General features: G+C 44.6%; 181 protein-coding genes, 16 tRNA genes, 2 rRNA genes, 3 riboswitches and 1 other annotated feature (2 of these 203 running past the window's edge). Of the genes, 148 read left to right on the forward strand and 51 right to left on the reverse strand.

Translation table 11 applies throughout. The features are described from left to right. The 6 genes from gatA to MKX35_RS07550 all read left to right on the forward strand — a co-directional run. Positions 1–599 carry the 3' portion of an Asp-tRNA(Asn)/Glu-tRNA(Gln) amidotransferase subunit GatA gene (gatA, locus tag MKX35_RS07525; protein ID WP_042191806.1) on the forward strand. The gene continues 859 nt to the left of window position 1, outside the view, so the window shows 599 of its 1,458 coding nt (coding positions 860–1,458); its start codon lies beyond the left edge, outside the window; its stop codon occupies positions 597–599. A gap of 11 nt (positions 600–610) precedes the next feature. After that, positions 611–2,056 (forward strand): Asp-tRNA(Asn)/Glu-tRNA(Gln) amidotransferase subunit GatB, encoded by a 1,446-nt coding sequence (gene gatB / locus MKX35_RS07530; protein ID WP_076300655.1) that lies wholly within the window; start codon positions 611–613, stop codon positions 2,054–2,056. Positions 2,057–2,178: 122 nt separating this feature from the next. Next, positions 2,179–2,649, forward strand: a complete 471-nt coding sequence (locus MKX35_RS07535) for a GNAT family N-acetyltransferase (protein ID WP_076285464.1) — start codon at positions 2,179–2,181, stop codon at positions 2,647–2,649. Between the two features lie 46 nt (positions 2,650–2,695). Beyond that, positions 2,696–4,606 (forward strand): DUF4097 family beta strand repeat-containing protein, encoded by a 1,911-nt coding sequence (locus tag MKX35_RS07540; RefSeq protein ID WP_256716394.1) that lies wholly within the window; start codon positions 2,696–2,698, stop codon positions 4,604–4,606. A gap of 126 nt (positions 4,607–4,732) precedes the next feature. Beyond that, positions 4,733–5,164 (forward strand): Fur family transcriptional regulator, encoded by a 432-nt coding sequence (locus tag MKX35_RS07545; protein ID WP_042191799.1) that lies wholly within the window; start codon positions 4,733–4,735, stop codon positions 5,162–5,164. 242 nt (positions 5,165–5,406) lie between these two features. Then, on the forward strand, positions 5,407–7,128 hold the full coding sequence (locus MKX35_RS07550; RefSeq protein ID WP_076300654.1) for a glycosyl hydrolase family 18 protein: 1,722 nt from the start codon (positions 5,407–5,409) through the stop codon (positions 7,126–7,128). A 115-nt stretch (positions 7,129–7,243) separates the two neighbouring features. Here MKX35_RS07550 and MKX35_RS07555 read toward each other — a convergent pair whose 3' ends face one another. Continuing rightward, positions 7,244–7,609 carry a DUF2614 family zinc ribbon-containing protein gene (locus MKX35_RS07555; RefSeq protein ID WP_042191795.1) on the reverse strand — a complete coding sequence of 122 codons (366 nt, stop codon included), beginning with the start codon at positions 7,607–7,609 and terminating at the stop codon, positions 7,244–7,246. Between the two features lie 127 nt (positions 7,610–7,736). On the opposite strand from MKX35_RS07555, the gene MKX35_RS07560 reads away from it, so the two are divergent. From MKX35_RS07560 to MKX35_RS07650, 19 genes are all read left to right on the forward strand, one after another. Beyond that, entirely contained in the window at positions 7,737–8,615 is an 879-nt protein-coding gene (locus tag MKX35_RS07560; RefSeq protein WP_042191792.1) for a nucleotidyltransferase-like protein, read from the forward strand. Between the two features lie 428 nt (positions 8,616–9,043). Next, positions 9,044–10,601: ribosomal RNA gene (locus MKX35_RS07565) — 16S ribosomal RNA — on the forward strand. Positions 10,602–10,863: 262 nt separating this feature from the next. Then, positions 10,864–13,792, forward strand: a 23S ribosomal RNA gene (locus tag MKX35_RS07570). The 16S and 23S rRNA genes sit together here with 16 tRNA genes alongside, the layout of an rRNA operon. Before the next feature lie 60 nt (positions 13,793–13,852). Continuing rightward, positions 13,853–13,928 (forward strand) — tRNA-Asn (locus MKX35_RS07575). A gap of 3 nt (positions 13,929–13,931) precedes the next feature. After that, positions 13,932–14,024, forward strand: a tRNA-Ser gene (locus MKX35_RS07580). 17 nt (positions 14,025–14,041) lie between these two features. Next, positions 14,042–14,116: transfer RNA gene (locus MKX35_RS07585), tRNA-Glu, on the forward strand. A 55-nt stretch (positions 14,117–14,171) separates the two neighbouring features. Next, positions 14,172–14,247 (forward strand) — tRNA-Val (locus tag MKX35_RS07590). Positions 14,248–14,264: 17 nt separating this feature from the next. Beyond that, positions 14,265–14,341, forward strand: a tRNA-Met gene (locus MKX35_RS07595). A 26-nt stretch (positions 14,342–14,367) separates the two neighbouring features. Further along, a tRNA-Asp gene (locus MKX35_RS07600) sits at positions 14,368–14,445 on the forward strand. 7 nt (positions 14,446–14,452) lie between these two features. Further along, a tRNA-Phe gene (locus MKX35_RS07605) sits at positions 14,453–14,528 on the forward strand. Between the two features lie 20 nt (positions 14,529–14,548). Beyond that, positions 14,549–14,624 (forward strand) — tRNA-Thr (locus MKX35_RS07610). Between the two features lie 5 nt (positions 14,625–14,629). Beyond that, a tRNA-Tyr gene (locus MKX35_RS07615) sits at positions 14,630–14,715 on the forward strand. Positions 14,716–14,723: 8 nt separating this feature from the next. Beyond that, positions 14,724–14,797 (forward strand) — tRNA-Trp (locus MKX35_RS07620). A 36-nt stretch (positions 14,798–14,833) separates the two neighbouring features. Further along, positions 14,834–14,909: transfer RNA gene (locus MKX35_RS07625), tRNA-His, on the forward strand. A gap of 40 nt (positions 14,910–14,949) precedes the next feature. Next, positions 14,950–15,022: transfer RNA gene (locus MKX35_RS07630), tRNA-His, on the forward strand. Positions 15,023–15,043: 21 nt separating this feature from the next. Beyond that, positions 15,044–15,118, forward strand: a tRNA-Gln gene (locus MKX35_RS07635). 6 nt (positions 15,119–15,124) lie between these two features. Then, positions 15,125–15,199 (forward strand) — tRNA-Gly (locus MKX35_RS07640). A 12-nt stretch (positions 15,200–15,211) separates the two neighbouring features. After that, positions 15,212–15,285: transfer RNA gene (locus MKX35_RS07645), tRNA-Cys, on the forward strand. A gap of 14 nt (positions 15,286–15,299) precedes the next feature. Continuing rightward, positions 15,300–15,378 (forward strand) — tRNA-Leu (locus tag MKX35_RS07650). Between the two features lie 133 nt (positions 15,379–15,511). Here the strand turns inward: MKX35_RS07650 and MKX35_RS07655 are convergent. Beyond that, a complete protein-coding gene (locus MKX35_RS07655) occupies positions 15,512–16,261 on the reverse strand; it encodes an AraC family transcriptional regulator (RefSeq protein WP_076300397.1) in 750 nt (249 codons plus the stop codon). Between the two features lie 326 nt (positions 16,262–16,587). Between MKX35_RS07655 and MKX35_RS07660 the strand changes: the two genes are divergently transcribed. The 21 genes from MKX35_RS07660 (at position 16,588) to MKX35_RS07760 (ending at position 37,542) form a co-directional block, all read left to right on the forward strand. After that, positions 16,588–17,727 carry a BMP family ABC transporter substrate-binding protein gene (locus tag MKX35_RS07660; protein WP_076300396.1) on the forward strand — a complete coding sequence of 380 codons (1,140 nt, stop codon included), beginning with the start codon at positions 16,588–16,590 and terminating at the stop codon, positions 17,725–17,727. A gap of 101 nt (positions 17,728–17,828) precedes the next feature. Beyond that, a complete protein-coding gene (locus MKX35_RS07665) occupies positions 17,829–19,391 on the forward strand; it encodes an ABC transporter ATP-binding protein (RefSeq protein WP_076300395.1) in 1,563 nt (520 codons plus the stop codon). Continuing rightward, positions 19,384–20,430, forward strand: a complete 1,047-nt coding sequence (locus tag MKX35_RS07670) for an ABC transporter permease (protein WP_042131006.1) — start codon at positions 19,384–19,386, stop codon at positions 20,428–20,430. The genes MKX35_RS07665 and MKX35_RS07670 overlap by 8 nt, the downstream gene beginning before the upstream one ends. Beyond that, entirely contained in the window at positions 20,427–21,365 is a 939-nt protein-coding gene (locus MKX35_RS07675; protein ID WP_042131005.1) for an ABC transporter permease, read from the forward strand. The genes MKX35_RS07670 and MKX35_RS07675 overlap by 4 nt, the downstream gene beginning before the upstream one ends. Positions 21,366–21,409: 44 nt before the next feature. Beyond that, entirely contained in the window at positions 21,410–22,363 is a 954-nt protein-coding gene (locus MKX35_RS07680) for a nucleoside hydrolase (protein WP_076285325.1), read from the forward strand. A gap of 3 nt (positions 22,364–22,366) precedes the next feature. Beyond that, positions 22,367–23,764 (forward strand): ADP-ribosylglycohydrolase family protein, encoded by a 1,398-nt coding sequence (locus MKX35_RS07685; protein WP_076285324.1) that lies wholly within the window; start codon positions 22,367–22,369, stop codon positions 23,762–23,764. Between the two features lie 374 nt (positions 23,765–24,138). Beyond that, a complete protein-coding gene (locus tag MKX35_RS07690) occupies positions 24,139–24,900 on the forward strand; it encodes a methionine ABC transporter ATP-binding protein (RefSeq protein WP_076285323.1) in 762 nt (253 codons plus the stop codon). Then, positions 24,893–25,555 (forward strand): methionine ABC transporter permease, encoded by a 663-nt coding sequence (locus MKX35_RS07695; RefSeq protein ID WP_042191779.1) that lies wholly within the window; start codon positions 24,893–24,895, stop codon positions 25,553–25,555. The genes MKX35_RS07690 and MKX35_RS07695 overlap by 8 nt, the downstream gene beginning before the upstream one ends. A 71-nt stretch (positions 25,556–25,626) precedes the next feature. Beyond that, the gene (locus tag MKX35_RS07700; protein WP_042191777.1) at positions 25,627–26,454 is read left to right on the forward strand and encodes a MetQ/NlpA family ABC transporter substrate-binding protein; all 828 of its coding nucleotides are present in this window, start codon (positions 25,627–25,629) and stop codon (positions 26,452–26,454) included. 184 nt (positions 26,455–26,638) lie between these two features. Beyond that, on the forward strand, positions 26,639–27,313 hold the full coding sequence (locus tag MKX35_RS07705) for an ABC transporter ATP-binding protein (protein ID WP_076285322.1): 675 nt from the start codon (positions 26,639–26,641) through the stop codon (positions 27,311–27,313). Next, on the forward strand, positions 27,313–29,811 hold the full coding sequence (locus MKX35_RS07710; protein WP_076285321.1) for an ABC transporter permease: 2,499 nt from the start codon (positions 27,313–27,315) through the stop codon (positions 29,809–29,811). The genes MKX35_RS07705 and MKX35_RS07710 overlap by 1 nt, the downstream gene beginning before the upstream one ends. A 65-nt stretch (positions 29,812–29,876) precedes the next feature. Further along, positions 29,877–30,554 (forward strand): response regulator transcription factor, encoded by a 678-nt coding sequence (locus MKX35_RS07715; protein ID WP_076285320.1) that lies wholly within the window; start codon positions 29,877–29,879, stop codon positions 30,552–30,554. 2 nt (positions 30,555–30,556) lie between these two features. Next, positions 30,557–31,582: a sensor histidine kinase gene (locus MKX35_RS07720; protein WP_076300394.1), complete on the forward strand. Its 1,026-nt coding sequence runs from the start codon at positions 30,557–30,559 to the stop codon at positions 31,580–31,582. 226 nt (positions 31,583–31,808) lie between these two features. Beyond that, positions 31,809–32,111 (forward strand): LiaF transmembrane domain-containing protein, encoded by a 303-nt coding sequence (locus tag MKX35_RS07725; protein ID WP_076285318.1) that lies wholly within the window; start codon positions 31,809–31,811, stop codon positions 32,109–32,111. Positions 32,112–32,155: 44 nt separating this feature from the next. Continuing rightward, entirely contained in the window at positions 32,156–32,833 is a 678-nt protein-coding gene (locus MKX35_RS07730; RefSeq protein WP_042130994.1) for a PspA/IM30 family protein, read from the forward strand. A 4-nt stretch (positions 32,834–32,837) separates the two neighbouring features. Continuing rightward, positions 32,838–33,305, forward strand: a complete 468-nt coding sequence (locus MKX35_RS07735) for a PspC domain-containing protein (RefSeq protein WP_042194525.1) — start codon at positions 32,838–32,840, stop codon at positions 33,303–33,305. A gap of 3 nt (positions 33,306–33,308) precedes the next feature. Beyond that, positions 33,309–34,013, forward strand: a complete 705-nt coding sequence (locus tag MKX35_RS07740; RefSeq protein ID WP_042191765.1) for a PspA/IM30 family protein — start codon at positions 33,309–33,311, stop codon at positions 34,011–34,013. Positions 34,014–34,182: 169 nt separating this feature from the next. After that, positions 34,183–34,830, forward strand: a complete 648-nt coding sequence (gene liaF, locus MKX35_RS07745) for a cell wall-active antibiotics response protein LiaF (RefSeq protein ID WP_042191763.1) — start codon at positions 34,183–34,185, stop codon at positions 34,828–34,830. A gap of 30 nt (positions 34,831–34,860) precedes the next feature. Then, entirely contained in the window at positions 34,861–35,895 is a 1,035-nt protein-coding gene (locus tag MKX35_RS07750; protein ID WP_042191761.1) for a sensor histidine kinase, read from the forward strand. A gap of 18 nt (positions 35,896–35,913) precedes the next feature. Beyond that, on the forward strand, positions 35,914–36,567 hold the full coding sequence (locus MKX35_RS07755; protein WP_179085807.1) for a response regulator: 654 nt from the start codon (positions 35,914–35,916) through the stop codon (positions 36,565–36,567). Positions 36,568–36,729: 162 nt separating this feature from the next. Then, a complete protein-coding gene (locus MKX35_RS07760) occupies positions 36,730–37,542 on the forward strand; it encodes a YwmB family TATA-box binding protein (protein WP_076300393.1) in 813 nt (270 codons plus the stop codon). An 18-nt stretch (positions 37,543–37,560) separates the two neighbouring features. Here MKX35_RS07760 and MKX35_RS07765 read toward each other — a convergent pair whose 3' ends face one another. The 3 genes from MKX35_RS07765 to MKX35_RS07775 are packed head-to-tail and all read right to left on the reverse strand — an operon-like array spanning position 37,561 to position 41,239. Next, positions 37,561–38,688, reverse strand: coding sequence for a Ger(x)C family spore germination protein (locus MKX35_RS07765; RefSeq protein ID WP_081383017.1), 1,128 nt, complete (start codon positions 38,686–38,688; stop codon positions 37,561–37,563). Continuing rightward, on the reverse strand, positions 38,685–39,779 hold the full coding sequence (locus tag MKX35_RS07770; protein WP_076285316.1) for a GerAB/ArcD/ProY family transporter: 1,095 nt from the start codon (positions 39,777–39,779) through the stop codon (positions 38,685–38,687). The genes MKX35_RS07765 and MKX35_RS07770 overlap by 4 nt, the downstream gene beginning before the upstream one ends. 32 nt (positions 39,780–39,811) lie before the next feature. Beyond that, positions 39,812–41,239 carry a spore germination protein gene (locus MKX35_RS07775; RefSeq protein ID WP_076300392.1) on the reverse strand — a complete coding sequence of 476 codons (1,428 nt, stop codon included), beginning with the start codon at positions 41,237–41,239 and terminating at the stop codon, positions 39,812–39,814. A 352-nt stretch (positions 41,240–41,591) separates the two neighbouring features. On the opposite strand from MKX35_RS07775, the gene zwf reads away from it, so the two are divergent. Both zwf and MKX35_RS07785 read left to right on the forward strand, forming a co-directional pair. Continuing rightward, complete coding sequence (zwf, locus tag MKX35_RS07780; protein ID WP_042191750.1) at positions 41,592–43,142, forward strand: glucose-6-phosphate dehydrogenase; 1,551 nt, start codon at positions 41,592–41,594, stop codon at positions 43,140–43,142. Between the two features lie 1,036 nt (positions 43,143–44,178). Beyond that, entirely contained in the window at positions 44,179–45,777 is a 1,599-nt protein-coding gene (locus MKX35_RS07785) for a peptide chain release factor 3 (protein WP_076285313.1), read from the forward strand. Between the two features lie 98 nt (positions 45,778–45,875). On the opposite strand, the gene MKX35_RS07790 is transcribed toward MKX35_RS07785, so the two are convergent. Beyond that, on the reverse strand, positions 45,876–46,112 hold the full coding sequence (locus tag MKX35_RS07790; RefSeq protein ID WP_042130985.1) for a small acid-soluble spore protein SspI: 237 nt from the start codon (positions 46,110–46,112) through the stop codon (positions 45,876–45,878). 136 nt (positions 46,113–46,248) lie between these two features. On the opposite strand from MKX35_RS07790, the gene MKX35_RS07795 reads away from it, so the two are divergent. After that, positions 46,249–46,908: a potassium channel family protein gene (locus MKX35_RS07795; protein ID WP_076285312.1), complete on the forward strand. Its 660-nt coding sequence runs from the start codon at positions 46,249–46,251 to the stop codon at positions 46,906–46,908. A 113-nt stretch (positions 46,909–47,021) separates the two neighbouring features. Next, entirely contained in the window at positions 47,022–47,810 is a 789-nt protein-coding gene (locus MKX35_RS07800) for a TrmH family RNA methyltransferase (RefSeq protein ID WP_042194519.1), read from the forward strand. 72 nt (positions 47,811–47,882) lie between these two features. Here the strand turns inward: MKX35_RS07800 and MKX35_RS07805 are convergent, their stop codons facing one another. The 6 genes from MKX35_RS07805 to MKX35_RS07830 form a co-directional block, all read right to left on the reverse strand. Further along, positions 47,883–49,643 carry an ABC transporter ATP-binding protein gene (locus tag MKX35_RS07805; protein WP_076285311.1) on the reverse strand — a complete coding sequence of 587 codons (1,761 nt, stop codon included), beginning with the start codon at positions 49,641–49,643 and terminating at the stop codon, positions 47,883–47,885. Beyond that, a complete protein-coding gene (locus MKX35_RS07810) occupies positions 49,643–51,400 on the reverse strand; it encodes an ABC transporter ATP-binding protein (protein WP_076300391.1) in 1,758 nt (585 codons plus the stop codon). The genes MKX35_RS07805 and MKX35_RS07810 overlap by 1 nt, the downstream gene beginning before the upstream one ends. A 167-nt stretch (positions 51,401–51,567) precedes the next feature. Next, entirely contained in the window at positions 51,568–52,053 is a 486-nt protein-coding gene (locus MKX35_RS07815) for a GNAT family N-acetyltransferase (RefSeq protein ID WP_076300390.1), read from the reverse strand. Continuing rightward, positions 52,050–53,129, reverse strand: coding sequence for a HAMP domain-containing sensor histidine kinase (locus tag MKX35_RS07820; RefSeq protein WP_076300389.1), 1,080 nt, complete (start codon positions 53,127–53,129; stop codon positions 52,050–52,052). Before MKX35_RS07820 ends, MKX35_RS07815 begins: the two co-directional genes overlap by 4 nt. After that, positions 53,126–53,797: a response regulator transcription factor gene (locus tag MKX35_RS07825; RefSeq protein WP_076300388.1), complete on the reverse strand. Its 672-nt coding sequence runs from the start codon at positions 53,795–53,797 to the stop codon at positions 53,126–53,128. Before MKX35_RS07825 ends, MKX35_RS07820 begins: the two co-directional genes overlap by 4 nt. Positions 53,798–53,874: 77 nt before the next feature. Continuing rightward, positions 53,875–54,858, reverse strand: a complete 984-nt coding sequence (locus MKX35_RS07830) for a LacI family DNA-binding transcriptional regulator (protein WP_076300387.1) — start codon at positions 54,856–54,858, stop codon at positions 53,875–53,877. Between the two features lie 113 nt (positions 54,859–54,971). Between MKX35_RS07830 and MKX35_RS07835 the strand changes: the two genes are divergently transcribed. From MKX35_RS07835 to MKX35_RS07945, 23 genes are all read left to right on the forward strand, one after another. Then, positions 54,972–56,384: a glycoside hydrolase family 1 protein gene (locus MKX35_RS07835; RefSeq protein WP_076285305.1), complete on the forward strand. Its 1,413-nt coding sequence runs from the start codon at positions 54,972–54,974 to the stop codon at positions 56,382–56,384. A 208-nt stretch (positions 56,385–56,592) separates the two neighbouring features. After that, positions 56,593–58,458 carry a beta-glucoside-specific PTS transporter subunit IIABC gene (locus MKX35_RS07840; RefSeq protein WP_076285304.1) on the forward strand — a complete coding sequence of 622 codons (1,866 nt, stop codon included), beginning with the start codon at positions 56,593–56,595 and terminating at the stop codon, positions 58,456–58,458. Positions 58,459–58,735: 277 nt separating this feature from the next. Next, on the forward strand, positions 58,736–59,575 hold the full coding sequence (gene licT / locus MKX35_RS07845; protein WP_076285303.1) for a BglG family transcription antiterminator LicT: 840 nt from the start codon (positions 58,736–58,738) through the stop codon (positions 59,573–59,575). Positions 59,576–59,780: 205 nt separating this feature from the next. Further along, positions 59,781–60,803, forward strand: a complete 1,023-nt coding sequence (locus tag MKX35_RS07850) for an ABC transporter substrate-binding protein (protein ID WP_076300386.1) — start codon at positions 59,781–59,783, stop codon at positions 60,801–60,803. Continuing rightward, positions 60,800–62,869, forward strand: coding sequence for an iron ABC transporter permease (locus tag MKX35_RS07855; protein WP_341044013.1), 2,070 nt, complete (start codon positions 60,800–60,802; stop codon positions 62,867–62,869). Before MKX35_RS07850 ends, MKX35_RS07855 begins: the two co-directional genes overlap by 4 nt. 190 nt (positions 62,870–63,059) lie before the next feature. Continuing rightward, positions 63,060–65,723: a copper amine oxidase N-terminal domain-containing protein gene (locus MKX35_RS07860; RefSeq protein WP_076300385.1), complete on the forward strand. Its 2,664-nt coding sequence runs from the start codon at positions 63,060–63,062 to the stop codon at positions 65,721–65,723. 243 nt (positions 65,724–65,966) lie between these two features. Beyond that, positions 65,967–66,893, forward strand: coding sequence for an EamA family transporter (locus tag MKX35_RS07865; protein ID WP_076300404.1), 927 nt, complete (start codon positions 65,967–65,969; stop codon positions 66,891–66,893). 159 nt (positions 66,894–67,052) lie between these two features. After that, positions 67,053–67,841, forward strand: a complete 789-nt coding sequence (locus tag MKX35_RS07870; RefSeq protein ID WP_076285300.1) for an isocitrate lyase/PEP mutase family protein — start codon at positions 67,053–67,055, stop codon at positions 67,839–67,841. Between the two features lie 7 nt (positions 67,842–67,848). Further along, positions 67,849–68,865: a bifunctional transcriptional activator/DNA repair enzyme AdaA gene (locus tag MKX35_RS07875; RefSeq protein WP_076300384.1), complete on the forward strand. Its 1,017-nt coding sequence runs from the start codon at positions 67,849–67,851 to the stop codon at positions 68,863–68,865. 241 nt (positions 68,866–69,106) lie between these two features. Next, positions 69,107–70,636: a response regulator gene (locus MKX35_RS07880; RefSeq protein ID WP_076285333.1), complete on the forward strand. Its 1,530-nt coding sequence runs from the start codon at positions 69,107–69,109 to the stop codon at positions 70,634–70,636. A 28-nt stretch (positions 70,637–70,664) separates the two neighbouring features. Beyond that, a complete protein-coding gene (locus MKX35_RS07885) occupies positions 70,665–72,470 on the forward strand; it encodes a sensor histidine kinase (RefSeq protein ID WP_076285332.1) in 1,806 nt (601 codons plus the stop codon). A gap of 15 nt (positions 72,471–72,485) precedes the next feature. After that, positions 72,486–74,024 (forward strand): response regulator transcription factor, encoded by a 1,539-nt coding sequence (locus tag MKX35_RS07890; RefSeq protein ID WP_076300383.1) that lies wholly within the window; start codon positions 72,486–72,488, stop codon positions 74,022–74,024. Between the two features lie 115 nt (positions 74,025–74,139). Then, positions 74,140–75,843, forward strand: a complete 1,704-nt coding sequence (locus tag MKX35_RS07895; protein WP_042191712.1) for a sugar ABC transporter substrate-binding protein — start codon at positions 74,140–74,142, stop codon at positions 75,841–75,843. Between the two features lie 84 nt (positions 75,844–75,927). Further along, positions 75,928–76,896: an ABC transporter permease gene (locus MKX35_RS07900; protein ID WP_076285296.1), complete on the forward strand. Its 969-nt coding sequence runs from the start codon at positions 75,928–75,930 to the stop codon at positions 76,894–76,896. Positions 76,897–76,955: 59 nt separating this feature from the next. Next, positions 76,956–77,858 carry a carbohydrate ABC transporter permease gene (locus MKX35_RS07905; RefSeq protein WP_143759544.1) on the forward strand — a complete coding sequence of 301 codons (903 nt, stop codon included), beginning with the start codon at positions 76,956–76,958 and terminating at the stop codon, positions 77,856–77,858. Between the two features lie 47 nt (positions 77,859–77,905). Then, positions 77,906–79,438 (forward strand): glycoside hydrolase family 43 protein, encoded by a 1,533-nt coding sequence (locus MKX35_RS07910; protein WP_076300382.1) that lies wholly within the window; start codon positions 77,906–77,908, stop codon positions 79,436–79,438. Positions 79,439–79,466: 28 nt separating this feature from the next. Then, positions 79,467–80,486 carry an endo-1,4-beta-xylanase gene (locus MKX35_RS07915; protein ID WP_076300381.1) on the forward strand — a complete coding sequence of 340 codons (1,020 nt, stop codon included), beginning with the start codon at positions 79,467–79,469 and terminating at the stop codon, positions 80,484–80,486. A 111-nt stretch (positions 80,487–80,597) separates the two neighbouring features. Further along, positions 80,598–81,392 carry a Nif3-like dinuclear metal center hexameric protein gene (locus MKX35_RS07920; protein ID WP_076300403.1) on the forward strand — a complete coding sequence of 265 codons (795 nt, stop codon included), beginning with the start codon at positions 80,598–80,600 and terminating at the stop codon, positions 81,390–81,392. A gap of 84 nt (positions 81,393–81,476) precedes the next feature. Beyond that, positions 81,477–81,650 carry a hypothetical protein gene (locus tag MKX35_RS07925; RefSeq protein WP_170880375.1) on the forward strand — a complete coding sequence of 58 codons (174 nt, stop codon included), beginning with the start codon at positions 81,477–81,479 and terminating at the stop codon, positions 81,648–81,650. 221 nt (positions 81,651–81,871) lie between these two features. Then, a riboswitch (cyclic di-AMP (ydaO/yuaA leader) is annotated at positions 81,872–82,056 on the forward strand. An 88-nt stretch (positions 82,057–82,144) separates the two neighbouring features. Continuing rightward, complete coding sequence (locus MKX35_RS07930; RefSeq protein ID WP_081383015.1) at positions 82,145–82,972, forward strand: alpha/beta fold hydrolase; 828 nt, start codon at positions 82,145–82,147, stop codon at positions 82,970–82,972. A gap of 156 nt (positions 82,973–83,128) precedes the next feature. Then, positions 83,129–84,187, forward strand: coding sequence for a selenide, water dikinase SelD (gene selD / locus MKX35_RS07935; protein WP_042191699.1), 1,059 nt, complete (start codon positions 83,129–83,131; stop codon positions 84,185–84,187). A gap of 57 nt (positions 84,188–84,244) precedes the next feature. Beyond that, positions 84,245–85,282, forward strand: coding sequence for a tRNA 2-selenouridine(34) synthase MnmH (mnmH, locus tag MKX35_RS07940; protein ID WP_076300379.1), 1,038 nt, complete (start codon positions 84,245–84,247; stop codon positions 85,280–85,282). Between the two features lie 51 nt (positions 85,283–85,333). Next, positions 85,334–86,446: a cysteine desulfurase family protein gene (locus tag MKX35_RS07945; RefSeq protein ID WP_076300378.1), complete on the forward strand. Its 1,113-nt coding sequence runs from the start codon at positions 85,334–85,336 to the stop codon at positions 86,444–86,446. Positions 86,447–86,586: 140 nt separating this feature from the next. Here the strand turns inward: MKX35_RS07945 and MKX35_RS07950 are convergent, their stop codons facing one another. Both MKX35_RS07950 and MKX35_RS07955 read right to left on the reverse strand, forming a co-directional pair. After that, complete coding sequence (locus MKX35_RS07950; RefSeq protein WP_076300377.1) at positions 86,587–88,515, reverse strand: exosporium glycoprotein BclB-related protein; 1,929 nt, start codon at positions 88,513–88,515, stop codon at positions 86,587–86,589. A gap of 238 nt (positions 88,516–88,753) precedes the next feature. After that, complete coding sequence (locus MKX35_RS07955) at positions 88,754–90,988, reverse strand: AraC family transcriptional regulator (protein WP_076300376.1); 2,235 nt, start codon at positions 90,986–90,988, stop codon at positions 88,754–88,756. A 499-nt stretch (positions 90,989–91,487) separates the two neighbouring features. On the opposite strand from MKX35_RS07955, the gene MKX35_RS07960 reads away from it, so the two are divergent. From MKX35_RS07960 to MKX35_RS07970, 3 genes are all read left to right on the forward strand, one after another. Continuing rightward, on the forward strand, positions 91,488–92,366 hold the full coding sequence (locus MKX35_RS07960) for an ABC transporter permease (RefSeq protein WP_143759548.1): 879 nt from the start codon (positions 91,488–91,490) through the stop codon (positions 92,364–92,366). Positions 92,367–92,377: 11 nt separating this feature from the next. Then, on the forward strand, positions 92,378–93,271 hold the full coding sequence (locus MKX35_RS07965) for a carbohydrate ABC transporter permease (RefSeq protein WP_042191692.1): 894 nt from the start codon (positions 92,378–92,380) through the stop codon (positions 93,269–93,271). Between the two features lie 75 nt (positions 93,272–93,346). After that, complete coding sequence (locus MKX35_RS07970; protein WP_076300375.1) at positions 93,347–94,948, forward strand: extracellular solute-binding protein; 1,602 nt, start codon at positions 93,347–93,349, stop codon at positions 94,946–94,948. 69 nt (positions 94,949–95,017) lie between these two features. Here the strand turns inward: MKX35_RS07970 and MKX35_RS07975 are convergent, their stop codons facing one another. Further along, the gene (locus MKX35_RS07975) at positions 95,018–95,899 is read right to left on the reverse strand and encodes a helix-turn-helix transcriptional regulator (protein WP_076300374.1); all 882 of its coding nucleotides are present in this window, start codon (positions 95,897–95,899) and stop codon (positions 95,018–95,020) included. Positions 95,900–96,059: 160 nt separating this feature from the next. Between MKX35_RS07975 and MKX35_RS07980 the strand changes: the two genes are divergently transcribed. From MKX35_RS07980 to MKX35_RS07995, 4 genes are all read left to right on the forward strand, one after another. Further along, on the forward strand, positions 96,060–97,457 hold the full coding sequence (locus MKX35_RS07980; protein ID WP_042191684.1) for an MATE family efflux transporter: 1,398 nt from the start codon (positions 96,060–96,062) through the stop codon (positions 97,455–97,457). A gap of 522 nt (positions 97,458–97,979) precedes the next feature. Further along, the gene (locus tag MKX35_RS07985) at positions 97,980–98,648 is read left to right on the forward strand and encodes a hypothetical protein (RefSeq protein ID WP_341044020.1); all 669 of its coding nucleotides are present in this window, start codon (positions 97,980–97,982) and stop codon (positions 98,646–98,648) included. A 132-nt stretch (positions 98,649–98,780) separates the two neighbouring features. Then, positions 98,781–99,791: a ketoacyl-ACP synthase III gene (locus MKX35_RS07990; RefSeq protein ID WP_076300372.1), complete on the forward strand. Its 1,011-nt coding sequence runs from the start codon at positions 98,781–98,783 to the stop codon at positions 99,789–99,791. Between the two features lie 462 nt (positions 99,792–100,253). After that, the gene (locus MKX35_RS07995; protein ID WP_076300371.1) at positions 100,254–107,774 is read left to right on the forward strand and encodes an S-layer homology domain-containing protein; all 7,521 of its coding nucleotides are present in this window, start codon (positions 100,254–100,256) and stop codon (positions 107,772–107,774) included. A 114-nt stretch (positions 107,775–107,888) separates the two neighbouring features. On the opposite strand, the gene MKX35_RS08000 is transcribed toward MKX35_RS07995, so the two are convergent. Further along, positions 107,889–108,905, reverse strand: coding sequence for a LacI family DNA-binding transcriptional regulator (locus MKX35_RS08000; RefSeq protein WP_076285281.1), 1,017 nt, complete (start codon positions 108,903–108,905; stop codon positions 107,889–107,891). 307 nt (positions 108,906–109,212) lie between these two features. On the opposite strand from MKX35_RS08000, the gene MKX35_RS08005 reads away from it, so the two are divergent. Next, entirely contained in the window at positions 109,213–114,108 is a 4,896-nt protein-coding gene (locus MKX35_RS08005; protein WP_076300370.1) for a carbohydrate binding domain-containing protein, read from the forward strand. Positions 114,109–114,167: 59 nt separating this feature from the next. Here MKX35_RS08005 and MKX35_RS08010 read toward each other — a convergent pair whose 3' ends face one another. Then, positions 114,168–114,728: a GbsR/MarR family transcriptional regulator gene (locus MKX35_RS08010; RefSeq protein ID WP_042191677.1), complete on the reverse strand. Its 561-nt coding sequence runs from the start codon at positions 114,726–114,728 to the stop codon at positions 114,168–114,170. A gap of 259 nt (positions 114,729–114,987) precedes the next feature. On the opposite strand from MKX35_RS08010, the gene MKX35_RS08015 reads away from it, so the two are divergent. From MKX35_RS08015 to MKX35_RS08050, 8 genes are all read left to right on the forward strand, one after another. Continuing rightward, positions 114,988–116,184 (forward strand): quaternary amine ABC transporter ATP-binding protein, encoded by a 1,197-nt coding sequence (locus MKX35_RS08015; protein WP_042191675.1) that lies wholly within the window; start codon positions 114,988–114,990, stop codon positions 116,182–116,184. After that, complete coding sequence (locus MKX35_RS08020; RefSeq protein ID WP_042191673.1) at positions 116,184–117,017, forward strand: ABC transporter permease; 834 nt, start codon at positions 116,184–116,186, stop codon at positions 117,015–117,017. Before MKX35_RS08015 ends, MKX35_RS08020 begins: the two co-directional genes overlap by 1 nt. 15 nt (positions 117,018–117,032) lie before the next feature. Continuing rightward, positions 117,033–117,902, forward strand: coding sequence for a glycine betaine ABC transporter substrate-binding protein (locus MKX35_RS08025; protein ID WP_076300369.1), 870 nt, complete (start codon positions 117,033–117,035; stop codon positions 117,900–117,902). A 264-nt stretch (positions 117,903–118,166) separates the two neighbouring features. Further along, a complete protein-coding gene (locus MKX35_RS08030; protein WP_076285278.1) occupies positions 118,167–118,778 on the forward strand; it encodes a TVP38/TMEM64 family protein in 612 nt (203 codons plus the stop codon). Positions 118,779–118,923: 145 nt separating this feature from the next. Further along, positions 118,924–120,006, forward strand: a complete 1,083-nt coding sequence (yunB, locus tag MKX35_RS08035; RefSeq protein ID WP_371915736.1) for a sporulation protein YunB — start codon at positions 118,924–118,926, stop codon at positions 120,004–120,006. A gap of 69 nt (positions 120,007–120,075) precedes the next feature. After that, the gene (locus tag MKX35_RS08040) at positions 120,076–121,530 is read left to right on the forward strand and encodes a glycosyltransferase family 2 protein (RefSeq protein ID WP_076285277.1); all 1,455 of its coding nucleotides are present in this window, start codon (positions 120,076–120,078) and stop codon (positions 121,528–121,530) included. Then, positions 121,527–122,729 (forward strand): hypothetical protein, encoded by a 1,203-nt coding sequence (locus MKX35_RS08045; protein WP_076300368.1) that lies wholly within the window; start codon positions 121,527–121,529, stop codon positions 122,727–122,729. The genes MKX35_RS08040 and MKX35_RS08045 overlap by 4 nt, the downstream gene beginning before the upstream one ends. Further along, positions 122,726–123,457 carry a glycosyltransferase gene (locus MKX35_RS08050; RefSeq protein WP_076300367.1) on the forward strand — a complete coding sequence of 244 codons (732 nt, stop codon included), beginning with the start codon at positions 122,726–122,728 and terminating at the stop codon, positions 123,455–123,457. Before MKX35_RS08045 ends, MKX35_RS08050 begins: the two co-directional genes overlap by 4 nt. Positions 123,458–123,483: 26 nt before the next feature. Here the strand turns inward: MKX35_RS08050 and MKX35_RS08055 are convergent, their stop codons facing one another. The 4 genes from MKX35_RS08055 to MKX35_RS08070 all read right to left on the reverse strand — a co-directional run bounded on the left by MKX35_RS08055 (position 123,484) and on the right by MKX35_RS08070 (position 130,600). Next, positions 123,484–125,433 carry a glycosyltransferase gene (locus MKX35_RS08055; protein ID WP_076300366.1) on the reverse strand — a complete coding sequence of 650 codons (1,950 nt, stop codon included), beginning with the start codon at positions 125,431–125,433 and terminating at the stop codon, positions 123,484–123,486. Positions 125,434–125,447: 14 nt separating this feature from the next. After that, positions 125,448–126,869 (reverse strand): tetratricopeptide repeat-containing glycosyltransferase family 2 protein, encoded by a 1,422-nt coding sequence (locus tag MKX35_RS08060; protein WP_076300365.1) that lies wholly within the window; start codon positions 126,867–126,869, stop codon positions 125,448–125,450. After that, positions 126,866–128,908: a glycosyltransferase family 2 protein gene (locus MKX35_RS08065; RefSeq protein ID WP_179086730.1), complete on the reverse strand. Its 2,043-nt coding sequence runs from the start codon at positions 128,906–128,908 to the stop codon at positions 126,866–126,868. The genes MKX35_RS08060 and MKX35_RS08065 overlap by 4 nt, the downstream gene beginning before the upstream one ends. Before the next feature lie 153 nt (positions 128,909–129,061). Continuing rightward, positions 129,062–130,600, reverse strand: coding sequence for a DUF6385 domain-containing protein (locus tag MKX35_RS08070; RefSeq protein WP_256716372.1), 1,539 nt, complete (start codon positions 130,598–130,600; stop codon positions 129,062–129,064). A 481-nt stretch (positions 130,601–131,081) separates the two neighbouring features. On the opposite strand from MKX35_RS08070, the gene MKX35_RS08075 reads away from it, so the two are divergent. From MKX35_RS08075 to MKX35_RS08090, 4 genes are all read left to right on the forward strand, one after another. Further along, the gene (locus MKX35_RS08075; protein ID WP_076300363.1) at positions 131,082–131,618 is read left to right on the forward strand and encodes a hypothetical protein; all 537 of its coding nucleotides are present in this window, start codon (positions 131,082–131,084) and stop codon (positions 131,616–131,618) included. An 18-nt stretch (positions 131,619–131,636) separates the two neighbouring features. After that, on the forward strand, positions 131,637–132,218 hold the full coding sequence (locus MKX35_RS08080) for a hypothetical protein (RefSeq protein WP_076300362.1): 582 nt from the start codon (positions 131,637–131,639) through the stop codon (positions 132,216–132,218). A 151-nt stretch (positions 132,219–132,369) separates the two neighbouring features. Beyond that, positions 132,370–133,035, forward strand: coding sequence for an alpha/beta hydrolase (locus MKX35_RS08085; RefSeq protein WP_042191649.1), 666 nt, complete (start codon positions 132,370–132,372; stop codon positions 133,033–133,035). Positions 133,036–133,298: 263 nt separating this feature from the next. Next, entirely contained in the window at positions 133,299–136,274 is a 2,976-nt protein-coding gene (locus MKX35_RS08090; RefSeq protein ID WP_076300361.1) for a carbohydrate binding domain-containing protein, read from the forward strand. 125 nt (positions 136,275–136,399) lie between these two features. Here the strand turns inward: MKX35_RS08090 and MKX35_RS08095 are convergent, their stop codons facing one another. Beyond that, positions 136,400–137,431, reverse strand: coding sequence for a LacI family DNA-binding transcriptional regulator (locus MKX35_RS08095; RefSeq protein ID WP_076300360.1), 1,032 nt, complete (start codon positions 137,429–137,431; stop codon positions 136,400–136,402). Positions 137,432–137,552: 121 nt separating this feature from the next. Between MKX35_RS08095 and MKX35_RS08100 the strand changes: the two genes are divergently transcribed. Further along, complete coding sequence (locus MKX35_RS08100; protein WP_076300359.1) at positions 137,553–139,253, forward strand: alpha amylase N-terminal ig-like domain-containing protein; 1,701 nt, start codon at positions 137,553–137,555, stop codon at positions 139,251–139,253. 170 nt (positions 139,254–139,423) lie between these two features. Here the strand turns inward: MKX35_RS08100 and MKX35_RS08105 are convergent, their stop codons facing one another. Beyond that, positions 139,424–140,497 (reverse strand): M23 family metallopeptidase, encoded by a 1,074-nt coding sequence (locus MKX35_RS08105; RefSeq protein WP_081383020.1) that lies wholly within the window; start codon positions 140,495–140,497, stop codon positions 139,424–139,426. Between the two features lie 294 nt (positions 140,498–140,791). Between MKX35_RS08105 and lipA the strand changes: the two genes are divergently transcribed. Further along, positions 140,792–141,697 (forward strand): lipoyl synthase, encoded by a 906-nt coding sequence (gene lipA, locus MKX35_RS08110; RefSeq protein WP_076300358.1) that lies wholly within the window; start codon positions 140,792–140,794, stop codon positions 141,695–141,697. A 373-nt stretch (positions 141,698–142,070) separates the two neighbouring features. Beyond that, positions 142,071–142,697: a YutD family protein gene (locus MKX35_RS08115; protein ID WP_081383019.1), complete on the forward strand. Its 627-nt coding sequence runs from the start codon at positions 142,071–142,073 to the stop codon at positions 142,695–142,697. Positions 142,698–142,823: 126 nt separating this feature from the next. Here the strand turns inward: MKX35_RS08115 and MKX35_RS08120 are convergent, their stop codons facing one another. The 4 genes from MKX35_RS08120 to ylbJ form a co-directional block, all read right to left on the reverse strand. Then, positions 142,824–144,263 (reverse strand): S41 family peptidase, encoded by a 1,440-nt coding sequence (locus MKX35_RS08120; RefSeq protein ID WP_076285267.1) that lies wholly within the window; start codon positions 144,261–144,263, stop codon positions 142,824–142,826. A 20-nt stretch (positions 144,264–144,283) separates the two neighbouring features. After that, positions 144,284–145,468 carry a stalk domain-containing protein gene (locus tag MKX35_RS08125; RefSeq protein ID WP_076285266.1) on the reverse strand — a complete coding sequence of 395 codons (1,185 nt, stop codon included), beginning with the start codon at positions 145,466–145,468 and terminating at the stop codon, positions 144,284–144,286. Between the two features lie 157 nt (positions 145,469–145,625). Next, on the reverse strand, positions 145,626–146,429 hold the full coding sequence (locus tag MKX35_RS08130; protein WP_042191633.1) for an NAD kinase: 804 nt from the start codon (positions 146,427–146,429) through the stop codon (positions 145,626–145,628). 76 nt (positions 146,430–146,505) lie between these two features. After that, positions 146,506–147,768 carry a sporulation integral membrane protein YlbJ gene (gene ylbJ / locus MKX35_RS08135; RefSeq protein WP_076300356.1) on the reverse strand — a complete coding sequence of 421 codons (1,263 nt, stop codon included), beginning with the start codon at positions 147,766–147,768 and terminating at the stop codon, positions 146,506–146,508. 412 nt (positions 147,769–148,180) lie between these two features. On the opposite strand from ylbJ, the gene MKX35_RS08140 reads away from it, so the two are divergent. Both MKX35_RS08140 and MKX35_RS08145 read left to right on the forward strand, forming a co-directional pair. Then, positions 148,181–148,564, forward strand: a complete 384-nt coding sequence (locus MKX35_RS08140) for a globin domain-containing protein (RefSeq protein WP_042191628.1) — start codon at positions 148,181–148,183, stop codon at positions 148,562–148,564. 36 nt (positions 148,565–148,600) lie between these two features. Continuing rightward, the gene (locus MKX35_RS08145; protein ID WP_076285264.1) at positions 148,601–149,311 is read left to right on the forward strand and encodes a DUF2225 domain-containing protein; all 711 of its coding nucleotides are present in this window, start codon (positions 148,601–148,603) and stop codon (positions 149,309–149,311) included. A gap of 92 nt (positions 149,312–149,403) precedes the next feature. Here the strand turns inward: MKX35_RS08145 and MKX35_RS08150 are convergent, their stop codons facing one another. After that, the gene (locus MKX35_RS08150) at positions 149,404–149,634 is read right to left on the reverse strand and encodes a hypothetical protein (protein WP_042130921.1); all 231 of its coding nucleotides are present in this window, start codon (positions 149,632–149,634) and stop codon (positions 149,404–149,406) included. Continuing rightward, a complete protein-coding gene (locus tag MKX35_RS08155; protein WP_042130920.1) occupies positions 149,631–149,822 on the reverse strand; it encodes a YycC family protein in 192 nt (63 codons plus the stop codon). The genes MKX35_RS08150 and MKX35_RS08155 overlap by 4 nt, the downstream gene beginning before the upstream one ends. A gap of 118 nt (positions 149,823–149,940) precedes the next feature. On the opposite strand from MKX35_RS08155, the gene MKX35_RS08160 reads away from it, so the two are divergent. Beyond that, positions 149,941–151,740, forward strand: a complete 1,800-nt coding sequence (locus tag MKX35_RS08160; RefSeq protein ID WP_076300355.1) for a M3 family oligoendopeptidase — start codon at positions 149,941–149,943, stop codon at positions 151,738–151,740. 361 nt (positions 151,741–152,101) lie between these two features. After that, on the forward strand, positions 152,102–152,512 hold the full coding sequence (locus tag MKX35_RS08165; RefSeq protein ID WP_076285261.1) for an O-methyltransferase: 411 nt from the start codon (positions 152,102–152,104) through the stop codon (positions 152,510–152,512). Between the two features lie 149 nt (positions 152,513–152,661). On the opposite strand, the gene MKX35_RS08170 is transcribed toward MKX35_RS08165, so the two are convergent. After that, a complete protein-coding gene (locus MKX35_RS08170; protein ID WP_042130917.1) occupies positions 152,662–152,892 on the reverse strand; it encodes an alpha/beta-type small acid-soluble spore protein in 231 nt (76 codons plus the stop codon). 202 nt (positions 152,893–153,094) lie between these two features. Next, a complete protein-coding gene (locus MKX35_RS08175; RefSeq protein ID WP_076300354.1) occupies positions 153,095–154,069 on the reverse strand; it encodes an aldose 1-epimerase in 975 nt (324 codons plus the stop codon). 134 nt (positions 154,070–154,203) lie between these two features. After that, positions 154,204–154,443: a binding site (T-box leader), on the forward strand. A gap of 61 nt (positions 154,444–154,504) precedes the next feature. Here MKX35_RS08175 and trpS point away from each other — a divergent pair. Beyond that, complete coding sequence (gene trpS, locus MKX35_RS08180; RefSeq protein WP_076300353.1) at positions 154,505–155,491, forward strand: tryptophan--tRNA ligase; 987 nt, start codon at positions 154,505–154,507, stop codon at positions 155,489–155,491. 1 nt (position 155,492) lies between these two features. Here the strand turns inward: trpS and MKX35_RS08185 are convergent, their stop codons facing one another. Next, a complete protein-coding gene (locus tag MKX35_RS08185) occupies positions 155,493–155,681 on the reverse strand; it encodes a hypothetical protein (RefSeq protein ID WP_042130914.1) in 189 nt (62 codons plus the stop codon). 108 nt (positions 155,682–155,789) lie between these two features. Beyond that, positions 155,790–156,791 (reverse strand): metal-dependent hydrolase, encoded by a 1,002-nt coding sequence (locus MKX35_RS08190; RefSeq protein WP_076300352.1) that lies wholly within the window; start codon positions 156,789–156,791, stop codon positions 155,790–155,792. Between the two features lie 241 nt (positions 156,792–157,032). Here MKX35_RS08190 and cyoE point away from each other — a divergent pair, with 241 nt between their 5' ends. Both cyoE and MKX35_RS08200 read left to right on the forward strand, forming a co-directional pair. Beyond that, complete coding sequence (gene cyoE, locus MKX35_RS08195) at positions 157,033–157,965, forward strand: heme o synthase (protein ID WP_042191612.1); 933 nt, start codon at positions 157,033–157,035, stop codon at positions 157,963–157,965. A gap of 17 nt (positions 157,966–157,982) precedes the next feature. Continuing rightward, a complete protein-coding gene (locus MKX35_RS08200; RefSeq protein ID WP_305953490.1) occupies positions 157,983–158,606 on the forward strand; it encodes an SCO family protein in 624 nt (207 codons plus the stop codon). Positions 158,607–158,731: 125 nt separating this feature from the next. On the opposite strand, the gene MKX35_RS08205 is transcribed toward MKX35_RS08200, so the two are convergent. Together MKX35_RS08205 and MKX35_RS08210 are read right to left on the reverse strand one after the other, a co-directional pair. Next, a complete protein-coding gene (locus MKX35_RS08205) occupies positions 158,732–159,079 on the reverse strand; it encodes a DNA primase (RefSeq protein ID WP_076285257.1) in 348 nt (115 codons plus the stop codon). Between the two features lie 131 nt (positions 159,080–159,210). Continuing rightward, positions 159,211–160,398 (reverse strand): MFS transporter, encoded by a 1,188-nt coding sequence (locus tag MKX35_RS08210; protein ID WP_076300351.1) that lies wholly within the window; start codon positions 160,396–160,398, stop codon positions 159,211–159,213. 270 nt (positions 160,399–160,668) lie between these two features. Here MKX35_RS08210 and MKX35_RS08215 point away from each other — a divergent pair, with 270 nt between their 5' ends. From MKX35_RS08215 to MKX35_RS08275, 13 genes are all read left to right on the forward strand, one after another. Beyond that, complete coding sequence (locus MKX35_RS08215) at positions 160,669–161,106, forward strand: hypothetical protein (protein ID WP_042191604.1); 438 nt, start codon at positions 160,669–160,671, stop codon at positions 161,104–161,106. Between the two features lie 61 nt (positions 161,107–161,167). Next, complete coding sequence (locus MKX35_RS08220) at positions 161,168–162,313, forward strand: transglutaminase domain-containing protein (RefSeq protein ID WP_076300350.1); 1,146 nt, start codon at positions 161,168–161,170, stop codon at positions 162,311–162,313. Between the two features lie 266 nt (positions 162,314–162,579). Further along, complete coding sequence (locus MKX35_RS08225; protein WP_076285254.1) at positions 162,580–164,655, forward strand: peptidoglycan D,D-transpeptidase FtsI family protein; 2,076 nt, start codon at positions 162,580–162,582, stop codon at positions 164,653–164,655. Between the two features lie 26 nt (positions 164,656–164,681). Next, entirely contained in the window at positions 164,682–166,787 is a 2,106-nt protein-coding gene (locus MKX35_RS08230; RefSeq protein ID WP_076300349.1) for a peptidoglycan D,D-transpeptidase FtsI family protein, read from the forward strand. A gap of 77 nt (positions 166,788–166,864) precedes the next feature. Beyond that, a complete protein-coding gene (locus MKX35_RS08235) occupies positions 166,865–167,620 on the forward strand; it encodes a Cof-type HAD-IIB family hydrolase (protein WP_076285252.1) in 756 nt (251 codons plus the stop codon). A gap of 36 nt (positions 167,621–167,656) precedes the next feature. Beyond that, the gene (locus tag MKX35_RS08240; RefSeq protein WP_076285251.1) at positions 167,657–168,142 is read left to right on the forward strand and encodes a DUF456 domain-containing protein; all 486 of its coding nucleotides are present in this window, start codon (positions 167,657–167,659) and stop codon (positions 168,140–168,142) included. Positions 168,143–168,169: 27 nt separating this feature from the next. Continuing rightward, positions 168,170–169,798 (forward strand): putative polysaccharide biosynthesis protein, encoded by a 1,629-nt coding sequence (locus tag MKX35_RS08245; RefSeq protein ID WP_076300348.1) that lies wholly within the window; start codon positions 168,170–168,172, stop codon positions 169,796–169,798. Between the two features lie 78 nt (positions 169,799–169,876). Then, the gene (locus tag MKX35_RS08250; RefSeq protein ID WP_042194485.1) at positions 169,877–170,221 is read left to right on the forward strand and encodes a thioredoxin family protein; all 345 of its coding nucleotides are present in this window, start codon (positions 169,877–169,879) and stop codon (positions 170,219–170,221) included. Between the two features lie 89 nt (positions 170,222–170,310). Further along, entirely contained in the window at positions 170,311–171,288 is a 978-nt protein-coding gene (locus MKX35_RS08255; RefSeq protein WP_076285250.1) for a COX15/CtaA family protein, read from the forward strand. A 109-nt stretch (positions 171,289–171,397) separates the two neighbouring features. After that, positions 171,398–172,132, forward strand: coding sequence for a Cthe_2314 family HEPN domain-containing protein (locus MKX35_RS08260; protein WP_076300347.1), 735 nt, complete (start codon positions 171,398–171,400; stop codon positions 172,130–172,132). Positions 172,133–172,232: 100 nt separating this feature from the next. Then, positions 172,233–172,372: riboswitch (SAM riboswitch) on the forward strand. A 100-nt stretch (positions 172,373–172,472) separates the two neighbouring features. Then, on the forward strand, positions 172,473–173,489 hold the full coding sequence (locus MKX35_RS08265) for a methionine ABC transporter ATP-binding protein (protein WP_076300346.1): 1,017 nt from the start codon (positions 172,473–172,475) through the stop codon (positions 173,487–173,489). Next, positions 173,489–174,148, forward strand: a complete 660-nt coding sequence (locus tag MKX35_RS08270; RefSeq protein WP_076285248.1) for a methionine ABC transporter permease — start codon at positions 173,489–173,491, stop codon at positions 174,146–174,148. Before MKX35_RS08265 ends, MKX35_RS08270 begins: the two co-directional genes overlap by 1 nt. A 58-nt stretch (positions 174,149–174,206) precedes the next feature. After that, positions 174,207–175,064 (forward strand): MetQ/NlpA family ABC transporter substrate-binding protein, encoded by an 858-nt coding sequence (locus MKX35_RS08275; RefSeq protein ID WP_076300345.1) that lies wholly within the window; start codon positions 174,207–174,209, stop codon positions 175,062–175,064. A 155-nt stretch (positions 175,065–175,219) separates the two neighbouring features. Here MKX35_RS08275 and MKX35_RS08280 read toward each other — a convergent pair whose 3' ends face one another. Next, entirely contained in the window at positions 175,220–175,468 is a 249-nt protein-coding gene (locus MKX35_RS08280; RefSeq protein ID WP_042130899.1) for a NifU family protein, read from the reverse strand. A gap of 81 nt (positions 175,469–175,549) precedes the next feature. Here MKX35_RS08280 and MKX35_RS08285 point away from each other — a divergent pair, with 81 nt between their 5' ends. Continuing rightward, positions 175,550–175,804 carry a YuzB family protein gene (locus MKX35_RS08285; protein WP_076300344.1) on the forward strand — a complete coding sequence of 85 codons (255 nt, stop codon included), beginning with the start codon at positions 175,550–175,552 and terminating at the stop codon, positions 175,802–175,804. Between the two features lie 68 nt (positions 175,805–175,872). On the opposite strand, the gene MKX35_RS08290 is transcribed toward MKX35_RS08285, so the two are convergent. Both MKX35_RS08290 and mqnE read right to left on the reverse strand, forming a co-directional pair. Further along, on the reverse strand, positions 175,873–176,934 hold the full coding sequence (locus tag MKX35_RS08290) for an NAD(P)/FAD-dependent oxidoreductase (RefSeq protein WP_076300343.1): 1,062 nt from the start codon (positions 176,932–176,934) through the stop codon (positions 175,873–175,875). 50 nt (positions 176,935–176,984) lie between these two features. Then, positions 176,985–178,091, reverse strand: coding sequence for an aminofutalosine synthase MqnE (mqnE, locus tag MKX35_RS08295; protein WP_076285245.1), 1,107 nt, complete (start codon positions 178,089–178,091; stop codon positions 176,985–176,987). Positions 178,092–178,462: 371 nt separating this feature from the next. Between mqnE and MKX35_RS08300 the strand changes: the two genes are divergently transcribed. After that, complete coding sequence (locus MKX35_RS08300; protein WP_042191575.1) at positions 178,463–178,822, forward strand: HesB/IscA family protein; 360 nt, start codon at positions 178,463–178,465, stop codon at positions 178,820–178,822. 100 nt (positions 178,823–178,922) lie between these two features. Continuing rightward, positions 178,923–179,375: a GNAT family N-acetyltransferase gene (locus MKX35_RS08305; protein WP_076285244.1), complete on the forward strand. Its 453-nt coding sequence runs from the start codon at positions 178,923–178,925 to the stop codon at positions 179,373–179,375. A 67-nt stretch (positions 179,376–179,442) separates the two neighbouring features. Here MKX35_RS08305 and MKX35_RS08310 read toward each other — a convergent pair whose 3' ends face one another. Beyond that, the gene (locus tag MKX35_RS08310; protein ID WP_042191571.1) at positions 179,443–179,652 is read right to left on the reverse strand and encodes a hypothetical protein; all 210 of its coding nucleotides are present in this window, start codon (positions 179,650–179,652) and stop codon (positions 179,443–179,445) included. 330 nt (positions 179,653–179,982) lie between these two features. Here MKX35_RS08310 and MKX35_RS08315 point away from each other — a divergent pair, with 330 nt between their 5' ends. Beyond that, the gene (locus tag MKX35_RS08315; RefSeq protein WP_042191569.1) at positions 179,983–180,645 is read left to right on the forward strand and encodes a YheC/YheD family protein; all 663 of its coding nucleotides are present in this window, start codon (positions 179,983–179,985) and stop codon (positions 180,643–180,645) included. Between the two features lie 314 nt (positions 180,646–180,959). Continuing rightward, positions 180,960–181,103 (forward strand): sporulation histidine kinase inhibitor Sda, encoded by a 144-nt coding sequence (locus tag MKX35_RS08320; protein ID WP_036685584.1) that lies wholly within the window; start codon positions 180,960–180,962, stop codon positions 181,101–181,103. Between the two features lie 131 nt (positions 181,104–181,234). On the opposite strand, the gene MKX35_RS08325 is transcribed toward MKX35_RS08320, so the two are convergent. Further along, complete coding sequence (locus MKX35_RS08325) at positions 181,235–182,209, reverse strand: NAD(P)/FAD-dependent oxidoreductase (RefSeq protein WP_094877850.1); 975 nt, start codon at positions 182,207–182,209, stop codon at positions 181,235–181,237. Positions 182,210–182,540: 331 nt separating this feature from the next. On the opposite strand from MKX35_RS08325, the gene MKX35_RS08330 reads away from it, so the two are divergent. Both MKX35_RS08330 and MKX35_RS08335 read left to right on the forward strand, forming a co-directional pair. Beyond that, on the forward strand, positions 182,541–183,734 hold the full coding sequence (locus MKX35_RS08330) for an NAD(P)/FAD-dependent oxidoreductase (protein ID WP_042130890.1): 1,194 nt from the start codon (positions 182,541–182,543) through the stop codon (positions 183,732–183,734). Between the two features lies 1 nt (position 183,735). Then, positions 183,736–184,014 (forward strand): hypothetical protein, encoded by a 279-nt coding sequence (locus MKX35_RS08335; protein WP_042191567.1) that lies wholly within the window; start codon positions 183,736–183,738, stop codon positions 184,012–184,014. Between the two features lie 59 nt (positions 184,015–184,073). Here MKX35_RS08335 and hemQ read toward each other — a convergent pair whose 3' ends face one another. Further along, entirely contained in the window at positions 184,074–184,826 is a 753-nt protein-coding gene (gene hemQ / locus MKX35_RS08340; protein WP_042191564.1) for a hydrogen peroxide-dependent heme synthase, read from the reverse strand. 349 nt (positions 184,827–185,175) lie between these two features. On the opposite strand from hemQ, the gene MKX35_RS08345 reads away from it, so the two are divergent. The 3 genes from MKX35_RS08345 (at position 185,176) to dnaI (ending at position 188,278) form a co-directional block, all read left to right on the forward strand. After that, positions 185,176–185,472 (forward strand): YuiB family protein, encoded by a 297-nt coding sequence (locus MKX35_RS08345; RefSeq protein WP_042130887.1) that lies wholly within the window; start codon positions 185,176–185,178, stop codon positions 185,470–185,472. A gap of 292 nt (positions 185,473–185,764) precedes the next feature. Then, entirely contained in the window at positions 185,765–187,303 is a 1,539-nt protein-coding gene (locus tag MKX35_RS08350; protein WP_042191562.1) for a DnaD domain protein, read from the forward strand. Between the two features lie 18 nt (positions 187,304–187,321). Then, positions 187,322–188,278 (forward strand): primosomal protein DnaI, encoded by a 957-nt coding sequence (dnaI, locus tag MKX35_RS08355; protein ID WP_076300342.1) that lies wholly within the window; start codon positions 187,322–187,324, stop codon positions 188,276–188,278. Positions 188,279–188,443: 165 nt separating this feature from the next. Here dnaI and MKX35_RS08360 read toward each other — a convergent pair whose 3' ends face one another. After that, positions 188,444–188,599, reverse strand: coding sequence for a YqzM family protein (locus tag MKX35_RS08360; RefSeq protein ID WP_143759540.1), 156 nt, complete (start codon positions 188,597–188,599; stop codon positions 188,444–188,446). Between the two features lie 358 nt (positions 188,600–188,957). On the opposite strand from MKX35_RS08360, the gene trxA reads away from it, so the two are divergent. Next, a complete protein-coding gene (gene trxA, locus MKX35_RS08365; RefSeq protein WP_042130884.1) occupies positions 188,958–189,275 on the forward strand; it encodes a thioredoxin in 318 nt (105 codons plus the stop codon). 178 nt (positions 189,276–189,453) lie between these two features. Then, positions 189,454–191,349 (forward strand): excinuclease ABC subunit UvrC, encoded by a 1,896-nt coding sequence (gene uvrC / locus MKX35_RS08370; protein WP_218641868.1) that lies wholly within the window; start codon positions 189,454–189,456, stop codon positions 191,347–191,349. Positions 191,350–191,437: 88 nt separating this feature from the next. Here the strand turns inward: uvrC and MKX35_RS08375 are convergent, their stop codons facing one another. Beyond that, positions 191,438–193,123, reverse strand: a complete 1,686-nt coding sequence (locus MKX35_RS08375; protein WP_076300340.1) for a CPBP family intramembrane glutamic endopeptidase — start codon at positions 193,121–193,123, stop codon at positions 191,438–191,440. 314 nt (positions 193,124–193,437) lie between these two features. Next, a riboswitch (cyclic di-AMP (ydaO/yuaA leader) is annotated at positions 193,438–193,619 on the forward strand. A gap of 134 nt (positions 193,620–193,753) precedes the next feature. Here MKX35_RS08375 and MKX35_RS08380 point away from each other — a divergent pair. Both MKX35_RS08380 and MKX35_RS08385 read left to right on the forward strand, forming a co-directional pair. Further along, positions 193,754–195,049: a TrkH family potassium uptake protein gene (locus MKX35_RS08380; RefSeq protein WP_076300399.1), complete on the forward strand. Its 1,296-nt coding sequence runs from the start codon at positions 193,754–193,756 to the stop codon at positions 195,047–195,049. 13 nt (positions 195,050–195,062) lie between these two features. Continuing rightward, positions 195,063–195,731: a potassium channel family protein gene (locus MKX35_RS08385; RefSeq protein ID WP_076300339.1), complete on the forward strand. Its 669-nt coding sequence runs from the start codon at positions 195,063–195,065 to the stop codon at positions 195,729–195,731. A gap of 71 nt (positions 195,732–195,802) precedes the next feature. Here the strand turns inward: MKX35_RS08385 and MKX35_RS08390 are convergent, their stop codons facing one another. Continuing rightward, positions 195,803–196,705, reverse strand: coding sequence for a LysR family transcriptional regulator (locus MKX35_RS08390; RefSeq protein ID WP_042191552.1), 903 nt, complete (start codon positions 196,703–196,705; stop codon positions 195,803–195,805). A 401-nt stretch (positions 196,706–197,106) separates the two neighbouring features. Here MKX35_RS08390 and MKX35_RS08395 point away from each other — a divergent pair, with 401 nt between their 5' ends. The 7 genes from MKX35_RS08395 to MKX35_RS08425 all read left to right on the forward strand — a co-directional run bounded on the left by MKX35_RS08395 (position 197,107) and on the right by MKX35_RS08425 (position 203,855). Then, positions 197,107–197,772: a succinate dehydrogenase cytochrome b558 subunit gene (locus tag MKX35_RS08395; protein ID WP_042130879.1), complete on the forward strand. Its 666-nt coding sequence runs from the start codon at positions 197,107–197,109 to the stop codon at positions 197,770–197,772. A gap of 68 nt (positions 197,773–197,840) precedes the next feature. Continuing rightward, a complete protein-coding gene (sdhA, locus tag MKX35_RS08400) occupies positions 197,841–199,583 on the forward strand; it encodes a succinate dehydrogenase flavoprotein subunit (protein WP_076300338.1) in 1,743 nt (580 codons plus the stop codon). Between the two features lie 74 nt (positions 199,584–199,657). Next, positions 199,658–200,422: a succinate dehydrogenase iron-sulfur subunit gene (gene sdhB / locus MKX35_RS08405; RefSeq protein ID WP_042130877.1), complete on the forward strand. Its 765-nt coding sequence runs from the start codon at positions 199,658–199,660 to the stop codon at positions 200,420–200,422. A gap of 188 nt (positions 200,423–200,610) precedes the next feature. Beyond that, positions 200,611–201,402, forward strand: coding sequence for a DUF3891 family protein (locus tag MKX35_RS08410; protein ID WP_076300337.1), 792 nt, complete (start codon positions 200,611–200,613; stop codon positions 201,400–201,402). A 19-nt stretch (positions 201,403–201,421) separates the two neighbouring features. Continuing rightward, positions 201,422–202,366 (forward strand): metallophosphoesterase, encoded by a 945-nt coding sequence (locus MKX35_RS08415; protein ID WP_081383009.1) that lies wholly within the window; start codon positions 201,422–201,424, stop codon positions 202,364–202,366. 31 nt (positions 202,367–202,397) lie between these two features. Next, entirely contained in the window at positions 202,398–202,940 is a 543-nt protein-coding gene (locus MKX35_RS08420) for a GNAT family N-acetyltransferase (protein WP_076300336.1), read from the forward strand. A 174-nt stretch (positions 202,941–203,114) separates the two neighbouring features. Next, entirely contained in the window at positions 203,115–203,855 is a 741-nt protein-coding gene (locus MKX35_RS08425; RefSeq protein ID WP_076300335.1) for an NADPH-dependent oxidoreductase, read from the forward strand. A gap of 99 nt (positions 203,856–203,954) precedes the next feature. Here MKX35_RS08425 and MKX35_RS08430 read toward each other — a convergent pair whose 3' ends face one another. Together MKX35_RS08430 and MKX35_RS08435 are read right to left on the reverse strand one after the other, a co-directional pair. Next, positions 203,955–204,764 carry a histidinol-phosphatase gene (locus MKX35_RS08430; RefSeq protein WP_076300334.1) on the reverse strand — a complete coding sequence of 270 codons (810 nt, stop codon included), beginning with the start codon at positions 204,762–204,764 and terminating at the stop codon, positions 203,955–203,957. 69 nt (positions 204,765–204,833) lie between these two features. Further along, a complete protein-coding gene (locus MKX35_RS08435; protein ID WP_042191539.1) occupies positions 204,834–205,736 on the reverse strand; it encodes a LysR family transcriptional regulator in 903 nt (300 codons plus the stop codon). Between the two features lie 253 nt (positions 205,737–205,989). Here MKX35_RS08435 and MKX35_RS08440 point away from each other — a divergent pair, with 253 nt between their 5' ends. The 5 genes from MKX35_RS08440 to MKX35_RS08460 all read left to right on the forward strand — a co-directional run bounded on the left by MKX35_RS08440 (position 205,990) and on the right by MKX35_RS08460 (position 210,815). Beyond that, on the forward strand, positions 205,990–206,445 hold the full coding sequence (locus tag MKX35_RS08440; protein ID WP_042130872.1) for a chemotaxis protein CheX: 456 nt from the start codon (positions 205,990–205,992) through the stop codon (positions 206,443–206,445). A gap of 28 nt (positions 206,446–206,473) precedes the next feature. Further along, positions 206,474–207,250 (forward strand): SDR family NAD(P)-dependent oxidoreductase, encoded by a 777-nt coding sequence (locus MKX35_RS08445; protein ID WP_076300333.1) that lies wholly within the window; start codon positions 206,474–206,476, stop codon positions 207,248–207,250. A 97-nt stretch (positions 207,251–207,347) separates the two neighbouring features. Then, positions 207,348–208,850: a DEAD/DEAH box helicase gene (locus MKX35_RS08450; RefSeq protein ID WP_076300332.1), complete on the forward strand. Its 1,503-nt coding sequence runs from the start codon at positions 207,348–207,350 to the stop codon at positions 208,848–208,850. Next, positions 208,847–209,593: an ABC transporter ATP-binding protein gene (locus MKX35_RS08455; protein WP_076285232.1), complete on the forward strand. Its 747-nt coding sequence runs from the start codon at positions 208,847–208,849 to the stop codon at positions 209,591–209,593. The genes MKX35_RS08450 and MKX35_RS08455 overlap by 4 nt, the downstream gene beginning before the upstream one ends. A gap of 1 nt (position 209,594) precedes the next feature. Further along, positions 209,595–210,815, forward strand: coding sequence for an ABC transporter permease (locus tag MKX35_RS08460; protein ID WP_076300331.1), 1,221 nt, complete (start codon positions 209,595–209,597; stop codon positions 210,813–210,815). 141 nt (positions 210,816–210,956) lie between these two features. Here MKX35_RS08460 and MKX35_RS08465 read toward each other — a convergent pair whose 3' ends face one another. The 3 genes from MKX35_RS08465 to MKX35_RS08475 form a co-directional block, all read right to left on the reverse strand. Continuing rightward, positions 210,957–211,079 (reverse strand): YjcZ family sporulation protein, encoded by a 123-nt coding sequence (locus tag MKX35_RS08465; protein WP_218641867.1) that lies wholly within the window; start codon positions 211,077–211,079, stop codon positions 210,957–210,959. A gap of 148 nt (positions 211,080–211,227) precedes the next feature. Continuing rightward, a complete protein-coding gene (locus MKX35_RS08470; RefSeq protein ID WP_076300330.1) occupies positions 211,228–212,529 on the reverse strand; it encodes an aminotransferase class I/II-fold pyridoxal phosphate-dependent enzyme in 1,302 nt (433 codons plus the stop codon). A gap of 178 nt (positions 212,530–212,707) precedes the next feature. Continuing rightward, complete coding sequence (locus MKX35_RS08475; RefSeq protein ID WP_042191524.1) at positions 212,708–213,325, reverse strand: pyridoxamine 5'-phosphate oxidase family protein; 618 nt, start codon at positions 213,323–213,325, stop codon at positions 212,708–212,710. Between the two features lie 143 nt (positions 213,326–213,468). Here MKX35_RS08475 and pdxR point away from each other — a divergent pair, with 143 nt between their 5' ends. The 5 genes from pdxR to MKX35_RS08500 all read left to right on the forward strand — a co-directional run bounded on the left by pdxR (position 213,469) and on the right by MKX35_RS08500 (position 225,969). After that, entirely contained in the window at positions 213,469–214,974 is a 1,506-nt protein-coding gene (gene pdxR, locus MKX35_RS08480) for a MocR-like pyridoxine biosynthesis transcription factor PdxR (protein ID WP_076300329.1), read from the forward strand. 171 nt (positions 214,975–215,145) lie between these two features. Then, entirely contained in the window at positions 215,146–215,931 is a 786-nt protein-coding gene (locus MKX35_RS08485) for a helix-turn-helix domain-containing protein (protein WP_042191520.1), read from the forward strand. 547 nt (positions 215,932–216,478) lie between these two features. After that, on the forward strand, positions 216,479–217,222 hold the full coding sequence (gene gpmA, locus MKX35_RS08490; RefSeq protein WP_042191518.1) for a 2,3-diphosphoglycerate-dependent phosphoglycerate mutase: 744 nt from the start codon (positions 216,479–216,481) through the stop codon (positions 217,220–217,222). Between the two features lie 219 nt (positions 217,223–217,441). Next, positions 217,442–218,437, forward strand: coding sequence for an ABC transporter substrate-binding protein (locus tag MKX35_RS08495; RefSeq protein ID WP_076285228.1), 996 nt, complete (start codon positions 217,442–217,444; stop codon positions 218,435–218,437). Between the two features lie 665 nt (positions 218,438–219,102). Next, the gene (locus tag MKX35_RS08500) at positions 219,103–225,969 is read left to right on the forward strand and encodes a glycoside hydrolase family 3 N-terminal domain-containing protein (RefSeq protein ID WP_341044038.1); all 6,867 of its coding nucleotides are present in this window, start codon (positions 219,103–219,105) and stop codon (positions 225,967–225,969) included. Between the two features lie 73 nt (positions 225,970–226,042). Here MKX35_RS08500 and asd read toward each other — a convergent pair whose 3' ends face one another. Together asd and MKX35_RS08510 are read right to left on the reverse strand one after the other, a co-directional pair. Then, positions 226,043–226,834 (reverse strand): archaetidylserine decarboxylase, encoded by a 792-nt coding sequence (gene asd, locus MKX35_RS08505; protein ID WP_042191516.1) that lies wholly within the window; start codon positions 226,832–226,834, stop codon positions 226,043–226,045. A gap of 86 nt (positions 226,835–226,920) precedes the next feature. After that, a complete protein-coding gene (locus tag MKX35_RS08510) occupies positions 226,921–228,015 on the reverse strand; it encodes a YheC/YheD family endospore coat-associated protein (RefSeq protein ID WP_076285226.1) in 1,095 nt (364 codons plus the stop codon). 239 nt (positions 228,016–228,254) lie between these two features. Here MKX35_RS08510 and MKX35_RS08515 point away from each other — a divergent pair, with 239 nt between their 5' ends. Then, positions 228,255–230,686, forward strand: the beginning of a protein-coding gene (locus tag MKX35_RS08515; RefSeq protein WP_341044040.1) for a WIAG-tail domain. 2,974 nt of this gene lie beyond the right edge of the window; 2,432 of the gene's 5,406 nt are visible here — the first part of the coding sequence; it begins with the start codon at positions 228,255–228,257; its stop codon lies off the right edge, out of view.

The raw sequence follows: 230,686 nt of genomic DNA on the forward strand, positions 1-230,686 counted from the left end.
TGGAAGGAATGGGTGCTGTCTGGGAGGAAGTTTCGTTACCACATACGGAATACGCAGTAGCAGCTTATTATTTGCTGTCCTCTTCGGAAGCTTCATCTAACCTTGCGCGTTTTGACGGTGTGCGTTATGGTGCACGTGTAGATGAAGGCGGAGGGTTGCTTGATCTATATCTTAATTCCCGCAGTCGCGGCTTTGGCCCTGAGGTCAAACGTCGTATTATGCTAGGGACTTATGCGCTTAGCTCCGGGTATTACGATGCTTATTATTTAAAAGCACAAAAAGTGCGTACTTTGATTAAACAGGACTTTGATGACATCTTTAAAAAATATGATGTGGTCATCGGGCCAACAGCGCCTACGACAGCATTCAAATTAGGTTCACAGACGGAAGATCCGCTGACCATGTATCTGAACGATATTCTCACGATTCCTGTGAGCTTGGCAGGTATTCCTGCCGTTAGCGTTCCTTGTGGCTTTGCGGAAGGCATGCCAGTAGGTTTGCAAATTATCGGTAAAGAATTTGACGAGAGTACGATTCTGCGTGTTGCTCACGCTTTTGAACAAAATACTGATCATCACAAGCAGCGTCCACAGCTGTAGTAAAGGAGGGAATGGGATTACTTATGTCTAAATACGAAACGGTCATCGGCTTAGAGGTTCACGTAGAACTTCATACCAACTCCAAAATCTTTTGCGGATGCTCCACTGAATTTGGAGCTCCGCCTAACACGCATACCTGTCCTGTCTGCCTGGGTCACCCCGGCGTATTGCCAGTTCTTAACAAACAAGCGGTAGATTACGCTATGAAAGCAGCGATGGCGCTAAATTGTACCATTGGTGATGTTAGTAAATTCGACCGCAAGAACTATTTTTACCCGGATTCACCGAAAGCTTATCAGATTTCGCAGTTCGATCAACCTATCGGTTTGAACGGCTGGATCGACATTGAAGTGAATGGAGAAACGAAACGGATTGGTATTACTCGTCTTCATTTGGAAGAGGATGCGGGTAAGCTTACGCACGTAGATGGCGGTTTTGCATCGCTCGTCGATTTCAACCGGGTGGGAACACCGCTTATCGAAATCGTATCTGAACCAGACTTGCGCTCGCCAGAGGAAGCTCGTGCTTATCTGGAGAAAATCCGTGCCATTATGCAATACTGCGACGTATCCGATGTCAAGATGGAAGAGGGATCGATGCGCTGTGACGCGAACATCAGTCTACGTCCAGAAGGACAAGAGGAATTCGGTATTAGAGCAGAGCTTAAGAACATGAACTCCTTCCGCGGTGTGCTGCGTGGACTGGAGTATGAACAATATCGTCAGGCTGAGATCCTGGATGATGGTGGAGTAGTTGTACAAGAGACTCGCCGCTGGGATGAAGCCCAAGGTAAAACTTTATCTATGCGTGGAAAAGAAGAAGCGCACGATTATCGTTATTTCCCAGATCCAGATCTGATCGTGCTGCATATTGACGATGCCTGGAAAGAATCCATTCGTTCGACGATCCCGGAACTACCGGATGCAAGACAAGCTCGCTACAGTGAAGAACTGGGTCTTACAGCTTATGATGCTGGCGTGATTACTTCCTCTAAACCGCTAGCGGACTTTTTCGAAGGATGCCTTACTTATACGCAGGATGCCAAGGCTGTAGCTAACTGGATCATGGGTGATCTGCTTGCTTATTTGAATAGTAATAACCTGGAATTGTCTCAGGTCAAAATTACGCCGCAAGGGCTCGGGGAAATGATCGGCCTCATTGCAGGTGGAACTATCAGCAGCAAGATCGCTAAAACGGTATTTAAAGAAATGCTAGAGAGCGGTAAATTGCCTGCTGCAATCGTTGAGGAAAAAGGTCTGGTACAAATCAGCGATGAAGGTGCCATTAAAGGAATTGTGGAAGCTGTCGTAGCTGCCAATCCACAATCAGTGGAAGATTACAAAGCAGGTAAACAGAAAGCCATCGGTTTCCTCGTAGGACAAGTTATGAAAGAAAGTAAAGGTAAGGCAAATCCAGGTCTTGCGAATAAACTTCTGATCGAGGTATTGAGCAATTAAAACGATTATCGTCTTTAGTAGTCGATAACGTTGTTTATACTTGGGGTAATATACTTATGTAATAAGCTAAGGGCTTGTCGGCAACGGCAGGCCCTTAGCGGCATATAAGGGGACTAACAGGGATGAATACAATTATTAAGCTAAACCTCCAGGATGATAGTACCGTTAATGAACTATGGAGCCTCCAGCATAAGGCCTACCGGCTAGAAGCGGAGTTAATAGGGTTTCGTGAGATCCCGCCGCTTATGGAGACGAGAGAGATGCTCAGCCACTCTAAAGAGGATTTTTACGGCTGCTTTGATGAAGATGAAGAACTGATGGGTGCCATTGCTATAGAAGAAGAATCACCGGGCAAACTCACGATTACGCGGATGATGGTGGGACCGGACTTTTTCCGCAGAGGTATTGCAAGCAATCTCTTGGAATATGTATTTGAACATTTTCCAGGGATGGAGCAATACATCGTATCTACGGGGAAGCTAAACCTGCCTGCCGTTTCTTTGTACAGCAAGCATGGTTTTGTACCTATGGGATCGCAGGAAGTTGCTCCCGGTGTCGAATTGATTGATTTTTATCGGAGTGGTTCACTTTGAAGAAGCATATACACAGACCCATGTTTACGAAAGGAGGAGCCGAGATATGACAAATGATTCTGCAATGCTCTCAGCGCAGGAAGAGCAGCGGGGTTCAGCCGATCTTGAGACTACGGAGAGTGAGATTCAGAAGAAGATAATCCCTCCACGTCCAAAACGGCGCCGCCGCAAACGCAAATTTATCGCTGGACTATTGGCAGCTCTCATCCCAGGAACTGGGCACTTATACTTTGGGCTTCTCCGCAAAGGAATTACCTTTATCTTCTTGATACTATTGGATATCTCAGCTTTAATTTATTTCTCATCCATTGGAATGCAGATTAATGTTCCGTTGCTTATTTTACTTGCACTAATTATTCCGGCGATATATTTCTATAATGTGTATGATGTACTGCAATCAGCGGACAAGATTCTCCGTTACCCTGAAGATCAAGAGCTTGATGATCCTGTGGCAAAAATAACTACACCTCCTAAGCGTCGTAGTATCGTCAGTGAACCTGGCGTATCTTTTGGATTTCTACTTCTTTTAGGGGGAGCGCTTCTCATTCTGTTTCGCCAAAAGCCAGCATGGCTGCAATTTTTTATTGAGCATTACTCCGAAGTGGCCGTGTCTGCAGTTTTATTATGTGGTGGTATATATGTAGGAGCGAGAGAAATTGTCAGAGGAATCGTTTCGCGCAAGAAAAATGAGTCTCATAACCGGCGTGTAGGAAGATATACGGCATCGGTCTTGCTTATTGCTATGGCCATCCCGTTGTTTCTGGATTGGAGAGACGGGTCGGATTATATGCTTTTACTCTTGAAGTGGTGGCCGGTCATCCCAGTGTTATGGGGGATTGAGTTCCTGTTCATGTATTTCTTCTCTGGTCGTTCAGGCTCTGTACAAAAGGGAACAAGAATCAGATTGGATTTACGCGGCCTTTTATCTGCTATATTGCTTGCTGCGAGTGTGTTTATCGTTGCCGAACAAGAACATTACTTATATCTGTGGAAAAATGTGAGTCTCAACCTTACAGCAGCTGCAGTCGACTATGGCGAGGCGAAGGGAAGTAAATTTCAGAAGGCTCCGCTTATTGTTCCAGTGAAGCTAAATACAGCCAAAATATCCGTTGATGGTATTAATGGAGATATTTTATTGCACCGGGCTCCCGTAGATAATATTCAAATTACTACTACAGTTTGGGTAGATCAATTGGAAGGTCCGATGGCTGAGGCCATTTCGGAACAGTCCTTTGTGGATGTTGTTGAAGGATCAACTATAAAAATCACTTCAAACAGCAAGGCGTACGGAGAATCAGGTAAGCGTCAGCCGCGAATGGATTTGGACATTTCTTTGCCGGAAGACCGCCGGTTTAATCTCGATGTTCGCACTATGAATGGTGGGATCACCCTGCAGAACATAGAAGCGATCGAAGATATTTCGCTGGAAACGGGAAATGGAGAACTTATTCTTCATCGTATCTTTGGTAATGTGAAAGGGAAAACACTGAATGGAGCTGTGCGTGCGAGATCCGTCCAGGGCAGCGTTGATTTATCAACGAGCGGTGGCAATATGAATGCTTGGAATGTCACAGGAGCCTTGAAATTATCAACGGCAGTTGGCAATATCGGTGCAACCGGGAATGAAGCCGAGATCGATATTTCTAGCAAAAATGGTAATTTAGAGATTGATGGAGCCAGATCGAAGCTGCATGCAGAATCCTTGAATGGCATCATTGATGTTCGTTCACATGAAGTCGGAGGAGACTGGGACATTTATAGTGCAGTTGGCGATATTCAATTGTATTTGCCGCAGTTAGGGAACTATAAGTTGAATGGCTCAAGTGGATATGGCGATATTATTTCAGATTTACCTACCTTAACCATTGATAAGAAGAAGATATCTGGTGAAGTGGGCACAGGTGAGTTCAAGATTCAGGTTGAGGGAAACAGCAACTTAAATGTGAGAGGTTATTGAAAAAAGTAATTTTTCTTATATAATAATGAATATAATGTATCGACTTCGTTGACAAGATTGAAAACCCAGTCTTACAATTATAAGAAATATTTCTTTTATTTTTAAATTTAAAAGGCGGTGACAGTCATGGGGAGTGGCGTACAACATGCATTGGAACAATTAAAAACAACAGGTGTCCGTATAACGCCCCAGCGTCATGCGATTCTTACGTATTTGATGGAAGCAATGAATCATCCTACAGCTGACGATATATATCGGGCATTAGAGCCTAAATTTCCGAGCATGAGCGTGGCAACCGTATATAATAATCTCAAGATGTTTATGGAAGCTGGCATGGTTCGTGAGTTGACCTATGGGGATAGCTCCAGCCGTTTTGATGCCAATGTGTCTGATCATTATCATGTTATATGTCAGAAATGCGGTAAGATTGAGGATTTCAGTTATCCTTCGCTTAGGGATGTAGAGCTGCATGCTGAGCAAGCTACAGGCTTTAAGATTACAGGATTGCGTATGGAGCTGCATGGATTTTGTAAAAGTTGTAGAGAGAAGCAGCATTAAGACTAGAATAGAACGGTATCAAGGCGATCTACCAAGTTATCACTAAACGTGCGAAATCCGAAAGCGGAGGACTCACGTTTTTATTTTTTTACAAATATAAGAACGACAACGTCATTTCTTCTTGAATATAACAATTTGTAGGATAAATGACTATTTTCTACTGGTTATATGAAACCAAGTGGATGTTATAATCGTAATGTTAGACTCTATTAAAAATCATATTATTATCTGGAGGATATATTTTGGACAGAAGACTGGGACAGAGGCGCGTCAAAAAGCGCGGAGGTTTTTTTAGGCGGTTATTTGGACTTTTAATCATTGTAGCAGCAGCATATTGGGTAGTGTTTTATGTATTGCCAAATCGTCAGCACATAGATGTAGATTGGAAAGCTCAAGCGCACCCCATCTTTGTAAAAGGAGAGCATACAGGTTATTCTGCCTCGGGGACTGGAGATAGCATGCTATTACCATTACCATTGTTGCAAGAGTATGTGGATCCTTCCATTCGTTATGAAGAGAAGACGAAGTCGGTCATCCTATCAACGGATAGTGAGCTCCTTTACATGCAGGAGGATAAAACCGATGCTAGTCTGAACAATCGTCCGCTGCAGCTGCGGTTAGCGCCTGAAGTAAAGGAGAAAGTGACCTACCTTCCTGCGGATGTATTAGAAGATCTATATGGGTTTGAAATACAGGAGGATACGAATACCGGAGCAATACTACTAATGACGGCAGGAGAATCTGTCTCTCTAGGAAAAGTTAAAGGTGAAAAAGGCGACAAGTCAGTAGCTCTACGAAATGAGGCATCCATTCACGCACCTATAGTTGCGGATATGTCTCCTGGGGCAGTAGTGAATATTTGGAATGAAGAAAATAAGGACTGGCTGTTTGTGCAATTAAGCAGCGGGTATGCAGGTTATGCCAAGGCAAGTGACATTGTTCGGGACGGTCAAAAGACAGTGGAACCGAAAAAATCCACGCCAACACGCGCTGAACGTAACTGGAAAGGGAAGTCAGTGAATTTGTATTGGGAGGCTGTTTACCAACGCAAACCTAACCCAGAAACCTTCGGTGAGCTACCAGGCGTTAACGTGGCTAGCCCAACATGGTTTAGTATTATAGATGGTGATGGCAATGTGCGCAGTCAGGCCGACAGTGCGTATGTGCAGTGGGCGCATGGGCACGGGTTAGAGGTATGGGGGTTGCTTAGCAATAGCTTCGATCCAGACATGACTACTGAGGCATTGTCCAGCTATGAGAAACGGATGAATGCAATCGTACAGATCTTAGAATATTCGGATTTATACAATTTGGATGGAATTAATATCGATTTTGAGAATGTGTATACGAAAGACGGAGAGAATGTCACTCAATTTATGAGAGAGCTAAAACCGATGGCTCAGGCTAAGAATCTAATCGTCTCCATAGACGTGACACCTAAATCCAATAGCGAGATGTGGTCAGCATTTCTTGATCGTAAGGCTCTTGGGACATTAGTCGATTATCTAATCGTGATGGCTTATGATGAACATTGGGCAGCTAGCCCTATCGCGGGCTCTGTTGCCTCCTTACCTTGGGTAGAGAATTCAATAAGCCGGATCATAGAGGAAGACAATGTGCCGCCTGAGAAGGTGATTTTGGGGATCCCATTGTACACCCGCATCTGGACTGAGGCTCAAGTAGATGGCAAGACAAAGGTAAGCTCCAAATCCGTAAGTATGAATGCCGTTGAAAAAATTATCAAAGAGAAGAAGCTAACTCCTACATTTGATAAGGCTGCTGGGCAGAATTACGTAGAGTACAAGGAAGATGGCGCTCTTAAGAAAATATGGATAGAAGATAAGGTGAGCTTAAAATCAAGAGTTGAGCTTGCTAAGTCCATGGGGCTTGGAGGCATCGGATCATGGAATCGCAGTTTTAGCAATCCATCAGCATGGGAAGCATTACAAGAGATTCATAAGTAATCATAATTTCATTTATAACAAACAAAGAGGCTCCCATATCGGGGGCCTCTTTGTTGTATTAGCAAATATTTGAGTGCATTTTAACTAGTTAGTAATGAGCCTCTGTAAGGTGTGTTTAGTGGTTAAGTTGCTGATGCTCAAGCTGATCTGCAGTAATAGTGGCCTCGGCCGGATCCATAGTAAGAATGGTGTGGCAGAACATACAGCGGTCTGTTTTACCGAGCATCTTGGTCAGCTTGTGACACTCAGGGCACTCTAGCTGAACTGCACTCGTTGAGAGCATGCCAGCCCAGAAATAGATCGCAAGACTTGCCATCATGGAAATTAAACCGATTACAAGTCCGATTCCAGCGAATACTTTCCCAGTCGATCCCCAGAATACGATGCCTGCTGTACCCAAAACCATAAGTCCCATTCCGAGCATTGTGAGCAGTAATCCCCATGTGCGAAAAGCGTTGATCTTAGCCGTTTTAAACTTCATGAGTGTTTGCTCCTAACTAAATATAGTTGGGTTGTCCAGAAGGAACTGTCTTTCATATGTAGAATAATAATTATAACTGAATTATAACTGACTGGACGCAAATTCGCCAAATTTAATGGAGGGAAGCATGGAATTATCCAATGTAACTTTGTTGAGTGGAGAAACGTTTGAAGAAAATGTTTTAGGAGCTGTCGCTTTGCGGCAGAAAGGGAGTACTCCTTTTCAAAGCGCGCTACTTCACGATTTTGATATGGTTGTGTTAGTTTTACATGAGGAACAGGATTTAGAACATATTGTTCGCCACACCATTGCCGGTGACACACGGACCCAGTCAGTCCATATTGGCCTTTCCGCTTTGGAGCGGGCTGTCATGGCGGGAGATAATAACGAGCTCCTTACTAGTTTGATGATTGGGGAAGTGATCTGGGATCCCAAAGGAATACTAGGGGATATGCGCCGGGAGATTTTACAATTTGAAGGGCCTCTTAAGGAACGAGTTGAGTTCATGGAGTTTGCACGATTCTTGCATTTGTATGTGAAATCTAAACGGTATATAGAAGCTGGCTACATTATGGATGCATATAACTGTGTATTGATGGCTCTATATCATTGGGCAAGAATAGAAGTGAGTGAATCTGGTTCATTTCCAGAGCCGGCTGTTTGGGAGCAGGTTAAAAGTATGAACACTTCTGTCCATAAACTATATGAGGAACTAACCATCAGCACGGAGACCTTAGAGCAAAGAGTAGAGCTTGTTCTTCTAGCATGTGAATTTGGGATCATGTCCAAAATGACGGATTGTTGTGCATTGCTTTTCAATATTCTGAATAGCCGTAAGGAAGCGTGGAGTATAAAAGAATTACTACAGCATTCTGGCCTGTGTCAATTAGAGGCTGAGTTGCCCCTAGTTTTACGAAAGCTTGTTTCTCGTTCGCTAATCCGTGAGATTACTTTATGGGCTGACGGTCATGGGGGAGAGGGTCATGCGATCCGATATACCTTATAGAGAAGAAATTAGATGCAGGATTTGCCGGTAATCTATAGATAAAATAAGTAGGGATAGGGAGAGGCTGAGCACTCTCTTTTTTGTTTGCTCGCTATTATGATGCGCTCATATTTATTCTAATAAATTTATGGTTGACTCTTTCCTAGTTCATGTGTTAAATTATAACTCGTCCCTCTGACACAGAGATGTGCTTTCGAAAACATTCGAAAGACAACCGAAAAAAGAAATTAAAAAAAAGGTTGACTAAAACGAGGACGCTGTGATATATTATAAAGGTCGCTGCTGAACAACACAACGACGAAATAAACAGCTTGATCTTTGAAAACTGAACAACGAGTGAGTAGGAAATCACGAAAGTGAAATCCAAAATTAGAGAATTAATTTTCTCGTCAGATGTTTCAAAATGAGCATATCGCTCTTTTCAATACTAATTGGAGAGTTTGATCCTGGCTCAGGACGAACGCTGGCGGCGTGCCTAATACATGCAAGTCGAGCGGAGTTACTTTGAAAGCTTGCTTTCAAAGTAACTTAGCGGCGGACGGGTGAGTAACACGTAGGCAACCTGCCCCTTAGACTGGGATAACTACCGGAAACGGTAGCTAATACCGGATAATTTCTTTTTTCTCCTGAAGAAAGAATGAAAGACGGAGCAATCTGTCACTGAGGGATGGGCCTGCGGCGCATTAGCTAGTTGGTGGGGTAACGGCCCACCAAGGCGACGATGCGTAGCCGACCTGAGAGGGTGAACGGCCACACTGGGACTGAGACACGGCCCAGACTCCTACGGGAGGCAGCAGTAGGGAATCTTCCGCAATGGACGAAAGTCTGACGGAGCAACGCCGCGTGAGTGATGAAGGTTTTCGGATCGTAAAGCTCTGTTGCCAGGGAAGAACGTCCGGTAGAGTAACTGCTATCGGAGTGACGGTACCTGAGAAGAAAGCCCCGGCTAACTACGTGCCAGCAGCCGCGGTAATACGTAGGGGGCAAGCGTTGTCCGGAATTATTGGGCGTAAAGCGCGCGCAGGCGGTCATTTAAGTCTGGTGTTTAAACCTTGGGCTCAACCTGAGGTCGCACTGGAAACTGGGTGACTTGAGTACAGAAGAGGAAAGTGGAATTCCACGTGTAGCGGTGAAATGCGTAGATATGTGGAGGAACACCAGTGGCGAAGGCGACTTTCTGGGCTGTAACTGACGCTGAGGCGCGAAAGCGTGGGGAGCAAACAGGATTAGATACCCTGGTAGTCCACGCCGTAAACGATGAGTGCTAGGTGTTAGGGGTTTCGATACCCTTGGTGCCGAAGTTAACACAGTAAGCACTCCGCCTGGGGAGTACGGTCGCAAGACTGAAACTCAAAGGAATTGACGGGGACCCGCACAAGCAGTGGAGTATGTGGTTTAATTCGAAGCAACGCGAAGAACCTTACCAGGTCTTGACATCCCTCTGAATCCACTAGAGATAGTGGCGGCCTTCGGGACAGAGGAGACAGGTGGTGCATGGTTGTCGTCAGCTCGTGTCGTGAGATGTTGGGTTAAGTCCCGCAACGAGCGCAACCCTTAACTTTAGTTGCCAGCAGGTAAGGCTGGGCACTCTAGAGTGACTGCCGGTGACAAACCGGAGGAAGGTGGGGATGACGTCAAATCATCATGCCCCTTATGACCTGGGCTACACACGTACTACAATGGCCGGTACAACGGGAAGCGAAACCGCGAGGTGAAGCCAATCCCATCAAAGCCGGTCTCAGTTCGGATTGCAGGCTGCAACTCGCCTGCATGAAGTCGGAATTGCTAGTAATCGCGGATCAGCATGCCGCGGTGAATACGTTCCCGGGTCTTGTACACACCGCCCGTCACACCACGAGAGTTTACAACACCCGAAGTCGGTGGGGTAACCCGCAAGGGAGCCAGCCGCCGAAGGTGGGGTAGATGATTGGGGTGAAGTCGTAACAAGGTAGCCGTATCGGAAGGTGCGGCTGGATCACCTCCTTTCTATGGAGAATCGTCTTCTGCAATGAAGACATTCAAATCGGAAGTTAAACTTCCAAAATCTCAGGTTTAGGCCTGTTACTCACTCGTTGCTCAGTTTTGAGAGTTTAAGCTCTCAGTAAGACTTGATCCTTGAAAACTGGATACCGAAACGAATTTGCGTTTTAGAACATCTTTTAGCTAAAACTTGTGTAAACAAGTACGTTAGTTATTAGCTGGAAGCGAAGATTTTCAATTGTGCAAACAAGCGAAACATCGGAGCGAAGGTTAAGCTAATAAGAGCACACGGAGGATGCCTAGGCGCCAGGAGCCGACGAAGGACGTGGCGAACAACGAAACTGCCTCGGGGAGCTGTAAGCAAGCTTTGATCCGGGGGTGTCCGAATGGGGAAACCCAGCTGTGGTAATTCGCAGTTACTCATCTCTGAACACATAGGAGATGTAGAGGCAGACCAGGGGAACTGAAACATCTAAGTACCCTGAGGAAGAGAAAACAATAGTGATTCCGTCAGTAGCGGCGAGCGAACGCGGAACAGCCTAAACCTAAGAGCTTGCTCTTAGGGGTTGTGGGACGTCTCACATGGAGTTACAAAGGAATATGGTAGGTGAAGAGGTCTGGAAAGGCCCGCGATAGAGGTAAAAGCCCTGTAACCTAAACTGTGTTCTCTCCGAGACGGATCCCGAGTAGTGCGGGGCACGTGAAACCCCGTATGAATCCAGCAGGACCATCTGCTAAGGCTAAATACTACCTGGCGACCGATAGTGAAACAGTACCGTGAGGGAAAGGTGAAAAGCACCCCGGAAGGGGAGTGAAATAGAACCTGAAACCGTGTGCTTACAAAAAGTCAGAGCCCTATTAATGGGTGATGGCGTGCCTTTTGTAGAATGAACCGGCGAGTTACGTTTAACATGCAAGGTTAAGTCGAGAAGACGGAGCCGCAGCGAAAGCGAGTCTGAATAGGGCGATTTAGTATGTGGACGTAGACCCGAAACCGTGTGATCTACCCCTGTCCAGGGTGAAGGTGCGGTAACACGCACTGGAGGCCCGAACCCACGCATGTTGAAAAATGCGGGGATGAGGTGGGGGTAGCGGAGAAATTCCAATCGAACTCGGAGATAGCTGGTTCTCCCCGAAATAGCTTTAGGGCTAGCCTCGGTATAAGAGTAGTGGAGGTAGAGCACTGATTGGGTGCGGGGTCCGCAAGGATTACCAAGCTCAGTCAAACTCCGAATGCCATATACTTATTGCCGGGAGTCAGACAGTGAGTGCTAAGATCCATTGTCAAAAGGGAAACAGCCCAGACCATCAGCTAAGGTCCCCAAGTGTGTGTTAAGTGGGAAAGGATGTGGAGTTGCACAGACAACCAGGATGTTGGCTTAGAAGCAGCCACCATTGAAAGAGTGCGTAATAGCTCACTGGTCGAGTGACTCTGCGCCGAAAATGTAACGGGGCTAAACACACCACCGAAGCTATGGCTAGATACGTATGTATCTGGGGTAGGGGAGCGTTGTATGTGGGTTGAAGGTGTACCGTAAGGAGCGCTGGACAGCATACAAGTGAGAATGCCGGTATGAGTAACGAAAAGATCAGTGAGAATCTGATCCGCCGAAAGCCCAAGGTTTCCTGAGGAAGGCTCGTCCGCTCAGGGTAAGTCGGGACCTAAGGCGAGGCCGAAAGGCGTAGTCGAAGGACAACAGTTTGAAATTACTGTACCACCGTAATCCGCTATGAGCGATGGGGTGACGCAGGAGGGTAGTGACGCGGACTGATGGATATGTCCGTCTAAGCAGTGAGGCTGATGTGTAGGCAAATCCGCACATCGTTAAGGCTGGGCTGTGATGGGGAGCGAAAATTACAGTAGCGAAGGTCATGATCTCACACTGCCAAGAAAAGCCTCTAGCCAGGAGAAGGTGCCCGTACCGCAAACCGACACAGGTAGGCGAGAAGAGAATTCTAAGGCGCGCGGAAGAACTCTCGTTAAGGAACTCGGCAAAATGACCCCGTAACTTCGGGAGAAGGGGTGCCCCGGTAGTGTGAATAGCACGAGGGGGCCGCAGTGAAAAGGCCCAAGCGACTGTTTAGCAAAAACACAGGTCTGTGCGAAGCCGCAAGGCGAAGTATACGGGCTGACGCCTGCCCGGTGCTGGAAGGTTAAGGGGAGTGGTTAGGGGTAACCCGAAGCTATGAACCGAAGCCCCAGTAAACGGCGGCCGTAACTATAACGGTCCTAAGGTAGCGAAATTCCTTGTCAGGTAAATTCTGACCCGCACGAATGGCGTAACGACTTGGGCGCTGTCTCAACGAGAGATCCGGTGAAATTTTAATACCTGTGAAGATGCAGGTTACCCGCGACAAGACGGAAAGACCCCATGGAGCTTTACTGCAGCTTGATATTGAATTTGGGTACGATCTGTACAGGATAGGTGGGAGCCGTAGAAATCGGAGCGCAAGCTTCGGTGGAGGCGCCGTTGGGATACCACCCTGATCGTATCTAGGTTCTAACCTAGTACCCTTACCGGGTACGGGGACCGTGTCAGGCGGGCAGTTTGACTGGGGCGGTCGCCTCCTAAAGAGTAACGGAGGCGTTCCAAGGTTCCCTCAGAATGGTTGGAAATCATTCGAAGAGTGCAAAGGCATAAGGGAGCTTGACTGCGAGACCTACAAGTCGAGCAGGGACGAAAGTCGGACTTAGTGATCCGGTGGTACCGCATGGAAGGGCCATCGCTCAACGGATAAAAGCTACCCTGGGGATAACAGGCTTATCTCCCCCAAGAGTCCACATCGACGGGGAGGTTTGGCACCTCGATGTCGGCTCATCGCATCCTGGGGCTGAAGTAGGTCCCAAGGGTTGGGCTGTTCGCCCATTAAAGCGGTACGCGAGCTGGGTTCAGAACGTCGTGAGACAGTTCGGTCCCTATCTGTCGTGGGCGCAGGAAATTTGAGAGGAGCTGTCCTTAGTACGAGAGGACCGGGATGGACGTACCGCTGGTGCACCAGTTGTTCCGCCAGGAGCATGGCTGGGTAGCTACGTACGGACGGGATAAGCGCTGAAAGCATCTAAGCGTGAAGCCCCCCTCAAGATGAGATTTCCCAATTAGTAAGACCCCTTGAAGACGACGAGGTAGATAGGTTGGAGGTGGAAGTGCAGTAATGCATGGAGCTGACCAATACTAATCGGTCGAGGGCTTATCCTATACTTAGAACGCAAATTCAATTCGGATTCAGTTTTCAGGCATTAAGCCTGGTATGAATATTCCCTGATAGCTCAGTTGGTAGAGCACTCGACTGTTAATCGAGTTGTCACAGGTTCGAGTCCTGTTCGGGGAGCCATATGGAGAGGTGTCCGAGTTTGGCCGAAGGAGCACGATTGGAAATCGTGTAGGCGCCACAAGCGTCTCGAGGGTTCGAATCCCTCTCTCTCCGCCACAAATTTTACTTAGTATGGCCCGTTGGTCAAGGGGTTAAGACACCTCCCTTTCACGGAGGTAACATGGGTTCGAATCCCATACGGGTCACCAAATTTTCACTTGATTTTACATAGTGGACTTTGGTACAATAACAATTGTTGTTTACGGAGGCTTAGCTCAGCTGGGAGAGCATCTGCCTTACAAGCAGAGGGTCGGGGGTTCGATCCCCTCAGCCTCCACCATATTCATTTAAGAACGACGCGGGGTGGAGCAGCCCGGTAGCTCGTCGGGCTCATAACCCGAAGGCCGCAGGTTCAAATCCTGCCCCCGCAACCAATTTTCATCAAGTAATTATATCTTTTGGAACCGTGGTGTAGTTGGCCTAACATGCCTGCCTGTCACGCAGGAGATCGCGAGTTCGAATCTCGTCGGTTCCGCCATTTTCTTGGCTCGATAGCTCAGTCGGTAGAGCAGAGGACTGAAAATCCTCGTGTCGGCGGTTCGAATCCGTCTCGAGCCACCATATAGTATACAACTTAATATGCCGGTGTAGCTCAATTGGTAGAGCAACTGACTTGTAATCAGTAGGTTGGGGGTTCAAGTCCTCTCGCCGGCACCATCTTTGGGGGATTAGCGAAGTGGCCAAACGCATCAGACTGTAAATCTGCTCACGTACGTGTTCGGTGGTTCGAATCCATCATCCCCCACCATTTTTTTTAGGGGCATAGTTTAAAGGTAGAACAACGGTCTCCAAAACCGTTGGTGTGGGTTCAATTCCTGCTGCCCCTGCCAATCTTTATCTAAAGTCTTTCTCTAAAGTTTAATATGGCGGTCGTGGCGAAGGGGTTAACGCACCGGTTTGTGGATCCGGCATTCGTGGGTTCAAGTCCCATCGGTCGCCCCATTTACTTTAAGAAGAACAGCAACAATATTAGTTTAATATGGCGATTGTGGCGAAGTGGTTAACGCACCGGATTGTGGTTCCGGCATTCGTGGGTTCGAGACCCATCAGTCGCCCCTTTTATTTTAAAATGTTATTGGGGATTAGCCAAGCGGTAAGGCAACGGACTTTGACTCCGTCATGCATAGGTTCAAATCCTATATCCCCAGCCATTTTATGCGGACGTGGCTCAGCGGTAGAGCATCGCCTTGCCAAGGCGAGGGTCGCGGGTTCGATTCCCGTCGTCCGCTCCAAAGTTTTCATATGGCGCCATAGCCAAGTGGTAAGGCAAAGCTCTGCAAAAGCTTTATCCCCAGTTCAAATCTGGGTGGCGCCTCCATTAATTTCATATGTGCCGGCGTGGCGGAATGGCAGACGCGCTCGACTCAAAATCGAGAGGGAAACCGTGGAGGTTCGAGTCCTCTCGCCGGTATATCAAAAAGGTTTGTAAAGTCGCTTGTATAAGCAACTTTACAAACCTTTTTTCTTTGTCTTTGAGCTTTTATTCTTAAGCCGTTGAATTAGAGGCGTCTCTAATCAACGGCCTTTTTGTGTGGAGTTTTGTTTTATTGACTGCTTAGTCGGAATGCTCGTGGGGTGAGACCAATTTCACGTTTAAACATATTGCAGAATTGGGCGTCATTCACAAACCCAGCAGCAGCTGATACTTCAGAGATATGCATTTGGGTATGTTGCAAGAGAGACTTTGCATAATCCAGACGTTTCAATAGTAGATAGCGCAGAGGTGAAGAACCGAATCGTTCTTTAAATAAATGGCGGAAACGATCATAGCTGTATCCAGACATCTCAGAAAGTGTTGCGACCGATAGCTTATGGCGGTAATGCTCATTCATATAGTTTAGAACATATTGGACTCTGTCTTCCGTTGGTGATTGAAACCCAGAGGCGCTAAGAAGCCGTATCAGATGAACAGTGATTTCGCTCATTTGAAGGTTCAATAGTTCAGAGAATCCATCTTGTTTGCGCGCAAACTCTGCTTTCATTCGAAGCAAGATCTGTAGAACAGTATGGTCTTTATCATCTTCATATACGCCCTGCAAATTCTCCATATTTGGGTGATTTGAATGGAAACCTACAAATAGTATAGTAGCATCCTCGCGATGATTCTCATCATGTTTATGATTGGGTGGTATCAGCGCGAATGAAGAAGAACGAAAATGATAACTTCGGGAACCTACATTGGTAGTTCCTAATCCGTTTAAATAATAGACTAGTTCATAACATTCATGCTGGTGTGGTGGAATATAGGTATTAACCTCATGTGCTGCATTTACAATATATAGAACACGATCCATGATGAGCCTCCAATAATTATGTTTTAGCCGAATCGTACAAAATTATGACCGAAATCATATAATTATTTTCATTAATATTTGATATGATCGTATCAAGAAATCCGAAGATTAGCAACCTGACTGGCCATCTCGTTCGGAAATTAGTCGGATTATTCGTAAAAATTATAATTTTATCTCTATTTTTGAGTGTATTCGTTAAAATCATTAAAATTTTGACAATGTTACATGAAAAATGAGAGTTTCCATCTAAATCGTGAAATATACAACGGACTAAGAAGGAGAATCTCTCAGATTACTAACCAACTATAAATAGGGGGAATAGAAAAATGAAAAAGAAAGTTCTTTCTTTGTTGTTACTAGTAGTAATGGTAATGGTCACAGCCTGTGGAAATAATACGTCGAGTAATGGATCTTCCGCGAATGCAGGATCTAATGCAGCTGAGGGTGGAGCAACGGGCTCAGGGGATAAGCTCAAGGTTGTACTACTGATTCCAGGAACGCTTGGGGATAAATCATTCTTTGACTCCGCAAATAGTGGTTTGCAAAAGGTTAAGGATGAACTGGGTGCGGAAACAAAGGTTGTAGAAATGGGTGTCGATAAAACGAAATGGGAGCCTACGTTTAACGATATCGCCGCTGAGGACTGGGATGTTATTATTTCTGGCGGATCGGAAATTACAGAGATGTTTAATGCAACGGCTGAATTATATCCTGACAAAAAGTTCATTAACTATGATACCGATATAGATGAAGCACCAGAGAATATGTACAACATGTCTTATGCAACAAATGAAGTATCTTTTCTAGCAGGTGCTGTAGCGGCGCTAGCTACACAATCGGATATGGAAAATGCTAATCCTGAGAATGTGATCGGTTTTGTAGGCGGCATGGACATTCCAGGAATTAACGCTTTCTTGGTAGGCTACATTCAGGGCGCTCAATATGTTGATCCTGATGTGAAGGTCGCTGTATCATATGCTGGCGATTTCGTTAACCCGGCCAAAGGCAAGGAGCTTTCGCTGATTCAATATAACTCCGGTGTGGACGTTATTTTTAACGTGGCTGGGGGTACAGGTCTTGGGATCTTTGATGCAGCTAAGGAGAAGAAGAAATATGCTATCGGCGTAGACTCCGATCAGGCGATGTTGCTTAACGATACAGATAGCGAAAAAGCAAACTTGATCGTTACCTCTTCTATTAAAAAGATTGATAGTGCTATTCTGGGTGCCGTGAAGAGATTACAAGACGGTACACTTGAGATGGGTAAACGTGATGTGTTGAGCTTTGTAGATGATGGTGTAGGCATTGCAGAGAATGAGATCTATAAAAATATCTTCCCTGCCGATCTTCAGGCTAAAGTTGAAGAAGTGAAGCAAAAGCTGATCAATAAAGAAATTACAGTAGATAACGCGATGGGAATGGAAACCTCTGAAGTAGAAGCCATTCGTAACGCAGTTAAGCCTTAAGTGTAGCTATAAAGTGATAAACCTACAGTTGGAGATTCTTCTTTAGAAGAATTCCAGCTGTATATTTTTGCAGACCTCCAAGTCGAAAGGCGTTGAGACCTATGAACAAAGCTCTGCTGGAAATGCGGGGAATTACCAAGGTGTATCCCAATGGTGTCGTTGCAAATAAAGACGTGCATTTTTCTTTACGTGAGGGAGAAATTCATGCGATTGCGGGCGAGAACGGCGCTGGTAAATCAACTTTAATGAAGATCATGTTCGGCATGGAAGAGCCTAGTGAAGGTGAAATCTTTATCAAGGGTGAAAAAGTGAAGCTGCAATCTGCTCAGGATGCCATTGATAGAGGGATTGGTATGGTTCACCAGCATTTTATGCTGGTCCCTTCTTTTACGGTAGCAGAGAACATGGTGCTGGGCATGGAACCTCGTAAGGGCGTTGGCATCAATTATGCAGAAGCTGTACGCATGACCGAAGAGACTGCGAAAAAATACAATCTGGCAGTGGATCCAAAAGCAAAAGTGGAGGATCTCACGGTTGGTATGAAGCAAAAGGTTGAAATTCTGAAGGCGCTGCTGCGTGGTGCAAAAATCCTCGTTCTGGATGAGCCGACCGCAGTGTTGACCCCACAGGAAACAGAGGAATTGTTCCGGGAGCTTAAGCAGTTAAGAGAGCAGGGTCATACGATTGTTTTTATTTCACACAAGTTGAAAGAAGTTAAAGCGATCTGTGACAGAATTACGATCATGCGTAGTGGACGTAGTGAAGGTGTCTTCCAAACGAAGGATGTCACGGAGCAAGAAATCTCACGCCTTATGGTGGGCAGAGACGTCGTGTTGAAATATGACAAGGAGATTCTGTCTAATGGGGAGCCGGTACTCACTGTGCAGGGCTTAGGTGTAAATGATGCACACGGCAAAGCGTTGCTAACAGATATCAACTTTGCAGTACGCGGGGGACAAATTATCGGGATTGCTGGTGTAGAAGGGAATGGGCAGACACAGCTCATTGAGGCTCTTACGGGTAGCCTAAGAGGGGTCTCAAGCCAAGGCTCTGTGCTAGTGAAGGGAAAAGATATTCGTGAATCGGATATTTTAGATATTCGTAAGCTAGGCGTTTCCTATATCCCAGAGGATCGGATGCATCAAGGGATAGCCAGTGATGCGAGCATAGCGGATAATCTGCTGTCCACTCAGTATCGTACAAAAGCTATGAATAAAGGCCCCTTTTTAAATGGATCACGAATTGCCAAGCTTGCAGTATCACTTGTAGAAGAATTTAAAGTCCGCTGTTCGGGACCTTCTCAGCCAATAGGAATGTTATCAGGTGGTAACATGCAGAAGGTTGTCGTAGCTAGAGAGTGTTCTACAGAACCGCAACTGCTTATTGCAGAGCAGCCGACAAGGGGCGTGGATATAGGCGCGGCGCAGTTCATACATCAAAAGCTGTTGGAGCTGCGCTCAGACGATTGCGCTATTTTGCTAGTGTCAGCAGACTTAAATGAGATCTTGGAGATCAGCGATAGTCTACTAGTGATGTATGAAGGAAAGATTGTTGCCTTTTTCGAGGAGCCTTCCAAGGTTAGTGAAGAAGAATTAGGGCTTTATATGCTAGGGATTCATCGACAGGACGAGGAGCAAATCAGGAGGGCCGTAAATCATGTTTAAAGTAAAATATTTTGAATACATTCGAACATCGGCAGTAATCGTAATTGCACTCGCTATTGCTTTTCTGATCATCTCATTGGTAAGCAATCAGCCGGTGAAGACGATTGGGATATTCCTATTTGAGCCGCTATCCAGTAAAGGTCATATCGGTAATGTGATTGAGATGGCCATTCCGCTCATGTTCACTGGGCTAGCAGTTTCTTTGTTGTTCCGGGCAAATATGTTCAATTTGGGAGCTGAAGGGATTTTCTATTTCTCCGGTGTTGTAACTTCCGTGTTGGCTATTCATTTAACGCTGGACGGGTGGCTTCATCCGATCGTAGCTATTGCTGCGGGTTCTATTGTTGGTGCGTTGCTCTCGGCAATACCCGGGATCCTCAAAGCCAAATGGAATGCTAATGAGCTCGTTACATCCTTGATGTTCAATAATATTTTGTTTGGAGTAGGTTTATATCTACTGAACTATCACTTACGTGATGCAAAAGCATTTGCCAATGTATCCTACAAATTCGAGAAAACGGCACTGCTGAGTAAAATGGTACCTGGCACCCGTATTCATACCGGACTTATTATCGTTATCGTGCTTATTATTGCAGCGCATTTATTCCTATACAAGACTAAATGGGGATATGAGCTGCGAATGACAGGCATCAACCGGAACTTTGCACGTTATTCAGGCATGAAGACCGCGAAGGTTATTATACTGGTTCACTTGATTGCTGGTTTTATCGCGGGAATGGGTGGTTCCGTAGAAGTCCTAGGGATGTACAATCGATTCCAATGGACATCGTTACCAGGTTATGGCTTAGATGGTGCTCTTGTAGCGATGTTAGCCAAGAATAATCCGCTATCCGTAATCGGCGCTGCATTGTTCCTTGCATATATCCGGATCGGAGCCGACATGATGGCACGTCTATCGGATGTACCTTCAGAGATGATTTCTATTATACAGGCGATTATCATTCTTCTGATTTCGGCTGAGCAATTTCTGAAGTTCTGGAAAAATCGGATGCTCTTGAAGGAGGCGAAGGAAGCGTGAACAGCTTGTTTGATGTAATTTTTACGACTGACTTTGCGTTTTCTGTTCTTCGAGTGACGACACCGATTCTATTCGCCGCATTGGGAGCGTTAATCTCTAATAGGGCTGGTATCATCAACATTGGTATGGAAGGCATCATGCTTGTCGCGGCGTTAGCCGGTGTCATTGTAAGCAGCTACACGCATAGTGCGTGGGTAGGTTTACTTGGGGCTGTGATGTCCGGAACACTGATCGCTGGAATATTAGCTTTTTTCACACTGAAATTTAAAACACATATCATTCTCGGCGGCGTAGCTATTAATATGTTCGCTTCGGGAGGAACCGTGTTTATTCTTTATCTGCTGAGTGGAGACAAGGGTTCTTCTACTTCTCTGGCGAGTAAAGTGCTACCTAGTGTAGAGATTCCTTTACTGAAGGACATTCCGGTGCTGGGGCCTATTCTATCAGGACATCACATTTTGACGTATGTATCTATTATTGCTGTGTTTGTTGTCTACTATCTCTTAAACCGTACACCGCTTGGTCTGCGCATTCGTTCAGTGGGTGAAAATCCACATGCGGCTCAATCTGTTGGAGTAAGTGTTGTGAAAATACAGTATATGGCTTTGCTGCTTAGTGGATTTTTCGCTGGTTTGGGTGGAGCTTACATGTCGATGGGTTACCTGTCACTGTTCACTCGCGATATGATCGCTGGTCGGGGCTGGATTGCGATTGCCGCAGAGTCTATGGGGAGAAGTACGACAGTGGGCACGGCGCTGACCTCTCTATTATTTGGTACGGCAGACGCCTTGTCGAATGCGCTACAGGTCCTGAAGATTCCTGCAGAACTGATCGCGACGCTTCCTTATGTAGCAACGGTAATTGGACTAGTGATCTATGCCGTATCTGAGACACGGAAAAAGAATAAAAAACTTAAAAGCCCGCTAGTGAAATAGCGATAGGAGTAACGAGGATTTATACAACTAAGGAGTGAATGACTATGCGAACACCTATTATTATTGACTGCGATCCAGGGCATGATGACGCAATCGCTATCCTGCTTGCAATAGCAAATTCGGAGAAGCTGGATCTGCGCGGGATTACAACGGTTGGTGGAAACCAGATCCTCGATAAAATCACAGAAAACGCACTTAAAGTGATCAGCTTTGTGAATGCTGATATTCCTGTAGCCAAAGGGGCTGCGGGTCCGCTGTTCGGCAAGCTTGTTACAGGTGAGGAAGCACATGGTGAATCAGGCATGGACGGCCCACTGTTGCCACCAAGTAAATTCCGGCCTGTAGAAGAAGGCGCTGTAGAATTTATGCTGAATATTATCCGTTCTTCGGAGGAGAAGATTACGCTCGTACCGATGGCTCCTTTAACAAATATCGCCCTATTAATCACTGCTTATCCAGAGATTAAGGAAAGAATTGAAAAGATTTCACTGATGGGCGGAGGAATTTCTTATGGAAATGTAACCTCTACTGCGGAGTTTAACATCTATGTAGATCCTGAAGCTGCTCGTATCGTGTTTGAGTCGGGTATTCCAATTACGATGAGTGGTCTGGATGTGACCGATAAGGCAGCCATTTTCGAAGATGAGATCGTAGCATTGAAAGAGCGTGGGCCAGTGTCCACTATGGTCGGAGAGCTGTTAGATTTCTATTCGATCTTCGGAAAGAAAATGGGCTATGTCGGTAGTGCACTGCATGATCCATGCGCCGTAGCTTGGCTCTTGCACCCAGAACTGTTTGAATCCGAGCATCTATATGTAACGGTAGAGACAGAAGGTAAGCTGACGCGGGGAATGACGGTTGCAGACAAACGAAAGAAGACGGATCGCCCAGCGAATGTAGAAGTCCTGGTGGGAGTAGATCGGGAAGCATTTATGAAGTTGATTTTTGATTCACTGGAAAAGCTAGATCAAGAGCTGCTTGCGGCTGAAGGGAACTAACCTATGGCAGGATGGGAGAGACTTCAGGAGACGGTTCAGTTTGAATTGGTTCAGCGTGGAGAAGAAGGCTGCAAGATTGAAGGCTTCGCGGATAAACTAGCCGCTGCAGGTGCCGATGAGATTAAGCTGATGCAAGTATACAACGAGTTGATGGAGCTCACGGTTGCTGAGGACTTTCCTTATGAAGAGCCGTCTTCACTGGAGGAGATTCGTCGTCTTCGTCCAGAAGGTCCACGTAAGCTTGAGGCTGACTGGAGCGAAGCAGAATGGAGAGATAAGTTCTACGGAGCTTGGCTAGGTAGAAGCGTCGGTTGCGCACTTGGAAAACCACTGGAGTATTGGGACTACCTCTACGGTAAAGATGGACGTCCGGGCTGGGAGAATATTGAGCTGTGGTTCCGTGGTGCCGATGCATGGCCTATTACTGGCTATACGCCTGGGCATTCACGGGCAGAGGCAGAATATGGTCTTGGTTTAAGTGATTGGACGTATGCGAGTACCAGCGAGACTATTAAGTTTATGGAGAGCGATGATGATATTCGTTACACGGTTCTAGGCCTTATGTTGCTGGAGCAAAAGGGACTGAACTGGGATTCTTGGGATATTGGGAAGCTCTGGCATAAACATCTGACATACGCCCAGGTATGTACGGCAGAGACACAGTCGTATATGAATTTTGCGCAGGAAACCTCTCATCTGCATGGTGAGAAGCCTGCGGATTGGCTGGCGCGGCAGGAAAGAGTGCGGATGCACTTAAATCCATACCGGGAGTGGATTGGTGCGGCTATACGCGCAGATGGACTGGCTTATGGTGCAGCAGGCCATCCTGAGCTTGCAGCGGAGTTAGGCTGGCGCGATGCTTCTTTTTCACATGTGAAGAACGGAATCTATGGTGAGATGTTTAATGCGGCGATGATTTCGGCTGCTTTTGCTGAAAAAGATAACGAGCGTATTCTTGAGATTGGTCTTAGTGAGATCCCTAGTACTAGTCGCCTGGCAAGTGACGTTCTACGAGGTATAGATATTGCGCAGAAGGCCAAAAGTGAGCGTGAGTTGGTAAGTAAGATTTGGGATACATTCAGCCACTATGATGCGGTGCACACCAATAATAATGCTGCTCTTGTAGCTGCTTCGCTGGTCTATGGCGGGAATGATTTTGAAAAAGCGGTCGTTACATCCGTTTACGGAGGAATGGATACAGACTGTAATGGTGCTACAGTGGGTTCTATTATGGGAGCGAAGCTTGGAGCAAGTGTGTTGCCGGCTTCGTGGATTGAACCGCTCCATGATACGCTATATGCGGATCTACCTGGTTTTCATCCGATAACGATTTCGGAATGCGCGGAGCGCAGCTATCAGGTCTTCTTGAAGATTCGAGGAGAGCTTGGCGAAAAGTCTTAGATCAAGGATTACGAAAAGAATGAAAGGATGTCTTAAGCTATCGAGCTTAGACATCCTTTTTTTCGTGGCGATCTAGTTCTTGAAATAGATGTAACAGCGGGTTTAGGAGTTAGGTAACAGGAGAATCCTGATTTGAAGAGGGATTAAGCTCAGTCATTTATTGGGAGATAAGCACGTGAAAATAGTCCGATATAATGGGCTTTTATTCTTTAATCCTTTTAATCTGATATATTACTAAAATAAAAATGATGACACAGAACATAAAATGCCTTATTATTTAAAGAGATTTTTAGTAAAACAGTTTTTAAATAATTATAGTACAAACCTTGGCTTAGAAGGTTTCAGAATAAACGGAAAGGAAGGGGGAGTTTGCAATCCTATCGCTGAGTCGGGTGAGTAAAGGATTCAAGCTGAAGGACGGCACATATCAGGCGGTAGATGATGTATCGCTTGATGTGAAGAAGGGATCGATTCACGGGATTATTGGTGAAAGCGGGGCAGGGAAATCCACGCTGCTACGATTGATTAATCTGCTGGAAAAGCCGGATCAAGGGACAGTTACCGTAGAAGGGCATAATTTAACCGAAATGCCGAGTAAACAGCTACGGAAAGCTAGGGAAAAGATTGGGATGATTTTTCAGCAATTTAATCTGGTCAATAACGTCACGGTAAGCCGCAACATTTCGATCCCTCTGGAACTGGCAGGGGTGCCGAAGCGTGAACGGATGAAGCGGGTGAAGGAATGTCTCGATTTTGTCGGATTGGCTGATAAGGCAGAGCAATATCCCGCACAGCTAAGTGGAGGACAGCGACAACGTGTGGCGATCGCCCGGGCGCTTTCGAACAGTCCAGGACTATTGCTATGTGACGAACCAACATCCTCACTAGATCCAGGAACAACTGCGGATATTCTAGACGTCCTGAAGCATATTAATGGGGGCCTTGGGGTTACGGTAGTGATTGTTACGCATGAGATGGATGTTGTCAAAAGCATATGCACTCACGTATCGGTGATGGAAAATGGTCGAATCGTAGATTCATTCTCACGCCAAGATGGTGATTTCCGGCCTGCTGCAGTCCGTACTGGCTCTTACCGGGATCAAATTCTGGGTAAAGCGGGGGAAACGCATGTTTGATAGTGTACTTCAATATCAGGCACAGATGTGGGAATCGATCGGAGAAACTTTTATAATGGTCGGTATTTCTGTTGGTGCCGCACTGCTGCTGGGGCTTCCGCTCGGGACGTTGTTGTTTTTTTGCCGAAAAGGACAGCTCTATGAGAATAAAACATTGTCACTGGTACTCAACAGCATCGTAAATATTATCCGTTCATTTCCATTCCTGCTGCTTGTGGTTGCACTCATTCCGGTCACTCGTTTCCTCGTCGGAACTGCGATTGGAACAATGGCTGCCACGGTTCCGTTATCCATTGTTGCCATTGCTTATTACTCTCGTCTGGTGGAGCAGTCTTTGCTGGAGGTTCCTAAAGGAGTCATAGAAGCGGCGTTGTCTATGGGAGCGTCGAAGCTGGGGTTGATCTTTAAGTTTCTGTATGTAGAGGCTCGTTCGGGTCTAGTGCTCGGACTTACTACCTCCACCATTAGTTTTATCTCTTACTCGACCGTAATGGGGGTTGTTGGAGGGGGCGGGGTTGGAGATTTCGCGATCCGTTACGGATATCAGCGTTTTGAGACTGAAGTGATGATCTATGCGATTGTTGTGATGATTGTATTGGTTCAGTTGGTTCAATTCACAGGAGGTACGATCTCACGGCTGTTAGATAAGCGTTAATCGTTCAACCCGTACATCAAATTTTGTAATACAAAATGATTGAATATATAAACTGGGGGTTAGTTGTAGTAATGAAAAAATCAATGATAGTTGTGCTTATGTTAATGGTATTGGTCGTAGCGGGTTGTGGCTCTAATAAAGCAGCCGAGAACAATTCTGCAAAAGGTAGCGATGAGCTAACGAAATTAAAGATTGCTACTTTGATTCCACCAATGACGGAAATTCTGGATATTGTGAAGCCACTTCTGAAGGAAGATGGCATTGATCTTGAAATCGTTGTGCTGTCTGACAATGTACAGCCTAATGAGGCTTTGGCGAATAAAGAGGTAGATGCTAACTTTTTTCAACACGTTCCTTATATGAAGCAGTTTAATGAAAGCAAAGGCTCCAATCTAGTAGAGGTACAGCCTGTCTACGACGCTATTTACGGTGGATACTCCAAGCGTTACAAGAATGTTGCGGATCTGCCGGAAGGCGCAACACTAGTAATGGCTAATGACCCTTCAAATATCGGCCGTTCTTTACAAATGTTCGCTGCAGCTGATTTGATTAAGCTAAAAGAAGGTGTAGGCATTAAGGCTACACAAGCAGACATTACTGAGAATCCAAAAAACTTTAAGTTTGAGGAAGTGGATCTATTGATGTTGGCCCGTATGCTGGATGATGGAGATCTAGTGGCAATGACTCCGGCTTATGCCAGCCCGCTTGGATTGACACCAAAGAAAGATGCACTGATTACTGAAGGCGCGGATTCTGAATTCACGATCACCTTGGTTGCGCGTGAAGACAACAAGGACTCTGATGCGATCCAGAAGCTAGCTAAACGGATTAGCGGACCAGAAGTGAAGAAGTTCCTTGAAGATAACTATGCGGATATTGCGTTGCCTGCTTTTAAATAAGCTTAAATAGTTAGATTAGTAATTCAACGAGACTTGTCCATTATGGGCAAGTCTTTTTTTACATATCAGAAAGTATGTATTGGGAGGCCCCGCTTTGTGGGGATATTTTGGTGTGTCACTAGAATGTAAGAACTGCTCTATATAATGGGTTGTAGAATAACAAAGCGGAATGGAGATGGGAAATATGTCTGTACTCAGTGCAATTAATCTCACAAAACATTACGGTAAGGGTACTAACCTGGTCAAGGCACTGGATGGTATTAACGTAAAGGTACACAACGGTGAATTTATAGCGATTGTCGGGACTTCAGGAAGTGGCAAATCAACGCTCTTACATATGCTAGGCGGGCTTGATCGGGCGACAGAGGGTCAGGTGATCATAGATGGTAAAAATATTTTTGGGATGAAGGATGATGAGTTGACGGTATTTAGAAGAAGAAAGATCGGATTTGTGTTTCAGAACTATAATCTAGTGCCGATTCTTAATGTATACGAGAATATTGTGTTGCCCATAGAGCTGGATGGAAACAAAATAGACAAGGATTTCGTGGATCATATTGTGAATACGTTAGGTCTTTCGCAAAAATTGGACAACCTCCCTGGTCAGCTTTCAGGCGGTCAGCAGCAAAGGGTAGCCATCGCACGGGCCTTGGCAGCTAAACCTTCCATTATCCTAGCAGATGAACCTACAGGGAACTTGGACAGCATCACTAGCCAGGAGGTCATTGGATTACTCAAAGTAACAAGCAGACAGTTTAATCAGACGATTCTAATGATTACTCATAATGAAGAGATTGCTCAGCTTGCAGACCGGACCATCCGGATAGAGGACGGTAAAATTACTGGAGGGGCATTGTGATGATGTTTCCAAACAGTAATAAGCCCGTTGTTAAAAAGCTGACGAGCAGAAGCCTGAAAGCCAATCGGACCCGAAATCGTTTTGTGATTCTGGCCATCGTGCTTACTACCTGGCTCATTACTTCTTTTTTTAGTATTGGACTGAGCAACTATAAGACCTTCGAAATGCAGCAATTGAAAATAAACGGAACCATGGCTGATGTCTACTTAACCTCCCCGTCAGAACAACAAATGAACAAGTTAAAGGAACTCTCCTATATTAAGACCATCGGACTCCAGTCCAGAGTAGGTAATGTGATCAATACGCCAGAAATAGGAGATCTTAATTTAGCTCTGCTCTGGTATGACTCTACAGAATGGACAGAGATGCGTAAGCCAGTGATCGATGGTCTAAAGGGAACTTATCCAGATAAGGAAAATGAAATCGCCGTTCCTTTATGGATATTACAGTCAATGGGGATGGATGATCCACAGATTGGTATGAGCTTGCCGTTAACTTACTCTTTTACCCGTGATGGGGTGAAATCTCAGCAAAGTAGCAATTTCGTACTAAGTGGATGGTTTACCGATTACAGTCATGTTCGTACCGGAAATTCTGGAGCTATGCTGGTATCGGGGGCTTTTGCTACAGCTCATGGCGTAGATCTTAAGAATCCCAAAAATGCCACTATTCTATTTAATGAGAAAAATACGGATGGACTTATCTCACGTTTGCAACAGGATATTCCTTTGGGAAAAAATCAAAAGCTTGAACCTGTCTCTAACCAATCGTCTACCTCTTCGGATAGAACAGCAACTTTGATTGGTTACGCTGGAATTATATTATTTGTTATGTTGAGCGGATATTTATTGATTTATAATGTGCTTTATATTTCTGTCTCACGGGATACAAGGTTCTACGGTCTGCTTAGAACGCTAGGAACTACACAACGGCAGATTAAAAAAATAGTTAGGGCACAGGCTTCACGGTTAGCACTTATCGCTATCCCACTGGGACTTGCCGCAGGAGCTGTGACTTCCTTCGTAATGGTGCCGCTGGCTATGAGTACAATGGATTTGGATACGGGCGTGGTGATTTCTTTTCACCCGTTAATCTTTATTGGAGCTGCATTGTTTGCTTGGATGACCACCATGTTTAGCGCTATCAAACCTGCCTCTATCGCTGGCAAAGTTTCTCCAATAGAAGCGGTGAGATATACAGGGACGATGGTTAAAGCTAAGACGAAGCGGGGAACTGGCGGATCTAAGCTGCACCGACTGGCTTGGCGTAATATTTTTAGAGTGAAAAAACGGGCGATGGTTGTGTTTCTCTCTTTATTTCTGGGACTGACAACTTTTCTGGTGATCAATACACTTGTGCTTAGTATGAGTACAGATCATTTTATTGCTGAATACATGGATAACGATTTCACGCTGTCCAATCAAACGATGTCCTTTGGATTTGAGGGGGAAGAGAAAGCCAAGATTACAGGGGATATGATCAAGGAAATTCAGGATATAAAGGGAGTAAAAGAGGTCTTTAAAGCTTATACTGGGATAGGTCAGATCAAGTATGATCCTGAGGTGTTCAGTAAGTATGTGGATGAATTCGCAAAATCATATCACACAGATCGCCCTACCGATGATCAATTGGCTGAGCCTCAAAGCATGTTCTCAATGACCCATGTTATTGGGGTAGATGCAGATCAGGTTAAGAAGATGGAAGAAAAATTAGGAATCACTGTGGATATGGAACGTTTTGAAAAGGGTGAGATTGCCTTGCTGGACAATTTTAATCTCGGAGGTATTAAGATTGGAGATAACTTTCAAATTAGTCCTATAAATAGCGATGCAGCACAATCTTTCGAAATTGGAGGGCTTGCTGATTTCAGCTCTCTAGGGTCGTCACACTTTGTAGCTCCGAATGTATACATTAGCCATACTGCTATGGAGAAACTCATGAATGACCCACTTATAAGTAAAGTATATATTAATGCAGACCCAAAAGACTGGAAGCCGATTACCGATCAATTGGAAGGACTCATCGGCGGAGATGGTGAGCTGAAGCTGGAGTCGAAGCTGTATATGGAAAAGTTCATGGAATCGGCTAAGCTAACCTTTTACATTATGGGTGGCGGAATTGCGCTCATTCTAGCGCTGATTGGAATTTTGAATTACGTTAATATTATGTATACAGGGGTTGTAGCTCGGAAGCTGGAGTTCGCAGTGATGGAGAGTATCGGGATGACCTCTAAGCAGATGAGAAAGCTGTTGCTGTTTGAAGGGGCAGGTTATGCGATCATATCGACACTGCTAATCTCAACAATAGGCACATTAATCAGTTACGGTGCTTATAGCCTGTTCAGCCAAGAGGCTACTTATGCAGTATTTAGCTTCCCAACCCTTCCGCTTTCTATTGCGATTGTACTCGTTTTTGCGGTTTGCCTGAGTGTTCCGCTTATTGCTTATAAGCAAATCAAAAAGGACAGCATTGTGGAACGTCTGCGGCAAATGGAATAGAGCTAATTAATTAACAGCGTAGCCTTCCTCTGCTTGTTACAATGATAAGTATAGAGGTGAGTTTAATGACAACCATTCTAATTGTAGAGGATGACCGTCTCTTAAACGAGGGGCTGAAGTTCATGCTTGAAAAAGAAAACTATAATATTATTCAGGCCTATTCTTTTCAGGAGGCGGCTTCTAGAATTCAGGATCAGACCATCAGTCTGGTCCTTTTGGACATTAACCTCCCAGATGGGAGTGGTCTTGCACTGTGCCAGGAAATTCGGCGAACGAGTTCCATTCCGGTTATATTTCTAACTGCCAACGATACTGAGCAGGATATGGTAGCTGGATTTGGGCTAGGAGCTGATGATTATATTGCGAAGCCATTTAGCATGGTCGTACTTTTGCAGCGTGTTAAGGCTGTTCTTCGACGAACAGGCACTGATGGTGGCTCAGAGCTGTTTCAATACAAGGACATTACAATTAACTCAGCCAAAATGAAGGTTTACAAATATGGACAAGAGATAAAACTAACCACCAATGAGTATCGTCTCCTTGCTATCTTAACCGAGAATAGCGGTCAGGTTCTAACTCGGAGGTTAATGCTGGAGAAGCTATGGGATATAGAAGGTAATTTCGTGGATGAGAATACGCTAAGCGTAAATATTCGTAGGCTTCGGGCCAAAATTGAGGATGACCCTAAAGATTGTCAATACATTAAAACTGTATTCGGTATTGGCTACACATGGGGAGAGTAAGGATGAAGAACCCTTTTAGAAAAATTATTTGGAGCTCGTTCACCCTTTTGGCAGTAGTCGTTGTGTTGTTTGTATCTATGCTTATCTATTATATGCCTGAGAAGCATGTAGTTATTGGATGCGTGGTGTTTATTAGCATGATGGCTCTGCTGTTTATAAGTTTTGTGCTCGCGCTTCGTAAAGAAATGCTAAACACGCTATCTTCATTGTCGGGATTGATTCAAAATCTTATCAATGGACAAATGACTCAGATGTTCCCGGTGCAGGAGGATACACTCCTCTCTAAATTACAGCATCAGGTTATTCAATTATCTGAGCTGTTGTCTTCGCAGAAGCAGCGCTACCGTGAAGAGAGTCAAGAAGTCAAAACATTGATCTCTGATATCTCTCATCAACTGAAGACCCCTTTAGCCAATTTAGGGATGTATAACAGTCTTCTTATGGATGAAGGGCTCCCCGCTGAAACACGCAGTGAATTTACTCGCCATATGGGTAGTCAGATTGAGAAGCTGTCTTGGCTTATGGAGAATCTGATCAAGTTATCACGGCTCGAATCCGGTATTATAGAGCTTCATGCTGCGGAGAAGCATAATCTTGAGAATACTGTGCTGTCAGCCATCAAACAGGCATTTCCAGCAGCCGAGCAAAAGAATATAGAGATCTTACTGGAAATGGATCAGGAGATTACGCTGCAACATGATCCCAAGTGGACGGGAGAAGCTATCTATAACATCATCGATAATGCTCTGAAATATACGCTCGGGTCCTGCAGTGTTAGAATTACGATTCGCAGATATGATCTTTTTGCAAGGATTGATATTGCTGATGGTGGAATAGGAATTCCTGTCGCTGAGATGAATGACATTTTCAAACGATTTTACCGAGGAGCGGGATGTAATGGAACAGAAGGTGTTGGCATAGGCCTTTATTTAGCCCGTAAAATTGTGACCGAGCAGGGTGGATATATAAAAGTGAGATCGGAGTTAAGTAAAGGAAGTGTTTTTTCTATATTTTTGCCGTTACGCTGATTCTGAAGGTACTCGAAGCTTAGCCCCTAAATTGGGGGTTTTTCTCATTAAAGTCGCTATTTCATTGAGGAAAAGTGCTTTGCTAGCCCTATAGTGGTCTGCAGTCGCACAGCTACCTCGACTAAGGTCCAGTACCAAAAACCGTCGTTGGTCTGTTTTGAAAGTCTGCGAATTGCTCTAGAATAAGGCTATAAGGTTAAGGACAACGAAAGGCGGTGAGAAAATAATGCAAAGAAGACAAGGAAACGGATTGGCGGTTGTGCTGATTGTGATTGGTGCGGTAATGCTGCTCGGTTTAGCGCTTCCTCTGATTCACGGTATTTTCAGACTACTGTTCCCAGTATTGCTGGTTGTTCTCGGGTACTATGGGATTAAGAGTGGACGCAAGGTTATCGGTTGGGTACTAATGTTCATTGGTGTCATGTCCCTGATCGCGAAGCTTTCCTGGATCATCGGACCACTTCTAGGTGTGGCGTTGATCGTATGGGGAGTGTCAGCTTTAAAGGGTAGAAGAAATGGTACTTATTAAGAAGGATTGTACTTAAACAAGAAGCAGGGAGGGAGCAGGAGATTATGAGTGTTTTTCGTCGCATGAGGGATATTACAGTAGCTAATCTAAATGAACGTCTAGAGCAAAGCCAAGATCCTGTGAAGCTAATTGATCAATTTCTACATTCAACTCGCGAGGAAATCAGTGAAGCTGAAAGATTGTATCAGCAATACGCTTCCCATACGAAGCAATTGCAACAGCAAGTGAACCAAGCGACTGCCATGAGAAATAAACGTGAGGAACAGGCGTTACTCGCATTAAAGGCAGGAGAAGATCATCTTGCAAAGCTGGCTTTGCAAGAAAAGATCATTCACGAGGAAAAGTTGGAGCAGTACAGCGGGCTACTAGAACAAAGTAAGCAATCCTTGTTTGAACTTGAGGGACAGCTGAATGAGCTGAAAATAGAGTATCAGACAGTTTATAGCAAACGTCAGTATTACGCAGCACGTATGGAGTCGCTGAGACTGCAACAACGCATGAACCAAAGAGCAAGTGCTTATGGTAACGGCGGTGATGTTCCTAAAATGTTCGGACGTCTGGAAGATCGGATGTCAGATTGGGAATTAGAAGCGAAGAGCTTGCGTGATGTGCGTCGCATGGGACAGGAATATGCGGTGCAAGCAGGTGAGACTGTAGCAACCGTACTCGAAAGAGAAATGGCTCGCTTAAAGGAGAAACTGAACAATGGTGGAAAGGAGTAGCGCTATGAGTCGATTATATCGTTCAACTAGAGATAAAGTGATGACGGGTCTTGCAGGTGGATTATCTGAGACACTCGGTATTGATTCCACGCTATTCCGGATTCTGTTACTGGTCAGCATTCCGTTTACAGGAGGTGCCGTGATTCCAGTGTACTTCATTGCAGCGCTGGTCATTCCGAAGGAGCCTACGCATTATAATCCTTTCGGACCAGGCCCTGGTGCACCGGGTGGCCCATTCGATGGTCCTTACTCAGGTAGACCGGAACATGGACACGGACCGCATGCTAATGGCGGACATGGACCTTATGGACGCCAACCTAACTACAATCCTAATTTTGAGAAGAACAACGCATATTCAGCTCCGGATTCCGGTTTGGATGCGATGATGAAGGATATCGAGAAAAAGGCTTTACAAAAAGAAGTAGAAGAACTCAAACAAAAACTGTCTAAATATGAGAAAGGGGAATTGTAAATCATGGGAGTATTTCAAAGAATTAAAGATATGACTAAGGCGTCGGTAAATGACTTGTTGGATAAGGTAGAGGACCCAATCGTAATGCTTAACCAATATCTGCGCGATATGGAGGCTGAAATCCACGAAGCGGAAGTTACAGTTGCCAAGCAAATGGCGAACGAACGCCGCATGAAACAACGCGTGGAAGAAGCAGCAAAAATGTCCGCACAACGTGGAGCACAAGCTGAATTGGCACTGAAAAATGGCCAAGAAGAAGTGACTCGCAAGCTGTTGGAAGAAAAAATCTACTTCGATCAAAAACAAGCGGAATACAGCGATCTTCATGCTCAAGCTGAAGTGCAAGCGAAGGAATTGGTTGGGCAGCTGCATGATATGAAGGATGAATTCTACAAGCTGCGCAACAAGCGTAACGAGCTCGTATCCCGTGCTCAAATGGCTAAAGCGAAGAAACAAATGACGCAAATCAGCAGCGTACATTCCATCGAAAGTGGCAGTGCGTCACTCGGATTCCACCGGATGGAAGAGAAGATTATGCAGCTTGAAGCAGAAGCAGATGTAATGCGTGCACCTTACAGCCCATCCGCTGCCTACACTAAACCAGTCGATGTTGAGAAGCAACTGAAAGTGGATGAGCAACTGGCTGCACTGAGAAGCAAGCTGAATGATACACCGGCTGCTCCTTCTTTAAACAAAAAAGAAGAATAAATCCTGTTCCTAAAACTTAAGTAGATATGATATGCTGGACAAGAAGAAGCCATACGGTATGGATCTCCATACCGATATGGCTTTTGTAGCGGCTGGCTATAATATATTGATGGTTGTAGTTTTGCTTACAAAGTTAGTTTTGCTACGCAAAACTTTTGGGAGGTGCGAAATGGATAAACGAAACCGTTTGATTGCCATCGGACTGATCGGTGTTGGCTGCATGATGATTTTTGGTAGATGGCTCGGCTTTTTCTCCATTGTCGCGCTTCTATTCCTGTTCCTAGGGGTCTACCGCACGACGTCAGGAAAAGTGAAGCAGGGTTATAAGCTGCTCGGGATTGGCGCTATATTACTTTTGCTGGATCATTTGGTGCTCGTGCTGGGGATTTGTTTGATTTCATTGGGGATGTTTTTTACTAAATCCAAAAGAGTTCAGCGTAAGGAAGGGTTTATGCAGAAGCAAAACTTTTCGTCTAGATTTGACTGGGATCGCTCACCCTGGGTGATGCATAGCCTCAGCTCATGGCATATCCTTGGAGAGGCCGATCTTGATCTTTCACTGGCTATGGCGGAGCAAAAGGAAACGGTTATGCTGTTTCAAGGAATCTTTGGTGATATGGACATTCAATTGTCAGATGATTATGGTGTAGAAATAGAAGCCTTTGTGCTTTTTGGATCGATTGAATTCGGTAATGGGCGCGACACTGGTATGCTAAACCGTCTGAATTGGAAGTCCCCTAACTATGAGAGCAGTGAATATAAGGTAAAGTTTAGTGTGTCTTATTTGATGGGAGATTTGGATGTGCGATTATCCTGATTAGTTTGATACAGAAGGGAGGGTCCCCGTATGGATAAAAAGAACAAAAATATGATGTCACGCAGTATGGGTGAGGGGGCTCTGTTCTCTTTTGTCATGCTGCTTGTGATATTGTACACCATGTATACATATGGCTATTTAAAGCCTTTTGAAAGCTGGATGATTGGATTACGCACGGCATTTACTCTAATTCTGCTGCCCATGGGGTTCGGGGTTGGCTTTGGTTTCTATCAGAGCTTCCGAGTAAAGCGAAAGTTGGAACGCCTGAGAGAAACTCTCGTATTGTGGGAGAAGGGAAACTTAACGCTATCTATGCCTGACTTGGGTGACGATGAGCTGGGAAGGCTCGGAGAACAATTAGGCCGAATTAGTGGAAAATGGGAAAACCAAGTGACAACACTGCAGCGATTGTCTACAAATAACGCGAAGCTCGCGGAGCAAGCACGAGTATCTGCTATTATGGAAGAGCGCCAGCGGCTTGCGCGTGAATTGCATGATGCAGTCTCACAGCAGTTGTTCGCGATCTCTATGACCGCCACGGCTGTAGGCCGGACGCTGGAGAAGGATTTTGACAAGGCGCAACGGCAAATTGCACTTATCGAAGAAATGTCTGCTGTAGCCCAATCAGAGATGAGAGCACTATTGCTTCATTTAAGACCTGTTTATTTGGAAGGTAAGGGATTAGAGCAGGGGCTGCAGGAGTTGATCAAGGAACTTAAGGTTAAGGTTCCGATTGAAATCGTGTTTGAGATGGACCCTGATGTACAATTGCTAAAAGGGGTAGAGAATCACTTATTCCGTATTGTGCAGGAGGCAATCTCCAATACGCTTCGTCATGCGAAAGCAGAAAAGATGGAAATCAGGCTGCATCGGCGAGGGGATACGGTTCGTTTGACGCTCCGTGATGATGGGATTGGTTTTGAATTGGATGATAGTAAACAAACTTCCTACGGTTTGTCGAATATGCAGGAGCGGATGAATGAAATCGGAGGTTCCATTCAGTTTATTACCGCTCCGGGTAAAGGAATGCGGATTGAAATTACCGTTCCGTTAGTCAATGAATAATAGGAGGAAAGAGTGACCATGGAGATGGAGGAAGCCATTAAGGTATTGCTTGTAGATGATCATGAAATGGTGCGGATCGGACTAGCTGCTGTTCTAGGTACTGAAGACGGAATTGAAGTCGTAGGGGAAGCTGGAAGTGGGGAAGAAGGTATCCGCCTGGCACAAGAGTACAATCCGGATGTAGTCCTGATGGATCTCGTAATGGATGGGATGGATGGGATTGAAACGACCAAACACTTAATGAAGCAGTATCCCGAAATCAAAGTTATTGTGTTGACAAGCTATCTGGATGATGAAAAAATGTATCCGGTGATTGAAGCAGGTGCGTTCAGTTATCTACTAAAGACCTCACGAGCTAGTGAAGTGGCAGATGCCATACGCGCTGCGGCAAGAGGCCAGTCTGTACTGGAGTCACAGGTCGCCTCTAAAATGATGAATCGTTTTCGAAACAATGCAAAGGGTGAATCCCCTGCTTATAAAGAGCTTACGGAGCGCGAGATGGAAGTATTACGCCTGCTGGCGCAAGGTAAATCGAATCAGGATATCGCGGACCAACTAATTATTGGGATCAAGACTGTGAAATTTCATGTAACGAATATTCTCGCGAAGCTGGGTGTGGAAGACCGGACCCAAGCAGCAATTTATGCATATAAAAATGGACTAGCTGAATAATTGGATATCCCAATTGGTGTGAGTACAAGAACTGGCCAGAGTAAGAAGGGCTGGTTTTTTTGTGTGCACGAGTATATGAAAATACTTGTCTCCGTATAAAATCTTGTAAAGCGGACATCCTGTTTAGTAGATTAATAGACCGGATTGAGAGGGTGTTGGATTGTGGGGTATGTGGAAGAAAGTAAGGGAAAGAGACACGGTGCAGGCCGAAAAAGCGGTATTAAAGGAATGTTGCTGGTATTGATTCTATGCTGTACTGCGTTACTTTTGGCAGGTTTTCGGGGCGAAGGTGAAAAAGAGAGCAGTCAGATCGCCCAATTGAAAAAGTCACTTCCTCTCCTGACCTCCCTTGGTAAAAGTGTTACAGTACCCGGCTCCCCTCTTCGTTTAGTTTTAAAATGGCAGGGAGAATTCAATGGTGATGGTCTAGAGGCTGGTGTCACTGCAACTAACCTATCCGATGATCTTGGGTTGGGAGAAACAAGCCGGGAAGACGAGGGTGAACATCTTACTTATCGTTCGGCTGCCGACAAAGCCGGTTTTCAAACCACCATGTTCTGGAGTGAGCTTGGAAACGGACGTAGTTATGTGATTGTAACCCTGGAGACACCCGATTTGTTAAATGCTCCGGATCTGCAAGCTGAAGCAGAAGAAGCTGGCGCGAAACTTCGGAAGATCGGAATCGCAGCGGAATGGAACACCTCACTTCAGGGTGCTGCGAAGGAGCAGGAGGACCCTCAGAAGGCTCTATTGTTAACGGAGCAGAATATGTACGCACAACTGCCCGATCTTAAAGTACAGGAAAGCTACGAAGACGAAACAACAGCCAGCCATACTTATAGTACATCAGCATTGTTGCATTCCGTAATCAGCGGAAACCACGAGGTAGTTCTACAGACAGCTATTCATCAGGATACAAAAGAGGGCAGCAGCCGCGTTACGATTGGATTACCATTAATAACAATAGAATATTGAAAAAGACCAATCAAGGATCTATTGTAGAATGCCCGTACTTACAATTTTAACATCAACCTTGGTATGGAATTTTACTTTCCGGTAATCCTCAGACCAATTTTTGTTGCTCCAGACATTGTGATGATAAGCAATAAGTTTTCTTCCTACACCAAAGATATCACAGTTTGCCTTTTGGATTTCATTAACAACTGTCTTGGCTTCCTTTGTAAGCAAATCCGAAAGATCTTGATTGACTTTTTTAAGTTCTTTTTCGTCGAGTACATCCGTAAACTCTTCTACGACGGCTTGCAGCTCTAAGCCCAAATTCACATCAATGCTTTCATCAGCAGAAACGGATACCTTGAATTTTCGCTTTATTTTTTTTGAACCGACATTAATGGTAATGAAATTCCGAATATCATCGGAATGTCCCAAATCAAGTTTCTTAGTGAAGCGGGCATTTTTCCCCTGTTGTCCCATCAGCAGAACCATCATGATTGACTGATCGGGGTTCAACATTCCGCTGTAATTCTGGTCATGAAAGAGAGCCACCCCTTTCGTGATTATATCGCCCTCATCTCTGCCCAGATATGGAAGAGCAAAGTCATGCCCTGGATCCATCAGGGAACGGAACACGGTATCTGCCGTTTCTTTTGGAAAAATACTCATTTCTTCCAGACTATCGATCTTTTGCTTAATGAATTCCCCGATCTTTAATTCCCCAACCTTTTTTTGCTCAAGAATTTGGGCAGCTTCTCCTTCCGTAATAATTAGCCGAACGTTGGATGTTGGATTGCTTGGATCCCTGTAATTCACATCCAGAATAGGGTACAGGCCACGCTCAGCCGTAGTCCTTCCCATAAGCTCAAAACCATATTTAATAAATCTAATGTTTCCCCTAACTTTATTTCGCAATTGATTGCTCGCATTGCGCACAGTCGGTCCGAAACTCGAATGGATTTCATTCTTGGTAGCTTTCTGCTCAATATCGGGGGGGATGATTAATTCGATGGTTTCTTTGATCTCTCCGTTCTCTGTATAATCAATTGCTGCACAATAAGCCAGATGCAGGTCTTTCAAATATTCCCGGTCCCAACATCCAGTGAGACAGATGGAAACAAGGGCAATTAAAAGTAAATGCGACTTGAATTTCATGTCAAACTTCATGCAAGACCACCTGGCTTTCTCTTCATAAATAGGGAAATCATCAGCAATACCATCGATAATCCGGCAATAAACACATAGGTCGCATAGTTAGCGGCTGTATCAAAAAGATGTACATCAGCAGGAGTTACAGGTGCAAGTGCGATCATAAAAGTAATGATTTTTACAAACGGGGCAAAATGTTTATGGCTTTTTCGACTAAATAAAACACTGAGTCCAATGGATGCTGCGTAACAGTAGCTAACAATAGAACAAACAAGCGTGATGGCCCAAATCGGCAGAAATAGGATATCTGCACGGTCCACGATATAAAAGTTAAGAGATTTTACTAAGTAGATGACGGGTTCGGGCATGATTTTGATTTGCTCGGAGTTAAATACCATTAGACAGGTAGAGACCACAAAGACATAGAGCAGGGTTACGAACCCACTGGCTAGACTAATGGTCATTAATTTTTGTTTATTTGTACCTTCGGAAAGCGGATAGACGATCATCATCATTTCGAAACCATACATAGATTTAGTTGATTCCTGTGCTCCCTTCACGACATTCCAGAATCCGTTCTCCAAAAGGGGGAGCATAAATTCAAAATGAGCTTGAGTTAAACCATAGCTGACAAATAGTATAAGCGGGACAAAAAGAACTGTTGCCAATGTATAGAATCTGGCCAACACTGTAAGCTTTTCCCTTGCCAAATAGAGAGTCATGATCGAAAAGAGGGTTAATATAGCCCATCTTGGTGTGGATTGCAGAATCCACCTCTGCAGCACCTCTACCGCACTGAACATAATATTGGAGCCAAGCAGAACAAAGTAACTGATGTAAGCGATTATAAGTATTCTACCGATAATTGGACCTCCGAGCTTTAAACATATAGTAAATAAGTTGAGTCCGGGGAAATTTTTCAGCAGAACCCATAGAAGAATGATAACAATTTGGGTAATGATGCCCGCAATCAAAACAGAGAGCGCTCCTCCACCCTTGGCCGCTTCGTTAAGCTTGAAGGGAAGAGACAGAATGCCAACCCCGATTTGGGCTTGAATCATAAAGCAGAAAAGTTGCCCCCTCGTTATCATTTTTTCTTTTTGAGTCATTCTTATAACTCCTGTCAGTTCAGATTAAATGATTATTCTTCTTCAGCCTCTGATTTGCTTGTATTCTTGCGGATGGACCATATTGGAAGACGCAAGAAGGTGTCTTTCAAGCTTTGAATATTTACCGGGCTTAGAGGCGTAAGGTAAGGTTGTCCAAAAGATTCAAGCTTACACAAATGTACAAAAATAAGTGTCAACCCAAATGATATGCCAATATATCCGAACAAAGAGGCAGCAACCATAAGTGGAAACCGCATAAATCGGATCGCGGAGCTCATCTCGTTGGAAGGGATAAGAAAGGATGATATGGCAGTCAATGCTACAACGATGATCATTGCGTAGGAGACCAATCCAGCCTTAACAATGGCATCCCCGATGACCAAACCACCTACAATCCCAATGGTTTGACCTACACGGCTGGGCAGACGGAGCCCTGCCTCCCGCAGCAGTTCAAATATGAGTTCAAGCAGCATCGCTTCTACCAATGGGGGGAATGGGATCCGGGTCAGTGAACCTTGAATTGTGAAGAACAATTGCAAGGGAAGGACGCTGGAGTGAAAAGAAACGGTGGCAATATAGAGCGCGGGCAGTTGGAATGCTGTTACAAAACCAATCAGACGGATAAAACGGACAAAGGAAGCAATCAGCCATCGATTGCTATAATCATCCGGCGTCTGATAGAAGGTGAAGAAGCTGGCAGGTACAATCAGAGCTGTGGGATCTCCATCCAGCAGGATTGTGACGTATCCTTTCAGCAAGTAGAAGGAGGTATGGTCTGGGCGCTCAGTATTGATATGTTGTGGAAATATAGAGTACGAATTATCCTCCGTTAATTCCTGAATAAAGCCGGTGGAGAGCACCGAATCAAGAGTGATTTTTTTTATTCTAGATTCTACTTTTTTTACTAATTCAGGTTTGGCAAGGTTCTCCATATAGATTAAAGCTACCTTTTTGGGAGCGATTTTCCCAAGGGTGAAGTAGCGAACAGTAAGGTTTGGAGTGGTGATTTGTTTACGGATCAGGTATAAGTTAACCGTCATATCTTCAATAAAACCGTTATGCGGCCCCCGAATAACTGCTTCATTCAGAGGTTCGGTTATGGATCGTTCGTGTTTGGCAGGAGTAGAGAGGATATAAAATTCAGATATTCCTTCAACAAAGTAGAGGCAGCCTCCGTTAATAAGTCCCTGAATGCCTTTATTTAGTTCTGTTTCCACACCGAAGCTGAGCGTTGTAAATAGTTTGGAAAGCTCTTTGTTTTTGCTATTGTGAAAAGGAGCAATCACATTCTGCTCAACCAGTTCCATGTCTGCCATGGACTCTAGATAAAAGAGAATTCCTTCAGTTCCGTTAAAGGATATTCTTCTTTTTTTGAGATCATTTGAATAGAACAAGGCTGCTTCGATGAAATCGACGTTTTGATCTACAGTAGTGAATGAGATCTGTGTTTGGTCAGTCATTAAGGGCGCTCGACTTTCGAGTTATTTTCCTTTAACGTTCCCGAATGATTTGCAGAATATTCCTGAATGAAAGTAACTAATTGGTATAAGTGTTTGTCTGCACAGCTTGAGAAACAGAACGATTCACTTATATTAATGGATAAAGTGACAAACACTTCGTCAATATAGATAGTTCTATAAGGTGAAGTATAATTAGTAATAAGAAATTTTAATTGAAATTTGCGAAATCCTGAGAGTATTTGTCAGTAATCTGATAGCATCCTTTTTAGGAATATGCTAAAATGACATAACGTCGTTTTCTCGACGCTGAGAATGTCAATAAACTATATTACATACAGAAAGATGAGGAGCCATGGCTGAAAATCAAACCCTTGATGCACTGCACACACCCGGTGCTGTCTTTTTTATCTTTGGGGCAACCGGAGATTTAGCCCGGCGTAAGCTTTTCCCGGCGATTTACAGCTTGTACCGTGAAGGTAAGCTGGCACATGATTTTGCGGTAATTGGCGTGGCGCGGCGCCCGCGTACTCAGGAAGAATTTAGAAGTGATGTGAAGGAATCCATCCTTGAATTCTGCCGTTATAAAGCGGGAGAAGAGAATGAATGGAATGAGTTTGTACAGCATTTTGAATACAAATCTCTGGACATCAACGATATTGATGGCTTCCGTGAATTAAGAGCTCAAACAGAAGCTCTTGAAGAGAAGTTCAGAATTCCGGGCAATCGGATGTTCTATCTTGCGCTGGCACCTGAATTATTCGGCAGTGTCTCGTTCAACCTTAAGGCTGGCGGCATGCTGGATAGCACAGGTTGGAATCGCCTCGTCATCGAGAAGCCTTTTGGATATAATCTGGAATCAGCTGAGCAGCTGAACGAGCAGATCCGTGAGGTGTTCAAGGAAGAGGAGATCTACCGGATCGATCATTATCTTGGTAAAGAAATGGTTCAAAATATTGAAGTCATTCGTTTTGCAAATGCTTTTTTCGAGCCGCTTTGGAATAATAAGCATATTGCCAATATTCAAATTACACTTGGCGAAACCGTAGGTGTTGAAGAGCGTGGTGGTTATTATGACCATGCTGGAGCGTTACGGGATATGGGCCAGAATCATATATTGCAACTGCTGACTATGATTGCAATGGAACCACCAAGCCGTCTGCTTGCAGAAGATATTCGTGACGAGAAGGTGAAGGTACTTCGTTCACTTCGTCCTTATGGTACATCTGACGAGGTTCGTGAGAACGTCGTGAGAGCACAGTATATTCAAGGCTTGCATAATGGAAAGACCCTTCCTGCTTATCGTCAGGAAGATAAGGTTGATCCTGAATCGAGTACTGAGACGTATTTTGCTGCCCGTGTGTTTGTAGATAACTTCCGCTGGGCTGGAGTTCCTTTCTATATTCGTACAGGTAAACGTCTACCGGTGAAGACAACGGAAGTGGTAGTTGAGTTCAAGGGAATGCCAACCAATGTTTATTTGGGACAAAAGCATACGCTGGAGCCTAACCTGCTTGTTATCCGTGTGAACCCTATGGAAGGCATTTATGTAAAGATTAATGCCAAGAAGCCGGGTTCCGAGTCTGAAATTCAACCATTAGCTATGGACTTCTGTCAGAGCTGCTTGGTTGGAATCAATTCCCCGGAAGCTTACGAGCGCTTGCTTCATGACGCGGCACGTGGAGATTCCACTTATTTCACTCGTTGGGATGAGGTATCGTCGGCATGGTCGTTCGTGGATCGTATTGCGAAGGCTTGGAAGGAAGAGTCGAGTGATCTATCTGCTTATCCTGCAGGCACTTGGGGTCCGGTTGAAGCGGATCAATTGCTTGCTCAGGATGGCTTCCATTGGTGGCCGGTAAACGGTCAGGAAGAAGATAATGTAGTATGGCTGAAGAATAACTAAACTTTGCTTTAATGCTATCTCCCTGCAGAGGATGCAGGGAGATTTTTTGTAATGCTGAGATTAGAGAACACTCAGCCTCCCCAGGCCACTCTGGCTCCAAATGCCGCTCGGGCGACAGGAGCATTTTTTAAATAACTGCACTTTGTACAATTAAAATCACATATTGGGTGGAAATTAGTCTTTTAAGTGTATTCTCTGCAACTATTTTCTCCGCATAAGGCCGAAAAGCTAGCACATTGAATTTTTAATTGCATCAAATACAACTAAAGGCGATTGGAAATGCTAATACTTCTTATAAGTGTAGGAAATATAACTATTTTACTATAAGAGACTGTGGAGAAATGTGAAACGAAATCAAGGGAGGGGCCTATATTCAACGGGGGGCCATGGGGAGTCCTGTTTTCAATTAACACACACCTCTTTGGGACGACCGAACGGACATTATCCTCCAAAATGCATGTTTTAGTCGAGCTTACGGACAAATGTATGCGAAAAACCTAATACAATGTGCCGCCAGTAACGTAAACGAGCCGAATGTATGCGAAAAACCTAATACAATGTGCCGCCGGTAACGTAAACGAGCCGATTGTATGCGAAAAACCGAATACAATGTGCTGCCAGTAACGTAAACGAGCCAAATGTATGCGAAAAACCGAATACAGTGTGCCGCCGGTAACGTAAACGAGCTAGCGCTGTTATCTGCCCTGAATCACCCGGGAATGGGCTTGTTATTAGGGAATAAGTGCAATAAGGACGCAGTCAGGCGCTTTTCTTCTTGAACTATGGGAACTGGTGAACAGGATATAGACCTGATTTGGGAGATATTTTGCTGCAAAAGCTTTTTAGTAGATAATGTCTGCCGGATTTTGATATACTTTAGAGGATGCTTTCACTTGAAGCGGACTGGAGCTAGACCTAAGATAGCTATTCATTCAGAAATGAAGGGGTATGAACGATGAGCAGAGCACCGATTTGAAGATAACCCCAGTGTAATTGAAGCAGAAGCAGGAATTTTATATATGAAGGGATATGTGTAATGAACAAAGCAATAGATCAGAAGCTGCAAAAGGAAGTGGACAGACGCAGAACCTTTGCGATCATTTCCCACCCGGATGCGGGTAAAACAACTTTAACGGAAAAACTACTGTTATTCGGTGGTGCTATCCGTCTGGCGGGAACGGTTAAGGCCCGTAAGGCGAACAAGCATGCAACGAGTGACTGGATGGAAATTGAAAAGCAACGGGGGATTTCTGTTACTTCCTCTGTGATGCAGTTTGATTATTTGAATCACCGCGTGAATATTTTGGATACACCGGGTCACCAAGACTTTAGTGAGGACACCTACCGTACACTAACAGCAGCGGATAGTGCGGTCATGCTTATCGACGTGGCAAAAGGTGTGGAAACCCAAACGACCAAGCTGTTTCAGGTATGTGCTAAACGTGGGATTCCAATCTTTACTTTTATCAATAAGCTGGACCGTGAAGGACGCAGTCCGTTTGATCTAATGGAAGAGCTGGAGCAGGTACTGGGTATTCGCTCTGTGCCTATGAACTGGCCGATCGGTAGTGGACGTGAGCTATGCGGCGTATATGACCGGATGAAGAATCAGGTGGAGCTGTTCCAAGGTGACGATCACTCCGTAATCAAGGTGCAAAAGGTTGACGGATATCGTGATCCAATCATTCGTGAAATGGCTGGGGAATATCTGCATGATCAACTGTGTCAGGATCTGGAGCTGCTGGATGTAGCAGGCGATGCTTTTGACTATGAAAAAGTACTAAGTGGTGAACTCACACCTGTGTTCTTTGGTAGTGCAATCAACAATTTCGGCGTACAGACTTTCCTCGATAATTTCTTGGATCTGGCACCGAAGCCTGAACCACGCCGTAGTACTACAGGTTTGGTAGAACCAATGAACGAGAAGTTTACTGGCTATGTGTTCAAAATCCAAGCCAATATGAACCCGGCTCACCGTGACCGGATTGCTTTTCTACGTATTGTGTCCGGGAAGTTCGAACGAGGTATGAGCGTGAAGCATGTACGTGCGGGCAAGGACATTAAGCTGGCCCAACCGCAACAATTCTTGGCGCAAGACCGTGATATCGTAGAGGAAGCTTATCCGGGAGATATTATCGGGTTGTTTGATCCAGGTATTTTTAGAATTGGAGATACACTGAGTCAGGCCGGAGATTTGGAATTCGATGAGCTGCCAACATTCTCACCAGAGATTTTTGCTAAAGTGAGTATTAAAAATGCTTTGAAATCGAAGCAGTTCCAAAAGGGTGTCGATCAGCTGACTGAAGAGGGTATGATTCAAGTATTCCGTACGGTTAACTTTGACGATATTCTGCTCGGTGTAGTTGGACAGCTGCAGTTTGAAGTGTTCGAGTACCGCATGAAGGGTGAATATGGTGTGGATGTTCAGTTGCAGCGTATGCCATACCAGTTCGCGCGTTGGATCGTAGATGATGCTAAACCGGATGCGAGTAAGTTCCGTATTAACTCTACGCTCGTTACAGATAAGAAGGGCAATTTTGTCGTATTGTTCGAGAATGAATATGCTATGCGGACAGCGATGGATAAGAACCCGACAGCTACGTTCCTAGAGATGGCTCCAAAAGCATTGCTATAGTAAGGAAGCTACAACTTTCTGATTGTTAATAAAAACCTCCGCCTTCAGCGTGCAACTGCACAATGGGAAAGCGGAGGTTTTTGACTAGTTGCGGCTACCTATGACGTGATATTTCCGGGAGTAATCGTCTCCAGGTGATCATGAAGCATAGAAACCAAATTGTCTTGCTTAGCGGTGTCTAAGTCCTTCCATATCATTTCAAACACGGCGCCAAGTCCCGGGAGTGCTGCTTCCGGTCCGTCTACCGAGCCTTCAATCATATGCCGCAAATCTTCTTCAGATTGACCATGCACTTTATGAATAATCGCCTGGCGTAAGTCAATAGTAACCGGCATAAAGTACCTCCTTTTTGAAATATAGTGATATTCACTTCGTTTTAATGTACCCTGTATAGGTGCTGGAAATTCAAGTTTTTGTTCGTGTATGCTATACTGTTTTAGATATAGAAATGCTACGGGAGGTACATAAGACATGGCCAAAAAACAATATGCCATCATTGGCATGGGGCGTTTCGGATCCAGTGTTGCGAGAGCACTCAGCGGTATGGGGTTTGACGTACTTGCGATTGATGCGGACGAGCAGCGGACACAGGAGATTTCAAATATAGTAACACACGCCGTATCTGCAGATTCAACGGATGAAGAAGCGCTACGCGCACTTGGTATTCGCAATTTTGATGTGGTGGTTGTGGCTATTGGAGAGGACATTCAAGCAAGCATTCTTACAACTTTAATCCTGAAGGACCTTGGTGTACCAGCAATTATCGCAAAAGCAAAAAGTGAGCTGCACGGAAAAGTATTAGGAAAAATTGGTGCAGACAAGGTGATTTATCCTGAACGGGATATGGGAATGCGGGTTGCGCATCATTTGGCTTCGCCTAATATATTAGATTATATCGAGCTGTCGCCTGATTATAGTATTTTGGACATGAAGGTATCCGGATCGATGCTCGGGAAAAATCTACAGGAACTCGATATCCGCGCAAAATATGGCTGTAACGTAATGGCTATTCGCCAAGGTGAAGAGATGAACATCTCCCCTCGCGCGGAGGATCGCTTGATCGATGGGGATATCCTTGTAATCGTTGGGCATAAAGATAACCTGACGAAGCTGGAGATCGCGTATCAGTAGGTGGTAACGTAATCATCAGGTTTATAGGGGAGTAGAAGAGAAGAAGAATAAAGATAAAGAGCAAAAAATATAAGAGCAAGAATAAATGGCAAGGCATAAGAAAGGAAGACTTTATGGAAATCATGTCTCCGCAAAATACGCGGGTTAAAGAGTGGGCCGGGCTGCAGGAGAAAAAGCACCGTGACAAGGCTCGTAAATATATCGTAGAAGGCGTTCATCTGGTACAGGAAGCGCTGCTGGCTGAAGCAGATGTGGAATGCCTTGCTTATGACCTGGACAAGGGAATGCCTGCTGAACTCAAGGGGCTTCTTCAGTCCGTTCAGGGCATGGATGTGATCGGCGTAACAGCGGCGATCATCTCGAAATGCAGCAGCACTAATACACCGCAGCCGGTGTTCGCCATCGTGCGGAAGGAACAGCAGGCGGTAGAGGCTATCCTAGCGAAGAAGGATAGTCTGGTGGTTGTCCTGGACGGTGTCCAGGACCCCGGTAATGTCGGCACCATCATCCGCAGCGCGGATGCAGCGGGAGCAGACGGAGTGATCCTCGGCCAAGGCTGTGCCGACCTCTACAATCCGAAGACCATTCGTTCCACGATGGGCTCGATGTTTCATCTCCCGGTGGTGGAGGGAGATTTAAGTGAGATTTTGCCACAGGCCCGGGAACGCGGGGCATTGCTGGTAAGTACTTCGCTGCAGGGAGAAGAATCGTGCTATCAGCATGATTTTCACGGCAGTCAGTGGCTGTTGATTGGCAGTGAGGGCAAAGGCATTTCGCCGGAAACTGCGCGACTCGTGGACAAGAGTATCATCATCCCGATGGCAGGCCGCGCTGAATCACTAAATGCGGCGATGGCCGCGACGATTTTGCTGTTTGAGGGAATGAGACAGCGAGAGGCTTAAGTTGTTTCTAAAAAAGGAACGGACGATAAAAAACTGCAAGCTCATGATTGAGTTGCAGTTTTTTTGTCGTTTTTAAGAAGCCTGCTCAAACTGGCTATTGTAGAGCTCTGCATAGAATCCGTTCTGAGCCAGCAATTCTGCGTGGCTGCCGCTTTCCAAGATATCGCCGTCCTTCAGGACCAGAATCACATCAGCATTCTTGATCGTTGAGAGCCGGTGTGCGATAACGAAAGAGGTTCTGCCTTCCATAAGCTTATCCATCGCCTGTTGAATCAGCAGCTCTGTACGGGTATCCACCGAGCTTGTAGCTTCATCAAGAATGAGCATCGGCGCATCTTTCAGCATCGCGCGAGCGATGGTGAGCTGCTGCTTTTGTCCGGCGGACAGATTAACTTTATCGTTCAGTACGGTGTTGTATCCGTCACTTAAGGATTTAATGAAGCGGTGCAGGCCAACGGACTTGCAAGCCTCTATAAGCTTCTCGTCTGTAATGTTCTGCTGATTGTAAATCAGGTTCTCTTTGATGGTACCCTCAAACAGCCAGGTATCCTGCAGGACCATACAGAACAGATCATGAATGTTCTCTCTCGTAAGGCTGCTGATCGGCGTATCATCGATGTAGATTTCTCCACCCGTTAATTCGTTGAATCGGATGAGCAGATTGACCAGCGTAGTTTTGCCTGCGCCGGTAGGACCAACGATCGCCACTTTTTGCCCAGGTTTTACATCTGTCGAGAAGTTATTGATAATCAGTTTTTCTGAAGTCTCATACGCAAATTGTACTTGGTCAAATTTTACTTTACCTTTAGCAGTTGGCAGTGTGTTCTCTTTATGGCTCTCGTCTTCCATTTCCTCAGCCTCCAGAAATTCGAACACGCGTCCGCCGGCTGCAGATGCAGCTTGCAGGCTCTGCGCGGCCTGGGCAATCTGGGACAACGGCTGGGTAAAGTAACGTACATACATAATGAAGGCGACGATAACCCCAAATGAAATCGTACCGTTCATGGCGAGTACACCTCCAACGATACAGACGGCAACGAATCCTAGATTACCAATAAAGCCCATCAGGGGTGGCATCAGCCCAGAGAGGAATTGCGCTTTGAAGGCGCTGTTCTTCAGTCCCTGATTTAATTCCTGGAAGGTAGTGCGCATCTGCGCTTCGCCATTATATGCTTTAACTACATTATGTCCTGTGTACACTTCTTCGACATGACCGTTGATTTTACCTAAATACTCCTGCTGGCTAGCAAAATATTTCTGCGATTTCTTCATAATGACCACCATAAGGCCAAAGCCGATGATCGTTGCCACGATAGCGGTAAGGGTCATAATTACATTGGTCTTCAGCATCATGACGATCGAACCGACGAACATAGCTAAGGCGGTTACGACATTACCAATACTCTGATTCATCGATTGCCCGATGGTATCTACATCATTCGTTACCCGGGATAAAATATCACCTGTGGCCGATTTATTATAGTAGGAGATTGGAAGTTTGTTCATTTTATGAGCCAGATCAGTTCTTAATTTCTTCGAGACCTTCTGGGTAATAATCGACATGATCAAGCCTTGTGAGAGTGACAACAACGCACCGACGCCGTAAATTACGACGAGGGTAATACCAATGGTAGTAATGCCGTCCATATCGATGCTGCCGGCAAGACCAGCTGTAATTTTGTCGGTGATCTCGGAGAGTTTGTCCGGACCGAATAACGTGAGCACCGTTCCAGCTGCTGCGCAGATTAGCGCAATCACAATAACCGGAACATATTTACGGCAGTAGCGGAGCAGCTTGCTCCATGTATTCTGGCCTTTATTTTTGGTTTTCATTATGCAAGCTCCTCCTTTGTAAGCTGAGAATAAGCAATTTCCTGATAGACGTCGCAGGACCGCATTAGTTCGTCATGCGTTCCCATGCCTACGATTCGTCCGGCTTCCAGCACAATGATCTTGTCGGCATCTTTAATCGTACCAATGCGCTGTGCAACGATCAGCATCGTTGAATCATTCGCGTCTTTCTTAAGCTCACTACGCAGTTTGCGGTCAGTCTTATAGTCAAGTGCGGAGAAAGAATCGTCAAAGATTAATATTTCTGGACGCCGGGCAATCGCTCTGGCAATCGACAGCCGCTGCTTTTGCCCGCCAGACAGATTCGTTCCACCTTGGGCGATATGGGCATCATAGTTCCCCTCTAGCTTTTCTACAAATTCAGAGGATTGGGAAGTGTACACCGCATCTACAATATCTGAACTGAGGACCTGACCGGATCCGTTCTCACCAAATGCAATATTGGAGGACACTGTTCCGCCAAATAGAACAGCCTTCTGAGAGACATAGCCCATTTTATTCCGCAGCGCTTGCTGGTCGTATTCTCTGACATTGATACCATTTACCAGCACTTCGCCTTCTGTAGCATCATAGAAACGGGGAATGAGGTTAACAAGTGTACTTTTCCCGCAGCCTGTAGATCCGATAAAAGCAACCGTCTCCCCCTGCTTCGCCGTGAAGCTGATGTTCTCCAACACATATTCCTCTGCATCTGGATATTTGAAGCTAACCCCCTTGAATTCAATCTCATCTTCTCGCTTCACAGGGAATTGAGTTACTGATCCATTCTTCAAGCTAGGTACTGTTTCTAGCACTTCATTGATACGCTTAGCCGATACTTGAGCACGGGGCAGTAGAATAAAGATCATAATCAGCATCATAAAGGCCATAACCACTTGCATGGCATAAGATGAGAATACGATCATATCTGAGAACAAGCCCATCTTGGCAGTACCCTCGGCTGCTTGAATGAGCACTGCACCCACCCAATAGATGGAGAGACTGAGTCCACTCATAATCAAAGTAATACTCGGCATCAATAGGGTCATTACATTGTTGGCAAATAGGTTGGTACTGGTAAGCTCGTTGTTAGCTACAGCGAACTTCTGTTCTTGATATTCCTCGGCATTATACGCCCGGATGACACGAAGACCGTTAAGATTCTCTCTGGATACACGATTCAGATTATCTGTAAGCAGCTGCAGCTTTTTAAATTTAGGCAGGACGAGCACGATACAGACTGCGACAATAACCACTAGTAATGCCACCGCGGCACCTGTCGTAAGAGTCCACTCCCAGCTTTTGCCCGAAATCTTGAGTATCGCCCACACTGCGAGGATTGGTGCTTTCACAAGTAGCTGTAAGCCGATCACAATCAGCATTTGTACTTGCGTGATGTCATTCGTGGAACGGGTAATTAGACTGGCTGTTGAGAAGTTACTGATCTCCTCCATCGAAAAGGATTGTACCTTATCGAACAATTTGGAACGCAATCTTGCAGACAAATCGGCTGCTATTCTTGCAGCAATGCCCGCTACAACAACCGAGGTCGCCAGACTGCCAAGAGCACAGAGCAGCATCCAACCGCCTGCGACAAGGATTTCATTCATTTCGCTCCCTGGTGTCTGGATCAGCCGGGTAATATCACTCATGTAGTCAGGCAGTTCTAAATCCAGCCAGACTTGAGCGATAATGAACATGAGACTGATACCGAATAAGAACCATTCTTTGGGTTCCAGATTCTTGAGTAATTTCAACATAAGAATGACTCCTTTGCATTATCGTTGCTATGATCTTAACGAAGAATGATAAACTGAAAGTTAACTTTTGCTATGAAAAGAAAGAAGAGACCGTCCCTTAAGCCATAGAATGACTACTTGGGGTGGTCTCTTGTGTTTGAGCAGATATACGTGAACACATTAGCATTTTATAAAAAATATACATAATCTATGAATTCTTCAATAAAATCTGCGCCAGTTTCACTTTTCCTTTTTTGATACATTGTGAATCCAACACTTTCGTACATCCGTTGAGCAGGGTTTAAATCGTCATTCGTGGTTACAATAATTTTTGTTACATCATTCTGGGTGATTCTATTAACCGCCTCTTGAAGCTGGATTTTACCATAGCCATTGCCTTTATGTTTTGAAGCAATGCAATTATGCCCAATTTCTGCATACTCAGGCATGTTTCTCGGGTCCCACACCACAAATCCGATGGGTTCATCATTTACAGTTGTGATAAAAGCATATCTATCTGCAATTTGTAAATGGTCAAAGAAAAAGTTGTCAAAATCCTGCCAATCAGAAATAGAGTTTTGTTCATATCTGCGATCAAATGAATACGCATCTGTCAATAATTCAAGGAGAATTCCCCGGTTAAAGCCGCTCAGTTTTTTGAATTGTACACTCATTTACTGGTAACCCCCAATTCTTTAGTTACCTTTTTAAAATCGGGGAGCAGCACGGTGAAAGTGGTTCCTTGTATTGGAACACTGTCGCAGGTGACGGTTCCGCCGTGCAGCTCAATGATTTTTCGGACAATCGTAAGCCCCAGGCCATTACCGGCAGTAGAGTGAGAGGTATCTTGCTGATAGAACTTGTCGAAGACCTTGGGAAGTGCACTTGGACTGATGCCTGCTCCATTATCACGGAACGTAATTTCAACCTGATCTTTCATCTGCCTCATAGTAACTTCGATTTCGCCGTGCTCAGGAGTGAATTTAATCGCATTGTCCAATAAATTCAGCCAGACCTGGTTCAGCATCTCTTTATTCCCAGGCACCATATAGTCCTGTACGTTGGCTTTGAAGGAAATATGCTTTTTCGTAAGTTTAGTATGCAGTAGCAGGACACATTGGCGAATTTGTTCTCCGACATTGAAGGGCTGCCGGTCGGTTAATATGGCCTGTGCTTCCACTTTGGAGAGGTTCAATACATTGGAGGCCAGTGTAGCCAGACGGGTAGATTCCTCGATAACAATATCCAGATATTCATTCCGTTCATCCTTACTCAGCTCGTCATCCTTCAGGATTTCAGCGAACCCTTTAATCGACACAATCGGAGTACGGAATTCATGGGAGAAATTGTTTACAAAGTCTGTTCGCAGAATTTCAATGCCACCCAGTTCCTCGGCCATCCGGTTAATATTCTCGGAAAGAATCTTGAACTCCGGAGGGTGCTTGAGCTGCAGCCGCATGGAGAAATCACCTCCGGCCAGTTGGTCAATAGCATCAATAAATGTGCGGATTGATTTCAGCATTCTGCGACTGGTAATTACTGATGTGACGGTGCCGATAATAATGCAGGCAATCAATATAATCAAGGTGAGAATTTTTTTGTCCTGAAGAATCCGCTCATCAAGTAGGCCGAAGGCCAAGGACAAGTAGGTCAGAATTCCGGTGATTAACACTGTAATGAGGAAAATAATGAATACAGCAAGCGAGAAGTAGATTGGCAGACTGATTTTGCTGCTTAGCTTTTTGATCATTTTCTCACCGCCTTGTATCCGAGACCGCGGACGGACACAAGTTCGAATTCCGGATAGTTTTCAAACCGTTTCCGCAATCGGTTGATATGTACATTAACCGTAGTGTCCGTAGTCTCGCTGTCCATCCCCCAGATTTCGTCCATCAGCTGGATTCGAGTGAAAATGCGCTCCGGATAGGATAAAAGCTTATAAAGGAGATGGAATTCCTTCTGGGGAAGCATCTGTTTTTCATTGTCTCGAGTTACTGTTAACGTATCAAAATCAAGAATAATTTTACCGACTACAAGCTTACGGGCGCTTACAATCTGCGAGCGGCGCAGTAGGGCTTGTATTCTCAACAGCATTTCTTCTGTATCTACAGGTTTGGTCATATAATCGTCGGTTCCGAGGCGAAAGCCTTTTTTCTTATCTTCTGGAAGCTGTTTGGCCGTGGCCATGAGGATCGGGATCATGTTGTTCGCATTCCTTAGCTCCTCGGCAAATTCATAACCATCCATCCCCGGCATCATGATATCGAGAATAATTAGATCAATATGCTGGACTTCAAGAACTTCCAGTGCCTGGATTCCATTCTCGGCGGTTAATACTTCATAACCTTCCCGTTTCAGGACAGCGTTCATCAGCTTTCTGACATGCTTATCGTCTTCCACAACGAGGATCTTAATCATGGTTTCACTCCAATAGGTTTCGGATTTGACCCTTTTCCCCATAATTCTAATTGATAAAAGTGCTAAAGACAAAATCTTTAGTGGTTGGGCAAACTAGTTGTCTCCCGTTGAATTAGTTGAAACGACAGCGGCTGCAGCTCCATGTCCCTACCAAGCAGCGCTGGAGCCAACAGAAGAAAAGCATTCTCCGCTTGTCCCGCAATCGGATTCCGTACAGTGGTGATTCCGAGCGTCTGCGACAGCTCAGAATTGTCAAACCCAACGATGGCCAGATCGCCGGGCACATTTAACTGCTGCCTGCGTGCTTCGCTAAGGACGCCTACGGCAACCAAATCATTGGCGCACAGAATAGCATCCGGCTGATCAGGTTGTCCCATTAGGGTCTGCACCAATTGCTCTCCATCTCGGATTCCATAGATCGTGGAGTAATACCATTTCTCCATAACGGGCAGATTATATTTGGTCATGATTTGCTCATAGGCCAGGCGTCTGCTGTGGGTATTGATGCTGCTAGGACGGCCGAAAGCATTAGCGATGCGCTTATAACCTCGCTCTATCAGATGCTCCAGAGCAAGTGCATATCCATCATACTGGTTCATGGCAACGGACGGTATTTCAGGATGGTCCATACGCTGCCAGGATACGATTGGCCCGTATTTGCAGTAGGAAGAGATAACATTCTGTGCGTTGACGGAGGTCAGGATGAGCAGGGCGTCGACTCGTTTCATTTTGAGATCTTCAAAAGCCTGAAGCTCCTTCTGCTTATCCCCGCCGGTAGTATAAATAATCGTCTGGTATCCGTAACGACCTGAGATTTCGACGAAGCTGTTCATAAAACTCAGAATAAGCTCGTTTAGGTCCATGGTGATCATGCCGATTTGTTGTGTTTGACCTTTGGATAAAGAAATGGCATTTCGGTTAGGAACATAGTCCGTTTCTTTCATGATGGCGAGAATTTTCGCACGAGTCTCCTTGCTAACATGAGGCGATTGGTTCAGGACGCGGGACACCGTGGCTTTGGAAAAGCCCGACAGCTTAGCGATTTCGTCAAGAGTGGACATCGGTTTGTTCTCCTTCACATGATTAGTACTTGACATGTAACGCGTTCCAAGGTTTAGGATTCGAATTAGAGCAGTAATCCTATACTATCACAATAGCAAAGGCGGGAAAAAATATGGAATTGCAATTTCCAAAAGGATTCTTATGGGGCGGTGCTGTAGCAGCGAACCAGCTTGAAGGAGCATATCAGGAAGATGGTAAAGGGTGGTCCACCCAAGATGTTATGCCGAAGGGAATTAAGTCTGCGCCTACAGAGGTACCTACCGAAGATAATATGAAGTTAATAGGTATCGATTTCTATCACCGATATAAAGAAGATATTAAGCTGTTCGCGGAAATGGGCTTTAAAGTATTCCGGACGTCCATTGCCTGGTCCCGGATTTTTCCAAAAGGGGACGAGCTGGAGCCCAATGAAAAAGGTCTGCAGTTTTACGACGACCTATTCGATGAGTGTCATAAATACGGCATCGAGCCACTGGTGACTATCTCCCATTATGAAACTCCGCTACATCTGGCAAGAGAATATGATGGATGGGTTAACCGTAAGATGGTGGATTTTTACGAGCGCTATGTGAGAACGATATATAATCGTTACAAGAACAAGGTTAAATATTGGCTGACCTTTAACGAGATTAACTCCATTCTTGAGTTCCCGTTTATGAGTGGCGGGATCAATACGCCGTTAGAGAAATTGAGTAAGCAGGATCTGTATCAAGCTATTCATCATGAGTTCATAGCAAGTGCTCTGGCTGTGAAAATCGGCCATGAAATCAATCCTGATTTCCAAATCGGGTGTATGGTGCTCAGTATGCCGATTTATCCGCTCACTCCGCATCCGGACGATTTGATCAAGGCAATGCAAAGTGATCACAAAAATATGTTCTTTGCGGATGTTCATGCTAGAGGGTATTACCCTGGCTATATGAAGCGGTTCTTCAAAGAAAATGGGATTCACATTCATTTTGAACCAGGGGACGAAGAGATTCTGAAGCATACTGTGGATTTCATATCGTTCAGTTACTATATGAGCACTTGTGAAACGGCTGATCCAGAGAAACAGATCAGAGGAGAAGGGAACCTGCTGGGTGGGGTGCCTAATCCGTATCTGGAAGCGAGCGAATGGGGCTGGCAGATCGACCCACAAGGCTTGCGTTATGTTATGAATATGTTCTACGACCGATATCAGAAACCGCTGTTTATCGTGGAAAATGGTCTTGGCGCTGTCGATCAGCTGGTATTAGATGGGAACGGCGAAAAGGTAATAAACGACGACTATCGGATCAATTATTTACGAGATCATCTGGTTCAGGTCGCGGAGGCTATTGCCGACGGAGTGGAAGTCATGGGCTATACAAGCTGGGGCTGCATCGACTTGGTTAGCGCAACGAGCGCCGAACTAAAGAAACGTTATGGCTTCATTTATGTGGACCGTCATGATGATGGTTCAGGTACTCTTGAACGATACCGGAAGAAGTCCTTCCACTGGTACAAAGAAGTGATTGAATCAAATGGACAGAACCTGTTCTAGGATGTCGGTTGACATCATGAATTGAACATGTTAATTTGTAAATAACAATTAATCGGATATCAGGATTGCTACTGCATAGCAGGCAAAACCTAAGTTTCATTTATGTTTACGGGAGATTTTTCTCTCGTGCATGAATGTGATTTAGGTTTTTTTGCGTTCATTCCTTCTCGATTGATTAATATATCGGTTACCAAAGGGGTGTAGGATAATGAGTTATGAACAGCTAGGTAAAGACATCATTCAATCTGTCGGTGGAGAGAAAAATATTAACAACGTAATTCACTGTGCTACTCGACTAAGATTCACGCTTAATGATGAACAGAAAGTTGATAAAGAAAAGCTGGATAAAATGGAAGGGATTATTGGTGCAGTTAGCAAAGGGGGACAATTCCAAGTTATTGTGGGTACCCATGTTGCTGATGTTTATAAAGAGATAAGCAAATCCATATCCCCTAGTAGTAATTCTGGCGATAATACGGTTAAGAAACCTATAGGAACCCTGATTTTTGATGTGATTTCTAGAAGCTTCTCGCCTTTAATTGGTGCCTTAGCGGGTGCAGGTATGTTGAAAGCGCTGTTAACTGTACTGACTTCGTTAAATATTTTAGCGGCGGATGGAGAGACTTACAAAGTATTAGCCGGCGCTAGTAATGCTGTGTTTTACTTTCTGCCAATTTTCCTGGGCATTACGTTATCGATTAGACTTGGTGTAAATGCTTATGTAGGGGGCGCTATCGGTGCGGCTTTACTCGAACCTAATATTACGGGATTAGCTAGTGTTGAATCTCCACATTTCCTAGGTATTCCTTTAGTAATGTCGGATTATTCATCGAGCGTTTTTCCGATTTTCATCGCCATCTGTATATATGCTTTACTAGATAAGCAACTAAGAAAATTTATACACAAGGATTTACAATTGTTCTTGGTACCTATGTTATGTTTGATGTTGATTGTTCCTTTGACCATTTTGGTTTTCGGACCGTTTGGAGTAAATGTAGGGAACTTAATCGGAGACGCTATTGTGTTCCTCAGCAGTAAGAGTGGTATTATTACGGGTGCAATTGTGGGGATTTCCTGGACGTACCTGACCGTGCTCGGTTTGCACTGGGGACTCGTTCCGATTATTCTTGAAAACATTGCTAAGGGTGGAGATCCGATCTATGCAATGGCAGGTATGGCTATTTTCGCCCAACTTGGTGTAGCCTTAGGGATTTTCTTGAAAACAAAAGACAAAAAGTTGAAAACATTGGCCGGAAGTACCTTTTTACCTGGCGCGCTCTCAGGGGTAACTGAACCTATTATTTACGGATTGTTGACACGTTACAAACGGACTTTTATTTATGTATCTATTGCCGGTGGTCTAGGTGGAGCGATGTCAGGTCTTGCTGGTGTAAAAATGGAAGTATTCGCATTTGTGAGCGTATTAAGTCTTCCTGCATTCTCACCTTTGGCTATTCAAGCGATCATAGCTCTTGGGACGATTATATTGGCTACGGTGATTACGATGTTCTTTGGTTTTGAAGACAAAAAGAAAGCGAATGCTGTGGAAGAAATATCGAATGGTGTAGAAGAAAAGACGAATACTGAAAAGAGCGAAGTTATTCTCCCACACGCTGTGAAAAGTACAACTATTGTAAGTCCTCTAGCTGGTAACGTAATCCCTTTATCCTCAGTAGATGATGCTGCATTTGCTTCTGAAGCAATGGGCAAGGGGATGGCAATCGAACCTTCAGAAGGTAAGCTGTACTCCCCGGTAAGTGGGGTTGTATCCACCATTTTCAGAACAGGTCATTGTATTGCAGTCGTATCGGATGATGGCGTTGAAGTTCTGATCCATATCGGTATAGAAACTGTGAAGTTAAAAGGGAAATACTTTGATGTGAAAGTGGAAGAAGGAGCAACGGTTAAACAGGGTGACCTACTGATTGAATTTGATCTCGAACAAATAAAAAATGAAGGCTATCAAAGCACAACGCCAATCATTATTACCAATACAGCTAACTATAGTGATGTCATTGGCACCAAGAAAGCGGCCATCAAACCGGGCGAAGATTTGATGACTGTTGTAGTTTGATTTAGTGCAGGCCATAAGAATTAACACGAAATCGATCTCTTAGTATGGATGCTGAGAGGTCGATTTTTTATGAAAAACATTATAAAAATATAGCTAGTTGCGCATAATGGAAAGGATTGTTAGATGCTTGTCGATTAAATAAGTCCATGGTATGATTTTTATAAATTAATAATTGTGGATTGTTACTGGTCGTGCAGGCAAAACCCGAAGTTTAGCCATTTGTTAATGGTTACTTTTGGTTTTGCCTTTTTTAATTTCTGGTACAAGGGGTTGCCGTATGCGGATCGAAAAAGTGTTAAACAACAATGTTGTTACTGTCATAGATGATCTTAATTTTGAACTGGTAGTCATGGGAAGAGGACTTGCCTTTAAGAAAAAACAAGGGGACTATCTAGAAGAAGACAAAATTGAAAAGATCTTCACTTTAAGCAATCAAAAGCTTTCAGATAAGCTAAAAACACTGCTTTCTGAGATTCCAATAGAGCATATGGAGCTTTCAGAAGAGATTATCAATTTCGCCAAGCTGCATCTAGGTAAAATGCTGGATGATAGTATCTACATCAGTCTGACCGATCATATCAGCTTTGCGTTAGAGCGATTCTCAAAAGGGATGAAGATTAAAAACGCCATGCTTTGGGAGATCAAAAAGTTCTATAAGGAAGAATATGAGGTTGGGAAAGCTGCACTTCAAATTATTCATTCAAAGTTTGGCATTATGCTTCCCGAGGATGAAGCTGGACATATTGCTCTCCATCTGGTGAATGCTGAACTGAATGAAGAGATGCCGAATATGGTCAATATTACGAAGATTATGAATGACATCTTAAATATAGTGAAGCATCATTTTAGACTAGAGTATGATGAGGAGTCCCTCGCTTATTATCGGTTTATCACTCACTTGAAATTTTTTGCCCAACGTCTCATTAATGGCACTCCACCGCCGGATAATGAGAATGGCCTATTTAATTTAGTGAAGGAGCAATACAAAGAAGCTTTCGCCAGCGTTGAGAAAATAAAAATATATATTGATAAAACATACAATCGTGAATTAACAAATGATGAAATGCTGTATCTCACCATACACATTGAAAGAATTACAAACCAAAAAATGGAGTAGCAAACATCCTAATGATCAAGGAAGCCCTTGATTTATTAGGATTTTTTTTAGTAAAAAGTCCAGCTATATTAAATTTTAACTTTGACTTTCGGTGGAATCACGTATAAGATAACTATTATGTTATCTATGATAATCATTATCAATAGAATGATAACAATTATCATAGAATATAACTTCGAGCGTTATATACAGGGGGATAAAGAGAATGCACAAAAGGTTAATTAGTTTATTTATGGTTATTGCTATCATATTGGTAGTATCGGGCTGTGGTACTAACCAAAAGAATAATTCAACATCAAACACGGGAGCAAATGACAAACCAGCTTCTGAAAACGCAAGTAGTGAATCTACAAGCGGTCCGATCGTATTAAAAGATTCTAAAGGCGAGGTTAAGCTGGATAAGCCTGCGCAAAAGGTTGTAGTTCTGGAGTGGACATTTACGGAAGATATTATTGCGCTCGGAATGCAGCCGGTGGGGAATGCCGATAACGAAAATTACAAGTTATATGTAACTTCTGAAGTGCCACTCGATGCAAGCGTAACGGATGTTGGTTCACGTGATGAGCCGGATCTAGAGACCATTGCTTCATTAAAGCCAGATTTGATTATTGCGAATACGGGCGGACACGAAGGAATTTATGATCAATTAAAAGGCATCGCTCCAACACTGATTTTCGGTCTGTATCCGGAAGAAGGACAAGGCAATCAGTATACGTTGATGGAAGATACTTTCAAAACAATTGCAGCGGCTGTAGGTAAAACCGCGGAAGGCGATAAGGTTCTTGCTGACCTGGATGCACATTATGCGGAAGCGAAGGCAAAGCTGGCTGAAGCAGGTAAAGAAGGCTTGAATTACGTGCTGACGCAAGCTTACAGCTATCAGAATGCAGCAACATTGCGTCTCTTTACAGACAACTCACTGGCTGTTCAAACGTTGGATCGAATTGGTCTAAAGAACGACTGGAAACCCGAAAAATTCGAAGTTTACGGCTTCACTACATCAACAGTTGAAGCATTGCCGGCTGTTCAGGATACTAACCTGATGTATATCGTTCAGAAGGATGATAATATTTTCACGAAAGAACTGAAGGATAACTCCGTGTGGAACGGCCTTAACTTTGTGAAAGAAAATCGTACCTTCGGATTGAGCAGTACTACTTGGGTGTTTGGCGGTCCGATTTCCTCCAAAGTTATCGTGGATGAAGTAGTAAATACATTAACGAAATGAGTGCTTTTATGAACGGGAAGAGCAGCAAAGAAGCCTCAAGTGGAATGACTTGGCGAATCATTGGAATATTTGGGGGCGGCCTTGCCGTCCTCTTTGTTCTGTCCATTCTAAGCCTAGGCTTCGGCGAAGCCAAAATTCCTGCAGCTACGGTATTGGAGGGATTGCTAAATCGCCAGGATGTGATGGAACATAATCTGCTCTGGGATATCCGGATGCCGCGTACGGTAATTGGCCTACTGGCTGGGGCCGCTCTAGCTGCGGCTGGAGCATTATTGCAAACGATAACGAAGAATCCGCTTGCTTCTTCAGATACATTGGGGATTAATGCCGGAGCTTATTTTATGGTTGTTCTAGGTATGGTTACTTTTCCAGCTTTGCAGCATGAGTTCCCATTTTTGCTTGCAGTAGCAGGGGGGCTGCTTGCTGCACTGGCTGCCTATTTGTTGAGTGGTGGTAAGGGGGCCACGCCTGTCCGATTAGCTTTATCAGGTATGATCGTGTCTATGGTTCTCGGCGCGTTTACATCGGCCCTACATATTTTTAACAAGAACGAAACGCAAAACCTATTTTTATGGGGCTCAGGCTCACTGATTCAGCTAGATTGGGACGGTGTTAAGTATGCCTGGCCTTTTGTTATTCCATTGCTAATAGCAGCTATGCTCGCAGGTAGGCAGTTTGACGCGTTGGAGCTTGATGAGTCCACTGCTCGTTCACTCGGGCAACGTGTTGGATTGGCACGGGGGTTAGGTCTAGGTTTATCTGTATTGTTGGCTGCGGTCGTGGTCAGCGTGGTCGGTCCGATCGGATTTGTTGGTCTGGTGGCTCCTCATCTGGTTCGGCTTAGCGGTATTCGAAAGCATCACCTGCTCATTCCTGCGAGTGCGCTGTGGGGAGCACTGCTCATTACGGCAGCGGATACGCTTGCGCGTATGGTTCGTAGCAGTGTAGGTGAGATGCCAGTTGGGGCGGTTATGGCGATTATTGGAGCGCCTTGGCTCATATGGCTGGTGCTCACCAAGATGAAAAATATATCGGGTTCAGGCTCAGGTCAGTCATCTATGAATATAGGTGGAACTGCGCTTCGGATGCGCTTTGTTCCGGCGGTGATAACCATGACCGTACTGCTCGTTGCGGTTATCCTTGTGAGTTTGTCACTTGGGGGAACGAGAATACCGATTAGCGAGCTACTGAGCAGTCTTATCCACAGCGGAGATGGATCTTATTCCGTCCTGCTGAATTTACGGCTTCCGCGTACACTCGTTGCGGCTGGAGGCGGTATCGCGCTTGCCATTAGCGGTGTCTTGATTCAAAGCGCTGTCCGAAATCCGCTGGCTGACGCCTCCATTATTGGTGTGACCTCGGGTGCTGGATTGGGGGCGTTAACCGTAATGGTCGCTTTTCCGGCATTGACGGTATTAGCAGTCCCTATTGCAGCAATTGCGGGTGGTGCTTTGGCTGCAGCCTTTGTGTTTGTTATGGCATGGCGTAGAGCCTTGAATCCATCGGTCCTTATCCTGCTTGGAATTGCAGTATCAGCAATTGCTTCTGCGGGAATACAGGTCATGATCGTCAAGGGCAGTTTATGGAGCAGCAGCTCCTTAATTTGGTTAACGGGTTCGACTTACGGGCGAAGCTGGAATCAATTTAATAGCTTGTTTATCTTCCTGATAGTACTCGTTCCTTTTGCTTATTATTTAGGACGTAGATTGGATTTACTAGCATTTGGCGATGAGAGTTCAACAGGTCTGGGCTTACCCGTTCGCGGAACTCGGCTTTGGGCGATGATTATCGGTGTGATGCTTGCAGCAGGAGCCGTTGCAAGTGTAGGAACCATTGGGTTTCTCGGACTTATGGCGCCGCATGCTGTACGGATGATGATTGGGCATCACACGAGACGATCTATTGTTCTGTCAGGATTACTTGGCGGATTGATGCTCGTGATTGCGGATACGCTGGGAAGAACCATAATGGCACCGAAAGAAATCCCATCAGGCCTTATTATTATGTTGATCGGAGCTCCGTATTTCCTATTTTTAATGTATCGGTCTCAGGTTAGAAAGGTGTAAACCTTGGGGAGAGAGTGGAAATACTGCTCTCTCTTTTTTATTTCTCTGAGTGCTTAGCTCGTCTTTCATCATGGGGTGATGGGTGTCAAGATTATTTTTTTGTAACCTATAAATCATGAAACTTTTATATACTTAGAAGCGTCAAATGAGTAGGTAAAAAATGTATTCGTCATTCCAGGAGGGTGGATCTGTGAAGAAGTTATGGATTTCAATTTTAGTAGTTTTAGTAGTCATTCCGATGATGTTTCAATCCTCTGTGAAGGCTGCTACTCCGATCAGTATTATTATTGACGGGGTTCGATTGTCAACAGATCAAGCACCCGTGATGGTGAACGGGCGGACGATGGTGCCGCTGCGGGCTATTTTTGAAGCCTTTAATGCCACCATCAAGTGGAATCAAAAAGCACAAACTGTAACGGCAACTAAAGATGATACAACGATTATGTTAAAGATTGGCTCAAAGACAGCAACCATTAACAATAAGGCTGTAACGCTAGACGTGCCTGGTTTGAATCTGAAGGGCAGAACGATGGTTCCAACAAGATTCGTCAGTGAAGCACTGGGCCATGAAGTGGGCTGGAACCCCAAGACGCAGGTTGTAACGATAACGACTTCAGCCTCGAACGTTGGAAATGCTGGTCCAGTATCGAACGTAATAGCGCAGGATGTAAGTGATTTCGGGGATGGTCGTGATCTTCAGGTTAGCTTTACTCGAGCGGCAAATGAGTCACTAGTGGATCATTACCGTGTTCTAATTGTGAAATCAGGGAATATTCTCAACTTGTCTTCTGCACAAACGATAACTTCTTATAATTATTCTACTGTATTACCAACAGGTACGAATCCTTCGGTCAAGTTGACGTCTGGCACGAGGACTATCGATGGTGATTCAATTAAGAATAATCAAGCATATGTGGCGTATGTCTTGACGGTTGGCAAAGGAAGTAATACCAGTGCACTTTCTATTGGGTCCTCCTCTATAACACTAGTGAATAAGACTGTAACAGCAATAAATAATGTACAAGTAAATGATATAAGTGATTATGGGGATGGAAGAGATTTATCGGTCAGCTTCAATAAGCTGTCAGATGAGTCGAAGATAAGTTCTTATCGGATATTCGTTGTTAAAGGTAATAATTATTCGAATTTTAATTTAAGCACAGCCAATAATGTATCTAGTGCGAACAGCACGCTAGTCAGTAAGACAGGGAATAATATCACTCAAATTTTATCTTCAGCATCCAGAGATACAGACGGAGCACTTCTTAAAACAGGCGTAAGCTATAGAGTGTTTGTTATGGCGATTGATAACAGTAATGCAGCTAATAATGTATTGTCTTCTGTTTCCTCTGCAATAACACTGACCAACATAGGTGTCTCTAACTTAACTGTCAGCGACGTCAGCAACTATAATGATGGCCGAGATTTAAGGGTGTCATTTACTCATGCGACGGATGAAACCTATATCAGCCAGTACCGGATCATGGTGGTTCCAACGTCATATTACAGTAGCTTTAGTTTAGCCGAAGCCAATAATGTAACAAATGCCAACTATACAGCGGCTAGTACAAATGGTACTTCAACCAGCCTAACATTGAGCTCGTCAGCCAGAGATGTACGTGGAGCTTTGATAAAGAATGCAGTCAGCTATAAAGTATATATCTTATCTATTGGAAGCGGAAGTAATTCAGGAGGGAATGTTCTTTCGAATGCTTCATCAGTAATTACATTAATTTATGATTCCAGTGTGAGCACAGTCTTTAACTTGAGTGTCAGTGATGTTTATGATTATGGAGATGGCCGAGATTTGAGAGTGTCATTTACTCATGCAACGGACGAAACCTATATCAGTCAGTACCGAATTATGGTAGTTCCGACGTCATATTATGGCAGTTTTGATTTATACGCAGCTAATAATGTAGTAAGTGGCAACTATACAGCTGTTAGTACAAGTGGGTCTTCTACAAATCAGGTCTTGTATTCGTCAACTAGAGATGTTCTCGGTGATCTGATTAAGAGTGGTAGTAGCTATAGAGTGTATGTGTTATCTGTTGGAAGCGGAGGTTATTCGGATTCTAATGAGCTCTCTTCCGCTTCACCGATAATTACATTGTTTAATAATTCCAGCCTAAAGGCTGTTACAAACTTGAATGTTAGCGATGTTAAAGACTACGGCGACGGCCGGGATTTGCAGGTATCGTTTAACCACGCCACAGATGAAACTTACATCAACCAATACCGGATTATGGTGGTACCTACGTCTGATTACAGCAGCTTTAGCCTGCCTGATGCAAATAATGTATCCAGTGCTAATTACACCTCGGTAAGTACATCAGGCAGCAGTACCAGTCAAGTATTAGATTCTTCCGCCAGAGACGTACGTGGTAATTTAATAAAGGCTGGAATTAGTTATAAAGTGTATGTATTATCTGTCGGCAACGGAAATTATGCGGGTCCAAATGCAATTTCTGGGGAATCATCAGCCATTACGTTATCTACGAATAAAAGTCCGGTGATCTCTGTAACAAATGTAACGTATAGAGAGGACAATGGTAGAATCCTGATCAGTTTCGACAAATCCGCCAATGAGAGCAATATTTCGGAATACCGAGTATTGGTGGTTCCGTCTAAACAAGGGTTTGGTACGGCGGATGCTCTTGCGGTGAATTCCTCTTATTATTCGTCGGTAATCCCTAACGGGACGAATCCTTCAACATTCACTGCGACAAGGGATGTTAATGGCAATGCAATTGTTAAAGGTGTCAAATATAAGGTGTATGTTCTTGCTGTAGCGAATAATAGTGGTGTACAGAATGGTGGTCTTTCAAATTCAACAGAAGAATTTGAAATATAACCGAAATAAAGTTATTGTAAACATTTCAAGTTGACACCCTGTGTGATTTATCATATTATAATTCGTATTGTTATAAGTAAATAAACCAAACTCTATCCAGTGGATGGAGTGGCGGAATTTTGTCAAAGATGTATTCTTTGGTTTCAGTCGCCCCTTGTCATTTCGATGACAAGGGGCTTTATTATGTGATTTGGACGGTTCAATAGGACGGTTCAACAGAAAGGAAAGAAGATTACGATGAATATGAAGTTACTCAAATATGCTTTACTAGTATTTATAGGAGCATGTAGTTATGGATCGCTGTCAACGATCGTCAAGCTTGGAATGAACGATGGATTTAGAATGCAGCAACTGGTCGGGGCGCAATACTTTTTTGGATGGTGCATGCTGCTCTTGTTAGTTGTATTATTTTCCCGGAAAAAACTCGGATTAAAGGTAGGTGCTTCGTTATTAGGCGCGGGGATTACCATTAGTATGACGGGGATTTTCTATGGGTTTGCCGTCGAACAATTACCTGCTTCGATTGCGATCGTTCTCTTATTCCAATTTACTTGGATTGGTGTGATTCTGGAGGCTGTTGTAGATAAAAAATGGCCTAGTCGAGAGAAAATAATTTCAATGGTTATTCTTTTGATAGGAACCATATTAGCTGGGGGGATTCTAGAACCTAGTGTAGGCGAAATGACTACGAGTGGTATTGTTTTCGGTTTGATGTCTGCGGTGTCGTTTGCCTTTTATATTTTTGTCAGTGGGAGAGTGGCTACGCAGGTACCTGCTGTGAATAAAAGCTTGTATATGACTACAAGTGCAATGATTATTATTATGGTTGTTTTTTCCCCTTCCTTTATTTATGACGGAGCACTTACAGATGGACTTTGGAAGTATGGTCTTCCTTTAGGGTTGCTTGGTATAGTTATTCCTGTGCTTTTCTTTTCTATTGGTGTTCCGAAACTGGGATCAGGTCTGGGAACGATTCTTGGTGCGGCGGAGTTGCCGGCAGCTGTTGTAGCCTCCGTGTTAGTCCTGCAAGAAGAAGTATCCCTACTTCGCTGGGTTGGAATTTTCGTTGTTCTGATCGGAATTGCTGCACCACAAATCATACCGATGCGAACAGGGAAAAAGTCACCTAAACCTTCCTCCAAACCATCACTCCGTAAGGTAGAACTTTAAACTGTATACTAACATCGATGGTATGATCAGGTCCTTATAGGATGAGATCATCAATCGGTGTTTTTTTTTGCGAAAAAAGATTGGTGTTAATTTTTCTGGTATGGCGAATCATTGTCTATTATATAGTGGTGCTATTCTATTTAATGGAGATGACCACTGATGAACAGAAATGACTATGACTATTTTAAGTCTTTGCACGATCAAGAAAATCCGCTAATGCTATATAACTGCTGGGATGTAGCTTCGGCTAAAGCGATAGAAAAAGCCGGTTCAAAGGCTATAGCCACAAGCAGCTTCGCTATGGCGGATGCATGGGGGTATTCGGATGGTGAACAGCTCTCATTTGAGCAGCTACTGTGGGCTGTTACGAGAATAGCAGAACATGTATCTGTGCCATTGACGGTAGATATTGAAGGTGGGTATGCTGTAAATGAAGAGTCCTTAGCCAATAACATAGAACAATTATTCCAGCTAGACATCTGTGGGATTAATTTTGAGGATCAAAAGGTGAATCATCCGGACGATGAATTATGGGCAATCGAGGAACAAAGTCATCGTATTCGAACTATACAGCAAGTGGCAGCCAAACTTCAGAAGAAGGTGTTTATTAACGCCAGAACCGATCTCTTTTTCAAAAATGGGAAGCATTCTTTGGATTTAGTGAATGAAGCAATTGAGCGTACCTGTGCTTACGCTGCTGCTGGAGCGGATGGAATTTTTATACCGGGACTCACCGATCGAAACTTGATTGAATATTTTGTGCAGCAGTCGCCACTGCCTGTAAATGTTATGGTGATGGATGGTATGATTTCAAATGCTGAATTGCAGGAGCTTGGCGTAAAAAGAATTAGCTATGGACCGTATAGTTACTTTCAAGCACAGCATCATCTTCAAGACGATGCCCGGTCCATTCTGCAGCCACCCGCACATTATTTAGAAATGAGCTAACGACACTATGATCACGAATAAACAGCAAATCGATAAATATTATGAGATGTTAGTCGAAAAAAACTCCAATTATGAAGGTGTATTTTTTGTCGGCGTAAAAACAACAGGTATTATGTGCAGGCCAACTTGCCCCGCTAAAAAGCCTTATAAAGAAAATTGTGAGTTTTTCGCAACAGCCAAAGAAGCTTTGTTAGCGTCTTATAGACCTTGTAAAAGATGCCAGCCTTTGTCTAATCCCACGAAAATGTCCTTAGAAGTAAAGCTTCTTATCGAAGCTATTGAGCGTAATCCGGAAAGAAAATGGACCGATAAAGATTTTGATGAGCTGTCGATAAGTGCAAATACAGCACGCCGGCAATTTAAGAAGCAATTTGGGATGACCTTTATTGAATATGCACGTTCCAGACGTTTAGGGCTGGCATTCAAACATATCAGGAATGGGGATTCTATCATAAACGTACAACTGGACAGCGGGTATGATTCGAGTAATGGGTTTAGGGATGCTTTTTCAAGAACGATGGGAACGGTCCCGAATCACTCCAAGCAGATTAAAGTGCTGTACTGTACCTGGATAGAAACGATATTAGGATCTATGCTTGCGATTGCAGATGAAGAGTACCTTTTACTGCTGGAATTCGTGGATCGAAAGGGACTTGAGAACGAGATTAAGAGATTACGTACCCGCTTAAATGCAACTCTTTTGCCTGAAAAGGTACCGGTGCTAGAGCAAATTGAAGAGGAATTAACTCTTTATTTCGAAGGGGGACTTACGGAGTTTAAATCACCGATTCGTTATTTAGGCTCTGATTTTCAGCAAAAGGTATGGAATGAACTTCGAAGAATTCCTGTAGGCCAGACGGTCTCTTACAAGGAGCTTGCAGAGAATATAAACAACCCTTCGGCTTGTCGAGCTGTAGCCAGAGCTAATGGAGCGAATCAATTATCGATCTTGGTTCCGTGTCATCGCGTGATTAATAGTAATGGTGAATTAGGGGGCTACGGCGGCGGCATTGCAAGAAAATAATGGTTAATCAATCACGAGAACAACCTTAGTTCGAAGGTAGCTTATTAACTAAAAACATACTGAACTCGATGTGTCTGAAAGTCTGGATACGTCGTTTTTTTATGCTTTTACCAGATTTAAAAGTACTGTTTTAAGCAAAAGAAGGGAAAATTATGAATTCACAACAATATCCAATTGTGTTAGCATAATATATATTTTCATAAGAAAGCGAGCCTTATCTTAGGAGATTGGAGTGAACATCATGCTGAAGGTTCTGATCGTGGATGATGAGCCCTGGGTGCTTGAAGGGCTGAGAACGATGATTAACTGGGAAAAATATGGCTTTGAAGTGTGCGCGGAAGCCCATAATGGCTCAGAAGCATTGAGACTTATACAAGAATATAAACCGGAACTGGTCCTAACGGACATTAATATGCCGGTTATTAACGGTCTCGAGCTTATCGCAAAATTGAATGAAGTGATGACAAAGCCTCCGAAATTTGTGGTATTGACTGGGTATGATGACTTTAAATATGCACGTACGGCATTGCAGCAACGAGTGAATGACTATTTATTAAAACCTATTGATGATGAAGAAATAGAGTCCTTATTAAGCAGGATTACGCCTATGATCCAAAATGAAATCGCTTCCAATGAGGAGCTTGATAAGAAGCAATTCTTTGTCGTAAATAATATCGTCAACCGCCTAATACAAGGCGAGTATAACGAAAATTTAGAGCTTCTAACCCAGAGCACGTTGAAGCTTCAAGCGAATGCAGAGATAATGTGTATTCTTATCGAACCAGCCATGTCCATCAATCCATTGCATTCACGGATCGTCGACTATTTTCCCAAGGAATGTACCCGTTTCTTTCAGGATCGGTCGGGAAGAACAGGGATCATTCTTGAGTCTGCTTCTATTGGGAATGAGAGTCTGGACGCTATCGTCAACCAGATTCGTTCGGATATCGCTGAACATTTACATGAACCGGTACTCCTGGCGATTAGCACTAGAATGGTAGGCATATGTTCGATTCGAGAAATCTATATGCAAGCACTTGATGTATGGAAACGAAAGACACATCAGCAGAAGAGGGGGATCTTTTATTATAGCGAGCTTAGGGTTCTAAAGAAGAAGGAACACCATAAGGATCACTTCAAACAGCTGCTGGATAAGGTCCTGGCAAATGATTTAGAACAGATACAACCTTGTGTAAAAGAAGCGTTCGCCTCTTTCGTAGAGAATCTGTTGACGATTGAAATCGTGCAAGCCCAAGTGGCTCATTTGGAGCTTACAATTTGTACACTTATAGCTCAAATGAATGGTACTCCAGATACGATGATGATAAAGATTCAGCAAGAATATGGAAATTTAGGGGAATTAAATGATTATTTTGCATTAAGCCGCTATGTTCAAAGTCTATGTATGCTGGCGACGGTCTATCTATCTGAATTAGAGCAGCAGAATGAACAAAATACGATTTACAAGGTGATTCAGTGTGTGGATCGTGAATTTCGGAATAAATTGAAGCTTCAGGATTTAGCACGGCAATTTCATATCAATTCTACCTATTTGGGACAGCTATTCAGGAAACAAACGGGGCAGGGCTTTAGTGAATATTTAAATGCCAAAAGGATTGAGGAAGCCAAAAGTCTGCTTAAGCGAACGCAGCTGAAAATATCGGATATTGCGGTGCAGGTGGGATTCTCAAACACAGACTATTTTATTGATAAGTTCAAGCTGATTGTAGGGGTAGTCCCATCGGTTTATAAAAATGAAAATAAAAACTAATAGCTCTAGGGGAAGCAAGGTGTTTCGTATGGAGAGAAAAAAATTTAGATTTAGAAAAGTAGTGAATGACATTCCACTGAACTATAAATTTTCCCTCATTTACGTTATAGGCGTTCTACTCCCTATTATTATTATTAACCTTGTTTTCTTGGATCGGATTTCCGATTTGATCAAATCCAGAGAACAGCAAAACTTAGAAATCTCTTTAGAGAGGGCCAGAAAGGATATTCAAGATTTCATTGAGGGTGGAGTAGCAGTTAGTTATACGCTGTCCTCGGATAAGAATCTGTATGAATTGCTAGAGCGGAGGTATGGGAACTTGATTGAATTTTATGACACCTTCGACGAACAGCTTCGAGATCGGATGAACAGTTATATGCCAGTTAACAATCAACTTGAACGAATTACTGTATTTACGAATAATGACTCCATTGTTTCCGGTAGTAACTATCAGGTCATCACGGACAAGGTAAGGGAGAGTGAGTGGTATAAGCAGTTCAGTGCTGCGAATAAACATATGTTTCTTGCTGCTTATCAAATGAGCGCAGCGCCTAATGTGGCTTCTAATGCCCCGTATTTAAGTGTAATTGAGCGAATGGATGTATACAGCTCACTGAATACCTATGAGAAGCTGCTTAGAATTGACCTGGATCTCAGTAAAATATATGACATTATAATTAGAGAAAAGGATTATTTGAGTCTTTACCTGGTTAACGGGCAGGATGAAATCATTATGTCTGCTCAGAGCGGGTATCAGAGGGGTACGAAGGATCCTTATCCTGTGTTCGAGCTTCAGGATGATGAGCACAAGGAAGACATACATATTGTACCCGTTGGCGGGGCTAGTTATATAAAAAGCTGGCGAATTATAGGGGTTACGCAAGGGGAGCGTATTGCTCAGGCGATTATGGAGATTCGAATTTATGCGGGTATTTTGGCGTCCATTGTCACCTTGCTCACAACCGCCTTTTTATATGTGATGTTAAGATCGTACAATTATCGGGTGAAACGGTTGTCTAGGCATATGCAGAAAGTAACGAATGAGAAATTCGATCTTATTCAAATCGATGAAGGACAAGATGAGATTGGTGACTTGATTCACAACTTTAATAGAATGACCACTAAAATTAATTCTCTAATTAACGATGTATACAAACTAGAGATTCAAAAGAATAACCTGGAGATGGAAAGAGTAAGGGCTGAACTGAATTTTTTGCAAAGTCAGATGAATCCCCATTTTCTCTTCAATACTTTAAATGCCATTTTAGTGGTCTGTACCAAAAATAATTATTCGGACGTTACAGACATCATTAAGAGTTTATCCAAGTTGCTCAGAAGACTACTTAGCTGGAAAGAAGATCTCGTTACATTGGAAGAAGAAATGACGTTCATTGAGATGTATCTGAAAATAGAAAAATTCCGGTTCAGAGATAAATTTGACTATCAATTTGAGATCGATGAGCAGTCGCTGCAATATAAAATTCCAAAGCTAAGCATGCAGCCGTTAGTAGAAAATTCCTGTAAGCATGGTCTGCAGGCCATAGAAGGACTCGGTATCATTAAAGTAAAGACGGAAATCGAGGATGGTCGTTTGCAAGTTACGATTTCAGATAACGGCAAAGGGATCGAACCAAGCCAGCTTAAAGAAATTTTATTTAATGTTCAAAATGAAGAAGCCTCCTCAGGAACGAATATCGGAATCCGCAACGTGTATCGCAGACTGGAACTATATTATGAAGATCAGGTTCGCTTTGAAATCAGCAGTGTCCCGAATGAAGGGACTGTTGTCACGTTTGGCATTCCGCTAAAGCTCCTGGAACGAAAAAATAGCTAGAAGGTGAGGGAGCCTATGAAATACAAAGTATTGTTGATCGATGATGAGCCTAGTGCTCTTGAGGGGATGCAGCTATGGATAGACTGGCAGGCGCTTGGCTTTGAAGTATGTGGAACCTCCAGTAATGGCAAAGAGGGCTTACAGTTAATAAAGCAGCTACTGCCGGATCTTGTCATTACAGATGTAAATATGCCGCTAATGAATGGTCTGGAAATGGTTTCCGCCTGGCAGCAAGAGGAGACTAAACCGATTAAGTTTGCCATACTAAGCGGTTATAGTGAGTTTGAATATGCTAAGACAGCTATACGTTATGGCATTAACCATTATCTGATGAAACCGCTTTTCGAAGATGAGGCGTCAGAAGAATTGAAGGAGATATATCGGGAATTAGAACAGGAAACTCAGAAGCGAAGCTTAAATCAAATGGCAAACTCAGAGGAAGTTGTTTCTCTTCTTAAGAGCATTCTGAATGAGAAGGCAGAAGATAAGTCAGACTTTACAGTACTTACACGTCTATCGGAAGGCAAAAGCCTTTGGAATATTTGTTTACTACAGACAGACCCGACGATGTATACGGAAATCAGAGAGAAAGCAGTAGCTCTCCTAACGAATACGGAATCGATGTTTCTGATCGATCTGGAGGCTTTTTGCTTTGGAATCGTATACGGCTATCCTTCGGAGTCTGATGAGGGTGCCGCAATATATCCTGCAGTAGCTCCCTTGCTGAATGAACACCCTAAGCAAGCCATGTATATTGCAGTAGGGGATAGCGAGGGCTCTTTGCTTCAAATTGCGAATAGCTACCGAACGGCGAAAGAAGCGTTAATGTATTATTTTTATAATTCGGATCATTCGGGGTTCTTGACCTATCAGGGAACCAAGGATAGTCCCTTCAGCTACCACTATGATCAAATTCAACTGATGGATGACTTAATGAGGCCTATTAACACACTGGACATAAAAGGCTTTAAACAAGCTGTGGGCTTGGCCTCTCGCAGTTTTCGTGAGATGCGCATCGCTCCAGAGGTTGTGAAGAAGATCGTTATTCATATTATGTATAAGATCGTTGAGTTTACTTCGAAAGCTAGTGAAGTTCAGGTATCCTCCTTGTTAACCCAAATAACAATCCCCGAAATACGGGACTCGATGATGAAGTTGAACGATTTAATGCGTAATCTTTTATCATGTGGTGAGGCGAGTATTGATATTCTTCTAAAAGAACAAATCCAAAAATCACAGGGGATTGTACAGGAAATCAACAACTATATTGAAGCGCATTATCACGAAAATCTTACAATTAAAAAGCTGTCGGAGGTATTCTTCCTGCATCCAGTGTATCTGGGACAATTATTGATCAAGAAGAATGGCATTCATTTTAATGAGCAGCTGCATGACCTCCGGATTAAGGAATCTGCGCGTTTACTTCAACACAATAAGCTGAAAAACTGTGAGATCGCCGAGAAAGTAGGGTATTCCAATTATAGTCAGTTTCTCAAACAATTTGAAAAGAAGATGAAGATGAGCCCTAATGAATTTAAACATACGAATACCTAAACTTTTTGGGGGTACACCTTTAGTTCTGGTGTATTATCAATGGCATCATCACCTCTATAATTTAACTTGTAAGGGCTTACAATATGGTTACACCAACAAAATATGGAGGTGCTTTATGGGGGGCAAGTCAATATCAAAGTTCAAACTTAGTCTGATTGCTGTGTTATCCCTAAGTTTTGCTCTAGCAGGGTGCGGTGGAAATAACAGCGGTAATACTGCTAAGGGGGAAAACAAACCGGCAGAAACAACAGCTGCAACTGCAGCTGGAACCGATGACAAGAAGGTAGAGCCTTTTGAAGTTAGTATCTTTCTTGGAGAAGCAGGTCAGCAACCCACACCAGATAACAAAATTTACAAGATGATCAAAGAAAAAACAGGCGCATCATTCAATTTTGAATTCTTGGCTGGAGACCTTAAACAGAAGCTTGGCGTTATGATTGCCGGTTCGGATTATCCAGATCTGATGAGTTCCAATACCCAACTGACGGCAGCAGGTGCATTTATTCCTCTCGAGGACTTAATTGAAGAACACGCTCCGAATTTGAAAGCGCATTACGCAGCTTACTGGAACATGATGAAGGATCCCAATGATGGACACATTTATACACTTCCAAACTATGGTGCGTACAATGGTGAGATGAATACAACCTATTACTCTGGCCCAGCTTTCTGGATTCAGAAAGCTGTACTTAAAGATGCCGGTTATCCAACGGTTAAAACTTTGGACGAGTATTTCGATCTTATCGTGAAATATAAAGAGAAAAATCCAACCATTGATGGTCAACCAACAATTGGGTTTGAGATTCATAACAAAGACTGGAGAAACTGGGGATTGTTTAACGCTCCTCAGCATCTGATCGGTCATCCTAATGATGGCGGAGTAGTAGTTAAGGATAACGTAGCAGAAATCTTTGCGGATAAAGACTATGCAAAGCAGTACTATAAAAAACTTAATGATATGAATGCGTTGGGTATTATTGATAAAGAAGCATTTGTAATGGATTATGACCAATATTTAGCTAAATTGTCTAGCGGAGCCGTACTGGGAATGTTTGATCAGCACTGGAACTTTGGTAAAGCAGAAGATTCACTCAAGACACAAGGGAAAGATATGAGCACTTATGTAGGTCTGCCTCTTGTGTATGATACTAACACCAAAGATTATTATCTGGATCGTCCTGCTCTTAACTTGAATAATGGATTCGGGATTACTGTCAATGCTAAGGATCCAGTGAGAATCCTTAAACTTATGGACACATTGATTCAAGAAGATTGGCAAAGAACCCTCACTTGGGGGATTGAAGGCGAAGATTATCAAGTGGTAGACGGTCGCTTTATAAGAAACCAGGAGCAACGGGATAACGCAGTTGATGCTACATGGAAGCTAAGTAACAAAGCAGAAGCTTGGTATGCTACCGCTCCGAAAATGCAAGGGTACTTTGCAGACGGTAACTCAACGGATGCGGCAGCCCAACCAGAAGAATATAAAGCAGGGTTGGAAGCGTATGACAAGGAAGTTCTTGACGCATATGGATTCAACAGTTATGTAGATTTCTTCAGTAAGCCTGGACCGAACCCAGTGGCTTATCCTGCTTGGTCGATAGATCTTGTTGAAAATTCTCCAGCAAAAATTGCCGATACGAAGATGGGAGAAGTTAAGACCAAGTACCTGCCAAAAGCAATCTTGGCTAGCCCTTCCGATTTCGATAAAGTTTGGACTGAATTTGTTGGAGAACTTCATAAAGCGGATATTAAAGCTTACGAAGACAGAATCAATGAACAGCTTAAATGGAGATTTGATACTTGGAGTGTTAAATAGTTAGAGCTTGCTTAAAAATCAGAAAGTGGTGGCTTATTAGCCAACCACTTTCTGAAATATATGGATGATGTGGGGAGAAAATATATGGATGAGATTTTAACGGGAAAAAAAGTTAACCGGCATCCTAAAAGAAAAAAGAAGCAACCGATTACTATGACCTTGATTAAGAATCAGAAACAGCTGATTTGGATGTCAGTTCCATTGCTGCTGTATATTGTACTATTTGCGTACGTACCTGTTTGGGGATGGACAATGGCTTTTCAGGATTATAAACCAGCTAAGGCATTTGGCGAACAGACATGGGTCGGCTTGAAACACTTCAAGTTTCTATTTACGGATGATACCTTTTTAAGGGTACTACGAAACACACTGGCTATGGGATTAATTAATTTCTTTCTAGGATTTATAACCGCGATAACATTGGCCTTACTTCTTAATGAAATCAAAAATGTATTTTGGAAAAGAACCGTGCAGACCATATCCTACCTACCTCACTTTCTTTCCTGGATTATTGTAACAGGGATTGTAGGTGTCTCCCTCTCGGTTAACGACGGGATTATCAACATCGTGCTCATGAAATTACATCTTATCGATTCACCAATCCTTTGGTTGAGTGAAGGGAAGTATTTCTGGGGTATTGTGGGTGCTTCAACCGTCTGGAAAGAGGTTGGATGGAGTACAATCATCTACTTGGCTGCTATGGCTTCTATAGATCCAGCTTTATATGAGGCTGCTGAGATTGATGGGGCTAACCGGTACAAAAAAATGTTCAATGTAACATTGCCGGGAATTAAACCAACCATTGTAATCCTGATGATCATGTCCATAGGACATGTACTGGATGTCGGATTTGAGGTTCCGTACTTGTTAGGGAACGGGCTTACTGTAGACTGGTCGGATACGATTGATATATTTGTATTGAAATACGGGATTGGGCAAGGGAATTACTCCTTAGCCACTGCGGGAGGCATATTTAAAACAGTCGTAAGTGTAACGTTACTGCTTTTAGCTAACTGGACGTCGAAGCGGCTAGGGGAAGAGAGGCTGTTATAATCATGGAAAAAACTCAATTAATACCTCAGAAATCTCCAAAAAGTAATAGTAGAAAACGTATGAGAATTATAGGGATCGAACCAGTAGTGTTCGGTACCTTCAATACTATCTTTATGATATGTCTAGTCATTGTTACCTTGTATCCATTCTTGAATACTATAGCAGTTTCCTTAAATGAGGGGAATGATACCATCCGCGGCGGCATTTATCTATTGCCTAGGGAGTGGACTATACAGAACTACAAAGCTGTTTTTGCCTCTGGTACAATTATTCCTGCTTTTTGGATCTCGGTAGCACGAACAGTGATATCTACGATCCTGAATCTATTTTTAACCACAATGCTTGCTTATACTTTAAGCCGGAAAGAATATGTTTTCCGCAAGCAGATTACCTTTGTTTTCGTCCTAACCATGTATTTTAATGCGGGTCTGATTCCAAACTATTTCCTAATTAAGGATCTTCATTTGCTTAATACATTTTGGGTATATGTAATACCGACTATGATAAGTGCATTTAATATGATCGTCATCCGTACTTATATTGGTAGCATACATGAAAGTCTTATGGAATCCGCGAGAATCGACGGTGCCGGGGAATTTAAGATTTTCATGAAAGTAGTCTTCCCTTTATGTAAACCTGTTCTTGCTACCATTGCCCTTTTTGTCGCGGTAGGTGCATGGAACTCATGGTTTGATGCTTTTATCTACACCTCTTCCCGCCAGCACTTGAGTACATTGCAGTATGAATTAATGAAACTAATACAATCTAGTATGAATGCGAACAGTAGCGCAAGTGTAGCTAACGGGGCAGGGGTAACTGCGGAGTCAGCGGGGTCAATGGTAACTCCAAAGTCCATTCGTGCAGCCGTTACTATCGTTGCTTCGGTTCCGATTCTGCTAGTCTATCCATTCATGCAAAAGTACTTTGTAGTTGGAATGAACGTAGGAAGCGTGAAGGAATAAGTAGCTTGCACCCACTATTAAATAATAGGAAGGTTGTTTGTTGAATTATGACTCCATCTCCAATCACATACACGAACCCAATACTTCCAGGTTTTTATCCAGATCCTAGCATCACTCGAGCAGGGGATGATTTCTACTTGGTGTGTAGCTCCTTCGAATATTTTCCTGGGGTGCCTATCTTTCACAGCCAGGACTTGATTCACTGGACACAAATTGGTCATGTATTAGATCGTGTAAGTCAGCTAGATACACGTAAGAGCAAAAGCTCTGGAGGTATATTTGCTCCAACCATCCGGTATCATGAAGGAACGTTTTACATGATAACGACCGAAATACACGGGAAGGGAAATTTCTATGTTACGGCTACGGACCCAGCGGGTCCGTGGTCAGATCCAATCATTATTCCTTATGGAGGCATTGACCCTTCTCTAATGTTTGATGAGGATGGAAAGGTATATGTAACTACCCAGCAGGGGGCAGACTATGACTCCCACGCCATTCAATATGAGATTGATATTGCTACGGGCGCAGCTTTATCAGAACCAGTTGTCATCTGGACTGGGGATGGTGGACCTTGGACGGAAGGACCACATTTGTACAAAATTAACGGAATGTATTATATCATGTCTGCTTCAGGCGGCACGGCAAAGGAACACCGAGAAATTATCGGTCGTTCTTCCTCCCCTTACGGTCCTTTTGAAAGATTAGAGCAACCGATATTGACCCATCGCGGGACTGATAGTCCCATTCAGTATCTAGGACATGCTGATCTGATCGAAGATCGTAACGGGGATTGGTGGGCCGTATTCCTTGGAGTACGTCTAGTAGATTCCAAGTATACAGTGCTAGGAAGAGAGACCTTTCTTGCCCCTGTAACGTGGAATGAAGACGGATGGCCGATGATTGATAATAACGAAGATATCGTAGGAGTGGATATGAAGGTTCCGCGTGTACCGGGTCAATCACCAAAGCCTGCGCTAAGCGGAAGGTATGACTTTGAAGACGATGTATTACCGTTCGCAATGACCTTTCTTCGTAATCCCGCTGAGGCAAGCTGGTCTCTAAATGAACGCCCGGGATGGTTATCTCTTCGGGGTCAATCTAAGGGTCTCAGTGATATAGGACAGGTGGCCTTTATAGGAAGAAGACAGCAGCATACTTCAGCAGAATGGAGTACATTACTGGATTTTAACCCTACCGTGGACGGTGAAGAGGCTGGACTTTGTGCTAGATTGGATGAGCATGCACATTATGAGGTTGGCTTGGTGCAAAAAGATGGCCACAGAGTCATTGCAGCACAATTAACTATTGATGGAATAACCCGTGTAGAAGCAGAAGTACCAATTACAGCTGAGCGAATTTATCTGAAAATACAGGCGGAGCTTACCGAATATACCTTATTGTTCTCCTTGGATGGGCAGGAATGGAATAAGCTATCTACAGCGGCAGCATACCCATTATCCCCACAGGCCGTAAAGGGAAATGGATTTACAGGTGTTCTTATCGGTTTATATGCGACAGGTCATGGTAAAGTAGCTGAGGTACCTGCCCACTTTGATTGGTTCGATTATCGGTCATAATGAATAGCGTTTGTTAGGAGGGAACTTGTTGAGACAAGCTAGTGATTTTACAGAGCCTGCACTAAAGACAGTGTTCGCAGAGGATTTCAAGATTGGCGCAGCCGTCAACCCATTAACTATCCAATCACAGGAGCATTTGCTTGCTTATCATTTCAACAGTATTACCGCTGAGAACGAGATGAAATTTGAAAGTCTGCATCCACTTGAGGACACTTATAACTTTAGGGCAGCAGACCAGCTGGTTGCCTTCGCCAGGGAACATCATATGGCGATGCGCGGACATACCTTGATTTGGCACAACCAGACAACGGACTGGCTGTTTGAGGATAAGGGCGGAGGACCTGTAAGCAAAGAGATTCTGCTTGCACGAGTTAAATCACATATTCAGACCGTTGTAGGACGTTATAAGGAAGAAATTTATGCTTGGGATGTTGTAAACGAGGTAATCGCTGATGAGGGAGAAGAACTTCTTCGCCAGTCGAAGTGGCTCGACATTGTTGGCCCGGACTTTATCGCCAAAGCGTTTGAATTCGCGCATGAAGCCGATCCAAAGGCTTTGTTGTTCTACAATGACTATAACGAATCCCATCCATTAAAGCGTGACAAAATCTATAAACTGGTGAAGTCGCTATTGGAACAAGGCGTGCCGATCCATGGCGTCGGATTGCAGGCACACTGGAATTTATACGATCCTAGTCTGGATGATATTCGTACAGCGATCGAAAAATATGCATCCTTAGGACTTCAGCTCCAACTGACAGAGCTGGATGTATCCATGTTCCGTTTCGATGACAAACGAATGGACTTAAAGGCAGTACCTGCTGAGCTGCTCGAGCTTCAAGCAGATCGATATGAAGCGATGTTCGCACTGCTGAGAGAATACCGGGACGTGATTAGTTCGGTCACGTTCTGGGGAGCAGCGGATGACTATACCTGGCTGGATGATTTCCCTGTTCGTGGGCGGAAGAACTGGCCGTTCCTATTCGATGAAGGGCATAAGCCGAAGCCAGCTTTCCATCGAATTATCACCTCTGCCACGAAATCATAGAGTGGGCAAGCTGCTCAAATAATGAACTGTGAACCCGTCCTTATATCGATTAAGGGCGGGTTATTTATAAGTTGATAGATTAGTAGTATGGATCTCAAAGGGCGGATTAAAGTGAGCGTGACAATTAGAACGATTCTGGAAGATTTAATAGGAGCCATGGAACAGATAGATGGGACTGTGGATACTCTTAAGCCGGGGAATCCGGAAATGGTGATTACAGGTATGGTTACGGCATTTTGCGCTACGCAATATGTTGTGGAACGAGCGGTTGCTATGAACGCCAATTTGTTGATCACACATGAAGGTGTGTTTTACAGTCATCATGAGACGAGCAAGTGGTTAGAGGCTGACCCTGTGTCTCGCGCGAAACGGAGTTTGATTGAGCGTTCTGAACTGGCTATTTTTCGTTATCATGATTATTGGCATCGGCATCAACCGGATGGGATCATGGTGGGCTTGCTACGAGAGCTTGAATGGTCAGCCTATGTGGTTGAGCAGCAATCCACTGCTACAATCCTATCGATTCCAGCTATGACGGTAAGTGAAGCGGCTCTGTATATAAAAAGAAAGCTAGGCATCTCCTATGTACGTGCTGCCGGAGACCTATCCCAGACATGCAGACAAGTGGGGATATTAGTAGGTTACAGAGGAGGTGGGACGATGGCTATTCCTCTTTTTAATCAGCATAATCTTGATTTAATTATTGCTGGCGAGGGCCCCGAATGGGAAACTCCAGAATATGTGAGGGATGCTGTCCACCAAGGCAGATCAAAAGCACTGATTATGTTAGGACATGCGGAAAGTGAAGCTCCAGGAATGAAATATTTAGCTGAAGTTCTGGCACAGAAATACCCAATGATTCCCACTTATTTTATTGCTGAACAACCGGTCTATCAGCTGGTTTAATTCGTATAAACCGAAATGAAGAATAAATTTGCATATTATGGAGAAAATGATTGGAAACCAGGTCACTGAGAAAGGAGTGTTTCAATGGAAATTCCTTTGGAGGCTGATGAAGTGTTAAGTCGTATCAAAAAGCTTCAAACCGATGGAAGCTCGATCAGCAAAAAACAAGTGAAGCAAAGCGATCCTGATCTTATGAGAAGTGCGCTGTTCTTTTTTCCGAGCTGGGAGCATGCATTGAAAAACGCCGATCTGTTGTAGCCATATGATTGTATAACGAAGCCGAGTGGTTCAGGGATTGATCTCTGATGGCCGCTAGGCTTTTTTTAGATATATTGAGTAAACAAGAGTAAAAGAAAGAGAAAACGAAGTGTATGCTCAATATGAAATGAAAAGCATGGCTTTCAACATTATTTTGCCCACGGCTCAACTTTACAAGAAACCTTACACGGAGTATGATTCATCACATAACTGACAATTACATAAGAAGTCCGCTTAATTTCCGTTAAGGAAAGCGGGGGAACCAACAACTGGGAACCAGTGTAACAATCGGTACTAGTTATGGGGTGAATCCTGTTCCAGGTGCATAAATGCATCCATGCAGGTAGGGCAACTCTCACTGCCCGAATCCGACAGCTAACCTCGTAAGCGTATGGAGAGAGGATGAATGGCGTATTTGATGATGAATAGCCACAGAGAATCCCTCTGTGGTTTTTTGCTGCGTTAAAAAGCAGATATAGTTGTAGAACCTATCTATGAAAGAGGTGTTAACTTTGCCTATTGCTAAACTGAATGGAACTTCGCTCTATTACGAAATCAATGGAACAGGGACTCCGGTTGTGTTTATCCATGGACATGGATTAACACATAGTATGTTCAAGCCACAATTAGAGTATTTTTCTGATAAATATAAAGTGATTCTGTGTGATTTACGGGGGAATGGCAAATCAGGTGAATTACTGCAGGCCCCAAACGAGATTATTGAAACCCAATGTCTAGATATAATAATGCTATTAAATGATTTGGGTATTCGTGAGGCTGTTTTTGTTGGGAGTGCCTATGGGGGGCTTGTCGTTCAACATATTGCGAAACAATATCCAGAGCGAGTAAAAGCGATTGTTGTCGCGGATAGCTTTTGTAGAAGTCAGGCGTCAACGATAATTGGTAAAATCCAGCTTATGGCTGCTTATTGTAGTTGGTTAATGTATTACGCTCCAAGTGAGCTTGTACTGCCTTCGATTCGTATGATGTACCGGGAACGCTGGAATCTGGCTTATAACGAGATTAGAAGAGGACTTCTCGATAAACGTCCACGGGAATTGTATCGGCAAAGGCTGGCTACGAGCCATGTGGATTACACTAGATGCTTAAAGTCTTTTAAGCGTCCCGCCTTATGTATTGTAGGTGACTTTAGTGAATTTGGAGTTAATTGTATGAAGGATATGGTGTCTCAGCTGCCACATGCTCAGTTAGTGATCATCCCTAACGCATTAGATCCTAGTAATCTGTGTCAGCCGGAGAAATTTAATGCTATACTTCAGCGGTTTTTGGAGAAACAGCAGGAAACTCAGCAGATTAGTTGATCTTAGTGGTAAGTGAGAAATGAGGGGCGTCCCATAGCCGGGGAGTATGTACTGGCTACGGGGCGTTCTTCTGTATGTCTGTATTTTGTACAATGCTGTCTACTGATGTAAGATTAAAGATATTCGAGATTAACTATCTAAAGGAGCTGAGTCATGATGTCTCAAGCCGAAACCATAAAATTGACCTCATTATCTTCAAAAGGGGGCTGCGGCTGCAAAATCGGTCCCGCCGATCTCATGCAGGTTATTCGCAGTCTACCACCAACCGTTCCTAATCCGGATCTACTTGTAGGTCTGGATACCAGTGATGACGCTGGGGTATATCGATTAAGTGATGATCTGGCGTTAGTGCAAACTGTTGATTTTTTCACGCCGATCGTGGATGACCCTTATTCCTTTGGGCAAATTGCAGCAGCTAATGCGTTAAGTGATATTTATGCTATGGGCGGCAAGCCGCTTACAGTGCTTAATATTGTGGCCTTCCCTATTTCTGTTTTGGACAAAAGCATTCTCGGTGACATTTTGCGCGGTGCAGCAGATAAAGTGCAGGAAGCAGGAGCAACGCTTGTGGGCGGACATTCCATCGACGATAAAGAGCCTAAATTTGGATTGGCCGTTACGGGCCTTGTGCACCCGGACAAAGTAAGAACGAATGCAGGTGCGCAGGTAGGAGACAAGCTGATTTTGACTAAACCTATCGGTGTGGGCATCTTAACGACTTCTATTAAAAAGGATCAGCTATCCCCAGAAGAAACTACACGCCTTACGACAGTCATGTCTACACTGAATAAAAAAGCGGCAGAAATCATGGAGCCCTATGATGTACATGCTTGTACAGATGTTACCGGATTCGGGTTGCTTGGACATGCCTCGGAAATGGCAAAAGGGAGCAATCACGGACTGATTATTCGTCAAGGCGATGTACCGATGCTGCCAAGAGTAAGAGAGCTCGCGGAGCAGGGCTTTGTTCCAGGCGGCACTAAGAATAACTTTGCCCATTTGGAGGGCAGTATTCTTTATCCGGAAGAGATGGACCAATTAAGCCGCTATATTCTGTGTGATGCTGTGACTTCCGGTGGATTGCTGATCTCTGTTGCTCCTGAACAAAGTGAGGATTTGCTAAAAGAGTTAGTAGATGCAGGTGTAGAAGCAGCATTGATCGGAGAGGTAACGGAAGAACATCCGGGTCAGATTGCAGTTATAGCTGCGCAATAACGCTGGAGTTCAGCTTAGAGGCGACCTAAGAAGTTAGCCACCAGAGGAGAGAGCGCATTGTTTCAGGATATTACACTGGAAGAACTAAGAGTGTTAAAGAATAAGAAGCAGATCACCGTTATCGACGTTCGATCTCCTTCTGAATATAAAGATGCAACGCTGCCGGATAGCTTGAATATTCCCTTTTTTGATGATGAGGAACGGGCTGAAGTAGGTACGTTGTATAAACAGACAAGTGTGCAGGCTGCGAAAGAACGCGGTTTGGAGATTGCTGCTGCGAAGCTACCTTCCTTTGTCAAAGAATTTGCTGCGATTCAAGGGGACAAGGCTGTATTCTGCTGGAGGGGAGGTATGCGCAGCCGTACAACTGCGACCGTACTTTCTTTAATGGATATTCACGCTTACCGATTGATTGGCGGCTATAAAGCTTACCGTAAATGGGTACTCGATGAACTGGAGTCCTATGAATTCAAGGCGAAGCCTTATGTCATTCATGGAAATACGGGTACAGGTAAAACAAACCTGCTGCACCGCCTGAAGGCACAGAGCTATCCTGTTTTGGATTTGGAAGGAATGGCAGGTCACCGCGGTTCTATCTTTGGCGAGATTGGACTTCATGCAAACAATCAAAAAACGTTCGATAGTCTTCTTATGGAGGAATTAATTAAGCTTGGGGATACTCCTTATGTACTGTTTGAAGCGGAGAGCAAAAAGATTGGGAAGGTCGTAATGCCCCCATTCATGGCCGAGCAGAAAGAGATTGGAACACAAATTTGGATTGAGATGCCACTACAAGCCAGAGTGCAGCAAATCCTTGAGGATTATCGACCAGAAGAATATAAAGAACAGTGCATTTCAGCATTTCGAAGTATCAAATCGCGAATTCATATCCCCATTGCGGCGGAAATCGAGCGTTGCTTGCAAGCTGATATGTTCGGAGAGGCTGTTGCGCTGCTGTTAGAATACTACTATGATCCTAAATACGATTATACGTCTACTCAGTATGAAGGCATTGAGAGAGTTACCTTTAAGGTGAACAATTTGGATGAAGCTGAGGCTGCGGTAATCTCTTTTTTAAGTAATCAGAAGGTATAAGCTTTATGTATCGTAAAGTATGAGGGGTTTAGAGGAGGCTTGGCTTAACAAATGATCTATTTAGACTATAACGCTACAACACCTGTAGATAAGGAAGTAGCAGAGGTTATGATTCCTTATCTTTATGGTCATTTTGGCAATCCTTCAAGCAGTCATTCTTTGGGACAAAAAGCTAAAGTCGGAATCGAGCGAGCAAGAACACAGGTGGCTAATTTCCTGAATTGTACGCCGGGTGAGGTGCTTTTTACAAGCGGGGGCAGCGAGTCGAATAATACCGTCATCAAGGGCGTCGCCCAAACGTATCGACATAAAGGCAATCACATTATTGTGTCTGCTGTGGAGCATCCTGCGGTAATTAAACCGTGTCAGTATCTGGAGCAGTTGGGCTACACGATTACTTATGTACCTGTTGACGCGTATGGAATGGTGCAGGTAGATGATGTGAAAAATCAGCTTACAGACCAAACTATACTAGTCTCCATTATGCACTCTAATAACGAAACGGGCACGATTCAGCCGATCAAAGAAATAGCCGAGGTCTGCCATGAACGGGGTGTCCTTGTCCATACCGATGCTTCGCAGTCCGCAGGAAAAGTAGAGCTTGATGTGGCTGAGTTAGGGGTGGATTTTCTAACGCTGGCAGGCCATAAATTATATGCGCCAAAAGGGATTGGAGCATTGTACATCCGAGAGGGCATTCACATCGAGCCATTAATTCACGGAGCAGGGCATGAGCAGGGGAGACGTGCCGGAACGGAAAACACCCCTTATATTATTGGATTAGGAAAAGCCTGTGAGCTTGCTTCGGACTTTGCTTCCAGAGAGCGTGTGAAAGAAGTAGCGGATTATTTCTACGATAGATTGCAGAACGCATTTGGCGACAGAATTCACCTGAATGGTCATAGGGATAAACGATTGCCCAACACGCTTAACGTTAGTTTTCTTGGAGCGGTGGGTCACGAAGTGATTGCTTCGCTGGAAGATGTGGCTGCCTCAACAGGTTCAGCTTGTCATTCTGGAGAAACATTGATTTCACCTGTTCTAAAGGCAATGAATGTCTCAGCATGTATTGGGCAGGGAGCGGTTCGTTTTAGTGTGGGACGGTATACGACTAAAGCGGAGATCGATGAGGTTAGCGGTAAGCTGAAAGAGTATTTGTTGTGAGTAGATTGCCAGGGATAGCTAAGTTTGCTCAATAGCGTCTCTCCGGATCGAAAGATTAAGAAATTTTAATCGAATATTATAACAAAAGCATCTGTCACTCCTTTAGTAGGGAGGGCAGATGCTTTTGTTTGTGTTAGTGATTATACAATAGTAAAGCCTGCACTTGCATAACCAGTGACTGTATTTACAAGGTTTAAACCTGTAGCAGTAGCTGAAAATACCATAAGAAGGCGAGTCTGTGGTGTTACAGTAAAATTGATGCCATTTGTAATTCCGCTGACAAAAGTTCCTAGATTAATTGTGCCTGTGATAGTTGGCAGAGGTACTAAGGCCCCAGGAACAGGTGTGAATGTATTATTTGGTAAAGTAGATTGGAATAATTGTGCCGTCACATTTACGGAAGTACCAAGAAGTGATAAAGCTACTGTATTACTGAAGTATGCAGCAATAGATGTTATCACTCCTGAACGAGGAACGGACATTGCAAAGTTGATAAGAGGTCCAAGAACAGTACCTGTCAAATCTATGTTTCCACCAACAAGAGAAATGCCTGTGGCTGAACTTCCGAAGCCTATAAGGCTTGTTGTTCCCACCAAACCACCTAAAATCGTGGTCATAATAATTGGTCCACCAGATGCCAGTGGAATGATTGCGCCATCACCGGTTGCCCCAGTAATTCCTGTAACTCCGGTAACCCCCGTAGCTCCAGCAAGCCCGGCAGTACCCGTCGCACCAGTCGGACCAGCAAGCCCGGCAGTACCCGTAGCCCCTGTTGGTCCAGCAAGCCCGGCAGTACCCGTAGCCCCTGTCGGACCAGCAAGCCCGGCGGTGCCTGTAGCCCCTGTCGGACCAGCAAGCCCGGCAGTACCCGTAGCCCCTGTCGGACCAGCAAGCCCGGCGGTGCCTGTAGCCCCTGTAGGACCAGCAAGCCCGGCAGTACCCGTCGCACCAGTCGGACCAGCAAGCCCGGCGGTGCCTGTAGCCCCTGTCGGTCCAGCAAGTCCGGCAGTACCCGTAGCCCCTGTCGGACCAGCAAGCCCGGCAGTACCTGTAGCCCCTGTCGGACCAGCAAGCCCGGCAGTACCTGTAGCCCCTGTCGGTCCAGCAAGTCCGGCAGTACCTGTCGCACCCGTCGCGCCAGCAATTCCAGCAGTACCTGTCGCGCCCGTTGCGCCAGCCAGCCCCGCAGTACCTGTCGCGCCTGTCGCTCCAGTTGCCCCTGCTCCAGGACCTGGAGGTCCCTGTATACCTTGCGCCCCAGTCGCACCCGTCGCGCCTGTCCCGCCAACACCATATTCTCCTTGAGGACCCTGAGGACCCTGCGCCCCTTGAGGTCCTTGCGGACCAGTCGCACCTGTTGCTCCACCAGCAATTAGTAAATAATCTGATGAACTACCTGGTGTTCCTTTGGGTCCGGCAACAGTAGCTATATAAGTGCTGCCATTAAAGGTTACTACTTGACCCGCTGGATACAATGGGCTTTGTGCCGGATTAAAGACTACAATACCTTGCAGCCCAGCACCAGTGGCTCCTTGAGGACCCTGAGGTCCTTGAGGTCCTTGAGGCCCTTGAGTTCCTTGGGGTCCCTGAGGACCTTGTGGCCCCGTCGCACCCTTAATAGGTAAGCCGAGCGCTTGTGAAATAGAAGCTTGAATATGTCTGATTTGAATTACCAACTGATCTTTGCAATGAGAGTCTATTTTCGTGGCGAGGATAAAAGATAATAACTCGGCTAACAGCTGTTGAAGATTAGTACCCACGCTCACGACGGAGAAGGGACTGACCTCAGTAGATACAATGGTTATTTCTACTACAGAAAGAAGCTCCGTTCTAAAAGGGCTGCATATCCTAGCCTCATGCAAGAATTCCATGAGCTCTCTTAACACTCTTTGAAGATTGGAAATATGAAGTGTAGTGGGATTCGTAAGTGCGGGAGGTACCACTGTAGCAAGCTCTGTGACTATTTTTAATAGTGCAGCACACTCTCTTTTTCTGACAGGACTGCTTATTCTTCCTTGTTTGTTTAGGATAGCGTCACCTTTGAATGGTCTATGATAATGATCTGACATGCTTCTGTATCTCCTCCTTGAGCTTCTCCTTTTCATACCTTTAAAAATTGGGAACCTGCCCAATCAGCATATTCAGAGAAGCTGAAGTTGTTACAGTAATCGCTCTGGAAGTCGATACACATGAACCTACATTAAAAAGGCAAGCCACCGCTAATACAGTAGCCTGCCTTTTTTGATAGAGTAGTTTAGTAGTGTTATTGATCTGTACTCCGTTCGCATTCTCACTCAGCCTTCAGTTTTATGAACGAGTATTAGAACGCCTGTATTCCATCGGCGTGATGCTGAAGTTGCGTTTGAACATCCGATGGAGATAAGAACTGCTCGTGAAACCGGCCATTTCAGCAATATCCGATACGGACAGATCGCTCTCTTTCAAGAGGCGACATACTTCCTGCATTCGTACATCCATGATGACATCCACAATAGCTGTCATTGTTTGCTGCTTATAAAGACGGCTGACATATATAGGTGACAGGTTAAGCTCATCAGCAATCTGGTTCAGGCCCAGGCTGGGGTCCGTGTAAGATTGATTGATTTTTTGGTTAATTTGACGGATCAGATCACTTTGCTTAGAGCTACGTTTATCGGCCTGTAATTCCTGAATATCATCGAAGAGTTGGTAAAAAGCTTCTTCAAGCTCCTTCATCGTCTCGTAATTCTCAAGTGAAGGTATCTTGAGGATATCTTCCACAGATGTAGAGCTGAGCTTTTTGATATTATCGATGATTCTCTTAATCGTTAGCGTCACCCTGGATAGCGTTAGTTCTAGTACATAGTAGGGGTATTGGTCCAATTCGCGCACGATGTCAGAGAAATGGCTACGGGCTTCGTCTGTTCTACCACTGGTGAGGGCATCGACCAGCTTTTTCTCGTTATCCGCAGGGTAAGAGTATAGGTTATTCTGCAATTCGTTAATCTTCTCTGCGTTGATTAGGCAGCCATGCCCATAAAAAAGTCTATGTTTAGAAGCCTCTTTGGCCTGGCTATATAGGTGGTTCAATCGATCTGGATTATCACTAACGGGACTGTACACTAGCGATAATCCTATTTTCAGATAATCGCAGCAAGCCACACGGATTTGTCGCAGCAGTACTTCGATCAATTCTGTATCGAGAGATTCAGCGGACGTCATACTGCTAAGTAACATAACTACGCTGTCGTCGTTCATATCTACGCTTTCCACTTGATAAGTCTGACCGCAAATTTCCGAAGCAATATTCATGATCGCGAACTTGTATGCAAGTAGATAAGCACCTCGCTCTTGTCGCAGGGTATTGTATTCATCAATACGCAGCAATACAAGCCGATAACCTTCGTTTAAGTTGAAAGCAATACTTAGTTGCTCGAAATCACTAGGCCGACTGCTGTGGGGGGCTTTTATACCGAGCACAAGATTACGTAATGAATTCTGTCTAATCGTAAACATACTGTTGCGCTTGTCAGCTTCAAGGCTATTCATTCGGCTTACAATGGAATCAATAGGAAGGTAGAGGCGTTTGGACAGCGTTCTAGAAATGATAAGTCCGAATATTAAAATAATCAAAGAAATCAGTAGTGTTGTATTACGGATTTGGTTGGTCTGTTCTGTGATCACATTATATGGAGTAATGCGAACATACTGCCAACCAAGAGAATCTGGTGAAGTATAGGACACTAGTGATTTCTGGCCTTGAAAAGGAGCTGTGAAATAACCTGCGGAGCGGGCTTTAACTTTATTCTCTATCCAGCTGCTTTCATCCCCTGAGAGTTTCTCCAATGTCAGCTTGTTCCCCGATAGAAACCGATCTTGGTCATCAAGAAGATAAGTATTACCACTACCGGCGGTATTGCTGTTAGCCAACTCCTTGTTTATCCAAGCTGCTGATATATTAACAATAACTGCAGAATTGATGGCGCGGTCCCAGTTGATCGCATCATAGCAGAGATAAGTATAGACAGCGATAGCTTCTGATTTGGGTTCGCCGATGGAATAGGTGCGTGGGATCGGAGTGAATGTTTTGTAATCCTGATAATGATTCAACATCTGTATGATTTCAGTGTCCTCTAACTCTCCTGTGGAGTACACACCATTCTGCCCTTGCGCCGCTGATATATATATAGTGTCATTATTCGGATTATAAACATAGATGGATTCAATGTATGGCATGGAGTTCAGATAGTTTCCGAGATCCGACATTGCAGCCGTAACCTCATAAATGGAAGGTTTGTTGTAGAACAACAGATGGGAAATAGTGGAGGTTCTGTACAGCTGAAATGAAAGCGTTTGAGCTACTTCAGCCATGTTGACTACTTTTTTGCCAGTCTGAGTTAGATCTCTTAGATCGGAACGGAAGGTCTGAGTCTTCTCGACGCCGATGTAGTATGTATAGTACACGATTGTAGAGACCAGAAGAGTTAACGAAATACATAGTGTAATCGTTGTTAGCAGCTTGCCATACAGCAGTCTTTTTCTCCGTATATCATTATTCTTCATAATAGCCCTCCCCCGAAATATATGCGGCTTATTGGATAAGGCTCTGGATGAACTCTAGATATGAAGTCCTCTTATTATAATTGCCCTAGAGTGAACAGAACAGTGGAGTAACACTAGAATGTTGTATTTTACCAATATATAGCTGTGAAGAAAATAAATATTTGTGCACTTATCATCATTATTTTCGGGATATTCGAGTGCATTCCCCTATTACACTGGCATTAACACTATTCATCGTTTCTTCATAAACATCCTTATTGTTCAACAGCGATTTCTCCAGTTTGTGCAGGAAAGCTATGAAGCTTCACTTCTGTGTTCAAAAGAACCACCCTATAGTGGAATTATGCAGTTTCTACATTAAAGGGAGTGAGAGACCTTGAGCCAAACCTCATCCAAAGGAATCTCAACCGTCGAACTTGGCATCCAGGCCGATGGAAGAGCACGCTTACGGACGACAAGAAAGAAGAAGGGATTTATTTATGAACTGATACACAATCGGATGATGTTTCTGATGCTGCTGCCCACCTTGATCTTTTTCTTAGTGAATTCTTATTTTCCAATGGTAGGTATCTATTATGCGTTCACTCAATTTGACTTCAACAGCAGTATGTTTAATTCCAAGTTCGTCGGCTTGCAGAATTTCGAGTTTCTCTGGAGATCCGGCACACTGGTGAAGCTGACGATGAACACGATAGGTTACAACATCGCTTTTATTGTACTTGGGAATGTGCTGGCGATTGCTTGTGCGATTCTCTTAAGTGAACTGAATGGGAAATGGTTTAAAAAGATTAGCCAATCGATAATGTTTCTACCATATTTCGTATCCTTCGTCATTCTAAGTGTTATTGTCTACAACCTGTTCAATTATGACAGCGGTTTCTTAAATACAATGCTTACACAATTTGGGCTTGATCCGGTGGACGTTTACAGCAAACCCTGGGCTTGGATTTTTCTAATTATTATCTTCTATCTATGGAAGAATCTCGGTTATAGCATGGTTATCTATCTAGCAGCGATTACAGGGATCAGTGATGAATATTATGAAGCGGCTAAGATCGATGGCGCTAATATTTTTCAACGGATTTGGTATATTACAGTGCCAATGCTGAAATCAACCTTTGTGGTGCTGCTGCTCTTTGCGCTCGGAAGTATTATGAAAGGGCAGTTTGATCTGTTCTATCAATTAATAGGAAACAACGGGCTTCTCTATAATACGACGGATATTCTCGATACCTACGTCTATCGCTCGCTTAAAGTAACGTTTGATGTGGGCATGGCTACTGCTGCTGGGGTCTATCAGTCCTTGTTCGGTTTTGTCCTCATCATGACGGTTAACTATATTATTCGCAAAATAAATGATGACTACGCCCTGTTCTAGGAGGACAAGAAATGAAAATTCAAAAGGATAAATATACACGGATGCTTCATGCAATCGCCTATGTGGTCATCATTGGACTGTCGGTTGCTTGCCTGCTGCCCTTTCTGCTAATTATATCCGCATCATTAACCAGCAATGAATCTATTATCCGGGATGGCTATCATCTGATTCCGGGGCAGTTCTCTCTTGAAGGCTACAAGACGGTGTTCATTTTCCCGGATGAAGTACTGCGTGCTTACACGGTCACCATCGTCACCACTGTAGTGGGAACGACATTAGGACTCTTCTTCATGACGATGGCTGGTTATGTGCTGGCCCGCAAGGATTTCAAATACCGCAATACCTTTTCCTTCTATATATACTTTACGACCTTGTTTGGTGGAGGACTTGTTCCTTGGTACATCATGATTACTAAATACCTCGGTCTGCTGGATTCCTATGCTGTATTGGTGCTACCAGGCCTGATGACACCGTTCTTAATTATTTTAATGAAGAATTTCGTTAAATCAGCAGTCCCTGAGGAGCTATTTGATTCTGGGAAAATCGATGGGGCCGGTGATTTCAGAATCTACTGGCAGATCGTCCTCAAGCTCTCCATGCCAGGGATTGCTACAGTCGGATTGTTCCTTGCATTGTATTACTGGAATGACTGGTTCACATCTTCACTGTTCATTAATGATACCCATAAATATCAACTGCAGTTCTATCTGTACAATGTTATCAATTCAGCGCAGTTCATTGCACAGATGGGCGCTGGAACTGGGGTGTCTCTGGCTACAGAAGTCCCTGCTGAGTCTACCAAAATGGCCATGGCGATTGTTGTGACTGGACCAATTCTATTTCTGTATCCATTCGTTCAGCGTTACTTCGTCAAAGGGTTGACCATCGGAGCTGTAAAAGGTTAGAACCGTAACCTTACCCCTACCCGGGTTTAGGTAAAGTCGGCTAACATAGAAGCATAGTGAAAAGGGAGGATTCAGATGAATAAGCTACGGGGCAAAAGCATGTCTATTCTGCTCACGTCAGTACTGAGCTTGGCTCTACTGGCAGGCTGTGGGGGGAATTCTAGTTCCACGAACGGGGAAAATGCAGCGGTAAAAGAGAGTACTAGCGGCGGGAATACGGCTCAGAGCACCAATGCTGAGACTGAGGAGAAGTCGGGGCTGGATACATCGAAGAAGGTAGAGCTGCAGTTTTATATGCTGGGCGATGCCCCGAAGGATCTTTCGAGCGTTGAAGCGGAAATTAACAAGATGGCTGAAGAGGATCTGAATGCAACCGTTAAATTCAACTATACAACTTGGACAGACTGGGATCAGAAGTACAAATTGCTACTATCTTCTGGACAATCGATTGATTTGATTTTTACTGCGGATTGGACACAGTATCAAGCTTATGCTAAAAAAGGAGCTTTTTTGGCTATAGATGATTTGCTGCCGACGGCTGCTCCAGCGCTCCAGCAATTTGTACCGCAGGATATGTGGGATGCAGTTAAGATTGATGGCAAGATTTACACTGTACCCGCGACCTATAAGGAATATGTAACTAACGGTTTCGTATGGCGTGAGGATCTGCGTAAGAAATACAATCTGCCTGAGCCGACAGATCTGGCCAGCTATGAGGCTTATATGGAAGGGATCAAGAAGAATGAACCGAAGATGTCGTCGGCATCCTTTAACAGTGATGTGAGGGGTAATCTGCATGATGTCTACACTACACTTACCGCGATGGTCGGAAGTCCGCTGCCTTATGGTATCGGAATCAAGTACAGCGATCCTTCGAAGGCTTATCTTTACTGGGGCTCGGAGGAACATAAAGAAGAACTGCTGACCATGAGACGTTGGCAGGAAAAAGGCCTAATCTCCAAAAATGTATTGAACGTGAAGGACACTCTTCAGGCTCCGGTTATTGCGGGTAAAGCGGCATCCATCTTCGGTGATAACCCGACTCGCTTCAACGATACGCTGATGAAAGTTAAAGCAGCTCATCCAGATTGGGAGTTGGGTTACTATCCTTATGGTAAAACAATCGGTTACGCAACACCGGTGCATCCTATTCATAATGGATTTGCTATTCCGAAGGGCAGCAAGAACCCGGAACGTGCATTAGCCTTTTATGAGAAGATGGTTTTGGATAAACGTTATAACCAGCTGACACAATACGGTGTTGAGGGAAAAAATTATAAGGTTGATGCAAACGGCTATTATGAGCTTATTGGAGATGCTTCTACGAACGGCTTCACTCGTGAAGGGATGAACGGCTGGGCATGGCGGAACCCGGAATTTATGTTATTCGACAAATCCTATGATGGCGTCAAAGAGATTTTCGCTGAGCTTGATAAGATTCAGAAGCCGGATATCTTCACAGGATTTGCAGAAGATTACACCTCTTATCAGGCTGAAAAAGCGGCGCTGGAACAGGTAGAAAAGCAATACCTGTATCCGCTGCAAGCCGGATTGGTAGAGGATGTTGATGCGGGTCTAGCTACCTTTATGGAGAAGGCTAAGCAAGCCGGCCTTGAGAAAATTCAGGCGGAATATATCAAGCAATGGAATGCTTACGTACAGGAGAAGGGTCTGTAATAAAAAAGAGCAAGGGATGTTCCTTAAGCCATAAAGGCGGGGAGCATCCCTTTTTTGTATTTTAGGAGACTACGAGAAGCGCTGGCGGAATTCCCGCGGAGTGGTTCCCTCAATGCGGACGAAGCTGGAGCTGAAGTAAGGCGCTTGATTGAAGCCGACCTCCTCGGCGATCCGGGCAATCGTGTAACTGGTCTGCATCAGTAATAGCTTACTCTGCTGAATTCGGTAGTGCAGCAGGTAATCCATAGGTGCACAGCCGTATTCCTTTTTCATGCAACGAGCGATATATACAGGATGAAAGTTCAGGTTCTCCCCTAGCTGCTGTGCTGTGATACGCTCACGGAAATGACTACGCAAGTAGGAGGCAGCTTGCTCTGCACATATTTTGGAGGGAGAGGGACGCTCATGGCGCAGAGAGGCAGATAATTGCTGGAGAACCTCTTGGAATAGCAGCTGCTGCTGAAATGGAGTATTGCTCAAATGGGAATTAGGCGCTAGTTGATTCAGCTGCGAGAGCAGTTCTTCCATCTTGGACGGTTGTAGCAGAGAGGTATATTGGGGCAGCTGTAAGGTAAAAGTGCGTATATTAAATTCGTCTGAATGAAGAGGATGCTCCACTCTGGTATGTTCTGTCTCTGGTGTTGAAGCTGTAGCCTCGGAAATATTCCAATCGCCCACTGTCTGAAAATGCAGCCAATAATAAGAGGTGTGTTCCTTGCAGCTGTCCGTACTGAAATGATGGCTATCTGGACGAAGAAGCAGTGCCTGACCTGCACGTACCTGAAAGGTGAGACCTCCTTCATTCATATATAGGCAGCCCTGCTTGACTACAAGCAAGTCAAATACCTTGATATTGTGGCGGCTCATGTGGTAATGCCCTGGTGAGAAGGTGTGCAATCCACTTACGATATAATAGGGCATTGGCGGGACGATAAAATTAATAATGTTCATGGAGAGATCTCCTTTTATGAGGTTGAAATAATGAAATTATTGGTTTGAAATCTGTACCATCACCAAAAGTATATCATCTATAATTTAGTCTGACCTAAAGAAAAAATATGCTGTTTCTTAGGTCTAGTATGCATGTTTGGTTTAAGGGGAGGTTTATTTAGTGAAAAAAGAAAGACAGGGCTTTGGACTATGGGTATTGGCTTGGCCTATATTTATAGAGGTGTTTCTTCAGACCCTGCTAGGTACGGTAGATACACTCATGGTCAGCCGTATTTCAGACGATGCAGTCGCCGTAGTCGGCATTTCCAATCAATTGTTCGGTGCGTTGACCACACTTTTTACCACCTTTGCGGGCGGTGCGGGGATCCTGATCGCGCAAAGAATGGGTTCAAAACGTTTCAGCGAAGCGCGTACGATTGCAATTATGGGCGTATCGGTTAGTCTCATTCTTGGTATTGTCGTGAGTATCATCCTGTTCTTCTATGCGGGTCCAATAGCGGGGATTCTAAATATATCGCCTGAGCTATTATCACTGTCCAATATCTATATCTCGTATGTCGGTGGCGGTCTGTTTTTGGTGGGGATGATTGCTTCCCTTGGAACAGCGATTCGTAATACAGGGAATACCAGAGGACCAATGTACACAGGGGTCATCATAAATGTCATTCACATTATTCTGAACTATACTTTTATATTCGGGATGTTCGGTCTGCCACAGCTAGGGCTTGCGGGAATCGCAATCTCAAGTATTATCAGTAGACTGGTCGGTGTGATCATGCTGTATACCATGTTTAGAGGTTCCTTCGAGATTAAGATTAGACTTAGGGATTTCCGTATATTCAACGGCAAGCTATTCAAGGAAATTATAAGGATTGCTTGGCCTCTAGGGATTAATTCTTCCTGCTGGGTGTTCTCGCAGTTGATTGTCTATTCCTTTCTAGCCGCACTGGGGGCTGAAGCGTTAGCCGCACGGACTTATCTCAATACCTTAGAGTCCTTTTGCTTCACGTTAGGGTATGCAATCGCGCTGGCTGGACAGATACAGATCGCGCATTTGTTCGGGGCAGGGAAGCTGAAAGAGGCTTATCGTAGTGCATATCGCACGCTGTATATCGGCTTGGCTATTGTATCAGCGAACATGTTACTGCTATTTCTTTTCGGCAGGAATCTACTAGGTTATTTTACTTCCGACCCGCGGATTATTGCGATTGGGATTTCCCTACTGGCCCTAAATCTCCTACTGCAACCTTGCAAAATGCTGAATATGGGCATGGGTAATGCGCTGAACGCCATCGGCGATACCCGTTATACGATGTATACTTCCATCGTGTCTATGTCCATTATTGGAGTGGGATGTTCTTACTGGTTTGGAATCAGCTTAGGCTGGGGGCTCACAGGGATCTACTGCTGTATGATTGCTGATGAATTTGTGCGGGGGATGCTTGTTCTAATGCGCTGGAGAGGGAGGAAAGTTATCCGTCAGGCGGATATCGGTTTGAGTGAAGGGAATGCCTCACTACATGGAGCCGGGAAAAGAAGTACTTCGTTAACTATATGAGCGGGACTCTATAAGCCGACCATGGTGGGCAATGGAGTGTAATGATGTCTTTTTGCACCAATAGCAATAGTGTCTCTGGGGTCCGATAGTTGCCCAAAAGAGCCGTTTTTTCGAAAATAGCGACTCTGGAGTCCAATAGAAAGTTTGAGAACTGCAAGTAACATCGAGCGACAACAAACATCAAGCATTCCAAGCACCACTGAGCACCCTAAGCGCGCCAAGCACCAATTCCCATCTGCTGCGCAATCGCCCACCGAGCTGTGGGTGTTGGGTGATGTTTTTGGAGAGAGGCTACCCATGAGTAAATAATTACTTAGGGGTTAGCCTCTTTTTTGTGCGAGTATAAAATTTAAGTTTGATGGTTCTGAAATTTGATTATTCATTCATATAGAATTTGATTCTATGATATAAATGAGTTAGCCTTTAGAGCATGGGTACCTGTTTTATGAATACATACTACTGAAGGGTTTGAGGAAAATGCCGTTAAAATGGAGAGGCTTGACGATCCTAACACTGCTCTTAATGATGATACTAATATCGGGATGTTCTAATGGTACCGTTCACGTCACGGTGAATAAGAATCAAAGCGTAGATTTAGCAATGAATGTGAAATTGGATTCCCGAACAGAAGCATTGATCAGCGATAAAATGGAGAAGAGTCTGACAGATAAATTGAAGGAGGAAGGGATTCAGCTAGAAAAACGACAAGAAGGTAAGTCTACAGTCTATGAAATCCAGAAAAATTACGCTTCATTTGAGGATATAGGTTCAACCTCTATGGGGCTGGATATTGTGGATCTACAGCTCGTTACTAAAAAGAATTTGTTATTTACTAAGTATGATGTTGAAGCGCAGCCTCAATTTAATAGCTATGTGGATACTATTATGGATAACATGGGGACATTGAGTTTATCAAAGCCGATTATTCGGGCGGTGTTGAAAAACTTTGCATTTGATTTTAAACTAACGTTGCCAATAGATCTGATTGGTGATAATAATGCAGCTGTTGATGAAGGCAGAACACTTACCTGGAATGTTACGCTGGGGGATACGGAGCCGATCAAAATGCAGCTTTATGTGCCAAATGTATGGAATATAGTGATCGTGTTAATCATCCTAGTGGTGGTAATCATTGCTGCGATTCTATTTTTCGTCAGAAAAAGAAAACACCGTAAAGTAAATCGTGCTTAAGTAGTTCGAGATATGTATTGATAGTGCCGGGAAGCCATGCTGCTTTACCGGCATTCTTTACTTTATAGCAGGTGTAGAGTTATAATTAGTACCAAGTACTAATATCAGATACTAAATGAAGAGGTGATTGGAATGACAGGTGCAAAAATTACAGCTATCGGAACTTATGTCCCGGCTAAAAGACTGACCAATGCCGATCTTGAGCAGATGGTGGATACTGATAATGAGTGGATTGTGGGGCGTACTGGAATTCGTGAACGCAGAATTAGTCGGCAGGATGAATACACAAGCGATTTATGTGTATCGGCAGTACAGGATCTAATGAAACGTTATGGAAAAAACGTTGAGGATGTGGATATGGTCCTTGTAGCTACTAGTACACCTGATTTTTCCTTTCCCTCAGTAGCTTCTTTGATTCAAGACCGCTTAAATATTCCGCAGACTGCAGGAGCTATAGATTTGAGCGCAGCTTGTGCAGGTTTTGTATATGCGCTTCATACAGCTCATAGCTATGTTGCTTCAGGGATGCACCGTAAGGTTCTAGTGATTGGTGCGGATACGATCTCCAAGATTACAGATTATACTGATCGCAGTACATGTATCCTTTTTGGTGATGGGGCCGGTGCAGTGCTTGTGGAGAGTGATAAGCAATCGACGGGATTTTTAGGCTTTCAGCTAGCTAGTGATGGCAGCGGCGCGCATCATGTGTATCGCACGGGTCTAGCCCATACGGTGAATAATATTGAACTGGTAGATACACAGATGCTCGTACAGAACGGACGCGAGGTATTTCGTTGGGCGGTCAGAACCGTTCCTCTCGGTGTACAGCAGCTTCTTGAAAAAGCAGAAGTGGGTCTGGAGCAAGTCGATTGGTTTATTCCACACAGCGCAAATATGAGAATGATTGAGCCGATTTGCGAGCGTATGAACTATCCGATGGAGCAAGTGCTGCATAGTCTTGTGAATTTTGGCAATACTTCTGCCGCAACAATTCCCTTAGCTCTTGATTTGGGCATTCGTGAAGGCAAAGTAAAGAACGGGCACAAGATTCTGATGTATGGCTTTGGTGCGGGGCTGACGCAGGCCGGTCAACTGGTAGAGCTGAACTTGGATGAGCAAGTAGGGGAGCCAACTTTATTGTGAGTTGTTCAGGTAAACATAAATAATAAAACTTTGTTAAAGCAACGACCGTTTCTCGGTATTTTTTCGAGGAACGGTCGTTTTTGTTTCATTACTAAAAGTATTCTTGGGCATATATTATGCATGTATTAGGCTACTGTTGTGATCATATTCGGCTAATGATATGCAGATGTTATTCATTTATTAGGCATCTTTTGGGATTGAGTTAGGCGTTTTGACCCATATCACAGCCTTTGGATGCATCTTTTGAAGTTTACAGATATTTAATGCTAGGCAAATAATCCATACCTACAATAAACACAGCAGACCCCAGTCTACCAAAAAAATAGTATGGGATGTACTTTGAATAGGATGAAGAAAGGAGGAGTTATCGAATATATCCGAGATAAGGGTAGTTAGCTCATCTGTTGATGGAGAGTTTTCATGTGATTCAAAACTATAAAATAATGCTTGGGAGAGATGATTTTGTTCAGAAAAGGTAGGAAATTTGTTGCATTATTACTGGCACTCACAGTGATTTGTTCTACGATGCCGAATATCACCCCTGTGTTTGCAGCTGAAGAATCTGAGATTCTATCTGTAGATCAACCAACGACTTCTGTACCCACCGGCCGATATGAAGAAGCACAGACGATCCACCTCACAACTGCAACGCAGAATGCTGACATTTACTATACACTCGACGGCACGCTTCCGGATGTTCATAGTTTGAAATATAACGGGCCGATCTCGATCTCCAAAACAACGAATTTGTCAGCCATTGCGATCAAAAATGGTGTGGCAAGTAAAGGAGTAACCTTCTCTTATATCATCAAGACCAAAGAAAAGCCATTGCTCCAGTTTGTAGCGATGTCAGACGTACATGTGGGCTCACATGCTTCAGCAGATGCACGTTATACCCAATTCTTTGATACGATAGGGTCGATTTTCCCGAACCCGGATGCGATACTCGTCGTTGGCGATATGATTAATGATAATGGGAACGACAAGCCTAATGACCATGTGATGGTTCGGGAAATTTTTGAGCAAAATTTAGCTAGAAAGCAGTGGAATAACACCCAGATCCGAATGGCTATAGGTAACCACGATTCCACCGTTGCTAAAGTCAACGAACATTATCCCACGGACTGGTTTACAAACCAGCCGAATGGCTATTATGAATCTGAAATCGGTGGCTATCATTTCTTATTTTTAAACGGGAACAACTACAACTCAGATACAGGTCAGCGTAATTGGCTAAAGGGTAGACTTGCAGAGCTCACAGCTGATCCGAAGAATCAGAATACCCCCATCTTCGTGAATGTGCACCAACCTATATCGAATACGGTAATGGATGGGCAACAGGCATCGAATCCTAATCTTTATACGGATCTCAAAGACTATCCTCAAGTGATTACCTTCTCCGGACATTCCCATCTGAATATTAGTGATGATCGCTCCATTTACCAGAAGGATTTCACTTCAGTTAACCTTGGCTCCATGTCTTACATTGAATCCGATCGTGGTTACTCCCAAGTGACTAAGAAGGGACTTGAAGGACGTTTTGAATTTCCTGTCAGTCAGGCCGACTTCGTTGAGGTATATGCGGATCGGGTTGAAGTGGATCGGATTGCGTTTAACGCAGATCCTGGAGATATCTACACAGACGGTAAGTGGACGGCTGAGCCGCAGCCTCCATTCAACAGTGCGGGTACAGTTGCTGGAGATAAGTGGGTCATTCAGCTAAAAGGCTCGACGAATGAAGCTATTAAGAGCAATTTCAAGTACACGACGGCTAACCGTAATAAGGTTGCTCCTGTATTCAATAGTGAGCTCGACATAACGAATCAGGATACGGTACCTTTACTTTCCTTTAAGCAAGCGAAAGATGATCAATCTATGCATCATTATGAAATCAATGTCATCGATAAAAGATCCGGAGTTAGCAGCAAATCTGTGAATGTATTCTCTGACTATTACTTTTCCCCGATTCCGAATGCAATGAATATTCCACTCGAAGGACTTGCGCCTCAAACTTCATACATTGTTCAAGTGACAGCTGTTGATGCCTACGGGAATCGCTCTGCAACTCTTGAGCAATCGTTCACAGCCGGCAATGAAGCACCTGAACTGACGCCAATTGATCCATCGACCATGTGGAAGGATCTAGTGGTCGATATGAAATTGGATGGAAACCTATCCGATGAAGCTAAAGACGTGACAGGGCTTGCAAGTCTAGCAGGCAATGTAACGTATGTCGATGGTAAATCCAATAAAGCTGCGCTCATTGCAGCGGGCAATAGTAATTATATTGATTTGGGCAAGCGTGATGATTTGAAATTCGGAGCAGGAAGCTTCACCGTGTCTTTCTGGCACAAAGGCAATCTTTCCGGGGATCAGACTCTCCTCTCCAATAAAAACTGGAATAGTGGCGGTAACCTAGGCTGGTATATTGGACCTGCCTCCACCAATGGTATGACCTTAAATATCAGTGATGGAACGAAAAGAGCGGATATTACAGCATCAAGTGTAGGAACGGAGTGGCATCTCTTTACCATTACAGCGGACAGAACAAACAACTTAGCAAAAGTTTATGTAGATGGGACGGAGAAAGCATCGGGGAGTATTGCCTCGCTTGGCACTCAAAGTGTAGACACAACCTTTAACACGCTGATTGGTGTGGATGGCAACAAAGGAAATGGCGGAGCAACGATTACCATAGATGATCTGAGAATCTGGAAGAGATCGCTCACTGCCACGGAAAATAAAGCATTGTCGGATTCCTATAAGGGTGTTCAGCTCTTTACCTTTGAACAGCTCACCACATTAATTCATGACGCTGCATCCTTCCAAATGAACAGCGATAAAGTCAGTGGTGTATCTTACCCGAAAGAACAGCTAGACGAGCTTGCGAAGCAAATTCAGAAAGCCAGACAACTGACGGCAAGTAATAGCCCAACCGAAATTGACCTTGCTTATGTCGAGCTTCAGTGGGTCTATAAAAAAATACAACAGGCAGCAATATATTCCTTTATTCCTAAGAACGCATTCACAATCGACTCCTTCAGTTCCTATGCGGACAATGAGAATGCCTATGCTGCGAACATCCTAGATAACGATACCGCTACGATTTGGCATTCCAAATGGCAGGAGCCTGCAGCTTCATTTCCACATTGGGTGATTATCGACATGAAGGGTAGTAAGAACTTAACTGGTATTGGGCGCACTAGCCGCTTAAGTCAGACGGCTCTGGAATTTCCAAAGGATTTTGAACTCTACGCCTCGGATCAATTATCGGATTTGACCGATCCGGCGTACTTGAGCAATCCGGCGAATAAAGCGATCGGCATATTCCAGAAAACCTGGAAAGGCACGAGCTATCAAGACTTCAATATTTTGGATAAAGCGATACAAGGTAGATATGTGAAATTTGTTGTCACGAGCACCTATAACCCAACCGCTTTATTCACCAGTATGAGTGAAATCGATTTTACTGGTAGCTCAGTGCTCTCTGCGGATACACTTCTACAGATGTCCTTCGAGAATAATTTGGAGGATCAATCTGTAAATGCTATACCGGCAACACCGGTTAAAGATCCACAGTTCGTGAAAGGTCGCGTCGGACAAGCCTTGAGTATCGATTCCAAGAGCTCAGCGCTGCAATATGTTGATCTTGGCAAGCCAACAAGTCTGCAATTCGGCAAGGACAAGAACTTCTCGTTCGCATTTTGGGTTAAATCGCCTTCTGTCTCAGGAGACCCTGCGATTCTATCCAACAAAAATTGGGATTCCGGTGCAAATGTAGGTTATGCCTTAGCGCTGAAGGGAAGTGCACTTCAATGGAACTTCAATACATCCGGAGAATCGCGTGCAGATGCCCAAATTCCAAATGTTGTAGATGGCACCTGGCATCATATCGCCATATCGCATGATCGTGCTTCAGGGCGAGTTGATTTTTATAAAGATGGTGTTCCTGTAAATGTGACCAAAGTTAATGGCACGAACTATCAGGGTATAGCAAGCACCATGACCATTGCAGGTCGAACGGGTACGCTGGATACAGGATTGTCAACCATGATCGGAAATGATGGTACAGGCAATTACAGCAATGCGCTGCAAGTACAGCTTGATGAGCTTCATATGTATGGAAGAACATTAACCGCGCAGGAAGTTTCTGATATGTATAACAGTGCTCCGCCGCTTGCTTCCATTGAGGATTTTTCAGGTTCATTAAATCTGATCGGAGCTAAGCACACGGTTCAAGGTACGCAATTCCGATATAATCTAGATTTGCGTACACCTGATATGACGACTAAAGTGGACAAAGCTGTCGTTGAGATAGCCTATGATCCAGAACAGTTCGAATTTGTCAGCGCATCTCGCGCAACCAAGACAGACGCTTCGACCCCTGGTATCGTTAGACTAGAACTTCCAGGAGGTAATGTCTATAACATCGAGAATCCGCTGGAGTATGCAAAGTCCAGAATCTCGGAGCTCAAATTCAATACGCTTGGTGCTTCCGGCCAAGGCATCATTGAAGTTAAGCATGCGGATTTCTATACTGGATCAACAAAACTAACGATTAAGGCATTTGAATCGGCGCCTGCCGTTATTCAGATCCATGCTAAAGCTTCCGAAGATCTTAATGCAGATGGTTATGTTACGATAGGTGACCTTGCACTTGCGAAAGGCATTTCGGATGAAGAGCTGGCAGATATGGCAGCCCAAGCCCAATACCAGCCCTATAAACGTGTAGTTGTCATCGGGATTGATGGTGGGGGTGTAGCGGTCTCCAAGGATGCTCCTTATTGGGAGACGCCTAGCTCCAAGAAAGAAAAGGTAGGCGATCGCCTGCAAATTCCAGCCATTCGGAACATTATCGAGCATGGAGCTATTAGCTATACGGCTAAAACTACTTTACCTTCCAGCTCATCCCCAAACTGGGGTTCGATGATTAATGGTGTTGGTTATGAAAAGCATGGTCTATATAATGACGATACCGCAGCCTACACATACAGTGAATCATGGGACTACCCAACGGTATTCAAAAAAATTAGGGAGGCATTGCCTGCTACTAAACAAACGGTATTCTCCACCTGGAGCAACATTGTTCAGGGGCATATTGAACCTTCTGTTGGTGTCGAAGGTTATTCCCTAGGAGATGAAGCTGATGTAGCGGCGTTCACGCAATACGCAGCTAGCGGCAAAGCGAAAGATACCTCGTTAATTTTCTTCCAATTGGATGATATGGATGGGGCGGGCCACGGTGATGGATTCTATACGAAGTCGTATTATGAGCAAATAAAGAAGACGGATAAGAACATCCAGACCATCTATGATGCTTTAAAGAACAATCATTTGTTGGAAGATACGCTCATCCTCATGCTGCCTGACCATGGTGGGGGTAAAGAGAATGCAGACGGAACTTTGGGCATGGCAACAAGTCATGGGCAAGACGAGCCCCTTGCCACCACAATCTTCTTCGCGGCGAATGGTAGAACAGTAGCCACCGAAGACGGGAAGGAAAAATTATTGCAAGGTGGGAATACAAGAGACTTGGCTGCAACAGTTCTAACTGCACTTGGCCTGAACCCATCCATTGGAGATTCTCATGTCATTGACGGTATGTTCATACCTCAAACCGAACAGAAACAATCGGGTGCTGCAGATTTGCGATTCACAAAATTAGTTGATGCTGTTACACAAAAGGTTAACGGTTATGAAGTATCAATCAACAATGCGACTTCAGATGTGACAGCCATCGATTTGAATATAGACTCCAGCAGTCTCAACTTCTCATCGATTGAACCGGCTCAACCTGGCGTTAAGATTATGCGCAAAGAGATGGTTAATGGAATGACAAGAATCATTCTAACCTCAACGAATGGCATTCAAGCTGATGCTCCGATTCTTAAGCTACGAGTATCACCACAAGAAAAGGCTACTGCTGTACAAATTACGCAAGCGATGATTGCAGATGCGAAAGGGCATGAAACGATGCCGAATTTGACCACTGCAACTAAAGAAGTACAGATCTCTCAGGCAACACTAGTAGATCTTCAGGTAAACGGTCAATCGTTGATCGGCTTCACACCGGATCAAATGAACTATGCGATTCGTGTACCGAATAATGTTTCGGTCGCAGAGGTCACTTATAAGGTAGCAGATCCTTTACTAAGCGTTCATGTCATAGGTGGTAAATCTCTGCAAGTAGGCGAGAATCTGGTGGAAGTGCATGTCCAAGCTCCAGACGGCAGCTCGAATGTGTATACCATTATCGTCATCCGTGAGTCAGAATCCTTACCTAACCAAATTCTGCTGTCCGATCTACGAATGAATGGGGAAACTCTACCAGCTTTTGCACCTAGTACGTTGAACTATAACGTAACGGTTCCCTATAGTACGTCGGTAACGGATATTACCTATACGGCATACGATCCGACTAGCGTAGTTAAGATTACGGGTAGTGGAGCCCTTGAGGTTGGTAGGAACGTCGTGAAGGTTACCGTGACAGCTCAAGACGGATTACAAAATATTTATACGATCATCATTACGCGTCAGCCTGAAGCGGAGTCTTCAAGCAATGCAGATCTGGTAGATCTTCGCGTTAATGGAACTACGATTCGTGGATTTGCCTCTGGGCAATACAACTACGAACTGACTGTACCTTACTCGACAACCGTTACGCGAGTAACCTATACAGCAGCGGATCCTATGGCTACTGTATCGATAACAGGCAGTGGAGATTTACATGTCGGCACTAATATGATCACCGTAACTGTGACAGCTCAAGATGGAACCAAACAGATTTACACTATTGCTGTTATGCGCGAAAATGATACCTCGACAACACCACCAACGGGTGGGGGGAACCCAGGATCAAGCGTTACGCCGCCAGTGGAGGTGAAGCCGGAGCTGCCTGCAGGGGCGGTTGTTATCCCAGATGAACTCTTAACGAAGAGTGCTGAGGGAAACATCATCTTGCAGCTTCAAGCGGATAAGAATCAAGTTATGATTCCGATCGATCAACTCGATCAGATCGGCAATAGGGATCTAGAGATTCAAGTGAATGGGGTTCGTGCCATTATGTCCTCCAAAGTATTGAACGAGCTTCGTAAGCTTCTGCCATCAACTGCGAAGACAGCAACAATACTTTTGAAGATGGAAGCCATTCAATCGAATCAACTTACAATAACTACACCGTATTCACGGGTTAGTGACATCATGGACTTCTCATTAATCATGTCAGATGAGTCTGGTAATAAATATTCACTGAAGCAATTCCCAGTACCCGTGAAGATAACACTACCGATTCTAAATGGAACCAATCCAGCTCTAGCGGGTATTTATCGTATTGAGGAAAATGGCAGCTTTACCTATCTAGGGGGGACGATGAATCCGTCCAAAACCAGTCTTACCGTAGATTTGAATCATTTTAGCCAATACGTTGTTCTTTCGTTCCAAAACAGCTATCGAGATGTACCTGAAAGTCACTGGGCATACAAGACTATTCAGGAACTATCTGCTAAACAAATTGTGAAGGGACAATCTGACTCTATGTTTAACCCATCGGGTTCCATCACAAGAGCAGAATATGCAGCTCTCCTCAGCAGAGCGCTTTCCTTAACTGCGAGTCGTCCGACTTCATTCCAAGATGTAGTCGCTGGATCGTGGTACGAAGAGGCGGTCAATGCAACCTTTGAAGCAGGTATTATTCAAGGCGTATCCGAGGATCGTTTTAACCCGAATCAACAGATTACCCGCGAGGAAATGGCAGCTATGCTGGTAAGAGCCTATGCATATCGTACGGGCGTTAAGCCGGAAGCAAGCTCATTCCATGCGACTAATGACAGCTCTAAAGTTAGTTCTTGGGCAGTAACCTATGTACAAGGTGCGCTAGAAGCTAAGCTTCTGACGGGTCATCAGGATGGTAACTTCCTTCCGCAATCGATGACAACCCGTGCCGAGGCAGCTCAGAGTATTTCAAATCTACTTACGAAATTCTAAAATGAAATTGTAAGTTCCCTACATGAAAAATCCCCTCAAGTTAGACAATGCCTTAGACATCTTATCGAGGTCTGAGACGTTGTAAACTTTGAGGGGATTTATTCATGTTATACCTTAAAATTTCAATTGGCTTCCGCAGGACTCGCGCACAACAAGCACTGGCTCCACAACAAATGAACCGCCACCTGACTGATTGTTAATCAAGTCATAGAGCATATGGGCAGCGAGGATACCAAGGCGTTGTTTGTTTTGACGGATGGTAGACAGTCTTGGTGTAGTATATTTGCAGGCTTCGATGTCATCACAGCCGATGATGGCGATATCCTCAGGGACCCGGAGGTCATGTTCTTTTAATGCACGGATGGCTCCTAAAGCCAGCAAATCAGAGGCAGCAAAAATGGCCTTTGGTAAACTGCCGCTTTGAATTAATTGTTGCATAGCCGTATACCCGCTGGACTCAAAGAAATCATCGCCATGTACAAACCAACGCCGGTTCAAAGGGAGACCGAAACTTTCGATAGCTTTGGTATATCCTGCTTCCCGTAGATTGGATATTTCTGAATCCGCGGCACTTCCTATAAAACCAAGCTCCCTATAACCAAGAAGGTAAAAATGCTCTACGACCTTAGAGGATATTTGGAAGTTATCTGACATAACAAAGCCTGACTTTTTCCCTTTTAGTTCGAGATCTACCCCGATACAAGGGATACTGCTCATGTCCAGATCGTGGATCGTTGGCTCCATCTTCTGTCCAGATATAATGACACAGCCATCCACATTAAAATGAACAGCGCGCGCGAAGTAATCTCCGCTGCTAATAAATTTTTCGTTAGAAAAGAAGATGAGATCGTATCCCAGTACACCCATCTGTTTCTTGAAGGAGTTTAATACCTCAACGAAAAAAGGGTGCGTAAATTCTACATTAAGCTCACCCGCAAAAATCACACCGATCAGATTTGATTTTTTGGTTGCAAGTGTCTTGGCGGAGTTGGATGGTGAATATCCAGTTTGCTCGATGATCTCTAGGACTCTTTTCTTGGTCTTTTCCGAAACATCGCTGTAATTATTCATAATTTTCGAAACGGTCGAGACAGAAACGCCTGCCATTTCGGCAATCATTTTGATATTCATATGTAGTATAAGCCACCCTCCGCTTAATAGTTGGAATATGGGGGAAAGACTGTAGTAGAGCGGTTATTTATGAGTTTTTTTGAATGGAGTGAAGAGTAAAACAGTTGTTTTAAGTCTATTCTTATTACCGAAACAAGTCAAACGGATATTTTAATACTGAGATATATTCCGAAAAAAATAATGTAAAAAAATTCAAAATTATATCTTTACAAATATGGGAATTTAAGCAACAATAACATTGTCGAAACCGATTTCGATTCTTCGCTTGAATTACGAATATTACGAAATTCGAGGAGTGATGTTTAGGATGAAGAGGAATTTCACGGCAGCAATAGCTGCTATGCTCCTTGTCACCGGGCTGCTATCACCGGTTGGGAGCATGAATGCTTCAACGGCAGAGCCATTAAAGGGAAACTCACCTGATTCAGCGGCAACGAAAGTGGAAAATGAAACAATCGATGTATTGAAAGCGTTTACGGATGTATCTCCAAGCCATTGGGCTGCAGGTCCATTACAGCGTTGGAGCGCAAATGGGATTATAAGTGGATATGACGATGGGTCGTTTCGACCGGGTAAGGAAGTCACAAAGGCAGAGTTCGCGGCTATTATGAATCGTATATTTAATTATCAGGAGCAATCGGATAAGCTTCCAGCGGATGTGCTGGCTACAGACTGGTATAAGAGTGATATTGCCAAAGGGATTACAGCTGGATATTTAAGCAGTGATAAGAATAACAATATTTATCCTTCACATGCGCTTTCGCGTGCTGAGGCGGCACTATCCTTGGAGAAAGTGTTTCGTTTCAATACGGACAAAAGTAGCACAGTAGCATTCACTGATTTGAACGGAGTCAGTGATGAAACTGCGAAAGCGATAGCAGCCCTATCGAGTGCTGGCTTTATTAAAGGTTATCCTGGAGGTTTGTTTAAGCCTGAGGGCGGAATTACACGTGCAGAGCTTGCTCAGCTTGCTGATCGAATGGTTTCGGGACTCATCTTAAAATCTGGAGAGACTTCGCTTGGAACAGTAAAGGGCAATGTAATCATTAATCATACCGATGTGGTTCTTAAAGATACTGTCATCCAAGGCAATCTTTATTTAACGGAGGGGATTGCCGAAGGGAATGCGAAGCTTGAAGGTGTAAAGGTAACAGGGACTACGTTTGTACGAGGTGGCGGTGAGCAGAGTATTGGCTTACACAATACTTCTCTTGGGCCGCTTCAAGTAGCCAAACTTAACGGGAAGGTTCGAATTTATGCCAGCGGTTCAACAGCTGTGGGTACTGTGCAGCTGCAATCCGGAGCTATCTTGGAAGAGAGTAGCGATCTTACGGGAGCAGGCTTTGGGGATGTTGAGATGAACGTCGTTCCTCATATTATCTCACTTCGAGGGATATTTGCAGCGGTTCGCTCGGCAGACTCAGCAGTCAGCGGTTCTTTGCTAAGAATCTCAGGAACTGTTGCCAGTCTTACGGTGGGCAGCTCAACGCAATTGACTCTGGAGAACAATGCACAGGTGGCCGCGTTAATCCTGACTGCGAGCGCTGGAGGCACAGCGATTCAAGGCAGCGGAAGCGTAACCTCAATAGATAACAAAGCCGATGGAGTAACGATTGGCGGCTCGCCATTAAAGAAAGGAAACACTAGTAAAACGACACTGCCAGTAGCAACTTCAGCCTCAAGCAGTTCTGGTAATGTTGGTCCAACACCAACCAACGATCCATGGACGCTGGTTTGGGGAGATGAATTCAATGAAGGGACCATTGATCCTACGAAATGGACCTATGACCTTGGAGATGGTTCGCAATTTAACAATCCAGGTTGGGGCAACAACGAGAAGCAATGGTATACAAGTGATGAGAAGAACGCAAAGATACAGGATGGTAATCTAGTGCTTACTGCTCGTAAAGAAGCAGTAAGTGGCAAGGAGTACACTTCTTCGCGACTTAAAACGAAAGGTCTGTTTAGTAAGAAATATGGGAAATTCGAGATTCGGGCTAAAGCGCCTACCGGAAAAGGGTACTGGCCAGCGATCTGGATGCTGCCGGAGAACTACGAGTACGGAAATTGGGCTTCCTCTGGTGAGCTTGATATTATGGAGGGATGGGGCAGCCGACCTAATACGGTAGCGGGCACCATCCATTACGGCGGCGAATGGCCTAACAATGTGTACTCTGGCAAAGAGTATGTATTCCCGGAAGGTTCTACGATTGAGCAATACCATACGTATTCTATTGAGTGGGAGCCGGGAGAAATTCGCTGGTATGTAGATGGCGAACTGTTTTTAACCAAAAATGACTGGTACAGCATCAGCAATGGGCAGCCTACGAATAATGCTTATCCAGCACCGTTCAATCAGGAGTTCCATCTGCTGTTAAATCTAGCTGTTGGCGGCAACTTCGATGGTGATCCAACACCAGAAACCGTGTTTCCAAAATCGATGCAGGTTGATTATGTCAGAGTCTATGAACTGACAGGCCGTGAGTATCGTGAGCCGGTGCCAGTAACGCTGGATAAGGAACCTTACTTGGAAGGCTCAAAGCTAGCACTTCCTGACGGCAACCTTGTCTATAACAACAACTTCACGGAGCAGGTTCCGGGAGATAATGGAATGGGTATACCGAATACTTCACACTGGGTTTTGTTTAAAGAACCAGGAGCTGATGCTACTGTCTCCACTGTACCGATTGGGGGACATAACTTCCTAAAGGTAAATATCAGTAATGCTGGAGGCAATGCGTATTCCGTTCAACCTCAAGCGATCGTATCTGTTGCTAAAGGTAGATTCTATAAGCTCAGCTTCGATGCGAAAACAGATGTATCACGTAATATTAGCGTTAAATTAACGGGGGGAGAATCACGTGGCTTTGCCGCTTATTCTCCGGCGCTTAAGGCAGAGCTGACTTCCCAGATGACCCATTACGAAACGATGTTTCAAATGAAAGAGAACTCTGATATTGCAGCACGGATAGAGTTCAACATGGGTACTAATGCTTCACCAGTTTGGTTCGGAAATGTTCGTCTCGAAGAGATAGAAAGTATTCCGTTCAATCATGATGGCCCGAAGGCACCGCTCGGTAGCGGTAATCATCTGTACAACGGCACTTTCGATCTTGGTGAGCCCAATCGGATGAGCTATTGGCACATAGAAACAGCCAATGGTGCAACGGCCGCCGCTAAAGTAGATGAAAAAGGCAAGCTGAATGTGAAAATTGGCGGCAGCGAAAGTGGCGAAGTTCGGTTGCTTCAGAAGGGAATTCAGCTCATACAGGGCCAAGATTATGAGCTTACCTTTAATGCTGCAATATCCTCTGCACGTACAGCCACAGTTCAACTTCTTGGAAAAGACGGCAGCGTACATGCACAGCAATCGGTTAACTTAGCCCAAGGTGAACAAGAAATAAAAGCCAGCTTCACCAACCTTACAGGTACAACAGATCATGAGGGACAATTCATATTACTTCTGAATGGTGCTGTGGATACAATCATCTTGGATAACTTCAAGTTGCTCCGTACGAGCTTTTATTATGATCCATCACTTGTCTACTACCCGCTGGTAAATGGTGAATTCAACGCTGAATTTTATGCCTGGGATCGTCTACTGACGGAGCAAGGCGGTCAGAGCAGTGCCACCGCTACAGAGGGTACAGCGAAGTTTAACATTACGAATACGGGAAGTCAGCCATATTCCGTGATGTTGTTTCAAAATAACTTGAAAGCTGCAAGCGGAATAGATTATGTGCTGGAGTTTGATGCCAGTTCAACCATAGCCCGAAAAATCGGTGTGAATGTTGAAAATGCGTCTTATCAGGCTTCGTTTACAAAAATTGTAGAGCTCACACCAGCAACGAATCATTACACATTCGAATTCCGTCAAGGCAGTAAGGACACATTGTCACTTAAATTCCTGCTTGGAAAGGTTGAGGGAATTAGTATTCCTCAAAGCCATGATATTATCATTGATAACGTGAAATTTGAAATCAAAAATGCACCGGCCAAACCGCAGGAATTACTAAGCGATAGCAGCAATAACAGAGTTTCGCAGCCGATTGAGCTAACCTTCATAGACCATGAGGATTGGAGAAAGAAAATCATTGCAGTGAAGGTTAATGGTATAACACTTGAAACCGAACAGTACACCATTCAGCCTGGAAAAATCACAATCGATGCGGCAGTATTTCCATCCGAGGGCAGCTATACAATCACTGTAGAAGCTGACCACTACGCAAATGTATATGTGCTTCAGACGATACTTGCTAACGATAACAATCTAGTCATAAATGGCTCGTTCGGCAGTGGTAAGACAGGGTGGTCTACATGGTCTGGAGAAGGTGGTGTTTCTGCGTTTGATGTGAAGGATGGCGTGGCAGAAATCTTGATTACGTCAGCAGGATGGGAGGCGTGGCATACACAATTTTACCAAGAGGGTATCCCACTGGAAGGCGGAAAAACGTATGAGGTGAGCTTTAAGGCGAAATCAACAGTTCCGCGGCAGATCATCCTAGAATACTCCAATACTTCTGCAGCTTCCGCTCAAGCTAAGGTTGATATTACTGCCGATTGGGCAACGTATGGCGCACAATTTATGGTGTCCAACAGCAATCCGCTGAAGCTGAATTATCTGATCGGCAAATCGCTGGGCACTGATCCTACGGCTAACAGTACGCCACATACGATTTCTTTTGACGATATTGTGGTCCGGGAGGTACAAGGTGGTCCGCCAGTGAACCCACCAAGCGGTACGCTGGATAATGGAACCTTTGATGTGGATTCTAAAGGGTGGAGCCAGTATTTTGATGGAACTGGATCTGCTGCTGTAAAAGATGGGGAATTTGCGATAGATCTGACGGGCACAGGGCAAGCTGCCTACAGCGCACAAGTGGATTACGAAAACCTCAAGCTTGTTCAGGGAAAGACGTACACCTTGAAGTTTAAGGCCCGTTCTACGGTAAACCGTAATATTCAGGTAGCTGTGGAGCATAAAGGCGGGGACTACAACAAATATATGGAAGCTGAGCTTATAGCTTTGACCCAGAGTATGAAAGAATTCAGCTACACATTTACCATGAACGGTGCGACAGACGCAGGGGCTCATCTGGTATTTTTAATAGGGCTTATTGATGGAAACAGTACGGAGACGAATAATGAAATTAGTGCGGGCAGCACGATCTATTTGGATGATGTAAGCTTAATCGAAGGTTAAACGAAAAAAACGGCAGTGTTTTCCTTTTTACAGGAGCACTGTCGTTTTTTGTTTTGGAATTAAGATTCTTCTTTAGGGATAAATTCGAAGATCTTACCATTCTCAAAGGATTCTATTAATTTTAGCAACCAGCGGTAGTAATTAATGGATTCGGTAATCTTCTCTTCATCTGTATTTAAGAGCTGCATAAGTTTACTATCGTCACTATACTCTTTTTTCATATCGTTAATTTCTGCAAGTGATTTCGCTAGTGAAATCATATTTCCTTCGACGGCTTTTCTCCATTTAATAGAGAAGTAATCACTGAAGTTCTGATGCCAGTCAGGCACAGTGGTAAACAGGTCTTTGCGAGTCCCTCTCCCCCAAACTTTATCGATCATTTTCAGATCTAGGAGGGTACGGACTCCCGTACTCATGGACGTTTTGCTCATTCCCATTGTTTTGCTAAGCTCGTCCAGTGTCACTGGACCTTGATTGAAATACATATAACCGTATAAATGCCCAATGGATAAAGTGATGCCGTATAGGTCCATATTTTTACCGATAGAGTCTATCACGCGTTCACGGGCCTTACTAATCTTCTCTATTTGTTCGGGTGTTAACCCTTCTAAATCGTTCATGATGTCCCTCCTGAGGAATAGGTCGATAGACTGCTGCAACCTTATACAATGTATTGTAATCAAATCCCCCTCCATAAGTAAAGAAATCATGAAGAAAGGAATTTGGTGTAAAACAGAGTATTCTATACATAAAGTACGTAAAGTTAAAACTGTACACTAAATTTTATCCGTATATGGTGTTTGCATGAATTTTCAATAGTCCGGTACACTACTATAAGTGAACTAAACCCGGATATATTTTCGGGAGAAGGAGGACGGCATGGCTATTATAGAGGTGAAAAAGCTAACCAAAGTATTCGGTCATGATGCGGGAAAGGCGATTCCATTATTAGAGCAAGGGTGGTCGAAGGAAAAGATCGCTCAGGAATTAAAGTTGACGGTCGGAGTCAACAAAGCCGAATTCAGCATTGAAGAAGGAGAAATATTCGTCATTATGGGATTGTCCGGCAGCGGTAAGTCAACGTTGGTTCGTTTGTTGAACCGTTTGATTGAGCCTACAGGGGGACAAGTCCTTTTTAAAGGAAAAGACGTTGTGAAAATGAACCCGGAGGAGCTTCGGCAATTTCGGCGCAAGAACATCGGCATGGTGTTTCAGAAGTTCGCATTGTTTCCACACCGGACGGTATTGGAGAATGCGGAATACGGACTTGAGGTTCAGGGCGTAGATAAAAAGAAGAGAACTGAACGGGCCATGGAGGCATTGCATCTAGTGGGTCTAAAGGGATGGGAGAATCATCGCCCGGATCAACTCAGCGGAGGGATGCAGCAGCGTGTGGGACTAGCAAGAGGACTTGCTAATGACCCAGATATCCTGCTCATGGACGAAGCCTTTAGTGCACTAGATCCGCTGATCCGTAAAGACATGCAGCAGGAGCTGCTGGAATTGCAGTCCAGAGTGAAGAAGACGATTGTGTTCATCACTCATGATCTAGACGAAGCCCTGCGGATTGGTGATCGGATTGCATTGATGAAAGACGGTGTTATCGTGCAGATTGGTACGCCGGAAGAGATTCTCATTCAACCTGCCAATAAATATGTAGAGCGGTTCGTGGAGGATGTGGACTTGTCCAAGGTGCTAACAGCAGCTCATGTGATGCGGCAACCGGAAACGGTTAGACCTGAGCGTGGACCTCGGGTAGCACTTCAATTAATGCGTGATAGCGGCATATTCAGCTTGTATGTGGTAGACAAAGAAAACAAGCTCTTGGGTGTTATTACAGCTGAGGACGCAGCACAGGCACTAAAGGATAATAAATCCATCCTAGAGGTTACACGGCGGGAGATCCCTCGTGTATATCCTGAAACGCTGCTCAATGATTTCTTTGAACTAATATCTGAGACACATTTGCCTGTAGCCGTCGTAGATGAAGCGGATAAATTAAAGGGCATTGTGATTAAGGGAGCCGTTCTTTCCGCACTCGCGGGTAACGCGGTACCGGAAGGAGAAGGATCTTAATGGACATTCCAAAACTGCCTTTAGGAAAGGCCCTCGAGTGGTTGGAAAACTGGCTAACTACGTATTGTGGCCCCTTGTTTGACTTTATCGCTACAATAATCGGTGGAATGGTTTCTGCAATTGAAGGTGCGCTGACCTTCCTGCCTGCATTAGTGCTTATCGTACTTATTGCAGCTTTGTCTTATTGGATTGGGAAATGGCGCATGGCTTTATTTGCGGTAATCGGACTGCTCTTAATCGATAATCTCGGATTATGGGGACCTTCGATGCAATCTTTAGCCCTTGTTCTAACCGCCTCGATATTGGCTGTAGTAATCGGCGTACCGATTGGTATTTTGTGTGCGCAGAGAAATGCGGTTAGAAATACAGTTACGCCTATTTTGGACTTTATGCAGACGATGCCGGCATTTGTGTATTTATTGCCAGCGGTATCTTTTTTCTCACTTGGGGTAGTTCCAGGTGTAATTGCATCGATCATCTTTGCGATTCCACCGACAATTCGTTTGACCAATCTCGGTATTCGTCAGGTTTCAGAGGAGTTAGTTGAAGCAGCCGATGCTTTCGGTTCAACACCAACTCAGAAGCTGGTTAAATTGCAGCTGCCGATCGCACTGCCAACGATTATGGCAGGCGTCAATCAGACGATTATGTTATCACTCTCGATGGTTGTCATCTCATCTATGATCGGTGCGCAAGGTGTAGGTGCCTATGTATACCGCGCGGTATCGCAGGCTAAGACAGGAGATGGGTTCGAGGCGGGGATTGCTATCGTTATTATAGCTATTCTACTCGACCGTTTAACGCAGAACGCACTAAAACCAAAACAGAGATAGGGGTTTTAAATAGATATGAAGAAAAAAAATATAGGTTTATTCCTGTTAGTGATTATGATGATTACTGTTATTGCCGGATGTTCATCCACTAGTAAAGAAAAAGTGAAATTGGCTTATGTGGCATGGGATTCCGAAATTGCGAGTACTTATGTTGTTAAAGAAGTACTTGAAACTAAGCTTGGAGCTACCGTTGAAATGCTGCAGGTAGATGCAGGCCCAATGTGGGCAGGGGTTGCTGATGGTAGTGCGGATGCTATGGTCGCAGCTTGGCTACCAAGCACGCATGCAGCTTATTTAGAGAAGTATGGTTCGAAAATCGAAGATTTAGGTGCTAATTTGAACGGAACTAAAGTTGGTTTAGCAGTTCCAGCGTACATGGATATTAATTCTATTGAAGACTTGAAGAACAGTGACCTGGCAGGTAAATTGAGCAATCGAATTATCGGAATTGAGCCTGGTGCTGGTATTATGACGACGACTGAAAAGGCTATTGCGGAATATGGTCTTAGTGAATATACGCTTCTAGAAAGTTCATCGGCAGCGATGGCTCAGGAGCTGCAAAAAGCCTATGACAACAACGAGCCTATCGTTGTAACGGGTTGGACACCACACTGGATGTTCGCTAATATGGACCTGAAATATCTGGAAGATCCAAAAGGTGTATATGGTGCGGATGAGCAAATCCATACGATGGTTCGTCAAGGTCTGAAAGAAGACATGCCGAATGTCTATAAGTTCTTGGATCAATTCGAGTGGACAGCAGAAGACATGGCGAAAGTAATGGTTGAGGTTCAAGGTGGGAAGTCACCAGAAGAAGCTGCTAAAACTTGGGTAGAAAACAACCCGGATAAAGTGAATGCGTGGATTCAAGGTGTAGAATTGTAAGTAGATAGAATTCTGTGGTATGATGTGAAGAATCAATGGATTACAAAAGTGTAACTTGTACGCTAACCACTGTTCTTTACAAATGCACTTCATAAGCAAAATCATTCAATAAAACACCCCGGAAGGGGTGTTTTTCTTGGGAATATAAGCAAAGTATTCAAAGGAAAATATATACTTTGCATATATTTTAATGCTCACACTTATGCTTTAGCGAAGTAAATCAGGAGGCAGCTGCTGCAAGGAGTCAAGAGAGGAGACTGCTTCATGACAGAGACCATAAATACCTGGATAGATTGGCTGCTGCAAACGCTTGGCCTTAGTGGACCCTCTATTTTATTTGTGACGATTCCATTGGCGCTGTTGCAGAGTATATTAGGATTTTTTCCGTTCGTAATTTTGATTGTCCTCCATGTGTCTGTATTTAACGTTATTGGAGGTATGATAATTAGTTGGCTGGCTTGTAATCTGGGTGGAATACTGATGTACTTCCTCATTCGACGATACCTTTACAATTGGTTTGATCGAAAATGGAGGTCTAAGCTGAAAAGGTATGACAAATGGCAGCGTTACTTGGACCGATATGGAATTTGGACGCTGGTCCTTCTACGTACGATTCCCATTATTCCGAACAATGTAATCAATTTTATGTCCGCTGTTTCACCGATAAAAGCATCATCTTTTATTTGGGGAACCGTGCTTGGGAATCTGTCTTACATTTGGCTATTCGGTACGATCGGCTCAAGTCTAATTGTCCCTAGGGAAGAATGGAATGGATATATTACTTGGTATGCCGTGTTTATCGCTATTCTAATCGGTATCTTTATACGGCGGCACTGGGACCATCTACAGGAAGATAAACGGAGTAGAATGCACTAATATTAATTGATCATCAAATAAATGAAGAACGTTTCTTTGGCATTATCCGCCGGAGGGAACGTTCTTCTTTTTTGTCTTCTTTCCGAATACCTTAAACTAAGTGGAGGTGGCTTGACCTCTACGTAAGGTGGGAGGGACTATCGCAATGGGGAGATTAAGAAAATGGGGGAACCGAGGGCTAAGATTACCTGATCTAGGTCAGCTTCGGCTGCCAAAAATAAATGGGGGCGGGACGCCGAGGTTCTCTGGAAGAAGCTCCGCGTTCAAGTCAAAACCTAGTAGGGCAGCGGCAAGACCACAGAGTGCACGCTTTGAAGCTAAGCGAAGTAGAAGTCATATGAGATCATCCAGTAGGGCAGAGAGAAAGATGACCGTTTCCGGCGGAAACACGCGTAAGCCAAGAAGCCGGCGCAAATTTTGGTTGATTGCATCCTTGGTATTGATTGTGCTTGTACTACAAGCACTGCGATACGTGGAGCTGCACATGAAGCCACCTATCTTGCATTTAGCGCAAATTCGTGTGAAGCAGATCGCAACAGAGTCGATAAATAAAGCGATCACTTCACAAGTTGCGAACGGAGGAAATGCGGAGGAACTAATTGATTGGAAGACCGATAAGAACGGGAAAATATCAGGCTTTATGTTGAACTATGCGGAGCATATGCGTATTACTTCGCAAGCAGCAGAGGTAATCCAGACCACGTTGCAGGATTTGCATAATCAGACAGAATATATTCCGCTCGGTCAGGCACTAGGTAGTCCTCTCATCGCCTCTTATGGACCTGATATCCCGATCAAGATTGAACCGCAAGGTGCTGTTAAGGTTGAACTCAGCACTCGCCAGCAAAATGCCGGAATCAATATGATTTTAGTTGAGGTCTATATCCATATTGTTACGGAGGTAGCGGTGGTTATTCCTTTTGACATGGAACCCCAAGTAGTGGATACGGAAATTCCTGTGTCATATTTGATGGTCGTCGGAGACGTGCCTATGTATTACTACGATAATCAGGGTCAGCCTGTCGGAGCTAATGGCAGCAGTGCCCCTGGAATTGCTATTCCTGCACCATCTGTAAGTGGAGATAAAAATGGAGTATCAGATCAGAGCAAGGATACCCCTGGGAATAGCCAAGAGGATAGCAATTCATCACCAGCTGCACCCAATTCTTCGAATACAGGCGCAGCTCATACAGAAGAAGGCGGCAAAGGTGTAAATGGAGGGAATTAAGGGATATCGTGCTTAACCGCTCATAGACTATAGGTAGAGTTGCTTTAAATAAATGGAGCGTGAGTCCAAATGTCACATGAATCGCTGAATATGGAACGCTTGGCAGGGAGATATGGTTTCCTTGAACGTGCCGGACTTTTACCCTTGCCAAGTGAAGATGGGATTTCTATTGTAGTTGAGCTTAGCCGTATGGAATGTGCCAGGGTCTGTTTACCCCTGTTGCTGCGCTACTCAGGAGTGGCTGTGCGCATTATTGCTGTTTCAATGACGCCCGATTTCCCCATGGAGGTATTAGCAAGACAGTTCTCGCCAGAGGAACCAGTGCTCTTCCTACCCTATGAGAAGGAGGAGTATATGCCCAACCTAGCTCTGGCCCATATCGAGACCACCTTTGCTGTTCTGCTTGAAGATTCGATTATGGTATCGCCTGGCTGGTTAAGCGAGTTAATGTGGGCTTCCTTTGATGATGCTTCCGTTAGAGTCATTGCTCCGCGTTCTTCTACCGAGAGGGGGGAAGGGAAGAAACGGCTTCACTTTGGTACTCATCATGAATTAGCTGAGCATGTAAGCTACAGTCTTGGGCGGTATCAAGGCGAATGGCGCGAGGTGGAAGTGCTAACCGGATCTTGTCTTCTATTCACTAAGGAATTGATTCAGCGAATTGGCGGCTTTGACACCTCGCTTCAAGCGCGGCATCTCATGATAGCTGACTGGTGTCTCCGAGCGCGGCAGATTGGAGCGAAACTGGCACTGAGTGAAGCTGTGTATGTTCATGCTATTCAGTCACTGGATAGATACCTGAGAACGAAGGACGAATCCAAACAGACGAATGGCTGGCAGACATACTACAAGAAATGGGCACTTGAAAGCGGGATAGAGAACGAAGGACTTTTAGTACCGCCTACTGAATCCTTAAAATTTCCACAGCCGGTTATACCATTGGGCAGGATACCCTTAGCTTCTCCGTTGGTAACGGCCATAGTGTATTGTGATGAAGCTTGGGATTGTGATGAGCTGAAGGAGCAATGGATAGCTGCACGGGAGCAGCAGAGCTACAAGTATATTCGCTGGATTTGGATCAGAGATACTTTGCTGGACGCTGCTCCTGAGTTTCCAGTTAGCGAACATGATGTAGTGATAACGGTTCATGGTGAGGATGGATGGTTACGGGCGTTAAAGAACGCATCTGCATTATATGAGAGTGAGATCATTCTGTATTTGTCCACTTCTATCCAATATGAGAAACGTTATATTGAGCGGGTGGTGAAGGCCATAACCCAAGGCTCCGCTGATCTGATCGTAAGTTTATCGACTGAAATGGAGGAAGCGGGGGTTCATCTGCTTGCAGGGGGAGATTCAGCGCTCACTCTACCTCTTGAACGTGTTGCTTACAAAGGAGGGATCGTGCCTGGGATGATTAGCAATAGGAAGTTTACTTCCCGTCAATTGCTGCTTCACCCTAATGCCTCTCTGGTAATAGGCTATATTGGGGATTTGTCCGATTCCAAGGAGGCACACCCATGAAATATTTAATTCTAAGCGGAGGTTCTTGGGAGGACTATGAATATAAAAGATTGTTAGAACTTCTTCCCGACCGGGAAGGGGTCTGCTTTGCTGGACGAATGACCAATGAGCAGCAGACTAACAATCAGATTAGGGCAGTTGCGGCTGCAGATATTTATTCTTTGAACATGAAGCAATACACGATTCTTGTCTCTTCTCCTTATTGGCTCTCAGAGGTTCTCTCCTTGCAGGCAGCTTATGTAGTGGCTCTACTAGAACGTTGTCCGGAAGAAGAAAAGAAGTGTTTATGGGATAAATACAGCGGTTTGCTTGGCGCAAAAGCTGACCTTGTAGCCACCCGATCTGAACGGATATATCTAGAGCAGAGCTTACGCAGGGAAGGTGTGCTCTATCTCGGCGGGGATCAGCAGGAATCCTATGGAGCTACCTTTCAGGGAGATCGGCTGTATTTTCTTACGGATTATGAGGTGCTGTGGAGGAAGGCCATAGTGAACTTGTGGCAGGATTCAACGATATCACCTGCTGATTGGGTTACTATACAGCTTGAGTTGCGGGCGGACTATTACATTTCCATGTGTGCTAAGCTGCCCAGTCAACCTGTTGTACATTACTTGGCAGCTTCCTATCTGTACTTGTTGGGGGATTCCGTAGCAAACCGCTATCTGGCGCAATCCTTTGAGCTCATGGTGCTGTATGAATATTTAGATTGCCTTCATTCACATTTTCGCTTTTTTTCGGCTATAGAGGGTAAGACTGGGGATTTGGAAACAGCTGTTCAACAATATACGATTACGGCATTTACAGCTGAGGAGAAGCGGGATGCGGAAAGGCTGCGGGGCTGGCTTCACTCCGGGCAGTACGAACTTGTCCGGGCAGAGCTGTTTCGCTTGAATGAGGATGAAGCTGCGGCAGTACGGATTCTGAGTTCGCTCACTACCTCAGAGGCGAAGATGTTATTGATTCAGAATTATATTCGGACCTTCCAATGGGAGAAAGCGCTAGAGCTTCAGCAAGATTTGGAGGGAAGTGTAGATGGGGTTATAGAAGGCACAATACACTTGCTACATGGCAGACGACATGAGGCTATACGCAGCTTCTTGAATGCGGCAGGGCAAGACAATCAGGCGTGGCCGCTTTTATCAGAGATGGCAGATCTAGAAGAGGCGGTAAAACGATTGAAAAGGAGAGTGGAGGGATGAGTAGTCATAGATGGCCTCTCCGCAAAACAGCAGGTAACCGCTTGACCGCTATGATGCAGGTTCGAAACGAAGCTGGAAGGTATCTGGAGCAGGTACTTGAAGAACTGAGTGAGTTTGTGGATGATATTGTAGTTGTTGATGATGGAAGTACAGATCACACGGCACAGTTATGTCGTTCTTTTGCCAAGGTTACGAAGCTTGTGACACTAGAGACCTCCTTGTTTAATCGGGAGTGGGAGCTAAGGCAGACGTTATGGGATTTGGCGGTATCTACGAATCCGGATTGGCTCCTGTCTGTAGACGCTGATGAGTTCTATGAAGAGGCAGCTAAACGGGAGATGAGACGGCTGATTGATCAGGATGTGTATGACTGGGTATCTTTCCGGCTATTTGATTTCTGGGGGGGCACCACCCATTATCGTGAAGATGAACATTGGAATATCCATACGAAGCATACTCGTACACTTGTCCGATATTTGCCGAATTTTCATTATTTCTTCCCGAAAATGGATCATCATGTTCCTAGGCTGCCGCTTTCTTACTCTGTATTGCCGGGTTTTCTTGCCGAACTGCGGGTGAAGCATTATGGATGGGCGGTTCCGCCGGAAGAGCTTCGACTTAAATATTCGCGTTATATGGAGCTTGATCCAGAGGGGCGCTGGGGGAGTCTGGAGCAGTACCAGTCCATTCTAGATGAGCGGCCCCATTTGATCGAATGGAAAGAATAGTTCTCAAATCCGAATCTGCCAGTCGGTTAGGTCTGACTGGCAGATCTAACGAGCAGCCCCCATGGGATTTGACCTGTGGAAATCCCATGGGGATAAGCTTTTGCCGCGAGTATGAGCTTGTAGTATGAGAGACCGACTGCAGCGGTAGTTCCCCCGATTCTGCCCAAAGCCATTTCATCTGATTGAGCGATCTTTGGAGTTTCCCCACAGGAGCAAGCTATTGCCACATATAATAGCCATTCGGCGCAGTCCGACGAGGCATTATAATGAGGGGTTTGACTGAGATAGATGGAACACCACTGTTTCTTTACGGGGGTAGGAGCCTCAAGCAATCCATAGTATAAGGGCTGCGGCAGCTTGCACCACTGGAATAAAGAGCCCTCTGATTGTCGATAAAGCGATAATACACTATCCCAAGCACCGACCTGAAGCAGTAATTGCATAGCGTAGCTCAGATCAGGAAGAACAGGCTTAATGTCAGAACGGCTTGTTATGATATGATGAATTGTTAGCATCCCCGGTCTGTATGGCGATATGGAGATAAGCCACTTCATGGCTGATTCAGTATCTCCAGCACGGCAAGACAAAGCCCAGAGATAACCGAGTATAGATGAACGTTCGGAAAGAACAGATGGATTATGAAGCAGCTGCTCAAGCGGTGCGAGAGTGTGTGCCCCCTCTTGCTGCTGAGTACAAGCAAGGAAAGCCTGCACAATGGTTTGAACGGCTAGCGGTAGCTGCGAAGCAAAAGAGAGAGTGACCAGCCATTCAAAGTCACGAGCATTGAGCGCCGCAGGCACAAGATAGCCTAAGGTAATTGGTGAAAGAGCGTGGATATGGCAGCGGGTCAATGCGATCAGACTTAACCTCTCTCCGGATAGCAGGCTTAGTGGGACAAGCTGTTTCCACGTATCCGTATAATCTGGTTTGAATTGTATAGCAGCCTCGTAGTGTTTCCGCGCGTTTGGATATAGAAATAACTTCTCGCATACTCTGCCCGCTAGTAGTTCTGTTCGATACGTTCCACTTCCCGAAGAAGATGGATATGGATGTGCTGTATCTCCGCTCTTCAGTGCTTGCTGCAAGAAGTGTCTAGCTTGTCTAAGCTGTCCTTGTTCGAGCAACAAAGCAGCATAGCCCTCTAATAAATCAGTGAAATCAGGAAACAATAAGCTCCCCGCATGAAAGACTTCCTCAGATTCCTGCTGCCTGTTACATCGTTGTAAGGCATAGGCAGTCTTTAGATAAATATCGGAGGCATACCCGGATTGGGTTGGAACATCAGCGAGTAATGGAAGAAGTACATCTGCCGCTGCATGATATTGTTCCTGTTGATAATGCTCTACCCCTAGTGCATAACGAAGGATTAGATGGTTCGGTTGAAGCTGCAGACCACTATTGATGAGAGCTAAATTGCGCTGGTATTTATTTTTGTGCTGTAGTTCATCCTCTAAATAACCGTAGTGATAAATACGCAATTCAGCGTAAGCAATTTCCCCCGCAGGAAGCTCCCAAATGCTGCTAGCCGTCTCCTCATGAATGATTCCACGAAAGATGATTCTTTCATCGTTTCTGAACAAGCGGCAGACATGATCGGTAACAAAATCCGCTTTAGGGGCGTCACCGATATAGTGGATAATGGGTAGCCAATATCCGTGAATATGCGATGCGTCCAGCAGGTGCTGGAGCTGCTCCCTCCTCCAATGATCTACAGCCTCATCGGCATCAAGTACTAGAATCCAAGAGGAAGTTGCATGCTTCAGACTTAGGTTTCGTGCTTTCGAGAAATCATTCTCCCAAGTCATATCGATGATCTTTGCACCGAACTTAGTTGCTATGTCTATGCTATTATCCTCAGACCCGGTATCCACAATGATGATTTCTGATACGATTCCTTGCACAGAGGACAGACATTTCTCCAGGTGTTTCGCCTCATTCTTAACGATCATACAAAGTGTGATATCGGGTGTGGTCATAGGAAACGTCCCTCCTATTCTGAAACTTTGGGAAGCGGAAGAGCTAGGCGTACTCTTTTGACCGCTGGTGAATAGGTAGCAGAAGAGGATAGTGAAGCAAGCAGACGATCCGCTAACACAATCTGTGAACGCCCCTGCTCAGATGCTTGATTAAATGCCACTTCTATAGAAATGGGCTGCTCTGTGGCATTTATCAGCTGTGCGGCTGCTTCATTACATCCCTCAGTCTGTAATAATTCTAGGAGAATCCTGTTCTTAGTCACTGTGTAGTCTGGCAGATGAGCGTGGAACCAACCGTAAATCTCACTCTCACGACCTGCACATTTCAGGGCTCGTAGTAGCCGGGCAATGACGGGAGTAGGTTCGGGATGAAGCTGTGCGGTTTTGGTGTAACAAGCAATGGCTTCGGTCTCATCACCCATCTCTTCACATAATTGACCCAGCATATAATAGGTTAAAAATGAACCGAATCCAGCCTCAGTATGGTAGTCGGGAGGAGCAGCTCCGATGATCAGCGCTTGTAGCAACGCTACTTTGGCTTCTGCAAAGGCACCTAATTGTAAGAGTAGAGCCCCTTTGATATGAGCTAAGTCTGGGTAATCCGGATGTGAGCTAATCCCACGGTCACAAGCTGCAAGCGCCCCAGGGTAATCTTTTAATTCTGCAAGCGAGCGAATTTCATATTTATGCAGCAGGTGGATGTAGCTTGTATCAGGCGGTGCCTCTTCTAGTGATTGTTGGATATGTTTTAGAGCAGGTTGATACTCCCCCAAACGCATATACTCAACAGCCATATTAAAATGGTGGAAAGGATCTTTAGGATTTAACCTTAGCTGCTCTTTCAGCAGCTCGACATTTCGTTTGATTTTATCTTTCTTGACCACTACCCCTTCTGCGTAACCATAATGATGGATGACTACAGTGGTCAAATGCATCGGTGCCTGGGGTGTAGCTGTTATGATAGCCTCAGCGATCTGTTCGTGAATAATACCGCTAAACCGGTACTTAGGGCGATTACGAAACATCCGAATAATCGGATTGACGGTGATCGTCTGTGAAGCGGGGGTTAGCCCTTTATGATTATGAATGCGTAGGAAAAATGCCTCGTACTCCATATGCTCGGCACATAGCAGTAATTCTCCCTTGCTCTCCTCACTTAATTCCTCATCTCCATCTAGAACAAGAATCCATTGTCCATGGGCCTGCTGGAGACCTGCGTTGCGGGCAGCAGCAAAGTCGCCGCTCCAAGGGTGTTGTATGATTTTGGCTCCGAAACTTAGGGCAATTTGAACTGAAGCGTCGGTCGATCCAGTATCCACTATAATGATCTCATCGACGACTCCGCGTACGCTTTTTAAACATTGGCTCAAGCTATCTCCTTCGTTCTTAACGATCATGCATAAGGAAATTAGTGGCTTTCTTCTTGAACGGTTCATAGGGATGACCTCTTTTCGTTCTGACGGAAGCTCCACTGAGTGTGCCAAGGTGTACGATTCAGCAAGGTAATGGATTTACGGATAGCTCCGATATCCTCCTGCAATGGGCCATGAGCGTGGGCATCCTTTAAACTTTGTAGAGCGTCTTCCATACTCAGCTTCGCTTGCTGAAGATAACAGAGGGATAAGCCGATCCTTGCGGATTCATGCTCTGGCTCTTGATCCAGCGCTTGCTGAAACCATTCACTGGCTTCGGAATAATGCCCTTTGTCAAAGATCATCTCACCAATATAAAAAAGCACGCTTGCATCGGCGATCTTATCACGAACAAGTACAATAAATTCCTCTCCTGCGGCCTGCCAATTCCCTTCTTTATATAATGCTGTGGCAAATTCAGATCGATAAGCAGGGAACAGGTCCACTAAAGTATGACTAAGTGTGAGCTGATGCAGCTTTACGGATTGCCCGATGAGGTCGGAAAGGAATGAGGAATATATGTGATCTACCTCTATTTCTACCGGACATGTCACTTGTTGGCGTTGGGATCGCTCAATGTATTCCAGTCCAGAACGAAGTTCACCTGATATATGGTTGAGCAAGTCCTTTTTAAATTCTCCATATCGTTCCCATTGGCAAATGGCCCAAAGAGTATACCACTGCTTTTGATGCTCTAAACCAAGGTGATCTTGGGAAGCTAGTGAGGTCATCTGCCCTATAGCTGTACCCGCGTCTTCTAGCTTGCCGGTGATGATGAGTGATGAGATGATTCTATAAGCAGTATCCAATTCCAATGGAAAAATATCTCGGGATAAGGTAGCTATGGTCTCATAAGCATTTATCTCATATAAACTTTCAATGATCGCGGATCTACTGATTGAGGTAGTTGGGGGAACGAGTTGGATCAGTAAAGTGACGATTTCCTCATCGGGTACAGCTAAGCGTTGAAAAGCAGCAGCAATCCCCTGCAAGGCGGGCGTATATAAAGAATGGTGTTGAAGTGCACGATGAAAAAATCTCGCAGCATCCTCAAGAAGACCAAGCCGCTGTGAGATTAAACCCATCCGGTATAGGGGGCGAAAGGTAGTCATTCCTTGTTCACATACATATTTTCCGCTAAGCACCTCATGCTCAGGAATGGACTCCGCATGTTGATAAGCTAATAGCGCACGTTCCAAAAGGCCTTGGCTCTCCAAAGATTGCCCTAACAAAAAATGCAAATCAGGATAGTCGCCATAACGCTCCAGTTCAATCATCAGCAAGGGGTCAATCGCATTCATTTTTCCTTGAGCATGATAAATTTTACAGAGATCCCTAATCATCGTAGGACGATAGGAAGCTTCGAGTACTACATGGTGAAGGCCTTGACGAAGCAACGTCTCAGCTTCCAGAAGACGACCGTCCTGACAGAAGTTTACTGCCAAATTATAGGAGTGGAAAGGATCATCCGGATATTCGGTTAAAGCGAGGAGCAGCAGGTGTCTATTTCGATTGATTTTATCTTTTCGTGTCATGATTTCAGGTAAATATCCAAAGTGTATAATCTCAAGTTGACTGTGCTCAATCGCCGAGAAGTTATGTTTGCTAAGGATTGAAGTGTCAATTCCCTCATGAATTCTTCCACTATATTGATAACCCTGTCCATTTCGGAATAAGCGGACTGCACTGTGTTTTACCTTATCTTCAGGTCGTACACCAACCCAATTATCAATGTTTACTGTAAAAGCCTGAGCTTGTGTGTTCTGCAGAAGGCTCCGGAGTTCTGTAAGTGGGGTCTGCAAGCACTCATCGGCATCAAGAATAAGAATCCAATTTGTTGAGGCATGAACGAGCCCTTCATTACGAGCTGCCGCGAAATCGTCTGTCCATTTCCGTTGGAAGACTCTAGCCCCGTGCGCTTCGGCAATAGCTATGGATTCGTCGGTAGAGCCCGTATCGATCATCACAATTTCGTCAGCACCAGCTACGCTTGCGAGACAGTGAGGCAGGAGATCAGCTTCATCTTTTACGATGAGGTGGACGCCAAGCGTAATATTATTCACGGTTGTTCCTCCTTGAAAAGCATTATGTGTTTGTTGCACATATGTATAGCTGCTGACACAAGCATAAACGCCTTCGGCGTCCTTATAGTTAAAGAAAAAGCACATGGATATCCATGTACTCTTTCTTGTTACAACATATGATGGTCATCTGGATTACGTGCCCTGAGCATTGAAACTTACATTGATCGTGGATGCAGAGCCTGAATTGGCTGATTGATAGGATAGGCGGGTATATTTCAGGAATCTGGCTGGCACTATGACATCGATAGAGCCTGCTGCTAAAGGATTATCCCCCGTGGTATCGACGAAATAGTTCGTTCCATCAGCACTGATTTCCACACGTGTGTTGACCGGATTTGCCCCAGTATTGTTAATGAAGAAGGAATACGTTCCCAGTACGCTCGTAGTAACGGCTGGTAGAGGTGTATAGGTATTAGCAGTCGCAATACCTGTAGTGGTCTGTTCTATAAAGCTGCGTTGTGAAATAGAAGTGACACTACTTAGAGTACCAGCTGTGATCGTAGCTCCGAGCACACTAGTGATGGTGCCGTTAAGAATGTTGGTGATTGTACCTGCTGAAGATAGAGTACCAGCTGTGATGGTAGCTCCGAGTACGCTGGTAATGGTGCCGTTTAAGATGTTGGTGACTGTACCTGCAGAAGACAAAGTACCGGCAGTAATCGTAGCTCCAAGTACGCTGGTGATAGTCCCGTTAAGGATGTTGGTGACTGTACCTGCTGAGGACAAAGTACCGGCAGTAATCGTAGCTCCGAGTACGCTGGTGATTGTCCCGTTAAGGATGTTGGTGACTGTACCTGCGGAAGATAGAGTACCAGCTGTGATGGTAGCTCCGAGTACGCTGGTAATGGTACCGTTTAAGATGTTGGTGACTGTACCTGCGGAAGATAGAGTACCAGCTGTGATGGTAGCTCCGAGCACGTTAGTGATGGTGCCCTCAAGGATGTTAGTAATAGTACCTGCGGAGGACAAAGTACCAGCTGTGATGGTAGCGCCGAGCACGCTAGTAATGGTGCCGTTAAGGATGTTTGTAACTGTTCCGGCGGATGATAACGTACCTGCTGTTATGGTTGCCCCAAGCACACTAGTGATTGTACCGGCGGTAATGGTAGCGCCGAGCACGCTGGTAATGGTGCCCTCAAGGATGTTAGTAATAGTACCTGCGGAGGACAAAGTACCCGCAGTAATCGTAGCACCAAGTACGCTGGAAATGGTGCCGTCAAGGATATTAGTAATAGTACCTGCGGAGGACAAAGTACCGGCAGTAATCGTAGCACCAAGCACGCTAGTAATGGTGCCGTTAAGGATGTTTGTAACTGTACCTGCGGAGGACAAAGTACCCGCAGTAATCGTAGCGCCGAGCACGCTAGTAATGGTGCCGTTAAGGATGTTTGTAACTGTTCCTGCGGAGGACAAAGTACCGGCAGTAATTGTAGCGCCGAGCACGCTAGTAATGGTGCCGTTAAGGATGTTTGTAACTGTTCCTGCGGAGGACAAGGTACCCGCGGTGATCGTAGCGCCGAGCACGCTGGAAATTGTACCATCAAGAATAATCGTTGTTAGATTTCCGCTTGGATCTGTAGTGAGCGGATGATCAATCAGCGAGGCATCTCGGCCGAATATAAGCGTTCTTAGATTATCAGGATTCGCTTGAAAAGAGCTATAGTTAGGCAAAGTTCCTCGTCCTTTCCTTATAAATGATTGAGTTATACCAAAAGACTGGGCTTGGACGTATACACATTCTTGCTTGCCAATACCCTTTGAATGTAGCGTGGAGGCGGAGACTAACAGGGTGATCTCCCTGATTCTTAATGTGTAAGAGATCATCGTTTTAGCTCTGCTTTTTTTGTTTTATTTTGCTGCGCTTTTTAAGCTCCAGGCCGTTATGGATTTCATTCACTTCCTACGGGCTTTCTGGAACTCAATCCATGAAAAGGCCCAAACCGTCGTTTGAGCCCTGAGCCTAAAAATAAACCGCAGTCCAATAAGCCGCAAACCGATAGGGACAATCCTTAGCCATTCGAATGGTGTGATATTAATATATGGTGGGAAATAGGGGGTGATTGGGCAGAAAAAGCAATATACGCACATTCCCACAACCTGTTACTGAGTGTGGCATAAAATAGAATAAGCTTAAGAACGGGGAGGATAACTCATGCCGAACGACTCAGTATTCAATCAGAGTAGCCAGCCACTTTTTACAGAACAAGTCAATACGTATGTTGCACCTGGTATAGATTCAGCTCCTGAGGGGGGAGCAGCTAAGGCGGGGTTATTGTTTGGAATCCCATTCACTTCTACGGTAACGACGGCTGCCCCGTTAGTTATTCAGATTAGTAATCCGGGAGGAAGCGGACGTACCTTATATGTATCCCGTGTTACTGCCAGTTCAGCGACGGCGGCGGTTACTTTATCACTACTTCGGAACGCTACGGTCACCGGAACCACCGTTACACCGATTAATTATAATTTTGGCAGTGCGTTAACCAGTGTTATGACGGCAAGAACCTCTACGACTGCGCCTACTGGAGGTCCGGCTTCTCTAGTATCTCTATTGCTGGCGGTCGGTCCGGTCATTGTTGATTTTACTGGACAAATTGTTGTTCCTCCCGGAAATTCCATCACTACCTCCGTAACGATTGCATCGGGGTCATCAGCGGCGACAACGTCTATCAGCTGGTGGGAATATTAGAAACAGGAGGGGATAAATATGCCTAATCAATTTGTATTTAACGACAACGATCAACCGCTTTATGTGGATATGGTGAACACCTTCCAAGCGCCAGATATTAGCGCGCCGCCTGAAATAAGCGCTTCGCAGGCTGCAGTCTTGTATTCAACTAACACATCCGCGTCTAGTTTGGTCGTACTTAGTCTAATCTCCGCAATCGCTTCTATTCGGATTAGTAATGCTTCAGGCAGTGGGAAAACTGTTTATATCTCACGTATAAGCGGCAGTATTGGCGGTTCTTCTCTACTATCCGCAATGTCGGGTAGCTTTACAATTGTAAAAGGAGGGACGGTAACTTCACCAGCAATCTTAACGCCAACGAATAATAATTTGGGCAGCTCGGCGACGAGTGCGATGACCGTTCAGTCTTCCACAGCAGCCATTAGCGGGGGAACGACGCTTTTCAATTATCAATTGGCACCGGGGGCTTTCACACAGAACTTTACGGGCAGCATCATTGTCCCGCCTGGGACTGCTATTTGTGCTAACGTAACCTCATCCAGCTCCGCCGTAGGTTTAACGATTACCTCAGCGTTGGGTCTTCTTTGGTGGGAACAATAGCGTTCTTGCTGCGAACCATTCACAGAGCTGAACCTTGACATCACTTGGGTTGAGGTTTTACATAAAAGGGTGGAATGTATAGAAAATAAAGGGGATTGGCATTATACAATAAAGTTGCATGTCAGATTGGAATGTGAAAAGAGGGACAATTATGGAAAGTTGTTTATTTATTCATGGCTTTACCGGAGGTGAGCATGAGATCTCTCCCTTGTCCCAGTTTATGGAGCAGCATAATTACCGTTCCAGAACGTTTACCCTGAAAGGGCATGGGGGGAGCAGGAATGATTTATTGCATTCGGATCGACATGATTGGCAACAGAGTGCTGAAGATGAATTGACAGAGCTGTTAAAGACGGATGAAGGTGTTCATCTGATCGGCTTTTCTACCGGTGCCCTTATTGCTTCACATCTTTCTGTACGGTATAAACCCTGGATCAAATCCCTTACTTTATTGTCCACTCCCGTATTTCCGCTGAATCCCGTGGAGATTCTTAAGACTCTTGGGAGCTTTTCCATGCTAAAAACGTATATTAATAAATTCACTTCAACGCCCCCAAGGGCGACGAGAGAGTTTCAACGATTGGTCCGGGAGAGTTTTTCAATCTATCCGCATATTGAGACTCCAACCTTGATCGTGCAGGGTAAGCGAGATCATCTGGTGAAGACTCGAAGCGCTGACTTTCTGCAGCATACGATTCCTACAGCCCAAAAACAGGTGATAATGGTGGATAACAGTGGTCATATGGTTTGTCATTGTGAAGATAAGGACCGGATTATGAATGAAGTACTGCATTTTATTCAGAGTGTTGGAAGCTAAGCATATAAGGTGAATAATGAACCCCAAAGAGCCCCCAATAAGGAGGCTCTTTTTCTTGGGAATTTTAAATTTTATAGCTTGACAACGCATTCACAATCATGGTAATTTTTAGTTGGGAAACCGGTTTCCCTAAAATTATTTGTTTTTTGTGTTAAAGACGTTAAAAACATTAGAGACATCACTGGGCGGGCTTGGTTTTCAATCAAGGAAGTAGGCTTTAGAGTGTTATGAATACGCTTTAATAAGAGAGGGAGATGCACGCAATGAAACGTAGGTTATGGTATGTACCCGTTCTAATTACATCTATTCTTCTTTCTACCGTGATTAATTTGTTTGTCTTAACACCGCAAAAAGCTGAAGCGGCAAGCATCGGCACGATTAATGAGAACGACACTATTTATCAGATTATGGTTGACCGATTTAATGATGGAGATACTTCCAACAATGCTACTGGTGCGGCAATTCGCTATGGAGAAAACTCTGAGGAAGATTTCCGTTATATGAAAGGCGGAGACTGGCAGGGGATTATCGATAAGCTATCATATATTAAAAATATGGGCTATACCGCGATTTGGATTTCCCCAGTGGCTGAGCCACAAATGACTAACCGGGAAAACAACGGTACCGGTAAAAATACAGCCTATCACGGATACAACGTTAAGAACCCTAACGCTGCCAATCCATACTTCGGAACGAAGGAGAAGCTGAAAGAGCTTGTGGATTCCGCACATGCGCTTGGCATCAAAGTAGTGATTGACGTTGTGCCAAACCACGTCGGTGATTATATGCTAGGTTCCCAAGCCTATTATGACATCCCATCATTGCAGCCAGTGGCTCCGTTCAATAATCCAGCATGGTACCACCATAATGGAGATATTAACTGGTCTCTAGCAGATGGAAGATATGATCAGTGGGCGCAGGATTACTTAGAGAATCATGATTTGGGCGGGTTAGATGACATTGATTTCGATGTTCCTGCGGCTAAGCAGGCGATCTTCGATTCCATCAAAGGCTGGTTTGATTATACAGGCGCTGACGGTGCGCGTGTGGATGCTGCCAAGCTGATGAAGCCAACAGATATTGGTGAACTACAAAATTATCTGGGCGTTAATACATTTGGCGAGAATTTCGACGGAAATGCTGAATTTGTCTCACGTTGGGTCGGAAACAATAAGGAATGGGGCATGCTCGATTTCCCAATGTTCTTCTCCGTACTTAACAGCTTTGCTTATGGGCAGTCTTTTGAGTCCAATATCAAAAGCACCTTGGCACAGGATTCCTACTACAACGGGAATGCCAATCACATGGTTACCTTTATCGACAATCATGACCGCAACCGTTTTCTAACGGAAGCCGGGGGAAGCGTTGATAAGCTGCAGAATGCTTTAACCTTTATTTTTACAGTTCGTGGAACACCGGTTGTCTTCCAAGGAACAGAGCAGAACAAAGGCAATGGCAACAGTCAGATCATGACAGGCGGTATTGCGGATACTTGGAACCGTTGGTCTATGGTGAAACGGGATGCAAGCGGAAACGTGATTGAGAACTATTTTAATGAAAATGCCAGCACCTACAAGCACGTAGCCAAACTTAATGAAATTCGTAAAAATAACCCAGCACTACGTACAGGTACTCAACGTGAAATGTGGGCTGCACAGAACTTATATGCCTTCTCACGTCGTATCGACACTGGAACTAATCAAGGTCAAGAAGCTATCTCTGTATTTAGTAATCAATCTAATGGTTCGCAAACGGTAACTATCCCGCTACGTGCCGAGAGTAGTTTGACCGCAGGAACAGTTTTGTATAATCAGCTGAATACTGCAGATACAGTGACTGTACAATCAGGCGGAGTAACTGGAAAGCAAATTACTGTAACTGTAGGTGCGAATTCAGCCAAAATCTATGCGAAACAACAACAACCATCAGAAACAGTTCCTCCAACTACTCCGACTAATGTAACGGCAACTGTTCAGAATGCATCTAGCGCTTTGATCAGCTGGACGGCTTCTACCGACAACGTAGGCGTAACTGGATATGAAGTTTATCGTAATGGTGTCAAGGTAGGCACAACGGCGACTACATCCTATACGGACAATGGTTTATCCGCTAGCACTACCTATAACTACACGGTAAAAGCATTTGATGCCGCAGGCAATCTATCTCTTCTTAGTGCGATTGCGTCTATTACAACACCAGCAGGGAACAGTGTCACGATTTACTATAAGCAAGGTTATACCTCGCCTTATATTCATTATCGCCCAGTAGGAGGTACATGGACGACATCTCCGGGTGTGGCTATACCTGTATCTGATGTAGCCGGATACAACAAAATAACGATTAATATCGGTTCCGCCAGCCAGCTTGAAGCATGCTTTAACAACGGCAGTGGCACATGGGACAGTAACGGGGGAAGCAACTATCTATTCGGTACTGGAACCTGGACTTATACGCCAACAGGAAGTATTACATCGGGTGGACCAGTGACACCAACGCCAACACCAACAGTAACACCGACACCAACACCAACACCAACACCAACACCAACACCAACACCAACGGTAACACTGACACCAACGCCGACAGTAACCCCAACACCAACGCCAACGGTAACCCCAACACCAACGACTACACCGACTGGCAACACTGCAACGATCTATTATAAGAATACGGCTTACAGCAGCTCCTACATTCATTACAAGCTGGATGGGGCGACAGTCTGGACGACGGCTCCAGGTGAACAGCTTCAAGCTTCTTCTTTCCCAGGATATAAGTCGATCACAATTCAGCTGGGCACTGCATCCGGACTGACCGCAGCCTTTAATAATGGCAGTGGTACATGGGATAACAACGGCAGCAGTAATTACCATTTTGATGCTGGAACCTGGAGCCTGGTGAACGGAAGTATCAGTGCAGGGGAACCTCAAGCAGACAGTGTGACGTTTCGTGTAAATGTTCCAGCGTCTACTCCGGCGAGCGGACCTGTGTATCTTACCGGTACCTTCAACAGCTGGAATGCAGCGGATCCAGCCTATCAACTGACTAAAGGTAGTGATGGGGTGTATTCCATCACACTGAGCTTACCAGCAGGAACAGCGGTGCAATATAAAGTTACGCGGGGCGCTTGGACTAATGTAGAGGTAAACTCGAACGGATCGGACATTTCCAATCGAACGCTTACTCCAGCAGGCGGCGCACAAACAGTGAACCTGACCGTGCAGCGTTGGAAAGATCTATAAGTTACTATAAGAGTGGATCAAAATACCTTTCACATGACAAGGAGCGGCCCCCCGTGTGGGGCCGCTCCTTGGTAAGTAGTACGAAGCTTATTCATTGTAGAAGATACAATAGAAAAGTAGTCCAATTATGAAGTTGTTCCAGAGAATTTAGCTCTCATCGTGGATTCACGAGGAATTAGTTCTGGCTCTAATAGCGAATGCTTGTGGGGCGCATCATTGCCACGAATGCGCTCCATCAGCAGCTGCCCTGAAGATACACCCAGCTTAAACGTATCGATATTAAGCGAAGTTAAAGGAGGTGTTGTATAACGGGACAGCGGATATTCATCGAAAGCGGCGATGCCGAGTTCAGATGGAACATCAATTCCGAGTGCTTTTGCGGCTTGAAGCACCCCAAAGGCTACATAACTGTTCATACACACCACAGAGTCTGGCCGTTCTTCACGCTGCAAAAGCTCAAGTGCAGCATGATAGCTATCATGTTCATCAGCCTTGCAGTTAATGATCCATTGCTGAGGAACGGTAAGATCCGCCTGCTGTAATGCGCTTAAGTATCCACCTAGGCGATGTGTATAAATTTTTTCCTGCTGCTGCCCGCCTATGAAGGCTATCTTTGAATAACCTTGTTCGATGAGATGCTCGGTCAGCATGTTGCCGCCTGCTTCATTATCGAAATCAACCCAACTTCCGGGGGTCATAATCTCTCCAATGGAGATGTAAGGAAACTCCAGTTGATTCAGTTCTTCAGATAGCTCTTCAGTCAGCACGGAGTTGTTGGCAATAATACCGTCGACACGTTTGCTAAACACAAGCCTATTTAGAAAATGGCCTTCTGGACTGCTATGTTGCACATTGGAAATGGTCAGCTCGTATTTTAAAGGTGCAATTACGCTCTCGATTCCACCAATAATGTTGTAGAAGAATTGGTTCAGAAACTCACTTTCTTTAGACATATCAACCAGTAAGCCAATATTGCAGCTGCTTTGTCTAGCTAATCCAGTAGCAATACTGCTTGGCGTGTAGTTCATTTGCTTCATAATCTCTCGAACCTTTTGTTTCGTTTCCTGTGATATTTTTGGGGAATCATTTAGTACTTTAGATACAGTAGATTTAGCCACATTGGCTGCTTTAGCAATATCAGAAATCGTTACTTTCATCGTCGTCCCTCATAACTTGAAAACGGTATTTGTAACCATAATAACACAAATTTAGCAGTCTCTCTAATGATGTATGAACAGATAGATAGAACGATAAAAGTATAGAAGGAGTCCATAAGTTATGCCTCAATCATGGTTTGTATATCATACAAGTGAAGATCCATTTGCCTATCCTGTAGGTACAGGGACCCTGAAGCTCAGATTATTTACACAAGCTGGACAGCAATTATCCTGTACCGTAATCCACTCGGATCGTTATGATTCTCCGGGGCAAGAAGTTCCTTTGCAGATGGATCGGATTGGGTCGGCCGGTATTTATGAGATTCATGAAGCAATTATTCAGACCAGCACTAGAAGAAGCAGATATCTATTCCATATAGCGAATGCTGCGGGGCAGTATATCTGGTATGGAGAGAGGGGCGCGTCGGAGAATCGGGAGCGTGCAGGTTCTTTTCAATATGCATATCTTCACCATTCTGAGGCTTTGAAGTTACCGTTATGGAGCCAGGATGCGGTGACCTATCAAATTTATCCTAGCAGCTACAATGGTGGAACTCTAAAAGGCATTACGGACAAAATACCTTATCTACAGCAGCTTGGTGTGAACACTATTTACATGACGCCTGTATTTGAGTCTCCTTCCGAGCATAAATATAACACCTCCGATTATTATAAGATCGACCCTGCATTTGGCGATGTAGATGGATTGAAGACGCTAGTCCGTGAGGCACATCGCCATGGAATTAGGGTCATTTTGGATGCCGTGTTTAATCATTCGGGAGATCAATTCTTTGCTTTTAAAGATGTGATGGAAAAAGGTGAGCAGTCTCCATATAAAGATTGGTTCTTTATTCGTTCTTTTCCCGTAACACAGACGCCTGCCCCGAATTATGAGACATTCGCTAAAGCTGAAGCGCATATGCCTAAGCTGAATATGGATCATCCCGAGACGGCAGATTATATGATTGGAGTTGCCAAGTATTGGATTCGTGAAACAGAAATAGACGGCTGGCGTCTTGATGTAGCGAATGAGGTCAACCCGGCTTTTTGGTCCCGGTTTCGGCAAGAGCTAAAGTCTGAATTTCCTGAAATTTTACTCATTGGAGAGATAATGCATGCATCTGGGCCTTGGCTTAGAGGGGATCAATTCGATGGTGGCATGAATTATGTGCTTCGGGATGCCGTGCTGGAATTCTTTGCAGAGCAGTCAACAGGGCCAGATCGCTTTATGGAGCAAGTACTCCATCAGGAGGCGTTGTATAATGACCAGGCGAATTCGGCTATGTTTCAATTGATTGGCAGTCATGATACGTTGCGTTTTCTTACAGCGTGTAAGGAGGGGGGACGTGGCTGGGACCGCGAGAGTACGGCAATACAGCGCATGAGGTTGGCAGTTTTTTTTCAGATGACTTATATCGGTATTCCGATGATCTATTATGGGGATGAGGTTGGGATGGAAGGAGCTACGGACCCTCACTGTAGAAAAGCTATGGTATGGCAAGAGCAAGCTCAAAATACAGCGCTGCTGAAGTGGTATCAAGAGCTAATTTTCCTAAGAAAAAGCTGTGATATTCTACGAAAAGGTAAGTTTCGTCCTTGGTTCACGGATGAAGTCCGTAATGTCTTCGGTTATACACGGGGAATGGATCAAGAGAAGATAGGTTTAATTATCAATAATTCTCCGAACGCGTACGAGCTTGAGCTTAATGTATATCGTTCGGATAAGAATTTGCTTACCGATTTACTGTCAGGAGCTACTTTTAAAAATAATAACAAGCTTATAGTGAGCATTGAACCGTTTGGATGTTTAATGTTGTACTAAAATAGTATAAGGCCTCTCTTCAAAAGAAGGGGCCTTATTCATCAAGAAACGGGTGTCATCTCCAAAGGATGGCAAAGCCGTTTCTTTTTTTAAATATAAGAAAGTATAAGTTTCACGCTATACATTATCCTTATATTTCTCGCATAAACGCTGACCGTCCTTTAGGGACGCTAAAGGCGTTTTTCCTTGTTTGTAGCACTTTTTTTATTTTTGTTCTTTAAGTCTCTATACTCCTGATTCTCCCATTGTTTTAGCAACGGAAAAGGGTCAAAAGCCCATTCAGTAATCCCTCGGTCACGGTAGATGCCAAAATGTAGATGTGGCGGGAATTTCCCTTGTGTTCCTGGATTTCCGTAACCTGAGCTGCCAACCCAGCCAATGATTTCACCTGGTGAGACGATATCTCCACGAGAAATGGATTTGTTATACCCGGATAAATGGGCGTAATAATGGTAACGGTTCTCGATATCACGAATTCCAATTCTCCAGCCACCGTAGCGGTTCCAGCCTTTAGTTTCCACTAAGCCAAAGCAGGTGCTGCGTACCGGCATACCTTGCGGTGCAAAGAGGTCAGTCCCTTCGTGAATACGTGCCCCACCCCAGCTTCTGCCGGTTCCCCAAGTGCTACGATAAGAATAAGAATTACTTAAGGGAAGTGGAAAAGCATTACCTGACAGGTCAAGCCGACCAAAATGTTCATATAGCTTAGCGAACTGAGCTATGCGCTGAGAGGCACGACCATTGTGATAATACTCCCAAATGCCAATGCTGAAATCATTAGGTGAATCACCATATTTCTGCAAGTGTCTAGCCATACTATATAGAACATCAGCATCATTCTCTGGATCGGCGATTCCATCACCTGAGCCATCACGGCCGAAGCCGTTAAAGAAAGTGATGGATTCAGGAGAAGTATCCTCCTGATCCGGGTTGAGTGGACCGGACCATACGGGTGCTGGAATCATGATTCCAGTAAGACGGTTGGTGACGGGTTTGTCTGAGGAACCTTTTTTGGCGATGGTGCGTTCATATTGATCAATTGCTGCGAATCTAAACCAAGGGATTCCAGTGGCTGCACTCAGTTGATCATAAATCCCCCTACGGGCAGACCATATGGATTCTTTGCTAGCATTAACAGAATTGCCGCTGCTTTCCACCGGTTGGACTGTAGCCTGTACTGCAGCTGCTGGAACGGGAAGGCCTAAACCACCCCAAAGGATAGCGGCCGCGGACAGACATAACATAGTTCTCCGGTTATTAGTATTCTTAAATAGGACCAGCAAGATAACAGCCTCCTTTTGTCCGGGCGTAGAATTGAATGTAGGCACTTCGGATAAAGCTTTTATTATAGATTGAAGCAAAAGGCTACTTTTTATCCGTTCTTGTCTAAAGGTACCAGTAAATTCTTCGCCGGAATCGAAGTTGAGATGCCCTGCATATTTCACAAAAACAGGCAATTGTAAAGCGCACATGGTATAATATGAGGCAGCATCTTTCATCTGCAGCATCACATTCAGGAGGAAGCGGGGTTTATTATTTTGACGAATAAAACAGCAAAGCAGCCTAAGCCGGATTGGATTAGAATCAAGCTAACTACCGGTGATAACTATCAGGAAATCAAGAGCATGATGCGTTCTAAAACTTTACATACCGTATGTGAAGAAGCTAGGTGTCCGAATATTTATGAATGCTGGGCAAATCGAACGGCTACCTTTATGATTCTTGGTGATATATGTACTCGCGCATGCCGTTTCTGCGCTGTGAATACAGGGATGCCGACAGAGCTGGACCTGCAGGAGCCTGAACGTGTAGCAGAAGCTGCAGAGGGAATGAACCTTCGCCATTGCGTGGTGACCAGTGTGGCCCGTGATGATCTTGCGGATGGTGGCGCTCAGATTTTTGCTGAGACGGTAGCGGCAATTCGTAAACGCCTTCCGTTATGTAGTGTTGAAGTATTGATTCCAGATTTCCTGGGAGAACGGAATAGTCTAGAGATTGTTATGAACAGTAATCCAGACATTCTTAACCATAATATTGAGACGGTGGAACGGATGTCAGACCGTGTACGGGCTAAAGCGAAGTATCGCCGTTCGATGGAACTGCTGCGCAGAGCTAAGGAAATGAAGCCGGATATTCCTACCAAATCAAGCATTATGCTTGGAGTCGGTGAAGAGTGGGATGAGATTTTACAAGCAATGGATGATTTACGAGCCGTAAATTGTGATATATTGACTTTAGGACAATACTTGCAGCCTTCTCCAAAGCATTTAAATGTGGAGAAATATTATCCACCAGAGGAATTTGCGCTGCTTAAGGAAGAGGGATTGAAGCGTGGCTTTAGCCATGTGGAATCAGCTCCGCTTGTTCGCAGCTCTTATCGTGCGCATGAGCAGGTGAAATCTGCCGCTCAAGCTCGTGAGGAGCGCGCGGTTTCTTCTAGTTAATTTTTTTGAAATAGTGACAAAGTCACAAAAAGGTTTTATTAAGGAGAGGGTTGAAGGAGCGATAGCGTTCTGAAACACTCAGCCCATAGGTTACACATAAAAAAACGTTGATTTGAGTCATTGGAGAGAAATGTTGGAGCTGTAGGAGCGTAGCGTTCGCCTGAAAGCTTTCCGAAGGAAAGCTAGCATCGTAAGCATACACTGTTGATTAATTTCAACCGCTGATGCGGTTCAAATAGAAGAAATTAATCAACAACAGCGACCGAAAGCCCAATATTTCTCGGAAATGACGGCATAATCAACGAAAATACTTTCCTTCGAAAGGCAGGCGACAAAAGGTTTGATCGTTATAGGCGGAAAAGGCTACGAACTAATGTTAGATCATAAGGATGGTTGGAATCCGGAGGCGTTTCGCGGAAGATATAGCGAAGTGCTGGAAAGATACGACTACATTATTGGTGACTGGGGTTACAGTCAGCTGCGTTTGAAAGGTTTTTATCGGGACAACCACCCAAAGGTGAATCGGGATACAGCGATTTCTGGCATGGTCGATTATATTAATGAATATTGCAATTTTGGCTGCGCATATTTTGTGTTGCATAAGTTAAAAGAGGTACCACAAGAGGGTTTGTTCAAGGATATTCTGATCAAAGAAATACCAGAGCCGAGTGAGGAAGAAGATTCGGAGCTAGAAGCTGAGGATAATGATGGAGCGGCTATAGATAAGGAGCTCTCCTCTAAAGAAACATCATCTAAGCAAGGTTCGAATTCATCTGCTGCATTTAAAGAGATGACTTCTGCTAAGGATAGACCTTTGAGAGAACATCAAAGTCGAAATCACCGGGGTAAAGATTCGCAAGGGAAGAAATCCAAAAAGGAATTTCAAAGCAGACCACCACAAGGTCAATCCCAAAAACCCCAAAACACACAAAAGCCTCAAAATAATCAAAACACACAAAACACACAAAACACACAAAACATAGAAAATCCACAATCTTAACGATGAAAGCTGACCATAAGTAGAGTCCTTCTACGAATGAGACAGCTTTTTTCTTTTGAATAGATATGTACAAATAATAAAGGCAGCAAACCCCATCTCTGGAGAATTGCTGCCTTTTCTTATGGATTATTTTATAGATAATTTCAATTGCTTTTGTGTAGCATTGTAACTCCATACGAGTGCCGGAAACTTCTTCTTAAAGGCATTTAATTCAATGTAGGTCTCACCATTCTGAGATAGCGCCTCTTTGGAGGAAAGCGTAAAGCCGGTAGATGTGCCTGTTCCGCTCTTTACGATGACCTTCTTGTTCTTGGCATCCCAGGTGATCTCGCCCTCGACAAGCGCAGCCAGCACCAGCGATGAAGCATAAGTTTTATCGCCCTGCTTAACAAGACCAACATTACCAGCAAAAGGAACCCCGTTGATATTTAAGATATGATGATCTCCGGTGACTTCTAAAGTCTTCATTCCAGCAATCTGTAGGGCAGTAATCAACTGTGCAGTTTTCCCTTTTACCTCAATATCCGGTGCGAGACCGATGTGATTAAAGTCTTCTTTTTTAGGTGTTAGATATTTCTGCGTGGTCAATTTCAGCATGTCGCCATTAGACACTGGAAGTAGGCTTTGAATACGCGCTTTGCCGTAAGAACGAGTGCCTACAACAGTAGCCAGCTTGTTGTCGCGCAGGGCGCCCGTAAGAGCTTCTGACGCACTTGCAGTGTATTCGTTGGTTAGAATTACGACGGGCACACCGATTTTGCTGCCACTAGTAATCGTTACAGGAGTTAACGCGCCACTTTGATCAGAGGTATACATCATGATGCCTTTATCCATAAAACTAGAGGCAATGTTGTATGCCGAATCCATGTAGCCACCCAAGTTATCACGTAAATCAAGCACCATGGATTTCATTCCCGCTGTACGCATCTTCTTCAGCATAGCGGCGAATTCTTCATCAGAATTCTGTGTGAAACCACTTAGCGAAATATAGGCAATCTTCGGACCAATGAGGGTTCCAAAAACGGAAGTCGAGTTCAATTCATTTCGGGTGACAACATAAGATTTTGTGACACCATTTCTGAGGATCAGCAGGGTGACCTTAGTGCCCGCGGCTCCACTTAGTTCCGAATCATCCGTTTCGTCAACAGGTATTCCGTTGATTTTGAGAATCGTATCGCCGCGTTTCAAGCCTGCCTTTTCAGAAGGAGAACCTGGAGAGATTTCTTCGATGTAGAGCTCTGTTGGCGTATATTGAAGTTTAACACCGATGCCAACGTATTCGAGATCAACCGCATGTTCAAATTGCGCCGCTTCCTCGGAATTGAAGTATTGGCTGTATGGATCATCCAGTGTGTTCACCATGCCGTCAATTGCTCCGCGAATCAAAATATCTTTATCTACATCTGAAAGATTATAGTTCTCCAATAGCTTCATTACTTCATTAATAAGATCACTGTTGTCTGTGGAAGCTTTAGCGGCATCTGCAGCGGAAGCCAGTGGAGCAAATGTAATAGATAAAGCTAGACAGCTGGTTAACAGTGCACTTATTATTTTTTTTGATTTCATGGAATCAAACACCCTTTTTATTAGGATTTCACAAGTTTATTGTAGATGCTATATGTGTCATCGATTGTCCATACACCAGTATCCGACTTGGATAGAATATAGATAAGGCCTTGCTCATAAGTCTCCTCTTCACTAGCTTCCTTGTCTTTGCTTTCTACATATATAGCAGCTTCTTTGGCACTGTAATAATAAATATTTGAAATGCCTGGAGTATAGGTAATATCATACGAAGCAAAGAAATCATCCAAATCTGCCTTGAGAGAGGAATCATATTCTTCTCCATATGAAGTCATCGTGGAAAGAACTGCTGTAGGATTCTGTTCGTTCATTGCTTGATAATACTTGCTAATAGTACCTTTGAGGGCATCCGCATCGTTTTGAGGGATGTTGGCTGCTGGTTTTATACCTTGTTCATGAGTAAGGAGAACGGTCGAGCTTTGGGATTCCACGGATGAAATCTTCCAGCTTCCGTTCTTGCGGACCAGGGTATATACGTATTCATTCTCTGTATCTGGAGTATAAGTCCCACCTATTCTGCGTGAACTTTCAAGCGTATACACAGTGGCTTCGTCAGCTGTAATGTCGAGGATTTCCAAGCTATCAATAGTATTCTTTATGTCAAAAGCTTTAAAAGATTCATTGAGTTCGGCCACTGATTCCGTGTAAGAGTACTCCGGATCCATAAGGGAGTAGAAGCTAGTCGCTTTTTCTTCATTGAAATATTGATTAGACAAACGGATTAATGCTGTAATGGCTGCTTCGTCCTTACCTTTGGAGACAGGAGTAGTAATTTGTACACTTCTACTGGTAGAATTCCAGACAGCTGTGCCCCCGGTTGCCTCTGCGATAAAACGCAAAGGGATGTATGTAGTGCCGGCTGAGGAAACTGGTGCAGTGGTTAGTTTTTTTACGGTTCCGTTAACAGTAGCGCGGTTACTGCCAATTTTGAGGGTAATCGCAAGATTTGAACTTTTTCCTGTTACCGTTCCAGTTTTGGCATCCCAGAGAACTTGAAGTCCAAGCTTCTCAAAGACAACCCGGAAAGGTACAAGTACAGAATTGTTCGCTAAGTATGGGGATCCAGCGGTGAAGGAAACCTTACTTCCGTTAATATAAACATCAATTGGTTTCGATGCTGCAAAAGCCGGGACCGCAAGTATGAGGGCCAGTAGACTTATGCTTAAGAGGGATAAAAATCTTTTCAACAGTACTCTCTCCTTTTATGTAACTCTTTGTAAAATAGCCTCATTATACCATTTGGCTTCTCTCTCAGTCTATCAGTTGGTGTTAGTTTTGTCACACAAAAAAGCCGGAGAAATGGATATCTCCAGCCACTGAAAATCGTTGGATCGAAGGTTAATCTTAAACTAAAAAAGCTTCACGTACACGGTTCCAGAACGGAAAAGGACGGTACCTGGCGAAACTGACCTTCTTGTCCGATACTTGGCAGCGTACTGAAATCAGATCATCTACTGGGATATTGTTATGATCTATCGTGAGTAGTAAGCGCTGATCCTTACATGAAAGAATATCGCAATGGTGATGCTTCGGCAGTAGTAATGGCGACCCCATTGTTCGAAATACGCGGTTGTTAATTGAGGCGATTTCGGCAATCTGCAGCGCTTCTATAGATGGGTGAACCATGGCTCCCCCAAGGCTTTTGTTATAGGCCGTGCTACCAGAAGGAGTAGAAATACAAAGCCCATCACCCCGGAACATTTCGAAGGTAACATCATTGATGTCAACTTGAATCATTATAGTTCCATCTACCCCTTTAAGGGTAAATTCATTTAGGGCAATGTGGGACGAAGAACCGGATTTCTTGTGAATTTCCAGCTCAAGCAACGGATATTTCACGATACGAGGTTTCTGAGGCTCAGAATCCTCGGTTCCGCACATGTAGTCGATTAAGGTGGGTAGCTCTTCCGCTTGCCAGTCCGCATAGAAGCCTAAGTGTCCTGTGTGCACACCTACGAAGGCTAGATTGGGGATTTGATCGATAAAGGTATGAAAAGCGTGCAGCATTGTGCCGTCTCCGCCAATAGAGATGACGATTTCGGGAGACTCGGCATCCAGTTGCAGGTCCCGCTCCGCCGCCAGCTTGTGAAACTGCTCGGCAAGTTTGATTGATAGTTCATCACCGCGGTCCAGAACATAATATCTCAAGATGTACAGGCTCCTTTTGTATAATTCAGTCATACACCGATCATAATCAATCTTGACCCGGAACACAATATGTTAATCAACTTCGCCGTACCCATCGAATCATTGTCGTGAATACAGGGATAAGCAGTGAGACTAGAATTGCAGCAGTTAATAATAGACTCAGCAGGGCGAGGCTTGCCGTGATCCCTGAGGCAGAAGGAGTAAAGGCAGCAGAGGCTGGTAATGATACCCATGTGGTAGACAGCCCTGTGTTCATCACAGGGTTCCAGAGCAGCAAGACCAATCCTGATGCGAGTATGGCGTGAATTAGCCGTGCAGTCAAAAATGGCAGATACCGCAGCCCGGTACCGTTCAGAATACTTGCCACCTGGGCATGTACAGATAATCCGCCCCAAGAGAGAATGAAGGCAGCTGCCGCTACCTTGAACTGAAGCGGGATGGAAGCTGCGGCTTCACCTGCTGAACGGGCACCGATTGTCACCTCAAAGAATCCGCTAATGAGAGCCTGAGCTAGTTCTGGAGGACCACCTACAAGGGACACAAGATGTCCGGTCATGTTAAAAAGGGAGGATAGGATACCGGCACGGGCTAGCAGTTCCATTAGCACATTGAAGAATACAACCAAACCGCCTACGACAATAATAAGCTTTAGCGAGGACTGGATTGCTCCCTTTAATAGCTCCCCAAAGCTCCGTCCATCTTTGCGCCGAGCCTCCTCCATGGCAAGAAGTGCTGCATGGATTCTTCCAAAACCTTTTTTGGCTGGAACAGAGAGGGCAGTAGAACTAGTTATGGATGGGTCTTGGGAGGGGGATCTCTGTTCTTTGCGTCCATGGAACGACATTAGCAAGCCAACAATCAAACCGCTCCCATAGTGGGCGAGGGCTAGGATGAGCCCCAACGATGCGTCTCGAAAGAAACCAACGGATACTGCACCTAACAGAAAGATTGGGTCAGAGGAGGTTGTGAAAGCGACTAATCGTTCGCCCTCTACTCTGCTAATCAGATTCTGTTCCCGCAGCTTAGCGGTTAATTTAGCGCCAACAGGATATCCTGATACATATCCCATCGCAGCGACAAACCCGCCGCTACCTGGTATACCAAAAAGAGGGCGCATCAATGGATCGAGCAGTGCACCGAAGAGATGAACGATCCCTAGGCCTAGCATGATTTCGGATATGACGAAGAATGGAAATAGGGAGGGGAATAACACATCCCACCAGATGGCCAGGCCTCGTAAGGCTGCGCCAAGGGATGCCTCCGGATGAAGCAACATCAGCAGCATACAGCCTGCCAATGTTAATCCCAGCAGTGGGCCGCCAATCTTTTTAAAAGTCATAATTAACGCCTCCTGATCTATGGTTAGATGTATGCGAAAAGAAGGACAAACAGCACAAAAAAAATAAAGGAAGCGGTTACATAATTCGGTGCTTTTTCGTTCGGAATATGATATTATGTAAATAAGAAATGCACCCTCTGTTACAAGAATAAATGGGATGGAGTGATGGCGATGAGCGTTGTAGCCGGAGTTCTCGTTTGTGCTTTTGTATATGTGATCCGGGTCTCTCTCGTCCCTTCAGGTGATGAAGAATTTCGGACCTACTGACAATAACCTCCAGGCGCTAAACTATAGTTTAGCGTCTTTTTTCTGCCGTTTAGGGGCACTTTCGACGGATATCCGAGCCGTGCTTTTTTTTGGTATAATAAAGTAAGAAACGTTTCATTAATATGGAAGAGAGCTGGTAACCTCAATGAATCCAAATGAGAGTATATATGAGAACCTAGGAGGAGCTGAGGCGCTACATCGTTTGGTGGAAGTGTTCTATGCCAAAGTGCAGCTTCATCCGCAGCTGGGTCCGTTATTTCCTGAAGACATTTCTCCTGTTCTGGAGAAGCAGTATCAATTCCTGACACAGTTTTTTGGCGGTGGCCCATTGTATTCAGAACTGCATGGACATCCCATGATGAGAGCAAGGCATATGCATATTCCCATTACTCCAGAACGTGCTGAAGAATGGTTGCAGTGTATGAAAGAGGCGCTTGAGGAGACCGGCGTAGAAGAGCCGCTACGTTCGTTCGTGCTTAGCCGTCTTGCAGGTCCCGCACATCATTTTGTTAACATGCCCCAGGAATAATAAGGGACAGGTTGATCCTGAAAGGAATGAGAGTACTTGCCAGAGTTAATACCCCTATATTCTATTAAGGTCAAATGTTGCAATTGTGAACATGAATTTTCAACCTCTCGCGTACGCCCTAGCCTAAAAAAGGCTATCCGCCGCGATGCTGATTTTTGCGCATATTACAAAAACGAGAATCCGGATTATTATGTTGTACGTGTCTGCCCGAGTTGTGGGTTTGCCTCTACAGAAAATTCAGCGGACAAGCTGACGGATCTGCAGCGAAAAGCATTTAATGAACAGGTAGGAAAACGATGGAAGAGCCGTGACTTTGGGGATAAACGAAGCTGGGAAACTGCACTTGAGACCTATAAACTGGCGCTTTTATGCGCTCAAAGTATTAACGATAAGGATCGAATTATTGCAAGTCTGCTTCATCACATTGCCTGGTTGTATCGATATCAAGGGAATACGGAACAGGAACAACGCTTTTTGCGCTATTCATTAGCTGAATATGTGAAGGTATACGAAAAAGACGGAATAGCTGGCAATGATGCCCGGCTCATGTATCTTATCGGCGAACTTAACCGGCGCATCGGAGAGTTCTCTGTGGCTGTAATGTGGTTCTCACGCCTGATTAATGATCAGAAGATTATGGATGCTGCGATGATTCGAGCTGCCAGGGAGCAGTGGGTTGTGCTAAGAGAGCAAATGCGCGGCGAAGCTGTAGATATTGATGCCGATGGATTGCCTTCAGGTTCTTAAAGCTTCACGAACAACAAAAAGCGCAGAAGAGAGTAATGCTCTCGTCTGCGCTTTATAAAAATGGTAAGATTGGGATTTAGATGACCTTCTATTTATCGGACTGCCCGATCGAATAGGAGGTAATCTCCGTCGTTATCTACAACTGTGGGACTGGCGCTGCAACATGGGAAGACAAGTAGTTTTTTCTTGCCGTCACGAACGATTTGCAACTCTTTTGGCTTCATAGGGAGAAGAACATTCTCCGAGTTGCAGAACGGGCAATACTGCACATACATATCGCCTAAAATAATGTCATAAGGCCAGGTATGACTAAAAGGAATCATTGTGAATCCTTCCCAGAAGGAGACTCTTCATTTCCATCCTCAGCTTGCGGTGAATTCTGCTTTTTGGATAGCTCAGCTATTTTTTGTAGCAAAATATGTTGGGGCATATGCATCAAGTGTTCCAGTGGAACGCCTAGTTGCTTTGATAACGTTATGGCTGTTTCCGGTGAAATTTGTAGTGGCTTCATATGGATGCCCTCCTAAAGTTTATCGGCTATGAATGTTCCGGTATCGTTATTCACTTTACCACGGTGTTAATTCAATTACAAAGAAAACGAAATGAGAGCAAAGGAATGGTGAGAAGACATGAAACAACCATTATCACTGACTTGGGAACTTGATTCCATATTTCCTGGAGGATCGTCCTCTACTGAGTTAGAAAGCTTTTTAAAGAATCTTGAACAAGATATTGCAGCCTTACAGGGTCTGGTGAAGAATGCTGTAGCTCCAACGGATGTTGAGTCTACAAAGGCGCTGGACGAGGTTATAGAACTGCTTCAGAGCTGTTCAGGAAGACTTGTGGAGGTCTCTTCCTTCGCAGACTGTCTGGGCGCTCAGAATCAAATTGACAAAGGTGCGGTAAGACTGGCGGCTCGAGTGACAAGTATGCGTGCCGGATTCGAAGGTATTAGCTCACAATTCAGTAACGTGCTTCGTCAGACTACAGACAAGGTATGGGCAGAGTGGATGGCACGTCCGGAGATTGCTCCATTAACGTTCGTGCTGAGCGAGAGCCGTGACTTGGCCCGTGAGAAGATGAGCCCAGAGTTGGAAAGCTTAGCGCTTGAACTAGCCGTTGACGGATATCATGGATGGAGCGGGCACTATGATACGATTGTAAGCTCGATTAAGATCCCATTTGAGGATGAAGAAGGAACAAAGCTGCTCTCCGCAGGTCAAGCTTTTAACAAGCTGGATGATCCAGATCCGAAAGTACGTCAATCCATGTTCCATAAATGGGAAGAAGCATGGACCGAAGCAGCAGATAACTGTGCGGATACCTTGAATCACTTAGCAGGCTTCCGTCTGAAGCTCTATAAAGGAAGAGGTTGGGAAGATATTCTGAAAGATCCGCTAAGCATCAATCGTATGTCACAAGATACTTTGAATGCGATGTGGGACGTGATTACGAATAGCAAGCCTGCACTCGTGACCTATCTTCAGCGTAAAGCTAAGCTGCTTGGACTGGATGCTCTTTCCTGGGTAGATGTCGAAGCGCCAGTGGGTAAATCTTCAGGTAAAATCCCATATGATCAGGCCGCTAAAGATATCGTTACCCAGTTCCGCAAATTTAGTCCGAAGATGGCAGAGTTTGCAGAGCGTGCTTTTGATAATAACTGGATTGAGGTTGAGGATCGTCCGGGAAAACGTCCTGGAGGTTTCTGTACATCCTTCCCTGAGAGTAAGGAATCGCGGATTTTCATGACTTATAGCGGTACAACTTCCAATGTTTCAACCTTGGCACATGAGCTGGGACATGCTTATCATTCTTACTTGCTGGATGATCAACCTGTGTTTAATCAGAACTACGCTATGAACGTTGCAGAGACTGCTTCAACCTTCGCAGAGGTCATTGTATCTGACGCTCAGGTTAAAGCCGCTGGCAACGCTGAAGAGAAACTGGCGTTGCTTGAAACGAAAATTCAAAACAGCGTAGCTTTCTTTATGAACATTCACGCTCGGTTCTTATTCGAGACTCGTTTTTATGAGAAACGTAAGGAAGGCCTTGTAAATGCTGAGGAACTGTCTGAATTGATGGTGGAAGCACAGAAGGAAGCCTTCTGTGGGGTGCTTTCGGAATACCATCCTCATTTCTGGGCTTCTAAACTGCATTTTTATATCACAGATGTGCCGTTCTATAACTTCCCTTACACCGTTGGCTACATGTTCAGCACAGGCTTGTATCGACTGGCTCTGCAAGAAGGAGCGTCCTTTGCAGACAAATACGATAGCTTGTTGCAAGATACTGGTGTGATGACTTTAGAGGATTTGGTACTTAAGCATCTGGGTGTGGATCTTACGAAGCCGGACTTCTGGCAAGGCGCTACAGATCTGATTGTAGCTGACATTAATGAGTTCTTGGAGATGACGGAGCAATTAGTTTGAAAAAGTCTAAACTAAGACAAATTTAGCGGTAGAAAAAACAACAATTTTTCAGCATGAACACGCAAAAGTCCCTGATACAGGGGCTTTTTTTAATGATAAAATGTCGAAAAATCACGATTTATAAAAAGAAATATGCGATTAATCTATGGATTTCGCGCATCTATAGGGATAATAACCCAATTTTGCCGAATAATGTTGTTTGCCATTTGTTAGTAACCTATAATGAGTCTTAAGCCTTATATAAGGCACGCTAGAGTACCACTTGGCTGAACTCACAAAAATAAGCAAGCGCTTACGAAGTCAGTTCTGCGAAGTGCACTCAAATCAAGCTATGCTCACAAAACTTTTAGGAGGAGAAGTAATGCTTAAGACGGAACAATTATCATTAGCGAGACAGATGGATATGGTGTTTAAGGAGCTGCAGGAAGAATTATCGGGATTAACTTCTGGTACGGTTTTTGTGCAAATACGAAATAACATGATCGGAAAATTCGGGATACGACATAATCCTCTTTCTGGGCGAAGCGGGGGATTCACTGATGCAAAAGAAGGGATGACAGATGGACAACAGTCTTCTTTTCGACTAATGGCACTGGAAAGCCTGAAATACAAGCGGCGTTGGACGCATGGTGAGATTTCTTATGAATTCGCCATTAGACAGGGAATGGTGATTGTAGATGCTACATTGGAGTCCAATTATAATATGGCGAATCTAATGATTCGATCACCTCGTAATGCCTTTGCTGAAAGTTCCGAACAGTTTTTTGGTTAAGCGTTGTTTACATAAAATTTCAATAATTGTGAAAATCAAAAACCCTCCCACAGCTTCAGAAAGAAGTGTGAGAGGGCTCGAAAGCTACTCGGCTTTAGGCTTTATGCTTGATATCGCCCTAGCCGGATAAAACACTTAAGATAACGTTGTTACTGACGACCAGACAGTTGTTGTTCTGCCAGTTGTACTAGACGTTTAGTGATGTAACCGCCCAGAGAACCAGTTTCGCGAGAAGTGTAGTTCCCGTAATAACCGTCAGCTGGGATCGTTACTCCAAGCTCCTGTGCTGCTTCATATTTCAACTGTTGCAATGCCGCAGTTGCTTGAGGAACGACCAGGTTATTGGAACGGCTGCTACGACCTTGACCTGCTTGACCCATGTGTGTCACCTCCTTCGCCCGTTGTGAAGATAGTATGAGCGCTAAGAGGTTAATTCATGCATCACTTCGAAAGGTTTTAAGGATGGTAATTATTAGTGAAATAAAAGTGAGGATAGAAATCCTTTATTACTAGGGATTACACAAAAAAATCGGTCTTCCCTTACGTAATCGCAAGGCAAGACCGATATAATGTATATCTGCTTTAAATCTCAGGATAGATCATTTCCAGCACGGTGGATAGATTCTGACTCTGACCGGGTTCTACCGTTAAAAGACCTGTGAAGGAAGCATCCTCGGATACATTCGGTGCATTCGCGAGCCATGTATAGGGCTCAATACACAGAAATTGATCAGCCGGTCCTTTGGTATATAGCACCCAGTGACGGAATAGATTCTCGTCAGCAGTATAACGAAGGCCATAACCATCATCGCGTAATAATAAGGCTTCTACAGGCTGTTTTTCTCCAATACGTAGAGCAGTATCAAAATTAGTTCCCTGCATGTTCATTCCGGTGTTCAAGGCTTCCAGATCACCAAGTGGAATCAGATTGCCGCTAGGGAGCAATTCATCGTTCAGTTCATAAATACTATTTACTGGGAGCTTAAGATTCCAGCGCTCAGGTTCTCCATCAATCATAAACCAGGTGTGATAACCGATCCCAAAAGGAATTCGATGATCTCCAAGATTTGTAACCTTTAAAGTTTGGGTAAATCGGGCTTCCTGAAGCCTAAACGTCATTTCGAATTTAAGTGGGATAGGGAATTGCTCCATCCAGTGAGGATCATCTTCCGTTCGGAATTCAGTAGTGACCGCGCAACCATCCTCATCTTCTTCAATATCGCTGACACACCAAGCCTGAGTTCGGTGTAGACCATGAATATGATTGTCATTAGCGGTATTCTGGTCAAATTGATAACTTGTACCCTCGAACTGAAATTGGCCCTTGCGAATTCTTCCGGGTGGAATTAATAGCGGCATGCCAAAATGGTAAGGTTTTTGCATAAAGAAAGCTTGATCGCTTTCATCAGGCCGCCGTAGAATTTCCCGTTGTTTCTTTACATCAAACAATGAAATCACGTTATTTCCTAGTCGCGGCAAAAGCGTGACTTCCAGTTCACGGCTGTGCAAAATATAAGTATCATAACCGCCCCACTGCCCTTTGGTCACCTGTTTCATGAGATATGCTCCTTTATCGTAACTGTAATCGAATAGAACATGGATAACCTTATCATAACAGATTTATACGGTAGTGGTTAAGTGATTTGACAACTTCTCTTTATGGTTCTATGATGAAGGCATTAATTCATGATGATAATGTGATGACGGGGACAAGTAGGCAGGTATTGCACCTTCAGAAAGCCGGTGGTTGATGCGAACCGGTAGGACAAACCTGATGAATGGACCCCTGAGCGCCGAGCTTGAACGGGAGCTAAATGCCCTAGTAGACCGGCCGGATCTTCCCCGTTAACGGAAGACTAAGGCTGTTTTTTTCTTGTCTAAACAAGATTAAGCAGCGAATAAGGGTGGCACCACGGTCTCACGTCCCTTGCGGATGAGGCTTTTTTTGCGTTCTCGGAAACTTAGAAATGACATCAAACGGAGGTCTATATTATGAAAAAAGTAATGTCAGGCATTCAGCCAAGCGGTTCACTTACACTGGGGAACTACATTGGAGCACTGAAAAATTTTGTGAAGCTGCAAGATGATCATCAATGTTTCTTTATGGTTGTCGATATGCATGCAATCACTGTAGCACAAGATCCTGCGGCACTTCGTGAGCAGTCAGAGTCCGTAGCGGCCCTCTTTATTGCAGCAGGAATTGATCCTGCACGTTCTAATGTCTATATGCAGTCGCATGTGCCACAACACGCTGAACTGGGCTGGATCATGACGACACTTACAGCAATGGGCGAGCTGGAGCGTATGACCCAGTTTAAAGATAAATCATCAGGTAAAGATTCTGTTGGCGCTGGTTTATTCGTCTATCCTTCCTTGATGGCAGCAGATATTCTTGTTTATAATGCGGATCTTGTGCCAGTTGGAGAAGATCAGAAACAACATTTGGAGCTGACTCGTGATTTAGCTGGTCGCTTCAATAATCGTTTTGGCGAATTCTTTATCATTCCGGAGCCGTACATTCCAGAGGTGGGTGCACGTATTATGTCTCTGGATGATGGCACCAAAAAAATGAGCAAGAGCAGTCCTAACGCAGGCAGCTACATTGCTCTGTTAGATTCACCGGACGTAATCCGTAAAAAAATCAGCCGTGCAACGACTGATTCAGGACGTGAAGTAATTTTTGATCCAGCTAATAAGCCAGAGATCAGTAATTTGATGAGTATTTATTCCGAATGTTCTGGAATGACACTCCAGCAAATTGCCGATCGTTATGAAGGGCAAATGTATGGCGGCTTTAAGAAAGATCTTGCTGAAGTGGTTGTAGCTACGCTTGAGCCTTTACAACAAAGATATAATGAAATTCGTAGCTCGGGTGCGATTACAGATATTCTTGCTGAAGGTGCTGGTCGTGCACGTATTGTTGCAACTGAGACGTTGAATGGAGTTAAAGAGCGGATGGGATTTCTGCCAGCTCGTTAATCTAATCAGCGCTTAGGCTTTCCTGTTTGCGTCTGATCTTGGCCTTGAGAATAAATCCCCAGCCAATATTCATGACACAGAGAAACCCGAGCAGAAGTGCCAACCAAAAGCTATAACTGATCGCGATCGAAGCGGCAGTAAGAATAAGAATAGAAGAACAAGCGAACCAAAGTGAAAGTCCTTTACCCATTAAGAGAGCCTTCCTTTCTATGTCTGCTAAAATGAATCCCGGAGTATGATAATAATACTCCGGGATTTTTTGTGATTATAGAATAGATCTCTGCGTAAGTCTACAGTTTCATCGTAAAGAACCAGGGTCAATGGAAAATCGTTTGTCGAGCTTCTCGCTGCTAAGCCAACCAACATAAGTATTTAAAGGGCGATATTGATTGTCCATCACTAATACAGCCACAAACGGGTATTGTTTGCGATGTAAATAACGTACGTCCCCCCAGCGAACCATATATCCTGAAGAAAGTTCCTCGACTTCGGCTACTGCATAAGAGGTGAAGTATAGAAAGGACTGAATATCAGGGTGCGACTTGGATATCTCCACAGCGGGATGATTCGAGCATACAGCATGTTTGAACCATTCCAGTCGATTATTGACTAACTGTCCAACATCATAACTACCATCTTTTTTCACTTTTACTACGTTCCAGCGCTTTAGTGAAATTGTAGGGATTACAATATAACGTTCGCCGGCACTATGATGTAAATCCTTAAGCTTAATATTACGCGTGAGACGTGCGTGAACGACGGTTCTCCAAATATAATAAAGAATAGTACAGGCATACAGCGTAATAAATAAAGGTTGCGGTGGAATGATCCCGGTGATCCAGAGAAGGATGGCTGCGATATGGCTACCAAATATAAATGGATCAAAAATGTGGATGATGTTCCATGCAATCCATTTCTCCGTGAATGGACGTGCAGCCTGAGTGCCATAGGTATTAAATAGATCAGAAAATACGTGAACACCTACACCAATGAAGCTCCAGAGCGCAATATGGCTTAGAGCTTGTAAATCAGTAAAACCAAATAAGGGCCCTAACACGAAGGAAATCAGGGCGGGCCACAGAATTAGAAAGGGTAGGGAATGTGTGATTCCTCGGTGATTTCGAATATACATTGCATTGTCCTTCAGTCGTAGCGCAGTATCGGCATCAGGAGCCTGAGAGGCGAGCACTGTTGCAAGCATAACAGCTCCCGCCAGTTTCGGATCAGAAGCAACGATGGGATCAACGAAGGAAAGCCCAGCTAAGCCTAGGCCCATAACTAAATGTGTAGCAGTATCCATTGGTCAGTTCTCCTTTGTTGTTCGGAAGTTCTCTATTTAATAATTACCCAAATACAGCTCTGGTTATTAAGGGGATTGAAATAAATACAAAATAAATATTGTCACGTAATTGTCGAATTCATGAACTTACTGTTCCATGACTGTCAAAGTCTTCACGGGTTTGTTATGATAAAGTTAACAGCGAAGTTAAAAAACTTCGGTTAGAACGTTACATGTTCGTTTAGAAGGAGGATCATTAGGTGTGGACAATCATATAACATTTCAAGCTTCTTCCGACTCTGCAGCCATGTCTGCAAAATCTCCACCGGAAGGTGCTAGCTGGCGTGATTTCATTGCAGTAACAAAACCCGGTATTATCCGATCTAACCTTATTGCGGCCTTTGCGGGATATTGGCTGGCCTCGGGTTGGGATGTTCATTACGGCAGATTAGTTCTGACTCTGCTCGGTACAATGCTGGTTATGGCTTCAGCCTGCGTTTTTAATAACTATTTCGACCGGGATCTGGACATGAAAATGGAAAGAACCCGTGAACGGGGGCTTCCTACAGGACGACTGAAACCAAACACTGTATTATTATACGCCATTGGGCTTGGTATTGCAGGTTTGATCGTGCTGTTTGCTTTTTCAGGAATGCTTGCCGGTCTGTTTGGAATTGTTGGTATGTTCGTTTACGTAGTAGTATACACGCTTTGGTTGAAGCGGACATCAACATGGAGCACCTCAGTAGGTGCGATTTCTGGAGCAATGCCCCCGGTAATTGGTTATGTTGCGGTTTCAGGAACGGTTGATCTAGGCGCTTGGCTGATCTTTGCCATGTTGTTTCTATGGCAACCCCCTCACTTCTGGGCGTTGGGCATTAGACGTAAAGAAGAATATAGAGCGGCAGGATTTCCATTACTACCTGTAGTTAAAGGAACGCGACGTACGAAGTTTCAGATGATTCCTTATGTAGCCCTTTTGCTGCCTATTCCAGTGTTAATGTACGCCTATGATTACGCAGGCATATTTTTTCTAATCATTTCATCAGCGTTGTCCTTGGCTTGGTTAGTATTGACCTTGATGGGCTTTAAGGCTAAAGATGATGAAGTCTGGGCGAAGAAGAATTTCCTCTTCTCCATTAACTACCTGACAGTTAGTTTGATCGTACTTGTATTGAATACGATTCACGGTTAAGAAGAGGGAGGGTATACGTGTCCGTGCAAACCTTTAAGCGTTATAAATGGACTTGGCTTCTGCTAATACTTGCTTTGATTATGGCTGGTTATCTGGCAATTAACTCTTTGAATTTAGGAAAAGAAAAATTGCCAGTAATCGGAGAAGTGCAGGACTTTTCTCTTGAAAATGTGAATGGAGACCAGGTTACTCTGGCTGATACACAAGGTAAAGCACGGCTGGTATACTTCTTTTTTACACAGTGTCCGGATGTATGTCCTATAACTACGTTTTTGTTATCTCAGACACAGAAGATTCTGGTCGAGGATGGCAGTTTTGGTAAAGATACGGGTTTTGTCTCTATCTCTTTTGATCCGAAGAATGATACTCGGGAAGCTATTAAGGCTTTTGCAGACCGGTTTCAGGCGAATTATGATGGATGGTATTTCTTGCGGGGGGATCAGGAAGAAGTTCGTAAGTTAGCGACGGATTCTTTTAAAGTACTAATCGCAGGGAATTCCAAAGAAAATTTCGTACATGCCAACCGTATAGCGTTAGTTGACCGAGACAATCAACTTCGTGCATTGTATGACGCAGGAGATACGGAGAACGTAACTCCTGAATTTCTTGCCGATCAGCTGACGAAATTGGCTCGGGAATAGAATATCAAACATTAAAAACGCCTTTTTCGAATCCCTCTTTATTGAGCGGATAACGAAAAAGGCGTTTTTTTAAATATACGATAGTATAAGTTTCATGCTATACATTATCTTTATACTTGTTTCAGCTAAAATGGAAGTGGTTCAGGGTAGATGATGAAATCTTCTAATCCGGCTTTTTCGAGCTGAGTGATGTTGTATTCATCAGGCGTACCTTCCACACCAGCATATCCGCGACGAGTATAAATATGATCGGCATCAGGGAAGGCATCCCGGAGCACACTGCGTATTTTTTTGCCAGAGCTATCGTTATCCAAATAAAGGTATACTTCTCCATCTCCTACTTGTTGCCGGAGGGATTCTAATTTTAGTGTATTTAATGTACCAAAGGTACATAGGATTTCTACTTCCGGTACCAGCACGCGCCTTAATCTGCTGCGATCGTTCTTACCTTCGACAATAATCGTTATGGACATTAGCTGACAATCACCTCCGGGAATGGGTCTAAGCTTCAGGCTCATTATAGTTTACCGAAGGATCGTCATTTTTAACAACTGTTTCTGCAAGAAAGTCTTCATTCCCCGGGAAATGTCGTAAAAGCAAAGAATCATGCGGCTCGCCCGTTCCATTTGGAAGTGAGGTTCGATAGTTTACCAGTGTTTTTAGGTGGAAGAAGAAGCAATGCTACCATTAGTAGTAGAAAGGCTATGAAGTAAGGAGAAACGAAGGACCTTAGCTGTCCAGCAGCCACGGGCCCAGCGAATGCACCAAGTGACATGGCTATCGACTGCATGGAGAAAGTCCGACCCATTCGCCCAGGGCCACCGAGACTAATAAAGAGTGATGCCATTGCAGGAAACAACACTCCTTTGGCTGCGCCGAGCATAAAAAGAATCGCAGCAGTCGGAATCCTGTGAAATGAAGCGAGTGCAAAGAAGCTGATGGCCATTCCCAGTAATGCCGCTGCTATTCTTCCCCCCGGAGAAAGACGGTTCAGGAAGAGCATGCTGAGCGTTACCAAAGCACCTAAACTGAGGAGTGACAGTAGTATACCAGTGGAAAGAATACTGTTGCTCCCTGTTTGAGATAGTGGGAGCTCGAAAAAGAGAACGCCTTGTGAACAGGAAACGAAAAAAGGTAAAAGGTAATACCGTTTGGATACCAGTTCATCATCTTTCGTTGGTATAGAAGGTTTATCTGGAACTTTTAATGCTGATGGCGCTGAGCTTAGCGGCTTTAATATATGTCTCGAAGGCGCAGGTACACTAAAAAAAGCCATGATTCCTGTTGCGATAAGGAGCCATCCAAGTGTGGTGAAGGTGCCAGAGTAGCCGGCTTTTGCTACGATAAAAGCTCCTGCAGCAGGCGATACAACTGAAGCTAACGTATGAACGATACCATGTCCGGACATATATTTACCCTGCTCTGTGGCATCCGATGACAAAGAAGCGAGTAACGTCATACAGGCTGGAGAGAGGAAAGCGAGCACGAATCCACTTGCTGCTCTTAGCATTAGCAGATGCCATGGAAGCTGTACATGAGCTTGCAGCAGTAGGATAGCTCCCGCTGCGACAAGGCTGAAGACGATATAGCGGCGGGAGCCATTACGATCGACGAGTACGCCTGCAAGCAGATTGCCGGGAAGGTGGGTCAACGAGTACATGCCCATCATCCAGCCAATAAAGGTGGGTCCCGCACCAAGAGAGATGGCAAAGGGCGTAAGGACGGGATACTGAGCATGTAAATCGAAGAACGCCAAAAAGAGAAATAAGTATAGCCACAGCGCAGTTTTCACAGGGAAACACCTCCGAGAGCCACCTACAGCACAAGTGAATGCAGGACGGCGTAATAATGAAGAACCAATTCTTAAGCACTACTTGTACTTTACGTGGGACAGAGAGGGCTTATACCGCTTTTTTAATTCCGCTAGTAGGTATACCTTTTACGGAGGGTGGAACCATGAATTATGATGGGTATTCATGTATAATAATTAATATTGGCGTTATGTCTATGGGAAGAGAGAATCCTTGGGACGAAACTAGGCGATAGGGGTGTTGTGAGATTGATGGATCCAGAGGTATGGTCACAGTTTATAAGGGAAAATTGGCTAGTTATTGTAATTGCGCTTGTCCTGCTGTTTGCGGTTGTTAATTTGGTTAAAACCGTTCTGAAATGGGCGATTGTCATTGTGATCGTTGTAGGTTTGTTCATCTATAGTGGTGTTACAATGGACCAAATTGGTAACGCTGTGAATAAGGTGGCAGATGGAACGGTAAGCACGCTAAAGAAGGAAGCGCAAGAGGTTATGCTTAAAGAAGCGCAGGATGCGAAGTACACTTCAAATGGAGACGGGACCTTTACGATTACAACGCCGAATATTGAAGTGAAGGGCGCGGCGGGTGAAGATAAAGTTGAGGTTACTTTCCGTGGTGTTAGTCTTGGAAAGTGGAGTGTTACAGATACGACAAAAACATTTATCGAAGAAGCCCGAAAACATCAATAACAGGCTTGGACTCAAAAATATAACAAGCGAGCAAGCACGCGACTGAAAGGAGAGAGCGGATATGATAAACGGATGGATGACTAGTGTGAGTGATGCTAATATCATCTCCATCGCCCTCCTGCTGGTTGTAGTCTTCTCTCTATTGCAAGGCTGGAGCAGAGGTTTCTCAAGCGCTACCGGAAGATTATTTGGGCTGCTGGGAACAGGATTATTTACTATAGCATCTTTGGTATTAGCTATCCCAGCTGCAGCCTACCTCAATCCCTATGTAGAGACTTGGGCATCGGGGATTAGTCTTCCTGATACGAAGCTTACACAGTGGCAGCAAATTTATTATACGGCGGTGTCTGTGTTATCAGAATCACCGCTAGTTCGATTTCTATTGTTACTCCTGATTTCTTATCTGTTAATTCGTATGCTCTTAGGACTGTTATCCATGTTGCTTCCTTTTCCACAATTGCGGCGTACTAAGAAGTTTAAAGACAGAAAGATTACGCAGGTAAGCCGTATGGGAGGAGCAATGGTTGGATTAATTATCGGCTTAATGCGTAGTCTGGTAATTGTTCTCGCTCTATTCATCTGTGTTGGATTAAATCCGGAGAGTGGATTTAGTCGTTATGTGGAGTCCTCTCCAATCTATAGTCAGAGCGCTGCTGCTGTATTTGAACCTATTGTTGGTGAGACTGTGCAGAAGAAACTTCCTATTCTGACGAAGACCGTTGCAGCAGAGATGAATGATATCCTTCGCAGAAAATATGAGGTTATCGATCATGAAATTCCTCAGGATATTATAGGAGCAGCAGAAGACATTGTTGGACAAGCGCAAGATGAAGAGAAAAAAGCGAGACTTCTCTATGATTGGGTAGGTACACGCGTGACTTACGATTATGCTAAAGCTGACAATTATTTGCAAAACAGGGTCTGGCATGAACAGACACCACAGGATACATTCGACACTCGGCAAGGGGTGTGTATAGACTATGCCCGACTGTACGCTGTGATGGCTCGTTCACAGGGCTTGCAGGTACGCGTTGTAACAGGTCAGGGTTATGATGGGCGTGGCGGTTATGGTGCACATGCTTGGAATGAAGTATATATAAGTGATCGTCAAGCTTGGATTCCGCTGGATCCGACTTGGGCTAGCAGTGGAGATTGGTTCAATCCGAAGGATTTTGATGAAACGCATATTAGGGAGAACGCCCTCTGAGTGAGGGCGCTGAACTCCTGGGGTGTGGTACAATAAACTCAAGTAACGTCAGTTCTAACTTAAATGCGAGGGCATGCTCACAATAAGCAGCTAAGAACTCACCTTCATCATAAGAGTAATGTCTCAGGCAAAGGGTTGTCAGACATTTTTTTAAAATATAAGAAAGTATAAGCACTATACTTTATGTCTTATATTTCTCGCTTAAACACTTACCTTCCTTATAAGGACGGTCAAGGCGTTTATGCTTGTAGAAGGGGAGAAAGCTGGTGAGTTTGTTTGGTAAGCAGCTCCCGCCTAAGGACGGGATATCTTCAAGAAATTCTGTAGGTTTGAGACTGAATATTTTTTTCTTTGGCACTTTTTTTATTTTTTGTATTATTATCGTACGTCTTGCAGGTTTACAGTTTACTGAGGGAGCTCTGTTGAGTGAAGAAGAAACGAGCCGGGAAACGAAAATTGTTCCGCTCGCAGCGATGCGTGGGATTATTTTTGCTGCCGAAGGAGAGCAGATTGCCTATTCAACACCTACGGAGTCGCTTTACCTTACATTAACTAAAGATTATACAGCTAGAACGACAGATAAAGTAACGGGTGAGACCTCACTTACGGAGAAGGCGAAGTACAACTCCGATATGCTTGCAGCAAGGCTTGCAGCTGATTTTGCTAAATATGGAGATCCGAATGCGCCGAAGCTGACGCAGCAAGATATCTTGGATTCATTAGATTTAGATTTCAAAAAGTATTTAGGTTATGTGCCGCGACGGATCAAGACTGGATTAATTCCAGAGGAAATAGCCTATTTCATGGAGCATAAAGACAATTATCCGGGGCTAACGATCGTGGAGGAGAGTGTTCGTCACTACGATAAAGATACGGTAGCGGTGCAGACAGTCGGCTTTGGAAAGCCGTTTAAATCGACTGAAGATATAGCGATGTATAAGAATGTCCGTAGTGAAATGAAAAAAGATTCTCCCCCTGGACTTATGTATAAAGCAGAAGAATATGTGGGGTTTGATGGTCTGGAAATGCAGTATCAACGAGAGCTACGAGGAGAAAATGGTTATCAGGTCATTTCGGTGACTCCTCAGAATATGGCTGAGAAGGTTGAACAGAACGTTGCTCCTGTAAAAGGTAATAATATTTGGATGACCATTAATAAGAAGATTCAGATGAAGACAGAACAGGCCATATTGGATCAGATTAAATGGCTGCATACCAATGCTGTTCAAGGTGAGACGCATCCAGATGCTTTAACCGGATACGCGGTAGCAATGGAAGTGGAGACTGGAAATATTGTCGCCATGGCAAGCATGCCGGATTACGATTCAAATGTATGGACCAAAGACTCCTTACCAACACCTGTCTGGAATAAAATTATGAATAATCATCTAAACGGTACGATTACTTCAAATTCATCGGGTAGATCAGGGCATGATTTTAGTTCACTTGTGTTTATGGGATCTACGATCAAACCATTAAGTGTGTTAATTGGTTTAAAGGAAGGTTTTTTTAATACCTCAACAACCTATTCAGATGTGGGCATTACTTATTTCGGTAAGGATAATAAATCATCCGTAAGAAATTCATCGGGTCACGTATATGGTCCACTAGATCCAGCTAAAGCCATTAGAGAATCTTCTAACGTATTTATGATTGATATGGTGGGTAAGCAGCTTTACAAGAAATATCCGGGGGATAAAGGCATAGAGGTCTGGGACAATTATATGAAAAAATTCGGGCTGGGTGTATCAACGAAAAGTGGTCTCCCAGGTGAATCACCGGGCCAGATTAACTATACTGATCTTAAGGCCGCAGGCAGCTCGCAGGCCGCACTTATCTATGCTTCTTTTGGCCAACAGGGCAGTTATACTACATTGCAGCTTGCCCAGTATGCTTCTACTCTTGCTAATGAAGGGGTGCGTATTAAGCCTCAACTTGTTAGTAAGATCACGGATGCACAAGGTAAGCTGGTTAAGGAATTTAAAAGAGAAGTGCTTAATACAGTAACGTTTGACAAATCCTACTGGAAAGAGATCAAACAGGGGATGAGCAGTAAAGTTAGTGCTTTTGATGATTTTCCTTATGATTTTGCACGTAAGACAGGTACATCTGAAAAAACAGACAGAAAAAATATAAACCGCGATAATGGGGTATTTATTGCCTTTGCTCCGCGAGAAAATCCGAAGCTGGCCGTAGCGGTTGTTATACCAGAAGGGGGCTTTGGCTCCAACAGCGCTGCTCCGGTGGCTCGTAAAATTTTTGACGCCTATGATTGGGAGTATGGGCTCGATGGTGTGCCAAAAAAGAATGTTGCTCCTGCGTCAGACCCCGTTCAAAAATAATTAGAGAAAAAGGAGAGAAATAAACTGTGAGTTTTTTTCGTAAGCAGGCCTCACCTCCAGATGAGACCAACAGTAAAAGTTCCATAGGCCTGCGACTCAACGTGTTTTTCTTTAGCACGTTTGTTATATTTTGCGTAATTATTATACGCCTGGCTGTGTTGCAATTCGTGGAAGGACCAACTTTAACTGAAGTGGAGACAAGCAGAGATACCAAAAATGTACCTCTTGCATCCATGAGAGGTGTAATTTATGCTGCTGAAGGTGAGAAGTTGGCGTACTCTACGCCGGTTCAATCGCTGTATATTACGCTCAATAAGGAGTATACCGCTAAGCAAACAGATAAAAATACCGGTAAAACTACCCTAACTCCAGAAGCTAAAGCCAAGTCAGATGCATTGGCAGCCAAGCTGGTAACTGATTTCAATAAATATGGTGATCCAAAAGCTGAAAAGATGACAGAAGAAGATGTTATTGACGCACTGGATTTATATTTCCGAAAATCACTTGGCTTTATGGCACGGCGAATTAAGGCTGATCTGACTACTCAGGAAGTAGCCTATTTCATGGAACATAAGGGAGAATACCCAGGCCTTGAAATTGTCGAGGAAAGCATTCGTCATTACGATAAAGATACGGTTGCCGTACAGACGATAGGTTATATCAAGCCTTTTAAATCAGCAAACAGCCTTAATATTTATAAGAATATCTTAAATGCTATGAAGAACAATCCGGAGCCAGGGCTAACTTACAAGGACGACGAGTTTGTCGGATTTGACGGCCTGGAGCTGCAGTATCAGAGAGAGCTTCGGGGACAAAACGGCTATCAGGAAATCTCTGTCAATCCACAGAACATGGCAGAGAAAGTCGAACGTGTAGTCCCTCCTGTCAAAGGCAATGACGTCTGGACAACTATTAATAAGAACATTCAGATGAAGACAGAGCAGGCGATTATGGATCAGATTAAGTGGCTGCATTCCAATACTGTACAGGGTAAAACGCATCCTAATGCTTTAACTGGTTACGCTGTAGCGATGGAAGTCGATACGGGGAATATCGTCAGTATGGCAAGTATGCCGGACTACGATACGAATATTTGGACATCGGGATCCTTATCCACTGATGTCTGGAACAGTATCATGGATAACTACCAGAACGGTACCATTAATCCGATTTCTTCAGGGACGTCAGGTAATGGACTTAGGTCTGTACTGCTACTAGGTTCAACAATTAAACCTTTGAGCGTACTCGTGGGTCTGAATGAAGGTCTCTTTACAACCTCAACCTACTATCCGGATAGAGGTTTCGCGACTTTTGGTAAAACAGGTCATGAAACTAAGGTAAGAAACTCCGGAGGACATGTGTACGGTTCTATGGACCCTGCAAGAGCGATTGAGAAATCGTCGAATGCGTTCATGGTGGACATGATCGGTAAACGATTGTATGACAAATACAAAAGCAAAGGCGTAGATGTCTGGGATAAGTATATGAAAGAGTTTGGACTTGGTGTATCCACGGGAAGTGGTCTGCCAAATGAATTCTTAGGACAGATTAACTATACCAATATAGAGGCTGCGGGTAGCGCCCAAGCGGCACTTGTATATGCTTCTTTCGGCCAACAAGGTAGTTATACGGTGTTGCAGCTTGCCCAATACGTAGCTACACTTGCTAATGAAGGACAGCGGATCAAACCTCAGCTAGTTAGCAAGATTACAGATGCTGACGGAAAAGTAGTCAAGGAGTTCGGTCGTGAGGTAATAGATGAAGTAACAGCCTTCGATAAATCCTACTGGAAAGAAATTCAACAGGGTATGCGAAGTGAAGTTAGTGCTTTTTCTGATTTCCCTTATGATTTTGCTCGTAAGACGGGAACATCTCAACAAGTGGCAAAGGGTCAAATTCGCGATAACGGTGTATTTATTGCTTATGCCCCACGAAATAACCCTAAGCTGGCAGTAGCCGTAGTCATTCCAGAAGGGGGCTTTGGTTCCCAGAGTGCTGCGCCGGTCGCACGTAAAATTTTTGATGCTTATGATTGGGAATATGGACTTGATGGCGTTCCGAAGAAGAGTCTACAGTCAGGTAATAATACAAATGATCCTGCGAATGAAGGAACGACTACAGGTACTCAGTAACTTTGACTCTAAGGTGAATAATGATTAAAAAATAAACAGCTGCTCTATTGAGAGCATAAAAGAATGGAGGGGTGGCAATGACTGCCAAATACCGCCTGCTTGCTTTGGATATGGATGGAACCCTACTGAATGATGAACAGATTATTACACCTACAACGGTGAAATGGCTTCAAAAGGCGGTCGACGCAGGCGTTCATGTCTGTCTGTCGACAGGCCGAGCTTTTACAAGTGCATTTCCATATGCTGAGCAGCTTGGACTAGAAACACCTATGATTACTGTGAACGGTAGTGAGATATGGCGAGCACCACATGAAATTTATCGGCGATCATTGATGGATCCTATGCTGGTACAACAAATGTATGAACTTGCTAAAGAAGATGACATCTGGTTCTGGGCCTATTCTACGGAAAAAGTCCACAAACAGGATAACTGGGATGGGGATGTAACGGGCAGAGAATGGCTTAAATTCGGTTATCACACCGAAGATGATGAGCTTCGTCATAAACTGCTGCTTCGTCTTCAAGATATGGGTGGATTGGAGATTACGAACTCCTCTCCACATAACCTGGAGATTAACCCTCTAGGAGTGAATAAAGCAGCCGGAATCATGGAAGTCTGTAAGCTGCTAGGACTAGACATGTCCCAAGTTATAGCGGTTGGTGACAGCCTCAATGACCTTGCAGCGATTCAGCAGTCAGGGCTTGGGGTTGCCATGGGCAACGCTCAGGAGACGGTTAAAGAAGAGGCTGACGTTGTGGTGGCTTCTAATAATAATGATGGAATTGCAGAAGTCATTCAAAAATATATTTTTAATGAAGCTATTGCGAAGTGAATCCATAGAGCATATTTGCTATTAGGAGGTTAAGTGTTGACGATCCTGGGTTGGATTCTTATTATTGCTTTATTTGCCGTAGGGCTAGCGGGGGCTGTGTACCCTATACTGCCGGGTGCGCTTGCGATTTATCTTGCCTTTTTCGTATATGGCTGGTTCTTTTCTTTCGAGCCTTTTGGTGTCTGGTTCTGGATCATTCAAACGCTGATCGTTGTAGTTTTATTTATTGCTGATTACGTTGTAGGGGCGTGGGGCGTTAAGAAATTTGGCGGCTCACGTTCATCGATTATCGGGAGTACGATTGGGCTAATCATTGGTCCTTTTGTAATCCCAGCCTTTGGACTTATTATTGGTCCGTTTCTGGGTGCCTTTATAGGAGAATTGATCGTAGGTTCTTCACCAGCTAAAGCTGCCAAAGTAAGTGTAGGATCAATACTTGGGTTGTTTAGTAGTACTGTTGTCAAAATTGTGCTACAAATTATTATGGTCGTCCTCTTTTTTATATGGGTCGTCCGGTTTTAATTTTAACAGTGAAGAAGGGGAAATGGTTTGTCCAAGAAAGAGTCTTTCGTAAAAGGCACGCTTATCCTTGCTGCTGCAGCTTTGGTGGCAAGGGTACTCGGGCTTGTTCAGCGGGTGCCGCTGGATCATATTTTTGATGATGTGGGGAGAGCATCATTTGGGGTATCGAACAATATCTATTTAATGCTGCTCACCGTGGCTACAGCAGGTATTCCAAGTACGCTCAGTAAAATGGTCTCCGAGCGGTACGCTCTGAATCGTCCTGAAGAGGCGAGACAAGTGTATCATGCAGCATTGCTGTTTTCAGTAGCAGCAGGGGTAATCATGACGGCCTTGCTGTACATAGGCGCTCCGTTCTATGCGACACATATTGCTGATGTACCTGAATCAGCGATGGCAGTTAGGGCTATTGCACCTGCGCTTTTACTTTTTCCGGCAATTGCCATGATGCGTGGATATTTTCAAGGGCGCAACAATATGATGGCTGGTGGTATTTCACAGATTGTAGAGCAGTTCGCTCGCGTACTAGTCGCTATTTTACTAGCTTATATTCTATTACAGCAGGGGTATAACAATACAACTATAGCTGCGGGAGCATCCTTCGGTAGCGTAATTGGTAGTATTGCAGCATTTGGTGTCATGATTTATTTTGCAATCAAGCTGCGCCGAGAGGATAAACAGCAAGGATTAAATTACAATACCACTCAAAAATTGCCGATTTGGGGAATTTACAAAGATATTTTCACACTATCAATTCCGATCGTGCTCTCTTCACTTACGATTCCCGTAGTGAATGTAATTGATACTTCTTTGGCTGTTCCGCTGCTTATCGATCAGATGGGTAGAGAGAGTGCAACAGCAGCTTTGGGTATACTAACCACGCGTGCTCAAAGTGTGGCCGGAATTCCACCGGTACTAGCCATTGCACTAGGAACCTCGCTGATTCCGATCATTTCAGCTGCTTATGCCCGTCGGGATGAGGGACACTTGAAGAAGCAAATTACACTTGCTTTGCGGATTTCTATCCTGACAGGGATGCCAATTGTGTTGGCACTTGTGGCAGCAGCTTATTCTGTAAACGGGTTATTGTTCAGCAGCTTGGACGGAAGCGGAATTGTGGCGATGCTTACGATTGGAACGATCTTTCAGATCACCATGATGACAACGAACTCCATCTTGCTCGGTATGGGCAAATCACGCATTTCAATGTATTATGTGCTAGTGGGTATTATTGTTAAATTAGTCGCAAGCTTCTTACTAAGTAAGATATTTGGGATCTACGGGATTATCGGCGCAACAGCACTTTGTTTCGTAGTTATTACTATTCTTAACTTACGGATGCTGAAATCCATTGTACCTTTCGAAATTATGGGTAAACGGTGGGGCGGCTTCGCAATTGCGGTTCTGGTGTCCGGTGGTATTGGTTTTGGACTTAACCAAGCTGGAATTCTGTTAACAGATCTAATGCCTGCACGTCTGGCATTTCTGATCACTTGTCTTGTTGTAGGGGCCGCAGTTGTTGTTATTTATCTGGTCATGCTAATTGTACTGGGTGTGCTTACTAAACAGGAGATCTCCAGTTATCCGCGTGCATTGCAAAAATTGTTGAATCCGCTGATGAAATTGCAGCCTGCGCGTGTTCGTATGAGAGAATAAGTTTGACTTCTGCATGACATTTTGCTTCACTTAAAGAATAGAAATTTGACAGATATGGAAGAAAGGACTGAACAAGCTATGGATAAAATTAGTTCTCCTGCTGAATTTCAGGTAGCCATTCAATCTCCTCGATTAACTGTAGCCATCTTCAAGGCGGACTGGTGCTCGGATTGTAAATTTATCGATCCTTTTATTCCTGAGGTAGAGCAAGCCTATGCAGATCGTCTAACGCTGGTTGAGGTTGACGTTGATGCTGTGGGTGACGTTAGTCAGGAACAAAATATTATGGGTATTCCAAGCTTTGTCGCGTATTCCGATGGGCGTGAATTGGTTAGATTCGTTAATAAATTACGTAAATCCCGCGAGGAAATTGAGAATTTCCTTGATAAAGCGGTTCAAGTGCATCAAAGCCTTCAACAGTAATTCCGGAAAACCACCGCTTTCGCCTGTTCGAGCAAAAGCGGTGGTTTTTTAAGATGCTTCTTCATTACTAAAAACTGCGGGTGATATTTTTGTCGACAAATCAGTTGAAATGGCTTAGTTATCTTACTTGCCTTATCATGTTCCTCGCTGTACTAGGGGGAGCGGTTGTAACGAAGACTGGATCGGGATTGGAATGTGGAAATGAATGGCCGCTCTGTCATGGGAAATTGATTCCGGCCTATACTGTAGGTTCGATGATTGAATACACCCATCGCTTGTTTAGCGGATTGGCAGGGTTATTGTCACTTGCCTCGATGATTGCCTTTTGGCGTTATGCTCGAAATCGGCGGGACTTGTTAGTATATGCATTCATGACGTTGCTGTTTGTAATTGTTCAAGGTGGTATGGGAGCGCTTGCAGTGATTAAATCCCAATCTGCTGCTGTAATGGCACTGCATATGGGCTTTTCTTTGATCGCTTTTTCAAGTTCTCTAATGCTGGCTCTAGGAACTAAAAGGCGACATGAAGCAGGTGAGTACGATCCTAAGATGGAGCTTCAGAAGAAACCCGTCAGTAAGGCTTTCCGCAATTTAACCTGCTTCACGGCCTTATATTCCTATGTTGTTGTTTATATTGGAGCCTTTGTTAGTCATACGGATTCGCGCGGTGGATGTTCTGGCTGGCCGCTCTGTAACGGTGAATGGGTTCCTGAGCTTTCTGGGGGAGTAGGTATTGTTTTTACGCACCGGATTGCGGCTTTGATCTTATTCATTCTTACTGCGGTGCTTGGACATTTAGCTTTTTGGAAACATAAGGATTACCCAGAGCTAAGAGCTCTTGGCGTAGCGGCTGTTCTGCTGTGCTTGATGCAGGTATTTAGTGGAGCTGCTGTTGTTTACACACTAGATAATGAAAGATTGTACATATTTGCCGCTTTGGCTCATATTTTGTTGATCGCTAGTTTGTTTGGTGTCTTATGTTATATGAGTGTAAGAGTCTGGCAGCTGAATCGCGCGAGAAATGTAGTTGTTGAAAAAAATCCAACGAATCCAATGACACCGTTGTAACACCCTTGGTAGAAAGTTCCCACCGTGGATAGAGTCGCTTTACCTGCGGAATAATAAAGTGGAAATCGGTATATCGTGGTGCTGGACAAAACTTTAGGAGGACTGGGATATGCTGCGGGTTATACTTGGAGAGCCGCCTCGAAAGAACAGCGGTGTATTGGCTGACGCGATGGAGAACATGGCCACATTTGCAGCCTTACTGCGCAAGGAAATGAACGCTCATGAGGATAATGACCATGAATACCGCAAGCTGGAGATTTGGACACGTGGATTGATCTCCTCATTGGATGAATTGGAGCAAAGCTGGTTCGCAGCTGCTTTTTACCGGAAATCGGTAATCGCTGGTTATATGGATGATATGTCACCAGTGGAACAAGGCGATTATGCGCGGTATGTTTATTTTTATAAAGATGGATTTATTCGTGTGTTCTCTCTTCTGGACAAGCTTGGAACGGTACTGAATCATTTTTATGACCTCAAAACTTCCAAATTAAAAACGCACTTTTCTTATTTTACAGTACTGCGTCAACTTCAGTTATTGAATGTGCATCCTGCGCTAGCAGATCAATTGGAACAGATCAAGAACTCTTATCGTGATCCACTGGAGAATCTACGCAAGCGCAGAAATGCTGAAATTCATTATATGAATTCCGAAATGCAGGATGATTTATGGCAGCGGCATCAAGGCTTGCATGACAAAATTCAGCTTGAGGATTTAGATAGCCATCTTGAGGATTTAAAGCAGTCCCTTGAAATGAACTGTAAAACATTAATCGCGGCATTCAGCTACAGCAATGAACAGCTGCGTAAGGAAATCAGCAAGGCAAAGCGTGTACAAACCTAAGCGTTCAAGATATTTCCTTTTGACAAAAAACAAGAAACTTACTATACTTATGCTTGCATTAAAGTCTGTACGAATTCAAATATAAAATTTCATACTCTATATCTTATCGAGAGTGGCGGAGGGATAGGCCCGATGAAGCCCGGCAACCGATTTGTATACAGCGCGATTAGCGTTATGTACAAATGTCATGGTGCTAATTCCTACAATGACGCAAGGTTTGTGGTCGTTGGCAGATGAGAAGGCATTGTCTAAATAAACACACAGAGCCTCTTGCGATCTGCATCGATCGTCGGAGGTTTTTTTGTATGGAATAAGTGAAATATAAAGGGGGCGACGAGCGTTGATTAATCTAAAAGGAATAACAAAGGTATATGGAAAAGGCAGCCATGCGGCTACAGCACTTTCCGGATTGAATTTGTCTATCGAGAAAGGTGAAATATTCGGAGTTATTGGCCATTCTGGAGCGGGGAAAAGTACATTGATCCGTTGCATTAATCTGTTGGAGCGTCCGACAGAAGGGGAAGTATGGGTAGATGGCATTGAACTAACTAAGCTTACTCAAGGTCAGCTGCAGGAACAGCGGCGCAAAATTGGGATGATTTTTCAACATTTCAATCTGCTATCTTCTGCGACGGTGTACGATAACATTGCTTTTCCTCTGCGACTCACAGGCACCTCGAGAGCAGATATTGATACTAAAGTGAAAGATTTGCTTGCCTTAGTGGGGCTTGAAGAACACCGGGATAAATATCCCTCCCAATTATCAGGCGGACAAAAGCAGCGGGTCGGCATCGCACGGGCACTTGCCAGCGACCCTGATGTGCTGCTGTGTGACGAAGCAACCTCTGCGCTTGACCCACAAACGACAGACTCTATTCTTAAGCTATTGCTCGATATTAATAAACGATTCCATCTTACCATTGTGCTGATCACTCACGAAATGCACGTGATTCAGAGCATCTGCGACCGTGTTGCGGTCATTCATGGTGGTGGTATCGTTGAGCAAGGTAAAGTTACGGAGGTATTCCTGAAGCCGCAGCATGAGGTCACTCGCGATTTCATTCGCAGTGAATCACAGAATGAGGGACCCCTTCGTACGGCGCTTGACGCTGCTGCTGGGGACAACTCTCAGGCCGTCAAAATTACTTTTTTTGGAGAGAAGACCTACGGCTCTGCACTTTCCAATGTAGTACGTGAGACAGGTGTTAGCTTCGCCATTCTGCATGGTACCATCTCAACGATAAAAGACGTACCTTATGGACAAATGATTGTTCGGTTCGAAGGTCCAGCTGAAGCGATCGCTGTGACGATAGCCGAACTAACCGCTCAAGGCCTTGAAGTGGAGGTGATTTCGTAATGAATTTCGCAGACTTAAACTGGCAAGAAATGATGGATGCTACAGTTGCTACCTTGCAAATGTTAATATTCTCTGGATTGTTCACAATTATTCTTGGTTTACCACTCGGAATTGTATTGTATTTATGGGGAAGATCGAATAGTATAGTAATCAGAGTAATTTACTCGGTCTTATCGTTCGTCGTAAACATCCTACGTTCGGTACCGTTTATCATTTTGATGGTAGCATTAATTCCATTTAGCAAAGCCGTTGTTGGAACTTCCATCGGAGTACTCGGTACGATTCCACCACTCGTGATTGGTGCAGCTCCATTCTTTGCTCGCTTGGTGGAAACGGCATTAAGAGAAGTGGATCGTGGAGTAATCGAAGCGGCGCAAGGGATGGGAGCATCCACGAATCAGATCGTTATGCGTGTTCTTTTGCCAGAGGCTCGTCCAGGTCTGCTCGCTGGGGTTACGATCACACTGGTTACACTGGTCTCCTATACGGCAATGTCCGGGATGGTAGGCGGCGGCGGGCTAGGGGATCTAGCGATTCGTTACGGATATTACCGATATGAGAAGGAAGTTATGATTATCTCTGTAGTCTTAATGGTCATACTGGTGCAACTGCTACAAATGGCCGGTGATCGACTAGTACGACATTTCACACGGAAATAAGGTACGTCCATATATAGCCTTATTCATACAAATACCAAGGATAAGAGGGGGATTTAAAATGAAAAAATTACTACTTACTTTTTTTAGTCTGACACTGGTTGTGGTGCTGGCTGCTTGCGGCAATAACAATAATGCTTCTAACTCGGCTGCTACTAATGCACCAAAAGATGGTTCTGCAACTGAGTCATCTGCAGAACCTGTAAAATTGGTGGTTGGTGCTTCACCTGTTCCACACGCTGAGATCCTAAAAGCTATTGCTCCATTGCTTGAAGCGCAAGGAATTAAATTAGAAATCAAAGAATTCACTGACTATGTTCAACCAAACGTTCAGCTTTCAGAGAAGAATCTGGATGCTAACTTCTTCCAACATCAACCTTACCTGGATGACCAGAATCAAAAGAACGGTTCGGATCTAGTTTCTGTTACAGCCGTTCACGTTGAACCTTTTGGTGCTTATTCCAAAAAAATCAAATCCATCGACGAGCTGGCTGATGGTGCGAAAGTAGCCATCCCGAATGATGCTACAAACGGTGGTCGTGCACTGATCTTGCTTGCCAAAAATGGACTGATTTCTTTGAAAGATGATACCAACATCACATCTACCCAAGCAGATATCACTGAAAATAAGAAAAACCTTAAAATCATCGAGCTAGATGCAGCAATGTTAGGTCGTCAATTGGATGAAGTAGATCTTGCCTTGATTAACACTAACTATGCTTTGGAAGCTAACCTAGTTCCTACTAAAGATGCTTTGTTCATTGAGGGTACGGACTCCCCTTATGCTAACATTCTGGTAACTCGTCAGGACAATAAAGACTCCGACGCGATCCAAAAGCTGGTTGCTGCCCTGAATTCTCCAGAAGCTAAAGCTTTCATTGAAGAGAAGTACGAAGGTGCGATCATTCCAGCATTTTAAGACAGAAAGCTAACTTAATCTCTAATACAGCATAAAGCCCGCTGCCTAACGGCAAGCGGGTTTTATGCTGTATGTTGTAGGGGAAGTGTAAATCCTCTATAATAAGAAAATCCCGATCTCCTGAAGAGGAGGATCGGGAATGATATTGAATGGGATTAGAATACTTGCATAACTTCTTGTACGCCTTCTACTTCTTCAAGAAGGGCGCGTTCAATCCCGGCTTTCAAGGTGATCGTGGAGCTTGGGCAGCTGCCGCAGGCACCCATAAGTTTCAACTTAACGATGCCGTCTTCTACATCGACCAGTTCAACGTCGCCGCCATCGCGTTGCAGGAACGGACGAAGCTTATCCAGCACTTCCAATACTTCATCATACATTTCGGTGCTTTGTGCATTCTCACTCATTTCTCAATCACTCCTTTCATAAGTTCATTATAGTACAAAAAGTTAAAAAATAAAATGGTTAGGCGGAATAGGGAGATCATCATGAGACCAATTATTGAATTTTGTGCCAGTAACATGGGTCACGGAACAGACAAGCTAATGCATAAGCTGGAGGAAAATCCAGATTACGATGTGATCGAATACGGATGCCTGAACAATTGTGGGGAATGTTATTTAACCCCGTTTGCCATGGTTGAAGGGGACATCATTGCAGCAGATACTGTTGACGAGCTAGAAAAGAAAATTGATACTAAAATCAAAGAGCTAGAGGCTTGGTTTAATATGGACCTTGATTAAATGCTTTTTGTGGAAAATAAAGGGCTGCTCTTTTTCGTATTTATAACGGAAAAGAGCAGCCCTTAGGTTTATCCTAAAGTGCGTTTTGACATCCAGAGCACCCCGCTCTTAAGGATACGGGGAACCCGTCCTTTGACGGAGCGTTGGCCCATCAGACCAAATCCAGCTTTCTTGCCTAGTGAGCCTAAGGTACCCTTTAGACGAATAGGATGAAGCTTAGGGGTCTCGCCGCGCCACATGGCTTGAATAACCTGAGCAACCTGCTCACCCTGCGCTCCTGCGGCTTGTGCGCTTGGAGCGAATGGCAGGCTGGCACAGTCGCCAATTACATACACTTCTGGATAATCAGGTACACGATAATATTCATCCAGAATGATTCGTCCTCCGCGATCCTTCGGGACTGTTAATTCCTGAACAACCTTCACCGGTTGGATCCCTGCAGTCCATACCGTAACATCTGAAAGAATTTCCTCTGTACCGTTAAAAAGTGCATCTTTCTCTACATGGGATACAGAGACACGTCCAAGTGTCTGTACTTGATGGTGGTGAAACCATTCCTCCACGTACTGTGACAGCTTCGCAGGAAAGGCGGACAAGACACGTTCACCGCGGTCCAGAATAGCAATATTAAGGTCTGGACGGCTCTCCCGAAGCTCTGCCGCCAATTCCACTCCACTTAGTCCACCGCCTACAATGTTTATTGTTCCATAAGGCTTCACATCGTTTAAACGTTGATAAGTTTCGCGTGTTCCTGCAAAGGTCTGGATACTGCAAGTATATTGATCAGCTCCAGGGATGTTATGGTAATTGTCGGTACAACCTAGTGCAATGGCAAGAATGTCATAAGACACAGTCTCGTCAGGCTCCATTGTAACGATTCTGCTGTCCAAATCAATGGAAGTCACCTCACCGTAACGGATAGTGAGACGGGGATGAACCGGAAACTGGATCCGCAAGTGATAGTCAGTTACTGTACCTGCGGCAAGCGCATAATATTCCGTTTTGATTCCTTGATAAGGCATTCGGTCAATTAAGATAATTTCAATATCCTGAGGAAGGTGATTATTGAGCAATTCTTGAATTAGGGCCAAGCCGCCATAGCCGCCGCCCAGAACGAGTAGTGTTCTCATGCTGACCGAACTTCCTTTCCAATATAGGATAACGGATCTAAGGTAGTCTTTTATTCGTACACCTTTATCGCATTGTAGAACGTGTCGCGTTCTACTGGAATTCGTCCAGCACCTTTTACTAACCAGATCAATTCATCACGAGTGAGGCCTTCAGGTGTTAAGGCACCAGCCGCATGGCTAATGCGTTCTTTAAGAATAGTACCATGGACGTCAGAAGCACCGAAGTTCAGTGCAACCTGTGTAAGCTGAGGACCGATATTAATAAAGTAAGCTTTGATGTGATCGAAATTATCCAGCATCAATCGGCTGATCGCAATCGTCTTCAGATCCTCATAAGCGGAGTTGCGGCGCATAATTCCTGCATTCTTGTTCTTAGGCTGCATAGATAATGGAATGAATACCATAAAGCCATTGGTTTCATCCTGTAGATCACGAATCTGCATCATATGCCGGATACGATCCTCATGAGATTCAATCGAGCCGTAGAGCATAGTCGTATGGGTCTTCATGCCAAGCTGATGTGCTGTCCGGTGAACTTCTAGGTATTCTTCCACATTAGCCTTATCTACACGCATTTTTTTACGGTATTGATCGGATAATATTTCTGCGCCACCACCGGTAAGCGTCTTAAGTCCAGCAGCACGCAGCTGTTCCAGCACCTCACGAATACTCAACCCGCTAATTCGGGTGAAAAAATCGATTTCGGCTGCAGTGTATGCTTTTAAGGTTACCTCAGGAAAACGTTCATTCAAGGCTTTTAAAGAATCCACGTAATACTGGAAAGGAACCTTGTCATTATGACCGCCTACGATATGGAATTCGCGCACACCTGGATGAATATGCTGTTCGACATATTGCACCATTTCCTGACCGGAAAGGGTATAAGCACCCTCTTCTCCATCATCCTTGCGGAAATTGCAGAATGCACAGTGAGATTCGCAAACATTGGTGAAATATAGACTCATGTTTTCGATAAAATATACCCTGTTGTTGTTCTTTGCAAGATTGACTTCATTTGCTAATTGGCCAATCGTAAGTAGGTCGTTACTTTGATATAAATAAACGCCATCTTCTAAATTCAATCTTTCGCCGCCACGAACTTTTTCAATAATGTTCATCATTCGGGCGTCTGTTTGGGGGGTGAAAAGAGTAGACATATTATGAATTCCTCCTGAAAGTTTTACGGGGTCCATTGCCCGCAGATAATTCCCAGACTTACCCAGATGGTAGCTGTTCATTCATGAAAATAAAGCGGAGGGTTATCCTCCGTGACAAATTTCCGAATTTTTACTTATGTTTGCCTTCCTTATTATAAACCTCTCTTATAAGGGGATCAACAGCTGGATATGGATGGTTTATTTTGGTGCGGCAGGTCAGGCATAAGGCAGTTGTGACTTGAGGGTAATGGAATAGTCGGTTATACTGAGTTTATTAAGTATATATTTTTAAGAAAGTAATTTTTGACCGGAAGGTCCCTTAAACATAAGTTTTTCTGTTGAAGTAAGTTAATTTATAGGAGGATATGATCATGATTAATATTAGCGAAAAGGCAGCAGAACAATTAAAGGCGATGCTTGCTGAACAAGAAGTGCCGAACATGTTCCTCCGTATTGGAGTAACGCCCGGTGGTTGCAGTGGATTCTCTTACGCTATGGGCTTTGATGATAATGAAACCGATCAGGACGTATATATGGACATCCAAGAAATGAAGGTTGTCGTGGAGAAAGAGAATCTTCGTTACCTTGATGGTCTCGAAATTGATTTTGAAGAATCCGGCATGACAGGTGGTTTCACCATTAATAACCCGAACGCTACTGCAACCTGTGGCTGTGGCTCAAGCTTCCGTACAGCTACGGATGCAGGAAAACCGAACGAAGAGCCTTGCTAATCGCGACGTTACGCCTTCAAGCCCCATGTTGAGTTCTACAACACGGGCTTGGAGGCTTTTTTATTCTCAATGACAAAAGTCATCACAAGGAGCTCTAAGCATGCTAATTAGGAAATTAAACGCAGAAGAACAACCACCCTTACATTTGTTGTTATTAGCCGATCCTTCCCTAAGTCTTGTTGAAGCGTATTTAAAAAGAGGGCAATGTTTTGTAGCTGAAGTGGAGAATTGCATTATAGGTGTCTATGTTTTGCTACAAACGAGACCTGAGACAGTGGAGCTAGTAAATATAGCCGTTGATGAGAATCAGCAAAGTAAAGGGATAGGAAAGCAGTTGGTCTATCATGCGATTCAGAATGCGAGATTACTTGGTGCGAAGACGATTGAAGTGGGTACGGGGAATTCTAGTGTAGGACAACTGGCTCTTTATCAGAAATGTGGATTTAGAATTACCGGAATCGATAGAGATTTTTTTATCAGACATTATAGTGAAGAGATTGTTGAAAATGGGATCAAGGTAGTGGATATGATCCGTCTTACGCTAGATATATGAGTGACATAAAAGCAAAAGCCCTCCGATGGAATTCCTCGAGAGGGCTTTTGTTTGTTCCTGCGTACAATTAGGCTGGAATAATAAACTTATAATTAATCATAAACACGATGAGCCCTGCGGCTCCAAGGGAAAAGGCAATACAGCCAGCACCCAGTGCTCTGCGCCTGTCTTTAATGAATTTAAAGCCAATAGCGCAGATCAGTATAGTCGTTCCAGCCAATACGATGGACATCCCAAGCATGGCCACCCAATATAATACCTCGAAAAACTGAGCCATTCCGAGCCCTCCCCGCGCTGTTTTTTAGCGAGCCTCTAATTCATTATTATATAGTAGGAATTGAAAATGTAACCGCTATTAATAATACAACGATTTTGAAGATTATTCTAGTTATAGTGAACTCATCCATTGCGATTTAGATGTCGAATGTTCAGAAATGAGGTTCTACAAAATCTGCAATCTAACCTGCGAGGTTGAGAATGTTGTCGATACAAGCTCTAAGCCCTTTTTGCTAAGAGCTTCCTCCTACACGGACAATCATACAAGAGGGTGGGGCCTTTTCTGAGTAATGTATAGGGTAGGCTGGAATGTGAAAGGAGGGAAAGGACGATGTCGGGAAGACAATTGGCTAGCAAATGGTTGAAGACAGAAGCATTGCTCAGTGACGCGAGGGTTTCTCATTATATACCAATGACGAGGGTGTATTCGGCTGACTCACTGTTAGCCATGCTCCGGAGATACGGAAATGTTGTTATTAAACCAATAGTTGGCGGTGGAGGCTACGGTGTAATTAAAGTGTTTCGGGATAGTCGAGGTTATGGATTTACTTATATGGACAGAACTCGAATTTACAAGGACTTTAGATCCATGCGACGAGCGCTTCATTTCGTCAAGGTTAGACGTAAATATTTGATTCAACAGGGGATTTCTCTCGCCAGAATTGGTGGGCGTCCTATTGATTATCGGGTCAAAGTAGTGAGAAATGGCGGTGTTTGGGAGTTTCGCTCTATGGTGGGAAGATTGGCCCGGCCTGGCCTGTTCGTAACTAATTTATGTAAAGGAGGCACGATGCTTTCTTGTCGAGAAGGACTTCGCAGATCCTTGCCTCGAATTAAAGCCTCAGCGAAGAAAGCAGAAATGCGCAGGCTAACGCTCGTATGTATCGAACTGATGGAGCGGCATTTCCCTGGAATAGGCGAACTGGGTTTTGATTACGCCGTGGATTATTCAGGTAAAATATGGATTCTGGAGGTTAATACAAGACCTCAGTAAATTAACAAAAATTTTAGAATTGACGATAATAGAGTAGTAAGATAAAATTGCGTTTAGTTGCGTTCTTTTGGGGTAAATTATATTGTAATTTATTTACAATAAAAATATATTTTTAGCTGTATACAAGTGGTTCAGTCCTGTGTATAACTATTATCCCCATATTCCACTGTGCAGTTATCACCTTTGTAACGCTTACGCACATATTATACACAGGATTTCCACATGTACTTGTGGATAACACGAACGCTTGTTCGAAAAATGATAGTTTGATATGATAGATTCAGATCCAAATACAGGAAAGGTAGATGAACGTTATGGTTGAATTGTCCGATGAGATGCTTCTAGACTCTTACCATAGAGCGATAGAACTGCAACTAGAGCATGATTTCATCGCTCTTCTACTCGTTGAGATTCGCAAACGAAACTTACACTCTCCAGTTCATGCGGTTCTTCATTAAAAGAGCGCAAAGTATACCTTTGTAGCTGGCTACATATAAATAAACCGCGAGTCACAAACATAAAAGGGTATCCTGATAGGCTAGTATTGATAGGCCTGTCAGAATACCCTTTTTTATTGTGGTAGATTGAATTAGAGTTTCATATTACTACTGTGTCCTGGTGAAAGCTTGGCTTCCGGATCGATGTAGACTTTTGCATTATTCACAGCCGTTGGGGCTTCGCCGAATCCTACAGCAATTAGCTTCAGCTTACCTGGATATGTGGTGATATCGCCGGCTGCAAAGATTCCCGGAATACTCGTTTCCATACGTGAGTCAACGACAATGGAGTTCCCTTCAATATCGATACCCCACTCTGCAATGGGTCCCAGAGAGGAAACAAATCCGAAATTGACGATTACACTGTCGACTTCGATTTCTTGTGTTTCCTTGGTCTTGATATGAGATAAGGTAACCTTAGTAATAAACTCGTCACCATGCAGTTCTGTAATTTCAGTAGGTGTAATTACGTTAACTTTGGAAGCCATCAGATTCTCTACGCTGTGCTCATGCGCACGGAATTTATCCCGGCGGTGAATCAGGGTTACTTGCTCCGCGATCGGTTCCAGCATTAGTGCCCAGTCTACTGCGGAATCTCCACCACCGCTAATCAGAACTTTTTTATCTTTAAAGGCATTTAAATCATTTACAAAATAATGAAGGTTGGCTTTTTCAAACCGTCCTGCGTCTGGCAGTTCTAAACGACGAGGTTCAAAAGCGCCTACGCCAGCTGTAATGATAATAGCTTTACTGTGATATTCTGCTACATCAGTTGTAACAACAAAATGGCGTTCGTCCCGTTTCTGAACAGAAATTACTTTCTCCTCCAGCCGGATATTCGATTGGAACATATCCATTTGCCGTGTCAGGTTGTCAACCAATTCTTGTGCAGTTACTTTTGGAAAACCTGCTACATCATAAATGTATTTTTCAGGATAAAGTGCAGCAAGTTGTCCTCCCAATTGGGGCATACTTTCAATAAGTGTTACTGATGCCTGACGCATCCCACCGTAAAATGCGGCAAACATGCCAGCTGGACCGCCACCTATGATTAAAAGGTCGCTCATAGGAACGCCGGATTGCTCTTGTGTCACGGGATATTACACCTCCGAGTTGATATATTCATTTTGCCATACTTGTATTCTTTCTTATTATAAACATTGTGACACATACCTGCAAAGAAAGACTTTAGAACACAATAAGAATGTGACGTTTTTTAGTATTTTAATGTTTGATTAATAGTACACTAAGGTTTACAATGGATATGGTCAATTTAGAAATCCTTTAAGTTTGATTGGAATTTCTTCTAAATATAAGTGTATAAATTCACAAAAAGGACCGTACATTGTTTCAATAAAAAATACAAAGACAGATTTACCTCTTGGAAGGAGCCGGAACATGAGTAGTATTCCCAAAATCGTAATCTTAGGCGCGGGCTATGGGGGTATTTTGACCGCACAGCGCTTACAGAAGGCTTTGAACTATAATGAAGCGGATGTCACGCTCGTAAACCGTCACGAGTACCACTATTTTACTACCCATCTACATATGCCTGCCGCGGGTACAGACAGTATTGAACACACTCGGGTGTCTATTTCTAAACTAATCGATGAATTCAAGATCGATCTCGTTAAGTCATCTGTTCAGGAAATTCGTACCCAGCAGAAAAAGATTATTTTGGAGGATGGTACTCTTTCGTATGACTATCTCGTCATTGCTTTGGGCGGAGAGCCTGAAACATTCGGTATTCCAGGACTTGATAAATACGCACTGACGATCCGGAGCATCAACTCCGTTCGTTTGATTCGTGAACATATTGAGTATCAATTTGCCAAATATAAGAACGAGAACAATGCTCAGGAGCATATTAATTTCGTAGTCGGTGGTGCCGGCTTTAGCGGAATTGAATTTGTGGCCGAATTAGCTGACCGCATCCCTGGGTTGTGCAAAGAATTTGACGTTGATCCAAGCATGGTAAATATATATAACATAGAAGCTGCTCCAACAGCTCTGCCTGGATTTGCTCCAGAACTTGTTGAGTATGCGATGAACTTGCTCACTAAGAAGGGTGTTACATTCAAGATGGGCGTTGCGATCAAAGAATGTTTACCAAACGGTGTAATTCTGGCATCAGGCGAAGAGATTAAGGCTTCTACAATTGTCTGGACAGGCGGAATTCGAGGGAATCGTCTGATTGAAGCTGCAGGATTTGAAGCTATGCGTGGACGTGTGAAAGTAGATGAATATTTACGTGCACCAGGCCAAGACAATATCTTCATTATTGGAGACGGCTCCTTGATGATCAACCCAGAAGGACGTCCTTATCCGCCAACGGCACAAATTGCTATGCAACAGGGAGAGTGCTGTGCACATAATTTGGTGGCTGCGATCCGTAATCAACAACCCAAGAAATTCGCATTCAGCAATAAAGGAACAGTAGCTTCTCTAGGTAAAGGTCAAGGGATTGCTGTAGTTGGCAGCAAAACTTACAAGGGTTGGACTGCAGCTCAATTGAAAAAAGTTGTGGATATGCGCTATTTGTTCATTATCGGTGGGATTCCGCTGGTTCTGAAAAAAGGAAGATTTTTATAAGATGCGTCACTGCAGCGTGCAGGTGCGTGGATTGCTGACCCGAGAAGAATTGGACCGATATAACGGACTGATTGAGGTTGGATCTTATCTGGAGGATCAGAATCAGTACGATCTAGCGTATGTTGTTCAAAAGGAAATTGATCTGCTCATTCTCCCTGGCATTGAACGCTTAAAGGAAAAAGGGCGAGCGCGTGACAGGGCTACGGCTGAATATTTGGAAAGTCTGCGTGATGATGAAGATGACAGCGAAGAGGATGAGGAAGCAGGAACTTCGTTATAGCATTTAAAAAGGGTGAGTCTCCATAAAGATCTGGAGACTCACCCTTTTTATTATTACAATTACAATTTAAGCATTTCTTCAAAAGAATCCTCAGTCAGCAGGTTGCCGACATAGAAAGGTCCGAATTCGCCGTAGCGAGCACTGACTTCGTCAAAGCGCATTTCGTAAACCAGCTTCTTGAATTGTAGCGGATCTTCAGCGAACAGGGTTACGCCCCATTCCCAATCATCAAAACCTACGGAGCCGGTGATAATTTGTTTCACCTTACCCGCATAACCACGTCCGATTAATCCGTGAGAAGCCATCAGCTCCCGACGTTTATCCATATCAAGCATATACCAGTTATCGGCGAGCTCGCGTTTCTTGTTCATTGGATAGAAACAAATATGCTTCGCTTGCGGCAAAACAGGTTTTAGACGTGCGATAACATGCGGATTCTGCATAGGATCACTACCATCGCTGCCCCCCGCAAGGTAATTGCTTAATTCAACAATACTTACGTAGGAATAGGCTTTAGTTGTATATTGAGCAAAAGCGATTTTGTTAAAGGCCGTCTCAAGCTGGTTCAAATCTTCCAAGCTTTCGCGCAAGAACATCATTACGAAATCGGCCTTCTGGCCAACGATGGAATATACCGCGGAGCTGCCTTGTTTGGCTTCTTCGACAGGACTCCATTCTTGCATAAAAGCATGTAATTCTTCCAGAGCAACGGCACGTTCTTCATCATCTGCTGCCGTCCATGCGGTCCAGTTCAGTGAGCGGAAGTCATGCAATGCATACCAGCCTTCCAGTGTCATAGCGGCTTCGTTCATGATCTCACTCCTTAAAAGTTTTACGAAGCATAGGCTCCGCTTGAAATAACATCGCGTAAAACTAACATCGGAAGCATACGCTAAGTTTTACGAAGCATAGGCTCCGCTTGAAATAACATCGCGTAAAACTAGCTACGAAGCTCCTGCATCATAGACTATGTATGATTTATTAATCTATATGCATTGTATCGCAATCAAGTTGCTTAGAGCAAATGATGACATTCCGTTGTAAGAGTATTAGACCTAATTTTGAATAAAGTTCATTGCTTCGTGACATTTTTTCTAGTAAACTTACTACTAGCTCGTATAAGATGTGCGCTTCTTTATAGAAAGGGGTAGTGACGGTAAGATGGGGTTTATTCCAGTGTTTATCCTAACCGTTTTATTCTTTGTGATGATGTTTGGTATTGGATTTATTCTTAACATGTTAATGAAGACAACCTGGTTTCCCGCTTATCTATTCGTACTTATTATTCTACCCGTCGTAGTCTATTCCATTTGGGATAGAAGCGCGATGTCGCTCTGGGAGCATCTCTCCAGTTTCCACTTTGTTGATTACTTAACTGGTGTCGCTGGTCTTGCAGGTGCTATATTGAGTGGATGGACCATTCAAAAACTGCGCTTTGGCGGTTACAAGATGTTTTAAAGATTTAATCGGAAGACCTGCGGCTCTGATGTGAGAGTCGTTTTTTTGAACATATAAGCTTTTAGTTCTACGCTAAGAATCAATTTTGAAATTCAGCGAGAAACGGAACCTTCCTCTTCCAGAGGACAGTGAAGCCGTTTCTTCTTGTTTAATAGAGGTAGATAATCGTATGAAAAAGCTGATTATATAGCGAAAAGAGTCGGAATTGGTAGTTTATTTACATTTCCGGCGACGTTTTTTATGATAGAATAGAATCCTGTATGAATTCGTGAAAACAAGGGGGTATCCGTAGATGCGCATGAGTAACTTACATCATTTCACCGAACATCATCGGTACTGCGTTTCCCGCGAATTTGGTCTTAGTGTTATAGATGGACGTATGCTTAGCTCTGTGTATCAGCCTATGGTAGGAGCTTTTGCAATCAGTTTCTATCGCTTGCTGGTTGAACATGTACCAGCAGATAGCATTGGCTATTCTGGAGTGGAGCAACAGCGCAGATTATTTATGACGCTAGGCGTTGAACCAAATGAGAAAGGCCGCAAATATTTAATAGATCAGGCTTCCCGTTTAGAAGCGGTAGGTCTGCTACAGACCTGTCGAATCTATGTGCCGGAAACCGATGATTACTTATATGAATATGAGCTTATGCCGCCGCTATCGCCAGCTGACTTTTTTGCCACTCAGCATTTGACGTTGCTGTTACGCGATAAAATCGGCAAATTTGCTGTGCTGTCCTTACGGGAACAATTCTGGAATCGAGAGCCAGAAGAATGGAGTCGCAGATCCATAGGCAAAGAGAATATCTCCGTGCCTTTTTATGATATTTTTCAACTTAATACACATGTCATTGATTATGAGCTGGAGCAGGCACTTGCAGAAGTAGCCACTGTGCGTCAGCCTGGTATGCGTGAATCTGGAGAACAAGCGATTGGATATAGTGATATTATTTTGCGTTTTCCAAGGGAATCCGTGAACCGGGCTCATGTAGAAAAACTGCGTTTTGACCATACTCAAATGGGTGTTATTAACTATGTAGCTCATAAGTACGAACTCAGTCCGCAGGATTTATGTCGTCTGCTGGATGAAGATGGCGTGTTCTCACCGGATGGCGAGGTTATTCTGGATGCACTGCAATATAAAGCGAGCCAGCATTTCAGGCAGGATATGAAACGACAAGAAAAGCGTGAAGTTGCTGCTGCTAAGGTTGTTTCCATCCGTTCCAGTGCCTCTGAAGAGAATGATGATTCTATAGCACCACCGGAGCAATCTGTAGAGATGGAGTATTATGTAGAAGTACCACCACAATTTTTGTCCAAATGTGACATCCACCAATATAATATGATGCTGCGGAACGAACCTTATACGCGGCTGCTTCAAACTTTTTTCCCAGGTGCAGTACCCAGTCATTTGATGGATATGTTCGAGAAAATAGATTTGAACTATAAGCTAAGCGGTGAAGTAATCAATGTACTTATTCATTACTTAATGACTATGGTAGCCTCAGGTGGAGAACAGCGAATGAACCGCAATTTTGTGGAGGCTATCGCTTCCAATATGCTGGTTAAACAGGTGAACACCTACGAAAAGGCTGTAAAATATATCAGGGATCAGTCCAAAGTGAAAGGCAAGGGAGCTACAACTAACACGGCGGCAGGATCTCGATCACGTTCATATGCTAAAAATACAGGTCGATCCGCTAAACCGGAAATTCCGATTGTGCTGGACGATGGAAGTGCCGGAACGGTATCGGAAGAGGAATTCGCGGCGATGATGAAGAAAGCGGCAGAAATTAAAGCCAACAAGAAAAAAGGCGTTTCCCAAGCGCCGTAATGAAAGAGAGGTGGAACTATGGAGTCTATGGGCGATGTGCTTCGTTCGATCAACAATCCAACTCTACGGCAGCGTCAACGCGATCTTGAACAGGAGTTATTCAATCATCCACTTGTGAAGGCATTACAGTCTGAACATCCTGAGTTAGATGATTCGCGACTGCGGCTTCATATGAGCCGCCTGTATCAATATGTAGAGGAAAGCCGCCACTGTGCGAACTGTCCGGGTCTAGAGAAATGTCCGAATGATTTCCCTGGTCACTTTAGCAAACTTACGGTCGAGAAAGTGAATGGTTCAACGGATCTATATGAACGCAAGACGGCATGCCGTCTTAAAGTAGCACAGGATAATCAGGATAGCATTCGCAAACGTATCCGTAGCTTTTATGTGGACGAGCGTGTGCTCAATGGCGGTTATGATGAAATAGATATTATGGGCAAGGATCCACGCCGGGTCTCAGCGGTTAATAAAATATTTGATTATATCACGAGCGTTAAAGAAGAGGGTCTAACCTCGCGCGGGATTTATTTACATGGGACTTTCGGAACAGGCAAAACATTTCTGATGTGTTACTTGCTTCATGAGCTTGCTGTTGCCGGCTATACTGGAGTTATCGTATATATGCCAGATTTTATCGAGGATTTGAAGTCGATCATGATGGACGGCCAGAAGATGAAGGAAACCGTAGATACGTTGAAAAACTGCGATTTACTTATTTTTGATGATATTGGTGCGGAGAACTTGAATCCATGGGCGCGTGATCATGTGCTTGGTGCGATTCTGAATTATCGGATGAACCGTAAGCCAACCTTCTATACCTCAAATTATCCGCTCGATGGTTTGGAGAAACATCTTAGCTTTACGAGCAAGGATGGCGAGGAGATTTATAAAGGTCAACGTTTGATGGATCGTATTGCTCCTTTTGTGGATGTTATTCCACTGCATGGGGAGAATCAACGGGGGACGATTAGATAAACTCGAAATATTCATAACCGTAACATTCAAAAGAGCAGCGATTCTCCTTTTATTGGAGGATCGTTGCTCTCTGTTTTTTCTTATTTACTCTCAAAAAAAGAAGCCGCCCCCTAAGTAGCATTCACTACTTTTGAGACGGCCTCTGTTTATATTGCGATGATTCCCTTACTCCGAAATGAACTTAATGATAACCATGCCGAAAAAGACAACGGTCATAAATGCAGTCATTCCGAAAAATCCATTCATTAAATCGCCTAGATCATTGCGGGGTTCTTCGTTGATATGTTCTCGTGGGTCCCGTGCTTGCGCGTTGACATCCATAGCTTCTGCCTCCTTACAGGGACAATGCCTGTATTGTTAAGATGCAAATTGAGTTGACCATTATGAAATAAGTCATTGACATTTAATGCGCTTTCTTAGAGTATACCGAAAGGCTGGGGAGATTGTAAAGAAAAGAGTAACGTAAATAAAATTAGTTTGAGGGCAATATAATTGTATGTGATATATAACATATCCCTTAAAGATATGTTATACTGGAATTGTGTCGGTAAGTGGTAATTTGGTTATCATATTACATGAAACAATTTATTAACTTATATTTTCGGAGCAGCTTCCATAAACTAAGCTTTGGTTTAGAGTGGAGTAATGTTTCGTAAAACTTTAGAGGAGGAACAATATCATGGCTATCGTGAACGTGTCTGACCAAACCTTCAGTAACGAAGTGGAAGGTCAAGGTACTGTAGTAGTAGACTTCTGGGCTCCTTGGTGTGGTCCTTGTAAGATGATTGCTCCAATCTTGGACGAATTGTCCGCAGAACTGGGAGACAGCGTGAAGATTGCAAAATTGAATGTGGATGAGAATCCGGAAACGGCTTCCCGTTTTGGCGTGATGAGTATCCCAACCTTGATCTTCTTCAAAGACGGTCAACCGGTAGATAAAGTTGTGGGATTGAACTCCAAAGAATCCCTGAAAAATATCGTAGCTAAACATCAATAATTGTTAAATGCTACTGTTCGGGCCTCGGCCCTGCCGCTCAGCGCCTTCGGTTCATTCCGGAGGCGTTTTGTATGCTGAATGCCAATTAATTATGGGTCCAATTTAGCTGGAGGGGATCATTTTGGACAATATCCGCAACAAACTGGCTCTATTACCCGACCTGCCCGGGTGCTATCTGATGAAGAATGAAGAAGGCACCATTATTTATGTGGGTAAGGCGAAGGTGCTTAAGAACCGGGTTCGCTCTTATTTTACAGGCAGTCATAATGGTAAAACTCAGCGGCTTGTCGCTAACATTGCTGATTTCGAATATATTGTTACGTCCAGTAACATGGAAGCGCTCATTCTCGAGTGCAATCTGATTAAGAAGCATATGCCGCGTTATAACGTACTTCTGAAGGACGATAAGACATTTCCTTATATCAAAATAACGAATGAAACTCACCCTCGGCTTGAAGTCACACGCCGGGTGATTAAAGATAAAGCAAAATATTTCGGCCCTTATCCTAATGGTTATGCTGCACAGCAAACGAAAAAGCTCCTCGATCGTATGTATCCGCTCCGTAAATGTGGCGTAATGCCAAAGGAAGTCTGTCTTTACTATCACATGGGCCAATGCTTGGCGCCGTGTGAGAAGGAAGTGCAGAAGTCCGAGTATGAGCAGATTACGCAAGATATCGCTGCTTTTCTGAGCGGAGGTCATGATGCGGTTAAAAAGGATCTACAGCAGAAGATGCAGGAAGCTGCTGAGGAATTATATTTTGAACGGGCGAAGGAACTGCGGGATCAGATTATCCATATTGATGCATTGATGGAGAAACAAAAGATTAACACCACAGATACTAAGGATCGTGACGTATTTGGTTATGCGGTAGACAAGGGATGGATGTGTGTACAGATTCTGTACATGAGACAAGGGAAGATGATTCAGCGCCACTCCTCTGTCTTTCCGTTCTATGGGGAAGCCTACAGTGACTTTATGTCTTATGTGACGCAGTATTACAGTGATAATCCTGCTCTGCCGCAGGAGATTCTTCTGCCGGATGTGCTTGACGAGGAAGCAGTGGTTGATAAAGAAGCTAAACCGGCGATTGTCATTGCTGCTCCAGCCGAAGAAGATCTACAAAAGGGGGAAGAGACCCCCGAATCGCCTGAAGAAGTTGAGGCCCGTGAAATGGCCGCTGCGGAAGCATCAGCAGCAGGTGTCGTTGATGCTGCAGGTGGCGCCTCTATTCTACAGGAGTGGCTCGGCACCAAAGTGCTAGTGCCACAGCGTGGCCTCAAGAAGCAGATGGTCGGTATGGCCTGCCAAAATGCTACAGTCGCAATCGACGAGAAGTTCCGGCTTATTGAACGAGATGAAGTACGTACCTCTGGTGCTGCAATGAGCTTAGGCGAGAGCTTGGGGCTCGAACGCTTAAGCCGGATCGAGGCGTTCGATAACTCGAATATTCAAGGGACTAATCCGGTTTCTGCGATGGTTGTCTTCATTGATGGCAAGCCCGCACGAAAAGAGTATCGTAAATATAAGGTTCGTACGGTGGTGGGTGCGGATGATTATGGAACGATGCGCGAGGTCATCCGGCGGCGGTATGAACGGGTGCTGAAAGAGAACCTGCCGATACCAGATCTTATCGTAGTCGATGGTGGTAAAGGGCAGATATCCTCAGCTATTGATATTCTGGAGAACGAGCTGGGGTTATTCATTCCGGTCTGTGGTCTCGTCAAGGATGATAAGCATAAGACGGCTCAGCTTTTGGTTGGAGATCCGCCAGAACCTGTCGCTTTGGCTCGGGATAGTCAGGAATTTTATCTGTTGCAACGGATTCAGGATGAGGTGCATAGATTCGCCATCACCTTCCACCGTGAACAACGTGGGAAGTCCATGGTTACTTCTAAACTGGACTCCATACCAGGTATAGGCGAGAAGCGGCGCAAGGCGCTGCTTAAGCATTTCGGATCGCTAAAGAAAATTAAAGAAGCCTCCATAGAAGATTTTAAATCACTTTCTATTGGCGAAAAGCTGGCTAGTCAAATTCTTGAGGCGCTCAAGGATGAAGAGCCAGCGACATAGGCATTCGAAATACTGGAATGATGTATACGTAAATATAAAAAAGGTGTCACAGCAGTTTTCTGCTGTGACACCTTTTTTAATTATAGGTTTAAATTACAGATGTAGGTTCAACCGGCTTAGGTTCTGATTTTTGCGGTGGATTAAACCGATAGACGATGTAGGCGACTATGAACGGCATGATAATCGCGAAGATACCAGCCCCTACATTCACGCTTTCCTTCATAAAGATCAGCGTAGCGCCCATCAGAATGCTGTCAAACACGACGTGACTGAACATGACGGCAATAAAGCCGTAACGAAGGAAAATATAGCTAAAGAGCAAACCAATCACGGTCAGCTCAATAGGACGGGAACTGATGGGGTAGATCGGATACAGCGTATGGCCAAACGCCCAAACCAGCGTGGTGATCAGGCAAGCAATGAACGTGCTTCGGAATACTTTTTTCAACATAGGAATTCCGAAAAAACGATAAATGGCTTCCTCGGATAAACCAGCGAGCCATGCAACGATGGGCAGCAGCCAAGCATATCTCATGTTGTAAGGAGATTGAGTAGCGTCAGTAGTGGACCAGTTCTGCAAGGTAAGTGATAATACGATGAACATAAGGGTCTGCACCCCTAGCAGCACGAATGCCCAGACGTATCCAGCCCGGATACTATCCAGAACATATTTTCCATAGCCAGGCTCTTTAGCACGAGGCCATGGGTTCATTCCCTCTTCTTTTTTCCATAGGCCGTCCCCTCCAACTAAAGAAAAATAGAGCAGGGAGGACATTAGGAGGCTATATAAGGCATAAATGATGAACATTATGACGGAAGTTATCTGAGCCTCGAGTCCTTCGCCTGAGGATTCAGGGAGCATATTATAGGTGCTGATCATCATGATTACAAAATAAGCTGAGCTTAGGAATATTCCACGCTTAAAGGAGGTATGTTCTCTTCTAAGTATGCTGTAGATGAGTGCCAGAATTCCTAAAGCTAAAGTAGGCAAACCGTAGCCGAATAAAGTAAACTTTTCCGCGAGAGAGGTCTGGTCCTTTACATAGGAGGTATGCCAGGCTGGAGCGGTGAATCCTGCTTTAAAGCTGGATACCTGTTCGCCAGTGAAATCGAAATAATAGTGTAGTAAGGATTCGCCGATCTGAACGGAACGATCTGTATACACGAGCCCGTAGTTTCCCGTATTCGATTCAATTTGTAGCTTGGCGGGATTTACATCCCATTCCTGAAGCCAGGGACGGGCAAGATTTTCTTTTTGTGCAAGTGATAAGGTAGTACCCTTGTCCTCTTCTTTTGCACTGGTGGATACATTGTTTGGTAATCCGGTACCTGATCCTTCTGCACCTTGTGTGAAAGCGACAACTGCACCAGTATACATATTGAGGTCAACAGAGATCAGTGGCTCTTGTTCCGCTGAAGGACTAAGTGTTACACGAAAGATGTCAAAAGGATATCGTTGATCCAATTTCTTTTTTGTATAGTCCTCCAAAAGCTTCTCGCGGGACATATAACCATAAAAGGAAGAGTCCGTATCGTACAGTACATTCCACTGATCGGTTGGTGCTTTGGTGTAGTTCAGCTTTTGTTCTGCGAATGATATGGCTTTGTCGCGGGCTTCCGCCTTACTGATGACAGTAGTATCTTCCCCAGCAGGGCTATTTAGCACCGAGGGAGCAATCTGAAACATAATAAATAGAATAAGACCGATAATGCCCGAGATGATGAGCCTCATGGAGAGGGCACGTTGCTGTAATGGCTGGCCAACGGGATTCATGTAACGCCTCCTTGTAAACTGACAATGTTATGTTCCATTATAGTATTAGTGCCATGATAGTTACAAAAATCATCGTATATTCTTTTTATGGGTAATAGAGATATTATAGAATAGGTAGCTGAATATATACCATGAATTTAAGGTGATTATTTCTTCATTTTTCATGAAAATCGATGCAATTGCAGGGAAAACACGGAAAAGTGATGAGAAAAGGCACTCTTAGTGGTACATCCTCTCCAAACCGCATTTTTCATATGAATCACCATTAATAGTGTCTTTGTGATTTATCGAAATAACATATATAATTTGTATGCAATTGTATATAGCCGAATTTCAGGTGAAAACGGGGGAACCATAAGAAGTAATGAAAAGATGAGTATACGCCATAGGCGTTGTCTTTATTCATCAGGGGTGAATTTCGTTCTAGGAACGAATAGGGCAGCCTGCACAGTCCGAATCCGTCAGCTAACCTCGTAGGCTAATTTACTGCAGGAACCAAGGGTAGCATTGGTTTTCCAGTGCTTTTTTTGTTGGAATTCTTTAAATTTTGATAAGAGGGTGAGCGTAGTGGCTTCACAGTTTCGCAGGGTTTCTGAATCAAAGTTCCTGAAGCTCTCTCCGCCTCAGATTATGGTGCTTGGTTTTGCATCGATCATTCTGATTGGAGCCTTGCTGCTAATGCTTCCCATTTCGAGTACCAGTGGGAATGTTGTGAGTTTTATTGATGCGTTGTTTACTGCAACATCGGCCACCTGTGTGACAGGACTTGTGGTGCTGGACACCGGTACGACATTCACCATTTTTGGGAAAACCGTAATTATGGTGCTTATCCAGGTTGGTGGCTTAGGGTTTATGACAATGGCGACCTTATTTGCCATGATGATGAAACGCAAAATTTCCTTGCGGGACAGACTGATCCTTCAGGAAGCAATGAACCAAGGCTCTATGGAGGGGATTGTTCGACTGATCCGGAGAGTACTTATTTATTCCTTGGTCATCGAAGGCTGTGCAGCGGTGCTTCTGTCCATACGCTGGGCGTTTGATATGCCACTGGGAAAGGCCATTTATTTTGGAATATTTCATGCGGTGTCTATGTTTAATAATGCTGGATTTGATATTTTCGGGGATTTCCGGAGTTTAACCGATTATGTATATGACCCGCTAGTGAACATCGTGGTGATGTTTCTGATTGTCTCTGGCGGTATTGGTTTTATTGTCATGTCGGATCTGGTGGAGTTTCGTGTCAAACGTAAATTATCTTTGCATAGCAAAGTTGTACTCTCCACCACTGCAGGGCTTATTCTTATCGGCGCTTTGGTTATTTTTATATTTGAATTTACGAATCAGCGCACACTGGGGAATTTAAATTTCGGCGGCAAAATATTATCGGCATTCTTTCAGTCGGTATCGCCCCGAACCGCTGGCGCCAATACGGTGGATATTGCCGGACTGCGGCAAGCCTCACAGTTCTTTATGGTTATTCTTATGTTTATTGGTGCATCTCCAGGATCAACAGGTGGCGGGGTCAAGACTACAACCTTTACGATTATGATTGGTGCAGTAATCGCGATGCTGCGCGGACGTGAAGATGTTGTACTGTTCCGCTACCGATTGGCGCAGGAGCGTATCTATAAAGCGTTGACGCTAACATTACTCGCTTTGCTATTGGTCCTCACGGTGTCGATGTTACTGTCCACAACAGAGGATAGTAATTTCTTAGCGATATTATTTGAGACGACCTCAGCTTTTGCCACGGTGGGACTAACCATGGGGCTGACACCTGAACTGTCTATCTTCGGCAAGATTCTGATCTGTCTGACCATGTTTGCAGGTCGGCTAGGTCCATTAACATTAGTGTATGCGCTTGGACCTAAACAGGGTAAACCATTGTATAAGCACCCAGAAGGTAAAATAATTATTGGATAGGAGTTAATCCGAAATGAAAGCACAGCAATTTGTAGTAATCGGTTTAGGCCGCTTTGGCTCAAGCCTTGCACTTGAGCTGATGGAAATGGGCTACGAGGTGCTCGGCATTGATCACCATGAGGAGCGTGTGGAGGAAATGAGCGATCACCTGACGCATGCGGTAGTGGCTGATGCTACAGATGAAGGAATTATGCGCTCGCTCGGCGTACGGAACTTTGACTGTGGGATTGTAGCGATTGGCGACAATATGGAACGAAGTATTCTGGCGGCGATTTTGTTAAAAGAGATTGGAGTCAAGCAAGTAGTAGCCAAGGCGATCTCGATCCTTCATGGTCGTGCGTTGTCCAGGCTGGGCGTGGACCGGGTTATTTTTCCGGAGCGGGATATGGGCATTCGTGTGGCACATCAGCTCGTGACACCCAATTTGCTGGATTATATTGAACTGTCCAAGGATTATAAAATCGTCGAGCTAACCGTTCCGTCTTGCATGAACGGGAAAAGCTTGTCAGATTTAAATACAAGAGCGAAATATGGCTGCAGTATTGTTGCCCTGAACCGGGAAAGTGGAATTATAGTGGCTCCAACGGCACATGATCATTTGAGTGAGGGCGACGTTATGGTAATCATTGGTTCTAATGAAAGTATTGATCGATTTGAGGATGAAGTTGTAAACCAAGATTAAATAGATAAGCCCTCCGTCCTTTACATGGGACGGAGGGCTTTTTTAATTAAGGCTGCACGCAGAGGTATGTACTATTTCTCTCGTTCCGTCAGAAACATCTCTTCTGTGACCTGCACGAGGCTGCGGGCCGCTGTGCTCAGGCTCCCATCGTCACGGTAAATCAGACAGGTAGTTCGCTGAGTCTGCTCCAGCTCCTTAATATGCAGAGAGACCAGCCCACCGCCGTTTAACAGCTGCGGACGCAGATAAGACTTGGGCAGTAACGCTGCCACATTGACTGTCGGCAGCAGCCGCACGATAGCTTCGAAGGAGTCAATCTCCATCCGAACGTCTGGATCAATTCCACAGCGCTGGAACAGATCGTCTGTTAGACGTCGGTACCAGGTGCCTTTGGAGAACAGGATCATAGGCAGTCGGGACAGATCATCCATGGTTAGCTTGGTAGATTGATTCAGAGGATGATGCTCAGAAACAACCAGTCGAAGCTGATCCTCAAACAGAGAAATACAGCGCAGTCCAGGTTCTTGAATAGAGGAAGCGATCAGACCTATATCTGACTTTCCTTCACTGACAGAGGAGACAATTTCATGTGTTCGGCCTGTGATTAGCTTCAGCTCCGCAGTTGGGTATTTCTCCATATATGCGTTAACTAGTGGAGGCAGAGTGGTCTGCAGTGAGGTAAGTGACGCCCCTAAGGTGACGAGCTTAGGCTCGCCTTCTTTGTATTTTGACAAAGCCTCCAGAAATTTAGAGCGCTGCTGTCGTTGTTCAAGTGCGTAGGAATAAGTAAGACGCCCAACCTCGGTTAACTCCAGACGCTTGCCATAACGATTAAATAGCGCGACACCCAGCCGTTCTTCCAGCTTGGAGATTTTACGAGATAGGGCAGGTTGGGACAGATTGAGCTGGCGGGAGGCCCGATTCAAGCTGGAGTGCTCCACAACCGCTGCAAAAACATCTAAATCGTCAAACATATTTATGTTCCTCTCGTAGTGCAATCTATAAACAGTAGTGACGAAATTCATAGCCATGAAGACAATACTTCTTGCTCCATAAGGAAATAAAAGATTTGTCGGAAAATGTTGTTTCTCTAAATGAGAATTATTATCATATAAAATCTATTCTTATGCGTTTATTGTATAACGTTTAATAATTAGATTGCAATTCCCTTATAAGGGAAAAAGGAGTAACATGAAAAGTGACACAAGATATTCACATTTTGTGAAAAAGAAAACAAAGTCCGGGAAACCAAGGATAGCGGTAAATATAGACGTTTTGTCATGACATAGTCTACGTTATCCTGTGTCAAATGTAGTTCCGGCGGTGAATACACAATAATGAAAACGCTGTTTTAATCGGAAAGGGGTTACTTTGTATGAAAGGATTTTATTCCAGAAAGATTCATTCCTTGCTAGGCGTTATCCCGCTTGGAGCTTTCTTCATTGAGCACATGATGACGAATTTTGCGGCTGTAGAGGGTGGCGCTTCCGGTTTCACTGACAGCGTGATATGGCTGAACAGCCTGCCGCTTGTCTTCTTCCTGGAATTGTTCGGTATATGGCTACCTCTGCTGTACCATGGCGTATATGGACTGTATATTGCCTATCAATCCAAGCCGAACTTGAACCGTTTCAACATTGAAAGAAACTGGCGTTATACGCTGCAACGTATTACAGGAATTATTACCTTTATCTTTATAGTCTGGCATTTGTTCCAAACCCGGGTTCAGGTGGCAGTTGGTAGTGTAGAGCATGAAGAGCTGGGCGGTCTGATGCATGATATCGTGACTCAACCACTGATGTTGACACTGTACATTATCGGTATCGTTGCAGCATGCTTTCACTTCTCAAACGGCCTATGGTCTTTCTTGATCAGCTGGGGAATCACGGTAGGACCTCGTTCACAGCGGGTATCCTCTTACCTTTGTCTCGGTATATTTGTTCTTGTAACGTTTATGTTCCTCATTTCGCTAGTCACTTTCCGTGATGCTGAATTTCAAACCGCAGCTTCCATAGCTCAGTCCATAAAGACTTTCATCTAAGTAATTATCCTCTCAGGACTAGATTCCAGAATCCTTTCTGATATTTTCAATAAAGGGAGTGAACTATCATGGCAACAGCAAATATCATTATCGTGGGTGGCGGTCTGGCCGGCCTGATGGCTACCATCAAGGCAGCGGAGTCCGGTGCGCATGTTCAATTATTCTCATTAGTGCCTGTAAAAAGATCACACTCCGTTTGTGCGCAAGGCGGCATCAACGGCGCGGTAAATACGAAAGGGGAGGGCGACTCTCCTTGGGAGCACTTCGACGATACCGTTTACGGCGGTGACTTCCTGGCGAATCAGCCACCGGTCAAGGCGATGTGTGAAGCAGCACCGGGTATCATCCACCTTATGGACCGGATGGGCGTAATGTTCAACCGCACACCTGAGGGATTACTCGACTTCCGTCGTTTCGGCGGAACGAAGCGTCACCGCACTGCATTTGCTGGCGCAACGACAGGCCAACAGCTTTTGTATGCGCTGGATGAGCAAGTGCGCCGCTGGGAGTCCGAAGGTCTTGTAACGAAACGTGAGAACTGGGAGTTCCTCTCGGCCATCGTCGACGACGAAGGTGTATGCCGCGGCATAAGTGCCCAGAATCTCAAGACGATGGAGATTGAGACTTTTCCTGCAGACGCTGTTATTTTGGCTAGCGGCGGGCCTGGTATTATTTTTGGTAAAACAACGAACTCCGTAATTAATACAGGCACAGCAGCAAGTGCGGTGTACCAACAGGGCGTACATTATGCCAACGGAGAATTTATCCAGATTCACCCAACGGCTATTCCAGGAGATGACAAGCTCCGCTTAATGTCGGAATCAGCACGTGGTGAAGGCGGCCGCATCTGGACTTATAAAGATGGAAAGCCGTGGTATTTCCTTGAAGAGAAATATCCAGCCTACGGTAACTTGGTGCCGCGCGATATTGCTACACGTGAGATTTTTAATGTGTGTGTGGATCAAGGGCTGGGCATTAACGGTGAGAACATGGTGTATTTGGACCTCTCTCACAAGGACCCGAAAGAGCTGGACGTGAAGCTTGGCGGGATTATTGAAATTTACGAAAAGTTCATGGGGGATGACCCTCGTAAAATACCGATGAAAATCTTCCCGGCTGTGCACTATTCCATGGGCGGTATGTGGGTTGATTACAACCAAATGACAAACATTCCTGGTCTGTTTGCGGCAGGCGAATGTGAATACCAATATCATGGAGCGAATCGTCTAGGCGCTAACTCTCTGGTATCTGCCATTTACGGTGGTATGGTTGCTGGACCAAAGGCTGTTGAATACATCAAAGGTCTGAAGAAATCGTCACAAGATATCTCTTCTTCTGTCTATGATAGCTTCCAAAAAAAGCAGACGGACAAATATGAGTCTCTGCTAGCGATGTCAGGTACAGAGAATGCTTATGTGATTCACAAGGAACTGGGCGAATGGATGACCGCCAATATGACGGTTGTACGGCACAATCCGAAGCTGGAAGCGACCATTGGCAAAATCAAAGAGCTTAAAGAACGCTATCGCAATATCAATATGAACGATACGTCACGCTGGAATAACCAAGGTGTAGCTTTCACCCGTCAGCTATGGAACATGCTGGAGCTGTCCGAAGCGATGACACTGGGAGCGCTTATGCGCAATGAGAGCCGCGGCGCTCATTACAAGCCGGAATTCCCGGATCGTAATGATGAGGAATTCTTGAAGACCACGAAAGCAGCTTGGACTGCAGACGGTCCGCAAATCTCTTACGACGAAGTCGATGTCTCACTGATCCCTCCACGGGTCCGTGATTATTCGAAGGATTAATCTTTCCAGCAGTGAAACAGCTTGCGAGGCAAGCTTAATGAAATAAAATTAGGCAATTTGAGGAGGGAACCATTATGGCGGAAACTGCTACAGCTCCCAAAAACGTAAAGTTTATCATCACCCGCCAGGACGATCCACAAAGCTCATCTTATGTTGAGGAATTTGAGCTCCCTTATCGTCCGGGTATGAATGTAATCAGTGCTTTGATGGAAATTCAGCGTAACCCTGTGAATGCCAAAGGTGACAGCACCGTTCCGGTATGCTGGGATTCCAACTGTCTAGAAGAAGTATGCGGAGCTTGCTCGATGGTGATCAACGGCAAACCTCGCCAAGCCTGCGCAGCGCTTATAGACAATCTGGAACAACCTGTACGCATTGAGCCAATGAAGACATTTCCGGTGGTGCGTGACTTAGTGATTGACCGTACCCGGATGTTCAACGCACTTAAACGAGTAAAGGCCTGGATTCCAATCGATGGTACGTATGACCTTGGGCCGGGACCACGTATGCCGGAGAAGAAACGGCAGTGGGCTTATGAATTATCTAAGTGTATGACTTGCGGCGTATGCTTGGAAGCTTGTCCGAATGTCAACGAGAAGACGGATTTCATCGGACCCGCAGCCATCTCTCAAGTACGCCTGTTCAATGCTCATCCTACAGGTGAAATGAATGCGGATGAAAGATTGGACGCATTGATGGAAGATGGCGGTATTGACGGTTGTGGTAACTCACAGAACTGTGTGCGCGCTTGTCCAAAAGGTATTCCTCTTACCACCTCCATTGCAGAAATTAATAAGCAGACGACAAAACATATGTTCAAACGCTGGTTAGGTGTGTAATAAGTAGTACCGCCGGATCTTTAATATGGAGCTATCCTCAATGGTGGATTTATATTCGCTGAGGATAGCTTTTTTGTTTATAATTGGTAGGGAATAGGAAATTCGTCTAGCTCAGAAGAATGAATAGCATATGCTATAATATCCATTGTTAACGTACGTTAGATGTGGAACAACAGGGAGGAATAATCGTGATTTGTCGGGAGCATGATGGAGCAATTGTAATGGTTAAACAGCATGATCACGGGAAGTTAGCTGGAGAGCTTGCCATTTGGTTTAAGGAAGAGCATGTGCCAGAAGAAGGACGCCGGGATGAGGTGCTTTGGGCGGTAGCTGAACATGACCGGGGCTGGATTGATCTGGATGAGACGCCCTTTTGGAACGATGCGGAACACGCGCCTTACAGCTTTATTGATTTTCCTGTAGTGCCGAAGCTGACCTTTTATAAGCGAGGACTTGATGAGATCGAGGCGCGGACACCTTATGGAGCGCTTTTGTGCAGCTTGCATTTTGAACGACTCATTAAGATTTCGGGACTGGATTATCCAGAACTGACTTTATATCAAGAGCATGAAGAGGAACGTAGATCCCGTATTCACCGAGAACTGGAAGTATCCAAACCGATTGGTGAAGATGAGCTGTATTATGATGCCCGTCTTTTGGAATTCTGCGATGACTTATCTCTATATTTGGCTTTAAATGAACCGGGTAGCCCGAAATCTGAGGAGCATCCATGGTGGCGTGAAGGATTCTCTGGCAGTGAAGATTTCAGTTTTACTTCAGGTCGTACGATAACCGTGGAGTGGAAAGATAAGTCAACGTTAGTGCTGGATCCTTTTCCCTTTCAGAAGACGGTGGAAGTAGCCTTTATGCTGAAACGAGTCCAACAATCAGAAATTGCTAAGAGAGGCATCGCACCCGCATACCGTGATACGCCAGAGGAAGAATGTCGAATTGTACTGACGGCTCTAAACGAAAGCTGAAGGGAAGGAGAAACTCCGTATGAAGATACAATCGTCTGGGGCTTCTCCCAATAAGAAAAATAATCATTCAGGTAAAGACATCCACTCTAGCGCCTCTGGACGTCAATCTAAGGGCAAGACAACAATGACCCGCCGGCAATTCCTGGTTCGAGGTGCGGCTACTGTAATCGGCGCAGGCTTGCTCACAAGTGGTTACGCTTGGCAAGGGGAGCCCAACTGGATTCAGGTTACTAAGCTGAAGTTGTCCTTTAAAGATATTCCCTCTGCTTTTTCAGGCATGAAGGTTGTCCATTTCAGTGATACTCACCTTGGGTTTAATAAGGATGCCCGTGATCTGGCTCGACTTGCAGAGCGTATCGCTAAGGAGGAACCGGATCTTATATGCTTTACAGGCGACATCGTGGACAGCAACCCTGAGGATCTTGTAGATGCCATACCTGTATTGGCAGAGCTGAATGCTCCACTAGGAAAATATGCGGTGCTAGGCAACCATGATTTCAAGAATACGAAGCGGATTATCGAGTTGTTTACATCTGCTGGGTTCCGGGTGCTAAGGAATGAATCTTATCTTCTAAAAAGAGGCGGGGCAGTTATGGCTGTGACCGGACTGGATGATCTGCTGCATGGCGAGCCTGACCCTGTGAAGGCACTCAAGGGTGTGCCTGCAGGAACCTTTACCGTTCTGATGATGCATGAACCGGATTATGCTGATATAGCAGAGGCTCATTCATTTCACCTACAGGTATCCGGGCACAGCCATGGAGGACAGATTCGCCTGCCGTTTGTAGGTGCGCCATTCACCCCTTATGGGTCTCAAAAGTACATAAATGGATTGTATTATACAGATACCAAGCGCATGCCAGTGTATGTGAATAGAGGTTTTGGCGAAACAGTCATGCCTTTTCGTTTTCTATGTAGGCCTGAATTAACGGTGCTGACATTGCACCATTCATCGGATGAATAGGCTGATATTTTAGCTGCATGGAGGAGAGAGTATGAGCACTTATGAGGCAGTATCGTTCCAGACGCAACAAGGTGTGGCGGTTGACCTTAGGATGATTCCGCCCGAGGATGCCTGTCATTTGCAGCAACTGCTCTCCCACCCAGAAGTGCAAGCTCATATTCAAATACGCACCGGAGCTGGATCAGACCTTGCTCAGGTGGAGAAGCTGGTGAACCGGATGTTATTCGCATTCGATCCTTGCGCGTTACATGCGGGTATCTATTTGAAGGAGCAGCAGAAGTTGATCGGTATTGTTGCTTTACAGCATTGGAACCGCCGTGAGGGCAAGGCCACTTTAGGATATATGCTAGACCCGGTGTACTGGGGAGGCGGATTGGCGACAGAGGCGGTTGGCTTATTTTTAAATTACAGTGTTCATACGCTTGGAATCACGCGGATCGAAGGGCGCTGCCGAGGAGATAATATTAGATCCGAACGTGTGATGCTTAAGAACGGCATGATGCTGGAGCGAGTGATGCCCAGAGTAGGCTCCTTGGACGATGTAATGAAAGTATTCACATTGTTACACAAATGAAATAATGCCGTTATGAAACTCTAACAGTGTCCGGTTAAACTAAGTACATGACCCCCTTTTAAAAATATACTGCTTTGGGACCCGATGATTCGGGTCCATTTTTTTTGTCAGGACCTAATCCGATCGTTTATGATTAACAAACAGTCGAATGAATTGAGAAGGAGGCGTAATATTTTGAATGATGTAATACAGACGTTAATGAATCACCGTTCTTTCCGGCAGTATTCTGATCTACAAGTGGAGCCGGATAAGCTAAAGATAATGATCGAATCGGCCCAAGCAGCGCCCTCATGGGTTCATGGACAGCAGGTCTCCATTATAGCTATCAAGGATCCTGCACGTAAGCAGCAGCTTTCGGTCTTATGCGGCAATCAGAAGCATGTAGCAGCAGCCCCCATCTTTCTGGTGTTCTGCATGGACTTCCATAGAGCGAAATTAGCAAGTAAAATGGAAGGCAAGTCTTTTGAAGCGGTAAAAGATGTAGATGCTCTGCTCGTTGGAGCTACAGATGTTGGTATCTCAGTGGCTAACGCGATTGCAGCGGCAGAATCCATGGGACTTGGGATCATCCCTATTGGGGGTGTCCGGCGCAATACAGCAGGCGTTATTGATCTGTTGAAGCTGCCGGAGTACGTATTTCCTATCGTCGGGCTCTGTGTTGGATATCCAGCCGAAGAGACCGCACAGAAGCCGCGGCTGCCGCTGGAAGCGGTGTTTCATGAGGAACAATACAATCCGGATGTGGAAGGTCTCCTGGAGGCGTATAATCAAACCCACCGTGAATATATGCAGCAGCAGGGATTAACGGAGAGAGATTGGACGAGCACGATTGCTCATTTTTACGATATCAACCCGGAATATGGGGATGCGAAGCGCACCCTGAAGCAGCAAGGGTTTACCTGCGACAACCTATAAATAAACGACAATGCACCAAGCGGAGATTGGTTTAACGGAGGGTAACCCCACCCCTAAACCAATAACGCTTGGTGCATTTGTTCGAAATATAAGAAGTCTTTACAGTGAAACTTTAATTTTCTCGCGCTGCTTGTAATAAACCCAATGCGTAAAACCTATCGCTTTTAGCTGTGCAGCTACAGCATCTAGGTCTTCTGCGACTCGGGACGGCTTATGCGCATCCGAACCGAAAGTAACCTCAACGCCAAAATGATGTGCACGCTCCAGTATATCTTCTGAGGGATACCAACCGCCAACCAGCTTGGTTCCGCCTGAGGTATTAATTTCGATCGCCACGCCGCATTCACTAATTACTTGCAGACAGTCATCAATTGGCTTTGGAGCAGGGATTTCTGAAAAAGCAGGATAATTTCCCTTCATCGCATCAATGTGTCCGAGAATTTGAAACATGCCACTGCGGGCGGAATCAGCAATCAATCGATAATAATCAGACTTCACACGAATCTGTTCATTTTTGCTAAGCCCTTTCCAGCGACCCTTGTTAAAGATACTGACGCCACCAACACTATGTACCGATCCAATCACATAATCAAAAGGGTAGGCGGATAATGTTTTGCGGTAAAGCTCGGCATGCTCAGGGAAGTAGTCTGATTCAATACCTAGCAGAACGTCGATTACACCTTCGTATTCTTTTTTGAGGGAGAGGACTTCCTCAACATAGTTTGAGAATTCGGACTTACCCATAGCAATTAGAGGAAAAGCTTGCTCGGAAGGGCTTCCGAAATATGGGGTGTGATCAGAAATGCCTATTACCCCTAAACCTGCTGAAATTCCGGCTTCGATATAATCTCTAATCGTTCCATTAGCATGGCCACAGCGAAAATGATGTGTATGCAGGTCAAATTTCATCAAGATCAACTCCTTTAAACAAGGTTATGCAATTAGCTCAGAAGTATCGATTCCACTATTGGGTGTTTTTTATTCAGACCCAATAAATTGTGTCTCCGGCATACCTTTGAGATCACTGAGAAACTGTCTCATGGCTGAGTTCACGTATTTTCCAGACTTCGTTATGACCCCAACAGGATGTGTGACTTCCAATTCAATAATAGGCACAATTTTGAGGGAACCGGCTCGCACCTCAGCGGTCACTGACTGCTTGGAAATAATGGCTGCACCTAAATCGAGTTCTACCATCCGTTTCACTTCCTCGCTGCTGGTCAGTTCCATAATTACCTGTGGCTCTATGCCATGCTTGGAGAATACCTCGTCGGCAAATTTACGGCCCACTGTATCCGGTGAGAGCAGAATTAGCGGGGTTTTGTTTAGGGCTTCTATTCCTGCAGTCTTAACTTGAGCTAGGGGGTGTCTAGGTGAGACCACTAACTCGAATGTATCATAGTAAAGAATGGAAGTAGTCATACTCGGACTTCGTCCGATCAAATAGCCAATGCCGACATCGACAATGCCATTCTCGACATGTTGATAAATTTGAGACGAGGACATAGAGGAAATAGATGTTTTGATATGAGGGAACTGGTCTTTAAAATAGGACAAAATACGCGGCAAAATTTGAATGGCGATAGAGGTAGTAGTGCCGAGAATAATATGTCCTTGGGGATTATCTTCAAGGTCCGCAAGTCTCTGTTTAAGCTCCTCGACAATCGTCACAATTTGTTCCGCATGCTCCAGAAATACAGTTCCTCGATCGGTTAACGTAACAGGCTGGTTCCGGTCAACCAGCTGTGTTTTGAACTCTTCTTCAAGGCTCTTGATTTGTGCTGAAACCGCTGGTTGGGTCAAGTTAAGCAGTTCTCCGGCCTTGCGAAAGCTCATCGTTTTGGAGATCGTTATTAGTGTCTCCAGCTGGCTGATGTTCATGGAATACCTCCTTTGGACAAGCAAATATGAAAGTGATGGGGTGAAATATTACGTTCCATGTTGGCATTTGATTTAAATTATAGGAGATAATACCCGACAGAGCAATGTTGCAACATAAACAAACTTGGGTTCGAATTCGACATGTACATTAATTTTTGCTGAATTGTGCCGATATATAAAGTATAATAAATCCATATTACTTGGGACTTTTGGTATATGACTAAAGCACGATAAAGGGGGAGACAGGACTTTCATGAAAGCAGAAGTAATTAATCCGTTTTTAGAATCTGCACGGACAGTTATAGAACAAGTGATTCAGGTCTCGCCTTCCACTGGGAATTTAGGCATCAAAGAAATTGAACTGATCGATAATCATATATGGATTCAAGTGGGAATGACAGGCCAGCTGAGCGGAAATATTATATTTGGTATCGCAGAGCAGGTAGCCTTGCGAATGGTATCGATTATGATGGGCGGCTATGTGATTACGGAGATGGATGAGATGGGTCAGAGTGCAATTTCAGAGCTGGGCAATATGATCAGTGGGAATGCTAGTACGATTCTATATAATCAGGGGGTTTCAGTGGATATAAGTCCTCCCCAAATTATGAAGCTTGAGAGCATGTCCTTTTTGCCTCGCAGAGCACTTAGTATTCCATTGTTGATGGATGGGGTTGGAGAGATGGATATTCAGGTGATGATCTCTTAGGCAAGAGTTAGGAGCTGAAATACTTTTTATGGTACTTAAAGATAAGGTTGTTGTGATTACAGGAGCATCCAGCGGTATTGGTGCATTAACCGCACAAATGCTTAGTAAGCAAGGTGCGATTCCGATCCTTTTGGCACGTTCCGAAGCGAAGTTGAAAGAAACGGCGGCCGGTATTCCGGGCGTTTTTGGACTGTATACATGCGATGTAACAGATGCCGACGGTGTACAAGAGACCTTTGCTCAAATTTTGGCGACTTACGGCAGAATTGATATTTTGCTAAATAATGCTGGTTACGGTAAATTCGCCGCTTTTACAGAGATGGAGCCTCATGAGTTTGATGATATGATGGATGTTAACTATATGGGGATTGTTCGCTGTACGAAGGCTGTTGTTCCACATATGTTAGAGCGGGGAAGTGGCCAGATCGTAAATGTGGCTTCTATGGCAGGGAAGATCGGTACAGCCAAATCGGTAGCCTATACAGCCACCAAGCATGCTGTTCTCGGATTCACGAATGCACTCCGTCAGGAGCTGCGGAAGAGCGGAATCATCGTCTCGGCTGTGAACCCTGGTCCCATTGCCACTGATTTTTTCAAGACGGCTGACCCTTCCGGCAATTATGAAAAGAGCGTAGCTCGGATGATGATGACACCAGAACATGTCTCTTCCAAGATCGTAAAGGTCATGGAAACTGGCAAAGAAGAGATTGATCTTCCGGGTCTGGCAGGGTTTGGTATTCGGCTTTATGGTCTGTTTCCTCGCTTGGCGGACAAGCTTACTTATAATGCGATGAACAGAAAATAGAGCCTGCCGTCAGCATTATTGGCCTTCCATTTGGTGGAGAGGCCTTTTTGGCATATAATGAAGATATTATCTCAAGCGAAAAGGATGAATTACACTTATGAATAAAGCTTCTTTTGCGGCTATCGGCATTCAGGAAGACCTAGTTGCCCGATTGTCGGAATTCGGTATTAACGCTCCATCCCCTGTACAAGAGCAGACGATTCCACTTCTGCTGGAGGGAAGAGATGTTATTGCTGCTTCCCAGACTGGAACGGGTAAGACCTTGGCCTATCTGTTGCCTCTGCTTCAAACGATCAACCCGGAGCAGAAGGTGGTCCAAAAGCTGGTGCTCGCCCCTACACAGGAGCTGGCGATGCAAATCTTACGTGAGGCGGAACGTTATGGCGAACACCGTGGGATTCGAGTAATGGGTCTTATTGGCGGGGCAGCCATCAAACGCCAGATTGACAAACTGCGTGAGCATCCACAGCTTGTCGTGGGAACCCCTGGCCGGATTCGCGAATTGATTGGTCTTCGCAAGTTAAAGATGCATGAAGTCAGCACGATTGTTCTAGATGAAGCGGACCAAATGTTTCAGCTAAGCGGGGCCGGAGAGGTAACGAAAATTGTTAGCAGCGCACTGCGTTCACGCCAGCTCGTTATGCTGTCTGCAACCATTGGTCCGGAGACAAAAGCCTTGGCAAATCGTGAAATGAAGAACCCGGCAGAGGTTGGAATTGCTCCTGGTGTCATGACAGCAGAGAGTTTAGAGCATCACTACGTTGTTACTGAAGAACGCAACAAAATAGACATGCTGCGTCGGGTCATCCGTCATTACAATCCAGATAAGGCGATTGTGTTCGTGAATGCGACTGATGATATTGCAGAGGTAGAGGCTAAGCTAAACCATCTTGGACTGACCGCAGCCGCACTTTACGGTGATGCTGATAAAGTAACGCGCAGTAATGTACTGTCACGTTTCCGCGAAGGGAAATTCCGTGTGCTTGTTGCCAGTGATGTAGCTGCCAGAGGACTGGATATTGAGAATTTGTCACTGGTAGTAAGCTTCGATCCTGCCTTTGATTCCGAGCATTATGTACACCGTGCGGGTCGTACGGGTCGGATGGGAAAACGCGGATTATCCGTAACGATTGTGACAGAGCAGCAGACCTTTATTATGCGTAAATTTGCGCGTGAACTGGATATTGCCCTTGAAGAGCGAGAAATGGTCGGTGGCAAGGTGCTAGCAGCAGATGAAGCGCGCAACGCTTTGAATAGTGGACGGGGACGAAATGAGAGCAACGGACAACGCCGCGATGCTTCTTCTCCGCGCAGCAGTAAGCCACAGACGCGAACATCTGGGAATGCAGGAACTCAGCCGTCTACAACCAGCACAGAGCAGCAACCTGTTAAAAGACTGGCAACGATCCAGACAAGTGAGGCAAGCGTAGAATCACAGCGCGATTCTCAGCGCAGTGTGAATCCTTCTGCAGGCGCGCGTGGAGGTGCTACTCCTGCACGAAGTAAACGCAGCAGCAATGCGGAACGTGAGAAGAACCGTAAGAATAAAGGAGCACCAAAGTGGTTGAAAGACAAAACTCCGAGAGGTGACGGTCAATGAATAATTCTCCCGTATTGCAAATTACGGGCCTCAGTGGTGGATACAGCCTGAATAAGCCGGTGCTGCATGATATTGCACTTCAGGTGCAGCCTGGCGAGATGGTTGGTTTAATTGGTTTAAATGGAGCAGGAAAAAGTACGACCATGAAGCATATTCTAGGATTGATGTCGCCCCATAAGGGCGATATCACAGTAAAGGGTAAGACTCGTGCTGAAGATCCCATCGGATATCACAATGCTTTGAGTTTTGTACCTGAATCGCCTCTTCTGTATGATGAAATGACAGTACGTGAGCATGTTGAATTTACAGCAAGAGCGTATGGGGTAGAACAAAGTGACTACGAAACTCGCACCTTACATCTAGCCAAGCTGTTCCATATGGAAGATAAGATGGACACGTTGTCGACTCATCTATCCAAAGGGATGAAGCAGAAGGTCATGATCATGTGCGCTTTCGTGGCACGCCCTGCGTTATATGTGATCGATGAGCCCTTTTTAGGACTGGATCCGCTCGGGATTCGCTCTCTGCTTGATTTCATGATGGATCTGAAAAAATCAGGCTCCTCTATTCTGCTTAGCTCTCATATTCTTTCTACCATTGAGAATTATTGCGACCGCTTTATTGTGCTGCATAGAGGTAAGGTGATTGCTCAGGGAACGCTGGCAGAAATTGCGGCAACCACTGGACTACAGGGGCTGACTTTGGAGCAGCTGTTCTACGAGCTGGTTCAGGGAGGGAAATAATATGGATTTGAAAGAGCTGCGGCGCACGCGGCGAGGTCGATTCATGGGAAGTATGCTTCCTTATGTGGGATATATCATTCAAAGCGGCGTAGCTATGGTCTTCCTCTTTGTATTGATTGTCTTCTCTGCTTGGTATACATCGTTGTTACAGAATGTGCCTGAAGGCATTCCCATCCGCTGGATTATGCTTGCAATACTGCTGCCTGCAGCAGTAAATAGCAGCTTCCGCACCTATTTGCAGACTCCGGATACGATCTTTCTATTGCCTCAAGGACATCGAATGAAGGAATATTTCGCACCTTCGTGGGTGAGTGGAAACGTATGGAAGATTGTTCGATTGTTATTTGTACTCATTACCCTTTGGCCGTTGTACATACGTACAGATGACTCGCCTAAGCGGCTGTTATTTACAATATTGATTCTGATTGCTGTGAAGCTAATCGCGAGTTACGGCTTATGGAAAGAGATAGCTATGCTGTCGCGTCCGATGGCAGGCATATTCACTTTCTTACGCTGGGCAGTAGGAGGATTAATTATTGCCGCTTGGTTGTGGCAGCCTGCCGGTAGAAGCCTGATATTTATGGCGCTATTAGCTGCAGCCTATCTTGTTGCACTATCCGTACCTGGACGCCACGCCGTACCTTGGGAAAGACTAATCGCCATGGAAAAAAATCAAGGTGGACGCGCCCTGATGGTTCTGGGTTGGTTCGTGGATGTACCGGGCCGTGAGCAACGGGTATATCCTCGTCGTTATCTTTCCAAATGGGGGGCTCGGCTGCCTTGGCGTAAGGATACGGCTTACCGCTATCTGCTGACCAAAAGCTTCGCCCGAGGAGATATCTTCGGAATCATTATGCGGATTTCGGTGCTGGCTTTGCTGCTGAATTGGTTGAACCATGACAGTTACTTCGGTACAGCCATCTATTTGTTCTTCCTGTTCATTATTGGTGTACAATTGTCGGCACTCCGCAAATTGCATAGTGAGTCTTTTTGGTTGACAGTGTATCCCTTTCCTGAAGGCAGTAAGGCGGATAACACAACGCAATTCGTATTCCGCGCGCATCTGGTAGTGGCACTGATTCTTGGTTTACCTTTCTTAGCCTCTATAGGCGACCGTCTACTACCAGTGATTGGTACCTTTGCAGCAGGGGTTCTGGTATCCTTTCTGTTTAAGGGATACTTGTCCCGCAAAGCGGCAAAGATGGCTGACGAGGATTTGTAGGGAGTTACTTCAAAATAAAAAAGGCTTTCTCAAAAGTAGAGGATTCTACGGATGAGGGAGCCTTTTTTTGTGTGGGGAATGAGGTGTAGTACTGGAAAAGGGAAAGAGCTCAAGGCTCTCTCCCGAGACTGTCATCTCTAGTTAGACAAAGAGTGAACGGCTGATGATAACCAGCAGGATAAAGAGAACCAGAATGGCGCCAGTGCTTGTGAATCCGCCGCCTCCACAACAACCGTTAAATCCGCCTCTTACTTCTTCGCTCATGTTCATTCCCCTTTCGGTGTGTGTTGTACTTGAGTACATCGTATTGTATGTGCGGAGTGAGAAGCATGTATAGGCCAATGCCGGAGGAGTCCAGAAAAAAATCAGCCCCGTAGAAACGGAGCTGATTGGAAGGAGTATGAAAGATTTGTTAAGCTTTTTCCAGATCACGAACGCCTGCGTATACAAGATCAAACAGATCTTCGAGCTGTTCTTCTTCGATACAAGAGAAAGCAATCCGCAGATCTGTTTCACCCAGAGCGATAGTGCCCAGTCCGTAATTATGGATCAGGTGAAGTCGAAGAGCTTCAGCCGAAACAGTATGCAGCTTCAGACACATGAAGTAGCCGGAGTTAAAAGGATAATACGTCCATACATCATCGCCGTATTTGCCGCTATCGAGCAGTGCTTTTACTTTATTCGCACGGCCCTTCATGATTTGGAACTTCTCTTCCTTCTGTTCTTCGAATTGTGGAGATTTCAGTGCATCCAGTACGAAGGTCTGTGATGGGTGTGCACCGCTGGAAATAGTAGCGCGAATAATGCCTAGTGTTTTTTGCTCCAATGCAGCCAGCAAATCCTTGTCTTCAGAGGCATAAGTGATGAAGCCAACACGGAAGCCCCAGACGAATTCTTCTTTGGTCGCACCGTCAATTTTGATTGGAAGCACACGTGGGTGCAGATGAGCAAGCTTACCGAATAAGGATTCCTTTAGTGAGTCTTCAAAGAACAGTCCGAAGTAGGCATCATCACTTACGACAACCACGTTAATACCTTCCTCAGCCGCACGAAGGATAGCTGCGACGATTTCATCGCCTTCTTTAATCCCTGGAGTATATCCTGTAGGATTGTTAGGGAAGTTCAGCAGAACGATCGCTTTTCCACGTTCTTTTTGAGCTAGCAGCGCATCTTCAAGACCCGCACTGTTAAAGGTCATTTCTTCTGTGAAAAGTGGATAATTAACGGTATCCCCATGGCGGCGAATTCCGAAGGTGAGTTCATAGTTTTCCCAGTTCTTATCTGGGTAGATAATAGCGTCACCTGGCTCTGCGAAGAGGTCAGCGACAATGCTAAGCCCATGAGTCAGGGCATTGGTTACAACAGGATTGCTGATGGTTTTACCTTCTAGCGATTTATTTTCGCGCAGCATCTTTTCACGCCATACAGTACGTAGCTCTGGTTTACCTGCTGGAGGAGCGTAACTATACAGATCCTTAGGGCTGTAAGCGGAAAGTTTATCCTGAATGACGCCGAGGTGCATAGGCACACCACCTTCAGTAGCAATACCGATGGTTGCGTTGTATTTCTTGGCATGAGCTCCTGCTTCAGCAGATTGACTCAGGATACCCTCCTTAGGGAAGTAAATTTCTTTGCCAAGCGTAGAGAGCATATCATATACATGTTCATTTCCTGCTTTGATACTTTCGTTTAATTGTCCAGCTAGTGGATTCATCAGTTTCATCCTTCCAGGGTTCTTTGGGGATACATACTGTTAACATTGCCTAACATTATATCACCGCCACTTGCAACCGTCACTTGGAAAGATACGTTTTTTTAAAATTTAAGGAAGTTTAAGTTTTACACTATACGTAGCGCTTATTTTGAACGAGAAACTGGTTTATCCTTATCTATTATTCGGAGTGGTAGGGGCAGTATTTTTTCATCATTTCAATGGTTTCTTCATCACGTGGATGATTTCTTTCAGATAGGCCGGAAATGACCCCGGAACGTCCTTCTTCTTTTAGATTCTGCCCAAACTTAAACTTCGCCGTGATCTCATCTGGGGTAATGCGCACTACCGCGACGCCCTTTAGACGGGGACGGTATTTAGGGTCCTCTGCATCTATCTGATTATAGCCGCCCTCGGGCTGGAGTTTTTTCATAAATAAGGAGAGTACGATGGCTTTTTCGCTAATGTCTTCGACGGGCTCGGCTATGCCATAGGCGGTAACACTTTTAAAATATGCGGTTGCTGGGCAGGCCATCTCTGGATCGCTAAAATAAGACGGAATCAGTGCATACTCATCCGCTACGGTAAAGCAGACCTTCTGCTGATTGCGGATCGCCTTCATTTTGCCACCAGCATGACTACCGTGGAAATAGAAACAACCATCTGTATATACAAAATTCAGCGGTGTCACCCGCGGTAGCCCCTGTTCATCGCTTGTACCGAGAAAACCGAAGCTCATTCCGTCTAGAAAAGAGATCAATTCTTCCTCCTGATCTACTTGAAATTCTTTTCTGCGCATAGGGTTCACGTCCTTTTTCTTAATAGTGTAGAGCATTTGCTCCGATGTAGATGTTCTTTCAAGAATAGTAGAGTAGTTGACAATTAAAAAGGACCAATTAAGATAGTTTTTAATGGACCACTTGCTGGCCAAGGAGGGAAACAATGAATATTACGCTGGCATTCGATCAATATCTGGCGATACACCGCTACAAATATTTAGCGTTATATCATGCACTTCGCGCTGGAATATTGGAGGGAACTCTCCCGGGTGGCACTCAGCTGCCGTCTACACGAAGTCTGGCTATGCACTATGACTTGTCGCGCGGATCGGTCTCGCAGGTGTATGAAATGTTGCTCGCTGATGGTTATGTAAGGACGGTGACTGGACGGGGGACATTCGTATCAAAAGATAGCTTTGTTTCAGCTTCTGGAGATAATAAGCGTGAAAATGTTACTTTGGGTGAGGTGGCAGATGCTGCTGGGGGAGGCCCTGCATCTGAGAGAACGATCCCACTTTCGGCATGGGGAGAACGACTGCTCACGCGCCCGACACCCTTGTACGTGCAGCATAGCAAGAATGTTGTAAGCTTCCTTAGCGGCGGTATGCGGATGGAGCACTTTCCTTACGCCGAATGGCGCAGTGCGCTAACGTATGCTGGAGGGAAAGAAGGCGGTATGCTGCAAAGCACTTGTCCTCCCGAAGGAGATGAAGGGCTTCGCAAAGCTATCGCTGCGCATCTGCGGATTACCCGTGGGATTCGTGCGGATGTAGAGCATATCGTATTGTTTAGCGGTTCGATGCAAGGCATCGTTATTTTGACCCAGCTGCTGCTGGATGCAGGGAACGAAGCGGTTGTCGAGGATCCGGGTTTCCATGGGATTCGCCGAGCGGTAGAGATCAATGGGGGACGATTGCTGGTAGGAAAGCTGGATGATAGCGGTCTAATTCCGGAGGATTGGGATGCGCGTCTGTTGTTTGTTACACCAAGTCGCCAATTTCCTACAGGTGTGGTGCTCCCTTTGGAACGGAGGCGTATCTTGCTGGAATGGGCGCAGCGACATGAAGCGGTAATCATTGAAGATGATTATGACAGTGAGTTTCGGTGGTCAGGACGTCCAATCGAGCCATTAAAAGCGCTAGATCGCGGAGAACGGGTCGTGTATATTGGCTCCTTCTCAAACACGATGTTCTCTGGCCTTCGGCTTGGCTTTGCAGTGCTTCCACCCTCTCTGGTAAAACCGACGATCGCCGCCAAGGCGCTATATGAGCCTTTACCAGTCGGACTGCTGGAACAGCGGGCATTGGCACGGTTTATGAATACCGGCGGCTATGGCCGTCATCTGCGTCGGATGACCCGCATTTATGGTGAACGCGGTCGCATCCTTAGGGCAATGCTGTCAGAACAGCTTAATGAGCTGTTTGAGCTGCTGCCTGGAGATGCGGGGCTGCAAGTATATGCGCGGTGGCTACGCAGTAGAGAAGAGTTCGTGGCATTCCGGGCGGCAGCGCGCAGGCGCGGCACGGATTTCAGAGATGTGGCGTTATATCAAGTTTCGCCGGGGGAGCCAGCCGCATGTTTTGCTTTTGCCCATCTGAATGCTGTGGAGCTGGAGGAAGGAATAAAGCGCCTGCTTTTGGCGTGGGAAGATGTACAAACTGCAACATGACAAGGTATGATGGTGGGGATGGGAAGCAAAACGAAGTGAATGCTGACGATGCAAGTTTTGCGGAGTAACTCAAGTAGATTATGCTAACAAAACAATGTGAATGCTTACGAAGTGAGTTTTGCGGAGTAACTCAAGTAGATTATGCTAACAAAACTTTTAGGAGGGAACGTTATGCTGCACGCATCGCCATCCTCTTTTGTTATATTACCTGCCTTGGCGAAGATTGTGTGCGAACCAAGCTGGAAATGGCAAAAAAGAGAGAAGTCGCTGCAAAATTATGATTTATTCTATGTATGGAGCGGGGAAGGGACGGTTATTCGTAACGGGGAACCCTTCCAAGTGGGCAAGGGGAGCTGCTTCTTGTTCCGTCCGGGTGACCATACTAGCGCTACTCATAATCCGCAAAGACCACTTGTCCTTACATATATTCATTTTGATGTCACCGGAGAGGTGACGGATGTTCCGCTGCCCTATCGCGTACTTGCAGAAACCGTTGAATTTGAGCATCTGCTTGCTCGTTACGTCCGGCTGTTCCTAGTGGATACGTACGCGGCTGAGGAAGAAGGGCAGCTTGTTCTAAAGCAACTAATGATTCATCTGCTTAGGGAGGACCGAGTGAAGCCTGTAGAACGTTATGCTAGCAACCATTTAACAGAGATTATTCACGAAATAGCGAATTATGTGAGCCAACATCCCGGGATTTCGCATCGCGTAGAGGATCTTGCTGCACGTGCAGGGCTGTCGCCGCGGTATTTTTCAATTAAGTTTAAGGAGCTTACTGGCTCTTCCGTTCAATCTTATGTCATTCGAGCTCGGATTGAGCGTGCTCAGCATTTGCTGCTCTACGCTGGGATGAATGTTACTGAGGTAGCGGATGCACTTGGATACCGTGACATTTTCTTTTTCAGCCGCCAGTTCAAGCAGTATACCGGAAAAAGTCCATCTGAGATCCGCTGATTTGCATTCGTTGTTTCAGTTATTTCATCCAAGGGTAAATACTTTGCAGTTTAGTTTACAGAGAATTTACATAACTTCTTGGAAGGGGAGACGCATGGGATGATGATCAGACGCCGAATCTGCAACACCGATTGTAAAAGTGGAGGCGCAGGACTTTTTAGAAACCGTTTGAGAAGATTAAAACAATCGAGTGCTTTTGCCATAGATAGCTGGTTCTAAACTGAGCAGGTATACAATCGCTGGATATGACCAAAGACTTTAAATAACCGGGGCCAACAGGCTTCCGGTTTTTTTGAAATATAAGACATAAACGCTTACCGTCCTTATAAGGATGCCGCTAGGCATTTATGCTTGGCAAACTGAAGGATTTATCGTTCCTCTCGTTGTATTTGATACAATAGAATAAATCTCCTGTGAGGGTAATTTTGCATTCTGTTGCATATCTTACATTCAATTGCCCAAAAAACGCCCATACTAGAGATTATCACGGTGATCTATTGCATGATGTAACAGAGTTCCAGAGCATATAGGTGGGAGGAGAGATAAAATGTACGAAATCGTACTGATACGTCATGGTGAAAGCCAGTACAATGTGCAGAATTTGTTTACGGGTTGGAGTGATCCGGATTTAACCGAGAAGGGTATTCAAGAGGCTAAGGCTGCTGGCAAGCTTTTGAAGGATGAAGGGTATACATTTGATCTAGCTTTTGCATCGGTACTCAAACGATCGATCAAAACACTCAACTATGTTCTCGATGAAATGGATCTGCTGTGGATTCCTGTGCAAAAGTCCTGGAAGCTGAATGAACGGCATTATGGTGCACTTCAGGGACTTAGTAAAAGTGAAACGGCGATAAAATACGGTGAAGAACAATTGCATCTCTGGCGACGGAGTTTATCGGTTCGGCCTCCACTGCTTGAGCTTAATGATCCTCGGTATGCCAGAAATGATATTCGTTATAGCAGTATTCGTCCGGAGGATATTCCGCGAGGCGAGAGTCTGGAAGATACTGTTCATCGTGTGGGTGATTTCTGGAGAAACCGCATCGTTCCCCTTGTACGTAAAAAGGAACGGGTGCTCATTTCAGCCCATGGCAATACACTGCGAGCGTTGATCAAATTTATGGAAGATATTGATGAGGCAGCACTGCTGGAGCTCAATATTCCTACAGGAGTACCACTCGTGTACAAACTGGATGAGGACATTAATCCAATCAGCCGCTTTTATTTAGGAGATCCGGAACAGGTTGCGGCCAAGGCGCGTGATGTTGCTAAGCAAGGACATGTGTAATAGGCATAACAGATGTAAAGAGAGCATATAATGACTTGAAAAGATTAAGGGACAGCCATGGGGCTGTCCTTTTATTTTTAGTGTGGAGTAGGTGTCCAAAAGGTAAATGCAGTAGATGTTAATATATTCTCCATTGCCAATGATAGAATAATACTATATAGTTACATTGATAATGATTATCAATATCATCATATAATATGTCGATTGGAGTGAATTATTTTGTTTAAATCTCCAAAAACTTATCTATTGCTTGTGTTTACTTTGGTTATAACGTTACTGCTAGCAGCTTGCGGACAAGCAGTTGAGCATAACAACTCCTCAGTAGATGGGACAGAGAGTGCCGTATCTTCATCAAACACCAATGACTCATCCAGCGAAGTGGACATGGTTACATATCAAGCAAGTAACGGAGATATTCAAGTACCCAGACATCCGAAACGGATTGTCGATTTAACCTCCTTCGACACTGGATACTTCTTGGCGTTAGGTATCAAACCGGTTGGTGTTATGAATGGTGTCTTAAACAGTCCCTACTTTGAAGGAATGCTGGAAGGCGTTCAAGGACTTGGGGATGAACCATCTCTTGAACACATTTTAGAGCTGAACCCTGATCTTATTGTTGTATTCTCCGGAATGGAAGGACTCGACAAGCTGGCTGAAATAGCGCCAGTAGTAGCCATTCAATACGGTGCAAAAACTATCAGAGATCAAATGCTTGATTTCGGTACATTAACGGGGAAAGAAGCCGAAGCTAAAGCTTGGGTGGAACAATGGAACAAAAAAATCAAAGAATTGAAGCCTAAGGTGTTAGCAGCTGTAGGTGGCAAAACCGTTTCTATCCTGAATCCGTTTTCCGGTGGACTATTCGTATTCGGTCACAGCTACGGGCGCGGTGGAGAAATTATTTATAATGAATTTGGCCTGAAAGCACCTCCTGAAGCGCAGAAAGAAGCTATAGACAGCGGCACTGGTTGGGCAACAATCTCCCTTGAGAAGCTGCCTCAATTTGCTGGAGATATTGTATTCACATGCCCATGGGCTGGCGATACGAGCGATCCGAAAATCGTCTATGACAACCCCTTGTGGAAGCATCTTCCTGCCGTAAAAGCAGGCAACGTATTCCAACTGGACCCAACCGCTGATACATATAGTGATCCCGTTACGCTTGAAGCGCAGTTAAATTACATTACTGAGAGTCTTTTATCTGCAAAATAATTCTACTTCAACGAAAGTTCACGAACTTGCATTTGGTTTTTATAGCAGGGAGAATCGGCATTAAGCGATGCTGATTCTCCCTGCTATTTTTAATGTAGCTGTTTTATAATGGGCCCATCTTAACTTCGGTTTATAAGTTTAGCTATCGGCCGAGTGAGCCTTTTTAGTTATTTTGAAAAACTTGAATTCTGTGATACATGAGTATATTCAATAAATCTATGAGGATTTTCTATGTTAGGATGATATTTCTGATGATAGTATTCAATGTAAGTTTAAAAAGTAAAGGAGGAATTAATGAACATTTTCGCACGTTTTAATTTGTAAGTATGAGTTAGGAGAATTATGCAAAAAATCTAAACCGGTTTAGATTTAATCAGTAACACACTTGATGCTTGAATAAGCCTTACTCCACAGCGGCTAGCGCTCTTAGAGAATAACTCCTTCCTGAAAGTAAAATCATCCTATTGGTTTATGAAGCGAACGTTTATGCATTAGAAATTTTTAATTGAAATCTCGCTCTTTACGATGACCCATTATCCTAAGCTGTACCTTAATCGAAAGGAATGGTGATAAGTATGAGGAAAAATTGTAATCGCTTACTTAAAATATTATTCTGCTGCATTCTGATAACCTCAATCATAACGCCTAGTACCAGTTCTCCCGTTTTGGCTAAGGTTCTCCCGGGATTAGCGGATGTGTCCAGAGAAGTGGCCGCTGAAGGTATTGTGTTGCTGCAAAATCCGGAGTATAAACCAGCAGGATCACAAGTAAATGAGAATGAACAAGTGCTCCCTATCAAGATGAGTGAAAATGTATCGGTATTTGGCCGCATACAAGCGCATTATTACAAGTCAGGCACAGGATCTGGCGGTGCGGTAAGAGTAGATTATGTGAATGGGATTCTGGAAGGTCTTCGGAACAATCCCAGTCTCAAGTTAAATGAAGATCTGGCGAAGGTTTATGCCGACTGGATCAAAAAGAATCCTTTCAACAATGGCGGTGGTGGCTGGGCAGCAGAGCCGTGGTCACAGGCAGAAATGCCTTTAACCGATGAAATTGTGGATGCAGCAAAAGCAAAAACGGATACAGCTGTGGTCATCATCGGTAGAACAGCCGGTGAAGATAAGGATAATACGGACGTCAAGGGTGCCTATAAGCTGACAGACCTTGAAGTAGACATGCTCAACCGGGTCTATGCCAAATTCGACCGAGTGGCCATCGTATTGAACGTAGCCAACGTTATCGATATGTCATGGGCTAAAAACTATCCCAAAGCTGCTATTTTGTACACATGGCAAGGGGGGATGGAAGGCGGTAGCGCAGTAGCTGACGTACTGACCGGAGATGTTACGCCAAGCGGAAAATTGAGCGATACGATTGCAGCTACACTTGCTGACTATCCTTCTACTGCATATTTTGGCAGCAAAACTGAAAATTCTTATAGTGAGGATATTTATGTAGGCTACCGCTATTTTGAAACCTTTGCTCCGGATAAGGTGCTCTATCCATTTGGGTACGGACTGTCCTATACCAAATTCAAGATCACGACTGATAATGTCAACGCTGGTGAGAATGAGGTTGCAGTGACTGTAACTGTTCAGAATACAGGTAAGGTGGAAGGCAAAGAAGTTGTACAGATTTATTACGGTGCACCACAAGGTAAACTTGGCAAGCCTGCCAAGGAGCTTGCTGCTTTTGCTAAGACCCGGCTGTTACAGCCTGGGGAATCACAGTCGATCACCATCACGTATGACACCAAAGATATGGCCTCATATGATGACAGTGGAATTACAGGTCATGATTCATCTTATGTCCTAGAAGCTGGTGACTATAATATTTACGTAGGCAACAGTGTAAGTGACAGCGAAAAGCATGGAGTATACAGCCTTAATGCTTTGAAGGTTGTAGAAACCTTGCAGGAAGCGCTCGCGCCAACTAAGGAATTTGATCGTATCAAACCAGGACAACCGAATGAAAATGGTACTTTTACCACTGTCACTGAAAAGGTACCGACACGGACTACCGACTTGGATGAAAGAATCAAGCAAAATCTCCCTGCGTCCATTCCACAAACTGGGGACAAGGGTTATACCTTATTGGATGTATACAATCAGAAAGTGACTATGGATCAGTTCATTGCACAATTGTCCAACAACGATCTGGGGGCCATTATTTTAGGGGAAGGGATGTCCAGCCCCAAAGTTACTGCCGGAACCGCTGCGGCTTTTGGTGGTGTCACTAAAAATCTGCTGAAATTCGGACTCCCTATCGACAGTGCTGCCGACGGTCCTTCAGGAATCCGGATGGAGACCAATGCAGAGAAGGCAACCAGTATCCCGAACGGGACGATGCTTGCCTGTACGTGGAACACCGAGCTGAATGAAAGATTGTTCGATCTTCTCGGTAAAGAAATGCTGATTAACAATATCGATACGCTGCTTGGACCGGGAATCAATATCCACAGAAGTCCCCTGAACGGAAGAAACTTTGAGTATTTTTCAGAGGATCCGTTACTGACAGGCATCATGGCTGCTGCGCAGACAAGAGGTCTTCAGAAGAACGGTACATCGCCTACTATTAAGCATTTCGCAGCGAACAATCAGGAAACGGATAGACATCTTGTGAATGCACTTGTCTCTGAAAGAGCGCTTCGCGAGATTTATTTGAAAGGTTATGAAATGGCAGTAAAGAGTGGAAAGGCGCGTTCAGTGATGACGTCCTATGGTCCGGTAAACGGAACTTGGGCTTCCAGTAACTATGACCTGAATACGACCATCCTCCGTGGAGAGTGGGGCTTTGACGGGATTGTCATGACAGACTGGTGGGCGAAGATGAGTGAGGATCAGGGCTTCTATGCCACTACCAATCGTTATGATGAAACCAACGGCAAAGCCATGGTCCGTGCCCAAAATGACCTTTACATGGTAATTCCGAACGATTATGCAGAAACGCATAAGAATCGGAATAACAGTACCTTTAATACGATGACATCGCTTGCTAACGGCAGTCTGACCCTGGGAGAATTGCAGCGTTCTGCCAAGAATATCACGAGCTTTTTGATGAAATCTCCAGCCTTTGCAAGAACGGCAAAGATTGATTATGTGGTCAATTATACGCCGGGAAGAGATTGGTTCCGGGTGAATACGGACAAATCAGGAGATCCACAGCTCTCTGATATTACGGTTGGCGGCAAAAAGATCAAAATATTTAATCCATTGAAACTCGACTATAAAGCCTTTGGTGAAACGACTGAAACTAGCAGCTATCCTGAAGTCAAAGCTACGGCGATAGCTGGTGTAGACGTAAGTATACGACAAGCCGATAAAGATAGACCGGCTGCTGTAATTACTGCTTCGGCCGGAGGAGAGAAACGGATCTACAAGGTTATTTTCTCTTCGGAGGAAGGCTTGGAACCGATTTTTGAGAATCCGACCTATGCTTATTTAAAGCATATCTCTATTGATGGTAAGCCGCTTGAGGGGTTTGCACAGACTAGGTTCAGTTATGATGTAGGTCTCAGTAACGGGGCTACTTTACCTGAAGTTACGTTTGAAACGAATGATGGTGTAAAAGCAACGGCCAACGTAGATCTCATCAATAAAAGAGTGACGATCAAATGTATCAGCTCCGATCAGGCGAATTCCTATGTGATACAGTTTGGTACGACACCACAGAGCGATGAGTTCGATAGTACAAATCTAAGCAACTTCTGGACGATTAATAAAGAGACTGCTACCAATACAGAAAACAACAAAAACTGGTCTTTGAGCACTGCTCTCGGCAATTTGAGAATCATCGCTGAAAGAGGCGACTTCTGGAGTGATCATGCAGATTTGAAGAACTATTTCCAGCAGGAGGCCTTCGGCAACTGGGAAGCAACAGTGAAAATTAATATGAGCAAAGCGCCAAATCAAAATTATAACGGCGTCGGCATCACGGCTTCACAGGATAACAATAACTATATCTGGGTGAAGTATGAATACAGTAGCGGCAAGATCATCGGTATGACCAAAGAAACCGGAGGTACGGAGCCTGTTACCATCGGACAACTGTCTGCCAGTCAGCTCACCAGTATTTTTGGAGAAAAGAAAGAGCTGTATTTACGTTTGAAAAAAATAGGCAACAGCTATTCCGGTTATGTCAGCGCTGACGGCAAGGAATATATTTCACTTGGCAGTACAACTGCGAATTATGCCAATCCGAAGTTTGGATTACTTGCATCTAATGGAAGTCAGAATCTTACAGATCCATTTGTTGTTGATTTTGATTATGTCAGAATCAACAGTGATGTAGCTTTGGCAGTAAAGAAGATTGGGAAAAATACTAAATTGAAGGTAGCTGAGACGGAATTTGCCTCCATTACTCCGATAATCACGCCAGTAAGCAGTAATGACGTAGACGGTGGATTATGCTACACCAACACAAGTAAGGGAGAAGCCATCTCCTATAAGGTAAATGTAGAGAAAGAAGGCATGTACAAAGTCACATCACGAATTCGCTCTAGCCAATCGGATGTCGCCCAAATGTCCTTTGGCATCTATGATGGCGATAAGCTACTGGGTACCTTCGACCTCACCACGACTAAAGGGGTATGGAAAACCTTTAGAATTCCTGATATTCAGCTGTCGGCGGGCGAGCATACCCTTAGAATTGTATTTGAGAGTGCTGGTATTGACCTGAACTGGCTAACCTTCCAGCTGAAGCAGGACAATGTAGACACATCGGCGTTAGATGCGGATATCAAGGCTGCTCAAAATATCGATATGAATGCATACACAGCTTACAAAAAGCTCAAATTCAACGCTGTGCTGGATGAGGTTAAGGCTGTTCTTGCTGAGCCGATTAACGACGAGGTTGTTGCAGAAGCCATAGCTTCCTTGAAAGCGGCTATAACAGATTTGAGCATATCGTCTATGCCAATCAATATTGCTCCGAGAGAAACGCTGAAAGTAGAGAACGGTATTAGAATCTATCCTTATAATGCACCATGGATTTATGCAACGAATACCCAGTTCAGATTCGAAAGTGGTACGGATGCCATGAGTTATGTCAATTCTAATGACCTTGTTTATTTCGGTCAGGTTGACTTAACTAATCTTGTGGAAGTAAGAGTGCAGTATGCCCGTGAAGGCGGATCGTCTCCATCTTTTAAATTCTATACAGAGGCTGACAATACGGGTAAACCAGTTAAAAGAGCTACTACACAAGGAAGAGCATACGCTGATGCTTACAGCGGCGGAGGTTCTTTTGAACTTGGTAATGAATTTGCAAGCATTAGTTTTGCTCAGAAAGCAGGCGCTGCTTGGGGGAATTATGGAATGGCAAGCACTAAACAAACGCCTGGAAATTCTTACATTGATCATTATTTGACAGCGGAAACCTTCCTAGACAGAACCAAAGTGACTGGAAAACAAAATGTGTATATGATTTTTAACGGATTAAATGCAAATTTACAATATGTTGAACTCATTTATGCTGATCCGATTGAAGTCACCTTCGATCAGAATTATCTGGACTCACCGGCTCCTACCAAAGTAACCGCATTTAAAGGTGAAGCATTAAGCACCTTACCTCGGGTACCGGAACGTGAAGGCTACATTTTTGCTGGCTGGTTTGATAATAAAGAAGGGACTGGTAATGCATTAACCGTAGAAACGGTAATGAACATAAGCACGGTGTATTATGCCAAATGGACAGAAGATACCCATGCTAAAGAAATTATATCGATTGTTCAGCCGCAACTGCTGAGTGTGCCGTTCGGAACTGCTGCAGGAGAATTGAATTTACCAGCTACAGTGGAAGCTACATTGGGCAACAAAAGGGTAATTCACTTGCCTGTACAATGGGATAGTAAAGATTTCAACGGTGGAAAAGCGGGGAGTTATACGCTGGCAGGTAGCTTTGAGCTTCCTGAGGGGGTATTGAATAGTACCCATCAAACTGTTTCTATTACAGTGGTTGTACTGCCAGAAGGCACTAAACCTATCCAGATTACTAAAGTTGAGAAGCTGGAGGGCAAAAATGTTGAATTTGGCACCGCTTTTGATAAGTTGGAATTGCCGTCTTCAGCTACAGTAACGCTTGATACCTATGAGCAGAAGGAACTTGTTGTTAAATGGAGCCCTGCTGGTTATAACGGCAATGTGGAAGGATCATACGTGCTGAGCGGTACTATGGTATTAGAAGAAGGAATGATCAACCCTAATGATCTGAAAGCTTCCATCACCATTCAGGTAATGCCCGAAGTGATTCGTGTCGCTGAGATTGTCACAGTGCAGGATTTGGAAAGTAAGAGCGTTCCATTCGGCACTCCATTTAATGGATTGAAGCTACCATCATCGGTCATAGCTACTTTGAACAACGGTGAGACAAAGGCGATATCCATCGATTGGAATAGTGAAGGTTACAATAGCGATAAGCAAGGAGCTTATATCCTGAAAGGAGCGCTAGTACCTCTGGAAGGTGTCAGCAATCCCAAAGACCTGAAGGCATCCATTACGATCGAAGTACTGCCGGAGGTCATTACGATACCGGAAATCACGGCAGTGCAAGCACTAGCAAGTAAAAGTGTTGCTTATGGTACCAGTTTTGGCGCACTGGAGCTACCAGCTTCAGTATCAGTAACCCTGAATACCGGGATGAATAAGGTCGTTTCTGTTCAGTGGAACAAGGAAGGCTATAACGGTAATACGGAAGGAACGTACACCATCAAGGGGGATCTTGTCTTCCCTGAGGGTATAGCTAATCCACTTGGCCTGAAGGTACAGATCTCTGTGATCGTTAAACCTTACAGCGGTGGAGCTGGTGGTCAACCAAGTACACCAACACCGACTACCCCAGCGGAACCTTCAGTACCATCGATTCCTGGAGAAGTCGTAAAACCTGGAGAACAGCAGCCTCAGTCTCCGATAACAGATGGAAAAACGAAGACACCGGAGCTAATCAGACAAGAGCTTAAGAATAAGTTTAAAGATGCTACTCTAATTCCTAGCTGGGCAGAATCTGCGATTGCAGCGCTGGTGGAGAGAAATATTATCGGCGGACGCACAGACGGAAGCTTTGATCCAAGTGGGAAGGTAAACCGTGCCGAGTTTGTTGCCATGGTAGTAAAAAGCTTCAACTTCAGCATGGGCGAGAATCAAAAGCAGTTTACTGACGTTCTGAAAGATGCTTGGTATAAAAACTATGTTGAGATTGGGACTTCTAATCAACTGATCAATGGTATCGGTAATGGCATGTTTGCTCCTAATAGCAGCATTAGCCGTCAGGACCTGTGTGTAATTCTATTCAATGCATTGAAGAGACTGAATGTTGAATTGCCGCAAGCGACTAACCATGACTTCCCAGATGATGCTTCTATTGCGGGTTATGCTAAAGAAGCGGTCTATGCCTTCAAAGATCTTGGTATTGTAAATGGAGGCAGCGGTGGAAAAATGGATCCGACAGCTTCGGCCTCAAGAGCTGAAGCAGCTGTGATCATCAACAATGTACTGGATTACTATGCTAGCGTAACAAGCTCTAAAGTGAAATAAACAAAACAAGGGTATCCCGGCGCCGATTTTCAATCGGTTAAGGATACCCTTATTTTGTTATATCGTAGCTTTACTAAAGCGGCCGATGTAGCGTCCCCAGCAATTCCCCCATCTTTACCTTCGTGTTGACCTCAAGCTTGGGTCTCGGGGTAAAAGTACCGCTCTCCATAAGCAGTACTACAGTGGAGCCGAACTCGAAATAGGCTAGATCATCGCCGATTTGCCACTCGGTAGCGTTAGCATCCGTATACCCGATGCTGCTGACGTTCATCGCGCCTACCTTTACTACTGCGGTTTCTCCGTAGTCTCCGGCGATATACGTGATAAGACGTTCATTGCGATTCAGTACGCCCTTCATATGCCGCATGCCGAAATCGTTGACAGGATAGGCTCGTCCACGAATATGATCACTCTCAACCTTATGTCCAGTAAGGGGAGAGTGAATCCGGTGATAATCCGTAGGACTTAGATAAAGGACGAAGAAAAATCCTCTCTTGTATAGCTCCAGATGCGGAGAATGATTTAGTAGATCCTCGATCTTATAATCCTGCCCTTTTACATTCATAATCGTACCAGAGGAAATGTCACCCATAGCAGTAATCATTGCATCTACGGGACTAACTAAAGCGTCAGCATCGGTTGCAATAGGCCGCATGCCAGGCTTCAGCCGGCGGCTGAAAAACTCATTAAGAGTGAGATATTCTCCAGGATTCTTCTCCGCTTGGGCGGAGGGGATTTGATAAGTCTTAATAAATACCGGGATTAGAAAACGGCTGAGTCTACTATGAGAAAAAGACCCCATTAACCGTGAAAGCCATCGGTGCGAGGATAGCTCGGTCATTAGCCGCAGCAATTGTTTTACCATGCCCATCTCCCTTCCATAATACAGCAGTACGGTCGTATGTGGCCGCCTTCTGCTCTGCATTATATTGACATAGAATAGGAGACAAATCAATAACTGTTATATATGAGGCTGTTCTTTTCTAGTAAAAAACGTGCGTATCCCATAGGTCTTCGGTAACTCTCCTTCCAAATCTCCGTAAGGCCGGCTTTGTGAAATCCATAGCGTTGGTCGCGGCCATTGCACTCTATGAAGAAGATGCGACCATCCTTTGTAATGCCTATATCCAGTCCGATATCGGCCAGCCCTGGAAGGTCTTGTTCGAGACAACGAGCTATAACAAGGCTAAGTGTTTCGACAGCCATACGGATATGGGCCGCTATTCCTCTAGAGAAGGCTTTTTCCAGCGCAAAGGAAGAGCTTAACGCTTCTCCTCCACGGGCTATATTAGAGACAAACCCCCCAGGGGGTGCTAGTTTAGCAAAGAGACCGGTAACCTGCCAATCGCCTCCCCAGCCGCGTTGAACGGTGACGCGTAAATCAAAGGGACGTCCTCCAATCTCAGCAAGGGGAATACGCTCCTGCACGAGATAAGGGACAGAGGCAAGGCGTGCCCGGAGCATTTTTGGCAGCGCCCCCTGATATACAGGAGTGCTTATCCAGCGCCGCATGGAGGGGGAGAGATAATTTAAGCTCCAGCGCTGAGGCCCTTTACGAACCAGTCGCATGACCCCATTCCCAATGCTTCCACGGCAAGGTTTAAGAATAAGATCGGGGTAACGATTCATCATTTGTTTGAGTCCAGATACGCCAGTTGTTGCTGGTAAAACCTCACGCAGCTCTTCATGCTGCTCAAGCAGTTCATGGATCTCATCCTTGCCGTATCGATTGCAAGTATTGTACACCAAAGGATGGTGCCGTAGCAGACGTTGCATTCCTGGGCTATTCTGGCTGTATATGGCCCGGTTATGGATGACAGTTGGCGTAGAAACTACTACGCTTTTATATCCATGAGATCCCTTTATATAGGCGGCGCTGAAGCCTGAGTCTGTATCGATGTCCGCGAGCTTCAGAAAGCAGGGAACTAGGCCGTATGCAGCGGCCGCCTCTTCATAGTTGGATAGAGACTCCTGTCCTGTTTTTAGCCGGGGAACGCCCCGGTGCATATCGGCATTTAGTAGTATTCCAACGAGCTTATGCCCCATGTTTGTTCCTCCTGTTTCTTCGGTCACGTGATTCCCGCTTTTACTACTCTTGTCATTGTATGTTTGTACCCGCATGTCAGGGTGGACGAATGCGCGGCGGCAGAAGCCTTTTTTTAAATATAAGAAAGTATAAATTTCATCAGAATCTTATTAAGGGCTTATCGCAAAAGGGTGTCATCAGCCCATACCGCTGCATATGATGCCTAGGAGAAACAATAGATGGAAGGAGGAGACTGCTTGTGAGGGGTTCCAAAAAAAAGCAGCCGCGCAGTCCACAAAAACGACTCTACTATGTAGATAATCCCAATATAAAGGAACTGAGCATGCTGGAAAGCAAAGGCAGTTCTAAGGATTCGGGGAGCAGCAATGACGGAGTCAGTAAAGCAGAGCTCGCTGATGTTCAGGTAAGTGGAGGAGCAATCGCTGAAGTCGTTCAAGAGGAATCAATTTCCGTACCAGTTCTGCAACCAGAGCCAGAGCCTATAGTGGAAGAGCAGCTTCAGAAACAGGCGGATAATCTTCCTGAGACGATTTGGTTCGCTCCTGAAAAAGAGCGGTTCCAGCCCGTTTATACAGATGATCTATCGGATGCAGCAGTTACAGGAGCTAAAATCGCTCCACGTACCATTGACGGTTCTAAGCTGAAGTTCGGCATTATTGGTACACCATGGTTGCAAGATTACGCTGTACAGAGCATCAATATCGCGGACAAGGCAGTTACTTCTTCGAAAATCGCGCCTGAATCCATTGTGGGTGAACATTTAGCTGAAGGAAGCGTAAGTGGCGGTAAACTGCTGGATCATTCCATCAGTGGAGAGAAGCTGAAGAACGGTAGTATTAGTCCAGAGAAGCTGGCTGATCGGATTATCGGCGGCGGTCAAATTGCGGATAAATCAATTGAGAGCCGTCATTTGAGCGATCTGATTATTACGGCTGATCTACTGGAAGATGGAGCGGTTACTGGTGAGAAAATAGGAAGCAGCAGCATCACAGGCCGCCACATCGCAAACGGGAGTATTGACCGTTCCAAGCTAGCTGATGCAGCGGTATCTGGCGATATAATAGCCGATGGTGAAATCAGCAGCTCCAAACTGGCTGATGCTGTGATTGAGGGTCGCCATCTTAGCGATGCTTTGATAACCGCTAGACATTTGGCTCCGGGAGCGATCGGACCAGGGCAGCTTGCCAGCAAGCTGATCGGCAAGGAGCAGCTCCAGTCGGGTGTAATCGAAGGCGCACATGTAGCGGATGGTGCTATTGGTTCCAAGCAGCTAGGTGCAGAAGTAGTGAGAAGCATCCATCTAAGTGCAGAAAGCGTACACGGTTCCCATATCAGCGACGGGGAAATAACGAGTCGCCATCTAGCTGACCGAAGTATCTCCTTTTTAAAGCTAACAGAGGGTGCGGTAGGTACTGCACAGCTGGTTGAGCAAGCGGTCACCTCATCGAAAATCGCTGATCAAAGCATACTCGCACATAAGCTAGCAGATGAAGCTGTAACCACCAGACATATTGCCAAATCCGCCATACGCGGACCGCAAATTGCTATGCAAGCTGTTTCCTCTAATCATCTGGAACGTGAGGCTGTGAACCACTCCCATTTAGCTTCGGAAGCGGTAGGCTCGGAGCAGCTTATGGATGAAGCTGTTCATACGGAACATCTATCCTCTGGTGCTGTTACTGGAGAAAAGCTGGCCTCAGAGTCTGTGGGTGCGGAGCACCTGCGTCCACAGAGCGTTACTTCCGCCAAGTTAGCGGACGGAGTGGTGAGCTCGGCTAAACTAGCAGCAGGATCGGTCATTGGAAGTACGATTGCTCGTGAAGTGGTAAGTGGTGAGCATATCGCTTTTTGTGCAGTGGAGGAGAAACATCTAGCAGATGCCAGCGTGAGCGGTCGTGCCTTGCAGGATGCTGTAGTGGATAAAGATCATCTTGCCACTGGAGCTGTGGAACGGAGACATCTCGGAGAAAATAGTGTGACTACTGCTGCGATTCAGTCCGGCTCGGTTTCGGGAGATAAGCTGGCTTCTGCTTCGGTGAGAGAGATTCATTTGGCCGCTGGGGCAGTGCAGCCACATCATCTGGCAGATCATGTGGTGACATCGTTAAAGCTGTCCCCGGAAAGTGTATCGACGGATAAGATTAGTGATTTATCGGTCACATCGGCTAAGCTTGCTGATGGAAGTGTGGATTCCAGTAAATTAGCAGTGTCGGCAGTTCAGGCAGAGCATTTATCTGTGAATGCAGTTCATTCAAAATCCATTAGCGATAGTGCGGTTCAGAGCAGACATATGAATCCGGGAAGTATCGGCGGGGCGCATATCCGGCCGTTGTCCATCGGAAATGGTCATATCATTCCTAATTCCATCTCTTCGATTCAAATACAGGAGGGCAGCATTAGCGGGTCTAAGCTGGCCAAAGGGGCTGTGGATTCCCAGCATCTTTCACCGGGCAGTGTAGACGGCAGCCATCTATGTATGGATACGATTGAAGGACGTCATATCGGGCATGGTGAGATCAAGCTGGCTCATCTAGCCGAAGATGCACGTAGTTCCGACTTGCTGCCAGAAGGCAGTGTTACCGGAGAGAAGCTCGCAGAAGAATCCGTAGATTCTATTCATCTAGTACCCGCAAGTGTAGACGGAAGTCATCTGAGGCTGGGTGCAGTAGA

Source organism: Paenibacillus sp. FSL R5-0923 (assembly GCF_038009145.1).
Classification (GTDB): Bacteria; Bacillota; Bacilli; order Paenibacillales; family Paenibacillaceae; genus Paenibacillus_AQ.

Bases quoted from the DNA above. Each gene is read 5' to 3' on its own strand.
- MKX35_RS07870 (WP_076285300.1), top strand. From the start codon at position 67,053: ATGAACAGAAATGACTATGACTATTTTAAGTCTTTGCACGATCAAGAA.
- MKX35_RS07840 (WP_076285304.1), top strand. From the start codon at position 56,593: ATGAGTTATGAACAGCTAGGTAAAGACATCATTCAATCTGTCGGTGGA.
- MKX35_RS08460 (WP_076300331.1), top strand. From the start codon at position 209,595: ATGGATTTGAAAGAGCTGCGGCGCACGCGGCGAGGTCGATTCATGGGA.
- sdhA (WP_076300338.1), top strand. From the start codon at position 197,841: ATGGCAACAGCAAATATCATTATCGTGGGTGGCGGTCTGGCCGGCCTG.
- MKX35_RS08015 (WP_042191675.1), top strand. From the start codon at position 114,988: ATGGCTATTATAGAGGTGAAAAAGCTAACCAAAGTATTCGGTCATGAT.
- MKX35_RS07990 (WP_076300372.1), top strand. From the start codon at position 98,781: ATGACAGGTGCAAAAATTACAGCTATCGGAACTTATGTCCCGGCTAAA.
- MKX35_RS07950 (WP_076300377.1), bottom strand. From the start codon at position 88,515: ATGTCAGATCATTATCATAGACCATTCAAAGGTGACGCTATCCTAAAC.
- MKX35_RS07735 (WP_042194525.1), top strand. From the start codon at position 32,838: ATGAGTCGATTATATCGTTCAACTAGAGATAAAGTGATGACGGGTCTT.
- MKX35_RS07910 (WP_076300382.1), top strand. From the start codon at position 77,906: ATGACTCCATCTCCAATCACATACACGAACCCAATACTTCCAGGTTTT.
- MKX35_RS08280 (WP_042130899.1), bottom strand. From the start codon at position 175,468: ATGAGTGAGAATGCACAAAGCACCGAAATGTATGATGAAGTATTGGAA.
- MKX35_RS08350 (WP_042191562.1), top strand. From the start codon at position 185,765: ATGCGCATGAGTAACTTACATCATTTCACCGAACATCATCGGTACTGC.
- MKX35_RS08175 (WP_076300354.1), bottom strand. From the start codon at position 154,069: ATGAAACAGGTGACCAAAGGGCAGTGGGGCGGTTATGATACTTATATT.
- MKX35_RS08075 (WP_076300363.1), top strand. From the start codon at position 131,082: ATGCCGAACGACTCAGTATTCAATCAGAGTAGCCAGCCACTTTTTACA.
- MKX35_RS07850 (WP_076300386.1), top strand. From the start codon at position 59,781: ATGCACAAAAGGTTAATTAGTTTATTTATGGTTATTGCTATCATATTG.
- MKX35_RS08300 (WP_042191575.1), top strand. From the start codon at position 178,463: ATGATTAATATTAGCGAAAAGGCAGCAGAACAATTAAAGGCGATGCTT.
- MKX35_RS07535 (WP_076285464.1), top strand. From the start codon at position 2,179: ATGAATACAATTATTAAGCTAAACCTCCAGGATGATAGTACCGTTAAT.
- MKX35_RS08465 (WP_218641867.1), bottom strand. From the start codon at position 211,079: ATGAGCGAAGAAGTAAGAGGCGGATTTAACGGTTGTTGTGGAGGCGGC.
- MKX35_RS08310 (WP_042191571.1), bottom strand. From the start codon at position 179,652: ATGGCTCAGTTTTTCGAGGTATTATATTGGGTGGCCATGCTTGGGATG.
- MKX35_RS08450 (WP_076300332.1), top strand. From the start codon at position 207,348: ATGAATAAAGCTTCTTTTGCGGCTATCGGCATTCAGGAAGACCTAGTT.
- MKX35_RS08305 (WP_076285244.1), top strand. From the start codon at position 178,923: ATGCTAATTAGGAAATTAAACGCAGAAGAACAACCACCCTTACATTTG.
- MKX35_RS07880 (WP_076285333.1), top strand. From the start codon at position 69,107: ATGCTGAAGGTTCTGATCGTGGATGATGAGCCCTGGGTGCTTGAAGGG.
- MKX35_RS08250 (WP_042194485.1), top strand. From the start codon at position 169,877: ATGGATAAAATTAGTTCTCCTGCTGAATTTCAGGTAGCCATTCAATCT.
- MKX35_RS08040 (WP_076285277.1), top strand. From the start codon at position 120,076: ATGTCACATGAATCGCTGAATATGGAACGCTTGGCAGGGAGATATGGT.
- MKX35_RS07905 (WP_143759544.1), top strand. From the start codon at position 76,956: ATGAGAATTATAGGGATCGAACCAGTAGTGTTCGGTACCTTCAATACT.
- MKX35_RS07890 (WP_076300383.1), top strand. From the start codon at position 72,486: ATGAAATACAAAGTATTGTTGATCGATGATGAGCCTAGTGCTCTTGAG.
- MKX35_RS08090 (WP_076300361.1), top strand. From the start codon at position 133,299: ATGAAACGTAGGTTATGGTATGTACCCGTTCTAATTACATCTATTCTT.
- MKX35_RS08080 (WP_076300362.1), top strand. From the start codon at position 131,637: ATGCCTAATCAATTTGTATTTAACGACAACGATCAACCGCTTTATGTG.
- sdhB (WP_042130877.1), top strand. From the start codon at position 199,658: ATGGCGGAAACTGCTACAGCTCCCAAAAACGTAAAGTTTATCATCACC.
- MKX35_RS08005 (WP_076300370.1), top strand. From the start codon at position 109,213: ATGAAGAGGAATTTCACGGCAGCAATAGCTGCTATGCTCCTTGTCACC.
- MKX35_RS08185 (WP_042130914.1), bottom strand. From the start codon at position 155,681: ATGGGTAAAGGACTTTCACTTTGGTTCGCTTGTTCTTCTATTCTTATT.
- MKX35_RS08170 (WP_042130917.1), bottom strand. From the start codon at position 152,892: ATGGGTCAAGCAGGTCAAGGTCGTAGCAGCCGTTCCAATAACCTGGTC.
- MKX35_RS08115 (WP_081383019.1), top strand. From the start codon at position 142,071: ATGTTAGATCATAAGGATGGTTGGAATCCGGAGGCGTTTCGCGGAAGA.
- MKX35_RS07660 (WP_076300396.1), top strand. From the start codon at position 16,588: ATGAAAAAGAAAGTTCTTTCTTTGTTGTTACTAGTAGTAATGGTAATG.
- MKX35_RS07965 (WP_042191692.1), top strand. From the start codon at position 92,378: ATGAAAATTCAAAAGGATAAATATACACGGATGCTTCATGCAATCGCC.
- MKX35_RS08060 (WP_076300365.1), bottom strand. From the start codon at position 126,869: ATGAACCGTTCAAGAAGAAAGCCACTAATTTCCTTATGCATGATCGTT.
- zwf (WP_042191750.1), top strand. From the start codon at position 41,592: ATGGCTGAAAATCAAACCCTTGATGCACTGCACACACCCGGTGCTGTC.
- MKX35_RS07765 (WP_081383017.1), bottom strand. From the start codon at position 38,688: ATGAAGTTTGACATGAAATTCAAGTCGCATTTACTTTTAATTGCCCTT.
- MKX35_RS08455 (WP_076285232.1), top strand. From the start codon at position 208,847: ATGAATAATTCTCCCGTATTGCAAATTACGGGCCTCAGTGGTGGATAC.
- selD (WP_042191699.1), top strand. From the start codon at position 83,129: ATGTCTCAAGCCGAAACCATAAAATTGACCTCATTATCTTCAAAAGGG.
- MKX35_RS07755 (WP_179085807.1), top strand. From the start codon at position 35,914: ATGGAGATGGAGGAAGCCATTAAGGTATTGCTTGTAGATGATCATGAA.
- MKX35_RS08470 (WP_076300330.1), bottom strand. From the start codon at position 212,529: ATGAATCCACTAGCTGGACAATTAAACGAAAGTATCAAAGCAGGAAAT.
- MKX35_RS08375 (WP_076300340.1), bottom strand. From the start codon at position 193,123: ATGAATCCCGTTGGCCAGCCATTACAGCAACGTGCCCTCTCCATGAGG.
- MKX35_RS07975 (WP_076300374.1), bottom strand. From the start codon at position 95,899: ATGAACATTATTAATTTTATCGTCCCGCCAATGCCCTATTATATCGTA.
- MKX35_RS08440 (WP_042130872.1), top strand. From the start codon at position 205,990: ATGAAAGCAGAAGTAATTAATCCGTTTTTAGAATCTGCACGGACAGTT.
- MKX35_RS08285 (WP_076300344.1), top strand. From the start codon at position 175,550: ATGAGACCAATTATTGAATTTTGTGCCAGTAACATGGGTCACGGAACA.
- MKX35_RS08270 (WP_076285248.1), top strand. From the start codon at position 173,489: ATGAATTTCGCAGACTTAAACTGGCAAGAAATGATGGATGCTACAGTT.
- dnaI (WP_076300342.1), top strand. From the start codon at position 187,322: ATGGAGTCTATGGGCGATGTGCTTCGTTCGATCAACAATCCAACTCTA.
- MKX35_RS08000 (WP_076285281.1), bottom strand. From the start codon at position 108,905: ATGAATATCAAAATGATTGCCGAAATGGCAGGCGTTTCTGTCTCGACC.
- MKX35_RS07560 (WP_042191792.1), top strand. From the start codon at position 7,737: ATGGAATTATCCAATGTAACTTTGTTGAGTGGAGAAACGTTTGAAGAA.
- MKX35_RS07830 (WP_076300387.1), bottom strand. From the start codon at position 54,858: ATGTCCACTCTTGACGAAATCGCTAAGCTGTCGGGCTTTTCCAAAGCC.
- gpmA (WP_042191518.1), top strand. From the start codon at position 216,479: ATGTACGAAATCGTACTGATACGTCATGGTGAAAGCCAGTACAATGTG.
- MKX35_RS07925 (WP_170880375.1), top strand. From the start codon at position 81,477: ATGGAAATTCCTTTGGAGGCTGATGAAGTGTTAAGTCGTATCAAAAAG.
- MKX35_RS08020 (WP_042191673.1), top strand. From the start codon at position 116,184: ATGGACATTCCAAAACTGCCTTTAGGAAAGGCCCTCGAGTGGTTGGAA.
- MKX35_RS08360 (WP_143759540.1), bottom strand. From the start codon at position 188,599: ATGGATGTCAACGCGCAAGCACGGGACCCACGAGAACATATCAACGAA.
- MKX35_RS07985 (WP_341044020.1), top strand. From the start codon at position 97,980: ATGATGATACTAATATCGGGATGTTCTAATGGTACCGTTCACGTCACG.
- MKX35_RS08160 (WP_076300355.1), top strand. From the start codon at position 149,941: ATGAAACAACCATTATCACTGACTTGGGAACTTGATTCCATATTTCCT.
- MKX35_RS07865 (WP_076300404.1), top strand. From the start codon at position 65,967: ATGAAGTTACTCAAATATGCTTTACTAGTATTTATAGGAGCATGTAGT.
- MKX35_RS07740 (WP_042191765.1), top strand. From the start codon at position 33,309: ATGGGAGTATTTCAAAGAATTAAAGATATGACTAAGGCGTCGGTAAAT.
- MKX35_RS07945 (WP_076300378.1), top strand. From the start codon at position 85,334: ATGATCTATTTAGACTATAACGCTACAACACCTGTAGATAAGGAAGTA.
- MKX35_RS07970 (WP_076300375.1), top strand. From the start codon at position 93,347: ATGAATAAGCTACGGGGCAAAAGCATGTCTATTCTGCTCACGTCAGTA.
- MKX35_RS07700 (WP_042191777.1), top strand. From the start codon at position 25,627: ATGAAAAAATCAATGATAGTTGTGCTTATGTTAATGGTATTGGTCGTA.
- MKX35_RS07885 (WP_076285332.1), top strand. From the start codon at position 70,665: ATGGAGAGAAAAAAATTTAGATTTAGAAAAGTAGTGAATGACATTCCA.
- MKX35_RS08045 (WP_076300368.1), top strand. From the start codon at position 121,527: ATGAAATATTTAATTCTAAGCGGAGGTTCTTGGGAGGACTATGAATAT.
- MKX35_RS08415 (WP_081383009.1), top strand. From the start codon at position 201,422: ATGAAGATACAATCGTCTGGGGCTTCTCCCAATAAGAAAAATAATCAT.
- MKX35_RS08325 (WP_094877850.1), bottom strand. From the start codon at position 182,209: ATGAGCGACCTTTTAATCATAGGTGGCGGTCCAGCTGGCATGTTTGCC.
- MKX35_RS07730 (WP_042130994.1), top strand. From the start codon at position 32,156: ATGAGTGTTTTTCGTCGCATGAGGGATATTACAGTAGCTAATCTAAAT.
- MKX35_RS07790 (WP_042130985.1), bottom strand. From the start codon at position 46,112: ATGCCGGTTACTATTGACTTACGCCAGGCGATTATTCATAAAGTGCAT.
- MKX35_RS08445 (WP_076300333.1), top strand. From the start codon at position 206,474: ATGGTACTTAAAGATAAGGTTGTTGTGATTACAGGAGCATCCAGCGGT.
- MKX35_RS08315 (WP_042191569.1), top strand. From the start codon at position 179,983: ATGTCGGGAAGACAATTGGCTAGCAAATGGTTGAAGACAGAAGCATTG.
- gatB (WP_076300655.1), top strand. From the start codon at position 611: ATGGGATTACTTATGTCTAAATACGAAACGGTCATCGGCTTAGAGGTT.
- MKX35_RS08435 (WP_042191539.1), bottom strand. From the start codon at position 205,736: ATGAACATCAGCCAGCTGGAGACACTAATAACGATCTCCAAAACGATG.
- MKX35_RS07810 (WP_076300391.1), bottom strand. From the start codon at position 51,400: ATGTTGAAATTACTCAAGAATCTGGAACCCAAAGAATGGTTCTTATTC.
- MKX35_RS07805 (WP_076285311.1), bottom strand. From the start codon at position 49,643: ATGAAAACCAAAAATAAAGGCCAGAATACATGGAGCAAGCTGCTCCGC.
- MKX35_RS08290 (WP_076300343.1), bottom strand. From the start codon at position 176,934: ATGAGAACACTACTCGTTCTGGGCGGCGGCTATGGCGGCTTGGCCCTA.
- MKX35_RS08050 (WP_076300367.1), top strand. From the start codon at position 122,726: ATGAGTAGTCATAGATGGCCTCTCCGCAAAACAGCAGGTAACCGCTTG.
- MKX35_RS07770 (WP_076285316.1), bottom strand. From the start codon at position 39,779: ATGACTCAAAAAGAAAAAATGATAACGAGGGGGCAACTTTTCTGCTTT.
- MKX35_RS08155 (WP_042130920.1), bottom strand. From the start codon at position 149,822: ATGAAGCCACTACAAATTTCACCGGAAACAGCCATAACGTTATCAAAG.
- MKX35_RS07655 (WP_076300397.1), bottom strand. From the start codon at position 16,261: ATGGATCGTGTTCTATATATTGTAAATGCAGCACATGAGGTTAATACC.
- MKX35_RS07775 (WP_076300392.1), bottom strand. From the start codon at position 41,239: ATGACTGACCAAACACAGATCTCATTCACTACTGTAGATCAAAACGTC.
- MKX35_RS08235 (WP_076285252.1), top strand. From the start codon at position 166,865: ATGACTGCCAAATACCGCCTGCTTGCTTTGGATATGGATGGAACCCTA.
- MKX35_RS07720 (WP_076300394.1), top strand. From the start codon at position 30,557: ATGAAGAACCCTTTTAGAAAAATTATTTGGAGCTCGTTCACCCTTTTG.
- MKX35_RS07955 (WP_076300376.1), bottom strand. From the start codon at position 90,988: ATGAAGAATAATGATATACGGAGAAAAAGACTGCTGTATGGCAAGCTG.
- MKX35_RS07705 (WP_076285322.1), top strand. From the start codon at position 26,639: ATGTCTGTACTCAGTGCAATTAATCTCACAAAACATTACGGTAAGGGT.
- MKX35_RS07555 (WP_042191795.1), bottom strand. From the start codon at position 7,609: ATGAAGTTTAAAACGGCTAAGATCAACGCTTTTCGCACATGGGGATTA.
- MKX35_RS07710 (WP_076285321.1), top strand. From the start codon at position 27,313: ATGATGTTTCCAAACAGTAATAAGCCCGTTGTTAAAAAGCTGACGAGC.
- MKX35_RS07785 (WP_076285313.1), top strand. From the start codon at position 44,179: ATGAACAAAGCAATAGATCAGAAGCTGCAAAAGGAAGTGGACAGACGC.
- MKX35_RS07695 (WP_042191779.1), top strand. From the start codon at position 24,893: ATGTTTGATAGTGTACTTCAATATCAGGCACAGATGTGGGAATCGATC.
- MKX35_RS08085 (WP_042191649.1), top strand. From the start codon at position 132,370: ATGGAAAGTTGTTTATTTATTCATGGCTTTACCGGAGGTGAGCATGAG.
- MKX35_RS07795 (WP_076285312.1), top strand. From the start codon at position 46,249: ATGGCCAAAAAACAATATGCCATCATTGGCATGGGGCGTTTCGGATCC.
- MKX35_RS08140 (WP_042191628.1), top strand. From the start codon at position 148,181: ATGAATCCAAATGAGAGTATATATGAGAACCTAGGAGGAGCTGAGGCG.
- trxA (WP_042130884.1), top strand. From the start codon at position 188,958: ATGGCTATCGTGAACGTGTCTGACCAAACCTTCAGTAACGAAGTGGAA.
- MKX35_RS08385 (WP_076300339.1), top strand. From the start codon at position 195,063: ATGAAAGCACAGCAATTTGTAGTAATCGGTTTAGGCCGCTTTGGCTCA.
- MKX35_RS08010 (WP_042191677.1), bottom strand. From the start codon at position 114,728: ATGAACGATTTAGAAGGGTTAACACCCGAACAAATAGAGAAGATTAGT.
- ylbJ (WP_076300356.1), bottom strand. From the start codon at position 147,768: ATGACTTTTAAAAAGATTGGCGGCCCACTGCTGGGATTAACATTGGCA.
- MKX35_RS07825 (WP_076300388.1), bottom strand. From the start codon at position 53,797: ATGATTAAGATCCTCGTTGTGGAAGACGATAAGCATGTCAGAAAGCTG.
- MKX35_RS08475 (WP_042191524.1), bottom strand. From the start codon at position 213,325: ATGCGCAGAAAAGAATTTCAAGTAGATCAGGAGGAAGAATTGATCTCT.
- MKX35_RS07750 (WP_042191761.1), top strand. From the start codon at position 34,861: ATGGATAAAAAGAACAAAAATATGATGTCACGCAGTATGGGTGAGGGG.
- MKX35_RS07895 (WP_042191712.1), top strand. From the start codon at position 74,140: ATGGGGGGCAAGTCAATATCAAAGTTCAAACTTAGTCTGATTGCTGTG.
- MKX35_RS08220 (WP_076300350.1), top strand. From the start codon at position 161,168: ATGATAAACGGATGGATGACTAGTGTGAGTGATGCTAATATCATCTCC.
- MKX35_RS07540 (WP_256716394.1), top strand. From the start codon at position 2,696: ATGACAAATGATTCTGCAATGCTCTCAGCGCAGGAAGAGCAGCGGGGT.
- MKX35_RS08345 (WP_042130887.1), top strand. From the start codon at position 185,176: ATGGGGTTTATTCCAGTGTTTATCCTAACCGTTTTATTCTTTGTGATG.
- MKX35_RS08190 (WP_076300352.1), bottom strand. From the start codon at position 156,791: ATGGATACTGCTACACATTTAGTTATGGGCCTAGGCTTAGCTGGGCTT.
- MKX35_RS07960 (WP_143759548.1), top strand. From the start codon at position 91,488: ATGATGTTTCTGATGCTGCTGCCCACCTTGATCTTTTTCTTAGTGAAT.
- MKX35_RS08120 (WP_076285267.1), bottom strand. From the start codon at position 144,263: ATGAAATCAAAAAAAATAATAAGTGCACTGTTAACCAGCTGTCTAGCT.
- MKX35_RS07715 (WP_076285320.1), top strand. From the start codon at position 29,877: ATGACAACCATTCTAATTGTAGAGGATGACCGTCTCTTAAACGAGGGG.
- MKX35_RS07835 (WP_076285305.1), top strand. From the start codon at position 54,972: ATGGAATTGCAATTTCCAAAAGGATTCTTATGGGGCGGTGCTGTAGCA.
- MKX35_RS07800 (WP_042194519.1), top strand. From the start codon at position 47,022: ATGGAAATCATGTCTCCGCAAAATACGCGGGTTAAAGAGTGGGCCGGG.
- mqnE (WP_076285245.1), bottom strand. From the start codon at position 178,091: ATGTCTACTCTTTTCACCCCCCAAACAGACGCCCGAATGATGAACATT.
- MKX35_RS08510 (WP_076285226.1), bottom strand. From the start codon at position 228,015: ATGGGGCATAAGCTCGTTGGAATACTACTAAATGCCGATATGCACCGG.
- MKX35_RS08025 (WP_076300369.1), top strand. From the start codon at position 117,033: ATGAAGAAAAAAAATATAGGTTTATTCCTGTTAGTGATTATGATGATT.
- MKX35_RS07685 (WP_076285324.1), top strand. From the start codon at position 22,367: ATGGCAGGATGGGAGAGACTTCAGGAGACGGTTCAGTTTGAATTGGTT.
- MKX35_RS08095 (WP_076300360.1), bottom strand. From the start codon at position 137,431: ATGAAAGTAACGATTTCTGATATTGCTAAAGCAGCCAATGTGGCTAAA.
- MKX35_RS07815 (WP_076300390.1), bottom strand. From the start codon at position 52,053: ATGAGTGTACAATTCAAAAAACTGAGCGGCTTTAACCGGGGAATTCTC.
- MKX35_RS08380 (WP_076300399.1), top strand. From the start codon at position 193,754: ATGGTGCTTGGTTTTGCATCGATCATTCTGATTGGAGCCTTGCTGCTA.
- MKX35_RS08030 (WP_076285278.1), top strand. From the start codon at position 118,167: ATGACAGAGACCATAAATACCTGGATAGATTGGCTGCTGCAAACGCTT.
- MKX35_RS08100 (WP_076300359.1), top strand. From the start codon at position 137,553: ATGCCTCAATCATGGTTTGTATATCATACAAGTGAAGATCCATTTGCC.
- MKX35_RS07665 (WP_076300395.1), top strand. From the start codon at position 17,829: ATGAACAAAGCTCTGCTGGAAATGCGGGGAATTACCAAGGTGTATCCC.
- MKX35_RS08105 (WP_081383020.1), bottom strand. From the start codon at position 140,497: ATGTTATGTCTGTCCGCGGCCGCTATCCTTTGGGGTGGTTTAGGCCTT.
- MKX35_RS07725 (WP_076285318.1), top strand. From the start codon at position 31,809: ATGCAAAGAAGACAAGGAAACGGATTGGCGGTTGTGCTGATTGTGATT.
- MKX35_RS07875 (WP_076300384.1), top strand. From the start codon at position 67,849: ATGATCACGAATAAACAGCAAATCGATAAATATTATGAGATGTTAGTC.
- MKX35_RS08330 (WP_042130890.1), top strand. From the start codon at position 182,541: ATGAGTAGTATTCCCAAAATCGTAATCTTAGGCGCGGGCTATGGGGGT.
- licT (WP_076285303.1), top strand. From the start codon at position 58,736: ATGCGGATCGAAAAAGTGTTAAACAACAATGTTGTTACTGTCATAGAT.
- uvrC (WP_218641868.1), top strand. From the start codon at position 189,454: ATGAAGAATGAAGAAGGCACCATTATTTATGTGGGTAAGGCGAAGGTG.
- MKX35_RS07545 (WP_042191799.1), top strand. From the start codon at position 4,733: ATGGGGAGTGGCGTACAACATGCATTGGAACAATTAAAAACAACAGGT.
- pdxR (WP_076300329.1), top strand. From the start codon at position 213,469: ATGAATATTACGCTGGCATTCGATCAATATCTGGCGATACACCGCTAC.
- MKX35_RS08150 (WP_042130921.1), bottom strand. From the start codon at position 149,634: ATGATTCCTTTTAGTCATACCTGGCCTTATGACATTATTTTAGGCGAT.
- MKX35_RS08320 (WP_036685584.1), top strand. From the start codon at position 180,960: ATGGTTGAATTGTCCGATGAGATGCTTCTAGACTCTTACCATAGAGCG.
- MKX35_RS08215 (WP_042191604.1), top strand. From the start codon at position 160,669: ATGGATCCAGAGGTATGGTCACAGTTTATAAGGGAAAATTGGCTAGTT.
- MKX35_RS07820 (WP_076300389.1), bottom strand. From the start codon at position 53,129: ATGATCAAAAAGCTAAGCAGCAAAATCAGTCTGCCAATCTACTTCTCG.
- MKX35_RS08485 (WP_042191520.1), top strand. From the start codon at position 215,146: ATGCTGCACGCATCGCCATCCTCTTTTGTTATATTACCTGCCTTGGCG.
- MKX35_RS08335 (WP_042191567.1), top strand. From the start codon at position 183,736: ATGCGTCACTGCAGCGTGCAGGTGCGTGGATTGCTGACCCGAGAAGAA.
- MKX35_RS07855 (WP_341044013.1), top strand. From the start codon at position 60,800: ATGAGTGCTTTTATGAACGGGAAGAGCAGCAAAGAAGCCTCAAGTGGA.
- MKX35_RS08165 (WP_076285261.1), top strand. From the start codon at position 152,102: ATGCTTAAGACGGAACAATTATCATTAGCGAGACAGATGGATATGGTG.
- MKX35_RS07670 (WP_042131006.1), top strand. From the start codon at position 19,384: ATGTTTAAAGTAAAATATTTTGAATACATTCGAACATCGGCAGTAATC.
- trpS (WP_076300353.1), top strand. From the start codon at position 154,505: ATGAAAAAAGTAATGTCAGGCATTCAGCCAAGCGGTTCACTTACACTG.
- MKX35_RS07930 (WP_081383015.1), top strand. From the start codon at position 82,145: ATGAAAGAGGTGTTAACTTTGCCTATTGCTAAACTGAATGGAACTTCG.
- MKX35_RS08395 (WP_042130879.1), top strand. From the start codon at position 197,107: ATGAAAGGATTTTATTCCAGAAAGATTCATTCCTTGCTAGGCGTTATC.
- MKX35_RS08430 (WP_076300334.1), bottom strand. From the start codon at position 204,764: ATGAAATTTGACCTGCATACACATCATTTTCGCTGTGGCCATGCTAAT.
- MKX35_RS08055 (WP_076300366.1), bottom strand. From the start codon at position 125,433: ATGACCACACCCGATATCACACTTTGTATGATCGTTAAGAATGAGGCG.
- yunB (WP_371915736.1), top strand. From the start codon at position 118,924: ATGGGGAGATTAAGAAAATGGGGGAACCGAGGGCTAAGATTACCTGAT.
- MKX35_RS08420 (WP_076300336.1), top strand. From the start codon at position 202,398: ATGAGCACTTATGAGGCAGTATCGTTCCAGACGCAACAAGGTGTGGCG.
- MKX35_RS08205 (WP_076285257.1), bottom strand. From the start codon at position 159,079: ATGTCCATAACGATTATTGTCGAAGGTAAGAACGATCGCAGCAGATTA.
- hemQ (WP_042191564.1), bottom strand. From the start codon at position 184,826: ATGAACGAAGCCGCTATGACACTGGAAGGCTGGTATGCATTGCATGAC.
- asd (WP_042191516.1), bottom strand. From the start codon at position 226,834: ATGGTAAAACAATTGCTGCGGCTAATGACCGAGCTATCCTCGCACCGA.
- MKX35_RS07900 (WP_076285296.1), top strand. From the start codon at position 75,928: ATGGATGAGATTTTAACGGGAAAAAAAGTTAACCGGCATCCTAAAAGA.
- MKX35_RS07680 (WP_076285325.1), top strand. From the start codon at position 21,410: ATGCGAACACCTATTATTATTGACTGCGATCCAGGGCATGATGACGCA.
- MKX35_RS08390 (WP_042191552.1), bottom strand. From the start codon at position 196,705: ATGTTTGACGATTTAGATGTTTTTGCAGCGGTTGTGGAGCACTCCAGC.
- liaF (WP_042191763.1), top strand. From the start codon at position 34,183: ATGGATAAACGAAACCGTTTGATTGCCATCGGACTGATCGGTGTTGGC.
- MKX35_RS08275 (WP_076300345.1), top strand. From the start codon at position 174,207: ATGAAAAAATTACTACTTACTTTTTTTAGTCTGACACTGGTTGTGGTG.
- MKX35_RS08260 (WP_076300347.1), top strand. From the start codon at position 171,398: ATGCTGCGGGTTATACTTGGAGAGCCGCCTCGAAAGAACAGCGGTGTA.